Annotated in this window: 205 protein-coding genes, 2 tRNA genes and 1 pseudogene; 94 read left to right on the top strand and 114 right to left on the bottom strand. The window is 62.6% G+C overall.

Translation table 11 applies throughout. The features are described from left to right. Nucleotides 1-209 precede the first annotated feature (209 nt). The gene (locus ACK4R0_RS01040; RefSeq protein ID WP_409668918.1) at nucleotides 210-722 is read left to right on the top strand and encodes an RNA polymerase sigma factor; all 513 of its coding nucleotides are present in this window, start codon (nucleotides 210-212) and stop codon (nucleotides 720-722) included. Continuing rightward, nucleotides 719-1,717 carry a FecR family protein gene (locus tag ACK4R0_RS01035; RefSeq protein WP_409668915.1) on the top strand — a complete coding sequence of 333 codons (999 nt, stop codon included), beginning with the start codon at nucleotides 719-721 and terminating at the stop codon, nucleotides 1,715-1,717. Before ACK4R0_RS01040 ends, ACK4R0_RS01035 begins: the two co-directional genes overlap by 4 nt. On the opposite strand, the gene ACK4R0_RS01030 is transcribed toward ACK4R0_RS01035, so the two are convergent. The 10 genes from ACK4R0_RS01030 to ACK4R0_RS00985 form a co-directional block, all read right to left on the bottom strand. Continuing rightward, nucleotides 1,704-4,046: a TonB-dependent receptor domain-containing protein gene (locus ACK4R0_RS01030; protein WP_409668913.1), complete on the bottom strand. Its 2,343-nt coding sequence runs from the start codon at nucleotides 4,044-4,046 to the stop codon at nucleotides 1,704-1,706. The genes ACK4R0_RS01035 and ACK4R0_RS01030 overlap by 14 nt on opposite strands. A 110-nt stretch (nucleotides 4,047-4,156) precedes the next feature. Beyond that, a complete protein-coding gene (locus ACK4R0_RS01025; RefSeq protein WP_409668911.1) occupies nucleotides 4,157-6,271 on the bottom strand; it encodes a prolyl oligopeptidase family serine peptidase in 2,115 nt (704 codons plus the stop codon). Then, on the bottom strand, nucleotides 6,268-8,265 hold the full coding sequence (locus tag ACK4R0_RS01020) for a S9 family peptidase (RefSeq protein WP_409668908.1): 1,998 nt from the start codon (nucleotides 8,263-8,265) through the stop codon (nucleotides 6,268-6,270). Before ACK4R0_RS01020 ends, ACK4R0_RS01025 begins: the two co-directional genes overlap by 4 nt. Further along, complete coding sequence (locus tag ACK4R0_RS01015; RefSeq protein WP_409668904.1) at nucleotides 8,265-10,385, bottom strand: TonB-dependent receptor; 2,121 nt, start codon at nucleotides 10,383-10,385, stop codon at nucleotides 8,265-8,267. The genes ACK4R0_RS01020 and ACK4R0_RS01015 overlap by 1 nt, the downstream gene beginning before the upstream one ends. Nucleotides 10,386-10,710: 325 nt before the next feature. After that, nucleotides 10,711-12,483 carry a DUF885 domain-containing protein gene (locus ACK4R0_RS01010; RefSeq protein WP_409668901.1) on the bottom strand — a complete coding sequence of 591 codons (1,773 nt, stop codon included), beginning with the start codon at nucleotides 12,481-12,483 and terminating at the stop codon, nucleotides 10,711-10,713. A 103-nt stretch (nucleotides 12,484-12,586) separates the two neighbouring features. Continuing rightward, the gene (locus ACK4R0_RS01005; protein WP_409668898.1) at nucleotides 12,587-13,171 is read right to left on the bottom strand and encodes a peptidylprolyl isomerase; all 585 of its coding nucleotides are present in this window, start codon (nucleotides 13,169-13,171) and stop codon (nucleotides 12,587-12,589) included. Between the two features lie 62 nt (nucleotides 13,172-13,233). After that, complete coding sequence (locus ACK4R0_RS01000) at nucleotides 13,234-15,711, bottom strand: DPP IV N-terminal domain-containing protein (RefSeq protein ID WP_409668895.1); 2,478 nt, start codon at nucleotides 15,709-15,711, stop codon at nucleotides 13,234-13,236. A gap of 108 nt (nucleotides 15,712-15,819) precedes the next feature. Further along, entirely contained in the window at nucleotides 15,820-18,237 is a 2,418-nt protein-coding gene (locus ACK4R0_RS00995; RefSeq protein ID WP_409668893.1) for a TonB-dependent receptor domain-containing protein, read from the bottom strand. A 92-nt stretch (nucleotides 18,238-18,329) separates the two neighbouring features. Further along, nucleotides 18,330-19,274, bottom strand: a complete 945-nt coding sequence (locus ACK4R0_RS00990; RefSeq protein WP_088471657.1) for a FecR family protein — start codon at nucleotides 19,272-19,274, stop codon at nucleotides 18,330-18,332. Next, on the bottom strand, nucleotides 19,271-19,867 hold the full coding sequence (locus tag ACK4R0_RS00985) for an RNA polymerase sigma factor (RefSeq protein WP_409668889.1): 597 nt from the start codon (nucleotides 19,865-19,867) through the stop codon (nucleotides 19,271-19,273). Before ACK4R0_RS00985 ends, ACK4R0_RS00990 begins: the two co-directional genes overlap by 4 nt. 545 nt (nucleotides 19,868-20,412) lie before the next feature. On the opposite strand from ACK4R0_RS00985, the gene ACK4R0_RS00980 reads away from it, so the two are divergent. Next, nucleotides 20,413-21,165: a hypothetical protein gene (locus tag ACK4R0_RS00980; protein WP_409668887.1), complete on the top strand. Its 753-nt coding sequence runs from the start codon at nucleotides 20,413-20,415 to the stop codon at nucleotides 21,163-21,165. 3 nt (nucleotides 21,166-21,168) lie between these two features. After that, nucleotides 21,169-22,071 (top strand): hypothetical protein, encoded by a 903-nt coding sequence (locus ACK4R0_RS00975; RefSeq protein WP_409668884.1) that lies wholly within the window; start codon nucleotides 21,169-21,171, stop codon nucleotides 22,069-22,071. A gap of 178 nt (nucleotides 22,072-22,249) precedes the next feature. Here ACK4R0_RS00975 and ACK4R0_RS00970 read toward each other — a convergent pair whose 3' ends face one another. Both ACK4R0_RS00970 and traA read right to left on the bottom strand, forming a co-directional pair. Continuing rightward, nucleotides 22,250-22,975 carry a DUF6118 family protein gene (locus tag ACK4R0_RS00970; protein WP_409668882.1) on the bottom strand — a complete coding sequence of 242 codons (726 nt, stop codon included), beginning with the start codon at nucleotides 22,973-22,975 and terminating at the stop codon, nucleotides 22,250-22,252. Nucleotides 22,976-22,984: 9 nt separating this feature from the next. Continuing rightward, the gene (gene traA / locus ACK4R0_RS00965; RefSeq protein WP_409668879.1) at nucleotides 22,985-25,885 is read right to left on the bottom strand and encodes a Ti-type conjugative transfer relaxase TraA; all 2,901 of its coding nucleotides are present in this window, start codon (nucleotides 25,883-25,885) and stop codon (nucleotides 22,985-22,987) included. Nucleotides 25,886-26,057: 172 nt separating this feature from the next. Here traA and ACK4R0_RS00960 point away from each other — a divergent pair, with 172 nt between their 5' ends. Together ACK4R0_RS00960 and ACK4R0_RS00955 are read left to right on the top strand one after the other, a co-directional pair. Continuing rightward, on the top strand, nucleotides 26,058-26,381 hold the full coding sequence (locus tag ACK4R0_RS00960) for a conjugal transfer protein TraD (RefSeq protein ID WP_409668876.1): 324 nt from the start codon (nucleotides 26,058-26,060) through the stop codon (nucleotides 26,379-26,381). A gap of 16 nt (nucleotides 26,382-26,397) precedes the next feature. Beyond that, the gene (locus ACK4R0_RS00955) at nucleotides 26,398-26,628 is read left to right on the top strand and encodes a conjugal transfer protein TraD (RefSeq protein WP_409668873.1); all 231 of its coding nucleotides are present in this window, start codon (nucleotides 26,398-26,400) and stop codon (nucleotides 26,626-26,628) included. Here ACK4R0_RS00955 and ACK4R0_RS00950 read toward each other — a convergent pair. The 4 genes from ACK4R0_RS00950 to ACK4R0_RS00935 are packed head-to-tail and all read right to left on the bottom strand — an operon-like array spanning nucleotide 26,603 to nucleotide 28,957. After that, complete coding sequence (locus tag ACK4R0_RS00950; RefSeq protein ID WP_409668870.1) at nucleotides 26,603-26,812, bottom strand: hypothetical protein; 210 nt, start codon at nucleotides 26,810-26,812, stop codon at nucleotides 26,603-26,605. The two genes, ACK4R0_RS00955 and ACK4R0_RS00950, sit on opposite strands and share 26 nt — an antisense overlap. Nucleotides 26,813-26,827: 15 nt before the next feature. Continuing rightward, nucleotides 26,828-27,757 carry a HEPN domain-containing protein gene (locus tag ACK4R0_RS00945; protein ID WP_409668867.1) on the bottom strand — a complete coding sequence of 310 codons (930 nt, stop codon included), beginning with the start codon at nucleotides 27,755-27,757 and terminating at the stop codon, nucleotides 26,828-26,830. A 58-nt stretch (nucleotides 27,758-27,815) separates the two neighbouring features. Beyond that, nucleotides 27,816-28,067 carry a sigma factor-like helix-turn-helix DNA-binding protein gene (locus ACK4R0_RS00940; RefSeq protein WP_409668864.1) on the bottom strand — a complete coding sequence of 84 codons (252 nt, stop codon included), beginning with the start codon at nucleotides 28,065-28,067 and terminating at the stop codon, nucleotides 27,816-27,818. Continuing rightward, a complete protein-coding gene (locus ACK4R0_RS00935; RefSeq protein ID WP_409668861.1) occupies nucleotides 28,064-28,957 on the bottom strand; it encodes an ArdC family protein in 894 nt (297 codons plus the stop codon). The genes ACK4R0_RS00940 and ACK4R0_RS00935 overlap by 4 nt, the downstream gene beginning before the upstream one ends. 521 nt (nucleotides 28,958-29,478) lie before the next feature. On the opposite strand from ACK4R0_RS00935, the gene ACK4R0_RS00930 reads away from it, so the two are divergent. Continuing rightward, nucleotides 29,479-29,715 carry a helix-turn-helix transcriptional regulator gene (locus ACK4R0_RS00930; RefSeq protein ID WP_409668858.1) on the top strand — a complete coding sequence of 79 codons (237 nt, stop codon included), beginning with the start codon at nucleotides 29,479-29,481 and terminating at the stop codon, nucleotides 29,713-29,715. Nucleotides 29,716-29,770: 55 nt separating this feature from the next. Here the strand turns inward: ACK4R0_RS00930 and ACK4R0_RS00925 are convergent, their stop codons facing one another. The 3 genes from ACK4R0_RS00925 to ACK4R0_RS00915 all read right to left on the bottom strand — a co-directional run bounded on the left by ACK4R0_RS00925 (nucleotide 29,771) and on the right by ACK4R0_RS00915 (nucleotide 32,807). Further along, nucleotides 29,771-30,094, bottom strand: coding sequence for a DUF736 domain-containing protein (locus ACK4R0_RS00925; RefSeq protein ID WP_409668856.1), 324 nt, complete (start codon nucleotides 30,092-30,094; stop codon nucleotides 29,771-29,773). Continuing rightward, nucleotides 30,073-30,372 carry a hypothetical protein gene (locus ACK4R0_RS00920; RefSeq protein WP_409668853.1) on the bottom strand — a complete coding sequence of 100 codons (300 nt, stop codon included), beginning with the start codon at nucleotides 30,370-30,372 and terminating at the stop codon, nucleotides 30,073-30,075. The genes ACK4R0_RS00925 and ACK4R0_RS00920 overlap by 22 nt, the downstream gene beginning before the upstream one ends. A gap of 500 nt (nucleotides 30,373-30,872) precedes the next feature. Continuing rightward, nucleotides 30,873-32,807, bottom strand: coding sequence for a ParB/RepB/Spo0J family partition protein (locus ACK4R0_RS00915; RefSeq protein WP_409668850.1), 1,935 nt, complete (start codon nucleotides 32,805-32,807; stop codon nucleotides 30,873-30,875). Between the two features lie 456 nt (nucleotides 32,808-33,263). Here ACK4R0_RS00915 and ACK4R0_RS00910 point away from each other — a divergent pair, with 456 nt between their 5' ends. Continuing rightward, complete coding sequence (locus ACK4R0_RS00910; RefSeq protein WP_409668847.1) at nucleotides 33,264-33,527, top strand: DUF3892 domain-containing protein; 264 nt, start codon at nucleotides 33,264-33,266, stop codon at nucleotides 33,525-33,527. A 33-nt stretch (nucleotides 33,528-33,560) separates the two neighbouring features. On the opposite strand, the gene ACK4R0_RS00905 is transcribed toward ACK4R0_RS00910, so the two are convergent. Beyond that, entirely contained in the window at nucleotides 33,561-34,556 is a 996-nt protein-coding gene (locus tag ACK4R0_RS00905) for a helix-turn-helix transcriptional regulator (RefSeq protein WP_409668844.1), read from the bottom strand. Between the two features lie 100 nt (nucleotides 34,557-34,656). On the opposite strand from ACK4R0_RS00905, the gene ACK4R0_RS00900 reads away from it, so the two are divergent. Then, nucleotides 34,657-38,028 (top strand): TM0106 family RecB-like putative nuclease, encoded by a 3,372-nt coding sequence (locus ACK4R0_RS00900; RefSeq protein ID WP_409668841.1) that lies wholly within the window; start codon nucleotides 34,657-34,659, stop codon nucleotides 38,026-38,028. Nucleotides 38,029-38,052: 24 nt separating this feature from the next. Here the strand turns inward: ACK4R0_RS00900 and ACK4R0_RS00895 are convergent, their stop codons facing one another. The 10 genes from ACK4R0_RS00895 to ACK4R0_RS00850 form a co-directional block, all read right to left on the bottom strand. After that, nucleotides 38,053-38,628: a hypothetical protein gene (locus ACK4R0_RS00895; RefSeq protein ID WP_409668838.1), complete on the bottom strand. Its 576-nt coding sequence runs from the start codon at nucleotides 38,626-38,628 to the stop codon at nucleotides 38,053-38,055. Nucleotides 38,629-38,643: 15 nt separating this feature from the next. Then, nucleotides 38,644-39,393, bottom strand: a complete 750-nt coding sequence (locus tag ACK4R0_RS00890) for a PD-(D/E)XK nuclease family protein (RefSeq protein WP_409668835.1) — start codon at nucleotides 39,391-39,393, stop codon at nucleotides 38,644-38,646. Further along, complete coding sequence (locus tag ACK4R0_RS00885) at nucleotides 39,390-40,199, bottom strand: hypothetical protein (protein ID WP_409668832.1); 810 nt, start codon at nucleotides 40,197-40,199, stop codon at nucleotides 39,390-39,392. The genes ACK4R0_RS00890 and ACK4R0_RS00885 overlap by 4 nt, the downstream gene beginning before the upstream one ends. Nucleotides 40,200-40,343: 144 nt before the next feature. After that, nucleotides 40,344-41,084 carry an RES family NAD+ phosphorylase gene (locus tag ACK4R0_RS00880; RefSeq protein ID WP_409668829.1) on the bottom strand — a complete coding sequence of 247 codons (741 nt, stop codon included), beginning with the start codon at nucleotides 41,082-41,084 and terminating at the stop codon, nucleotides 40,344-40,346. Next, a complete protein-coding gene (locus tag ACK4R0_RS00875) occupies nucleotides 41,056-41,430 on the bottom strand; it encodes an antitoxin Xre/MbcA/ParS toxin-binding domain-containing protein (protein ID WP_409668826.1) in 375 nt (124 codons plus the stop codon). Before ACK4R0_RS00875 ends, ACK4R0_RS00880 begins: the two co-directional genes overlap by 29 nt. Nucleotides 41,431-41,613: 183 nt before the next feature. Beyond that, nucleotides 41,614-42,930: a tyrosine-type recombinase/integrase gene (locus ACK4R0_RS00870; RefSeq protein ID WP_409668823.1), complete on the bottom strand. Its 1,317-nt coding sequence runs from the start codon at nucleotides 42,928-42,930 to the stop codon at nucleotides 41,614-41,616. 179 nt (nucleotides 42,931-43,109) lie between these two features. Beyond that, nucleotides 43,110-43,183, bottom strand: a tRNA-Gly gene (locus ACK4R0_RS00865). Nucleotides 43,184-43,285: 102 nt separating this feature from the next. Continuing rightward, complete coding sequence (nudC, locus tag ACK4R0_RS00860; RefSeq protein ID WP_409668820.1) at nucleotides 43,286-44,176, bottom strand: NAD(+) diphosphatase; 891 nt, start codon at nucleotides 44,174-44,176, stop codon at nucleotides 43,286-43,288. Between the two features lie 22 nt (nucleotides 44,177-44,198). Further along, entirely contained in the window at nucleotides 44,199-45,497 is a 1,299-nt protein-coding gene (locus ACK4R0_RS00855; RefSeq protein ID WP_409668817.1) for a serine hydrolase domain-containing protein, read from the bottom strand. Between the two features lie 44 nt (nucleotides 45,498-45,541). Beyond that, nucleotides 45,542-46,645 (bottom strand): A/G-specific adenine glycosylase, encoded by a 1,104-nt coding sequence (locus tag ACK4R0_RS00850; protein ID WP_409668814.1) that lies wholly within the window; start codon nucleotides 46,643-46,645, stop codon nucleotides 45,542-45,544. Nucleotides 46,646-46,674: 29 nt separating this feature from the next. Between ACK4R0_RS00850 and ACK4R0_RS00845 the strand changes: the two genes are divergently transcribed. From ACK4R0_RS00845 to ACK4R0_RS00815, 7 genes are all read left to right on the top strand, one after another. Beyond that, a complete protein-coding gene (locus tag ACK4R0_RS00845) occupies nucleotides 46,675-47,340 on the top strand; it encodes a DUF721 domain-containing protein (RefSeq protein WP_409668811.1) in 666 nt (221 codons plus the stop codon). Then, nucleotides 47,340-48,092: a thioredoxin domain-containing protein gene (locus ACK4R0_RS00840; protein ID WP_409668808.1), complete on the top strand. Its 753-nt coding sequence runs from the start codon at nucleotides 47,340-47,342 to the stop codon at nucleotides 48,090-48,092. Before ACK4R0_RS00845 ends, ACK4R0_RS00840 begins: the two co-directional genes overlap by 1 nt. Nucleotides 48,093-48,295: 203 nt before the next feature. Next, a complete protein-coding gene (locus ACK4R0_RS00835; RefSeq protein WP_409668805.1) occupies nucleotides 48,296-49,042 on the top strand; it encodes a thioredoxin domain-containing protein in 747 nt (248 codons plus the stop codon). Nucleotides 49,043-49,151: 109 nt separating this feature from the next. After that, entirely contained in the window at nucleotides 49,152-52,595 is a 3,444-nt protein-coding gene (locus ACK4R0_RS00830; RefSeq protein WP_409668802.1) for an AAA family ATPase, read from the top strand. Nucleotides 52,596-52,813: 218 nt separating this feature from the next. After that, on the top strand, nucleotides 52,814-52,912 hold the full coding sequence (locus ACK4R0_RS00825; protein ID WP_409668799.1) for a hypothetical protein: 99 nt from the start codon (nucleotides 52,814-52,816) through the stop codon (nucleotides 52,910-52,912). After that, entirely contained in the window at nucleotides 52,872-53,156 is a 285-nt protein-coding gene (locus ACK4R0_RS00820; RefSeq protein WP_409668796.1) for a BrnA antitoxin family protein, read from the top strand. The genes ACK4R0_RS00825 and ACK4R0_RS00820 overlap by 41 nt, the downstream gene beginning before the upstream one ends. Nucleotides 53,157-53,339: 183 nt before the next feature. Next, on the top strand, nucleotides 53,340-55,475 hold the full coding sequence (locus tag ACK4R0_RS00815; RefSeq protein ID WP_409668793.1) for an AsmA family protein: 2,136 nt from the start codon (nucleotides 53,340-53,342) through the stop codon (nucleotides 55,473-55,475). 69 nt (nucleotides 55,476-55,544) lie between these two features. Here ACK4R0_RS00815 and katG read toward each other — a convergent pair whose 3' ends face one another. Further along, nucleotides 55,545-57,788, bottom strand: a complete 2,244-nt coding sequence (gene katG, locus ACK4R0_RS00810) for a catalase/peroxidase HPI (RefSeq protein ID WP_409668790.1) — start codon at nucleotides 57,786-57,788, stop codon at nucleotides 55,545-55,547. Nucleotides 57,789-58,304: 516 nt separating this feature from the next. Here katG and ACK4R0_RS00805 point away from each other — a divergent pair. Beyond that, complete coding sequence (locus tag ACK4R0_RS00805) at nucleotides 58,305-58,511, top strand: cold-shock protein (protein WP_054135600.1); 207 nt, start codon at nucleotides 58,305-58,307, stop codon at nucleotides 58,509-58,511. 445 nt (nucleotides 58,512-58,956) lie between these two features. On the opposite strand, the gene queA is transcribed toward ACK4R0_RS00805, so the two are convergent. From queA to ACK4R0_RS00780, 5 genes are all read right to left on the bottom strand, one after another. Continuing rightward, a complete protein-coding gene (gene queA / locus ACK4R0_RS00800; RefSeq protein WP_409668787.1) occupies nucleotides 58,957-59,988 on the bottom strand; it encodes a tRNA preQ1(34) S-adenosylmethionine ribosyltransferase-isomerase QueA in 1,032 nt (343 codons plus the stop codon). A 132-nt stretch (nucleotides 59,989-60,120) separates the two neighbouring features. Next, nucleotides 60,121-60,864 (bottom strand): peptidylprolyl isomerase, encoded by a 744-nt coding sequence (locus tag ACK4R0_RS00795; RefSeq protein WP_409670845.1) that lies wholly within the window; start codon nucleotides 60,862-60,864, stop codon nucleotides 60,121-60,123. Between the two features lie 313 nt (nucleotides 60,865-61,177). Further along, nucleotides 61,178-61,678 (bottom strand): pantetheine-phosphate adenylyltransferase, encoded by a 501-nt coding sequence (gene coaD / locus ACK4R0_RS00790; RefSeq protein ID WP_409668784.1) that lies wholly within the window; start codon nucleotides 61,676-61,678, stop codon nucleotides 61,178-61,180. Between the two features lie 33 nt (nucleotides 61,679-61,711). Further along, on the bottom strand, nucleotides 61,712-62,617 hold the full coding sequence (locus ACK4R0_RS00785) for a polyprenyl synthetase family protein (protein WP_409668781.1): 906 nt from the start codon (nucleotides 62,615-62,617) through the stop codon (nucleotides 61,712-61,714). Nucleotides 62,618-62,680: 63 nt separating this feature from the next. Next, nucleotides 62,681-62,929: an exodeoxyribonuclease VII small subunit gene (locus ACK4R0_RS00780; RefSeq protein WP_409668778.1), complete on the bottom strand. Its 249-nt coding sequence runs from the start codon at nucleotides 62,927-62,929 to the stop codon at nucleotides 62,681-62,683. Nucleotides 62,930-63,000: 71 nt separating this feature from the next. Here ACK4R0_RS00780 and ACK4R0_RS00775 point away from each other — a divergent pair, with 71 nt between their 5' ends. The 9 genes from ACK4R0_RS00775 to eda all read left to right on the top strand — a co-directional run bounded on the left by ACK4R0_RS00775 (nucleotide 63,001) and on the right by eda (nucleotide 72,863). Then, nucleotides 63,001-63,282 (top strand): type II toxin-antitoxin system Phd/YefM family antitoxin, encoded by a 282-nt coding sequence (locus tag ACK4R0_RS00775; RefSeq protein ID WP_409668775.1) that lies wholly within the window; start codon nucleotides 63,001-63,003, stop codon nucleotides 63,280-63,282. Beyond that, a complete protein-coding gene (locus tag ACK4R0_RS00770) occupies nucleotides 63,279-63,704 on the top strand; it encodes a type II toxin-antitoxin system VapC family toxin (RefSeq protein ID WP_409668772.1) in 426 nt (141 codons plus the stop codon). The genes ACK4R0_RS00775 and ACK4R0_RS00770 overlap by 4 nt, the downstream gene beginning before the upstream one ends. Before the next feature lie 46 nt (nucleotides 63,705-63,750). Then, a complete protein-coding gene (gene purL / locus ACK4R0_RS00765) occupies nucleotides 63,751-65,976 on the top strand; it encodes a phosphoribosylformylglycinamidine synthase subunit PurL (protein WP_409668769.1) in 2,226 nt (741 codons plus the stop codon). A 142-nt stretch (nucleotides 65,977-66,118) separates the two neighbouring features. Then, nucleotides 66,119-66,961 (top strand): S1/P1 nuclease, encoded by an 843-nt coding sequence (locus ACK4R0_RS00760; protein WP_409668766.1) that lies wholly within the window; start codon nucleotides 66,119-66,121, stop codon nucleotides 66,959-66,961. A gap of 148 nt (nucleotides 66,962-67,109) precedes the next feature. Then, entirely contained in the window at nucleotides 67,110-68,558 is a 1,449-nt protein-coding gene (zwf, locus tag ACK4R0_RS00755; protein ID WP_409668763.1) for a glucose-6-phosphate dehydrogenase, read from the top strand. Continuing rightward, nucleotides 68,551-69,255, top strand: coding sequence for a 6-phosphogluconolactonase (gene pgl / locus ACK4R0_RS00750; RefSeq protein WP_409668760.1), 705 nt, complete (start codon nucleotides 68,551-68,553; stop codon nucleotides 69,253-69,255). Before zwf ends, pgl begins: the two co-directional genes overlap by 8 nt. A 34-nt stretch (nucleotides 69,256-69,289) precedes the next feature. Next, nucleotides 69,290-71,116: a phosphogluconate dehydratase gene (edd, locus tag ACK4R0_RS00745; protein WP_409668757.1), complete on the top strand. Its 1,827-nt coding sequence runs from the start codon at nucleotides 69,290-69,292 to the stop codon at nucleotides 71,114-71,116. Between the two features lie 161 nt (nucleotides 71,117-71,277). Then, nucleotides 71,278-72,246: a glucokinase gene (gene glk, locus ACK4R0_RS00740; RefSeq protein ID WP_409668754.1), complete on the top strand. Its 969-nt coding sequence runs from the start codon at nucleotides 71,278-71,280 to the stop codon at nucleotides 72,244-72,246. Beyond that, on the top strand, nucleotides 72,243-72,863 hold the full coding sequence (gene eda / locus ACK4R0_RS00735; protein WP_409668751.1) for a bifunctional 4-hydroxy-2-oxoglutarate aldolase/2-dehydro-3-deoxy-phosphogluconate aldolase: 621 nt from the start codon (nucleotides 72,243-72,245) through the stop codon (nucleotides 72,861-72,863). The genes glk and eda overlap by 4 nt, the downstream gene beginning before the upstream one ends. Here the strand turns inward: eda and ACK4R0_RS00730 are convergent. Both ACK4R0_RS00730 and ACK4R0_RS00725 read right to left on the bottom strand, forming a co-directional pair. Then, nucleotides 72,860-74,086 carry a pyridoxal-dependent decarboxylase, exosortase A system-associated gene (locus tag ACK4R0_RS00730; protein WP_409668748.1) on the bottom strand — a complete coding sequence of 409 codons (1,227 nt, stop codon included), beginning with the start codon at nucleotides 74,084-74,086 and terminating at the stop codon, nucleotides 72,860-72,862. The genes eda and ACK4R0_RS00730 overlap by 4 nt on opposite strands. Further along, the gene (locus ACK4R0_RS00725; RefSeq protein ID WP_409668746.1) at nucleotides 74,083-75,621 is read right to left on the bottom strand and encodes an acyl-CoA ligase (AMP-forming), exosortase A system-associated; all 1,539 of its coding nucleotides are present in this window, start codon (nucleotides 75,619-75,621) and stop codon (nucleotides 74,083-74,085) included. The genes ACK4R0_RS00730 and ACK4R0_RS00725 overlap by 4 nt, the downstream gene beginning before the upstream one ends. A 195-nt stretch (nucleotides 75,622-75,816) precedes the next feature. Here ACK4R0_RS00725 and ACK4R0_RS00720 point away from each other — a divergent pair, with 195 nt between their 5' ends. From ACK4R0_RS00720 to ACK4R0_RS00700, 5 genes are all read left to right on the top strand, one after another. After that, nucleotides 75,817-76,770: a GNAT family N-acetyltransferase gene (locus ACK4R0_RS00720; protein ID WP_409668744.1), complete on the top strand. Its 954-nt coding sequence runs from the start codon at nucleotides 75,817-75,819 to the stop codon at nucleotides 76,768-76,770. A gap of 63 nt (nucleotides 76,771-76,833) precedes the next feature. Further along, nucleotides 76,834-77,121, top strand: coding sequence for an acyl carrier protein (locus ACK4R0_RS00715; protein ID WP_409670842.1), 288 nt, complete (start codon nucleotides 76,834-76,836; stop codon nucleotides 77,119-77,121). Nucleotides 77,122-77,128: 7 nt separating this feature from the next. Then, nucleotides 77,129-77,824: a hypothetical protein gene (locus ACK4R0_RS00710; protein ID WP_409668742.1), complete on the top strand. Its 696-nt coding sequence runs from the start codon at nucleotides 77,129-77,131 to the stop codon at nucleotides 77,822-77,824. Then, the gene (locus ACK4R0_RS00705; protein ID WP_409668739.1) at nucleotides 77,821-78,633 is read left to right on the top strand and encodes a hydrolase 1, exosortase A system-associated; all 813 of its coding nucleotides are present in this window, start codon (nucleotides 77,821-77,823) and stop codon (nucleotides 78,631-78,633) included. Before ACK4R0_RS00710 ends, ACK4R0_RS00705 begins: the two co-directional genes overlap by 4 nt. A gap of 190 nt (nucleotides 78,634-78,823) precedes the next feature. Continuing rightward, entirely contained in the window at nucleotides 78,824-79,783 is a 960-nt protein-coding gene (locus ACK4R0_RS00700) for a tetratricopeptide repeat protein (RefSeq protein ID WP_409668736.1), read from the top strand. 158 nt (nucleotides 79,784-79,941) lie between these two features. On the opposite strand, the gene trxB is transcribed toward ACK4R0_RS00700, so the two are convergent. After that, nucleotides 79,942-80,907 (bottom strand): thioredoxin-disulfide reductase, encoded by a 966-nt coding sequence (gene trxB / locus ACK4R0_RS00695; protein WP_409668733.1) that lies wholly within the window; start codon nucleotides 80,905-80,907, stop codon nucleotides 79,942-79,944. A 126-nt stretch (nucleotides 80,908-81,033) separates the two neighbouring features. On the opposite strand from trxB, the gene ACK4R0_RS00690 reads away from it, so the two are divergent. The 8 genes from ACK4R0_RS00690 to ACK4R0_RS00655 all read left to right on the top strand — a co-directional run bounded on the left by ACK4R0_RS00690 (nucleotide 81,034) and on the right by ACK4R0_RS00655 (nucleotide 88,120). Further along, a complete protein-coding gene (locus ACK4R0_RS00690) occupies nucleotides 81,034-82,137 on the top strand; it encodes a type III polyketide synthase (protein WP_409668731.1) in 1,104 nt (367 codons plus the stop codon). Beyond that, nucleotides 82,134-82,691: an isoprenylcysteine carboxyl methyltransferase family protein gene (locus ACK4R0_RS00685; protein WP_409668728.1), complete on the top strand. Its 558-nt coding sequence runs from the start codon at nucleotides 82,134-82,136 to the stop codon at nucleotides 82,689-82,691. Before ACK4R0_RS00690 ends, ACK4R0_RS00685 begins: the two co-directional genes overlap by 4 nt. A 55-nt stretch (nucleotides 82,692-82,746) precedes the next feature. After that, the gene (locus ACK4R0_RS00680; protein ID WP_409668726.1) at nucleotides 82,747-84,204 is read left to right on the top strand and encodes a S41 family peptidase; all 1,458 of its coding nucleotides are present in this window, start codon (nucleotides 82,747-82,749) and stop codon (nucleotides 84,202-84,204) included. 323 nt (nucleotides 84,205-84,527) lie between these two features. Continuing rightward, a complete protein-coding gene (gene rpiB, locus ACK4R0_RS00675) occupies nucleotides 84,528-84,974 on the top strand; it encodes a ribose 5-phosphate isomerase B (protein WP_409668723.1) in 447 nt (148 codons plus the stop codon). A gap of 35 nt (nucleotides 84,975-85,009) precedes the next feature. Continuing rightward, complete coding sequence (gene glyA, locus ACK4R0_RS00670) at nucleotides 85,010-86,320, top strand: serine hydroxymethyltransferase (RefSeq protein ID WP_409668720.1); 1,311 nt, start codon at nucleotides 85,010-85,012, stop codon at nucleotides 86,318-86,320. 3 nt (nucleotides 86,321-86,323) lie between these two features. Further along, a complete protein-coding gene (locus tag ACK4R0_RS00665; protein WP_409668717.1) occupies nucleotides 86,324-86,560 on the top strand; it encodes a hypothetical protein in 237 nt (78 codons plus the stop codon). 16 nt (nucleotides 86,561-86,576) lie between these two features. Next, entirely contained in the window at nucleotides 86,577-87,050 is a 474-nt protein-coding gene (nrdR, locus tag ACK4R0_RS00660; RefSeq protein WP_409668715.1) for a transcriptional regulator NrdR, read from the top strand. Further along, entirely contained in the window at nucleotides 87,050-88,120 is a 1,071-nt protein-coding gene (locus ACK4R0_RS00655; protein ID WP_409668712.1) for a TrmH family RNA methyltransferase, read from the top strand. Before nrdR ends, ACK4R0_RS00655 begins: the two co-directional genes overlap by 1 nt. Nucleotides 88,121-88,453: 333 nt before the next feature. Here ACK4R0_RS00655 and ACK4R0_RS00650 read toward each other — a convergent pair whose 3' ends face one another. After that, entirely contained in the window at nucleotides 88,454-88,765 is a 312-nt protein-coding gene (locus tag ACK4R0_RS00650; protein WP_409668709.1) for a chorismate mutase, read from the bottom strand. A gap of 227 nt (nucleotides 88,766-88,992) precedes the next feature. Here ACK4R0_RS00650 and rpsD point away from each other — a divergent pair, with 227 nt between their 5' ends. Continuing rightward, nucleotides 88,993-89,607: a 30S ribosomal protein S4 gene (gene rpsD, locus ACK4R0_RS00645; RefSeq protein ID WP_409668706.1), complete on the top strand. Its 615-nt coding sequence runs from the start codon at nucleotides 88,993-88,995 to the stop codon at nucleotides 89,605-89,607. A 195-nt stretch (nucleotides 89,608-89,802) separates the two neighbouring features. Here the strand turns inward: rpsD and ACK4R0_RS00640 are convergent, their stop codons facing one another. Then, nucleotides 89,803-90,618: a response regulator gene (locus ACK4R0_RS00640; protein ID WP_409668703.1), complete on the bottom strand. Its 816-nt coding sequence runs from the start codon at nucleotides 90,616-90,618 to the stop codon at nucleotides 89,803-89,805. Nucleotides 90,619-90,900: 282 nt separating this feature from the next. Between ACK4R0_RS00640 and ACK4R0_RS00635 the strand changes: the two genes are divergently transcribed. Then, a complete protein-coding gene (locus ACK4R0_RS00635) occupies nucleotides 90,901-91,188 on the top strand; it encodes a NepR family anti-sigma factor (RefSeq protein WP_409668700.1) in 288 nt (95 codons plus the stop codon). Continuing rightward, on the top strand, nucleotides 91,188-92,780 hold the full coding sequence (locus ACK4R0_RS00630; protein WP_409668697.1) for a sensor histidine kinase: 1,593 nt from the start codon (nucleotides 91,188-91,190) through the stop codon (nucleotides 92,778-92,780). Before ACK4R0_RS00635 ends, ACK4R0_RS00630 begins: the two co-directional genes overlap by 1 nt. A 1-nt stretch (nucleotide 92,781) precedes the next feature. Here the strand turns inward: ACK4R0_RS00630 and tgt are convergent, their stop codons facing one another. Beyond that, a complete protein-coding gene (gene tgt / locus ACK4R0_RS00625) occupies nucleotides 92,782-93,924 on the bottom strand; it encodes a tRNA guanosine(34) transglycosylase Tgt (RefSeq protein ID WP_409668695.1) in 1,143 nt (380 codons plus the stop codon). Between the two features lie 105 nt (nucleotides 93,925-94,029). Between tgt and ACK4R0_RS00620 the strand changes: the two genes are divergently transcribed. Continuing rightward, on the top strand, nucleotides 94,030-94,371 hold the full coding sequence (locus ACK4R0_RS00620; protein ID WP_409668692.1) for a DUF2282 domain-containing protein: 342 nt from the start codon (nucleotides 94,030-94,032) through the stop codon (nucleotides 94,369-94,371). 110 nt (nucleotides 94,372-94,481) lie between these two features. Here ACK4R0_RS00620 and tatC read toward each other — a convergent pair whose 3' ends face one another. From tatC to ACK4R0_RS00575, 9 genes are all read right to left on the bottom strand, one after another. After that, entirely contained in the window at nucleotides 94,482-95,300 is an 819-nt protein-coding gene (tatC, locus tag ACK4R0_RS00615) for a twin-arginine translocase subunit TatC (RefSeq protein ID WP_409668689.1), read from the bottom strand. Then, nucleotides 95,297-95,707: a Sec-independent protein translocase protein TatB gene (tatB, locus tag ACK4R0_RS00610; RefSeq protein WP_409668687.1), complete on the bottom strand. Its 411-nt coding sequence runs from the start codon at nucleotides 95,705-95,707 to the stop codon at nucleotides 95,297-95,299. Before tatB ends, tatC begins: the two co-directional genes overlap by 4 nt. Before the next feature lie 68 nt (nucleotides 95,708-95,775). Then, nucleotides 95,776-96,021, bottom strand: a complete 246-nt coding sequence (locus ACK4R0_RS00605) for a twin-arginine translocase TatA/TatE family subunit (RefSeq protein WP_409668684.1) — start codon at nucleotides 96,019-96,021, stop codon at nucleotides 95,776-95,778. A 28-nt stretch (nucleotides 96,022-96,049) separates the two neighbouring features. Beyond that, nucleotides 96,050-96,697: an SMC-Scp complex subunit ScpB gene (gene scpB / locus ACK4R0_RS00600; protein WP_409668681.1), complete on the bottom strand. Its 648-nt coding sequence runs from the start codon at nucleotides 96,695-96,697 to the stop codon at nucleotides 96,050-96,052. After that, nucleotides 96,694-97,452 carry a segregation and condensation protein A gene (locus tag ACK4R0_RS00595; protein WP_409670840.1) on the bottom strand — a complete coding sequence of 253 codons (759 nt, stop codon included), beginning with the start codon at nucleotides 97,450-97,452 and terminating at the stop codon, nucleotides 96,694-96,696. Before ACK4R0_RS00595 ends, scpB begins: the two co-directional genes overlap by 4 nt. A 52-nt stretch (nucleotides 97,453-97,504) precedes the next feature. After that, nucleotides 97,505-98,512, bottom strand: coding sequence for a beta-N-acetylhexosaminidase (nagZ, locus tag ACK4R0_RS00590; RefSeq protein WP_409668678.1), 1,008 nt, complete (start codon nucleotides 98,510-98,512; stop codon nucleotides 97,505-97,507). Nucleotides 98,513-98,543: 31 nt separating this feature from the next. Continuing rightward, nucleotides 98,544-99,170, bottom strand: coding sequence for an SPOR domain-containing protein (locus tag ACK4R0_RS00585; protein WP_409668675.1), 627 nt, complete (start codon nucleotides 99,168-99,170; stop codon nucleotides 98,544-98,546). Between the two features lie 58 nt (nucleotides 99,171-99,228). Then, a complete protein-coding gene (argS, locus tag ACK4R0_RS00580; RefSeq protein ID WP_409668673.1) occupies nucleotides 99,229-100,950 on the bottom strand; it encodes an arginine--tRNA ligase in 1,722 nt (573 codons plus the stop codon). A gap of 212 nt (nucleotides 100,951-101,162) precedes the next feature. Beyond that, complete coding sequence (locus tag ACK4R0_RS00575; RefSeq protein ID WP_409668670.1) at nucleotides 101,163-101,843, bottom strand: hypothetical protein; 681 nt, start codon at nucleotides 101,841-101,843, stop codon at nucleotides 101,163-101,165. A gap of 190 nt (nucleotides 101,844-102,033) precedes the next feature. Here ACK4R0_RS00575 and ispH point away from each other — a divergent pair, with 190 nt between their 5' ends. From ispH to rnhA, 3 genes are all read left to right on the top strand, one after another. Beyond that, complete coding sequence (gene ispH, locus ACK4R0_RS00570; RefSeq protein WP_409668667.1) at nucleotides 102,034-103,029, top strand: 4-hydroxy-3-methylbut-2-enyl diphosphate reductase; 996 nt, start codon at nucleotides 102,034-102,036, stop codon at nucleotides 103,027-103,029. Further along, the gene (thrB, locus tag ACK4R0_RS00565; RefSeq protein ID WP_409668664.1) at nucleotides 103,029-104,000 is read left to right on the top strand and encodes a homoserine kinase; all 972 of its coding nucleotides are present in this window, start codon (nucleotides 103,029-103,031) and stop codon (nucleotides 103,998-104,000) included. Before ispH ends, thrB begins: the two co-directional genes overlap by 1 nt. 63 nt (nucleotides 104,001-104,063) lie before the next feature. Further along, entirely contained in the window at nucleotides 104,064-104,501 is a 438-nt protein-coding gene (rnhA, locus tag ACK4R0_RS00560; protein WP_409668662.1) for a ribonuclease HI, read from the top strand. 137 nt (nucleotides 104,502-104,638) lie between these two features. On the opposite strand, the gene ACK4R0_RS00555 is transcribed toward rnhA, so the two are convergent. The 3 genes from ACK4R0_RS00555 to ACK4R0_RS00545 form a co-directional block, all read right to left on the bottom strand. Then, a complete protein-coding gene (locus ACK4R0_RS00555) occupies nucleotides 104,639-104,815 on the bottom strand; it encodes a YegP family protein (RefSeq protein ID WP_409668659.1) in 177 nt (58 codons plus the stop codon). Between the two features lie 63 nt (nucleotides 104,816-104,878). Next, nucleotides 104,879-105,991: an NAD(P)/FAD-dependent oxidoreductase gene (locus ACK4R0_RS00550; protein WP_409668657.1), complete on the bottom strand. Its 1,113-nt coding sequence runs from the start codon at nucleotides 105,989-105,991 to the stop codon at nucleotides 104,879-104,881. Further along, nucleotides 105,991-106,974 carry an alpha/beta fold hydrolase gene (locus tag ACK4R0_RS00545; RefSeq protein WP_409668654.1) on the bottom strand — a complete coding sequence of 328 codons (984 nt, stop codon included), beginning with the start codon at nucleotides 106,972-106,974 and terminating at the stop codon, nucleotides 105,991-105,993. Before ACK4R0_RS00545 ends, ACK4R0_RS00550 begins: the two co-directional genes overlap by 1 nt. Nucleotides 106,975-106,994: 20 nt before the next feature. Here ACK4R0_RS00545 and ACK4R0_RS00540 point away from each other — a divergent pair, with 20 nt between their 5' ends. The 7 genes from ACK4R0_RS00540 to ACK4R0_RS00510 are packed head-to-tail and all read left to right on the top strand — an operon-like array spanning nucleotide 106,995 to nucleotide 114,227. Further along, nucleotides 106,995-107,468 carry a prepilin peptidase gene (locus ACK4R0_RS00540; protein WP_409668651.1) on the top strand — a complete coding sequence of 158 codons (474 nt, stop codon included), beginning with the start codon at nucleotides 106,995-106,997 and terminating at the stop codon, nucleotides 107,466-107,468. 41 nt (nucleotides 107,469-107,509) lie between these two features. Then, nucleotides 107,510-108,544: a Flp pilus assembly protein CpaB gene (gene cpaB, locus ACK4R0_RS00535; RefSeq protein WP_409668648.1), complete on the top strand. Its 1,035-nt coding sequence runs from the start codon at nucleotides 107,510-107,512 to the stop codon at nucleotides 108,542-108,544. Further along, nucleotides 108,541-110,235 (top strand): type II and III secretion system protein family protein, encoded by a 1,695-nt coding sequence (locus ACK4R0_RS00530; protein WP_409668646.1) that lies wholly within the window; start codon nucleotides 108,541-108,543, stop codon nucleotides 110,233-110,235. Before cpaB ends, ACK4R0_RS00530 begins: the two co-directional genes overlap by 4 nt. Nucleotides 110,236-110,265: 30 nt before the next feature. Then, entirely contained in the window at nucleotides 110,266-110,904 is a 639-nt protein-coding gene (locus ACK4R0_RS00525; protein ID WP_409668644.1) for a CpaD family pilus assembly protein, read from the top strand. Next, nucleotides 110,904-112,181 (top strand): CpaE family protein, encoded by a 1,278-nt coding sequence (locus tag ACK4R0_RS00520; RefSeq protein WP_409668642.1) that lies wholly within the window; start codon nucleotides 110,904-110,906, stop codon nucleotides 112,179-112,181. The genes ACK4R0_RS00525 and ACK4R0_RS00520 overlap by 1 nt, the downstream gene beginning before the upstream one ends. Nucleotides 112,182-112,238: 57 nt before the next feature. Further along, complete coding sequence (locus ACK4R0_RS00515) at nucleotides 112,239-113,210, top strand: type II secretion system F family protein (protein WP_409668641.1); 972 nt, start codon at nucleotides 112,239-112,241, stop codon at nucleotides 113,208-113,210. Nucleotides 113,211-113,255: 45 nt separating this feature from the next. Next, on the top strand, nucleotides 113,256-114,227 hold the full coding sequence (locus ACK4R0_RS00510; RefSeq protein ID WP_409670837.1) for a type II secretion system F family protein: 972 nt from the start codon (nucleotides 113,256-113,258) through the stop codon (nucleotides 114,225-114,227). 135 nt (nucleotides 114,228-114,362) lie between these two features. Here the strand turns inward: ACK4R0_RS00510 and ACK4R0_RS00505 are convergent, their stop codons facing one another. After that, complete coding sequence (locus ACK4R0_RS00505) at nucleotides 114,363-116,852, bottom strand: TonB-dependent receptor (protein WP_409668638.1); 2,490 nt, start codon at nucleotides 116,850-116,852, stop codon at nucleotides 114,363-114,365. Nucleotides 116,853-117,241: 389 nt separating this feature from the next. On the opposite strand from ACK4R0_RS00505, the gene ACK4R0_RS00500 reads away from it, so the two are divergent. Then, nucleotides 117,242-118,291, top strand: coding sequence for a CaiB/BaiF CoA transferase family protein (locus tag ACK4R0_RS00500; RefSeq protein ID WP_409668635.1), 1,050 nt, complete (start codon nucleotides 117,242-117,244; stop codon nucleotides 118,289-118,291). On the opposite strand, the gene ACK4R0_RS00495 is transcribed toward ACK4R0_RS00500, so the two are convergent. After that, a complete protein-coding gene (locus tag ACK4R0_RS00495) occupies nucleotides 118,254-118,820 on the bottom strand; it encodes a hypothetical protein (RefSeq protein ID WP_409668632.1) in 567 nt (188 codons plus the stop codon). The two genes, ACK4R0_RS00500 and ACK4R0_RS00495, sit on opposite strands and share 38 nt — an antisense overlap. Nucleotides 118,821-118,898: 78 nt before the next feature. After that, nucleotides 118,899-119,822, bottom strand: coding sequence for a glutaminase (locus tag ACK4R0_RS00490; protein WP_409668629.1), 924 nt, complete (start codon nucleotides 119,820-119,822; stop codon nucleotides 118,899-118,901). Between the two features lie 97 nt (nucleotides 119,823-119,919). Here ACK4R0_RS00490 and ACK4R0_RS00485 point away from each other — a divergent pair, with 97 nt between their 5' ends. The 3 genes from ACK4R0_RS00485 to ACK4R0_RS00475 all read left to right on the top strand — a co-directional run bounded on the left by ACK4R0_RS00485 (nucleotide 119,920) and on the right by ACK4R0_RS00475 (nucleotide 123,317). Beyond that, nucleotides 119,920-120,891, top strand: a complete 972-nt coding sequence (locus ACK4R0_RS00485; RefSeq protein WP_409668626.1) for a bile acid:sodium symporter family protein — start codon at nucleotides 119,920-119,922, stop codon at nucleotides 120,889-120,891. Nucleotides 120,892-120,938: 47 nt separating this feature from the next. After that, nucleotides 120,939-121,901, top strand: coding sequence for a radical SAM protein (locus tag ACK4R0_RS00480; protein WP_409668623.1), 963 nt, complete (start codon nucleotides 120,939-120,941; stop codon nucleotides 121,899-121,901). Nucleotides 121,902-122,072: 171 nt separating this feature from the next. Further along, nucleotides 122,073-123,317, top strand: coding sequence for an ABC1 kinase family protein (locus ACK4R0_RS00475; RefSeq protein ID WP_409668621.1), 1,245 nt, complete (start codon nucleotides 122,073-122,075; stop codon nucleotides 123,315-123,317). A 13-nt stretch (nucleotides 123,318-123,330) separates the two neighbouring features. Here the strand turns inward: ACK4R0_RS00475 and ACK4R0_RS00470 are convergent, their stop codons facing one another. From ACK4R0_RS00470 to ACK4R0_RS00345, 26 genes are all read right to left on the bottom strand, one after another. Continuing rightward, nucleotides 123,331-125,670 carry an SPOR domain-containing protein gene (locus ACK4R0_RS00470; protein ID WP_409668618.1) on the bottom strand — a complete coding sequence of 780 codons (2,340 nt, stop codon included), beginning with the start codon at nucleotides 125,668-125,670 and terminating at the stop codon, nucleotides 123,331-123,333. 139 nt (nucleotides 125,671-125,809) lie between these two features. Beyond that, complete coding sequence (gene ftsZ / locus ACK4R0_RS00465; RefSeq protein ID WP_409668615.1) at nucleotides 125,810-127,279, bottom strand: cell division protein FtsZ; 1,470 nt, start codon at nucleotides 127,277-127,279, stop codon at nucleotides 125,810-125,812. Nucleotides 127,280-127,282: 3 nt separating this feature from the next. Further along, nucleotides 127,283-127,414 carry a hypothetical protein gene (locus ACK4R0_RS00460; RefSeq protein WP_409668612.1) on the bottom strand — a complete coding sequence of 44 codons (132 nt, stop codon included), beginning with the start codon at nucleotides 127,412-127,414 and terminating at the stop codon, nucleotides 127,283-127,285. 2 nt (nucleotides 127,415-127,416) lie between these two features. After that, nucleotides 127,417-128,733 (bottom strand): cell division protein FtsA, encoded by a 1,317-nt coding sequence (gene ftsA / locus ACK4R0_RS00455; protein WP_409668609.1) that lies wholly within the window; start codon nucleotides 128,731-128,733, stop codon nucleotides 127,417-127,419. Further along, nucleotides 128,730-129,623, bottom strand: a complete 894-nt coding sequence (locus ACK4R0_RS00450; RefSeq protein ID WP_409668607.1) for a cell division protein FtsQ/DivIB — start codon at nucleotides 129,621-129,623, stop codon at nucleotides 128,730-128,732. The genes ftsA and ACK4R0_RS00450 overlap by 4 nt, the downstream gene beginning before the upstream one ends. Continuing rightward, the gene (locus tag ACK4R0_RS00445; RefSeq protein ID WP_409670834.1) at nucleotides 129,607-130,584 is read right to left on the bottom strand and encodes a D-alanine--D-alanine ligase; all 978 of its coding nucleotides are present in this window, start codon (nucleotides 130,582-130,584) and stop codon (nucleotides 129,607-129,609) included. Before ACK4R0_RS00445 ends, ACK4R0_RS00450 begins: the two co-directional genes overlap by 17 nt. 32 nt (nucleotides 130,585-130,616) lie before the next feature. Then, nucleotides 130,617-131,537: a UDP-N-acetylmuramate dehydrogenase gene (gene murB, locus ACK4R0_RS00440; RefSeq protein WP_409668604.1), complete on the bottom strand. Its 921-nt coding sequence runs from the start codon at nucleotides 131,535-131,537 to the stop codon at nucleotides 130,617-130,619. Nucleotides 131,538-131,674: 137 nt separating this feature from the next. Then, a complete protein-coding gene (murC, locus tag ACK4R0_RS00435) occupies nucleotides 131,675-133,087 on the bottom strand; it encodes a UDP-N-acetylmuramate--L-alanine ligase (RefSeq protein ID WP_409668601.1) in 1,413 nt (470 codons plus the stop codon). After that, nucleotides 133,084-134,274, bottom strand: a complete 1,191-nt coding sequence (gene murG / locus ACK4R0_RS00430) for an undecaprenyldiphospho-muramoylpentapeptide beta-N-acetylglucosaminyltransferase (RefSeq protein WP_409668598.1) — start codon at nucleotides 134,272-134,274, stop codon at nucleotides 133,084-133,086. Before murG ends, murC begins: the two co-directional genes overlap by 4 nt. Further along, nucleotides 134,271-135,503, bottom strand: coding sequence for an FtsW/RodA/SpoVE family cell cycle protein (locus ACK4R0_RS00425; protein WP_409668595.1), 1,233 nt, complete (start codon nucleotides 135,501-135,503; stop codon nucleotides 134,271-134,273). The genes murG and ACK4R0_RS00425 overlap by 4 nt, the downstream gene beginning before the upstream one ends. Further along, nucleotides 135,500-136,825, bottom strand: a complete 1,326-nt coding sequence (gene murD, locus ACK4R0_RS00420; protein WP_409668592.1) for a UDP-N-acetylmuramoyl-L-alanine--D-glutamate ligase — start codon at nucleotides 136,823-136,825, stop codon at nucleotides 135,500-135,502. The genes ACK4R0_RS00425 and murD overlap by 4 nt, the downstream gene beginning before the upstream one ends. Then, nucleotides 136,822-137,892, bottom strand: a complete 1,071-nt coding sequence (mraY, locus tag ACK4R0_RS00415; protein WP_409668590.1) for a phospho-N-acetylmuramoyl-pentapeptide-transferase — start codon at nucleotides 137,890-137,892, stop codon at nucleotides 136,822-136,824. The genes murD and mraY overlap by 4 nt, the downstream gene beginning before the upstream one ends. Then, nucleotides 137,892-139,310, bottom strand: a complete 1,419-nt coding sequence (gene murF / locus ACK4R0_RS00410) for a UDP-N-acetylmuramoyl-tripeptide--D-alanyl-D-alanine ligase (RefSeq protein WP_409668587.1) — start codon at nucleotides 139,308-139,310, stop codon at nucleotides 137,892-137,894. The genes mraY and murF overlap by 1 nt, the downstream gene beginning before the upstream one ends. A gap of 43 nt (nucleotides 139,311-139,353) precedes the next feature. Further along, nucleotides 139,354-140,781 (bottom strand): UDP-N-acetylmuramoyl-L-alanyl-D-glutamate--2,6-diaminopimelate ligase, encoded by a 1,428-nt coding sequence (locus ACK4R0_RS00405; protein ID WP_409668584.1) that lies wholly within the window; start codon nucleotides 140,779-140,781, stop codon nucleotides 139,354-139,356. 99 nt (nucleotides 140,782-140,880) lie between these two features. Beyond that, nucleotides 140,881-142,605: a peptidoglycan D,D-transpeptidase FtsI family protein gene (locus tag ACK4R0_RS00400; protein ID WP_409668581.1), complete on the bottom strand. Its 1,725-nt coding sequence runs from the start codon at nucleotides 142,603-142,605 to the stop codon at nucleotides 140,881-140,883. After that, a complete protein-coding gene (locus ACK4R0_RS00395; protein WP_409668579.1) occupies nucleotides 142,602-143,192 on the bottom strand; it encodes a hypothetical protein in 591 nt (196 codons plus the stop codon). Before ACK4R0_RS00395 ends, ACK4R0_RS00400 begins: the two co-directional genes overlap by 4 nt. After that, on the bottom strand, nucleotides 143,189-144,184 hold the full coding sequence (rsmH, locus tag ACK4R0_RS00390) for a 16S rRNA (cytosine(1402)-N(4))-methyltransferase RsmH (RefSeq protein ID WP_409668576.1): 996 nt from the start codon (nucleotides 144,182-144,184) through the stop codon (nucleotides 143,189-143,191). Before rsmH ends, ACK4R0_RS00395 begins: the two co-directional genes overlap by 4 nt. After that, nucleotides 144,184-144,678, bottom strand: coding sequence for a division/cell wall cluster transcriptional repressor MraZ (locus ACK4R0_RS00385; RefSeq protein ID WP_409668573.1), 495 nt, complete (start codon nucleotides 144,676-144,678; stop codon nucleotides 144,184-144,186). The genes rsmH and ACK4R0_RS00385 overlap by 1 nt, the downstream gene beginning before the upstream one ends. A gap of 299 nt (nucleotides 144,679-144,977) precedes the next feature. Then, nucleotides 144,978-145,745, bottom strand: coding sequence for a Gldg family protein (locus ACK4R0_RS00380; RefSeq protein ID WP_409668571.1), 768 nt, complete (start codon nucleotides 145,743-145,745; stop codon nucleotides 144,978-144,980). Between the two features lie 29 nt (nucleotides 145,746-145,774). Then, nucleotides 145,775-146,164: a hypothetical protein gene (locus tag ACK4R0_RS00375; RefSeq protein WP_409668568.1), complete on the bottom strand. Its 390-nt coding sequence runs from the start codon at nucleotides 146,162-146,164 to the stop codon at nucleotides 145,775-145,777. Between the two features lie 15 nt (nucleotides 146,165-146,179). Next, a complete protein-coding gene (locus ACK4R0_RS00370; protein WP_409670832.1) occupies nucleotides 146,180-147,169 on the bottom strand; it encodes a cysteine synthase A in 990 nt (329 codons plus the stop codon). A 116-nt stretch (nucleotides 147,170-147,285) separates the two neighbouring features. Then, complete coding sequence (locus ACK4R0_RS00365) at nucleotides 147,286-149,457, bottom strand: M3 family metallopeptidase (RefSeq protein WP_409668566.1); 2,172 nt, start codon at nucleotides 149,455-149,457, stop codon at nucleotides 147,286-147,288. Nucleotides 149,458-149,619: 162 nt separating this feature from the next. Then, nucleotides 149,620-150,468: a phosphodiesterase gene (locus ACK4R0_RS00360; RefSeq protein WP_409668563.1), complete on the bottom strand. Its 849-nt coding sequence runs from the start codon at nucleotides 150,466-150,468 to the stop codon at nucleotides 149,620-149,622. A gap of 65 nt (nucleotides 150,469-150,533) precedes the next feature. Next, nucleotides 150,534-152,405: a cytochrome c3 family protein gene (locus tag ACK4R0_RS00355; RefSeq protein WP_409668560.1), complete on the bottom strand. Its 1,872-nt coding sequence runs from the start codon at nucleotides 152,403-152,405 to the stop codon at nucleotides 150,534-150,536. 41 nt (nucleotides 152,406-152,446) lie between these two features. After that, nucleotides 152,447-153,358 (bottom strand): hypothetical protein, encoded by a 912-nt coding sequence (locus ACK4R0_RS00350; RefSeq protein WP_409668557.1) that lies wholly within the window; start codon nucleotides 153,356-153,358, stop codon nucleotides 152,447-152,449. Nucleotides 153,359-153,361: 3 nt separating this feature from the next. Continuing rightward, nucleotides 153,362-155,917, bottom strand: coding sequence for a cyclic nucleotide-binding domain-containing protein (locus ACK4R0_RS00345; protein ID WP_409668554.1), 2,556 nt, complete (start codon nucleotides 155,915-155,917; stop codon nucleotides 153,362-153,364). Nucleotides 155,918-156,181: 264 nt separating this feature from the next. Here ACK4R0_RS00345 and ACK4R0_RS00340 point away from each other — a divergent pair, with 264 nt between their 5' ends. Beyond that, nucleotides 156,182-157,168: a tetratricopeptide repeat protein gene (locus ACK4R0_RS00340; protein WP_409668551.1), complete on the top strand. Its 987-nt coding sequence runs from the start codon at nucleotides 156,182-156,184 to the stop codon at nucleotides 157,166-157,168. 173 nt (nucleotides 157,169-157,341) lie between these two features. Further along, nucleotides 157,342-158,094 (top strand): LuxR family transcriptional regulator, encoded by a 753-nt coding sequence (locus ACK4R0_RS00335; protein WP_409668548.1) that lies wholly within the window; start codon nucleotides 157,342-157,344, stop codon nucleotides 158,092-158,094. A gap of 168 nt (nucleotides 158,095-158,262) precedes the next feature. Here ACK4R0_RS00335 and ACK4R0_RS00330 read toward each other — a convergent pair whose 3' ends face one another. The 4 genes from ACK4R0_RS00330 to ACK4R0_RS00315 all read right to left on the bottom strand — a co-directional run bounded on the left by ACK4R0_RS00330 (nucleotide 158,263) and on the right by ACK4R0_RS00315 (nucleotide 161,604). Beyond that, on the bottom strand, nucleotides 158,263-158,859 hold the full coding sequence (locus ACK4R0_RS00330) for a hypothetical protein (protein ID WP_409668546.1): 597 nt from the start codon (nucleotides 158,857-158,859) through the stop codon (nucleotides 158,263-158,265). After that, on the bottom strand, nucleotides 158,856-160,058 hold the full coding sequence (locus tag ACK4R0_RS00325) for a M48 family metalloprotease (protein WP_409668543.1): 1,203 nt from the start codon (nucleotides 160,056-160,058) through the stop codon (nucleotides 158,856-158,858). Before ACK4R0_RS00325 ends, ACK4R0_RS00330 begins: the two co-directional genes overlap by 4 nt. Beyond that, nucleotides 160,055-160,828, bottom strand: a complete 774-nt coding sequence (locus tag ACK4R0_RS00320) for a hypothetical protein (RefSeq protein ID WP_409668541.1) — start codon at nucleotides 160,826-160,828, stop codon at nucleotides 160,055-160,057. Before ACK4R0_RS00320 ends, ACK4R0_RS00325 begins: the two co-directional genes overlap by 4 nt. A gap of 104 nt (nucleotides 160,829-160,932) precedes the next feature. Next, on the bottom strand, nucleotides 160,933-161,604 hold the full coding sequence (locus tag ACK4R0_RS00315) for a YggS family pyridoxal phosphate-dependent enzyme (protein WP_409668539.1): 672 nt from the start codon (nucleotides 161,602-161,604) through the stop codon (nucleotides 160,933-160,935). Between the two features lie 50 nt (nucleotides 161,605-161,654). Between ACK4R0_RS00315 and ACK4R0_RS00310 the strand changes: the two genes are divergently transcribed. Then, nucleotides 161,655-162,299, top strand: coding sequence for a thiamine phosphate synthase (locus tag ACK4R0_RS00310; protein ID WP_409668536.1), 645 nt, complete (start codon nucleotides 161,655-161,657; stop codon nucleotides 162,297-162,299). On the opposite strand, the gene ACK4R0_RS00305 is transcribed toward ACK4R0_RS00310, so the two are convergent. After that, nucleotides 162,229-162,657 carry a hypothetical protein gene (locus ACK4R0_RS00305; protein WP_409668533.1) on the bottom strand — a complete coding sequence of 143 codons (429 nt, stop codon included), beginning with the start codon at nucleotides 162,655-162,657 and terminating at the stop codon, nucleotides 162,229-162,231. The two genes, ACK4R0_RS00310 and ACK4R0_RS00305, sit on opposite strands and share 71 nt — an antisense overlap. A gap of 544 nt (nucleotides 162,658-163,201) precedes the next feature. Next, a complete protein-coding gene (locus ACK4R0_RS00300; RefSeq protein ID WP_409668530.1) occupies nucleotides 163,202-163,936 on the bottom strand; it encodes a hypothetical protein in 735 nt (244 codons plus the stop codon). Nucleotides 163,937-164,263: 327 nt separating this feature from the next. Between ACK4R0_RS00300 and ACK4R0_RS00295 the strand changes: the two genes are divergently transcribed. The 5 genes from ACK4R0_RS00295 to msrB all read left to right on the top strand — a co-directional run bounded on the left by ACK4R0_RS00295 (nucleotide 164,264) and on the right by msrB (nucleotide 169,386). Further along, on the top strand, nucleotides 164,264-164,707 hold the full coding sequence (locus ACK4R0_RS00295) for a DUF3576 domain-containing protein (RefSeq protein ID WP_409668527.1): 444 nt from the start codon (nucleotides 164,264-164,266) through the stop codon (nucleotides 164,705-164,707). A gap of 25 nt (nucleotides 164,708-164,732) precedes the next feature. Further along, complete coding sequence (gene leuS, locus ACK4R0_RS00290) at nucleotides 164,733-167,243, top strand: leucine--tRNA ligase (protein ID WP_409668524.1); 2,511 nt, start codon at nucleotides 164,733-164,735, stop codon at nucleotides 167,241-167,243. 149 nt (nucleotides 167,244-167,392) lie between these two features. Then, nucleotides 167,393-167,890 carry an LPS assembly lipoprotein LptE gene (gene lptE / locus ACK4R0_RS00285; RefSeq protein WP_409670829.1) on the top strand — a complete coding sequence of 166 codons (498 nt, stop codon included), beginning with the start codon at nucleotides 167,393-167,395 and terminating at the stop codon, nucleotides 167,888-167,890. A gap of 13 nt (nucleotides 167,891-167,903) precedes the next feature. After that, nucleotides 167,904-168,941, top strand: coding sequence for a DNA polymerase III subunit delta (gene holA / locus ACK4R0_RS00280; protein ID WP_409668521.1), 1,038 nt, complete (start codon nucleotides 167,904-167,906; stop codon nucleotides 168,939-168,941). 46 nt (nucleotides 168,942-168,987) lie between these two features. Continuing rightward, a complete protein-coding gene (msrB, locus tag ACK4R0_RS00275) occupies nucleotides 168,988-169,386 on the top strand; it encodes a peptide-methionine (R)-S-oxide reductase MsrB (protein ID WP_409668518.1) in 399 nt (132 codons plus the stop codon). 120 nt (nucleotides 169,387-169,506) lie between these two features. On the opposite strand, the gene ACK4R0_RS00270 is transcribed toward msrB, so the two are convergent. Genes ACK4R0_RS00270 through ACK4R0_RS00260 form a run of 3 tightly spaced genes read right to left on the bottom strand, consistent with a single transcriptional unit; the run spans nucleotide 169,507 to nucleotide 172,178 of the window. Beyond that, nucleotides 169,507-170,175: a Smr/MutS family protein gene (locus tag ACK4R0_RS00270; protein WP_409668515.1), complete on the bottom strand. Its 669-nt coding sequence runs from the start codon at nucleotides 170,173-170,175 to the stop codon at nucleotides 169,507-169,509. A 3-nt stretch (nucleotides 170,176-170,178) separates the two neighbouring features. Next, nucleotides 170,179-171,492 carry a murein transglycosylase A gene (locus ACK4R0_RS00265; RefSeq protein ID WP_409668512.1) on the bottom strand — a complete coding sequence of 438 codons (1,314 nt, stop codon included), beginning with the start codon at nucleotides 171,490-171,492 and terminating at the stop codon, nucleotides 170,179-170,181. 23 nt (nucleotides 171,493-171,515) lie between these two features. Further along, the gene (locus ACK4R0_RS00260; protein ID WP_409668509.1) at nucleotides 171,516-172,178 is read right to left on the bottom strand and encodes a Tim44/TimA family putative adaptor protein; all 663 of its coding nucleotides are present in this window, start codon (nucleotides 172,176-172,178) and stop codon (nucleotides 171,516-171,518) included. Between the two features lie 214 nt (nucleotides 172,179-172,392). On the opposite strand from ACK4R0_RS00260, the gene secB reads away from it, so the two are divergent. From secB to ACK4R0_RS00240, 4 genes are all read left to right on the top strand, one after another. Then, complete coding sequence (secB, locus tag ACK4R0_RS00255) at nucleotides 172,393-172,899, top strand: protein-export chaperone SecB (RefSeq protein WP_409668507.1); 507 nt, start codon at nucleotides 172,393-172,395, stop codon at nucleotides 172,897-172,899. 28 nt (nucleotides 172,900-172,927) lie between these two features. Then, complete coding sequence (gene murJ, locus ACK4R0_RS00250) at nucleotides 172,928-174,505, top strand: murein biosynthesis integral membrane protein MurJ (protein ID WP_409668504.1); 1,578 nt, start codon at nucleotides 172,928-172,930, stop codon at nucleotides 174,503-174,505. Nucleotides 174,506-174,549: 44 nt separating this feature from the next. Then, on the top strand, nucleotides 174,550-175,554 hold the full coding sequence (gene trpS, locus ACK4R0_RS00245) for a tryptophan--tRNA ligase (RefSeq protein ID WP_409668501.1): 1,005 nt from the start codon (nucleotides 174,550-174,552) through the stop codon (nucleotides 175,552-175,554). Between the two features lie 169 nt (nucleotides 175,555-175,723). Then, on the top strand, nucleotides 175,724-176,413 hold the full coding sequence (locus ACK4R0_RS00240) for a DUF4136 domain-containing protein (RefSeq protein ID WP_409668498.1): 690 nt from the start codon (nucleotides 175,724-175,726) through the stop codon (nucleotides 176,411-176,413). 158 nt (nucleotides 176,414-176,571) lie between these two features. Here the strand turns inward: ACK4R0_RS00240 and dut are convergent, their stop codons facing one another. The 5 genes from dut to ACK4R0_RS00215 all read right to left on the bottom strand — a co-directional run bounded on the left by dut (nucleotide 176,572) and on the right by ACK4R0_RS00215 (nucleotide 180,808). Beyond that, nucleotides 176,572-177,036: a dUTP diphosphatase gene (dut, locus tag ACK4R0_RS00235; RefSeq protein WP_409668496.1), complete on the bottom strand. Its 465-nt coding sequence runs from the start codon at nucleotides 177,034-177,036 to the stop codon at nucleotides 176,572-176,574. Next, entirely contained in the window at nucleotides 177,023-178,231 is a 1,209-nt protein-coding gene (gene coaBC / locus ACK4R0_RS00230; RefSeq protein WP_409668493.1) for a bifunctional phosphopantothenoylcysteine decarboxylase/phosphopantothenate--cysteine ligase CoaBC, read from the bottom strand. The genes dut and coaBC overlap by 14 nt, the downstream gene beginning before the upstream one ends. Nucleotides 178,232-178,264: 33 nt before the next feature. Continuing rightward, the gene (locus ACK4R0_RS00225) at nucleotides 178,265-178,588 is read right to left on the bottom strand and encodes a hypothetical protein (RefSeq protein ID WP_409668490.1); all 324 of its coding nucleotides are present in this window, start codon (nucleotides 178,586-178,588) and stop codon (nucleotides 178,265-178,267) included. Nucleotides 178,589-178,650: 62 nt separating this feature from the next. Next, nucleotides 178,651-179,826, bottom strand: a complete 1,176-nt coding sequence (locus tag ACK4R0_RS00220; protein WP_409668487.1) for an aromatic amino acid transaminase — start codon at nucleotides 179,824-179,826, stop codon at nucleotides 178,651-178,653. A 184-nt stretch (nucleotides 179,827-180,010) separates the two neighbouring features. Continuing rightward, a complete protein-coding gene (locus tag ACK4R0_RS00215) occupies nucleotides 180,011-180,808 on the bottom strand; it encodes a DUF1134 domain-containing protein (RefSeq protein ID WP_409668485.1) in 798 nt (265 codons plus the stop codon). Between ACK4R0_RS00215 and ACK4R0_RS00210 the strand changes: the two genes are divergently transcribed. From ACK4R0_RS00210 to ACK4R0_RS00175, 8 genes are all read left to right on the top strand, one after another. Further along, a complete protein-coding gene (locus ACK4R0_RS00210) occupies nucleotides 180,756-181,001 on the top strand; it encodes a hypothetical protein (protein ID WP_409670922.1) in 246 nt (81 codons plus the stop codon). The genes ACK4R0_RS00215 and ACK4R0_RS00210 overlap by 53 nt on opposite strands. Before the next feature lie 89 nt (nucleotides 181,002-181,090). Beyond that, nucleotides 181,091-181,183, top strand: a tRNA-Ser gene (locus ACK4R0_RS00205). Between the two features lie 152 nt (nucleotides 181,184-181,335). Continuing rightward, complete coding sequence (locus ACK4R0_RS00200; RefSeq protein ID WP_409668482.1) at nucleotides 181,336-182,574, top strand: tyrosine-type recombinase/integrase; 1,239 nt, start codon at nucleotides 181,336-181,338, stop codon at nucleotides 182,572-182,574. Nucleotides 182,575-182,833: 259 nt separating this feature from the next. Beyond that, nucleotides 182,834-183,367, top strand: a complete 534-nt coding sequence (locus tag ACK4R0_RS00195) for a hypothetical protein (RefSeq protein ID WP_409668479.1) — start codon at nucleotides 182,834-182,836, stop codon at nucleotides 183,365-183,367. After that, nucleotides 183,364-184,152 (top strand): hypothetical protein, encoded by a 789-nt coding sequence (locus tag ACK4R0_RS00190; protein ID WP_409668476.1) that lies wholly within the window; start codon nucleotides 183,364-183,366, stop codon nucleotides 184,150-184,152. The genes ACK4R0_RS00195 and ACK4R0_RS00190 overlap by 4 nt, the downstream gene beginning before the upstream one ends. Continuing rightward, nucleotides 184,145-184,969, top strand: a complete 825-nt coding sequence (locus tag ACK4R0_RS00185) for a hypothetical protein (RefSeq protein WP_409668473.1) — start codon at nucleotides 184,145-184,147, stop codon at nucleotides 184,967-184,969. Before ACK4R0_RS00190 ends, ACK4R0_RS00185 begins: the two co-directional genes overlap by 8 nt. A gap of 435 nt (nucleotides 184,970-185,404) precedes the next feature. Continuing rightward, nucleotides 185,405-186,727, top strand: a complete 1,323-nt coding sequence (locus tag ACK4R0_RS00180) for an AAA family ATPase (protein WP_409668470.1) — start codon at nucleotides 185,405-185,407, stop codon at nucleotides 186,725-186,727. Between the two features lie 2 nt (nucleotides 186,728-186,729). Continuing rightward, nucleotides 186,730-187,542: a retron system putative HNH endonuclease gene (locus tag ACK4R0_RS00175; RefSeq protein ID WP_409668467.1), complete on the top strand. Its 813-nt coding sequence runs from the start codon at nucleotides 186,730-186,732 to the stop codon at nucleotides 187,540-187,542. A 209-nt stretch (nucleotides 187,543-187,751) separates the two neighbouring features. Here the strand turns inward: ACK4R0_RS00175 and ACK4R0_RS00170 are convergent, their stop codons facing one another. The 10 genes from ACK4R0_RS00170 to ACK4R0_RS00125 all read right to left on the bottom strand — a co-directional run bounded on the left by ACK4R0_RS00170 (nucleotide 187,752) and on the right by ACK4R0_RS00125 (nucleotide 203,232). Beyond that, a complete protein-coding gene (locus ACK4R0_RS00170) occupies nucleotides 187,752-191,471 on the bottom strand; it encodes an ATP-binding protein (protein WP_409670826.1) in 3,720 nt (1,239 codons plus the stop codon). A 400-nt stretch (nucleotides 191,472-191,871) separates the two neighbouring features. Beyond that, entirely contained in the window at nucleotides 191,872-193,461 is a 1,590-nt protein-coding gene (locus ACK4R0_RS00165; protein WP_409668464.1) for a DUF927 domain-containing protein, read from the bottom strand. After that, complete coding sequence (locus tag ACK4R0_RS00160) at nucleotides 193,433-193,735, bottom strand: hypothetical protein (protein ID WP_409668461.1); 303 nt, start codon at nucleotides 193,733-193,735, stop codon at nucleotides 193,433-193,435. Before ACK4R0_RS00160 ends, ACK4R0_RS00165 begins: the two co-directional genes overlap by 29 nt. 31 nt (nucleotides 193,736-193,766) lie before the next feature. After that, nucleotides 193,767-194,648 carry a hypothetical protein gene (locus ACK4R0_RS00155; protein WP_409668458.1) on the bottom strand — a complete coding sequence of 294 codons (882 nt, stop codon included), beginning with the start codon at nucleotides 194,646-194,648 and terminating at the stop codon, nucleotides 193,767-193,769. A 355-nt stretch (nucleotides 194,649-195,003) separates the two neighbouring features. Continuing rightward, entirely contained in the window at nucleotides 195,004-195,222 is a 219-nt protein-coding gene (locus tag ACK4R0_RS00150) for a helix-turn-helix domain-containing protein (protein ID WP_409670823.1), read from the bottom strand. Between the two features lie 128 nt (nucleotides 195,223-195,350). Continuing rightward, the gene (locus ACK4R0_RS00145) at nucleotides 195,351-195,989 is read right to left on the bottom strand and encodes a hypothetical protein (RefSeq protein WP_409668455.1); all 639 of its coding nucleotides are present in this window, start codon (nucleotides 195,987-195,989) and stop codon (nucleotides 195,351-195,353) included. A 74-nt stretch (nucleotides 195,990-196,063) separates the two neighbouring features. Continuing rightward, nucleotides 196,064-197,272, bottom strand: a complete 1,209-nt coding sequence (locus ACK4R0_RS00140) for a GIY-YIG nuclease family protein (RefSeq protein WP_409668452.1) — start codon at nucleotides 197,270-197,272, stop codon at nucleotides 196,064-196,066. Then, nucleotides 197,265-199,307 (bottom strand): DEAD/DEAH box helicase, encoded by a 2,043-nt coding sequence (locus ACK4R0_RS00135; RefSeq protein ID WP_409670820.1) that lies wholly within the window; start codon nucleotides 199,305-199,307, stop codon nucleotides 197,265-197,267. Before ACK4R0_RS00135 ends, ACK4R0_RS00140 begins: the two co-directional genes overlap by 8 nt. Then, a complete protein-coding gene (locus ACK4R0_RS00130) occupies nucleotides 199,304-200,479 on the bottom strand; it encodes a hypothetical protein (RefSeq protein ID WP_409668449.1) in 1,176 nt (391 codons plus the stop codon). The genes ACK4R0_RS00135 and ACK4R0_RS00130 overlap by 4 nt, the downstream gene beginning before the upstream one ends. After that, complete coding sequence (locus ACK4R0_RS00125; RefSeq protein ID WP_409670818.1) at nucleotides 200,476-203,232, bottom strand: class I SAM-dependent DNA methyltransferase; 2,757 nt, start codon at nucleotides 203,230-203,232, stop codon at nucleotides 200,476-200,478. The genes ACK4R0_RS00130 and ACK4R0_RS00125 overlap by 4 nt, the downstream gene beginning before the upstream one ends. A gap of 345 nt (nucleotides 203,233-203,577) precedes the next feature. On the opposite strand from ACK4R0_RS00125, the gene ACK4R0_RS00120 reads away from it, so the two are divergent. The 4 genes from ACK4R0_RS00120 to ACK4R0_RS00105 all read left to right on the top strand — a co-directional run bounded on the left by ACK4R0_RS00120 (nucleotide 203,578) and on the right by ACK4R0_RS00105 (nucleotide 210,299). Continuing rightward, on the top strand, nucleotides 203,578-208,590 hold the full coding sequence (locus ACK4R0_RS00120) for an AAA domain-containing protein (protein WP_409668446.1): 5,013 nt from the start codon (nucleotides 203,578-203,580) through the stop codon (nucleotides 208,588-208,590). A 148-nt stretch (nucleotides 208,591-208,738) separates the two neighbouring features. Beyond that, the gene (locus tag ACK4R0_RS00115; RefSeq protein WP_409668443.1) at nucleotides 208,739-209,320 is read left to right on the top strand and encodes a tyrosine-type recombinase/integrase; all 582 of its coding nucleotides are present in this window, start codon (nucleotides 208,739-208,741) and stop codon (nucleotides 209,318-209,320) included. 80 nt (nucleotides 209,321-209,400) lie between these two features. After that, nucleotides 209,401-209,766, top strand: coding sequence for a DUF3768 domain-containing protein (locus ACK4R0_RS00110; RefSeq protein WP_409668440.1), 366 nt, complete (start codon nucleotides 209,401-209,403; stop codon nucleotides 209,764-209,766). Further along, nucleotides 209,766-210,299, top strand: a complete 534-nt coding sequence (locus ACK4R0_RS00105) for a hypothetical protein (protein ID WP_409668437.1) — start codon at nucleotides 209,766-209,768, stop codon at nucleotides 210,297-210,299. Before ACK4R0_RS00110 ends, ACK4R0_RS00105 begins: the two co-directional genes overlap by 1 nt. Here ACK4R0_RS00105 and ACK4R0_RS00100 read toward each other — a convergent pair whose 3' ends face one another. Continuing rightward, nucleotides 210,300-210,512: a helix-turn-helix domain-containing protein gene (locus tag ACK4R0_RS00100; RefSeq protein ID WP_409668435.1), complete on the bottom strand. Its 213-nt coding sequence runs from the start codon at nucleotides 210,510-210,512 to the stop codon at nucleotides 210,300-210,302. Nucleotides 210,513-210,570: 58 nt separating this feature from the next. Between ACK4R0_RS00100 and ACK4R0_RS00095 the strand changes: the two genes are divergently transcribed. The 10 genes from ACK4R0_RS00095 (at nucleotide 210,571) to ACK4R0_RS00050 (ending at nucleotide 219,274) form a co-directional block, all read left to right on the top strand. Beyond that, the gene (locus ACK4R0_RS00095; protein WP_409668432.1) at nucleotides 210,571-210,984 is read left to right on the top strand and encodes a hypothetical protein; all 414 of its coding nucleotides are present in this window, start codon (nucleotides 210,571-210,573) and stop codon (nucleotides 210,982-210,984) included. After that, complete coding sequence (locus tag ACK4R0_RS00090) at nucleotides 210,981-211,832, top strand: hypothetical protein (protein ID WP_409668429.1); 852 nt, start codon at nucleotides 210,981-210,983, stop codon at nucleotides 211,830-211,832. Before ACK4R0_RS00095 ends, ACK4R0_RS00090 begins: the two co-directional genes overlap by 4 nt. A gap of 286 nt (nucleotides 211,833-212,118) precedes the next feature. Beyond that, entirely contained in the window at nucleotides 212,119-213,270 is a 1,152-nt protein-coding gene (locus tag ACK4R0_RS00085) for a tyrosine-type recombinase/integrase (RefSeq protein ID WP_409668426.1), read from the top strand. Between the two features lies 1 nt (nucleotide 213,271). Beyond that, the gene (locus ACK4R0_RS00080; RefSeq protein WP_409668423.1) at nucleotides 213,272-213,520 is read left to right on the top strand and encodes a sigma factor-like helix-turn-helix DNA-binding protein; all 249 of its coding nucleotides are present in this window, start codon (nucleotides 213,272-213,274) and stop codon (nucleotides 213,518-213,520) included. 52 nt (nucleotides 213,521-213,572) lie between these two features. Then, nucleotides 213,573-214,502 carry a nucleotidyltransferase gene (locus ACK4R0_RS00075; RefSeq protein ID WP_409668420.1) on the top strand — a complete coding sequence of 310 codons (930 nt, stop codon included), beginning with the start codon at nucleotides 213,573-213,575 and terminating at the stop codon, nucleotides 214,500-214,502. Nucleotides 214,503-215,094: 592 nt separating this feature from the next. Then, complete coding sequence (locus tag ACK4R0_RS00070; protein WP_409668417.1) at nucleotides 215,095-215,391, top strand: helix-turn-helix transcriptional regulator; 297 nt, start codon at nucleotides 215,095-215,097, stop codon at nucleotides 215,389-215,391. A gap of 140 nt (nucleotides 215,392-215,531) precedes the next feature. Further along, nucleotides 215,532-216,575, top strand: coding sequence for a ParA family protein (locus ACK4R0_RS00065; RefSeq protein WP_409668414.1), 1,044 nt, complete (start codon nucleotides 215,532-215,534; stop codon nucleotides 216,573-216,575). Beyond that, a complete protein-coding gene (locus ACK4R0_RS00060) occupies nucleotides 216,533-217,237 on the top strand; it encodes a hypothetical protein (protein WP_409670919.1) in 705 nt (234 codons plus the stop codon). Before ACK4R0_RS00065 ends, ACK4R0_RS00060 begins: the two co-directional genes overlap by 43 nt. Nucleotides 217,238-217,685: 448 nt before the next feature. Then, nucleotides 217,686-218,174 (top strand): hypothetical protein, encoded by a 489-nt coding sequence (locus ACK4R0_RS00055; protein ID WP_409668411.1) that lies wholly within the window; start codon nucleotides 217,686-217,688, stop codon nucleotides 218,172-218,174. 26 nt (nucleotides 218,175-218,200) lie between these two features. Beyond that, on the top strand, nucleotides 218,201-219,274 hold the full coding sequence (locus tag ACK4R0_RS00050; protein ID WP_409668409.1) for a hypothetical protein: 1,074 nt from the start codon (nucleotides 218,201-218,203) through the stop codon (nucleotides 219,272-219,274). 41 nt (nucleotides 219,275-219,315) lie between these two features. Here the strand turns inward: ACK4R0_RS00050 and ACK4R0_RS00045 are convergent, their stop codons facing one another. From ACK4R0_RS00045 to ACK4R0_RS00035, 3 genes are all read right to left on the bottom strand, one after another. After that, nucleotides 219,316-220,182 (bottom strand): DNA methyltransferase, encoded by an 867-nt coding sequence (locus ACK4R0_RS00045; protein WP_409668406.1) that lies wholly within the window; start codon nucleotides 220,180-220,182, stop codon nucleotides 219,316-219,318. Continuing rightward, nucleotides 220,182-221,795, bottom strand: a complete 1,614-nt coding sequence (locus ACK4R0_RS00040) for an N-6 DNA methylase (protein ID WP_409668403.1) — start codon at nucleotides 221,793-221,795, stop codon at nucleotides 220,182-220,184. Before ACK4R0_RS00040 ends, ACK4R0_RS00045 begins: the two co-directional genes overlap by 1 nt. Nucleotides 221,796-222,112: 317 nt before the next feature. Then, nucleotides 222,113-222,490, bottom strand: coding sequence for a hypothetical protein (locus ACK4R0_RS00035; protein ID WP_409668400.1), 378 nt, complete (start codon nucleotides 222,488-222,490; stop codon nucleotides 222,113-222,115). A gap of 85 nt (nucleotides 222,491-222,575) precedes the next feature. Here ACK4R0_RS00035 and ACK4R0_RS00030 point away from each other — a divergent pair, with 85 nt between their 5' ends. Both ACK4R0_RS00030 and ACK4R0_RS00025 read left to right on the top strand, forming a co-directional pair. After that, a complete protein-coding gene (locus ACK4R0_RS00030) occupies nucleotides 222,576-223,694 on the top strand; it encodes a phospholipase D-like domain-containing protein (protein WP_409668397.1) in 1,119 nt (372 codons plus the stop codon). A gap of 688 nt (nucleotides 223,695-224,382) precedes the next feature. Continuing rightward, nucleotides 224,383-224,973, top strand: coding sequence for an NADPH-dependent FMN reductase (locus tag ACK4R0_RS00025; RefSeq protein ID WP_409668394.1), 591 nt, complete (start codon nucleotides 224,383-224,385; stop codon nucleotides 224,971-224,973). A gap of 167 nt (nucleotides 224,974-225,140) precedes the next feature. Here the strand turns inward: ACK4R0_RS00025 and putP are convergent, their stop codons facing one another. The 3 genes from putP to ACK4R0_RS00010 are packed head-to-tail and all read right to left on the bottom strand — an operon-like array spanning nucleotide 225,141 to nucleotide 228,713. Further along, nucleotides 225,141-226,625: a sodium/proline symporter PutP gene (gene putP, locus ACK4R0_RS00020; RefSeq protein ID WP_409668391.1), complete on the bottom strand. Its 1,485-nt coding sequence runs from the start codon at nucleotides 226,623-226,625 to the stop codon at nucleotides 225,141-225,143. A 55-nt stretch (nucleotides 226,626-226,680) separates the two neighbouring features. Next, entirely contained in the window at nucleotides 226,681-227,961 is a 1,281-nt protein-coding gene (locus ACK4R0_RS00015) for a glutamate-5-semialdehyde dehydrogenase (protein ID WP_409668388.1), read from the bottom strand. 56 nt (nucleotides 227,962-228,017) lie between these two features. Beyond that, nucleotides 228,018-228,713: a pyrroline-5-carboxylate reductase family protein gene (locus tag ACK4R0_RS00010; RefSeq protein ID WP_409668385.1), complete on the bottom strand. Its 696-nt coding sequence runs from the start codon at nucleotides 228,711-228,713 to the stop codon at nucleotides 228,018-228,020. A gap of 348 nt (nucleotides 228,714-229,061) precedes the next feature. On the opposite strand from ACK4R0_RS00010, the pseudogene ACK4R0_RS00005 reads away from it, so the two are divergent. After that, nucleotides 229,062-229,356: pseudogene (locus tag ACK4R0_RS00005) on the top strand (glutamate 5-kinase); the annotation flags it as partial.

Here is a 229,356-nt window from a genome sequence, read left to right as displayed (position 1 = left end):
GAGCGCCACTACAATAGCCTATTTCTACGCGAGGATAACGGTCCTGATCCTGCACGTTCAGGGGCGCACGATCTGGAGTGTCCATCCCGATGCCGCGCCCGCGAATGTTGCCACCGGGACAATAGCGATCCCCGAAATTGCCGGGCAGTTCGAGAGTTGCTGTCCCTCCGGACCCCTGATGCGTTATGCAGGGGAGACGGGAATGCGAATTGACTGATCCGAAACATCACCATGACGAAAGCATCGACTTCGATCGTCGTTGGCGACCGGCGCTCAGAAGCTTTTTCAGCCGGCGGCTTGGCCGTGTCGACGAGGTCGAGGATTTGACCCAGGAAACACTGCTGCGCGCGCTTAATGGCGAGCGCACCGCGGAGGCGGCCGACGGATATATATTTCAGATCGCGCAGAATCTGCTGATTGATCGTGCTCGCCGGGCGAAAGTGCGCAATCTTCACGCGCAGTCACTTCTGGCCGACAAGCTGCGCGATCATGATCCGTTGCATCCGGCACGGATTCTCGAAGGACGCAGCCGGGTCGAAACGCTGTTGGCTATCCTCCAGACGCTACCCGAACGGACGCAGACCATCTTCATCCTTTATCGAATTGAAAACATGTCGCAGGATGCGATCGCGCAAACCTTCGGTATTTCCGTGAGCGCCGTCAAACAGCAGGTTGCGAAGGCGATGGGTATTTTGGGTCGGGCAATGCAGGAAACATCATGACCGCCCCCGAAGATCAGATGGGTCCGGATCGCGACACCGAAGCCGCGCTGTGGTGCCTCGCGCTTGCCGAAGAGGATTTCGATGCGGCGCGCGATGCGGCGCTCGATCAGTGGCTCGCCGACGACGGCAATGCCGCCGCTCTGCGCCGCCAGCTTGCACTATGGGACCATAATGACGCGCTCGCTGCGCTGCCGCAGATGCTCCAACTGCGCTCGCAAGCGCTCGAGGATTTTCGCTCCCGCAACGAACGGCGCTGGGCACCGGCGAAACGTTGGCGTCTGTCCCGCCCCTGGCAAGCCCTGGCCGCATCGCTCCTGCTCATCGCCGGATCGACAGCGATATTCCTTTTGCAGGGAAGCGACGTCGAGTATTTTTCCACGGCGTTGGGAGAGCGCAAGACGATCGGTCTCGAAGACGGCACGACGCTCACGCTCGATGCCGACAGCGCGGTCGAAGAGCGCTTTTCGCAGGACCGGCGCAACCTTGTCGTCGTGCGCGGGCGTGCCAAATTCGATGTCGCCAAAGATAGTCTGCGCCCGTTTGCAGTAACGGCGGGGACCGAAACCGTCGTCGCGACGGGGACGAGTTTCAGCGTCGAGAAGCTTGGAACCACTGTTGACGTCGTTCTCTACGAGGGCAAGGTCACGATTGTGCGGGCAGCTCGAAACGAACATTTCGAAACGCTCCAACCGGGGCAGTCGCTCGCGCTACCAAGCTCGGGTCCGCTTCATGTGGCGGCGATCGAGCCGGCGCGTGCCTCCGCCTGGACGATGGGGCAGCTCGACTTCAGCGGCGAACCGATCGCTGGCGCCGTCGCGCGCGTGAACCGCTATGCCGAGAAACCTGTCGTTCTCGATCCGAGCGTACCAGGGGCGCTGCGCGTCACAGGCGTGTTCGATGCCGGGGACACCAGCGCGTTCGCGGAAGGCGTCGCGGCGGTCAACGGGATGACGGTCCGGGTCGAAAGCGACAGGCTCGTACTCACTGCCGCCTAAGCGCGCCGGCGCCATAGCGAAAGCTCAGCTCGATCCCGATCGTGCGCGGACGCAGTCGCGCAGAGAATGTATCGCGGCCGGCTTCGACCTCGATCACGTTTTGGTAGCTTGCGGCGCCACGATCGTCGGTGAGATTGTCGGCGAACAGCGCGATCGAAAGCTGGTCGATGTCGACGCCGATGCGGGCATCGACGCGGTCGATCGTGTCGCCCGGAAGATAGCCCGGGAACGCCACGAACCGGCGCGGCGTCGCGTGTTGCCAGCCAATGCGCGCGAAGCCGTCGAGACCGCTCGCGAGCGCCGCGCGAAAATCGATCGAGGCGTTGGCCGTAAACTTCGCGACATCGTCGACGACCGCACCATCGACGATGCCGGTGCCGGGCACCGCGCCCGCATAGGTGGCATCGACATAGGATCCGCTCGCCACGAGCGTCAGCCCGGTCAACGGGCGCAGAACGACGCTGAGCTCGGCGCCCGTCGTTGTCGTGCCCTTCGAATTGACCAAGCCGTTGAACCCTGTATCCCCGATCGGGATACGGACGGCCACGTCCTTCCAGTCGCTATAGTAAAGCGCGCCTTCGAGCGTCAGCATGCGGTCGAACAATTCGGCCTTGCCGCCGATCTCATATGACCAGATCGAATCCTGTGCGAGCGCGGCGGGCAGATCGATGCCAAGCGGACGCGCCAGCGCAAGCGATATTGTCGGCTGGAGCTGACCCGCCCGGAATCCCTTGGCAGCACTCGCGTAAAGAATGGAGTCGGATGTGGGATGCCAGGCGACCGACACACGTGGATTCCAGCTCTCATATGTGTCACCGGGTTTCGGCGTAAAAACCCCGGAACTCACGTCAGATCCGCGCAGCCGCTCGTGATAATAGCGCAGGCCGACCGTAAAATCGACCGAGGCGGCCGGCAGGCGATAGGTGCCCTCGCCGAACAGAGCGCGGGCCTTGCTGGTCACTTCGACCTCATTCTCGATGCCGAACAGCGCGAAGACAAGATCGTCGTTCCGAGCCGCATTGCGGGCATAGCCGCCAACCGTCCATTGCAACGGACTGTCACCGGATGACGCCATCCGCAGTTCGTGCGCATCAACGGCGATTCTGATGCGGGAATCGAGCGTTCCGTCGAGAAGGCGGCCCGATTGTCCGAGATTGAATCGATTGCTCGAATAGCTATAGAAGGCTTTGGCGCTGCCAAGATCGTAGCGCGCGGTCGCCCCAACGATGCGATACTGGCTCACATTCTTCAGCATCAGCGTCTGCGGCTGCTCGCCGTCGTCGTTGCCGTTAGCCCCGCCGCCCGGGAAACTGCCCTTGTAACGCCAATAGCTGCCAGTGATCGATAAGTGCTGCGCGGGATCGAGGCGAGCCTTGACCCGCAAGGTTGTGACGCTCTGGTCGTTGACATTGGTCTCGCCCGTCGCGGCGTTGTCGATCCAGCCTGGAAATCGTTCGCTTGTGCCTGCGACGCGCATCCCAAAGGTGCCCGGTACGATCGGCGCATTGAAAGCCGCCTTGATCCCGCGGTTGGTGCCGCCATCCTCGGTGTTCGAGACGAACGCCGAACCTCTGGTTTCCCAATCCTCGAGGTCGGCGCCATTGGTCAGGATGCGGATCGTACCACCCATCGAACCTTCACCGAACAGGGTTCCCTGCGGACCGCGCAGAACCTCGACCCGGTCGAGATCCCAGGCGCGCACATCGGGCGCGATCGGAACGGTCACCCCCGTGAACGGGAGATCATCGAGATAATAGCCATTCTCGTTCGCGCCGAGCGAGGTTGAAATCCCGCGGATCGTGATCTTCTGAAAGCCGTTCCCGGTGTCATAGACGCCAACCCCCGGGGCTTGCTGAAGAACATCCGAGACGCCGTTAGCGCCCCGTCGCTCGATGGCGGCGCCACTTATCGCGGTCAGCGCGATCGGGACGTCGATGGCGCGTTCTTCCCGCTTGCGCGCCGTCACGACAATCTCGGTGTCGTCGACGATCGCGGGCGAAACGCGTGGCGGCAAAGCAGCGGGCGCTGCGACAATGATGAATATGCCGCTCTGGCCCCGTTTTACGACGAGGCCTGTTCCACTTAGCAACTTGCGCAAGGCCTGTTGGATCGTGAAGCGGCCGCGCAGAGCCGGCGCAATCCGGCGCCCCAGAATGCGATCATCGAATGCCAGTTGCACGCCTGCCGTGCGCGCCGCCGTGCGCAAGGCCGCTCCAAGTGGCATGGCACTTTGGTCGAAGCGCGATCCCGCCGCCTCCTGACCCCGGGCCGTCTGCGGTGCGAGGAGCATGATGCCGCCGGGAACAACGATCGTGAAAAGCAGCGCCAAACGAAATTGATGAGCCCGATTCCGCATGGGTGTCATCATACATTGACGCGTGCGAATTCCTATCCGGTTGCGCCGGGGAGAGACCGGGTAAAGCTCTCCCCGGCGGCCGTTCACTTCAACATCGTGAAGAGAAACGTCATCCGGTCCGCCATCAGTTCCGGCCGGCTGAGCGGATCGCTCACCCCATGACCCCCCTCCTGGTCCTCAAGATAGTAAACCGTCGCTCCAACGTCCTTGAGTTTCGCCGCGAGCTTACGCGCATGTCCCGGTCCGACGCGATTGTCGGACGTCGCAACCGAAACGAGGAACGGCGGGTAGGCCTTGCCGGGCACGACATTCTGATAGGGCGAATAGCTGTCGAGAACGGCCCGCATTGCCGGGTCATTTGCGTCGCCATATTCGTTCACCCAGGCAGCGCCCATGCCCATGAACGGCATGCGCACGAGGTCGGTCAGCGGCACGTCGCTGACAATCGCCCCGTAAAGCTCGGGTCGCTGCGTTCCCATAACAGCCGCGAGAAGGCCTCCGTTCGAGCTGCCGAAAACTCCGATATGCTTCGGACCGGTCAGCCCGCTTGCGATCAGTGCTTCGGTGACGGCGGCGAAGTCGTCATAGCTGTTCTGTCGTTTTTCGCGGATCGCCGCCTGGTGCCACTCGGCGCCCCGATCGCCGCCGCCGCGGATCAACGGCAGGGCAAAGGCGCCGCCGCGCGTCAGCCACGGGACCAGTGCTTTTCCTCCAACCGAATAGCCAAGATAGTCGGGCGCCAGACTGATACCGAACGCGCCATAGCCCGTCATCAGCAGCGGTGTTTTTCCGGGCCTAGAAGGATTTTTCGGGCGCAGCAGGTAAAAATCGACAGCTGTCCCGTCTTTCGAGGCCGCCGTCTTCAACTCGGCCACGAAGCGGCTCGCATCGAAGGCCGGTTTTTCGCTGTAGAGCGTGGCGAGACTCTTCTTCCCGTCAACGAGTTCGAGGCGCGTCGGGACCAGGAAACCGGCGCGCTTCATGATCACCACATCGCTCGCCGGATCGATGCCCGCAAAACTCGCCGATGTCGCAACCGGCTCGGGAGGGAAGTCGGAGATGGTCCAGCCGTTCGCGGCGCTGTTGGCGGTCACGATGCGCTGCACGCCGCGGTTGGTCAGAATCATCCTGAGCGTCGAACGGCCAGGTGCCATGCCGCCAAAGGGATCGCTCAGAAAATCGCCGTTACCCGGCGTATAGACGAGAGACAACCGCTTGCCGGCCGGGACCGCCGCATTCGTGTCGTAAGCGAGCACGCTTTCGGCCGGATATGTCCGGCCATCTACGGTGGCGGGCTCGGCGAGCTGGGCGAACAGCTTGCCCCCCCCGACGGCGCCGAGACTCATCTTCACCTTCGTCGGGATGGATGTTTTCTCGATCCGTCCGTCCTGCCGCACCACAATATGTTCGAACGTCGAATAATCGATCGCGCGCGTGATGACCCCGACGCGATCCTTGCCCTCCCCCGTAGCGCTGACCGACATCAGCGCATCGGAGGGCTGCGCACTATAGATGGTCTTCGCCGCATCGAGCGGGGTGCCGCGTGTCCAGATTGCAACTTCGGCCGGCCAGCCCGTGGGAAGCTTGGGCGCCTCGCCGATACTGTGCTCGATCAACAGGCGATCGCGGTCGAGCCACGCGACAAAAGACCGGCTGGCAGGGGTTCGGAAACCGCCAGCCACGAAGGCCCCGGTCGTCAGATCGAATTCGCGTAACTCGACTTCGTCGCCGCCCTGGGGCGACAGCGAGAGAATGCAACGGGTATAGTCCGGCGGCGCGCAATTGGGCGTCCCGCCGAACCGGAGCTCGTAAGCGGACCCTTCGGCTTTGCGCAACGCGTCGACATCGAGCACTTCGCGCCAGCCGGCCGGCACCCCGTCGGCGCCGCGTTTCGCGACCGACAGAACGCCGTGGGGGTGCGCCACCGATCGCTGGAAACGAAGCGCAACGGGACCGAGCAGCCCATATTCCGGCGGCGGATCGCCCGCGGCGAGCAATGTCTTGAGCTCGGCCTCGATCGCGTCATGCCCGGGCATTTTGGCGATGCGGACCTCGCTATCCTGCGTTGCCTTTTTCGCCCAATCGAGCGCGCGGGCGTCTTGCGGTGCCTCGAGCCACTGGTAGCTGTCCTGCGCCGCGGCGGCGAGCGGCGCCATGAGCGCCGCTACCGAACATGCTGCAATCCGGAACGTTTTCATTTCTTCGATCCCTTCAGATATTTGTCGAACCATGCGATTGTCCGTTCGGCCGCGTCGATCTGGTTTTCGCGCTTCAGAAAGCCATGCCCCTCTTCGGCATAATAGCGGGCCTCGACGATCTTCCCCGCGGCCTCGAGCGTCGCGACGATCTGCTCGGCTTCATAGGCCGGCACGCGAATGTCATTCCGTCCCTGGAGCACCAGCATCGGCGCCCTGGTATCGCCGAGATAGGTGAGCGGGCTGACTCGCGCATAGACGTCGCGATCGGTCACCGGATCGCCGATAAGACCGCGCTGATATTCGCGAAGCGCGGGCGAACCGCGTTCCCACATCGTGTTCCAGTTGACGATGCCATAAGCCTCGACCCCCGCCGCCCAGAAATCGGGCATTCGCGCCAGCGCCATCACGGTCATGAAGCCGCCGTACGAGCCTCCGGTGATCCCGATCCTTTTCGGATCGGCGTAGCCCGATGCGACGAGAAATTTCGCCGCCCCTGCCTCGTCCTCGAGATCGCGGCCGCCGAGATCGCGGCGATTGGCCTGTTCGAAGGCCCGGCCATATCCGGTTGAGCCACGAACATTCGGCGCGATGACCAGATAACCACGCGAAGCCAGCGCCGTTGCCGTGGCGTCGAAGCTGTCGGTTGTCTGCCCGGTCGGACCACCATGCGCGACGACGACAACCGGCGCAGACCCGTCGCGCTTCAAGTTCCAGGGCATCCAGAGAACCGCGCTGATGACCGTCCCGTCGGCGCTCCTGTAGCGGACGATTTCGGACCGGGGCAGCGTCGCGGCATCGACGCTGGCGAGCCCGAGGCGCGTGAGCTGGGAAGCCGTGCCGGATGCAATGTCGAACGTCCAGTAATCGAACGGTGCACTAGCCGAGGAATAGGGAAACAGGAGCCGGCTTCCGTCCGGCGAAAAGGCAGGCAAGGCGCCAAAATAGCCGGCGGTCTTGCCCTGCGGCAAGCGCAGCGCGCGGGCGTTCTTGCTCGCAAGGTCGTAGAGATACACTTGGTCGCGACCATCGACATTTTCGGTGGCGATCAACTGGCGGCCGTCCGGCGAAAAGGCGCCGGCTTCCTGCGGCCAGTCGCTGGCATGGACGGCTACGCGCGTGCCGGTTGCGAGGTCGAGCAGCATCGCCTGCCTCAGGCCCGCCCGATTCTCGCTCGTGACCGAAAGACTTTTGCCGTCGGCCGATATCGCTACGGCCGCCTCATATGGCGCCCCCGCCCCGCCCGCAATCTTCGTCGCCGTACCGGTCGCAACATCGATGCGCCATATCGAGCTCTCGGTCTGCCCCGCATTCGACCGGTTCGCATAGAGATGGGTGGCGTGGGGATCGAAGCCGACTACCGACCAGTAGACACCGGCTTCCTTTTCCCGCGTCAGCAGGCGCACCGAATGATCGCCGAGCGCCATCACCGCGACATTGGTGCTCGGTTCGGTGCTGACGCGGCGGTTGAACGCGAGAAGCCGGGAATCCTGGCTGATGTGCAACGGGCCGGTGTCCGATGCGTCGGGTGTCGCAGCCAGATTGATCGCTGCGCCGCCATTGGCGGGAATGGAAAAGATGTCGAATATTTCGCGCCCGCCGATATCGGACGCGTAGAAGATTGTTTTGCCATCGGGTGTGACCGCCGGATAGAAGGCCTTGTCCTCGGACTGTTGAAGCTGGAGCGGGAAGCCTCCGCTTCCCGGGACCCGCCACAGATTGATGCGGCCGGTGAGATCGGTTGCCATCACCACATCGCCGCCTGGCGTCCAGGTGGCGAACCAGCTCGATCGAAGGAAGAACAGGTCCGCGACCGGTATCGGGAGAGCATCCGGGCGCGGAGCCGAGACGATTTTCTTCGGATCGGTCAGCGCGCGTGCCGGCGGGCCGACAAGCACCGGAACGCCGGGTCGCCGCGGGTCGAGTGTCTCTCCCGCCACGCCGGCATGGGCGACAAGCGTGCTCGCCGCCAATGCCGCAGCCAGAAGCGCACGCATCAACGCGCCGGACCGCCGAAACGAGCGGTCAGCTCGACCCCGAACGTGCGCGGACGAAGTCGGCTGGCGGTGATCTCATTGACCCCAGGCGCGATGGCCTGAACGCTGCGATAGCTGGTGGCGCCGCGATCGTTGGTCAGATTGTCGGCGAACAGCGCGATCGAAAGCTGGTCGATATCGACGCCGATGCGCGCGTCGATACGGTCGATCGTGTCGCCGGGAAGGAATCCCGGAAAAGCGACGAACCGGCGCGGCGTCGAATGCTGCCAGCCGATGCGGCCAAAGCCGTCGAGACCGGTCGCGAGCGTCGTGCGATAATCGACCGACGCGTTCGCGGTGAACTTCGCGACGTCGTCGACGACCGCGCCGTCGACGATACCGGTTCCGGGCACCGCGCCCGAATAGGTCGCATCGACATAGGCACCGCTGGCGGTGAGAGTCAGCCCGGTCGCGGGGCGCAGAACGGCGCTGAGTTCAGCCCCCTTCGTGGTCGTGCCCTTCGAATTGATCAGGCCGTTAAACCCCGTATTGCCGAGCGGAATACGGACGGTCACGTCCTTCCAGTCGCTGTAATAAAGCGCACCCTCGAGCGTCAGCAGACGATCGAACAATTCGGCCTTGCCGCCGATTTCGTAGGACCAGATCGAATCCTGCGCGAGCGCAGCAGGAAGCGGGATGCCCAGCGGCCCTGCCAGAGCAAGCGATACACTCGGCTGTAGCTGGCCCGCGCGAAAACCCTTGGCAGCGGTCGCATAGATGGTGGCGTTGGGATTCGGGTGCCAGGCGATCGAGAAGCGCGGGTTCCAGCTCTCGTAGGTGTCGCCGGCGTCGGGCGTCACGACGCCGCTATTGGCTTCGAACCCGCCCAGCTTCTCGTGATAATAACGAAGGCCCGCGGTGACGTCGATCGGTGCGAAGGGCAGCGTATAGGTGCCTTCGCCGAACAGCGCGCGCGCCTTGCTGTCGGTGCGGTCGATATTGTCGATTCCGAACAGCGCGAACACGAATGCGTCGCCGCGGACAGCGTCGCGCGCGTAGCCGCCGAACGTCCATTGCAGCGGACCATCGCCCGATGATGCGATCCGCGCCTCATGTGCATCAACGGTGATGCCGATGTTGGCGTCGAGCGTGCCGCCGAGCAATGGCCCCGACTGCGGCAGGTCGACCTTGTTGTGCGAGTAGCTGTAGAAGGCCTCGGCGCCGCCGAGGTCGTAGCGCGCCGTGGCGCCGTAGAGCCGATATTTGAAACCACCCGCCAGCGCAGCCGATTGCGATTGCTCGCCGTCATCGCTGGCGGTGGACCCGCCGCCGGGGAAGCTGCCCTTATAGAACCAGTAGCTGCCGGTGATCGAGAGCCGCTCGGTGGGGTCGAAGCGCGCCTTGGCGCGGAAGGTGGTGAAGGTCTGGTCGTTCACGTCGGCTTGGCCGGTCACCCCATTATCGACCCAACCCGGAAACCGCTCGCCGGTGCCCGCGACGCGCACCGCGAGGATGCCGGGCACGATCGGCGCGTTGAACGCGCCCTTGATGCCTCGGTTGGTCCCACCGTCCTCGGTCTGCGAGACGAAGGCCGAGCCTTTCGCTTCCCAATTGTCGAGGTCGGCGCCCTTGGTGAGAATGCGCACCGTGCCGCCCATCGAGCCTTCGCCGAACAAGGTCCCCTGCGGCCCGCGCAGGATTTCCACCCGGTCGAGGTCCCACGCCCGCACGTCGGGCGCGATCGGCACCGTCACCCCGGTGAACGGCAGGTCGTCGAGATAATAACCATTCTCGTTCGCGCCCAGCGACGTCGATATGCCGCGGATCGTGATCTTCTGGCTACCCGACCCCTGGTCGTAAATGCCGACGCCCGGCGCTTCCTGGAGAAAGTCCGACAGATTGCTTGCGCCGCGGCGCTCAAGCGCTTCGCCGCTGATTGCGGTCAGCGCGATCGGGATGTCGATTGCGCGCTCTTCGCGCTTGCGCGCGGTGACGACGATTTCCTCGCTCCAGTTGCTGGGCGTCGCCTCTTCCGAAGGTGCGGTCCCCTGGGGCGCCTGCTGCGCCATCGTCGGCTGGACTTGAGTGGCAGCGATCGCCGCGAGCGAGATCCGGAACAGATGCTTGGCGTTGACGGTCATTTGAGGTCCCCCTTGTTTAATGCAGCATTCAAAGGGCAGGACGCACCAGGGCCGCCGAGGGATAGCGGCCGGTTACATTTTTTATGCAGTTCGATGGCCAATGCACGACAACGGCGTGCGAGCCAGGAAGCGGCCGCCCCCCGCTCCCGCATGACCAGGCCCCCACCTGCGCGCTGGGCGAAGGGTCACCAAAGCGCGCGATAGCTACAACGCCGCGGGCGACCTCAAACGAAATTACGAACATCGAGCAATGCAGGCCTCTTACCCCAATGCAGCCCACGAGGAGAGGACCGCAGCAATCCGATTTCGGTTGCCTCACCAATGACTAAAGCGGTGCTGCCTGCTTCCGACTGGCGATCCACGCGTCGATCTGCCGGCCTAGCGTCTCGAGCGGCAACGGCCCTTGAGCCAGAAGAGCGTCGTGAAATGCCCGAAGATCAAATTTTTCACCGAGTTCAGACTGCGCTTTCGCGCGCAGCTCGAGGATATGAATTTCACCCAATTTATATGCCAGCGCTTGCCCCGGCCAGCTAATGTAGCGGTTCACCTCAGCCTCAATATTTGCGTCAGACAGACCTGTGTTCTCTCGCATGAATGCGACCGCGCGCGCTTTATCCCAACCCTTGGCGTGAATGCCCGTATCGACGACCAGCCGGGCAGCCCGCCAGCTCTGGTAAGAGAGCTGGCCCATCTTCTTCGCAGGCGTGTCGTAGAGGCCCATTTCGGACCCGAGGCTTTCCGCGTAGAGGCCCCAGCCTTCGACGAAGGCAGTGAAGAAGGCAAAGTTGCGCCTAAACGGTGGAATCTCGAGTTCCTGCTGCAACGCGATTTGATGATGATGCCCGGGGACCGCTTCGTGCAGGCTAAGCGCCGGGATTTCCCAAAGCGGCCGCTGATCGAGCTTCGAAACATTGACGTAATAGGTACCCGAAATTCCAGATTCCGGTGCTCCAGGGCCGTAAAAGGCGGTGGTGGTTCCTTCTGCAATCTCGCTGGGGATTTCACGAAGCCCATATGAGAGCCGCGGCAGCCGTCCGAAATATTTCGGCATCATTCCGTCGATCTGCTTGGCAACCCGCGCCGTCGCGCTCATCAACTCTTCAGGAGTTTTCGCAAAATATACGGGATTGGTTTTGAGCTCCCGAAAATAGGCGTTCCGCGACGAGAAGCCGGCGTCTTTTGCGACCCCTTCCATATCGGCGTGGATGCGTGCAAGCTCGCGCAGGCCGATGGCATGGATCTGATCGGCGGTTAGGTTTGTGGTCGTTTCCTGACGGATACGAAAAGCATAATATTCCTTGCCGCCCGGCTGCGCGGCGATGCTGTCCGACTTGGCGCAACGGGGCGCGTAGCGCGTCCGGTAAAATTCTGCATGTTTCGTATAAGCGGGATTAACGAATTTCTTGATGATGTGACGGGCGCGGCCTTGAATCTCCGTCCACTGTGCCGCGCTGAACGCCACTGGGCGATCGCCGGCAAAGGGCTCATAGAAGCGCGATTGTCCCGGTTGATCGGTGACGACATCGGTGATCGAGCGCTCGACATTCCCAAGGACCGAGCAAGGCAGGACATAGCCTTTATGCACGCCCTCTTCGGTCACCGCCAAAGCAGCGTCATTGAGCGCCGGGTATTTTTGGAGCCGGCGAAGATAATTTTCGTAATCAGCCGGCTTGGCGAAGGCGACGCTCCGCGCAAGACCGGCGAATGACTGGTGCCAGCCAGAATAGGTGCTGAAGAGCATGAGACGCTGCCCGAAACCGTTCGCCTCGACCGTCTGCGCGAGCGACCGCTCGAGAATATCGTAGCTGACTTGGTCCGCTGTATTCAGTTTTGAGGCTTCAATGGCGCGGAGGCGTGCAAGAAAGGCCTGCGCCTGAATAGCCTCGCGGTCCATGCCAGCCAGCGAAACATCTCCGAGCTCGGTATCATAGTCGTGGACGTCCAGAGCCGTTGCGGACACCGGGTTCATCCGCAACAGCCAAGCATAATGGTCGCTAAGAAGCTGTTGAAAGTCCTCCGGCCCAGAGGCCGCCGCGGCGGGGCTTGCGAACAAGAGGCCTGCTGCAACCAACGCCGATACGAGCTTGTGGCTCATCATATGCTCTTCCTCTGCACGGTCTGACTGCACGGCCGCCGCGTTTCGCATCGGCAAAATGCGGCGTCGTCATCACGATTTGATCCCTGGAGGATCGCTCCCGGCCTTAGCCCTTGCCGCAGCGCGCCCGTGTGACCCGCGCGCTCAGGATCCGTACCGGTTTTTCCAATATCTGACCGTTCATGGCCGGTGCCGGGCTGTCGGCTGTGATCGGCAACGCCTGGATCCGGCGCACGACATCCATCCCGCAGATGACGCGGCCGAACACCGCGAACCCTTGTCCGTCGGTATTGCGCCTGCCTCCATGATCGAGCGCCGGCTGGGGCCCAATCGATATGAAGAACGACGTAGCCGATGTGCTGCCGAGTGCGGCCCTCGGCAAGGAAACCGCGCCATCGACATGACGAAGCCCCGTGCGGGTCGTGTCTTCATGCGTGATCGGGGCTTCGGTGATCGGCTGGCCATCTTCCCGGACGCCGGCCTGGATCACCTCTATGGGATAGTCCGACTTGTCATTATCGGGGCGCACCGTGCGGAAGAAGCTCCCGCCGTCGTAGCGCTCGCCGCGAACCTGGCTGAGGAAGGCGCCGCTCGATGCTGGCGCCTCCTTCTCATAGATTGCGATCGTCACCACGCCGAGATCCGTCTCTAACTGGACTGCTGTTCTCGGCGTTGCGATTTTGCGCGCCATTGCGCCTGGCGACAGAAGCACCGCAGACGCGAGTGTGAGGGTGGCTAGAGCGCGGCGCACCCTCACTTCGAAGTCGCCGCAGGCTCGGGACGCATCTCGTCGCTCTCCTCATCTTCGGGTTTGCCGCCGCGCGCGATCATCTCCTCCTTCATGATCTCGGCGTCGCTCCGCACCTTGAAGTTCGCAGGCGGCTGCATCCCTGCCAGATTTTCCACGAAATAGTCCCACCGCCGGCGAATGGAATAGCCGCTCGGTTGGTGTCCGAGCTTGGGCAGAAGGACGAGGTCGAAATTCTTATTCTCGTCCATCAGTTTTTGTGTGAGCTGAAACAGCACGCCGGGCTGGACGCCGAAGTCGAGTAGGCCGTGCATCAGAAGCAATTTGCCTTTCAGCTGCGACGCGTATGTGACATTCGCCTGCCCTTCGTAGTTCTTGCCCGTGTTCAAGCCCTGATAGCGTTCACCCCAGCTATGCCAGAAGCCGCGCTGATCGTGGTTCCCTGATTCTGCGACGCCCACTTTGTAGAAATCAGGAAAGCGGAACATCGCCGAGGCGGTCATGTAGCCGCCGCCGGAAAAACCGTTGATACCGACGCGGCTAATATCCATGTAGGGGTAACGCGCCGCCAGTTGGCGGATGCCCGCAATATGGTCTTCCACGTTGCTCGCCGTTTCCAAGGCCCCGTATGACGCTGTATGAAAGGCGCGCCCGCGCCCCGTCGTCCCGCGTCCATCGATCACCACGACGACAAAACCCAGCTCGGCCAAACTCTGTGCCCACACCGCAGACATTGCGAACGCGCTCGGCACATTTGCGACCTGCGGCCCGCCGTAGATGTGGTCAATCACAGGATAGCGCTTATTCGGGTCGAAATCGCTCGGCCGCACGATGATCGCCTGGATGGGCGTGACGCCGTCCGCCGCTGTCAACATGACCGGCTCGGGCAAGCGGAAGCCGGCTGGCATGCCGCGCAATTCTGCCTGCTCAACCACCGCGACCTCGGTGCCGTCCGCACGCTTGAGGACAGAACGGCCGGGCTTGTCGACGCGGGTCTGCGTTTCAACCCAATAATTGCCCGAGGGCGAAAAACCACGCGTTCCAGGCGCGCCAGTGAGCAGCGTGCCGTCCGCGATCACACGGTCGTCGTCGCCCGAACTGACGATCCGCGTCGCGCCGCTATTCAGATCGACCCGCGCGACCCTGCGATAATAGGGATTTTTTCCTACCTCGCCGCCGGAGATTGCCACCCACGCCGTGCCTCGTGCTTCATCTACCGCCAGAACGCTGCGGATCGGCGCCGTTCCTTTGGTCAATTGTCGGATCAGGCGGCCCGTCGCGAGATCGTAGAGATAAAGTTGGCCAGCGCCCGAGCGTTCCGAATACCACAATATCTGATTGCGCTTGGGCAGGACGCGCAGCAGTGTCGGGCTGTAGACTTCCTCCGCCAGCTCGACATAATTCTTGGGATCGCTCTCCTGGAAAAGCTCACGCGTAACGCCGGTCTCGGCATCGGCGCTCATGAGATGGACGGTTTTCTCGCCACGCTCGATATCGACGAAGAAGACGCGCTTCGCATCGGCGCTCCACCACGCTCGCTCGCCGCCGATCGGCGTGTCGAGCATCCGCACTGCGGGCAGTCGGGGATAACGCATTTCGGTCTGGCGCTTCGACGCCACGTCAATCGCCACCATCCGGTAGGTCGGAACATGCGCGTCACCCGGGAATGCTTGTCGCTGCTCGACAGCAACCGGGCGAACGCCCTTGTCGGGCACGAAGTCCACCAGCGGCATAACTTTCACTTGTCGATCATCGGTTTGGACCGTCAGGATCTTTTTGGAATCGGGCGACCATTTTAGCTCAGTCGTCGTCGAAAACTGGCGAAATGCGTCGGGGAGCACGGCATAAGCAAACAGCTTTTCTCCATCCTCGGTCAACTGCCGCTCCTTGCCCGTTTTCACGTTACGCGTCCAAATGTTGGAATCGCGAACGAACGCAAGCATCGTCCCGTCGGGCGAGGCTACCGGGACCAATTGCTCCGCCGCGCCGAGCTCCTTGAGCTCGCCGGCGCGCGTGTAGGAGTATGTCTTTCCGAAGGCGGCGAATGTCACGGTCCGGTCGGCCGTCACCACCACGTTACCGAGCCGCAAGTCCGCCGCAGGGAATTTCTTCTTGGTCAGCGCTTCGAGGTCTCGCGACAAACGCTCGTGATCGAATAGCGCGCTTTTGGCACCCGTCTGAGCGTTCACCTCGGTGTAGGTACAGCCGGTCTCGGTTTCACGGCAATACCAGAAGCTGTCCTCAGTTCCGATCCAGGTCGGCGCCACGGCCGCATTGAGCATAAAATGATTGGTGAGCGCATTGTTGAAGAACGACGCTCTCTCATATTTGCCACGGAGCGCCTGCGGATCGGCAGTTTCTGCTAGCGTAGCGGAGGATGCTGCGACCGCGTCGGTTTGCGCCGATGCGGGCACCGATGTCATGAGGCACGCTGCAGAACCGAGCAGCAGAATTCGGCAGAGCCGGATGGGGACATTAAGCATGCGATTTCCTGTCTAATGATTGGTTGTGACCGCGCGGAGAACGCCGCAGTCTAAGGTCGGCGACAGCGCACGCGCGTTGCGTCGCCGTGCCCGCCATTGGCCATTCCTTCAGAAGCCGACGCGCACCTGAGCACCGAACGAGCGCGGGATCGGACGGCCCGGATAGGGCAGTGAGCCGTAAGCCGGGTAGGTGACGCCATATTCGTTCAGGATATTCTTGGCGAAGAGTTGCAACGACACCCCTGACAGTTCGGTCCCGATATTGACGTTCAAATATTCCTGCTTCTCAGACAGTGCTGGAACCGCCTGAAAGCTTCGGAACCAGACCTGGATGCCATCGGCCCGCTGATAATCCACGCGCGCGAAGGACGGTGCATCGCCCACGTCGAAACGATATTCGGCGGATACGGACCCAGAGTAGCGCGGAGCATAATCAGCCCGATCGCCGGCGAAATGTTCCAGCGTCGTCGTCTTATACTTCATGTCATTCCAGCCGCCGGTGAAAGACAGCGTCAGCGCCGGGATCGGACGATAGGTCAGCTGCAGATCGATACCGTTGCCGGCCATTTTGGCACCGTTGACGGTATAGGAATTGACCCCGTTGGGCGCCGTAGCCACCGACTGGATGTCGCTCCAGATGTTGCGGAATACCGCGACTTCACCCGAAAGGCGCCGATCGGTAGTCTGGAATTTAGCGCCTGCCTCATAGGTCCAAACTGAATCCGGATCGTAGGACGGCGGGATGACGACGACTCCGCCGCCGACAGACGTCGCGTTAAATCCGCCGCTACGGAAACCCTTTGATGCTGTGGCATAGAAATTGAGCGCGTCGCTCGCCCGGAATGAGAGATTCACCTTCGGCGTGAAGGCTCGGAACGTATCGGATCCGATATCCACCGACGCGCTGCCGAAGATGCTGCTAGCCGAGTTTTGTGTCCGCTTGTCTTCGAAATAACGTCCGCCCAGATTGAGATCTAGTCCCGCGGCGATTTCATAGGTGACGTCGCCAAAGATGGCCCAGGATTTTGATGTGTCGCGGCCCCCTGCTGAGTAATAGTCTACAGGCGCTGCCGTCACAGGATCGATTACGCCGAGTGTTACACTGCTGGAGCGCGAGTTGCGATAAAATCCGCCGATCACTCCTCGAAGCCCAGACCCGCTATCATATTGCAGCCGCACTTCCTGCGAAAACGCGGCAAAATCAGAATCGCCGGCGAACACGTACGAGTCTACCGTGCCTGCGGGAAGACCCTGCAGGAGTTCGACGAGCGGCGCGAGGACGTCGGTGAGATCGATGACGGAACTGCCCTTGCGCTCCTGCCAGCTCGTCGCACTGACCAGCGATACCGATCCCAAGTCATAGTGCAGAACGCCGCTGAACAGGTTGATATGGTTCTTGATTGGAGTGGGAGCGGCATACTGGATTTCGCGATTGTCGTCGGCGACATTGTTGCCGCCGGTTTCGATATTCTGATGCGAACCCATGAAGGTCGCCGTCAGCCTATCTCCGAGCTTGGCCAGCAGCTTTCCGCGAACGAAATAGGACCGGCCACGATTGACATTGTCTTCGCCCGTACGCGTGTTGTCGATCCAGCCGCCAATACGGGTATAGCCGCCAGCAACACGAAAGCCGAGCTGATCCTGCGCGAGCGGCAGGTTCAGAACGCCCTCGCCGCGCCATGCCATCTGCCCGCCGTCGATCTGGCTGATTTCACCCAATGCCGAGCCGCTGACTGTGGTCAACTCGGGATCGTTCGTGATGTAGCGGATCGTGCCGCCCATCGCGCCTTGGCCGTAGAGCGTGCCCTGCGGCCCCCGCAGCAACTCGACGCGCGCCATATCGACGAGCCGGATGTCCGGACCTTGATCGGGAAATTCCGTGTTGAGCGGAATCTCATCGATATATTGGCCGATCTGGGCGAGGCCGCTGAAAGACGATACGCCGCGGAACTGGATGCGCTGCTGGCCTGGTCCGAATTCGGATATGGAAAGTCCCGGAACGGAATATTGCAGGTCAGTGATCGTCTCTGCGTTTCGGTTCTGGATTTCCTCCTCTCCCTTCACGCTGACGGAGATCGGAATTTCAAATGCAGTCTCGGCACGCTTCTGCGCCGTCACGACGATATCGCCGTCGCCCGAAGTCGCAGGCGCAGCGTTCGGGCTGGACGCGCCTGACCCCACAGTCGTTGCACCCTGATAGAAAGACGCCTGGGTAGCCGTTCGCGCCACCTTGATTGTGTACGTGCTCGCGCCGGTATTCAGCGCAACCAGGCCAGTATCGTCCAGCAGTTGCCGAAGGGCTGCGTCAACGTCCATCGTCCCGCGCACGCCGTTGGTCCGCTTGTCGCGGATGTCATTTCGAGTTGATAATACCTGGACGCCGGCCTGCCGTGCGAAGACCTGAATGCCCGAGCTGGCGGCCTGGGGCGGGATATTGAACGATTTAGACTGCGCAGCTGCCGGTGATGTCAGTGAAATCGATGCGGCGATTGCGCCCACGAGATAACAGCTGTTCTTACTTTGCATGATGCCCCCCTCAGGTCGACGTCGTGATCAACGCCATCTGAGTGCCTGAGCGCCCTAGAAAGACTTTCCTTCACCAAAGCGTCATATTTATTTCATTTCCGGCCGAGCGTGATCTCGCCGTCCCCCGAAGTGCGGACCGGCACACCCAGAATATCGTGCACTGCGGTCGCGAAGCCCTCCGGATCGTCAGTTCGAAATATGCCGTCGACTTCCTCGTTCGCGATCGTCGGATCATGGATCACGATCTTCCGGCGATTATATCTGTTGAACTCGGCAGCAGCGTCAGCAAGCGGCCGCGCGACAAGTTCGATTTGGCCACTTCGCCAAGATAGCGAACTCGCAGCAGAAGCTTCAATGGCGACGGGCCGCTGACGACCCGGCGTGTCCGGCATGAAGAGCTGTGTGCCCGCTCGCGCGCTGACCGGCTCATTCGCATTTGCGTCGGTCCAGGCAGCAACGACCCCTTCGGTGACGATGATGTCCGCGCCATTGCCGCGTCGGCGCACGGAAAAGGCAGTGCCTACGGCTCGGACGCGCACAGGTCCTGCCTCCACCACGAACGGGCGCGCCCGGTCATGCTTGACCTGGAACCAGACCTCGCCCCGATCCAGCCGAACGTTCCGATGGCCCTTGTCGAAGTTTACCGCGATTCGGCTATCTGTATTTATGGCTGCCGTCGAACCGTCTGCAAGCGCAACACGGCGAACTTCGCCCACTTCGGTGGCGTATCCGGACACGGAAGCGTTGTAGAAGACCAAACCAAATATCGACGCTGCCATTGCTGCCGCGCTGCCAGCGAGCATGATCCGGCGCCGAGACCAAGACGGCGTCGTCACAGGAGGCTGGCCCAGCGCAATCGTCTCGGGATCGCACGAGATCCAAGCGGCCTGCGCCATGAGAAGTTCGCCTTGGCCACGCGGGTTTTGGGCTAACCAGTTCGCGAGGTCTGCTTCGTGCGCATCGCCCCAGTCGGATCGGCCCATGCGCGCTACCCAGCGTGACGCCTCATCCTGCAGGAGCGTGTCTTTGGAATTCATCGCGACCGCCCCTCCACATCATTCCCGAATAATTTGAGCCGCTCGGACAGATCGTCCTGCTTCTTCAACCAGTTTTTCCGCACCGCTTGCACGCCTCTATAGATATTGTTCTCGACGACGCTCTCCGTGACACCCAGCAAGCGTGCGATTTCGATTTGCGAATAGCCTTCAATCTTTTGCATTTCCACGATGCGGCGACACCGTTCAGGCAACTCGGCAATTAACGAGCGAACACGCTCGGCATCCATACGCCTCGCTACCTCCATCTCGGGTCCGGTGTCGGGATCAGGTATTGCCTCGATCTCCGCGATACTTTCTAGTGAAACGACGGAGGCTTCTCGCCGCCGCCTGACCAGAAGATTGCGGATAATAGAGAAAAAATAGGCCCCTGGCCTGTCAATATGATCTACTTCGTCAATCGTCGCCAGGCGGCAATATGCTTCCTGCACCAAGTCGTCCGCCTCTTCGGACTGCACGCGCGCACGCCGAAGCCAGGCGCGCGACTGCGCTTCGTGCGGCATCACCCTCAGGGCAACCCATGTGGCGCGCCGTCGGCGGATTTCAAGCAGCGATTCTTGCGGGTCCATACCCATCCTATATCATGACATCACAAGCTAAGAGCCTGCCGAGAAAAGTTTCCTTCACTTATCATTTGCCGGCGACGACGATCACCCGAATGCTCCCAGGAAAACGTGCCCCCTTTGCTCAGCAACAAGCAGTTTCGATGCGGCATGCAATCGTTTCCGGGGAAACCGTCGGATAATAAGCGGCGGTTTGCCGCCACGCCCGCAAGCGGCGTGAGATACAGACCTTGTTCTGAGGGCCTGCTCAAGGCACCGCCGAAGCTGGCCGTTGCACGAACCGCTCCGCGGATTGGTGCTAGCCTCGATGTAAAGCGGCCCCGCGAGCGCCGCGCCTGATTGAACGCCGGCGGCCACAGGCAGACCCTTTCGACTCCTTCAACTGAGGAGTCGAACGATGAACATAGAGTATCAGGAAACCGCCAGATCGGGCGATCAGACTTCACAACGAAACTTGCCCCTACTGCGGCACATCTCTCACCCGAGACACGCGAACCAAAGAGCATGTGGTGGGTAGACGATTCGTGCCGCGAGGGTCACTTCATCAGCATTGGAATTTGATCGTCTGGGCCTGCGAGCCCTGCAATCGTCGCAAGGCCGAGTTAGAGGATGACCTTTCAGCGATCTCGATGCAGCCCGATCCTTGGGGCGCTCACGCGCGCAATGACGTTCGTCTGCGCAATGAGGCCGAGCGCAAGGCCAAAACCAAGAGTCGTCGCAGCGGAAAGCCCGTCAAGGATAGTCAGGAGCAATTCTCGATCTCTCACACCCTCGGTGGCGCGGAACTCAAATTCAGCTTCACATCAGCTCCACAGGCAGATGAGGCCCGCATCATTGAGCTGGTGCGAATGCAGGTTATGGCATTCTTCTACTGGATCACGATCCAGCCAGGAGAGGTCAACGGGCGCTTCTGGCAGGGCAGCTTCTTTCCCCTCCAACCCGTTCGACGGGCTGACTGGGGCAATGAACAGCTCCTATTCTTCATGGCGGAAACAAAACATTGGGACTGGAGAGTCCATGCCGTCACTGCCGATGGCTATTTCAAGCTGGCGATCAAAAAGCACATCGACGAGCTGCTTTGGTCGTTTGCGGTAGAGTGGAATGAGAGTTATCGGATCGTCGGCTTTTTTGGTGACACCGCAGGTCTAATAATGCTGCGGGACCGGCTTCCTGAGCTGGCCATGCAGACGATCCACGCAAAGGGTGACGATTGGGTCCGCCATCGCCGCGAAGTGCCGCTGTGCGATGAGGATGACAAACTATTCTCCCCTCCGGCTGATACGTTCGATCAATCCGCAGGGGGGGAGTAAGCTATGCTCTTTGATGGCAACGAGCTTGAGACAGATCACCGCTATTTCCAAAATCTAGGCAAGACGGATTTTCGGCCCGACATAGCGGCATGGTGCGAGGCCACATTTGAGCGCTCGCAGATGCTGCTTGATGACGATTTCCCAGCGCGATTTCGCCGTGAGACACCTCAGCGCATATCCGAGCTGCTTTTCGCCGCGGCTTTCCTCGATGCAGGCTGGGAGCCGCTAGGACGGGTGCCGGGTTTCGATCTCGCCTTCAAGCTGGGAGAGGGTCGCCTGCTAGTCGAGATTACTACTCCCGAGCCGCATTCGCCGGACACATGGACCGAGACAAAGGGCGACGGCTACACTTCATGGTCAACCGACGCCAAGACAGAGGATGCGGCGTTGCGGAGACTGACAGGCGGCTTTGCCACCAAGGCCGAAACAATCCGCAAGCACTGCGACGCAGGCGAAGTTTCAGGGGCCGATTACATTGTCGTGGCTATCTCGGGCTTTCGGATAACCCAGGAATCTCCTGTAGCGCCAGAAATTGGCGGGCCCGTCCCAGACTTTGCAAAGGCATTCCTACCCATCGGTTCGCGCTATGTGACGGTGCGGCTGGGCGCCGATGCCGATATACCGATAGGCGGCGGTTGGCAATTTAAGGCGACTATCGACCAAGAGGGCAAGAATCCGGTCGATCGAGATTTTTTCTTACGACCCGAATTTCAACATATCCATGCGGTCGCATACACGCCGCTGCATTTCGGTGAGCCGATTACGCCAGTCAAGGAGTGTGCCGCCCTGCACAACCCCATGGCGCGACCGAAGGCTGAGGCCATCGCCCTCGGGCTAGGCTGCGAATTCGGGGTCGACATTGGCGAGGATGAATTTGCCATCGGCCCCCTAAAACCCGCGAGTTAAGTGACTTCTTAATGCAGCATAACGGTCAGAAGACTGCTTTTAGGATCGTGCGCCGTGCTTTCCGACACCGCAATCAGGCGCACAGCACTGTCGTTCGAGCGTCAACTCAACGACCGCTTTCGGGCAGACGACAATCAAGGCCGCAACGGCCGAAATGAGGCGCAAAGAAGCCGATTAACTAGACGCTGAGAGGCTGGACCTTGATCGTGCATGCCACGGCTTTCTTCTTCCGATCCGCCTGCTTTTCGCAATCCGCGACCTTCTTTTCGTTCCCCTTGTAAAGCCTGGAAGCGCGTGCGACCTCGTCCCACCGGCGGGGATCACCTACCCGCATTAACCGAACGCCGGCGCCCCACATGTCACGCTCCAACCGGGTGGCGGCACGTTTCTCCGGCCAATGCCAATGGTCGGGCACGGCCCGATCGATAGCGGACGGGACAGTGCAGCCCGCCATGAACGCCAGGATTGCGGCAACGCCGGCGCTGATTGCGATCCAAAAATTCTGCTGCTCCTGCGTCCGTGCAGAAGCGACGACGAGCCTGATCGATTTCACTGCCTCATCTAGACGCGAACGCGCGTCGCGTAAGGCTTGTTGTTCGGTCTCTCTCGCGCGCGCACCGGCCAACCTCATCTGCTCGCCAATGACCTCTGGCGTGAGTGCCAGCGCAGGACGTTCGGTCAACCGCTTGAATGCCTCGCGCGCCTTTTCCCAGTTCTGGTCGATCTTCGCGAGATCGTCAGTGTAATCCCGCCCCACCACATCGTTCAGACGCAAGCCGAACTGATCGATGGCAGCGGCAAGGGTCGACATGTTGCCCGACATTCTGTCGAAGGCCTGGTCGAGGGCGATATCTTCGGCGGCGACGTCGTCGGAGCCGACATCTTCGGGGTTAGTATTCTGCATCGCGACACCCTAAAGCCCTATGCCGAGGGAACGCGAGGGGCGGAGATATTCCTGGAGCGCCTGAGACACCGAATGTTTCTCAAGCGATTTCAGACCAAGCTCGTGGGTGCGATTGCGCAGCAGCGACTCGAGCTGCGGGTCGCGGTGCAGGCTCTTTGCCATGTCATTGAGCTGCGCTCCGACACGCTTGGCGCCGACATCATTATAGTTCGCCTTATGCTCCCGAAGCTGCTTCGACCCCGCCTGCCACTCGGCAATGAAGCGATCAGCCCGGGCCGGTGCGTCGATGCGCAGTTTGGTTTCGGTGCGCATCGCTTCCATAGCACGCTGCGTGCGGCCGCTCGCCGCCTCGGCGGTTAGCGACGGGTCATTGCGCAGCGCCGTGGCAAAATCCTTTGCGCCATCGCTTCGGAGAGCGTCGATGTCGCGGGCCGCGGCATTGAGGCTTTTCTGCTGGTGGATGATCGGCGACAGTCCCTTGGCGTGCATGCCGTCGATCTCGCGCTGCGCGCGGGCATAGCGCTCGACCGCCTTGTCGAGTGCGCTACGATCGGCCACCGGGGCCAGCGCCCGCGTGCTGACCCGGATGTTGCGGGTGCGCTGGGCGGGAGCCGCCTTGCCGAAGGATGCATCAGAGACCGCAGGTTTGAGCTTCAAGCCCGCGAACATGCTGCGTTTGGGTTCGGCCTTGGGCGCGGCCACTTTGCTGCGATAATCGCTCGCCATATCCTTACCGCGCTCGCGGCTGAGGGTGCGGACGAGCTTGGACTGGTCACGAAAGTCGTCGCGGCCATAATGGAGATCGACGCTATCGCGGTGGCGCGACATCGCGACATAGGCACCGTGCCGATCCATCCCCGGTGTCGCCAGCACCTGCACCCGATCGACTGTCATGCCCTGCGCCTTGTGGATCGTGGCGGCGTAGCCATGATCGATATGGGCATAATCCTTGAAGTCAAAGGCGACGCTACGCCCGTCATCGAGCATGACTGACATTCGCATCCGATCGACATTCTGAACCGTGCCGAGCGAGCCGTTCTTCACCCCCAGATCGCGCTCGTTCCTGAGGAACATGATGCGGTCTCCTTCCGCGAAGCTGCGGTCACCGCGCTCGACCTTGATCTGGATTTCGGCGCCAAGGCCGCCGCCGCCGCGCAACCGCGCTCGGACATCGTCATTGAGCTGGCGAACTTCGTCGTTGGTGTGAGTGAGAATGATCCGGCTCGCGTTCGGAAGCCGCTGCCGATCGCGATCCCACGCATCTACCAGTTCGGTGCGCGCCGCATCGCGGGTGTCGGCGGCGTGGACATGCCCGGCGTCGGCATAGCGGCCGACCGCCTCGCCGGTCCGGCCCGTAGCCAGCTCGCGTGTCGCGTCGCGCTGCCATTCTTCATGCTGGCGGCGGATTGAACTGATCTCGACGGCGCCGTGGCGTTCGGCGGCGGCGCGGAACGCAGCGCCGGCCTCGATCGCCTGCAACTGTTCGGGATCGCCGACTAGCACAACCTTGGCGCCCTGCTTCTCGGCTTCGGTCACAACGCGCTCAAGCTGACGCGTCCCGATCATCCCCGCCTCGTCGATAACGAGGATGTGTTTATTCGACAGAAGTTCGCGGTCATTTGCCCATTGATGTTCGAGGCTCGCCAAGGTCCGCGAGCCGATGCCTGAACCATGTTCCAGACCTTCGGCGGCGATGCCCGACAGCGCAGCGCCCTGCACCTGATAGCCCGCCGCCTCCCAGGCCTCGCGCGCCACGCCGAGCATCGCGCTCTTGCCGGTGCCCGCAAAGCCGATGACGTTGCTGACACCCCTTGCCGATGTAACGTGCTCGAGCGCGCCGCGCTGCTCAATCGATAGATCGAGGCCGCGTGCTGACGCGCTCGCAAGCGCCCGTTCGCGATGACGGTCGGCAACGTCATGATTGCGGCGCGCGTCGAGCGTGGCAGTGGCACGTTCGAGCCGCTGTTCGGTCTCGATCATGGCGCGCGAGGTAAAGCGATCTTCTCCACGCCCGTCTTTCCCGAGCGCGATCAGATCGGGCGACGCTTTCACCGCGCCCATGACGGCATCGAACTGGATGGTGCCGGCGCTGTGTCGATGCACGAACATCGCTAGGTCGCGGTTGGTGAAGGTGGCCTGGCTGTGCGTGATCGTGTCGAGAGCGATCGACGGGTTGGCGAGTAGTTTCTCGCCGTTCCGCCGCGCAATTTCCAGATGCTCCTCGGCACGATCGACTTCTAGCCCCTGCTCGACCATGCGCGACGCGGCGGGACCGATCTTGTGCTGCGGCTCAAGGTCGATGCCCTGCGCTTCGAGACTGCGATGATCGATGCGTGCCTCGATATCGAGAGATGCCAACCGTTCGTTGACATGATCGGCCCAGGCTTCACGCCAGTGGGTCAGCAGCTCGGTACGGTTCCATTCCCGGACCTTTGCGCCAAACTCGGCGCTGCCATTGTCGCCGATGCGGATCTCGCGCATTGTCAGCATGACATGCGCGTGCGGCCGCGCCATCCCGTCGGCGCCAATGTCCCAATGGACATTGAGATCAGCGATCATTCCGCGCTCGACGAACTCGGTTTGCACGAAGTCGCGGGCTAGCTCGATGCCCTGTTCCTGCGTCATCTCGCGCGGTATGGCGAACTCGATTTCGCGGGCAAGCTGCGCGTCTTTGCGGATCTCCGCCGCCTCGGCATCGTTCCAGAGCTGTTCGCGGTCGCGCCATCCATCCGGCGCACCATCGGGAAGCAGCACTTCGCTGTGAACGACACCAGCCTTGTTCGAGAAGTCGTGGCTGCGGCCAAGCCGCTCATCGTGCAGCCGATCGGCCGAACGATAGGCGGCTGCGGCAACGGCGCTGCTGCCGACAGCGCGGGAAATGACTTTTGCGGAGAAATGGTAGATCGCCATGGCGGCAATCCATTTACAGCAAAACGAGCACGTCGGCACGACGTATAAGCGCGCCCTCACACGATTTCATCGCGCTCGGGATCACAAAGTCGCAAGAGATTTCAGCTGCTTGAATGCAGATTAGACTCGGCATAGCTGGTTCGTCCGACCCCATCAAACGGAAGGACAGACGATGCGCAAACCCCGTGATTTTGATGCCGAACTCCAGGCGCTCACCGACAAGGCAAAGGCGCTCAAGACGAAAAAGCAAAGTCAGCTCGGCGAGCTGGTCACCGCGACGGGCGCCGATGCGCTATCTATCGAGCAACTTGCTGGCGCCCTGCTCGATGCCGTGGGATCAGACGCATCGCGGAAGGAGGCGTGGCGCAAGAGCGGCGCGGCGTTCTTTCGCGGCGACGGCGCCCGCGCTCGCAAAGGCGCTGTCCGCCACGCGAGCAGCGCATCGGCGAACGGCGCAGGCCCGCAATCGCCTTCAGGCGAAGCGGGCGCGGTATGACACGCGGGCGTGGCAGGTGAAGCGCCGCGAGCGGACGCGCCAGCTGATCGAGCTGGGTGGGCTGATCGCCAAGGCCGATCTGATCGAGCTGACCGGCGATGATCGCGCGGTCATTCTCGGCCTGCTGGTCGAAGCCGCCGCGACGCTGCGCGGCGAAGGCCGCGAGCAACAACTTCTTCTGTGGCGCCGCCGGGGGCGGCGCGCTTTCGACAGCGGCCTTATTACTGATGCGAGGTCGAAACTTTGATAGAGCTACAAAGACCGCACGGCTGCTTCTCGCGCCGAAATCCGCTTGCGCCGCCGAGACCGCGCGTCACGACATTGGCCTGTGAGCGCATTGACAAATTGAGGCGGTCGGTGACGCAATCGTCACAGATCGCCACGCCTTCGAGGCGCTGGATCAGTGCCTCGATTTGTCCGGCGATGGTCATGCGGCGGGGCATGGGTCAGCGATGAGCCTGCGCAGCTGCTTCCAGCTGGGCGATCCGCTCCGAACAGATTGCGTGCACGGCGCGGCCGAGTTCTTCGACGCGCTCGCCAAGCCAGCGCAATTCCTCTTCGCTGATCCGATAATGTTTTGAATAGCGCGCCTTCACATAGGCTTCTTTGAGCTTCTCGAAGTGCTTGCGATCAGCTTTCAGTTCGCGCGGCCAAGCGTCGACGAGCCGCATGTCGATGCGCTCGGCCTGGGTGCGCAGAAAGCCGAGATTGTGGACGTGCGGGGTATAGAAGGTGCAGACCAGAAGAACACAGTGGTAGAGCCGTTCAGCCGTCTGATGCAAAAGGAACGCGGCGAGGCGCAGGTCGCCATCCTTAACTGCGTATCCCGCATTCCGCTGGAAACCCATCGCTGTGGGCATCCACTCATCAAAATACTCCTGCGCCATATCCAGCGCCTGCTGCGGCGTCTTGGGCTTCGGTTTGTGCAATTCCTTGTCGTCAAATTCGTAAAGCGCGATCCCATCTTTCGCGACGTCCATGAAGAAATAGCGCCCATGCGCGAGGCCGTCGTTCACCTCCTGCATCGTGTGGACGATGAAGTTGACCGGCGTGTGTAGCGTCTTGTCGATCGCAAGCTCGCGGTTGAGCCGGTCCTCGACCTTGAGCCAGTAATCGACCTTGTCAGTTAGGCGCTTGTCACTGACGATGATCAGCAGATCGAAGTCGGACCGATAGCCCTTGGCTGTGTGCGGCTCATCGACCCAGCCGCCGCGCGCGTAGCTGCCGTAAAGGATGATCTTGTCTATCCGGCCCTTCTTCTTCCAGTTCATTGTCGCGAGCGCGACGCTGTCGGCGAATTCTTCGAAGATGATCTGCTTCACGCGCTCAAGTTCGCGCTGCTTGTTGGCCGGGAGATGATCGAGGTCGGTGCGCATTGTCTTCACCCTGTAATTGGAAGCGCCGGATGGCAAGCGCCATCCGGCGCGAACATGGTCACCACAGCCGGAATCGCCACCACCATGGATCCTTTTCGTCCATGGCTTTCATCATGATACGAAGGCTTGCTGCGAAGTGATTTTCGACGTCGGCCACGCTGATGTCGAACCGTTCTGCAATTTGCGAATAGCTCATCTCATCGACCCGGATCGCGAGGAAGACCTTGCGATCCATGCCGTGCATCCGATCGACGACGCGCTCGGCTCGCCATAGGCGCAGCCGTTCCTCGCGCGACTTGCGGGCGCTCATTGTTCTTCTCCCGCGAATGCGAGCAGGAAGTCACTCGCCTTGCTCGCCTGACTGGCAGCGCGAAAGATCGCCCTGTCGTCGCCCTCCAGCACCGACAGCCACGACACGATATAATCGGAATGGCGCACGGTCGGCGCGATGCCGAGCGAAGCGCAGGTGAACGCCGCCGCCATCTCGGCGACAAGCTCCTCCTTGGCGTATGCTTCCGAACCGAACACGCCCTTCTGGTCGCGATCCTGTCGGGTCGCATGGCCGGTCCAATGGCCCAGCTCGTGGAGCGCGGTGCGATACCAGTTGATCGGTTCATGAAATGCCGCCTGCGGCGGCACCTGCACAAAGTCGTGGCTCGGACTGTAGAAGGCCTCGCCGCCGCCGATATTGACGCACGCGCCGGTCGCGGCGATCAGCGCATCGGCCTCAGCAATCGCCAGCACCGGATCAGGGCTGACCATCGGCGCGATGTAATCGTCGGGCAGCCCGTCGCACTGGTCGATATTGAAGACGACAAAGCGTTTCAGGAACGCAACCTGCCGCGCCTCGCGGTCCTCGCCGCGCGCTGCCTCGGCTTCGGCCTTGGGCGTAAAGCGGTCGGCATAGCAGATGACCGTGCCTTTCTCGCCGCGCCGGACGTTGCCGCCCGCCGCCTCGGCTTGCCGGTAGGTCAGCCAACGCTGTGAGGCATAACCCTTCGCGACCACCTCCGCCCACAAGATCAAAACATTGATCCCGCTATATTTGCGGCCCGTGCCTGCATTCTGCGGCATGGTGCAGCCGCACGCCGCGCTGTCCCAAGGCTGCACCCATGGCAGCCGTCCTTCTTCAAGTTCGACGATAATCCGGTTGGTGACCTCCGAATAGAGGCTGGCACGTTCTATCCTTGCGGCACGCATATCCTTTCTCCTTCCAGCCACCGCACCCCGGCCCGGAAGGGGGCGGGGTGGGCGGCAGGAAGGAGCCGGCAGACCCGCATCATCGGGCGGGCTGCATCCGCAGGACCGGAACGAAGAGGAGGACCCGCGGCACGCGGGTTGCGGCCTGACCGGGCGGGGCTAGAGGCGAGTGACGCCCACCCTGCCCCCGAGCCGCCGGGAGAGACCAACGCCGCCGCGCAGCGGCGACCGCATGCGCGCCAGCGGCGCCCCACCAGGAACGAATCGGTTGATGATCGCGCCGTCCGCGGCGCGTCCTTCGCAGCGCGACTGTCTCAGACAGTCTCAATCGCGAGCGGGAGCGAAATTATTTGCCGCAAAATGCAGATTTAGTCTCACACGCTACACTTGGACAGACTTACCCAGATTTGGACACAGTACGACAGACTTAGACAACGTCGATTCGTCGCCAAATTTCAGATCATTGACGAACGAAAAAAGTTTCCCACTCTCATTGACGGGGCATCATTTCGAACCAGTAAATGAAGGAACTGTTTATGGCGTTTCAATCTCCTCTCCGCCTCATGCGCCTCAACGAAGTCCTCGATCTGACGGGCCTCAGCCGCGCAACCCTCTACCGCAAGATCGCCGCCGGGACCTTCCCGACGCAGCATAAGCTCGCCGAACGCTGCTGCGGCTGGCGTGCCGGCGAGGTTGAAATGTGGCTGCGTAACCCGCACTCGTTCACGATCGCCGATCTCAAGCGCGAAGCGGCTTAGGGTCAAGCATGGCAAAGCCCCGCGCCGCCGAAGCGGCGCGGGGTGGAAGCCCGCCTCAATCGGCGGGGTTCCAGATCAACGCGTAACCGTCTTCGCCGTCCTGGCCGGCAGCGCGGCCGAGATTGGCGTAGATGCGCCGCGGCCCGAACTCGGGGGCTGCGAGGGTCAGCGACACATAGGTCTTGCCCGATGCCTCGCCGGTGCGGACCCAGCCCGCGCCGATCTCGACGCCTTCGGAATAGACCCGGTAGTCGGGCTGGACGTCTCCGCTCTTGGAGCGGTTGGTGCGGATCTCGATCGCCGCGCGGATCGTGAGGGTTTTCAGCTGGCCCATAAAGCCTTCTTCGATGGTGCCGTTCACAAAGCCAATAGCTGCCATTGGTCGTCTCCTTCAAACTGCCGCGGGACCATCCCTGCGACATGGGCGGACCAGGGACCGGCGCATGAGGCGATCCGCGAACCCGCGAGGGCCGCAGCAAAGCGGAGGAGTGCGGCGACGCGATTATTTTGGAGCGAAGCGGCCGCGAGGAGCGCGTGGCACACGCGCGGGGAAATAATCGCGCCGCCGCTCTTTCGCGGGTCGCCGCGCCGGTCCAGGTCAACTCGCCCGTCGACGGGGATGGTCTTCGGCTCGATCCGGACGATAATCAGCAGCACTGGATTAGTGACGCCATGGAAGCACGGTGGCCAGGCGAAACACACGCCTCCATGCGCCGGAAACAGGTTGCCACGGACGCTTTAGCGAAGACATTCCGCGATTGTGGTTGTTCCCGCGTCATCGCGCGTGTTGGGTACCCCGCCGGAGGATTGGAGATGCAAAAATCTGGAGCGCCATCGCTCCGTTTTGGCGGATCTGTACAATCCGGCCCCATCGGCTATCGCCATAGGCATCGCAACACGATCTTTCGTCGGACGCTCCCTGATTGCGACCCAGGGGAGCGTTCGGTGGTGGGGGGCGATATTCTGCAACGCAGACCATCGTTTAAGGCGGCGCGATTTATCGCGCCGCCTTTTTACCTTTCGGCCTCCGCGCGCCGTCGCCGCTTGCGGCGGCGGCGCGCCAAAAATGAAAGCGCCGCGCTGGCCCGAAGGGACAGCGCGTCCGTTACCGGTGAGGGAAAAATAGGCGGGCGACCCAAAGCCGCCCGCCCTGTTGTTTATGCCGCCAATGGCGGTTCGTCGGTTTCCGGTCCGCTGCTGTCCTCGGTGAGAGGCACAATGCTCGCGGAGAGATCGAAAGCCACACGCGCCGCCGCCTGCACGCTGCCGACACCCCCGCGCGACGTGTAGGCAGTCGGCGGGAACGCCATCCACTGCGGAACCCACGGCTCGGACTTGGCGCGGCCGTTCTCGCCCGCAAGGCAATCCAAGATGATCGCTTTCAGCGTCTTACCCTTCTCACCGGCGTTTGCTGCTGCGACCTCCGCGCCCGCAACCTCGCCGACGATGGCGAGCAGCACTTCGCGGTCGCGAAGCTGGTCGAAGAACGCCGCGTCGGCTTTCCAGTGCCGGTTCATGTCGGTGCCGATATGAAGCCCGATCATCTCGACCGCCTCGCTGGCCGCTTGCAGCGTCTCGCCCATGACGATCGCGATCACCTCCATCACCACCGGATCGGGCAATTCCAGAAGCCGCGCGAACAGCGGCGCAAAAGGGGATCGGTGAAAACCCTTGCCGGTAACGGTCGGCGCATCCTCGTCGAAGCCAAGCACGGCGAGCACGGCGCGGCGCTTCGCGTCGAAAGCGGCTTCGGCGGAGCAGGTCTCCACGCTCTCGGCGATATCCTCTTTCGGAGCGCGCTGCGCCTCGACATCGACCCGCCACAGGTCTGCGCCCGCTATGACATGCGCGGCCATCGCTCGGAGTGCGACACCGGTGTGTGCTAGCAGGTCGGCGCGCACCGCCGCGTGGCGATGAAGATCGATATAGGCATTGAGCGGACCCGACACCTCGGGACGCCTCTGCTTGTCGATGACCGCCCCACCGTCGCCGCTCCCGCCGTTCGCAAGCCGCTTCGCTTCCTTGATGGTGACAAAGCCTTCGTGGAAGCTGACCTCGCCGCTCTCTCGAACCTCGATATAGACGCGACCGCCCTTGCGCTTTCCCGCATGGGCATAATCCCATGACCGGAACCACTGCCCTCGCTCCATGATGATCACGTCGGACCATCCGGCCTCAAGATAGTCGGCCTTGCGCACCTCGATGGCGCCCATCTGCGCGGTCCAGAATGCATCGCTGTCGGCAAAAAAGCGATCCTCGCCGAACAGGTCGGCAACAATGCCGCCCTTGAACGCCTCGACGTCGAACAGGGCATGCGTCACCGCAATGGCCGTGCCGCCGAACAGCCACGCCTTGAGCTGATGGCCGGTCGGGCAATAGGCGTTCTCGTCGTCGAACAGCGCCAGCCATGCCTTCTGCTGGCTTTTCGATGCAAGGGTCAGGTGGCGGACTGTGTTCACGTCGATCTGACCACCGCGATAGAGGGTACGGATGCGCGGCAACAGATTGCCAAGCGCCAGGATGCGCTTCACCGCCGACGGCTCGAACCCGAACGTGTCGGCAACCTCGTCCACGCTGCGACCGGTTTTGACCAGCGCCACGAACGCTTCCCACTGGCTGACCTCGTCGGGCCGGACCCGCGCAAGGTTTTCGAGCATCGATGCTTCGAGCGCGTCGGCATCATCGCCTTCGTCGAGGATCGCGCACGGGATCGGCTTCACCGCCCCGCCCTCGCGCGCCACCGCGCTGACTGCGGTAAAGCGCCGACGCCCCGCGACGATCTCGAACCGGCCTTCCGAACAATTCGGACGAACGAGCAGCGGAACCAGCACACCGCGCGCACGAACGCTCGGGAGCAGGTCGGACACATCGGGGTCTTTCCCCTTTCCGCGCATGTTGGCAGCGGCAATCGACAGATTACCCAAATCAATGAAGTCGAGTTTCATGGCTATCTTCCTTCCCTTCAACCACACCCGGCCCCGGACGGCGGGGCGGGCGGCGAGAAAAGGCGACGGGACTGCGCCAAAGGACGGCGCGCACTCGCAGGGCCGCAACGAAGTGGAGGAGCCGGGGCGAAGACCCGGCTTGCGCACCGGCCGAGCGGTCCCACAGCCGTGCGCCGACTGCCACGCTGTCCGTGGCCGGCCACATGCAACGCCGCCGCGCGGTCAGCGCGGCGTCATCATCGGACAATAAACGCGCCCTTGTCGCAGCCGCAGGCGCGGCGGCGTGCGCGGGCCGGTGGCGGGTCGGACGCGGCCAGGCCGCGGCCGGAACAGCGCCCCGCGCTGTTTACCCGCCGTAAGGGACGCGCGCCCGCGGCGGCAAGAAGCGAGACAAGAGCGCTGCGCGGCCAACCGTACAAACGCGCGACCTCTAGCGGTGCCTGTCGCCGCCAGTGTGCGCACATTTGAGGCCGCGCTCGATGCGCTCCCGCTCTCGGAAATCGAATGGGCGTCGAAGTGTATGACGCGATCTGTCGTCCCGTTCATCCAAATTGGGTTCAGCGACAAGATGGCGAGTCGCCGCAACACCACAGGAGAAAAGATATGGCTAAGCGGTACGTCCGTGCCACCGGCAAGGATTCGCAGGGGGACATCACGCGCCTTTGCAATTCGGGTGAAGCTTGGTCGCCCCGGAGCAAATCCGATGCGATCAACGATATCGATTATGGCTATCACGAATATTGTGTGAACTGGGCCAACGCCCCTGAAACCAAAATCAAGGTCGTCATTGGTCCGACCGGGAAGTATCTCCGGACTGATCGCGACACGACGTCGCGCAACAATCTGGACGATCTCCCCGACTGCTAAACAGAGATGAGGGCTGGAGCGTCGCTCCGGCCCTCAAGGCATCGAAGCAAAGTCGGATCGTTGATGCGCCCTCACCATCTCGGCGAGCTCGGGCGGTGAGAGCACCTCAACAGCGTCGCCCCACAAATATAGATGCCAACACATTTCGAGCAAGCCAGCGGCGCGAAACCGAACCGTGAGGGATCCATCGCTCCCCCGATCAGAGATCTGTGTAGGATGGAAGAGGAAAGCTTCGGCGCGCGAGGCAGCTTTGGGCAGGAAGCGCCACGCTACATCGTGCATGCCAGATTCCTGTTGATAGGAACCGAAGCAGCGTTCGGCATGTTCGTTGAGATCGAACCCGTCCTTGCGAACAAATGCTTCGGGTAGGACGGTTGCGGATTCGATACCGTCAACACGAAAATGCTGAATGCCGCCACCCATCTTCTCGACATCGACGGCGACGAGATACCTGCGGAAGCCCAGCAACAAGCCGTGAGGCGCTACTATCCGATCGCGAGATGCGGCATCTTTCCAGCCCCGGTAGCGGATCTGGAGCTTCGATGAGCCTTTCAGAGCTGTCGAGATCGCAAGATCGACGCTTTCACAACCCAAAGGGCGTGGACCTGGCCGCGCTGCATGTCCCTGAGCTAACAGCAACGCTTCTTCATCGGCTTCGATACGGCGACTTCGGTCGTCTGGAATGAGGGCCAAAATCTTCGCGTGCAAACAGCGCAGCGCTTCGCACTGGTCAGTCCCCGCGCCCTTGTCCATCATTTCCTCAGCCAGCGCCAAAGCGGCGAGTTCGTCGGCCGTCGGCGTGAGAAGAGGCGCGATTGCCTTGTGCGGTAGCTTCCACCGCGCCTTCCCGCTGTCCTCATCCTTGAGTTTTTCGAGTTCTGGAAAAAGTAGAGCGAGCGCCGAAATAATGCGTTGCGCTGTCCGATAGTCCCGTTCAAGAATTTCTTCGATTTCGGCAAGGCTGACGCCGCGCAGCGACGCAGCGCGTGCCGCTATCGTGAGAACGTCGACCGCATTGCGATAAGACATACATGTCCTCCAACACGACAGCTTCTGTCGTCTGGTGTCTTCATGACGAATCTGATTGGTGGAGTCGAGCGGACCCTGATCCTTATTGGGAGGGAATTTAATGCTGAAGCACCGCGAGCAGACGATCTTCTCTGCCAGTGACCTCGTCAATTTCATGGGTTGCGCGCATGCCACCGTGCTCGATGTTCGCAACCTGACGAACCCAGCCTCCTTTCCCAAAGATGACGAAATGGCTGTTTTGCTCCAGCAAAAGGGAATTGAGCACGAACTCGCCTATCTGGAGCTGCTGCGGTCGGAAGGCCGTTCGGTCGCAGAAGTTTCTGTCGAAGGAACACTTCAGGAGCGAGCTGACGCAACACGTCATGCAATGCAAGCGGGTCACGACGTCATCTATCAGGGCGCGTTTTTATCTGGTCACTGGCACGGCTATTCTGATTTCCTGCTGAAGAAGGATGGGGTCGAATCCCTACTTGGCAGCTTCGCCTATGATGTCGCGGACACCAAGCTGGCTCGCTCGGCGAAGCCCAAGCATATTCTCCAACTCTGCGTCTATGCAGATATGCTGGCCAAGGAACAGGGGGTGATGCCGCCGTCCATGCACGTCGTGCTTGGCACCGGCGAGATCGCGACGATCCAAACCACAGCAGTGTTCCATTATTTCAACTTCGCCCGGCAACGCTTCGAGAGATTCGTGAGCAATCCGCCCCCCATTTCGGCCGCAGACCCTTGCGGGCATTGCACGTTCTGCCGCTGGTCAGAGCGCTGCGACACTGAGTGGGAAGCAGCCGATCATCTATCAATCGTCGCGGGAATGGGGCGCAGTCAGATCGCTGCGCTGCGAACGAGTGGCATCAACGATATTGGGGCTCTGGCACAGTTCCCCCGGGAATCTGCTGTGTCGGGGATGCAGCCGGGCACCGTCTATAAATTGTCTGCCCAAGCCCGCCTGCAGGCTCATCACAGGACGACCGGTGAGCGCCAGGTCGAGCTACTCCAAGCGACGCCAGAGCGAGGTTTTGCTCGGCTACCGCAGCCCGATGAAGGCGACATTTTCTTTGATATGGAAGGGGACCCCCTCTTCGACGGCGGCCTTGAGTATCTTTTCGGTTTCATTTCGATGGAGGAGTCAGAAGATCGCTTCCGTGCTTTCTGGGCGCACGACCGCGAAAGCGAAAAACTGGCCTTTGAACAGACGATCGACTTCATCGTTGCGCGCCTCTCGCGATATCCCGGCGCGCATGTCTATCATTATGCGTCATACGAGCAGACGGCATTGAAGAGGCTTGCGATGTATCATGCAACGCGCGAACGCGAAGTCGACAATCTGCTACGCACCGATCGCCTCGTCGATCTCTACAAAGTCGTGTCAGAAGCCATTCGCACGTCAGAGCCGCGGTACTCGATCAAGAATATGGAAGCCTTTTACCTTCCAGGTGGTCGACAGGGCGAAGTCAAGACCGCTGGCGACAGCATCGTCATTTACGAGAAGTGGCGCCGCGGCGGCAGCGATGAACTTCTTCGCGAGATCGCCGAATACAATGAGGTCGATTGCCGTTCGACGCGAATGTGCCGCGATTGGTTGCTCACCCTCCGTCCGGCCGCGACGTCATGGTTTACCGGACGAACCCTAAAGCCCGCCGACGCCGCCAAGGAAGAGGCCCGCGACGAGGCCGAAGAGCGAACGCGCCTTCTTGCCAGCGCCCTTCTCGCCATCGACGATGCTCCGTGGCGCAAGCTCCTCGTCGACTTGCTCGAGTTCCACAAGCGCGAAGCAAAGCCAAGCTGGTGGGCGATGTTCGCGCGACAGGACATGGATGGCGACGCTCTGCTCGATGACGCCGAGTGCATTGCAAATATTCAGCCGCATCCTACCGCTCGGCCCTGGAACGAGAAGAAGTCGATCGTCTATCCATTCACTTTCCCCGCGCAGGATTTTAAACTCCGCGTTGGTGACAAGCCGCTGCGATCGGGCACGTTGGAGCCTGCGGGGGAGATTTTGGAGATCGATGAAGACGAGCGTTTCATCGCGCTCAAACTCGGACCATCCCGCTCCCGCCTAGATGCTGGCTGCTCGCTCATTCCCGAAGGCCCAGTTGGCGACGCAGTTCTTCGAGCGGCTGTCCACCGCTATGCGCAAGATGTAGCCGCAAACGGGAGAAAATATTCGGCCATTACCGCAATGTTGCGCCGCGATCGTCCGCAGCTCACAGGACGGTCTCCGGGCCAACCAATACTCCCAGATGCAATCGACGCGACCCAAGGCGCAATCGAAGCTCTTCGGGCGCTCGATGACAGCTACCTCCTCATTCAAGGGCCGCCAGGAGCAGGAAAAACCTACACCTCCTCGCAGGCGATCGTGGCTTTGCTCGCGGAAGGAAAGCGTGTTGGGGTCGCTTCGAATTCGCACAAAGCGGTCAACAATCTTCTCAAGGAAGTTGAGGACATGGCCACCGCTCAAGGCCTCCGCTGCCGAGGGATGAAGAAATCTTCGCGCAACGACCAGACTTTCGGCGGAGGCGGGTGGATCGAAGATGTGGTGGGAGGCAGCGGCAGCGGTGTGTCGCCGGGGCACCAGCTCGCTGCCGGTACAGCGTGGCTTTTTGCAAATCAGGAACTCGATGAGGCGTTCGACTATCTCTTTGTCGACGAGGCGGGGCAGGTCAGCCTGGCCAATATTGTCGCAATGGGAACATCGGCGCGCAACATCATCCTCGTCGGGGACCAAATGCAGCTTTCGCAGCCAATCAAGGGAACGCATCCTGAAGGCAGCGGCCGGTCCGCGCTGGATCATCTTTTGCAGGGCCATGCCACGGTGCCCGCCGATCAAGGTGTCTTTCTGCCAATCACCCGGCGCATGCATCCGGACCTCTGCCGGTTCATTTCAGACGCGGTATATGACGGACGACTTGAGGCGGAGCCAACGACGGCGCATCAGCGAATAGAGGTCGACAAAGGCCAAGATCCGCAGGCCCTCGCGGCAGCTGGGTTGCGGTTTGTTGATGTCGATCATTTTGGTTGCACGCAGCGCTCCAAGGCGGAAGCCGATCGTCTTGCGATCACTTACCAAGCTCTCATCGGTGCTCATTGGGTCGACCGCCATCAACGACGCCATCAGATCGGGACGGAAGATATCCTGGTGGTCTCGCCGTACAACATGCAGGTCGAACTTTTGAAGCGAATCCTGCCAGAGGGCGCGCGCGTCGGCACGGTAGACAAGTTCCAAGGCCAAGAGGCACCCGTAGTGCTTGTCTCGATGGTCACTTCCTCCGGCGATGATCTGCCGCGAAACATCGAGTTTTTGTATAGTCGCAACCGCCTCAACGTCGCCATAAGCCGCGCGCGATGTTTAGCGGTTGTCTTCGCCAACCCTCGGCTACTGGAAATTCCGTGCTCTACAATTGCGCAAATGGTGCTGGTCGACGGCCTTTGTTGGGCAAAGCAATTTGCGGACGGACAACGGGAATCGTCATAATTTTTCTGAAGGCGTAGGTGCGTCTCACCTTTGTGCCTTTCCAGCGCTCTTGATGATTTTCGTCGCTTCAACGGCCCAAGGTTCTAGTGCGGTAAGATTCAGATTTTTTTGAATTTTGACAAGCGCCGACGGACTCCAGAACGTTCCATCGTCAGCTTCCCAGTCAGCTAAAAGCTTCGGAAGCTTAGTTTTTCCATTCTGGGTTACATTGAAGCCGATCTGAACGCCCGTTTCATTGTCGACATACACTATTAGTTCGCTCGACAGTTTGTCGCGCTCGTATAATCGAAGGGCGTAGCTATTGGTCCAGATCGTGGTGGGATCCAGAATGCCGTCATCCCCCTGTTCGTAAGGGGCTTTCGCTTTCCAGATTGTTGCGGGAAGCGGCTTCCAGACATCATTCCATATCTCATGCAGTAGTATCGCGTAATCAGTTTGAATTTGACGCGCAGCTCGCAGGGCGCGGAAAAACTCCGGCACCTCGTCCCATTTCACATCATCGGGTATTGATGGTCGTTTCTTGGCCAGCAGAAGGTCCACTGCCGCCCTTGTTTTACTGTCACCGAAATAGGCGAGCATCCCCATGGAAATCTGAACCATCTGTCCCGTGCCTTCTCAATAGGATTTGTTCCAAACGGACCGCCTGAAGCGGCGGTAATCGCCGCAATCTTGCGCTGCATCAATTTCCATATCGAGCCTAGTCAGAAACGCCCACCAGCTCACTGGCATCCAGTTAGGGCTCGACTTGAGCAATTCGGGGTCGATCTGGCTGGTGAGCGGCGCGATTACCAGAAAGGCCGAGCACGGCAAATTCCACGCTCGGCCATCCCGGTCGAGAACGTGACCTTCCGCCTTTTTTAACTGCCCTTGGGTCAGGCGATGACCAAACTTCGCCTCAATCACGGCGCCAAACCGGGATTTACCATCAGTCAGTTCTACAAGTATGTCGATACGGTTCTCTTCTGCCTCCGCGCAGACAGAGAGTGGCTGCCACTCCTCGCCAATTGATTTGCTACGTGGAGAGCAGGCCATGGCCGCCTTTACGAACGACAGGCAGCGCTCACGCTGACGGTGGTGCGGTCCATTGGTGAGGAAATGGACAAAGCCCTTAGTAATCTGGGGCTCGAGAGGATCAATCCATTCATGGGGCGCTTCGCTGAAGCAATGGCTTTCGGTGCTCAGCCCGAACAATGCGGCAAGACTCGCATTGCCGTCGTGCCACGGATGCGCACGGACCTTAGGAAGACCGGAGCGGATCACCTTTATGGCATTGACGCGACTACGCTGTGCTACGTCGAATGAGCGCGTATCGATTGCTGCTGGCTTCAATTGCGATAGGTTGCGCCAGTCTCCCGGTTCGCTCATGGCTGGCTCGCCTCACGCCCGTCCCGGTAGTCGCCGACCACCCAGATGACGCTTTGAATGTCGATCATGTCTCGCGGTTCCAGATCCAGCATCGATTGGCGAATCGCGGCTGCCATATCGAGCAGGTCTTCATAAACGGCGTGATCAAGATCTGCCGCATAGGAGTGAGCAAGGGGATGGCCGACACGGGCAGCGAAATCCTTGGTCACCTCGGGCTTTAGAAAAATATGCTCGGCCGGGTGCCAAAGATAGGGAAGATAAGTCACGACCGTCCATTTGGCATTCTCGTGGGGACGCAGTAGCGTTTCCATCGCGCGCAGCGAAGACTTTCCTTCACCCAACGCGAAGCGGGCAGCGGCGCGGATGAAATCGTCGCCATCTGACCCTCGTAACAGACCTTGCATCCTAGTTTTCTCGATCGGATAAAGAAGGTTAGTTGCCCGATAGGCGCGCAGCACGGCTTCACCATGCCCCGAACCAGTCGCAGCCTCCTCAACCGGCGCCGTCTTCTCCAACTCATTCTTGGCTTTGAGCTTGTAGGCCCTCTCGTCCGCGAGATAAGCTGGAGACTCAAACCCGCCGGCGAACCAGTGCAAGAAGCGCGCGCGGGCACCGGCATATCCATACCAATTCGGCCCTTCGCGCGTTAACTCCACCTGTAGTGCGTTCCAAGCCTCGTCGGCGGAAGCGCCCTCTTTTTGCAGGATTGTCTTTCCACCCTCGATCGCGATAGCGACGAAGCCATTGTTTGTTTGGACAAGCCGCAGTTTCGCCTTCCCCGCAGTGCCTTCGCGGATTGTCTTCACTGCCGCCCCCCTCCATGCGCACCTAACTTGACATTCGTTCTTGGCATGCTGCGATGCGCACGCATTCCCTGTACTAGAGGAGCTTATGCGGTCCTCATCACGGGAGTGTCCAGAGGCATGCGGCCGATCCGCTACTCTACCCTCTCAGAGCCCGAAATCCGCAGAACGAAAGCTGAATCGCTCATTGGACGGAAATGCACCGAATGCAGTCAATTCCCCCTGCTCATACCGAAAATGCCAGGTTTGAGCATTTCGTGGCGTCGGATCGCGGAAGACCGAAGCGTCGAATATCGCGACATTGGCTCGATGCTGTGGGTCGCGGACCGAAGCATAGCGTATCGCCTGCGTATTGATCGCCCGCGCTTCGGCGGCGAACAGCTGGCAGGCTGAATAATCATCCGGTGCCATCCAGAGAGACGCAGCCTCAAGATAAGGCGGCACGCAGAGGTCGAGCATGCGATCCATCACGATGGTCACACTGATTGCCGAATGCTCTACAGTCGTACTCGGCGGCTGGAATCCGGGTGAACGCGAGTAAAAGCGGAGGCGCCAATAAGCCGTTTCGGCGATCGCTGTGGCGACAGACTCCGCCGCATAGAAAATGCCCGGCTTCTCGCCGGCACGGCGAAATCTCGAACTGCTCTTGTGCCCGTAGCGAAACGGGGTAGCGAGCAGATAGTGAAGATGCCGGGCCGACACTGGCAGGCTCGGCTTCACCTCTTCAACAAGCTGCTCGAGCAGTGCCTGATCTTCGGTGCCCGCCGCGAGGCGGTTCGTCGAAATTCGGTGCTGCGCCTCGACGATCCGCCAGAGCTTTCCGCGATAGGTGCGAAAATCCTCGGACCTTGGCGTTCGTTCAAACGCGGGCGCGGTAGTCATCGACATAGTCGGCGACATCGCTCAAGCCGCGAATAGTCCGGATTAGATCGAGCGGTCTGCTGCCAAGATCGACGTTCTCGGATTTCAGCCACGACATCGAAGCGGCATCGTCGCTTCCCATAAGGGCGTCGAGGCTGCGAAACAGCCGAACCAAATACTGGCCGAGTTCGAACGCCTTTTCGGCTCGTTGAAGCTGATAGCTGCCGGAACGAAGCCGCGACGCGGTGGCGGCAGAAATGCCGACGACCGCGCCCAATTGATCGTTGGTCAATTTCCAGCACGTCGCCACGCGCGCGACCGCTTCCGAGAGAACGCGACCCTGATCCGCGTGTGAGGCTAGCTGCGTTGCCACAACATTCTCCTGAATGAATTCCTATATTATCATTCATAGGAACGAATTCTCTCTTTTGCAAGGCTAGCCACGTCGTTCCGCCTTGGGCTCAGCAATCCTGCCTTCGTCGAACGGCTCCACGCCTGTCCCAGTCACCGCACAGTGCCAAGCGCCAAGCGGCCACTATCATCGCAAATTGAGGTCCTACCGTCGCCCACGCGATCGCCGCCATCCAAGATCATGGTTGATCACGACGCTGCTCGACGAGGGCGAAGGTACACCCTCCCCTGCTGACAGCGCGCGTGCCTCGTCGCACTTTTCGCCAACATCCACCCGCCGATCGTCGAGATAGTCGGACCACCACTGCGCCATAGCAACGCGCTCATCCCAGTGTGCCCCACGATGATAGGCCGCGCGCACCCGATTGTTGTCGCCATGCGCTAGCGCACGCTCGATCGCGTCATAGGACCATTTGCCAGATTCGTTTAGCAGCGTGCTCGCCATCGCCCGAAACCCGTGCGCCGTCATCTCGCTGCTGGTGTAACCCATCCGCCGGAGCGCGGCGTTGAGCGTGTTGTCGGACATGGGCCGCTTCCGCGACCATAAAGACGGGAAAATGTAGCTCCACGGCGCGGTTATCGAGCGGATTTGTTCGACCAACGCGACAGATTGCCGCGACAGAGGCACATGATGCGGCTTGCGCATCTTCGTCTTCTCGGCGGGAATGGTCCAGACGCGGGCGTCCAGGTCAAACTCTTCCCACTGGGCGCTGCGCAATTCCCCCGGACGCACGAACACGTGCGGCGCCAGTTTCAACGCCCAATCCGTCATGCCTTGACTCTTATAGCCATCGATAGCGCGGAGGAGCGGGCCGACCTGGCTCGCATCGGTGATCGCGCCATAATGGGTGACGGTGGGATTGATCAGCGCTCCGCGCAGGTCGCGGCTCGGATCCGACTTCAGCCGGGCCGACGCCACGGCATAGCGAAAGACTGCGCCAGCGAGCTGCATCGTCCGCCGCGAACTCTCCAGTTTCCCTTTGGCTTCTATCTTTCGAACCGCCGCCAGCACGTCAATCGGTTCGATCTCGTCGATGGGCATTTTACCGATGGAATTATCCAGCAGGCTTAGAAGATATTCGCACCTCTTCGCCGTCGATGGCGCCCATGCCTTGTCGCCATCGCGCCGTCGCTTGTCACAATATTCACGGCTGATGTCGGTGAAGCTGTTCCCGGCGGCAACATTCCCGCGGAGCCTGTTCCGGCGCTTTTCGTAGGACGGGTCGATGCCTTTCGTGAGCTGATTGCGCGCTTCGTCGCGAAGGTCGCGCGCATCGCGAAGCGACACCCGCGGATATTCGCCAAAGCTCAGCTTCTTTTCGCGGCCGTCGAATCGGTACTTCATTTTCCAGTGTTTGCTGCCAGACGGCATGACCTGAATGTAGAGTCCCTGCGCATCCGCCATTTTGTAAGGTTTTTCCCTCGGCTGAGCATGGCGAACGGTGGTATCGGTCAGCGGCATCTCGGTCCTTCCTTTCGCGCCTCCAAAACAGACAAACGACATGTCGAATCGCCCCTCAAGAGGCCCCCAATTTCGAGAGCTGCCCTGAGATGGGGTGAAACGCGATGAGGCGATAAATGGCAGAATACCGCCATTTTTTCCGTTTTGTAAAGGTTCTGGGACGGCCTGAAACAGCCTTCTGGAGCGGGTAGAGGGAATCGAACCCTCATAGCCAGCTTGGAAGGCTGGAGCTTTACCACTAAGCTATACCCGCGCGCTCAGGTCGCGTGTGCGATGCGAAGGCGCTCATGCCACCTGGCAATGTCAGCGTCAATATCTGGTTTGGCCGCAATACGCCGAGCCGAGCGCGTCACCCTTACGCCTGTTGCGCGTCGAGCCAGTGCTTGAGCAGGTCGTGCGCGATGGCGAACGGAGGTGGCGCGATGAATGGGGCGGCGTCGTCGCCTGCCATCGCGGCGCGCACCTCGGCGGCGCTGAACCAGCCGGCTTCCTCGATCTCGGTGGTGTCGAGCGTCAGTTCGTCGCTCAGCGCCTCGCTGGTGCACGCGATCATCAGCGACGACGGGAACGGCCAGGGCTGGCTGGCGACATAGCGCACGTTGCGCACGCGAATGCCTGCCTCTTCCCAAAGTTCGCGCGCCACCGCTTCCTCGATGCTTTCGCCCGGCTCGACGAACCCGGCCAGCGCCGAAAGACGCCGTGCGGGAAAGCGCGGCTGGCGGCCGAGCAGCACCTTGCCGTTGAATTCCGACAGCATGATCGTCACCGGATCGACGCGGGGAAAGTGCTCCGCAGCGCAACCTGTACAGATGCGCGACCAGCCGCCCTTGCTCATCGCGCTTGCCGCGCCGCACAGCGAGCAGAAGCGGTGCCGCGCATGCCAATCGACCAGCGTGCGCGCGCCGCCGTAAAGCGCGAGCTCATCGGCGGGCAGGCTGGCCAGCAGCTGCCAGACGCGGGGGTTGTAGTGCAGGCTGGAGCCCGGCTCGTTGCGCTTCAACTCGGCGAAATGCGCCTTGCCGTCCATCAGCCCGAGGAAGATCAGCTCGCTGTCGGGCGCGGCATCGGCAAGGCTGCGCCAGACCAGCCGGCCTTCAATGCTGACCTCGGGCTCGAGCCCGTTCAGCGTGAGCACCCGCGCCTTCCAGTTCATGTATCCGGCGAGCTGTTCGGGATCGACGCGGACCTGATCGGCACGGTCGATGCGGCCCCCGGTCAGCGCCGGAGCAATCAGCGACAAGGACATTATGCTCTCCCCGGCGGACCGATCAGCCCATCGCCTGCAGCTGGTCATAGACCATCTTGCCGAAATCGCGCTGGAAGGGATAGGTTTCTGCCGGCATGTACTGGGTGAAGCCCGATGCGCGGATGCCGCGGATGTGGTCGACGAACGCCACCGTTCCGGCAGCGCCACCCCAGCCATAGGTCCCTGCAGGGCCCTTGGCATTGCCGAGACCCACGCGACCGCCCGCACCGAAGCCCTGATCCTCGATCCAGGTGCCCTTGGTGGTGGCGGTATCCGGCAACAAATTGGACATGCCCGTCAGCGCGGTCGCTTCCGTCATGATCCGCGTGCCGTCAAGCTGGCCCTTGCCGACCAGCATGCCAAGGAAGCGATCGTAATCGCGCGCGCTGCTGACCAGCCCTGCTCCCCCGAACGGGAAGGCGGGCGGCGTGGTGAAGATGCTGTCCTGCGCCGGATCGACCGGAATCAATGCGCCTGCAAACGGCACGTAATTGGTGCTGAGGCGGGATACTTCGCTTTGCGGCACCGTCCAGTAGGTGCTGGTCATGCCCAAAGGATCGAACATGTTCTTGCGCAGGTAGGCGCCGAATTCCATGCCGCTGGCGACCTGGATGACATAGCCAAGCAGGTCGAGCCCGATCGAATAGCTCCAGATGCTGCCAGGTTCCGCGATCAGCGGCAGCGAGGCGACGCGGCGGGCGAACTCGTCGATCGGCGGGGTCGGCGCGGGCATCGGGAAGCCGGGGATCGGCGTCTTGCTGACCGCAGCGGGGTTGATGCCCAGCCGGTTGTATTCCTCGAGCAGCGGCCCCTTGGTGACGATGTTGTAGCCCAGCCCTGCGGTGTGCGTCATCAGGTGGCGCGGGGTGATCATCGTCTTGGCGGGCACCGCATCCAGGCTGTTGGCGGGATCGGTCAGCACCTTCATGTTGGCGAACTCGGGGATGAAGTCCGCGATCGGCTGGTCGAGGCCAAGCTTGCCCTGTTCGACCAGCATCATCGCGGCCATTCCCGCAATCGGTTTGGTCATCGAATAGACCCGCCACAGCGAGTTGGCATCGACCGGGGTGGGAATATCGAGCGCCAGATTGCCCGCGCCGATCAGCGCAGGCGGCTGCGCACCGAAGCCCAGCGACACCAGCATCCCGGCCACCTTCTTCGACGCGACATAATCTTCCACCTGCGCGCGGATCAGACCGAAATCGCCGGTGGCCATCGCGCGGGCATAGCCCGGCATCGCTGCGAACAGGGCGAGCAGGCCAGCAGACCCGAGCACATGACGGCGGCTGAGATTGGGCATCTGGTTGAGGATCTTGGACATATTCGACTCCGGTAACGTTGCTGCCGCCCTTGGGGGAAACGGCTTTATCGATGCTGAATGGCGATTCGTGCGGCCTTGGCGAACACCGTGGGCAATCCTGCCTCTGCGATCCGTTCGACAGGCCACCAGCTGGCGCCATTCAGGTTTTCAATGGCAACCTTATCGATTTGAGGGCCGCGATAAAGCGCCAATGACAGCTCGAGCGAAAAATGTGTGAAGACATGGGCGACGGCGGCATTGATATGCGTCCACTGGCCCGGGATCGGGGCAACCGCATCGCCGTTACGGCCTGCCGACCAGCCATCGTCGGGCAGCGCGCGCATTGCGCCCAGCATGCCCTTGTCGGCGCGCTGGACCAGCAGCACCTGGCCCGCCTGCTCGATCCACCAGGCAGTGCCGGTGCGATGCGGCTTTGCCTTTTTGGGCGGTTTGACCGGCAGGGATTCGGCGATGCCACACGCCCTCGCCGCGCAATGCGCCGCGACCGGGCACAGCAGGCACGAAGGATTGCGCGGGGTGCACAGCGTCGCGCCAAGGTCCATCATCGCCTGGGCAAAATCGCCGGGCCGGTCGGAAGGCAGCATCTGTGCGACCTTTGCCCGGATCGCGGCCCTGGCGGCGGGCAGAGGCGTTTCTATCGCAAACAGCCGCGCGGTCACCCGCTCGACATTGGCGTCGACCACCGCCGATGGCCGGTCGAACGCGATCGCTGCGACCGCTGCTGCTGTGTAATCACCGATTCCGGGAAGCGCACGCAACCCCGCCTCGGTGTCGGGAAAGCGCCCGCCATGTTCGATTGCGACCGCGCGGGCGCAGGCGATCAGGTTGCGCGCGCGGGCATAATAGCCAAGCCCTGCCCAGGCGGCGAGCACATCCTCCGCAGGCGCCGCAGCCAGCGCCTCGACCGTCGGCCAACGCGCGGTAAACGCATTGAAATAAGCGGTGACCGCAGCGACCGTGGTCTGCTGGAGCATCACCTCTGACAGCCACACCCGGTAAGGATCGGGCCGCACCCCGGCTGCACGCTGCTGCGGCGAGATGCGCCAAGCCAATGTCCGCGCATGCGCATCGTAATGCGCGAGCAGCGCTGCCGCGATCGGCGAGCCTGCACGTTCATCCACAATTTTCTCGCGACACTCGACGGACATGGCCCGGCTATGCCATGGTCGGCAGCGATATGGAACGCGATAAGCCCCTTGCCCCGACGGCAGCCGTCAAACCGCGCAAATCGTCCGCGCCCGCGCCGCAACGCCCGGTCAGGCGGCGCGGCGGCGAGGCGCGCGGCATCGCCGACCTGATCCCGGCGATCGGCGAGACCAGCTTTCGCCGCTTCGGCTTCGTCCAGAGCTCGCTGGTCAGCCGCTGGGCCGAGATTGCAGGGCCGCGTTATGCCGCGATGGCCAGCCCCGAATCGATCGCCTTTCCGCGCGGCCAAAAGGCGCAAGGCACGCTCAACCTCGTCGTCACCAGCGCAACCGCGATCTTCATGCAGCATTCCGAGCCCGAGATCATAGCACGGGTGAACCGCTTTTTCGGTTATGACGCCGTCGCGCGGGTGAAGTACCGGCATGGCACGCTGGCCCGCCCGCTCCGGCCCGAGCCGAGCCGCGCCGCCCCGCCCTCGCTCAAGCCGATTGCGCTTGCGCCGGCCGACGGCCTCAAGCCGATCGGTGACTCCGAATTGCAGACGGTGCTTGAATCGCTGGCGCGCTCGATGGCCGACAAGGAAGCGCGCGAAGCCGCCGCTCTGCCCACCCCCCGTGCAGCCCCGGTTCAGCTGAAAAGCGACAATCTGAAACCCGTGCGCCTGTTTGCGCAACCACCATCCGACGAGGCCCATTGATGACCGCGCCCCTGCGCCCCCTGATTTTCGCGCGCCCCCTGCAATTTGCGCGTCCCCTGATTGCCGTTGCCGCGCTTGCGCTGACGACTGCCGCTGCCGCGCTGCTGCCATCGGCTGGCAAAGCGCAGACCGCCGCCCCTGCCTGGACCGAAAAGGTCAGCCAGTCGCAGGTCGGCGGCCATATCCTGGGCAATGTCGCTGCGCCGCAGAAGATCATCGAGTATATGAGCTACACCTGCCCGCACTGCGCCGCGTTCGAGCAGGATTCCAACCCTGCGCTGCCGACCAGGTTCATTGCGGACGGCAAGACCAGCCTTGAGGTGCGCAATTTCATCCGCGATCCGGTGGACCTCACCGTCGCTCTGCTGGCCCGCTGCGGCGAGCCAGCCAGCTTCTTTCGCAGGCACAAGGGGCTGCTCGCCAGTCAGAAAGCGTGGATGGCGCGGGGGGCCGCACTTGGCCGCGATGGTCAGGCGGCCTGGTATCAGGGTGACACCAACACGCGGCTCAAGCGCATCGCCAGCGATCTTGGCCTGTATGACGAGTTGCGCCGCCATGCGCCGCTCGCCACCGATGCCCAGATCAACGCGTGCCTGATCGACAAGGCCGAACAGAACAAGGTGCTGGCCATGACCAAGTTCGCCACCGACACCGTCAAGGTGCAGGGCACCCCCAGCTTCACGCTGAACGGCAAGCTGCTCTCCGACGTTTACGACTGGAAAAGTCTGGAGCCGCTGCTGGCCAGCCGCTAAAGCGGGACGAGATCGATCAACAGGCGTCCGGAAAAATCGGCCCCTGCAAGGGGAGGTGGCAGTCCGAAGGACTGACGGAGGGGTGTCCACACTGGCGAGAGGGTGTCACCCCTCCCCCATCCTGCGGATGGTCCCCCTCCCCTTGCAGGGGAGGATTTGAAGGTCGCCTGATAAGAATTCATAACCGCAAGGACCATGCCCCTATGAAGCGTATTGCCAGCCTGATTGCCCTGCCTCTGATGTTGTCGCTCGCCGCGTGCGGTGGGGGCACGGATACCACCGCCGAGGGTGCCGCCTCGGGCGAACCCATCGCCGCGATCCCAGCGCCTGCGGGCCAGAACTGGTCCGAGACCGTCACCAAGACGCCCGAAGGCTATTATATGCTGGGCAACCCCGAAGCGCCGATCAAGCTGGTCGAATACGCCTCGCTCACCTGCAGCCATTGCGCCGATTTCGCCGAGACCGCGTTTGCCAGCATCCGCGACACATATGTCGCCAGCGGACGGGTGAGCTTCGAGCTGCGCAACTTCGTGCGCGAACCGCTCGACCTCACCGCCTCGATGCTGACCCGCTGCGGCCCGCAGGAAAGCTATTTCGCGCTGACCGAGCAGGTGCTCGCCAACCAGGCCGATATCTTCACCAAGGCGCAGGCGATGGGCGAGCAGCGCTTCAAACAGGTGCTCGCGCTGCCCGACAACCAGCGTTATGTCGCGCTGGCGGAAGCCACCGGCCTGACCGACTTCTTCGCCCAGCGCGGCGTTTCGCGCGATCAGTCCAACCAGTGCCTGACCGATATCGAAGCCGCGCGCGCGCTTGCCGACGCCACCGGCAAGGCTACGCGTGAGGACAATATCCAGGGTACGCCGACCTTTTTCCTGAACGGCCGCCAGGTCGATTTCACCGGCTGGCCTGCGCTGGAAACCGAAATCCAGGCATTGGGAGCACGTTAAGCTGGACCAAGGGGGGCTGATCGAAACAGGTGACGACCGGGCGGCAACGCCCGGCGCGCCGGTCAGTGCCCCGCCCCCGGTCACTGCGCCCCCCCTGATCAGCGCCCCGATGCGCTTCAAGCGGCTGAAGCTCAGCGGCTTCAAGAGCTTCGTCGAGCCTGCCGAGCTGCGGATCGAGCCGGGGCTGACCGGCATCGTCGGGCCCAATGGCTGCGGCAAATCCAACCTGCTCGAGGCTATCCGCTGGGTGATGGGCGAAAGCTCCGCCAAATCCATGCGCGGCGGCGGGATGGAAGACGTGATCTTCGCCGGCACCGCCTCCCGCCCCTCGCGCAACTTTGCCGAAGTCTCGCTGCTCACCGAAGTGACCCAGCCGGTGCTCGCTGCGGTCTCGGTCGAGGATGGCGAGCTCGAAGTCGTCCGCCGGATCGAGCGCGGCGCGGGCAGCGCCTATCGTGCCAACGGACGCGATGTCCGCGCCAAGGATATCGCTTTGCTGTTCGCCGATGCTGCCACCGGTGCGCACAGCCCGGCTCTGGTCAGCCAGGGACGGATCGCCGCCGTCATCTCGGCAAGACCCTCCGAACGCCGCCAGATGCTCGAGGAAGCTGCCGGGATCGCCGGGCTGCATGTCCGCCGCAAGGATGCCGAGCAGAAACTGCGCGCGACCGAAGCCAATCTCGAGCGGCTGCTGCAGGTGCTGGGCGATATGGAGGCACGCGCGGCCACGCTGACCAAGCAGGCTCGCGCCGCCGAACGCTACCGCGCGCTGAGCCGCGAGATCGCCATCGCCGAGGCGCGTGCGCTGTTCGCGCGCTGGAGCACAGCGGCTGAGGCCGCAAAGCAGGCGCGCGCGCAAGCGGCGGCGGCGGAAGCCCGCGTCATCGCTGCCCAACAGGCACAGGACGAGGCGCAGGCAGGCCAGCGCGCCGCGATCGAAGCACTCGCGCTTGCCCGCAGCACGTTGCAGGCCGCGCGCGACACCGCGCAGTCGCTGGCCCACCGGCTGGCGACACTGACCGCCGAGCGCGACGCTGCCGCGCAACGCCTTGCCGATCTCGACCGCCAGCAGGCGCGCATCGCCGAGGACAGCGCCCGCGAGGACCGGCTGACGCACGATGCCACCGCCGCGCTCGAACGGCTCGAGGCGGAAAACGCCCGGGTTCATTCCGATGTCACTGCCGAGGATGCGCGCGGGCCAGCGCTGGTCAACGCGCAGGACAGCGCCGACCGCGCGGTGCGCGAGGCCGAGGTTGCGCTGGCCGAAGCGCGCGCCGACCTTGCCCGCACCGATGCCGACATCAAGGTCGCCGATGCTGCACTGGCCACCGCGATGGCACGCGAACGCCGGGCAACCGAAGAGCTCGATCGCACCCGCGCGCAGCTTGCCGGGCTTGGCGATCCGCTGGCGCTGGCGCAGGCGCGCGATGAGGCGCACACCGATTGCGCCCGGGCAGCCTCCGCGCGCGAGGATGCCGCCCGTGCGCTTGCCGAGGCGCAATCAGGCCGCGATGCGTTGGTGGCCGCGCGCGATACTGCCCAGTCCGATCTTGCCACCCTGCGCGCCGAACTCAACGCACTCACCCGCGAGATCGAGGCACTGACGCGCGATCTTGCCAAGCGATCGGGCGGCGTGACCCGTGCGCTGGATCATGTGCAGGCCGACAAGGGCTATGAAAAGGCGCTGGCGGCGGCGCTCGGCGACGATCTGAGCGCGGTGATCGGCGCGCCTTTAGGCGATGGCCGCTTCTGGACAGGCCGCGAGGATTTGCCCGATCGCCAGCAACTTCCCGAAGGCTGTGTGTGGCTGGGCGATCACGTCCGCGCGCCCGATGCACTTGCCGCCCGCCTGTCGTTGATCATGGTTGCCGATAATGATGCAGGTCAGCTGCTCCTTCCCGGCATGCGGCTGGTCACCCGCGACGGGCGGATGCGGCGCTGGGACGGCTTCGTTTCGTCGGGTGACGGAGCGAGCGCGGCCGAGCGGCTCGAGCGACGCACCCGGTTGAGCGAGCTGGAGACCGCCCGCCCCGCGCTCGAAACGCGCCTCGAGAGTGCCGAAGCTGCGGTCACGCAAAGCCAGAAGCAATTGGCGGACCTTCAGGCGAAAATCGCCAGCGGGACCGCCGCACTCAATGCTGCCGAAGTGGCCGAGCGCCAGGCGTTGCGTGATCGCGACCAGGCCGAACACGCGCTGACCCGCGATGCCGAGCGGCGCGACGATCTGGCCGAAAGGATCGAACGGCTGTCGCAGGATGCGGCAAGCGCGCAGGCGGAGCTATCGGCGGCGCAGCAGGCCCGTGCATCGCTCCCCGATGGCGCAGCGCAGCGCGAGCAGGTTACCCTGCTTGCCGAGCGCACCCAGGCCGCGCAAGGCGCGCTGCGCTCGGCCCATGCCGCTCTTGCGGCGCAGGCGCAGGCGCTCTCCGCGCTGCGCGAACGGCGCGCGACGGTGCGTGCAGAGATCAAGGGCTGGCAGGGCCGATCGAGTGAAGCGGCGCAGCGGCTGCGCGACATGCAGCTGCGCGCCGCTGAACTGGCGGGTGAGCGCGACGCAATCGCGGGCAAGCCCGAAGCGCTGAGCGCACAGATCGCAGCGCTCGAGCAGTCCGCGCACGAGGCGCGCACGGCGCAATCTGTCGCCGAGGGCGACGCCGCGCAAGCCGAACAAGCGCTGGTCGTGGCCGAGCGGACCGCCGCTTCCACCGCAGAAACGCTGGCGCTCGCCCGCGAGGAACGCGCCGGTGCCACCGCACGCGCCGAACACCAGGACCAGCGCCGCATCGAGCTTGCCCAGGGCTGCGGCGAGCGTTTCCAGTGCCCGCCGCCGGTGCTGCCCGAGCGCTTCGGTTTCGATCCCGAGACCATAGCGGCTGCCGAAACGGAAGCCGCCGAGCACGAACGGCTTAACCAGGCGCGCGAGCGGCTGGGCGCGGTGAACCTGATCGCCGCCGACGAACTCGCGACGCTGGAAGCCGAGATGGCGACGATCCGGGCCGAGCATGACGAACTGGTCGAGGCGATCGGTCGGTTGCGCGGATCGATCGGCGCGCTCAACCGCGAGGGACGGCAGCGGCTGCTCGCGGCATTCGCAGCGGTCGACGGCCATTTCCGCGAGCTGTTCGCGCGGCTGTTCAACGGCGGCAAGGCGCATCTCGAGCTGATCGACAGCGACGATCCGCTCGAGGCGGGGCTCGAGATCATGGCGCAACCGCCCGGCAAGCGGCTCTCCTCGCTCACGCTGCTTTCGGGCGGCGAGCAGGCGTTGACCGCGGTCGCGCTGATCTTCGGCCTGTTCCTCACCAACCCCGCCCCGATCTGCGTGCTCGACGAGGTCGATGCGCCGCTCGACGACGCCAATATCGACCGCTTCTGCGACCTGCTCGATCACATGGCGCGGGTCACCGACACCCGCTACCTGATCGTCACCCACAACGCGGTGACGATGAGCCGCATGCACCGCCTGTTCGGCGTGACGATGATCGAACAGGGGGTCAGCCGATTGGTCTCGGTCGATCTGGGCGGCGCGGTGGATCTGCTCGCAGCAGAGTAGCTTGACGCAAGGTTTTTATGTGGTTACATAAAAGGTCTGTTGGTGATGAACATTGAGTTCGACGAAACCAAGCGACAAATCACACTCGAAGACCGGGGTCTCGATTTCGCTCGGTTTGGAGAACTCGACGAGGGCCCTACATTTAGCCGCAAGATACGCGGTATGAATAACCCGAACCGAGATATCAGACTTACGGTTTATTGGATGGGCGGCTGGTGATGACAGCGTGGACTCCCGTCAAGGGTGGTGTCCGTGTCATTTCGATGAGAAAGTGCAATGAACGAGAGCAAGCCAAATTCAACCGTCGATTGGGATGATGACGATCTGCCTGAGTGGACAGACGACCAGTTTGCCCGCGCGGAGTTTCGCATCGGCGGGAAGCTCATCCGTCCCGCAGATGGCACCCTTACCAAGCCTGGTCGGCCCAGGTCCGATGATCCCAAGAAGCAGGTGACCCTGCGGCTTGACAGCGCGGTGCTCGAAGGTTTCCGCGCCACCGGCCCAGGCTGGCAGAGCCGGATCAATGCCGAGCTGCGCAAGGCGCTGAAACTCGACAGCTGACCTTTCCCGCATCTCGCCTGATCGCGCCGAGATGGCGTCGCGGCGTATCGTGGTCGGGCAGGTGCAACGATAGCGTGGGTTGCGAGTATCTGGGGAAAGCCATTTTTCCGGCGTCCACAGCTGCGCCCGTTTCCGGCAAGGAAAACAGGGCTGGGCCTTGGGCCAATCGTGCTAGGCGCAATCATGAACCCGACACCGCACGACGCCCCCGACGCAACTCCCAGGCCGGAGCCGGCTGCACCGCCAAAGCCTGATCTGGCCGAACGCCGCAAACGCCGCCTGCGGATTGCGCGCAACATCGTCATCGGCGTGCTGGCGACATTGTTCGCCATCTGGCTGATCCTGTTCATCACCAAGGGCCGTTTCCTCAAGAGCCCGGTCGAAGCCATCGCCTCGTCGATGACCGAACGCGAGGTCGTCGTGAAAGGCGACTTCCAGCTTTATTTCGCGCCTTTCCGGATCAAGTTTCTCGCCGAAGGCCTGACAGTCTCCAATCCCGAATGGGCGACACGCCCCTATCTGTTCACTGCGCGCAAGGTCGATACCCGGATTGCGCCGCTGTCTGCGCTGTTCGGCAACTGGCGGCTGTACTGGCTCGACCTTACCGATGGCGCGGTCGATCTGGAATGGAACGCCGGGCGCACCGCCAACACCTGGACCTTCGACAGCGATGAAAAGGCCAAGCCGCTCGATCTGCCGACCATCGACCGAGCATCGTTGCGCAACACCCAGGTACGCTATCGCGATCCCGTGCTCCAGCTGCTGACCGATCTCGATTTCGCATCGGTGGTGTCGAACGACGCCAAGATCGGCCAAGCGGTGAACTTCACCGGCGATGGCACGCTGCGCAAGACTCCGTTCACGCTCAAAGGCGCGCTACTCAGCCCTGACGCGACAGTACAGCGCGGGCAGAACAAGCTCGTGCTCGAAGCGCGCGCCGCCAACAACATCATCGACATATCCGGCACGCTGCCCAGCCTTGCCGATATCGAGGGCGTGCCGCTCGCCACCAAGGCGCGGGGGCGCAATGCTGCCGAGCTGATGAACATCATCGGCGTGGTCATCCCGCAGACGCGCAAGTACCAGCTCAATGCGCAATTGGTGAAGGCTGGCCGCTACTATCGCTTTACCGACTTGAAGGGCACATTCGGCGCGAGCGACATTGCTGGCAAGTTCACCGTCGATATGGGCCGCGAACGGGTCCACATCGACGCCGACCTGGCGACCCAGACGCTCGACATCATCGATGTCTCGCCCTTTATCGGCTATAACCCCGACGTCGTTGCCGCGCGCGGGGTCCAGGCGGCGGCCGCTGCCAGCGGCGCTGCTCCTGCCCGGCTGCTGCCCAACGCGACCCTGCGCGCCGAGGGGCTGCGCGCCTTCGATGCCGATGTGCGCTACACTGCGGCAAAGCTGCGATCGGACGCCATCCCGCTGAGCGACCTGTCGGTCACCGTCGATCTCGACGACGGGATGCTCAAGCTGTCACCCTTCGCGCTCACCATGGCGCGCGGCAAGCTGACCTCGGATATCGCGATCGACTGGCGGCGCCAGCCGGCGCGCACCCAGTATGACATCCGCCTCTCCCCCACGCCGCTGGGGCAACTGCTCAGCGGCTTCGGCGTGGCGGAGGCAGGAACCACCGGTACGGTCAAGGGCCGCGCCCAGCTGACGGGTGATGGCGACACGCTGCACGATTCGCTCGCCACCTCGACGGGCCGGATGGCGTTCGTCATCCCCAAGGGCACCTTCTGGACGCGCAACGTGCAGCTGGCCGAGCTCGATTTCGGAACGTTCGTGCAGAAGATGTTCGAAGACAAACTGAAGGACCCGGTGCAGATCAATTGCGGGCTGGTCGCGTTCACCGTCCGTAATGGTGCCGCTGCGGCAGACCCGATCCTGATCGATACCACCAAGAACGTCATCACCGGGCGCGGCGGTTTCAGCTTCGATACCGAGCAGATGGACCTGGCCTTTCTCGCCGACGGCAAGAAGTTCAGCCTTATCTCGGGCCAGTCACCGGTTCAGATCGGCGGCACCTTCTCGCAGGCAAAACTCAATGTGATCAGTCCCGAGCTGCTGACCCGGGCCGGAGCTGGCCTGGGGCTGGCCGTCCTCGCCGCGCCGCCTGCAGCGCTGCTGGCCTTCGTTGATGTGGGCGATGCCAAGTCGGCCGATTGCGGACCGGTGCTTCAGGGCGCGAGAGCCGCAGGCCAACGCACCACCAAGGGCAAGCCGCGCGACGACGTGGGCACGGGCAAAGCCGCGACGACCGAAGAAGAGCGGCCCAAGCGCAAGAAGTTCCTCGGCATCTTCTGATGGCCCCGACACGCAAATGGCGGCGCAAGGGGATGCCCTGCGCCGCCATCTGCTGTTGAAGCGTCAGACTTAGTTGAGGCCGAGGTTCATCACTTTGGTCCAGGCCGCCACGAAGTCTTGGGCGAACTTCTTGTCGCCGTCGCTGGCGGCATAGACTTCCGCCACGGCGCGCAGTTCGGAGTTTGATCCGAACACCAGATCGACCGGGGTCGCGGTCCACTTGAGCGAGCCAGACTTCACGTCGCGGCCTTCATACAGACCTGCGTTGCTCGGCGACTTCGACCACTTGCTGTTCATGTCGAGCAGGTTGACGAAGAACGCGTTGTTGAGCCGGCCCGGCGTGCTGGTGAACACGCCGTGCTTTGCCCCGCCGGTGTTGGCATCGAGCGCGCGCAGGCCACCGACGAGGACGGTCATTTCCGGCACGGTGAGGCTGAGCATGTTGGCGCGGTCGATCAGCATGTCCACCGGCGCCATCGGGCTTGCCGCATCATAATAGTTGCGGAAGCCATCGGCGGTGGGCTCAAGCGCTGCGAACGAACTGACATCGGTCTGCTCCTGCGCAGCATCGCCCCGGCCCGGCGTGAACGGAACGGTGAGGCTGTGGCCTGCCGATGCTGCGGCCTGTTCGATCGCGGCATTGCCACCCAGCACGATCAGATCGGCGAGCGAGACCTGCTTGCCACCTCGCTGCGCGCCGTTGAACGATGCCTGCACCGCTTCCAGCCTGCTCACCACCTTGGTGATTTCCGCAGGATTGTTGACTGCCCAGTCCTTTTGCGGGGCCAGCCGCACGCGGCCGCCATTCGTGCCGCCGCGCATGTCGGTGTCGCGATAGCTCGCGGCAGCCGCCCACGCGGTGCGGATCAGCTCGGGTCCGGTCAGGCCGCTGGCGAGCACCTGCGACTTGAGCGCGGCAACATCCCTCGCGTCGACCAGCGGGTGGGTCACGGCGGGCACCGGATCCTGCCAGATCAGATCGACCTTGGGCGCATCGGCTCCCAGATAACGGGTGCGCGGACCCATGTCGCGGTGGGTCAGCTTGAACCACGCGCGGGCAAAGGCATCGGCGAACGCATCGGGATCCTTGTGGAACCGCTCGGACACCGCGCCATAGCCCGGGTCCATCTTCATCGACAGATCGGTGGTGAACATGATCGGCGCGTGGCGCTTGGTCTTGTCATGCGCATCGGGAACCAGGTTGGCGGCGTTCTTGTCGCTAGGGATCCACTGGATGGCGCCGGCAGGGCTGCGGGTCTGCACCCAGTCGAACGCGTACAGATTGTCGAAATACTGGCTGGTCCAGGCGATCGGATTGACCGACCATGCGCCCTCGAGGCCGCTGGTGATCGTATCCACGCCCTTGCCGGTGCCGCACTTGTTGACCCAGCCGATGCCCTGCTGCTCGATATCGGCACCTGCCGGATCGGCACCCATGCACTCTTCGGGCTTGTGCGCGCCATGCGCCTTGCCGAAGGTGTGGCCGCCGGCGATCAGCGCCACGGTTTCCTCGTCGTTCATCGCCATGCGGCCGAACGTCTCGCGAATGTCACGCGCCGCTGCGAGCGGATCGGGATTGCCGTTGGGGCCTTCGGGGTTGACGTAGATCAGCCCCATCTGCACCGCGGCAAGCGGCTTTTCGAGCTGGCGGTCGCCATGATAGCGGTCGGCAGCGAGAAACTTCTTTTCGCGGCCCCAATAGACCTTGTCGGCTTCCCAGTCGTCCTTGCGGCCGCCGGCAAAACCGAAGGTCTTGAAGCCCATCGATTCGAGCGCGACGTTGCCGGTCAGCACCATGAGGTCGGCCCAGCTGATCTTGCGGCCGTACTTCTGCTTGATCGGCCACAGCAGCCGGCGCGCACGATCGAGATTGACGTTGTCGGGCCAGCTGTTGAGCGGCTCGAACCGCTGCTGGCCGCCGCCTGCACCGCCGCGACCATCGGCGGTGCGATAGGTGCCGGCGCTGTGCCATGCCATGCGGATGAAGAACGGACCGTAATGGCCATAATCTGCCGGCCACCAATCCTGCGAGGTGGTCATCAGCGCTTCGATGTCCTTCTTCACCGCAGCGATGTCGAGCGTCTGGAACTCGCGCGCATAGTCGAAGTCCTTGCCATAAGGGTTCGATTCGACCGCGTGCTGGCGCAATGGCGACAGGTCGACCCGCTCGGGCCACCAATCCTGGTTGGTCATCGCCGCCGACCGTGCGGGGGCATCGGTCACGGTGGGGGCGCTTTCCTCCTGAGCCAGCGCCGCAGGCGCGGACAGGCTGAAGGCGAACAATGCTAGGACGGAAACAGATGTGCGACTCATGATGGCGTGCTCCTGCAAAACCGGCGATTTCGCCGTTCACAAGAGGTTAAGCCGATTAACACATATCAAGAAAACCGATTTTCCTGATTTATGTTAGTGGCAAAATAGATCAGCGACTGGCGCGCCCAAGGCTAGGGCAGCAGCAGCGAGGAATCTCCATAACGATAAAAGCGGCATCCGTTTGCGATCGCACCCACATTGGCGGCGTTCCTTGCCTCGATCCCATCAGCGTCGAGACCAGTATGCAGGAAAAACGATATCGCCGATCGATAACCAAGGTCGCCGTACCGCCCCGATTTGGCCATTTCCAAGCTGACGAGTTACAGCTCGGTCGAACTGAATGTGAGAATTGGCTTCCATATTCTGACCAAGGTGCTAGCGTTGTGGGGCTCACGTCGCATGCGACGGATAATCGGCAGCATTATGCCACCTCTTATCCCTTTCTAGCACTACTTGAAGCCGGGATGCTCCGCTGTTGGGGCATGCCCGTCATAACTGGGATAAAGGCTTATCCATATGATTACCGGAACCGTGAAATTCTTTAACGCCGACAAGGGCTATGGCTTCATCGCGCCAAATGGTGGCGGCGATGACGCGTTCGTGCACATTTCAGCCGTCGAACGCGCCGGAATGCGGACCCTCGACAAGGATCAGACCGTTTCCTACGAATTGGAAACCGACCAGCGCGGCAAGACCTCTGCAGTAAATCTTCAGGCTGCCTGATGGGTACGAGGCAGTGTGGCCAATCCGGTTGCACTGCCTCTTTCCATTTAACGAGCTAAGTTTACTGGAGGAAAAAAATGTCTGATCCGCAAAGTCGCCCGTACCTTATCAATAAGGATGCCGATGGGAATGTCCGGCTCACAGTGCGCTCCACCCGGTACAACTCGCAAGGTTACCCCCTGGTGACTGCGATGTTGCAGGACGAGTTGTTCAAAACTGCAACCGCAGCACGTGCGTTCGCACAGGAACATTTCGGTGCTCGCCCCGGGGAATACGCCGCAAAGTAACTGCTGGCTACTCTGCCTCGCCCGGAGACGAATCTGACGGCCTTGCAGACGTTAGCTCCTGGACCGCAGCCTTTCGAACGCGCGCCTGGCACCCCTGAGACCGCTGAGCGTGCAGGGGCGCATGCTGAGGGCACCCATCAGCACCCTATCCAAATGCCTTAGGGAAGCAGCAGCGACGAATCCCCGTAGGAATAGAAACGGTATTCGTTTTCAATGGCATAAGCGTAAGCCGCTTTCATGACATCCAGACCCATCAGCGCAGAGACCAGCATGAACAGCGTCGAGCGCGGCAGATGGAAATTGGTCATCAACCCGTCGACGCCCCTGAAGCGATAGCCGGGCGTGATGAAGATCGCGGTGTCGCCCTCGAACGGCGCGATCCGGCCATCCTCCTGCGCCGCGCTCTCGATCAGCCGCAGCACAGTGGTCCCCACCGCGATCACCCGGTTGCCGCGCGCGCGCACCGCGTTGAGCCTTGCTGCGGTATCGGCGTCGATCCGCCCCCATTCGGCATGCATCTGGTGATCGGCGGTGTCGTCGGCCTTGACCGGAAGGAACGTCCCTGCACCGACATGCAAGGTCAGCGTGGCGTGCTCGATCCCATTGGCGGCAAGCCTGGCCATAAGCTCATCGGTAAAATGCAGCGAGGCCGTCGGGGCGGCTACCGCGCCGTCCTTCTGCGCAAAGCGTGTCTGATAGTCGTCCCGGTCGGCCGCATCGATCGCACGCTTGGCAGCGATGTAAGGCGGCAGCGGCATCGTGCCTGCGCGTTCGAGCAGCACCTCGACCGGCTCTGATCCCTGGAACGCCAGCGTGATCGACCCGTCGGTGCCGCGCGCCTCGACCGTGGCGAAGACATCCGCGCCGAAATCGATGACGTCGCCCAGCCGCAGCCGCCGCGAGTTGCGGACGAAAGCCTGCCAGCGGCGCAGGTCTATCCGTTTGTGCAGCGTCGCGCCGATCCGCGCCTGGCCGCCCAGCTTCACCCCTTCGAGTTGCGCCGGGATGACGCGGGTGTCGTTGAACACCAGGCAATCGCCGGGATTGAGCAGCCCGGGCAGATCGCGCACGTGCGCATCCGCCATCGCGCTGCCGCGCACGCACAGCATCTTTGCTGCATCACGCGGACGGACGGGCCGCAGCGCTATTCGCTCGGGGGGGAGCTCGAAATCGAAGTCATCAACGCGCATGGTGCCGTATGCCTTAGCCTTACCCGTCACCCCCGCGTACGCGGGGGTCCCGCTTTAACGACTATGGTTGCGATACAAGCGGGATTCCCGCTTTCGCGGGAATGACGATGGAATGCAATGAAGCCCTGCCGCTCAATTGCCGATCGGCGCGTTCAGATCGTCAACCGAGATCGCGCGCTCGGCAGGCTGGGCGATCGCTGCATAGTTGGGCTCGGGCTTGTTCTGGGTCTTGAGCGAGGCCTGCAGGATGCGCGCAGGCGCAGCAGGCGGTTCGCCGCGCGGAATGGAATCGACATATTCCATCCCGGCGAACACCCGGCCCAGATTGGTGTAGCTGTTGTCCAGCGAGAAGCGCGGATAGAAGACGATGAAGAACTGGCTGTTTGCGCTGTTGGGATCCTGCGCGCGCGCCATCGAGAGAGTCCCGCGCAGATGCGGGAACTTGTTGAACTCGGCTGCGACATCGGGAAGGTCAGACCCGCCAGTGCCGGTACCCGTCGGGTCGCCGGTCTGCGCCATGAACCCTTCGATCACGCGGTGGAAGATGATGCCATCGTAAAACCCCTGCCGCGTGAGCGTCTTGATTCGCTCGACATGGTTGGGGGCGATTTCCGGATAAAGCTGGATAGAGACACGGCCACCGGTCGACAGATCGAGATACAGGATGTTGTCGGGATCGGCCTTGTCGGGGGTGGGCACTTCGGGAACGGCAGCAACGACCGATGTAGCCTGTGCAGTCTCGCCCTTGAGCGAAGCTTCCTCAGCCGCCTCGCGCGCTTCCTTGGCGGCTTTTCTGCCGGAACGCTCGGCGCTCTTGGCCTGCTTGGCAGCAGCCTTTTCGGCCGCGCGTGCGTCCTTTTCGCGCTGCTTTTCCAGCCGGGCAGCTTCCTTTTCCTGCTGCTCGCGGGCCTTTTCCTCGGCCTTTGCGGCATCGCGGGCGGCGCGCTCGGCGTCTCTGGCGGTCTGCTCGGTGGGTGCAGTGTCCTGCGCCTGAACCGCGAGCGGCGTCAGCAGCATCGGCACGAACAGCAGGGCAGCAAGCGAATTCAACATCTTCGGCATAAAAGCGGGCATTCCTGTTCCATTCAGGCGGGATGGCCGGCTAGGCCTGTCCCGTTTCGGGCTTGGCTATAGCCAAAGCATCTGAGCCTGTCATGAATGAACTGAGCGGTGATCGGGTGCTGTGCGCTCAGTCACCCTTGAGCCCGATTTCGCGCACCCGCTTTTCGACGTCGATACGCACCGCATCGGTAACGAAGCGGTTGATCTGCCCACCATAGCTGGCGATTTCCTTGACCAGCCGCGAGGCAATCGGCTGCAGCGAGACGTCCGCCATCAGGAAGACCGTCTCGATGCGGTGGTTGAGCTGCTGGTTCATCCCCGCCATCTGGTATTCATACTCGAAATCGGCGACCGCGCGCAGCCCGCGCACGATCATGCTCGCGCCTTCGCGCTCGGCAAAATCCATCAGCAGCGAGTTGAACGAGACGACGTGGATGGCATCGCCCATGTCGGCGGTTTCGCGGCGGACCATCGCCATGCGCTCTTCCACGCTGAACATCGGGTTTTTCGACGGGTTGGTGGTCACGCCGACCACGAGCTTGTCGACCAGTTTGGCCCCGCGCCGCAGGATATCCATGTGTCCAAGGGTGATGGGATCGAACGTCCCCGGATAGACGCCTACACGCATGATGGTGATCCCCTTGTTTCGCCGCGCTTGCGGTCAGTTGTCGCGTTCGACGATGTAGCGGGCCAGCGCGCGCAACAGATCGGCTTCGCGGCCATGGCTGGCGAGATGGCCGATCGCCTGATCGACCAGAAAGAACGCCTGCTCGCGCGCGCGCTCAAGCCCGAGCAGCGACAGGAAGGTCTCCTTGCCCGCCGCCGCATCCTTGTGCAGCGCCTTGCCTGCCAGCGCCTCGTCGCCGACCTCGTCCATGATGTCGTCGGCAATCTGGAATGCCAGGCCGATGTCGCGGGCATATGCGCGCAAGGCCGTGCGCCCTTCGACGGGCACGTTGGCGAGGATAGCGCCCATCTCGACCGAAGCTGCGATCAGCGCGCCGGTCTTGAGCCGTTGCAGCTTGGTGACGGTCGGCAGGTCGAACTTGGTCTTTTCGGCCTCTAGGTCCATCATCTGGCCGCCCGCCATGCCGTTAGGGCCGCTTGCCTCGGCCAGCGTCACGATCAGATCGGCACGGATGAAAGGATCGGGGTGCGACTGGGAGCCTGCCAGAATCTCGAACGCCAGCGCATGCAGCGAATCGCCCGCCAGCACCGCTACCGCATCGTTGAACGCCTTGTGCACCGTCGGCTTGCCGCGCCGCATGTCATCGTTATCCATGCATGGCAGGTCATCATGGATCAACGAATAGACATGGATCGCCTCGACCGCGCAGGCGACCCGCACCGCCAGCGACCGATCGACGTTGAACATCGCCGCAGTCGCGGTCAGCAGCAATGGACGCACCCGCTTGCCGCCACCGATCGCGGCATGACGCATCGCGTGATACAGGACCGCGCGCGGATCGTCGGGCACCGTCAGCAGCGCATCGAAACACGCATCGACGTCATCGGAAATCTGGCGGAAGGCATCGGCAAGCGCAATATCGCCAATCGCGGTCGTCATCGTCGTCAATCCCCCGCCCCGGTCGTGTTCACGGCCTGGCCCCGTATCATCAGTTGCACATTATCAGCCAGCATCGAACGGAACGGTCCCAGCCGCCTGTCCGTCTGCCCCGACGCGGATCTTTTCGATCCGCGCCTGCGCCACGTCGAGCCTTTTCTGGCAATGGCTGCGCAGCTGGTCGCCGCGTTCGTAAAGGCTGATCGATGCATCAAGCGGGACGTCCCCCGATTCGAGCTGGCGGACGATCACCTCCAGCTCCTTGAGGGCATCCTCGAACGACAAATCGGCGGAAATGGCTGCAGTTTCACTCATCCGCACAGCTTTGACCGCTGGCCCGCGCGCGGTCAAGGCGGTTGCTGCTTGTCGGCCGCTCTGGTAATTTGATGGCCCTGCAAGCCAAGGAGTTTCCGATGGACGGCTTCAACCTCACCGATGCCGAAAAGAGCCTGAGCGAACTGATCGACCGCGCCGAAGCCGGCGAGACGATCGATATCCTGCGCGACGGCAGACTGGTTGCCAAGCTGGTTCCGGTAAAGCCCGCGGTGGATAAGCTCAATCGCCGTGTGGATATCGAGGCGCTTCGGCGACATCTGGATAGCCAGTCAGGGCCGGTGGTCGAATCCGGCGCCATCGTCAGGACGCTTCGAGACGAGGCGCGCTATTGAGCTTTTATCTCGATACGTCCTTCGTCGTGTCTGCCTTGTCCAAGGAGACACGCAGTCTTGATGCACTGGAATGGCTAAACCGTCATCAAACGGCTGAACTCTGCACAAGCGGCTGGATCATCACTGAATTTGCCAGTGCAATTGCACTCAAAATTCGAACTGGCCAGTTTGACCAAGCCGATCTCGATGTTCTGCGCGCGCAATGGGACAGTTACAGGTCCACGAACCTGAGGTGCGTCATTATCGAGGATGCCGATTACGATGTCGCTTCAAGCTTGATTTACCTGTCGAGCGCTGGGCTGAGATCTGGCGACGCGCTTCATCTCGCGATCTGCCAGCGGATCGGAGCAACGATTATCACATTCGATAGCGGCCTTAAACGCGCCGCCGATCAATTCGCCATCCCTGCCACAATCCCCTGATTTGCCCCCTTCCCCGATCGCGCTCAGCCGCGTAAAGCGCGGGGCCATGAGCGACACCCAGACAGCACCCGTGGCACCCATCACCCCGCAGATCGTTGCCGAGCACGGCCTCAAGCCCGACGAATACGAGCGCATCCTCGCCGCTTTGGGGCGCGAGCCCAATCTGGTCGAGCTCGGCATCTTCTCGGTGATGTGGTCCGAGCATTGCAGCTACAAAAGCTCGCGCGTGCATCTGAAGACCCTGCCCACCACCGGGCCCCAGGTGATTTGCGGCCCCGGCGAGAATGCAGGCGTGGTCGATATCGGCCCCGGCGCAGACGGCAAGCCGCTGGCTGCCATCTTCAAGATGGAGAGCCATAACCACCCCAGCTATATCGAGCCCTATCAGGGCGCGGCGACCGGCGTGGGCGGCATTTTGCGCGATGTCTTTACGATGGGCGCGCGTCCCGTCGCTTTGATGAACGCGCTGCGCTTCGGGCGGCCCGACCACCCCAAGATGAAGCATCTGGTGCAGGGCGTGGTCGCCGGCATCGGCGGATACGGCAACTGCGTCGGCGTGCCTACCGTGGGCGGCGAAACCAATTTCGATCCGGCCTATGATGGCAACATTCTGGTCAACGCGATGGCCGTCGGCATCGCCGAGCAGGACAAGATTTTCTATTCCGCCGCCTCGGGCGCGGGCAATTCGATTGTCTATGTCGGCTCGAAGACCGGCCGCGACGGCATTCACGGCGCGACCATGGCTTCGGCGGAGTTCGGCGAGGACAGCGAGGAAAAACGCCCCACCGTTCAGGTCGGCGATCCGTTCACCGAAAAGCTGCTGATCGAGGCATGCCTCGAGCTGATGAACTCGGACGCGATCGTCGCTATCCAGGACATGGGCGCAGCGGGCCTCACCTCGTCGAGCGTCGAGATGGCGAGCAAGGGCGGCGTCGGCATCGAGCTCGATCTCGACAACGTTCCCCAGCGCGAAACCAACATGACCGCCTACGAGATGATGCTGTCGGAGAGCCAGGAGCGCATGCTGATGGTGCTCAAGCCGGGCCGCGAGGATTTTGCCGAAAGCATCTTCCGCAAATGGGAGCTCGATTTCGCGGTGATCGGCCATGTCACCGAAACCGGCCATATGGTGCTCAAGCACAAGGGCGAGACGGTGTGCGACATCCCGCTGGGTCCGCTTGCCGACGACGCACCCGCCTATAACCGGCCTTATGTCACGACCCCGCCGCCTGCGCCGCTGAACGCCGTGCCGGACAGCAGCGATCTGGCAGCAGACCTGACCGCGCTGATGGCCTCGCCCGCGCTCGCCAGCCGCAGCTGGATCTGGCAGCAATACGACCATATGGTGATGGCCGACACGGTGCAGATCCCCGGCGGCGATGCCGGTGTCGTGCGCATTCATGGCACCAACCGCGGCCTTGCGATCACCACCGATTGCACCCCGCGCTATTGCTTTGCCGACCCGTTCGAGGGCGGCAAGCAGGCGATCGCCGAATGCTATCGCAACCTGATCAGCGTCGGCGCGCGGCCCTTGGCGACCACCGACTGCATGAACTTCGGCAACCCCGAGCGGCCCGAGATCATGGGCCAGTTCGTCGGCTGCATCGAGGGCATGGGCAAGGCCTGCAAGGCGCTCGACATGCCGATCGTCAGCGGCAATGTCAGCCTGTACAACGAAACCACCGGCCCCGACGGCATCGCCCGCGCCATCCTGCCGACGCCCGCGATCGGCGCGATCGGCCTGATCGAAGATCTGGCGACGATGACGACGCTGGCGTTCAAGGCGGCAGGCGAAGCGATCATCCTGATCGGAGGCACCGATACGCCCGAACTCGGCCAGTCGCTATGGCTCGACGTGCTGCACGGCCGCCGCGAAGGCGCGCCGCCGCAGGTCGACCTGACGGCAGAGCTGGCCGCAGGTGGTGTGATCGCCGGGCTGATTACCGGTGGCACAGTGAGCGCGGTGCACGATTGCGCCGACGGCGGACTGGCGATCGCGGTTGCCGAAATGGCGCTGGCTTCCGGTATCGGCGCTGCGCTCGAAGCCGAAGGCAGCGCAGGCTTCTGGTTCGGCGAAGGCCAGGGCCGCTATGTCGTGACGACTGCGAATTCGGACGCGGTGTCGGCTGCGGCGAAGGCGGCGGGTGTCGGCGCTGTGGCGATCGGTCAGACCGGCGGCGATGCTATTGCGTTTGGTACCAGCAGCGCGGTCAACATCGATGATCTGCGCGAGAAGAACCTCGCATTTTTCAGGGATTGGATGGAAGGCTGAGGCCGCGCATACGTCCCTCGACTTCGCTCGGGAACGCGGGGAAGTTGTCACTGGACGCCTAACGTAACTGGCACCCCCTCCCGCCTGTCCCGAGCGAAGTCGAGGGACGTGCGCACCCACCCCGCCCAACAGAGTACCACCCATGCTCACCCGCCTGCTGCTAGTCATCCTGCTCGCCCTACCCGCACCCGCGCTGGCCTGGGGCGAATATGGCCACCAGACCATCGCCAAGATCGCCGATGCGAACATCTCGCCCAAGGCAAAGGCCCGGATGAACGCGCTGTTCCGCGCCGAAAAGCTGCTCGCCACCCCGGATTGCCCGCTCGGTGACATCGCTGACGCCAGCGTATGGGCGGACTGCATCCGCCGCGACGATCTGCGTTGGGGCTATACTGGGCCGTGGCACTACATCAACATGGACATCTGCAAGCCGTTCGACATCAAGGGCAATTGCCCCAACGGCAACTGCGTCGGCGCGCAGGTGACCCGCAACGAAAAGCTGCTCGCCGACAAAAGCCTGCCCGCGCATGTTCGGCTCGAGGCGCTCGCCTGGCTGGTGCACGCGATGGGCGACATGCATCAGCCGATGCATGGCGGCGATCGCGGTGATCTGGGCGGTAACCGGGTTAGCGCGGCCTATGGCATCGTCGAGGGCCGGATGAACCTGCACCGGTTGTGGGACACGCCGGTCGCCGAGCGCGCGATCACGCAAGGTGCGCCGATGGTTCGGCGCTACACGCCCTCCGAGCGCAGCCCCTATCTCACCGGGACGGTCGAAGACTGGGCGCTCGAAAGCTGGAGCATCGCGCGCGACATCGCCTATCCCACCGCCCAGCACGGACCGGCCTGCGGCCCAGCCTTGCAGTCCGGAGAGCGCGCGCGGCATGACGATGCGGATATCGAAGCGTTGATCCCGGTGGTGCGCCAACAGGTGCTGCGCGCCGGTCTGCGGCTGGCCGATGCGCTCGAGCGGGCGCTGGGCTGAGCGGCTGCTTGTGCAGCCTTGATGCGGAGGCCACTGCGCTGAGCAAAGGCAGCGAGATACTTGCGCGACAGCGGTGGACAGGCAGGCGAGCCGACCGTAACACGGGCCCTGCAAGGCAACCGCCGACACTTACGGACAGGGGAATTTGATGGCAAATGGGCAATCCCGGACCTTGCTGCTCTTCGGCGCGACGGGTGATCTGTCCAAGCGGATGCTGTTGCCCTCGCTCTTCGTGCTCCACGCCGACGGGCTGATTGCCGAAGATCTCAGGATCATGGGCACCGCGCGCAGCGAGATGGATGACGCGGCATTCCGGGAGATGGTGGGCGAAGCGCTGGCCGAATTCCTGCCCGAACCACGCAAGGACGATGCACTGATCGCCAGCTTCCTGGAGCGGATCAGCTACCAGCCGCTCGATGCCTCGACGATCGAAGGCTTTGCCACGCTGGCCGAGCGGCTGGGGGACATTTCGGGCGGCATGTCGATCTTCCTGTCGACCGCGCCAGTCCTGTTCAAGCCGACGATCCAGGGGCTGAAATCGGCTGGGCTGGCCGGCGAGATGGTCCGCATCGGTCTCGAAAAGCCGCTGGGCAACGATCTGGCATCGTCGCAGGCGATCAACGATGCGGTGGCGCAAGCTTTCCCCGAAAGCCGCACCTTCCGCATCGATCATTATCTGGGCAAGGAAACCGTGCAGAACCTGATGGCGCTGCGCTTTGCCAATATGATGTTCGAGCCCTTGTGGAACGCCAACGGCATCGAGCATGTCCAGATCACGATTTCCGAAACCGTGGGGCTTGAGGGCCGCCATGGCTTTTATGACAGCACCGGCGCGCTGCGCGACATGGTGCAGAACCACATGCTGCAACTGCTCGCGCTGATCGCGATGGAGCCACCGGCCGAATTCGACGCGACCTCGATCCGCGACGAGAAGGTCAAGGTGCTGCGCTCGCTGCGCCCGGTCGCGCCCAACGAGACGGTGCGCGGGCAATATGGCGAAGGTGCTGTCGGTGGCAAATCGGTCCATTCCTATGCCGACGATCTGGGCAAGCCATCGGACAGCGAAACCTTCGTCGCGATCAAGGCGCATGTCGACAATTGGCGCTGGCAGGGCGTGCCGTTCTATCTGCGGACTGGCAAAAGGCTGTCCGAACGGCGCAGCGAGATCGTCATCCAGTTCAAGCCGGTGCCGCACAACATCTTCGCCCAGCGCGGCGGCAAGCTTTCCGCCAACCGGCTGGTGATCCGGCTGCAGCCCGAAGAATATGTCCGTCTGCTGGTGATGGCCAAGGAGCCCGGCCTCGACCGCGGCGGCCTGACCTTGCGCGAGGTGCCATTGGACCTGTCGCTGACCATGGCGTTTTCCAAGACGCAACGCCGCATCGCCTATGAGCGTCTGTTGCTCGACCTGATCGATGGCGAGCCGACGCTGTTCGTGCGCCGCGACGAGGTGGAAGCACAATGGCGCTGGGTCGATGCGATCCGCAAGACCTGGGCCGACAACGCAATAGAACCCAAATCATATGGTTCGGGAAGCTGGGGGCCGAGTGCGGCCATCGCGCTGACCGAACGCGACGGAGTAAGCTGGAATGACTGAGATTGAATGGTGGGAATATGACGACGCGGCCGAAATGGCAGGCGCGCTGGCGGGCGACATCGGCTTCATCATCGAAAGCGCCATCGATGCGCGCGGCAGTGCGGTGATCGCACTGGCGGGTGGCAGCACACCGCTGGCCGCCTATGCCAAGCTTGCCGAGGCGAAGATCAACTGGAAGAAGGTCACCATCATCCCCACCGATGACCGCATCGTGCCGATGGGCGATGCGCTGTCCAACGTGACGATGCTCGCCAAGACCTTCCTCCCCAAGGGCGCGCGCGTGATCCCGATCATCAGCGAGGCGGCCAGCGACTACAAGGCATGCGGCAACGCCGCCAATGCCAGGCTCGAAGACTTCCATTGGCCGCTCGATCTGTGCCTGCTGGGCATGGGCAGCGATGGTCACACCGCATCGATCTTCCCCGGACCCGACCTCGAAGATGCGCTCACCGCGCCTGCCGATCGCCGCGCGCTGGGCGTAATGCCCGATCCGATGCCGCAGGACGCACCGGTTGCACGGGTCACCCTGTCGCTGCCCGCGATCGCCTCTGCCCGTGCGTTGATCATCGCCATCACCGGCAACGACAAGAAGACGGTGCTGGAAACCGCGATCGACCAGGCAGACACATCGGCATACCCGATCGGCAAGGTGCTCAGCGCCGTCGAACTGCCGGTCGATATCCACTGGGCGCCCTGACCCCCGTCACAAAGCAATTGGAAGCGATAGCCCCATGACGACCCTGCACCCCGAACTCGAACGCATCAGCCAGCGGATCATCGATCGGTCGCGGCCCAAACGTCAGGCCTATCTCGATTTCATCGCGCGCGAACGCGACAAGGGCGTGCACCGGCCGACCTTGTCGTGCGGCAACCTGGCGCACGGCTTTGCGGCGGCAGGAGAGGACAAGCCCGCGATCCGATCGGGCAGCACGATGAACATCGGCATCGTCACGGCGTATAACGACATGCTTTCGGCGCATCAGCCCTATGGCCGCTACCCCGAGCAGATCAAGATCTTCGCCCGCGAGGTCGGCGCGACGGCGCAGGTCGCAGGCGGGGTACCCGCGATGTGCGATGGCGTGACCCAGGGCCAACTGGGCATGGAGCTCTCGCTGTTCAGCCGCGACAACATTGCCATGGGCAGCGCGATCGCGATGAGCCACGGCATGTTCGAAGGCGCATTGCTGCTGGGCATCTGCGACAAGATCGTCCCCGGGCTGTTCATCGCAGCGGCGCGGTTCGGGCATATCCCGACGATCCTGGTGCCCGCAGGGCCGATGCCCTCGGGCCTTGCCAACAAGGAGAAACAGCGCGTCCGCCAACTCTATGCCGAAGGCAAGGTTGGCCGCGAGGAATTGCTTGAGGCCGAGGCGGCGAGCTATCACGGCGCGGGCACCTGCACCTTCTACGGCACCGCAAATTCCAACCAGATGATGATGGAGATGATGGGGCTGCACATCCCGTCCGCAGCCTTCATCAATCCCGGCACCAAATTGCGCCAGGAGTTGACCCGCGCCGCGACCCACCGGGTGGCCCAGATCGGCTGGAACGGCGACGATTATCGCCCGTTCGGCCATTGCGTCGACGAAAAGGCGATCGTCAACGCGTGCATCGGGCTGCTCGCCACCGGCGGATCGACCAACCACGCGATCCACCTGCCCGCGATGGCACGCGCGGCGGGCATCCATATCGACTGGCAGGACCTTAGCGAGCTTTCCGCGATCATCCCCTTGCTCTCGCGGGTCTACCCCAACGGATCGGGCGATGTGAACCATTTCCATGCGGCGGGCGGCATCGGCTTCATCATCCGCGAGCTCGCCGCCAACGGCCTGCTGCACACCGACATCATGACCGTCTCGGGCCAGTCGCTGCTCGATTATGCAGTGGAACCGGTCCTCGACGGCGATGGCGCGCTGGCATTTGCGCCCGCGCCCGAGGTTTCGCGCGACGACAGCATGCTACGCCCGGTCGCAACCGCCTTCCAGGCCGATGGCGGGATGCGGCTGGTCGAGGGCAATCTGGGACGCGGCATCGTCAAGACCAGCGCGGTCGACCCCGCCCGCTGGACCATCGAGGCGCCCGCACGCGTGTTCGACGACCAGGATTCGGTGATCGCGGCGTTCAAGGCGGGCGAACTCGACCATGATGTCATCGTCGTCGTCCGCTTCCAGGGACCGCGTGCCAACGGAATGCCCGAGTTGCACAAGCTCACACCGTCGCTCGGCGTGCTGCAGGATCGCGGGTTCAAGGTGGCTTTGGTCACCGATGGCCGGATGTCGGGAGCATCGGGCAAGGTGCCTGCGGCGATCCATCTGTGGCCCGAAGCCTGCGATGGTGGCCCGCTGGCGCGAATCCAGGACGGCGATATCGTCCGGCTCGATGCGGTTGCAGGAACGATCAGCGTCGAGATGGACGGCGCCGACTGGGATGCCCGCCCTACCGCCACCCAGCCTGTGCAACCGATGGGCACGGGCCGCGAGCTGTTTGCGATCATGCGCGCGACCAGCGACAATGCCGAGGCGGGCGCGTCTGCGATGCTGGCGATGGCGGGGTTGTGATGGTGATATCGCGAGCGGTTGCGCGTCACGTCCCTCGACTTCGCTCGGGAACTCGGAGAGGGTTGCTGGTCGTTCGTTCCTCCCCCTCCCGCCTGTCCCGAGCGAAGTCGAGGGACGTTGCACCCGAGCCCTGTCGGATTACTCCTAAAAGGTAGCCTCCAATGCAGATCGTCACCGCCGACATCGGCGGCACCCATGCACGCTTTGCGCTCGCCACCATCGAGGGTCGCCGCGTCACCGATCTGGGCGAACCGGTGACGCTCAAGTCCGCCGAATACGCCAGCCTGCAGACCGCCTGGGAGGCATTCGGGGCACAGATCGGGCAACCACTGCCGCGCGCTGCGGCGATCGCTCTGGCGACGCCCATCCGCGGCGAGGTGCTCAAGATGACCAACAACCCGTGGGTCATCCGTCCGGCACTGATCTGCGAGAAGCTGAACGTCGATCGCTACACTTTGGTCAATGATTTCGGCGCGGTCGCGCATGCGGTCCATCATTGCGGCACCGCCAATTTCTCGCACTTGTGCGGGCCTGAGGGTGGTTTGCCGGACACCGGCGTGATCACCGTCCTGGGCCCCGGCACCGGGCTGGGCGTCGCCTATGTCGTGCGCAGCGGCGATGCCTATCGCGCGGTCGAAACCGAGGGCGGGCATATCGACTTTGCGCCGCTCGATACCACCGAGGATGCCATCCTCACCCGCCTGCGTCGCCAGCACCGCCGCGTGTCGGTGGAACGCGTGTGCTCGGGCCCCGGCCTCGCCGCGATCTACGAGACGCTGGCGAGCATCGAGGGCCGCGCGGTGAGGAGCATGGACGACAAGACATTGTGGCAGCTGGCACTGTCGGGCGAGGACAGTCTGGCAGCGGCCGCGTTCGACCGCTTTTGCCTGAGCCTTGGTGCTGCTGCAGGCGATTTTGCGCTGGCGCAGGGTGCGCGCGCGGTGGTAATCGCCGGCGGGCTTGGTCAACGCATCGCCGACCGCCTGCCGCAATCGGGTTTCGAGGAGCGTTTTCTCGCCAAAGGTCGCTTTCAGCGGTTGATGGAGACGATCCCGGTCAAGCTGATCGATCATCCCCAGCCCGGCCTTTTCGGAGCCGCCGCTGCCTTTGCCCAGGAGAACCCCGCATGACCGCAGACCGCACCATCGAGACCATCATGCGGACTGCGCCGGTCATCCCGGTGATCGTGATCAACGATGTCGCCGATGCCGTGCCGATGGCCCAGGCTTTGGTAGCAGGCGGGCTCAAGGTGCTCGAAGTCACGCTGCGCACCCCCGCCGCGCTCGAGGCGATCGCGCTGATGAAGCAGGTCGAGGGCGCGATCGTCGGCGCTGGCACCGTGATCGATCCCAAAACGCTCGATGCCGCACTGAAAGCCGGGTCGGAGTTCATCGTCTCGCCGGGCCTGACCGAGAACCTCGGCAAGGCGGCGATCGCAAGCGGTATCCCGTTCCTGCCCGGCACCGCCAATGCGGGCGACATCATGCTGGGGCTCGACATGGGGCTGACCCACTTCAAGTTCTTCCCGGCGATGGCGGCAGGCGGCATTCCGGCACTGAAGGCGCTGAGCGCACCGTTCGGCCAGTGCAAGTTCTGCCCTACCGGCGGCGTGACGCTGGAGAGCGCTGGCAACTGGCTCGCGCTCGACCCTGTGCTGTGCGTCGGCGGCAGCTGGATGATCCCGGCGGGACCGCTCGATGCGGCGGCCATCCAGCGCAACGCCTCGGCCGCCAAGTCGCTCGCCTAGATCAGGATCTCCGGGGCCTTGCCATGGCCCAGGAAATCCGCCGGGCTGGCCGTCGCGCCATAGGCCCCGGCACAGAACACCGCGACCAGATCGCCCACCTGCGCCGCCGGCAGCAGCGCCTTGTCCGCCAGCCGGTCGAGCGGGGTGCACAGGCAGCCGACGACATTAGCCTCTTCTGACGCGTCCGCATCGAAGCGGCTGGCAATCGCGACCGGATAATTCCGGCGGACGACCGTGCCGAAGTTGCCGCTGGCCGCGAGCTGATGGTGCAGCCCGCCATCGGTGATCAGATACAGCTCATTATGGCTGGTCTTCCTGTCGACGATCCGGGTCAGATACACGCCTGCTTCGCCCACCAGCCAGCGGCCCAGCTCCATCGCGAAATGGGTGTCAGCCAGCACCGGCGGCAGGCTGGCGAAGCGTTCGCCCAGCGCCGCGCCGACGCTGGCGATATCGACCGGCACATCGCCGGGGAAATACGGAATCCCCATCCCACCGCCAAGGTTGAGATGTTCGGGCGCCTGCCCCACCGCATCGGCGAGCGAAGCTGCCAGATCGAGCGTCTTGCCCTGCGTCTCGATGATCGCGTCGGCACCCAGCGCCTGCGATCCGGCGAAAATATGGAAACCCCGCCAGTGCGCGCCAGCGGCGATGATATGCCGCACCAGATCGGGGACCCGTTCGGCGTCGATCCCGAATTGCTTGGCGCCGCCGCCCATCCGCATGCCCGACCCGCGCAGGTCGAAATCGGGGTTCACCCGCACCGCCAGCCGCGGCTGCACGCCGATCCGTTCGCCGATCGCCAGCGCACGATCCGCCTCGCCCTCGGATTCCAGGTTGAGCGTGACGCCTGCCACAATCGCGGCCTCCAGGTCGCGATCGCGTTTGCCGGGTCCGGCAAAGCTGATCTTGCCTGCGTCCATGCCCGCTGCCGTCGCGAGCGTGAGTTCGCCCGCCGACGCGATATCGATGCCATCGACCAGCGACGCCATCAGCGCCAGCACCGGCGCGAACGGGTTGGCCTTCATCGCGTAATGGATCGAAAGCCGCGCGGGCATCGCTGCGCGCAACGAGGCCACGCGATTACGCAGCATTTCCGACGAATAGACGAAGCACGGCGTATCGCCCGCGCGGTCGACCAGCTCGCTGGCGGTTATGCCCTGCACCGCAAGTTCGCCATGCACGCTCGAATAACCGGGAGGGATCGGACCCAAAGGCTTCATGCAAACCGCTCCTCGATCTCGGCGACGAGCAGCGCCCGGTCGATCTTGCCATTGGGGTTCTTGGGGAAGCTGTCGCGCAATTCCACCGTCTTGGGCAGCATGAATGCGGGCAGTTCCTTCTTGAGCGCGATCAGCAGATCATCGACCAGCTGATCCGGGCGTGGAACCGCTGCCGGGCGCGCCAGCAGCAGGATCGCCTGGCCCAGCTGCGGATCGGGAATGCCCAGCGCTACGGCTTCGGCGACAAGACCGGTCGATGTCGCCGCGTCCTCGATTTCTGCCGGACTGATGCGGTTGCCCGAGGACTTGATCATCGCATCGCGCCGCCCGACGAAATAGAGCAACCCTTGCGCATCGCGTCGCACCCGGTCGCCCGACCACACGGCCGTGCCGCCATAGGTCGAGAATGCAGGCGCGCGCTTGAACCGCTCGCGGGTGCGTGCCTCGTCCTGCCAGTACCCTTGCGCGACCAGCGGCCCCGCGTGCACCAGCTCGCCCTCCTCCCCCACGGCAGCGTCCTGGCCTGCATCGCCCACTACAAGGATCTCGGCAAACGGGATCGCCTTGCCGATCGAGGTCGGGTTGTCGTCGATCAGATCGGGGTCGAGATAGGTCGAGCGGAACGCCTCGGTCAGGCCATACATCGCGACGATGTCGCTCGACGGGAAGATGTCGCGCAGCCGCTTGACCAGCGCCGGGCTCAACGCACCGCCGCTGTTGGTCAGGCGGCGCATGCTGGCCACCGCTTCTTCGGGCCAGGGCTGCTCGATCAGCTGCGTCCACAACGGCGGCACCGCTGCCAGCGTGGTGATGCCATGCCTGGCGCAGGACTTGATCACGTCGCGCGCCATCAGATAATCGAGCGGCACCGCAGCACCGCCCGCAGCCCAGGTCGAAAGCAGCTGGTTCTGCCCGTAATCGAAGCTCAACGGCAGCACGCACAAGGTGCGGTCGGAGAATTTGAGCTTGAGGTAATGCGCCACGCTCAGCGCCCCCAGCCACATATTGGCGTGGCTGAGCATCACCCCCTTGGGCTTGCCGGTCGATCCCGAGGTATAGAGGATCGCGGCGAGATCCGACGGATCGCGGTGCGAGGGGTGTGCGCTCATCTCCCCCGCTTTCCAGCGCTCCATCGCCTCCTCGTCTTCAATCACCAGGCAGTCTTCGGGCACGTCGCCCGCCGTCAGCGAGTTCATCCGCGTGCGGTTGGTGATCAGCATCCGCGCGCCGCTGTCGGCCAGGATGTGCGCGACCTGCGCGCGCTTGAGCACCGGGTTGATCGGCACATGGACCACGCCCGCCCTTGCCGCTGCCAGCGGCATCAGGCAGGTGGTCTCGTTCTTGGGCAGCCAGGTCGCGATCCGGTCGCCATGCGCCAGCCGGAACGCGGTCAACCAATGCGCAAGCAATCCGATACGCAAATTTAGGATGTCGTAGCTAAGTGTCTCTTCGCGCAGCACAAGAGCATCGGCCCGGCCGACGCCGCGCAGCACGAGGTGGTCAAGCGGTAGCGGGGTTGGATCGAGAAAATTCACGAACGGCCTGGTTGTAAAGGATTTTGATCTATCATGGGGTTCATGACTTTGAATGATGAATATCATGATAACCCGAACCCCTGCCTAGCGCACCGGGTTTCTGACGGTTGTGACGGCAATCGCACTGGCCAGTGCGGGGGTCATGGCGTTGACCAGTGCTCTGACCATCGCGCTGGCCATCGCGTTGACCATCGCGTGGGACTGTTCGACCGCGCCTTGTGGTTCGATGGCCTGCACCGCCATTGCCTAGCATCGCAGGCGCCGCATATCGCCTATGCTGCCGAGGATGGCGAGGCGGTGAAGCTGTATCTGATCGGCAACGGCCGCGCCGGCATGCTGGCGATGGCCAACTGGTACAGCTTCATCTGGCGCCCGGTGTTCGGCGGCGATCCCGATGCGAACGCCAAGCGCATGCTGATCGACCGCGTCGCGCGCCAGCTGCCCAAGGAAACACACCGCATCATCGTCGCGCCCGTCCCCGACGAGGACGGCTCCGCCAGCCTGATCGCCGAGGCCTTTGCCCACGCAGGGTGGCTGGTGACCCGAACGCCCTGCGACGAGAATCACGTGCTGAATCTCGGCGGGCGCAGCTTCGACGAATACTGGGCCAGCCGCCCCGGCCAGCTGCGCTCCACCGTCAAGCGCAAGGGCAACAAGGGCGTGGTCGATCTGCGCATCGAGCCGACGTTCAACGCGGGCAGCTGGATCGATTACGAGACTATCTATGCGCGCAGCTGGAAGCCCGAAGAGGGCAACCCCGGCTTCCTGCGCTGGCTCGCCGCGCGCGAGGCCGAGGCCGGACGGTTGCGGATGGGGATCGCCAGTATCGACGGGCAAGCGGTCGCGGCGCAGTTCTGGACGGTCGAGAACGGCACCGCCTATATCCACAAGCTCGCGCATGACGAGCGCCACATCCAGGCCTCGCCCGGCACGCTGCTGACCCACGCCCTGTTCGCCCATGTCATCGATACCGATCATGTCGATCTGGTCGATTTCGGCACCGGCAGCGACGCCTACAAGCGCGACTGGATGGAAGACGTCCGCCCCCGCTATCGCCTTGAAATGCTGTGGCCCAAGGCGCCGCTCGCCTGGCCCTATATGGCACGCCGCCGCATGGCGGGACTTGCCGCGCGATTTGCGAAGGACTAAGGCCGCACACCAGCGGCAGGGGGAGCCGCAGGTTGCACGACCAGCGAGGGACATGTGAGCGACATCCAGACCAACGGCCAGACCAACGGTCAAAACGACGCCGTCGAACGCGTGGTCCGCAACGTTTTGCGCGACATATTGGGCCTGTCGGAAGAGCAGGTTTCGGGTTTCGACCGCGATACCGAGCTGTTCGGCGCGCTGCCCGAGCTCGATTCGATGGCGGTCGCGGGCCTGCTCACCGAGATGGAGGACCGGCTCGACATCCTGATCGAGGATGACGAGGTCGACGGCGAACTGTTCGAGAATTTCGGCAACCTCGTCGATTTCGCGCGGGCGAAGATCGCCCAATGATCCTAAAATGAACGCGAGCTATCGGTTCGACGGCAACGACGAACTGTGCCTGCGCTTCGGGCCTGAGAGCGGCTCCAGGCTGCTGATCCTTCCGCCGCTGTTCGACGAGGCCAACCGCGTGCGCCATCTGATGGTGGAGTGCGCGCAGGGGTTTGCTGAGCTTGGCATCGCCAGCTTGTTGCCCGATCTGCCCGGCTGCAACGAGAGTCTCACCCCACTGGACAATGCCAGCATCAGCCTGTGGCAGGCGGCGCTGGTCACCTGCGCCGAGCAACTTGGCCCGGTCAGTCATGTTGTGTCGCTGCGCGGTGGAGCCTTGCTCGACGACGCCTTGGGCGACCTTCCCCGTTGGCGGCTGGCCCCGGTCAAGGGCGGCCAACTGCTCCGCACCATGCTGCGCACCCGCATCGCCAGCGATCGCGAGGCGGGGGTCGCCAGCAGCAGCGAGGCGCTGCTGGACACCGCGCGCAGCCAGGGCATCGAACTGGCGGGCAACAGTCTGTCGCCCTGCATGATCCGCGAACTCGACGCCGCCTCGCCTTCCGAGGGCGGCGCGATCCGGCTGGTGCGCTTTGCCGATGATCCGCTCGCCGCCGACGGCCGCATCGCCGGCGCGCCATTGTGGCTGCGTGCCGAACCCGCGCATGATCCGGCGATGGCATCAGCGATGGCAGCGGACATCGCCGCATGGATGCGCGGATGAGACAGCATTTCTCTTTCCCTTGCGCGGGCGATACGTGTGCTGCGACGCTGGATGGTGCGGATGGCACCACCGGTCTGCTGATCGTCAGCGGCGGCAACGAAATCCGCTCGGGCGCGCATGCCGGCATGGCCGCGCTGGCAGCGGCGGTGGCGGCAGCTGGGCACCCGGTGGTGCGCTACGACCGGCGCGGCGTCGGTGACAGCAGCGGCGAAAACGCCGGCTTTGAATCCAGCGCCGACGACATAACCGCCGCCGTTCAGGCGATGCGGGCGCGGCTGCCATCGCTCACCCGGCTGGTGGCGTTCGGCAATTGCGACGCGGCGAGCGCACTTGCGCTTTACGGCCCCGCGGCAGGGATCGACGCGCTGATCCTCGCCAATATGTGGACCCTGGAGACCGAGGCCGACGAGGGTGACGCGGCCACCACGATGACCGCAGGCGCGATCCGCAGCCGCTATCTCGCCAAACTCAAAGACCCGCGCGAACTGTGGCGGCTGGCGAGCGGCGGGGTCGACCTCGGCAAGCTGATGCGCGGCCTCAGGCAGGCAACCGCGAAGACCGAGGCCACCGGACTGGCGGCGCGTCTGGGCCAGGCGCTCGCGGACATGCCGCTGCCGACGAGGTTGCTGGTCGCCGAGCACGACCGCACCGCGATGTGGTTCCTCGAACACTGGGACAGCGAGACTTTCACTGCCGCGCGGGCCAATACCCACATCACGATGGCCCGCCTCGACAGCGGCTCGCACAGCTTCGCGAGCGCTGGCGACAAAACGTGGCTGAGGGAGCGGATCTTGGAGGCGCTCGATTAGCAACCGTTCTCCGGCGAAAGCCGGAGCCCAGGGGTCAGGTTGCACTATAGCTGCCCTGGATTCCGGCGTTCGCCGGAAAACGGCTGGACAAGTAAGGCCAAACGCTGCCTGCCGGGCCTATATCCCAAACATTGAAGGCGACTTCTCTTGATCTATGGTGGCGCAAAGGGTGGCCAACAGGGGGTTCCAAATGCTGATTCGCAGTGTTGCGTTTGCAAGTTTTGTTGGCAGCTTTGGAGTGGCACTCGCAACACCAGCGGCACTCGCTTTTTCCGGGGATACGATAACTGCGGTCGCAAATGAGCCTGCCGCTGTAGGTGACGATGTCGGCGCTGCTGCGCGCCGCTGGTTGAAGGGTGAGGCCGGCGGAAGGGCAGACCTTGAAACACTGGCTGCAGATGGCCGCTCTGACGCACAGGAAATGTTGGGGGAGCTGCTCGGACCGTTCGGGCCCGCAGAGCTTCGCGATGACGTTGCAGCTTGCGGATGGTTCGCCAAAGCATCGACATCGCGATCTGACGCTCTGCATAACTTGGCTGTCTGCGCCGAAAACGGTGTGATCGGTTCACCCGATTTCGCCCGTGCCGCTGCACTCTATCTGCAGGCTGCTCAACAAGGATACCCCAAGTCGATGTGCGCCGCGCGTAACCTCTATCTTGACGGTCGGGGAGTGCCGAAAGACGAAGCTATGGGGGTGGCGCTCTGCAGACAAGGCGCGGAACTGGGAAATCCGGACGCACAAACCGACTTGGGAAATCTCTATCTGAAAGGTTCCGGCGTTGCGCGCGACATCGTGCAGGCCCGCCATTGGTACGAGCGTGCTGCCGAACAGGGCCAAGCCAATGCTCAATTCGTGCTCGGCCAGATTTACTGGAAAGGCGATGGCATTGCGCAAAGCCAGGTGAGAGCGACCGAACTGTGGAAAGCGGCGTACCGGGGTGGCCGTGTCGATGCCGCGCCACTCTTGGCAAAATCGCTGTTTGCCAGCTGGATGGCTTCCCACGCAAAAGGCGATGTGGCCGGTCTGGACGAAGCCATTCAATATCAGGAAGCCGCAGTTCGCCTGGCGTCCGGTGGCGAAAAGTCTGAGGAGCAGGAGCTTCTGCAGCTCATGCAAGAGGCTCGTGCTGTGGCGAAGAAAGAAGACTAAGGCGTGCATGGCAGTTGCAACCGGCGACGTTCCGCCGATTTATCGCCATCCACCCACTATCGTCACCCCCGCGAAGGCGGGGGTCCCGCTTCTACTCGACGGTCGCGCAAAAGCGGGATTCCCGCGTTCGCGGGAATGACGGCCGTGGGTGGCTCGGATCATTCAGCCGCAATCGCCTCGAAGTCCGCTTCGGCCAGGAACCGCTCGACATCCAGCGCCGCCATGCAGCCGGTGCCGGCCGCAGTCACCGCCTGACGGTAGACCTTGTCCATCACGTCGCCGCAGGCGAACACGCCGGGGACGGATGTGAACGGCGTGCCCGGGGTCACCTCGATATAGCCGTCACGGTCGAGCGGCAGGTGGCCCTTGAACAGCTCGGTCGCAGGCGCGTGGCCGATGGCGACGAAGCCGCCGTCGACCGCGAGGTGCGAGGCCTCGCCGGTCACCGTGTCCTTGAGGTCGATGCCGACGAGGCCATGCGGCTGGCCGCCGCCGACAAAGCGTTCGACGCCCTTGTTCCACAGCACGCTGATCTTGGGGTTGGCGAACAGCCGCTCCTGCAGGATCTTCTCCGCGCGCAGTGAATCGCGGCGGTGGATCAGGGTCACGTTGTCCGAATGGTTGGTGAGGTAGAGCGCCTCTTCGACCGCGGTGTTGCCGCCGCCGATCACCGCGACGGTCTTGCCGCGATAGAAGAAGCCGTCGCAGGTCGCGCACGCCGAGACGCCCTTGCCGCCCAGTTCCTGCTCGCCCGGAACGCCCAGCCATTTGGCCTGCGCGCCGGTGGCGATGACCAGGGTTTCGGCCTCGTACACCGTGCCGCCATCGCCGGTCAGCCGGAACGGGCGGCGCGACAGATCGACCGAGACGATGGTGTCGTAGATCATCGTGGTGCCGACATGCTCGGCCTGCGCCTGCATCTCCTGCATCAGCCAGGGGCCCTGGACGACATCGCGGAAGCCGGGATAATTCTCGACATCGGTGGTTATCGTCAGCTGACCGCCGGGCTGCAGCCCCTGCACGACGATGGGCTTGAGGCCTGCGCGCGCGCCATAGATCGCGGCGGAGAGCCCGGCGGGGCCCGAGCCCAGGATCAGCATGCGGGTCTGGACGGTGTTGGTCATGGCACGGACTTTCTGATGAAATGCGAACTGGGCATGTGGCCTGCTGGCGCACCCGCTGCAAGGGGCGCGGGTCCGGCGGCGGCACAACATTAAGTTGGCGCGAGCCTAAAGCAATTTGCAGCGGCGATGCCAAGCATGATTCCAGCGCGGCGGATCAATTCGCTTGCCAAGCCCGCAGGCCGTAGCCACCTGTGCCCGATGCTCCCCCGCATCCAGTCCATTGCCACCGCAGTGCCGCCCTTCGCCATCACCCAGCATGAGGTGCGCGATTTCGTCGCCAGCGCGCTTCCCAAGGGCCTGCCGCCGCGCATTGCGGCGATCTATGACAGCACCGGCGTGAACAGCCGCGCGATCGTCCAGCCGCCCGAGAATTATCTGGGCCCGGCCGATTTTCCTGAGCGCAACGCGTTGTATCTTGCCGCCGGGCAGCAGTTGCTCGAGGATGTAGCGACTACAGCACTCGCCAAAGCCGGCCTCGCCCCAGATCAGATCGACGCCATTGTCTGCGTGTCCTCCACCGGCATCGCCACGCCTTCGCTTCCCAGCCAGATGCTTGCACCCATGGGGTTCCTCGCCGATGTCACCTGCCTGCCGTTGTTCGGCTATGGCTGCGCGGGCGGGGTGCTCGGGCTGCAGGTGGCGGGCGATCTGGTGCGTGCCGACCCTGCGCGGCGGGTGTTGCTGCTGACGCTGGAACTGTGCTCGCTCGCGTTCCGCTTCGGCGACCTGACCAAAAAGGCGATCATCGCCTCCACCCTGTTTGCCGACGGGGCGAGCGCGATCGTGCTGTCCGGCGATGGCGACGGCCCCGCACTCGGCCGCTTTGCGCAGCACACCTGGCCGGGCAGCCGCGCGATGATGGGCTGGGATGTCGACGCCCTGGGGCTGGGGCTGATCCTCTCGCGCGACCTGCCCGCTTTTGTGGCGAGCGAGTTCGCGCCGGTTGTCGACGGCTTTCTTCAGAGCGCGGGCCTCACCAAGGCGGCGCTCACCGAACCGGCATGCCATCCCGGCGGGCGCAAGGTGATCGATGCGCTCGAGGCCTATTTTGACGACCTGCCCGATGGCCTCGAAGCGACCCGCGCGGTCCTCGCCGATCATGGCAACATGTCCTCGCCCACGGTGCATTTCGTGCTCGAGCGCATCCTGGCGAAAGGCGGGAGCGGGCCATTGCTCCTGACAGCTCTGGGCCCCGGCTTTACCGGCGCGATGGGCGTGCTGCACCGATGATGGGCATCGCGCAGCTTGCGCCATTTGTCTGGCACCCCGGCTGGCCTGCGGCGTGGGTGGTGCTGGCGGTGCTCACCGCGCAGCGCCTGCTCGAATTGGTCTATGCCCAGCGTAACACCAAGGCGCTGCTGGCGCGCGGCGCGAGAGAGCATGGGCGGTCGCATTACCCGGTGATGGTCGGCATCCATGCGAGCTTTCTGGCCGCCTTGTGGCTGAGCACCTCGCCGCAAGCGCCGATGCTGTGGCCGCTGCTGATCGTCTTTGCGCTGTTGCAGATGGCGCGGCTGTGGGTGCTGGCGACGCTGGGACCGTACTGGACCACCCGGATCATCAGCTCGCCCGATTTCCCGCGGATCAGCGGCGGGCCGTACCGCTTTGTCCGGCACCCCAATTACTGGGTGGTGACGCTGGAAATCCTGACCATTCCGCTGATCTTCGGGCATGTGATGATCGCTGCCGCCTGGACGCTGCTCAATTTCGGCATCCTGTTCATCCGCATCCGCGCCGAGAATATCGCGCTGGCCAAGCGGGATGGCCAAAAACCTGTCGCCTGAAACCGGGGATGCGCATAGGATCGCGGCAACTCCGGACCGCCTGGGCAGAAAATTCATGCGTCATTTCATCGGCCTGCTGGCCAGTTCCTCGCTGCTGCTGACCGCGTGCGGAGGCGGCGGGGGCGGTTCGTCCTCGCCCAGCCCGGCACCGACCGCAACCGCCCCTGCGCCGACCCCCGCACCCACCGGCACCTGCTCGCTGGCCAACCGCCAGGCCTTTGCGCGCGACGTGCTCGACGAATGGTATCTGTTCCCCGAGCTGCTGGCGACCAGCGCCAATCCGGCCAGCTTCACCACGGTGCAGGGCTATATCGATGCGCTCACCGCCACGGCGCGGGCGCAGGGCAAGGACCGCTTCTTCACCTTCATCACCTCGATCGCCGAGGAAAACGCCTTCAACACCAGCGGATCGACCGCAGGAATCGGGGTTCGTCTCGCGATCGACGGGCCGGGACGCAGGGTGCTGATCAGCGAGGCGTTCGAGGGCGCACCGGGCCTGGCTGCCGGGATCGACCGCGGCGACGAAATTCTCGCGATCGGCACGAGCGCCGGCAATCTGCGCAGCGTGAGCGACATCATCGCGGCGGAGGGCTCTGCCGGGATCAGCAACGCGCTCGGCCCCAGTAGCGCAGGCACCACCCGGCTGCTGCACGTCTCGCGCAATGGAGTATCGCGCGAGGTCAGCGTGACCAAGGCCGATTTCGACCTGCCCGCAGTTTCCAGCCGATACGGTGCGCGGATCATCCAGGATGGTGGCCGCCAGATCGGCTATCTCAACCTGCGCACCTTCATCTCGGCGGCGGATACGCCCTTGCGCGATGCCTTCCGCAGCTTCCGCGCGGCGGGGATCACCGAGTTCATCATCGATTTTCGCTACAATGGCGGCGGGCTGGTTTCCACCGCCGAGCTGCTGGGCGACCTGCTCGGCGGCAACCGGCGCACCAGCGAGCTGTATGCGTCGGTGCGCTACCGCCCGTCGAAATCCGCGCGCGACGAAAACACGTTCTTCAATCCCCGCGCCGAGTCGGTCAGCCCGGTCAGGATCGCATTCATCGGCACCGGCGAGACGGCATCGGCCAGCGAATTCGTGATCAACGGCCTTGCGCCCTATTACGACCGCAACCTGGCGCTGATTGGAACCAACACCTTCGGCAAGCCGGTGGGGCAGATCGCGATCGATCGCAGCGCGTGCGACGACCGCGTCCGTGTCGTCGCCTTCCGCACGGTGAACGCGCGCGGGCAAGGCGATTATTTCAACGGCCTCGCCAGCACGCTAGACGTCACCTGCCAGGCGGCGGACGATCTGACCCGCCCGCTGGGCGATCCGCAGGAAGCCTCGATCCGCGGCGCGCTCGATTTCCTCGCCGGGCGCAGCTGCACCGCGGTGGCACAGAGCGGTTCCTCGGGCGCGCTCACCGGACAATCGCAAGGCGGCATGATCACCGCCGACCGCGAGCTGCTGGTGCCCGACGCACCGACGCCCGCGCAGCGCGAGGTGCCTGGGCTGTTTTGACTTTTAAGCCCTCCCCCTTGATGGGGGAGGGTTGGGTGGGGGTGATCTCTCCGGACTGTGCAGTGGTGCTGACCTGCGCCCTCAGCGTCCAGCCGCGCCATCACCCTCACCGCTGCGACTAGGGCAGCAAGCTGCCAAGTCTCGCTGCCTCTCCCATCAAGGGAGAGGCGGGTATATTCGCGCCGATGCTCTGCCCGCCACCCCCGTCATAAAACTGCCACCCGACCACAATCACTGGTGGCATCGTGCCGCACGCTCGCCTAGATAGCGCGCGACGCGGGAATCGACCCGCTTGTGCCAACATCGATGGATCGCACCGCCCGATGACCACTTCTTCGTACACGATCGCCCTTGCCTCCGATCATGCCGCCATCGGCCTGAAGGCAGAACTCGCCGCATGGCTCACCGAGCAGGGCCACACCGTCACCGATCTGGGGCCTGACACGACCGACAGCGTCGATTATCCCGATTACGGCTTCAAGCTCGCCGATCACGTCGCTGCGGGCGATGCGCAATTCGGTGTTGCCTTGTGCGGATCGGGAATCGGCGTCTCGATCGCGGTCAACCGCAATCCGGGCTGCCGCTGTGCCTTGGTGTCCGATCATTTGTCCGCCAGCCTGTCGCGCCAGCACAACAACGCCAATGTCATCGCGATGGGCGCGCGGCTGATCGGGATCGACACCGCCAAGGATTGCCTCGCGACGTTCCTTGCCACCCCGTTCGAGGGTGGCCGCCACGAACGCCGCGTCGCCAAGCTGACCCCGGCCTGATACACCCTCAATTCAAGTCCCTGATGGAGCCTGTCATGTCCACCAACACCGCGACCAACGAAATCCGATCTTCCGGCTTTTTCAGCGAAGGCCTTGCCGTCACCGATCCCGCCGTGGCCGCCGCCATCGCCAAGGAAGTGCGCCGCGAAAAGAAACAGATCGAGCTGATCGCATCGGAAAACATCGTCTCCAAGGCGGTGCTCGAGGCGCAAGGGTCGGTGTTCACCAACAAGTACGCCGAGGGCTATCCCGGCAAGCGCTATTACCAGGGCTGCGAGCCTTCGGACGATGTCGAAAAGCTCGCCATCGATCGCGCCTGCAAGCTGTTCGATTGCGCCTATGCCAACGTCCAGCCGCATTCGGGTGCGCAGGCCAACGGCGCGGTGCTGCTCGCGCTGATCAAGCCGGGCGATACGATCCTGGGCATGTCGCTCGACGCCGGCGGTCACCTGACGCACGGCGCACGGCCCGCGATGTCGGGCAAGTGGTTCAACGCCGTCCAGTATGGCGTCACCCCCGACACGCACCTGATCGATTATGACGAGGTCCGCCGCCTCGCGCTCGAGCACAAGCCCAAGCTGATCTTCGCGGGCGGCTCGGCCTATCCGCGCCACATCGATTTCGCGAAGTTCCGCGAAATCGCCGATGAAGTGGGCGCGTACTTCCAGGTCGACATGGCGCACTTTGCAGGGCTCGTTGCAGCCGGCGTGCACCCCTCGCCCTTCCCGCACGCGCATGTCGCCACCACCACCACGCACAAGACCTTGCGCGGTCCGCGCGGCGGCATGATCCTGACCAATGACGAGGCGCTGGCCAAGAAGTTCAACTCTGCCGTGTTCCCGGGGCTTCAGGGCGGCCCGCTGATGCATGTCATCGCTGCCAAGGCGGTCGCGTTCGGCGAAGCGCTGACGCCTGAGTTCAAGAGCTATTCGCGCGCGGTGATCGACAACGCCAAGGCGCTGGCGAGCCGGCTCAAGGAGCGCGGTGCAGACCTCGTCGCTGGCGGCACCGACACGCACGTTGCCTTGGTCGATCTGCGTCCGCTGGGCGTCACCGGCAAGGATGCCGACGAGGCGCTCGAGCGTGCCGGCATCACCTGCAACAAGAACGGCATCCCGTTCGATCCGCTGCCGCCGACCAAGACCAGCGGCATCCGCGTCGGATCGCCTGCGGGCACCACGCGCGGCTTTGGCGTCGCGGAGTTCCGGGAAATCGGTGACATGATCGCCGACGTACTGGACGGCCTGCGTCAAAAGGGCGAACATGGCGATCCGGAAGTCGAGGCTGCGGTGCGCGTGCGTGTCGAAGCCCTTTGCGACCGGTTCCCCATCTACCCGGAGCTATGAACCATGCAAAATCCTGACGATCCAAATAACGGGCCCAAGAATACCGGCGACCTGATCGGCGACGCGCGCGAGGAAATCGTGGGCATGGCCAAGCAGGGCATGGCGCACCCTTCGACCAAGCCGGTGCTCACCGCAGGCGCGATCGGCGCGGTGGCCGGGGCACTGCTGCCCGTGGTCAGCTGGCCGATCGGTCTGGCCGCCGGCGCAGGCTATATGCTCTACAAGCGCCTGCGTCCCTGAGCGTATCGACTAGACGATGAGATGCCCGTTTTGCGCGCACGAAAACAGCCAGGTCAAGGATAGCCGCCCCACCGAAGACGGGGCGGCTATCCGTCGTCGCCGCCAGTGCGAAAGCTGCGGCGCACGCTTCACCACGTTCGAGCGAATCCAGCTGCGCGACATCATGGTGGTCAAGAGCGAGAACCGGCGCGAACCGTTCAACCGCGCCAAGATCGAAAAATCGGTGACCGTCGCCTGCCGCAAGCGCGGGATCGACCAGGAGCGGATCGACCAGCTGGTCTCGGGCATCCAGCGGCAGATCGAAACCTCGGGCGAGAACGAGGTGCGTTCGCGCGACATCGGCGAGATGGTGATGGACGGGCTGCGCCTGCTCGACAGCGTGGCTTATATCCGCTTCGCCAGCGTGTACCGTGACTTCAGCGAAGCCAAGGACTTCGAGGAATTCGCCAGTACCGTCAAAGACGTTGGCGGGGGCGGGAACGCCGCCTGATGCCCTATTTCACCTATATGCTACGCTGCGGCGATGGATCGTATTTCGTCGGCCATGGCGAGAATCTGGACGCCGAGGTTGCCGCGCATCAGGCAGGCGCCGTCCCCGGCTATACCAAATCGCGCCAGCCGGTCGATCTGGTGTGGAGCGAGGATTTCGCCACCGCCGACAATGCGCTGGCGGTCGACCGGCAGATCAAGGGCTGGAGCCGCGCCAAGAAGGAGGCGCTGGTCCGGCAGGACTATGGCGCGCTTTCCGAACGCGCGCGCAAGATGCTGCTGGGCAAGAGCAAGGCGGCGCGCAACCTGAAGACCGCCCCTGCTTCCTCCGCCAGCGATCTGGCCAAGCCCATCATCATCCTGGTTCGCCCGCAACTGGGCGAGAACATCGGCAAGGCGGCGCGCGCGATGCTCAACTTCGGGCTGACCGAAATGCGGCTGGTGGCCCCGCGCGATGGCTGGCCCAACCCCAGCGCAGGCCCGGCGGCCTCGGGCGCCGATATCGTGCTGGAGCAGGCGCAGGTGTATGAGACGGTCGCCGACGCGGTGGCCGACTGCAACCATGTCTATGCCACCACGGTGCGCAAGCGCGGCGTCACCAAGCCGGTCGTGACGCCTGCGCTCGCCGCCAGCCAGATCGTCACCGCACCGGGGCGCAGCGCGATCCTGTTCGGGCCTGAGCGGTCGGGGCTCGAGACCGAGGACGTCGCGATCGCGCAGGCAATCCTCACCGTGCCGATCAACCCGCAGTTCGGATCGCTCAACCTCGCCCAGGCGGTGATCCTGGTGGCGTATGAATGGTCGAAGACCGGCGGCGGCGATGCGGTGTCCTCGCCCACCGAGGTCGAGCTCGATCCGCCCGCGCCGATGGAAGAGCTGGACGGCATGTTCGAGCAGTTGTGCTCCATGCTGGAAGCCAAGAACTATTTCTTCCCCGAAGGCCGCGCCTCGATGACTCGGCGCACCCTGCGCAACCTGCTGACCAAGCCGCAATGGAACAGCAACGAGGTCCGCACCTTCCGCGGAGTGCTCAGCACGCTGGCCAAGGAAAAGCGCAAGCCCGTGGAGTGACACTCAAAAGCCCTCCCCCTCGATGGGGGAGGGTTGGGTGGGGGTGATCTCTCCAGATTGCGCGAACGTTCCCTGACGCGCCACGAGTACCCAGCCGCACCATCACCCTCACCGCTACGACTAAGGCAGCGAGCTGCCAAGTCTCGCTGCCTCTCCCATCGAGGGAGAGGCGAAGAGTGACGAACTAGGCTCTATCCTTCAGCCGGTCCCCTGCGAAGGCAGGGGCCCATCTCCTGCTCTTTCCTCAGATACACCGGTTGGAATGATCCGCACCGTCCGGTGATGGGCCCCTGCCTTCGCAGGGGACCGGCATTTATCGGAAACAACCAACCCCTACCGCCGCAGCAGCTCCCAGTGCTCGCCCTCGTACGCGATCGACGCTTCGACCAGCCGCTCCCAGAAGTCGGCGACCAGCCCGACGGGCACGCCGGCCTCGAAAGCGGCGGCCTTGGCCTGGGCGATGACCTGCGCCTTGCGCGCTTCATCCCGGACCATGCCGCGTTCGGGCTTGATCCGGGCAGCGGCGCGCATATAGCCGAAGCGCGTGGCGAGCAGCGCGACGAGTTCGCGGTCCAGCGCATCGACGCCCGCGCGGACGTCGGTCATGGTCATGCAGTCTTCGGGCGATTTGATGGTGTCTGACATGCATCCCGCATAATCGCCCGGATCGGGCATGTCGAGGCGGTGAGCGGCGGGTTGACTCTTTGCCCCCATGTCGCCATAGGCCGCGCTTCGCAATTGGCCCTGCACCCCCGGTGAAGCAGCGGCCGCACGGTGCATGTTCGGCACCATGGAGCGAACCCGGGACTGAAATCCAGCCACTGTTCGGCTGGACCCGCCTGATCAACAGGCAGCAAATTGGAGAAACACGCGTGTCCAAACGCAATAGTTCAAAGTACAAGCTCGATCGCCGCATGGGCGAGAACATTTGGGGCCGCCCCAAGTCTCCCGTCAACAAGCGCGAATATGGTCCCGGCCAGCACGGCCAGCGTCGCAAGAGCAAGGTTTCGGACTTCGGTCTGCAGCTGCGCGCCAAGCAGAAGCTCAAGGGCTATTACGGCGAAATCACCGAAAAGCAGTTCAAGAAGAACTACACCGAAGCCAGCCGCATGAAGGGCGATACCAGCCAGAACCTCATCGGTCTGCTGGAACAGCGCCTCGACATGGTCGTGTATCGCGCCAAGTTCGCGCCGACCATCTTCTCGGCACGCCAGATCGTCAGCCACGGCCACATCCGCGTCAACGGCGTGAAGTGCAACATCGCATCGCGCAAGGTCAAGCCGGGCGACGTCGTGTCGCTGGGCAGCAAGGCGCAGGAAATGGCGCTGGTCATCGAAGCGCAGAGCCTGGCCGAGCGCGACATCCCCGATTACGTCGCGCCCGACGGCACCGACAAGATCACCTTCACCCGCATTCCGACGCTGGATGAAGTGCCTTATCCGGTGAAGATGGAACCCAATCTGGTCGTCGAATTCTATTCGCGCTGATCGGTTTCACAACCCAACGCATCACGAAAAAGGCGGGCCTTGCAGCCCGCCTTTTTTTGTTGCCGAGGCGCGTTAACAGAATGTGGCACTCGTCCGTAGCGATTATTAAAGCCACCCAGGCCGGAGCAATAAAAAAGCGGACCAACGACCCGCTTTTTTACTGGTTCACGATCTTGTCGGTGGCTCTGGCGGTGATTATCCGACCGTTTCAGCGTCAAAGAAGAACAGCGCTTGGCTGATCGCTGCGCGGACCGTGTTGCGGTGGAACGGCTTGGTGATCAGGAAGGCAGGTTCGGGGCGCTCACCGGTCAGCAGGCGTTCGGGGAATGCGGTGATGAAGATGACCGGAACCTCGATTTCGCGCAGGATGTCGGCAACCGCATCGATGCCCGAGCTGTCGTCGGCCAGCTGGATGTCGGCGAGCACCAGCCCGGGTTTGTGCAGCCGCGCCTGCTCCACCGCTTCGTCGCGGGTGACGGCGATGCCGGTCACGTCATGGCCCAGATCGCGCACGATCGTCTCGATATCCATCGCGATGATAGGTTCGTCCTCGATGATCAGCACCTTGGCCTTGATCTGGCTGTCGATCTCGCTGAGCGCCTCGCTGACCAGACCCGATACCGTACGGTCATCGAGGCCCATCAGATAGGCGGTGTCGGCATTGGAGAACCCTTCCATCGCGGTCAGCAGCAAGGCCTGTCGCGACAGCGGCGGAATGCGGCCCAGCCGCTGTTCGGCAAGCACGCGGCGGGCATCGTCGTCAGCGTCGGGATAGGCATCGAAGCTATCGGATTCGTGACGGTTGTCGTGGGTCGAGCTCCAGATGACCTGGAACACCCGGTAGAGCCCCAGACGCGCATCCACGTCGGTCGGGAACTGGTCGGGTGCGGCGATGATTGCCTGCAAGGTTGCCTTCACATAGGCATCGCCATGATGCTGATCGCCGGCAAGCGCCCGGCTGTAACGCCGCAACAGTGGAAGATGGGGTGCGAGCGTCTGGCCCAGGGACATGTATAGAAACTCCTTCAACGGATCTGCCTCACGTTTATGGCCTTTCATGACCGGTGTCAAAATCATGTCCACAGGAACGCTACGGGCGTCGTGGCGTTAACTGGGTGATACCGGTTTTCGAAAGACAATAAACAGAGCCTCGGACAAGGAACAATCTGCTCCGCAGTTTGTTTCCTCCTTTGAGACGTTTATGCGCCTTCCTGCAAAATTTTGCGGGGTTGGCAGCCATAAGGCGACTTGCTAAGCCCCATTTCGGGACGGAAATTCAACTGGCGGGATGGGATGCTTGTGCATCGTGATACTGACGAAAAGTCTGACGGTGATCAGCCCGCCGAGCAGGGCCGGTCGCATCTCGTAGCCCGGAACGGAAGTTCCGACGCGGCGGGTGAGGCCGCTGGAGACGCAGCTGCTGCGTCCGAGCAGGACGCTTCTCGCGCCGATGGCGGAGACGATAGCCGAGAGGATGGCAAGACCCACCTTATCGGTGATGCGCTCAAGACCGTGTATCAGCGCACGCTTGAAGAAGACATTCCGGACGATTTTCTGGATTTGCTCAAGCAGCTCAAATAATGCCCAGCATCAATCGGGCGACCTTCCCCCTTTTTACACCGCTGGCGCGTTTGTCGATCGGCACCCGACTGTTTCTGATCCTGGCCGTCGCCTTGCTGCCTCTGGCGCTGGGTTCGGTGATTGCCAATCGCAGCCTTGCCGAAACGGCAAGCGAGGAACGCAACCGCCTTTTGCAGAAGAATGTCGACGATGCGGCATTGCGGCTCAATGCGGCGGTGCAGAACGATCTGGCGCTGCTGGGCTCTGCGGCGTCGCAGATAGCAGTGGGCGAAGACCCGGCGCGAATCTGCCTCAACCTGCGCGAGCAGCTCGGCGCGCAACAGACGCGCTTTTCCGCCCTGCTGTTTGCTGCCACCGGCGAGGCCCCGGCCTGTCAGATCGGCGCGGTTCCCAATGCGCTGCGCGAAGCCGGTACCGATCCGGCAACCCGCACCGCGAATATCGTCCCGCAGGCCAATGGCGCCATCTTTGCGGTGCGTGGCCGAGTATCAGTGGCGCACGCGGTGGCCTTCTATCCCGCCAGCAGCCTGTTCATGCTGGCAGATCCGGTCGATGATGTACCGCTGTCGCAGTTCGAGTTGCGCGGACCCTCGGCGACCCTGGCGCTGACCGGCATCCCGGACAACTGGCAACGCAGGCTGAATGCGGTGATGACCGCCCAAAGCGACATCGCCGGTCTCAACCTCGATCTGCGCTTCGTGCGTCCCAAGCAGACGCCGCCTGAATTTCTCGCCCAGATCATCCCATTCATCACCCTGCTCGCAGCGGCGGTGATCGGCTGGCTGGTGGTCAATTTCATGCTCATCGCCCCGTTGACCCAGCTCCAGCGCAAGATCCGCCAGTACGATGCCGGCGAGCGGCTGGCTCCGATGGTGCGCACCGCCTTCAACGCCAGCGAAATTCAGGAGCTGGACCAAGGCTTCGTCGCGCTGGCCCATAAGGTTTCCGTCGACCGCGACGCACTCGACGAAGGCCTCAAGCAGCAGATTCTGCTCACGCGCGAGGTCCATCACCGGGTCAAGAACAACCTGCAGATCATCGCGAGCCTGATAAACCTGCACGCGCGCACCGCCGATTCCGATCAGGCCAAGCTCGCTTATGGCAAGATCCAGCGGCGGGTCGATGCGCTCGCGGTGGTGCATCGCAACCATTTCGCCGGGACCGAGCACAACGAAGGCATCAATCTGCGCGCGCTGGTCGGCGAATTGGCGGGAAGCTTCGAACATGCAGGCAACAATTCGGGCGACAGCCCCGACATCATGGTCGACATCGACAATCTTCACGTCAGCCAGGACGTCGGCGTCCCGATCGCCTTCCTGCTCACCGAAATCCTGGAGCTGATCCACCTGACGCGTCCCGAAGCACCTGTGCGCATCTCGGCTGCACGGTTGCCGGACGATCCGGCCAGGATGACGCTGCGCATCGCATCGCCTGCACTTGGCCCCAACCCGCAGCTGGAGGAGATGCTGGCCGATGGCATCGACCGGGTGATGACCGGGCTGGCGCGTCAGTTGCGCGCGCCGCTGGTCCGCGACACCGCGTTCGAGAGCATTGCCATCGTGGTGTCGGTGTTCGTGCCGACCAAGCGCTAGCTCAGGTGCCGCGCGCGTAATAGCGGGCACGGAAATCCTGACCGAATGCCGCCAGCCGCTGTTCGCCGATCGCGCTGCGCAGCGCCGCCATCAGGTCCTGATAAAAGCGCAGATTGTGCTCGGTCATCAGCATCGCGCCGAGCATCTCGCCCGATTTGACCAGATGGTGCAGATACGCCCGGCTGAAGCGCGAGCAGGCGGTACAACCGCAGGCCGCATCGAGCGGCGCGAGGTCTTCGGCGTGCTTGGCGTTGCGGATGTTGACCGGCCCGTCCCAGGTGAACGCCTGCCCGTTGCGGCCCGATCGCGTCGGCAGCACGCAGTCGAACATATCGACGCCGCGCTCGACCGCACCGACGATGTCGTCGGGCTTGCCCACCCCCATCAGATAGCGCGGGCGGTCGTCGGGCAGCTGGCCTGGCGCATAATCGAGCACCTCGAACATCGCCTGCTGCCCCTCGCCCACCGCGAGCCCGCCGATCGCATAGCCATCAAAGCCGATATCGCGCAGAGCATCGGCCGACTGGCGGCGCAAACCTTCATCGAGCGAACCCTGCTGGATGCCGAACAGCGCGGCGCGGCCCGCATGCTCGGCGCCGCTGTCGAACCCGTCGCGCGAGCGGCGCGCCCAGCGCATCGAGCGTTCCATTGCGGCCGCCTGGACCTCGCGAGTCGTGGTCGTGGGGACCAGTTCGTCGAACGCCATGACGATGTCCGACCCCAGCAACCGCTGAATCTCCATCGACCGTTCGGGGCTGAGCATGTGCCGCGAACCATCGAGATGGCTGCGAAACGCGACGCCCTCCTCCGTGGTCTTGGTCAGCGCCGTAAGGCTCATCACCTGATAGCCGCCGCTGTCGGTCAGGATCGGGTGCGGCCAGTCCATGAAGCTGTGCAGTCCGCCCAGCCGGGCAACGCGCTCAGCCCCCGGCCGCAGCATGAGGTGATAGGTGTTGCCCAGCAGGATATCGGCGCCCAGCGCACGCACGGTCTCAGGCTTCATCCCCTTGACCGTCGCGGCTGTGCCCACCGGCATGAAGGCTGGCGTGCGGATGGTACCACGCTGCATGGCGATTTCGCCGGTCCGCGCCTTTCCGTCGCGGGCGTGGATCGAAAAGGCGAATCTGGGGGCAGCTTGGGTCATGGGGGCGCGCTCTAGCGACTTTGCGCTGAGGGGGCAAAGGTTTGACGATTCGTGCAGGCTATGTCAGCGATAGACGCGTCATCCGGCCAGCAGGAACATCGCCTTATGTCCCAACATCCTTCCCTTTGCGCAGTCGCCTCGGCGCTGATCGCCGCCGCATCGCTGACCGCGTGTTCGTCGGACACGCCGGCTGCGCCTGAAGAGACGAGCGCCGAGGCCATCGGCAAGGCCGCGACCGAGCTTGCGGCGCAGGAGAAATGCTACGGCATCGCGCTTGCCAAGCAGAACGATTGCGCCGCCGGCCCCGGCACGAATTGCGCCGGCACGTCGTCGGTCGATTATCAGGGCAATGCGTGGAAGTTCACCGAGGCCGGAGAGTGCGAGAGAATGGGCGGCTCACTGACCGAGGTCGCCGACAACGACCCGCCGGTCCCGGTGAAGGGGTAAAATTTTCCATGGCTTCCGTCGTCACCCCCGCGCACGCGGGGGTCCCGCTTTCTTTCACTCTTCGCCCAATAGCGGGATTCCCGCGTTCGCGGGAATGACGAGGGTAGTGATTATTCCGCAGGCTCGGATTGCGCTTCGGGCAAGGGCTCTTCGGCTTCCACCGGCGCGGCCTTGGCGGCCTTGCGGTCGGTGAACCAGATCGCCAGGATGCTGATCTCGTACAACAGCACCAACGGGATCGCGAGCATCAGCTGCGAGACCACATCGGGCGGGGTCAGGATCGCGGCGGCGACAAAGGCTGCGACGATCATGTAACGCCGCACGCTGATCAGTTGCGCACGCGAGACGATGCCCGCGCGGTTGAGCAGCATCAGCAGCACCGGGAGCAGAAAGCTGATCCCGAACGCCAGGATGAACTGCATCACCAGCGACAGATACGCATCGGTGCTGGGCAGCGCCTCGACCTCGAGTCCACCCGATTCCCCCTGGAACTGCAGGAAGAAATGAAAGGCCGTCGGCATCACGATGTAATATGCGAGCGCAGCGCCTGCGGTGAATAGCACCGGCGTCGCCAGCACGAACGGCAGCAACGCGCGCTTTTCCTGACGGTAGAGACCCGGCGCGACGAATGCCCACAATTGGTTGGCAATGATCGGGAACGACACGCAAAACGCCGCGAAAATCGCGACCTTCACCTGCACGAAGAACGCTTCGTACAATTTGGTGTAGACGAGCCGTCCGTTGCCATCGCCAAACGCTTCCTTGAGCGGCACGACAAGGAACGCGAAAATGTGTTCGGAAAAATAAAAGCAGACGGCGAATGCGAGCAACAGCGCGACGACGCAACGCACCAGACGCTGGCGAAGCTCGATCAGATGATCGAGCAATGGCGCGCGCGAGGCGTCGATCTCGTCTTCGGCGGCGCTCATCGTTCGCCTTCCGTCACCGGCGCTGCAGGCGCAGCAGCTTCGGCATTCGAACCTTCAGCCGCGTCGGCCGTGGCTGCTGGAGGTGCCAGCGGCTGCATCGTCGGAGCATAATCGGTGGCTGCTGCGGTGGCGGCGGAAGCCGTGGCGGCAACAGGTGCAGCAAGCGCAGGCGAGGCGTGCTCACGCATGATCCGCTCGTTGTCCGCCTTCCACTTCTTTTCCATTTCCTCGAGCTCGACCTCGCGCACCATCGAATCCAGCCCGGTGCGGAAATGGCGGGCAATGCCCTTGGCCTTGCCGATGACCTGACCGACCTTGTACAGCGCGCGCGGCAAGTCCTTGGGGCCGATCACGACGATCGCCACGATGATGACCATCAACAATTCGGTCGATCCAATGTCTAACATGACATGGTCACGCCTTCACAAATGTGCGGGCAGCGGTGCCAGGCACAGCCGGGGCAAGTCGCCCGCGATCAGCCAGGCTTGCGCTCTTCGTTGGCCTTGGTTGCTGTGCCATCGATGGTGCGCGACGGCGGAGCCTCGATCTGCGCGACCGGGCGCTTGGGCTGCACCGGCTCGTCATCCTCGGCCATGCCCTTCTTGAAGCTCTTGATGCCCTTGGCGACATCACCCATGATCGACGAAATCCGTCCGCCGCCGAACAGCAGGACGATGATGATCAGCACTATAACCCAGTGCATCAGGGAGAACGATCCCATGGCAAATCTCCTGAAAGTCGCTTGCTATCTAGGCCCGATCGCCTTTGTTTTCCAGCAATGAATCCGATTCATCGGATGAACCGTCAGCCCCATCGTCCGGATCGCCGTCCTTGTCATCGGTCGCCAGTGCCCCTTCGAGCGCCAGATCGACCGGATCGAGCAGGCCCGCCGCGCGCAGATCCTCCAGTCCCGGCAGGTCGCGCCGGCTGGTCAGGCCGAAATGGGTGAGGAAGCCCGGCGTGGTCGCATAGATCAATGGCCTGCCCGGGGCTTCGCGGCGTCCGGCAGGCGCGATCCAGCCCTCCTCCATCAGCACGTCGATGGTACCCTTGCTGACCTGTACGCCGCGGATGGCCTCGATCTCGGCGCGGCTGACCGGCTCGTGATAGGCGATGATCGCCAATGTCTCGGTCGCCGCGCGCGACAGCTTGCGGGTCTGTTCGGTCTCGCGGCGCAGCAGCCAGGCCAGATCGGACGCGGTCTGGAAATGCCAGCGCCCGCCGCGCTCGACCAGCTCGACGCCGCGGCCCGCATAATCGGCCTGCAGCGTCTCGAGCGCTCCGGCAATGTCGGCGTCCGCACCGATCTGTGCTGCAAGATCATCCAGCGTTTGGGGGTCATGCGCCGCAAACAGTGCCGCCTCGACCGCGCGCACGACCGGATCGATCTCGCTCACGGTGTCCGGCGCACCTTCAGCGGCGCGAACGCTTCTTCCTGCGCGAGTTCCACCCGGCCCTGCCGCGCCAGCTCGAGCAGCGCCAGAAAGGTCGAGGCGGTTGCCGAGCGGGTGAGATCGGCAGGGGCGCCTTCGGGAAGAAAGGCACGCAGATCGGTCCAGTCGAGCGCGGTTCCCAGCATGTAAGACAGCCGCGCCAGCGCGTCTTCCAGCGTCATCACCCGGCGCGACTTGACCATGTGCACCACCGGCTCGCTGCGCTGCTTCACCCGGCCATAAGCGGTGAGCAGGTCGAACAGCGAGCAATCATGCCGCGTTCTGGTGAGCAGCCGCAGCCCCTCGCCCTGCCCATGGACGAAGACATCGCGGCCCAGCCGGTCACGCCCGAGCAGCCTTGCCGCCGCTTCGCGCATCGCCGCCAGCCGCTGCAGCCGGAGCTGCAACCGCAGCGCGAGTTCCTCGGGCGAAGGCTCGACCTCGGGGTCGCCGGGCAGCAGCAGCGCGGACTTGAGGTATGCGAGCCAGGCGGCCATCACCAGATAGTCCGCCGCCAGCTCAAGCTTCAGGCTGGTCGCGCTTTCGATGAAGCCGAGATACTGGTTGGTGAGATCGAGGATCGAGATTTGCCGCAGATCGACCTTCTGCCGCCGCGCCAGATCGAGCAGCAGATCGAGCGGACCTTCCCAGCCATCGACATCGATCAGCAGCGCCTCTGCTGCGGCGGTGGCGGCAGGCACCGGCTCGCTGAAAAACAGGTAATCGCCATCCGGTGGGGCGATCGTGATGTCCTGCGCGCTCACGCGTCCGTCAGGCCAGCGCCAGCAACGCGTCGCGCTTGGCGATCAGCTCCGCCTGACGCGACCAGTCCCTTGCCGGATTGATCGCGGCACGGGCGCGGTCGAGCCGGGCGCGCGAGGCATCCGAAATATCGGGCAGCACGCCTGCGATGCCGACCATCTCGTCCATCCGGCCCCAGCAATTGAGCGCGATGTCGCAGCCCGCAGCGACAGCACGCGCGGCGCGATCGGGCACCTCGCCGGCCAGCGCCTTCATGTCGAGATCGTCGCTGAGCAGCAGCCCGTCGAAACCGATCCGCTGGCGGATGATCTGATCGATGATCGTCGGTGACAGCGTGGCGCAGCGTTCGGTGTCCCACGCCTCGAACAATATGTGCCCGGTCATGCCGATCGCGGCCGTGTTCAACGCATGAAACGGGGCGATGTCCTGCTCGAGCTCTTCGTCGCTGGCGGTGACGCGGGGCAGTTCCATATGGCTGTCGACCATTGCCCGGCCATGGCCGGGCATGTGCTTGATCGTGCCCAGCACGCCGCCGCGCTTGAGCCCGTCGAGCACCGCCCGGCCCAGGGCTGCGACCCGCAGCGGCTCCTGCCCCAGCGCGCGGTCGCCGATCGCGGGCGTACCGCCGGGAATCGCGACATCGAGCAGGGGCAGGCAATCGACGGTGATGCCGACCTCGGCCAGATCGAGCGCCAGCGCCTCGGCGTTGATCCGCGCGGCCTCGATCGCGCTTGCGGGCGCGACATCGTACAACCGGTCGAACGCGGCGCCGGGGGGGAAGGACAGCCATTGCGGTGGCTTCATGCGGCTCACCCGTCCGCCCTCCTGATCGATCAGGATCGGCAGCCGGTCATCGCCATGCAACGCCCGCAGATCGTCGGTCAGCGCGCGCAGCTGGTCGCGGCTTTCGATGTTGCGTCCGAACAGGATATAGCCTGCAGGAACGCTGTCCTTGAAGAAGGCGCGCTCGTCGGGCGTGATCGACAGACCGGCCAGGCCGAAAATTACGGGTTTCATGCGCGCAGTGTCGCCAATACCGGCGGTGAAATCAACGCACCACCAGGCAGTTTTGCCCAGCTTTCTTGAGCTGGTCGCACACCGATGCCGCGCTGGCAGGACTGTCGAGCACCGCGCTCAGGCGGAACACGGTGCCGCCATCGACGGTCGCCTCGACGATCCGGCGGTTGAGCCCGCCCAGCACCGCATGCCGCTGACTCAGCGTCGACCATCCGGCAAGCGCGCTGGATTCGTCGGTGTACGCACCCAACTGCACCAACGCGCTGCCGGGGGGCGGCGGCGCGCCAGCGGCATCGGCCAGCTGGCCCTGCGGCTGCTGGCCCTGGCTGACGGCAAAGCTGGTATCGCCCGTGCCCTCGACCTTCTGCTCCTGCTTGTCCTTGGGGCGCACCTTGTAATCGCCCTGCGGCGCGGCAATCAGGCTGCCATCGCCGTCGGGCGCACCGCCGTTGCCGCCGATCCAGTAAATCGCCGCCAGCACGATCGACAACCCGACCAGCCCGAGCAGGACGAACCCCATGATCTTGCCGGCCGAGCCATCGCTCGACGGCGCGTCATCAGCCGATTCCAGCCAGGGCAGCCGATCGTCATCGGCATCCAGCCCCAAAGGCTGATCCCTCGGATCACCGTCCATGCCATCATCCAGCCGATTGTTCATTCTTGTCGCCCCATCAGACATGCCATTGCGGCCTTGCCGGTCCCAGCGCGGCGAGAGGCTACATCTGGGTAGCCGCCTCCACCGCCATCAGCGCCAGACCATTGGCGATCACTTGCCCGATATTTTGAGCCATGAAAAGCCTCGCGCCGCTGGTCTGGGCATCATGGGTCATAACGATACGCTTGTCGGGCCGATCGTTGCCGAGGTTGAAGAACGCATGGAAAGCGGCGGCCAGATCGCCCAGGTAGAACGCGATCCGGTGCGGCTCGCGGCTCGATGCCGCCGATTCGACGATCCGCGGAAACTGCGCCGCCAAGGCGATCAGCGCGTGCTCCTCGGTGCCCAGCAGATCGAGATGCTCTGCCGACGGGGCCAGCCCCTCGCCTTCCGCCTTGCGCATGATCGAATGGATCCGCGCGTGCGCATATTGCACATAGAACACCGGGTTATCCCGCGATGCCTCGACAACCTTGGCGAAATCGAAGTCCATCTGCGCATCGGCCTTGCGGGTCAGCATCGTGAACCGCACGGCATCCTTGCCGACTTCCTCGACCATATCGGCGATCGTGACGAAGCTGCCCGACCGTTTCGACATCTTGACCGGCTCGCCATCGCGCAGCAGCTTCACCATCTGCACCAGCTTGACGTCGAACGTGCCGGTGCCGTTGGTCAGCGCAGCGACCGCCGCCTTGATCCGCTTGACCGTCCCGGCGTGGTCGGCCCCCCAGATATCGATCAGCGCATCGGCGGTCTGCAGCTTCTGGAAATGATAAGCGAGGTCGATGCCGAAATAGGTCCAACTGCCGTCCGACTTGCGGATCGGCCGATCCTGATCATCCCCGAACCGGGTCGAACGGAACAACGGGAGCATCACCGGCTCCCAATCCTCGATCGCCTTGCCCTTGGGCGCTTCGAGCACGCCATCATAGACCAGGTCACGCGCGCGCAGTTCGGCTTCGGCGGCCTCGGGCTTGCCCGCTGCCAGCACGGCGGCTTCGGACGAAAACAGGTCGTGATGAATGCCCAGCAGCGCCAGATCGGCGCGGATCATGTCCATCATGTCGGCCACGGCGCGGGTGCGGAACAATTGCAGCCAGTCGGCTTCAGGCGCGCCCAGATAGCGCTCGCCGAACTCTGCCGCCAGGCGCTGGCCGACCGGGATCAGATAGTCGCCGGGATACAGCCCCTCGGGGATCTCGACTGCCTCGCCCAGCGCTTCGCGATAGCGCAGGTGCACCGACCGGGCCAACGTATCGACCTGGCTGCCGGCATCGTTGACGTAATATTCGCGGATCACCTTATGGCCCGAATATTCCAGCAAAGTCGCGAGCGCATCGCCCACCACCGCGCCGCGGCAATGGCCCATGTGCATCGGCCCAGTGGGGTTGGCGGAGACGTATTCGATGTTCACCGTCGTGCCCTTGCCCAGCTCCGAACGGCCGTAATCGGAACCCATCTCGGCGATCGAGCGCAGCTCTTCGATCCAGGCGGACGATGCGAGGCGCAGGTTGAGAAACCCAGGCCCGGCGATGTCGACCGCGGTGATTTCCTCGACCTTGCGCAGCTCTGCAGTAATCGCCTCGGCCAGCGCGCGCGGATTGGTGCCCGCAGGCTTGGCGAGCACCATCGCGGCGTTGGTCGCAAGGTCGCCATGCGACGGGTCACGCGGCGGCTCGACCGTCAGCGCGCCGCGACCAAGCCCGACAGGCAGCGTGCCGCTCGCCTCAAGCGCGTCGAGCGCGGTGTGCAGGTGCTGGGTGAAACGGGGGTAGAGTGTCATGGGTGGGCCTTGTCATTCAAAGCCCTCTCCCCTTCAGGGGAGAGGAAAACGAGACTTGGCCTGCTTGCAGGCCTAGTCGCAGTCGGAGAGGGGCTCGCGTCTCGACGCTATGGCATCGATCAGGCGGGGTTCCCCTCTCCAACATGGTCAAGTCAGCAAGCTGCCAAGACCATGTATCCTCTCCCCTGAAGGGGAGAGGACTTACGCATACCTCATCGCGTCGCGTTGTACTGCAGCTGGTCCGCAGTCAGCTGGAAACCGATCAGCAGCTCGAAGCTGGTCTGGAGCAGTGCGGTGCGCACTTCGGGGACCGACAGCGGGTCGATCGCGGCATCGGGATCGCCCGATTTGCGCCTGCGGGTGATCCGATCGCGAATGTCCTGGGGCAGCGTCGCTGCCTCCTTGCTGATATAACCCGCGCCCGATGCCTTGGCTTCGGCGCGATACGACCCATCGGCGAAGTTCAGTGTCACCGATCCCACCCGCTTGGCGACCACGGTGTTGCCACCGCGCATGACGGTGGAGAAATAGGGCAAGGTCACAGTGCGCTGGCCGCGGTTGTCACTGCGCCGGCCGAGCACGTCGAACGCTGCGGTCGCATAGATTTCCGCGCCGGTCTCATCGCAGGCCGGGCGGACGTTGGTGATCGTCGCCACCACGTCGATCGCGCTGGCATCGCGGCTGTTGGCGGGGTTGAAGATGGTGACATCGCCGGTATGCGCAGCGACGGCGGTGTTGGGGCAGGCGGTCAGGGTGGATGTGACCCCGACGCCGGAATCGACCACCAATTGGTTCTTCTCCGCACACGCCGACAGGCCGAGCAGCGCAAGCCCCGACCCCAGAACGGCCAATACAGATGCCTTGGGGGGCGATTTCATGGGCAGAATGGGCATGTTCAAGCAAAAATCCTTCAAGGCCACAGTGCATCGCTCCTTATCTGCCGTTGGGTTTCAGCGCAACGACCAGATTTTGGCGCCGAACTCCTGGGCCAGGGTGCGGCAAGCCCTTTGCGGCAGGGACATGCTTCACACCGTGCCCCGCTTCGCCTAAGACGGATGCAGAATTACGAAAGCCAATCTGAACATGACAGAAACCGCCACCCCCCAACCCGCAGCCGACGTTCCCGCGGTCAAGCCGCCGCTGCTGATCAAGATCGCCTCGCCACGCGGCTTTTGCGCCGGCGTCGATCGCGCGATCGAGATCGTCGAGCTGTCGCTGCACAAATACGGCGCGCCGGTCTATGTCCGGCACGAGATCGTCCACAACAAGTTCGTGGTCGACAGCCTCAAGTCCAAGGGCGCGGTCTTCGTCGAGGAGCTCGACGAGGTACCCGATGGCGTTCCGGTGGTGTTTTCCGCGCACGGCGTGCCCAAATCGGTACCGCACAAGGCCGCCGAGCGCGGTCTCAATTATCTCGACGCCACCTGCCCGCTGGTTTCCAAGGTCCACCGCCAGGCCGAGCGCCAGGTCGAGGCCGGGCGCCATATCATCTTCGTCGGCCACAGGGGCCACCCCGAGGTGATCGGCACCTTCGGCCAGGTCGAACCTGGCCACATGACCCTGGTCGAAACCGTCGAAGACGTCGCACGGCTCGAATTCGCTGACGAAACCAAGCTGTCGTTTCTCACCCAGACGACGCTGTCGGTCGATGATACCGCAGAGATCGTCGCCGCATTGCACCAGCGCTTCCCCGGGATCGTCGGGCCCAAGGGCGAGGACATCTGCTACGCCACCTCCAACCGCCAGGCGGCGGTCAAGGTGATGACCGACGATTGCGATCTGGTGCTGGTCATCGGCGCCCCCAACAGCTCGAACTCGCTGCGTCTGGTCGAGGTCGCCGAGCGCGAAGGCACCCGTGCCATCCTGATCCAGCGCGCGCAGGAAATCGAACTGCGCTGGTTCGACGGCGTGCAGACCCTGGGCCTCACCGCGGGTGCATCGGCACCCGAAATCCTGGTGCGCGAGGTCGTCGACCTGCTCGGGCGGCATTTCGAGGTGAGCGAAGAGCGCATCAAGACCGTCGACGAACGCATCACCTTCAAGCTGCCGCGCGCGCTTTCCGAGGCCGATGCCGCCTGATGGCCGTCTATACCCATGTCAGCGCCGAGATGATGGCGCGGTTTCTCGACGCTTATGACACCGGCGAACTGATCAGCTTCAAGGGCATCGCCGAAGGGGTCGAGAACAGCAACTTCCTGGTCGAAACCCGCGGCGGCAGCGATGGCCACCGCTTCATCCTGACGCTGTACGAAAAGCGGGTCGACCCTGCCGACCTGCCATTTTTCATGGCGCTGCTCGATCATCTCGCGGATCGGGGATGCCGCGTGCCGCGTGCGATCGCCGACAGGCAAGGCGTACAGATCAAGGACCTGGCCGGGCGCCGTGCGTGCCTGATCGAGTTTCTCGAAGGCATATCGCTGAGCACCCCCAGTCCGGCGCAGGCACTGGCTGCAGGTACGGCGCTGGCGCAGCTGCACAAGGCGGTCGCGGATTTTGCCGGATCGCGCCCCAACAGCATGGGGTTGTCCGCCTGGTACGATCTGGCCGAACGCTGTGCCGGGCAATGGCAGCAGATCGATCCCGCGCTCGAGCGCATTGTGACGAATGAGCTCGATTTCCTGCAGGCGCATTGGCCCGGTGACCTGCCGCAATCGGTGATCCACGCCGATCTGTTCCCCGACAACGTGCTGATGCTCGGCGACGAGGTCAGCGGCCTGATCGACTTCTATTTTTCGTGCACCGATGCCCGCGCCTATGATCTGGCGATCACCCACAGCGCATGGTGCTTCGACGGCGACGGTCGCAATTTCGACGCGGGCCTGTCGGCCGCCCTGCTCAAGGGATATCGCGACCGGCTGCAGCTGACAGCGGCGGAACAAGCGGCGCTTCCCATATTGGCACGCGGCGCAGCGTTGCGTTTTACGTTGAGCCGCGCGTATGACTGGATCAACACGCCGTCCGACGCCCTGGTTACCCGCAAGGATCCGATGGCGTTTGCCCGGCGGCTGATGTTCTATGCGGACCGGGCGAACGCCGACCTGTTTGCCTGATCGGGAACACGGCGACATTGATGCTGAACAGGCCGGAACAGGCAAGACGATGGTTGAACGGTTATGAAAACGGTCGAAATCTTCACGGATGGCGCCTGCAAGGGCAACCCCGGTCCCGGTGGCTGGGGGGCCATCATCCGCTATGGCAAGCACGAGAAAGAGCTTTCGGGCGGCGAGAAGGACACGACCAACAACCGGATGGAAATGATGGCGGCGATCCGCGCGCTCGACACGCTGATCGAGCCGTGCAACGTGATCCTGTATACCGACAGCACCTATGTGAAGGACGGCATCACCAAATGGGTCGACGGCTGGCAGCGCAACGGATGGAAGACCGCTTCGAAAAAGCCGGTGCGCAACGCCGATCTGTGGCACGAGCTGATCGGTGCGGTCGCCCGCCACCAGATCGACTGGCGCTGGGTCAAGGGCCACTCCGGGCACCCCGAAAACGACCGCGCAGACGAACTTGCGTGCGCCGCGGCGCTGGCGGTGGGCCGGTGAAAACGCGTTGGCCGGGAAGCAATTCGAACAAGGATCGTCGTCACCCCCGCGCACGCAGGGGTCCCGCTTCTGCGCGGCCGTTGCTCTAAGCGGGATTCCCGCTTTCGCGGGAATGACGAAGAAGGGACCAGGTTCGATCAGCTGTTGTCTTCGACCGGCGCGTCGGGGCCGTTTTTCTTGATCGATTCGATGGCGTTTTTCGCCGAGGCCTTGCTGGCATAGCCCTCGGTCGAGAACATCACCTCGGCATTGTACTTGAACCGGACCCTGAACTCGCCGGCCTTGTCCTTGTAGATTTCGAAACTGTGCGCCATCGACTCGCCTCCTGCAAACCGGAGCCGAGACTATATCGAAAATTAACCTCGAGCCAGAGGTCCTCAGATCAGCCGGGCAGGATCGTACAACTGCGCATCGACGCCGCGCAGCATCGCATCCGGCGTTATCCCCAGCAGGATCGCCGCTGCCAGCTTCGCGGCTGCGGGCGCGGTCTGGATACCGAAGCCGCCTTGCCCTGCAAACCAGAAGAAATCGGGGCTATCCGCGGCAAATCCGATCAGCGGCAACCGATCGGGGGCAAAGCTGCGCTGGCCGGCCCAGCGATGCTCGACCGCCTCGATTTTCCAGTCGACCACCTGAGAAAACCGGTCGATGGCGATCGCCATGTCCAGCTCGTCGGGCGCGGTGTCTGAGGGGTCTTCGGGCGTTTCGTCGTGCGGGCTCAGCCACAGCCGCCCGCCCTCGGGCTTGAAGTAATAGTCGCCGCGCACGCCCAGGGTCAGCGGCAGATCGGGCGATGCAGCAGGCGCGGTGCGAAGCTGGATCACGGTGCGGCGGAACGGCTGCACGCCCAGCGCGCGGGCACCCGATCGCACCGCGACGGCATCGGCCCAGGCGCCTGCAGCATTGACCAGCCTTGCGGCGGTGACCTGCTGGGTGCCGAGCATCAGCGTCCATCCCTCCGCCCCGTGGCTGGCCTGCAGCAGCGGCGAACGCAGCGCAATCGCGGCGCCTGCCCGGCGCGCGACCGCCAGATAGGCCTGGTGCAGCCCGCCGACATCGATGTCCCTGCAATCGGGTTCGTATGTCCCTGCGACGATATCGGGCGACAGCCCGGGCAGCATCGCTTCCAGGCCCGCACGTTCCCAGCGCTCCATGCGCACGCCCGAACCTTCGAAATCCGCCTCGAACGCATCGAGCAGGTGCAGCTCGTCCGCGCGTGCCAGCGTCAGCGATCCGCGCGGGGCCAGGAAGCTGCGGTCGCCAAAGCCCGGTGGCGGCGATTGCAGCCACGGTCCCGATGCCGTGGTCAAGGGCTGCACCTGCGGACCACCATAGCTTTCCGCCCAGAATGCCGCGGAACGCCCGGTGGAATGATAGCCGGGACGGTCCTCTGCCTCGGCGATCAGCACCCGGCAATGCGGCGCGATTTCCGCAGCGAGGCTTGCGCCGGCGATCCCGGCGCCGATGATGACAACGTCGTAATCGGGCATCAGAGGGCGGCTCCGACCCTTTCGGTCGCCACGGCAGCGACCTTGCGCGCCAGGAAATCATCGATCGTCTGGAGGACCTTGTCGCGGATGGGATCGATCTCGCGCAGCACCTCGTGCCGCGCTTCGCGTCCGAAGGCGAGCAGTTCGGCCCCGGGAATGCGCGCCGCTGCAGCGAGCGTCGCCTTGTTGTCGACCAGCTGGTCCGCGCTGGTGCCGATCAGCAGCATCGGGATAGAAATCGCCTCCCATTGCCCCGGCGCATTCAACCGGATGTTCGATTCATACGCGCGCTCGACCCAGCGCCAGCTCGCCGGACCCATCACCAGTTCGGGCCGCTCGCCCCACCACCACAGCTCATCGGCATACCGGTCGTTGTCGTGCGTCAGCAGCGTCTGGCGGATCGCCAGCGGCGAGGCAGGCTTTTCGCTGACCTTCCAGGCCGGGCGCTCGGGCGCGCCCAGGCTGCCCATGACACGGGTGACCAGATGGCCGAAGGACATCGGCAGCCCCAGCCCCTTGAGTCCCAGCATCGGCGCGCTGAGCACGGCGGCATCGGGGTCGATGCGCTTTTCCTGGATTGCGCGCGCAACCAGATGCCCGCCCATCGAGTGGCCGACCACGACGTGCGGTCCGGGCCGCGATGCCGCCCATGCATCCCAGAAGCCCGCGATATCGTCGATCCAGTGGGCGAAATCCTCGATATGCCCGACATATTGGTGCTGCGACATCCGGCCGCTGCCGCCCTGTCCGCGCCAGTCGGCGGAGGTGACGTTCCACCCTTGCGCCTGCCAGTGCGCCAGGGTCTCAAGGTATTTCTCGTAGATGTCGCCGCGTCCGGGCATGAACAGGATCGATCCGCGCGACGCCCCGTGCGCCATCATGTCGATCCGCCGCAGCCGCCAGCCATCGGCAGCCAGCCAGCTGCTTTCGACCGCATCTGCCGGGATTGCGCGGCGATCAATGGTTACTTTTTGGTAAGTCATCGTCGCTATACGCCTGCCCCATGGAAAACAGCATTTTGGTCTACGGTCTGCTGGCCACGTTGGCAATCGCGCTGTTGCATGCAGCGTACACCGATATTGTCCGGCGCGAGATCGAGGACTGGCTGAACGTCGCGATCGCACTCACCGCGCCGGTGTTCTGGTGGGCGTGCGGGCTGTCGCTGTGGCCCGACGTGGCCGTGCAGCTGGCGCTGGGCGCGGGCGTGTTCCTGTTTTTTGCCATGATGTTCGCGCTGGGCGCGATGGGCGGCGGCGATGTCAAGCTGCTCGGCGCGCTCGCCTTGTGGTTCCCCTGGCAGGTGATGGCGCAGGTCGCGATTGTGATGTCGCTGGTCGGCGCGGTGCTGACCGTCATCGTTGTCGCCGAGCACAAGATGCGCCGGAAACTCGGCCAACCCGAGGTGCCATACGGCGTTGCGATCGCGATTGCGGCGCTCTGGCCCGTTGGCGAACGGTTTTTTAACCATTTTGCCTGAAAACAACGGCATTCTGAAGGACTTTGGGGGCCATCAACGTCATGGATAAACGGAAAGTCATCCTGCTGGTAGGAGCGCTGATGATCGCGCTCTGCACGGCATTCCTGGCCCGGAGCCTTTTCACCGGCTCGGCAGCACCGGAAGTCGCGGCAGCAGTTCAAGCGGAGCCCAACGGCCCGCGTGTGCTGGTCGCGAATCGCTCGCTGCCCGTCGGCACCATCATCACGCCAGACAGCGTCGCCTTCCAGCCATGGCCTGCCAAGCTGGTGGACAATGCCTATTTCCTGGAAGACGGCGCCAAGGTTGAAACGCTGCTGGGCACCGTGGTGCGCAACGCGATCACCGCCGGTCAGCCGGTCACGCAGGGATCGCTGGTCAAGCCAGGCGATCGCGGCTTTCTGGCTGCGGCACTTGGCCCTGGCATGCGCGCCGTCACGGTGCCTGTTTCGGCCCGCACCGGTGTTGCCGGCTTCGTGTTTCCCGGTGACCGGGTCGATCTCGTCCTGACCCAGTCGGTCGAGGGCGCCGAAGGTCCTTCGCTCAAGGCATCCGAAACGATCATTCGCAACCTGCGCGTCCTGGCCACCGACCAGCGCGTCGATGCAGAGAACGCCGAGGGCAAGACCGAGGTCATCGCCTTCAGCACCGTGACCGTCGAAGCCACGCCCAAGCTCGCCGAGAAGATTGCGGTGGCGCAGACCATCGGTACGCTCAGCCTGTCGCTGCGCTCGATCGCCGACAACGAGGCCGAACTCGAACGCTCGATGGCCGCAGGCGACATCCAGTTGCCCGAAGGCACCGATCGCAAGACCGAAAACAAGATTCTCAAGGCCCTGGCCACCCGCCCTGTCGATACTGACGTGACCTATGTCACCGGCGGCGACGTATCGCGGTTCCAGCGTCGCAGCGTTCCGCCGCAGACCGCCAGCGGCAGCCGCCAACCCGATTATTCCGGCCAGCCCATGCCCGCCGGTTCGCCCACAATGAGCGTCGATGCGCCCGCCGTGCCCCGTGGCCCGGTCGTCAGGGTCTCGCGTGGAAATGAAGTGACCGTTGTTCCGGTCGGAGGGAAATGACCATGCGTTTTTCCAATATCCTCAAGGGCGCACTGCTGAGCGGCGTGGTCGCGGTGGCAGGATCGCTCGGCGGTGTCGCGCCGTGGTTCGAAACCCCCGCCAACGCCCAGTCCGCCACCCAGCGCCCGGTCGAAACGCTGGTGCTCTCGATCGGACGCGGTCAGCTGATCCAGCTTCCCGGAACGATGTCCGACCTGTTCGTCGCCGACACCAGCGTCGCGGATGTCCAGGTGAAGTCTGCCAAGCAGCTCTATGTCTTCGGCAAGGCCGGTGGCGAAACCACGCTGTACGCGAGCAACGCTGCCGGCCAGGTGGTCTATTCCGCCACGGTGCGGGTGGGGTCCAATCTCGACTCGGTCGATCAGATGCTGACCCTGGCGATGCCCGATGCGAAGGTGCGCGTCAGCACGCTCAACGGCGTGGTCCTGCTCACCGGCACCGTGGGTGCGCCGGTGGACAGCGCCGAGGCCGAGCGGCTTGTGCAGGCGTTCGTCGGCGATAATGTCAAGGTCATCAGCCGCCTGCAGACGGCAACCCCGATGCAGGTCAACCTGCAGGTGCGCATCGCCGAAGTCAGCCGCTCGCTGGTCAAGGAAATCGGCGCCAACCTGCTGACCCGCGATCTGACCGGCGGCTTCCAGTTCGGCGTATCGCGCGCCAGCCGCAACTTTGCATCGATCGGCAACACGCTGGATGTCACGACGCTGCCGAGGATCGATGCCTCCAGCCAGTTCGGCTTGCCTGCGGGCACGCTGTCGCTGCCGTTCAACCCCGCCACCGGCCAGTTCGTCACCGGCGGCACCACCACCGGCTTTTCGAACGTCATTGACGGCAAGACCGCCATCCAGGCAGCTGGGCGACTGTTCGGCGTCGATATTGCCAGCGCCTTCGATCTGGCCGAGCAGGTCGGTCTCGTGACCACGCTGTCGCAGCCCAACCTGACCGCGCTTTCGGGTGAAACCGCCGACTTCCTGGCGGGCGGCGAATTCCCGATCCCGATCAACCAGGGCCTCGGCACCACGACCATCGAATACAAGAACTTCGGCGTCAGCCTGGCCTATACGCCGACGGTGCTCGCCAACGGACGAATTTCGATGCGCGTGCGCCCCGAAGTGTCCGAGCTGTCCTCGGCAGGATCGGTGACGCTCAACGGCTTCCAGGTCCCTGCGCTCACCATCCGCCGCGCGGAAACCACGGTGGAGCTGGGATCGGGCGAGAGCTTCATGATCGCCGGGCTGCTGAGCAACAATTCGCAGAACCTGGTCGACAAGGCACCGGGTCTTGGCGACGTGCCGGTGCTGGGCAACCTGTTCAAGTCGACCAACTTCCGCAAGGGCGAGACCGAACTGGTGATCGTGGTCACCCCGTATCTGGTCAAGCCGGTCAACGCCAACGACATCAAGCTGCCCACCGATGCCTTCCAGACACCCGATGAGGCGCAGCGGCTGATCAACCACCAGCAGTCCGACGGCATCAGCGGCGGCGATCGGCCCAAGCCGAGCGTTGCCCCACCCGAGGGCGGTGGTGGCGGCGGCGCGCCTGAGTTCGGTGCGCTGGGCAGCCAGCCGCGTGCCCTGCCCTCGTCCCCCGCCAAGCCCCAGCGCGATGCCAAATCGGCCAAGGGTGCAAACCGGACCAGCGGCAAGAGCGGCGATCTAGCCGCTGCCACCCCCGGCTTTTCGTTCGACTAAGGCCAGCGACCGCTCTCGAGGAGAATTTCAATGCGCGCTTATCATGCAGCCATCGCAGCAGCCGCCATCCTAACATTGTCCGGCTGCGGCAACATGGCCAGCAACCGGTCGCTCGAAAGCGTCCACCAGCCGATCGTTTCGCAGAACAACTATACGCTTGATCTCAACGCGCAGGGCGGAGCGCTGCCCGCGCAGGAACAGCGGCGGCTTGCCGAGTGGTTCCAGGCGATGGATCTGGGCTATGGCGACCGGGTTGCGATCGATGATCCGGCCGGACGCAATGTCGTCGTCAAATCTTCGGTGGAAGCGGCTGCATCGCGCCACGGCCTGCTGGTCAACGACGTCGCCCCGGTCACCACCGGCATGATCGCCCCCGGTACGGTTCGGGTTGTCGTGACCCGCGCGGTCGCCAGCGTCCCGGGATGCCCCGACTGGCAGACCAAGCTTGAGATGAACTATCGCAACGCCACCAGCAGCAACTACGGCTGCGCGGTCAATTCCAACACGGCAGCGATGGTCGCCAACAAGAACGATCTGGTGCGCGGCGAGCCGGGCAGCGGTGTCGTGGCCACCCAGCGGTCGGACGCTGCCATCAAGCAATATCGCGAGGCCCCGCCCACCGGCGCCCAGGGCCTCAAAGAAGGCACGACTCAGCAGGGAGGATCGTAATGAACGCCCCTTGGAAGCCCGGCATGGCCGCCAGCCGTGACCAGTTTGCCGCCTATATCTGCGACGAGCCGACGCTGGACATCGTTCGCGCCATGGCGATCAACATGGGTTGGCCGCCGGAAAAGTGCAACAAGGGCGGGCTGCGCAACGCAGTGCAGTCGCTGTCGATCACCGCCAGCCCCAACATCCTGCTCGTGGATCTTTCCGAATCGGGTGATCCGCTCAACGATATCAACGCGCTGGCCGAAGTGTGCGAGCCGGGTACCGTGGTCATCGCGATGGGCCAGGTCAACGATGTGCGCCTGTACCGCGATCTCATCTCCAGCGGCCTGCATGACTATCTGCTCAAGCCGGTGAGCCCCGATCACGTCCGCGATACCATCCTGCAGGCGCAGGCGATGTTGAATGCGCCCAAGCCCGGCGAAGCCGCCGCCGAGCGCACGCATGTCGGCATCATGGTGATCGGCGCGCGCGGCGGGGTCGGTGCATCGACCGTTGCCACCTCGCTCGCATGGCAGCTCAGCAAGAATGCCGGCCAGGCAACCGCATTGCTCGATCTCGACCTGCATTTCGGGACCGGCGCGCTGACCATGGACCTTGAACCGGGCCGCGGCCTGACCGACGCGATCGACAATCCCAGCCGGATCGACGGATTGTTCATCGAACGCGCGATGATCAAGGCCAACGACAAGCTCTCGATCCTCTCGGCCGAAGCCCCGATCAGCTCTCCGTTGATCACCGACGGCACAGCCTTCTTCCAGCTGCAGGAAGAGTTCCGCTACGCATTCGAGAACACGGTGGTCGATCTGCCGCGCCAGATGCTGATCGATTATCCGCACCTTGTCGCGGAAACCAACATCGCGGTGCTGGTCACCGAACTGACGCTGGCATCGGCGCGCGACGCGATCCGTTTGCTGGCATGGCTCAAGAGCAATGCGCCGACGGCGCGCGTTCTGGTGGTCGCCAACAAGGTGCAACCTGCGGCGCTGGAAATCAGCCGGGCCGATTTCGAGACCACGATCGAGCGCAAGATCGATTTCCTGATCCCTTCCGACCCCAAGACTGCGGCGCAGGCCGCCAAATTGGGCCAGCCCTTCTGCGAGGCCGGAAAATCGACCAAGGCAGGCGCGGTCATGAAGGCGCTGACCGACCGATGCCTGGGCTTGGCCGAGGAAGAGAGCGCTACCGAAAAGGACGCCGGGGGAGCGAAGAAGTCGCTGCTCGGAAAGTTCAGCGATTTCAAGTCTCTGCTGCCGAGCAAGCCCGGCAGGAAATAATCGGCGCCGCTGCCTCGTGTTGCGAAGCAGCGGCCCCACAATGCGGACGGAACGCGCATGGATATGGTGCAGACATTGCTGTTGGCCGGTGGCCTGTTGACCGTGCTCGCACTGGTGACGATGGCGTTCGCCGGGCCATCGTCGCGCAAGGAATTGCAGCGTCGCATTCTCACCGTGCGCGAGCGCCACAGCGAAAACACCAGCGCCAAGGTCGAGGCGCAAATGCGCAAGGCCATCGCCAACCGCAAACCGCGTTTCAACCAGACGAGCGAGAACCTCACCAAGGTTCAGATGCTGGGCAGAAGGCTGGCGATGACCGGCAAGCAGTGGACCGTCCGGCAGTTTGTCCAGGTCGTGCTGGGGCTGGGGCTTTTCGTCGCGATGGCGGTCTACTTCCGCTCGGGCCAACTGATGATGAGCCTGTTCATCGGATCGGCGCTGGGCTTTGGCCTGCCGCACATGGTCGTCGGCCACTTCATCAAGCGCCGCCTCAACAAATTCACCCAGCATTTTCCCGATGCGATCGATCTGCTGGTGCGCGGCCTGCGTTCGGGCCTGCCGGTTACCGAGACACTGCAGGTCGTCGCCAAGGAGATCCCGGGGCCCGTCGGCGAGGAATTCAAGCTCGTGACCGAGCGCATCAAGATTGGCCGGTCGATGGAAGATGCGTTGCAGGAAAGCGCCAACAGGCTGCAGACGCCGGAGTTCAACTTCTTCTGCATCACCTTGGCGATCCAGCGTGAAACTGGCGGCAACCTTGCCGAGACGCTGTCCAACCTGGGGGCGGTGTTGCGCTCGCGCGCGCAGATGAAGCTCAAGATTCGCGCGCTGTCGTCCGAATCCAAGGCATCGGCCTATATCGTGGGCTCGCTGCCGTTCCTGGTGTTCATCATGATCTGGTGGGTGAATCCGGAGTATCTCGTCGGCTTCTTCACCGAGGACCGGCTGATGATCGCAGGGCTGGGCGGACTGGTGTGGATGGGCATCGGCGTGTTCATCATGGCCAAGATGGTCAGTTTCGAAATTTGATCGGGGGAAGAGAAAGCCGTGCCTGACGCAGCCAATCCTACCCTGATGGGGATCGACGTGATCTTCGTCGCAACGCTGCTGGCAGCGGTGGCGACGATGGCGGTCATTGTCGCCATCTACGCCGCAACGACCGTGCGCGACCCCATGACCAAAAGGGTCAAGGCGCTCAACGAACGTCGCGAGCAGCTCAAGGCCGGGATCACCGCGTCCACGGCCAAGAAGCGCACCAGCATCGTCCACAAGAGCGACACCACCGACAAGATGCGCAGCACGCTGCAATCGCTGCGCGTGCTGCAGGACGAACAGCTCAAGGCGGCGCAGCAGAAGCTGGCCCAGGCGGGCATCCGGTCAAAGGACGTGGCCGTCGCGATCATCTTCGGGCGGATGGTGCTGCCCATCGTGCTGGGTGGCGGTGCCGCGTTGCTGATCTATGCGTTCGGCGTGTTGGTGCCCGACTGGACTCCGTTCAAGAAGTTCGGCCTGTTCGCGACCATCCTGCTGCTCAGCTACAAGGCGCCCGATCTCTTCGTCCAGAACATGATCACCAAGCGCACCGATGCCATCCGCAAGGGTCTGCCCGATGCGCTCGACCTGCTGGTGATCTGCGCCGAAGCGGGCTTGACCGTCGATGCCGCGTTCAATCGCGTCGCCAAGGAACTGGGCCGCGCGTACCCTGAGCTGGGCGATGAATTCGCGCTGACCGCGATCGAGCTCGCCTTCCTCACCGAGCGGCGCCAGGCGTTCGAGAACCTGTCCTATCGCGTTGCGCTCGATTCGGTGCGCGGGGTGGTGACCACCATGATCCAGACCGAAAAATACGGCACGCCGCTGGCATCGGCGCTGCGCGTGCTCTCGGCCGAATTCCGCAACGAGCGCATGATGCGCGCCGAGGAAAAGGCTGCCCGCCTGCCCGCGATCATGACCGTACCGCTGATCCTGTTCATCCTGCCGACGCTGTTCGTCGTCATTCTGGGCCCGGCTGCCTGTTCGATCGCGGATGCTTTCGGCAACCAGTGACCGCGCTGTCGTCGCCACCAAAAAAAAGGGGCGATCCCGCTTAGCGGAATCGCCCCAGGTCACTGATGTACACCGGCAGAAGGTTGCACCCTTGCGGGTTTGCCTTCAGCCAGTGTCCCCCATCAATTCCTCAAATCAATACTTCGCACGCAGCGTGATGCCGTACATCCGCGGCTCTTCGACAAAGCCGATCCGCGACCGGGTGCCCGCCGTGCCCCGCAGCGGGGTGTTGGCGGTGATCCCGCGGGTGATCTCGTCGTTGAGGTTGGTACCCCACAGCTCGAACGTGAAACGGTCATCGGGTGTGGTGAACCCAAGCCGCGCGTTCATCTTGAAATAGCTTTGCTGGATGTCGAGCGGAATGGGCAGCCCGTTGGTGTCCAGCGGCGAGGTGCTGGTGCGACGGTCATCCGAATAGTTGATGTTGAAGTTGGCCAGCATCTTCCATCCGGAATCGGTGATCTGGTTGTCATAGGTGATGCCTGCGACACCGGTCAGCTTGGGCGCATTGGTCAGCTCCGCCCCGCACAGGCTGCGGACCGTCGCCAGCGTCGCAGCGTTGCCGACAACGCCCACCGCGCAATTGTCAGGGTAGCGCGCGTTGGCATAGGTCACGGCCAGATTGACCGAGATACCCGAATCGAACTGGCCGAACATCTCAAGCTCCGCACCGGTCGATTTGGCCGAGGCGACGTTGAAGGTCTGGAACTGGACCCCGGTGAACTCGAGCACCTGGAAATCGGTCATGTCCATGTGGAACAGCGCCAGATTGGCACGGATGCGGCCATTGGCGAACTCGGTCTTGATGCCTGCCTCATAGGCATCGACTTTTTCCGAATTGAAGCGCGGATCGTTGCCGTTGGCCGCTGCCGCCGGGTCGAGGTTGAAGCCGCCCGACTTGAAGCCGCGGCTGAAGCCCGCATAAGCCAGGAAGCCGTTGTTGCTGTTGTAGGCAAGCTGCGCGGTATAGGTCAGCTCATCATCCTTGAAGACCTCGTTGAACTCGCGCGGCAACGGCAGGCCCGGGATCGAGCTGGCAAGCACCGTGCCGCCGGTGCCGGGGACGGTAAGGCCAACCGAGGTCGCAAACGGGAAGCATGTCAGGCCAAGGGCGCCGGCCTGCAACGCGGCGGGAATGGCGCCAGTGATCACGCCATTGGTGATCGCCTGGCAGGCGGGCGAATTCGCCGCAAGCTGATCGAAGCTGCCGCGCTTCTTTTCATCGACATAGCGTGCACCCAGCGTGAGACTGAAGTTGTCGGTGATGTTGATCACGTTGTGGGTGAAGATCGAGAAGCTTTCGGCGTTCTGCTGGAAGCGATTGACCGCAAAGTTGCCCGCCGCGTTGACCGGTACCCCGCCATTGCCCAGCGCGGTGAGCGCGAACAGCGGATTGACCCCGGCGACATTGCCGAAATTGCCCGCGCTGACCGCCCGCTGATAATCGGTGCCCAGCGTCATCGACTGGACCTCGTCGATCTTCTCGTCCGAGTAATAGACACCCACCAGGAAATCGAGCGCGTCGTTGAAGGCGCTGCCCTGGAAGCGCAGCTCGTGCGTCATGGTTTCGATCGGGCCGCCGGTGCGCGGGAAGCCCGGTGCCGAGGTCGATCCGCGCCCGGTGCTGAAGATGTTGAGGCTGGTAAAATCCGATTCCTGCGCCGATTCCGCCTCGAAATGGCGGAACGAGCCGATATAGGTCATCTGTGCAGGACCGAGATCCCATTTCAGCTCACCTGAAAAACCATATTGCTCGGTGTTGTTGAGGAACTGCTGGCTGTTGGTCTGGCGGTTTTCCAGAGCCGACTGGCCAAAGGCCGCGACGCCATCATTGGCAAGGCCATGGAAGGCGAAGAACGGCTGCAGCTCGGTTTCGCGAACGATCACGGCATCGCAGCAGTTCTCGTTGGCCTTGGCATAGTCGCCGATCAGGCGGATGCTGATATCGGGCGAAGGCTCCCACAGCAGCTGGCCACGGATGACGTAGCGATCGCGGTTGCCGCTTTCGGCCCCCGGAACGCCGACGCTCTTGAGATAGCCGTCGCGCTTGCGATAGGCGCCCGACAGCCGCAGGCCGAGTTGATCGCTGATCAGCGGAACGCTGACCCCGGCCTGCACGTTGAAGAAATCGAAATTCCCGTAGGTGAAGTTGCCGAATGCCTCGACCTTGGTGAGATTGGGGCGATTGGTGGTGAGGTTGAGCGCGCCTGCCGAAGTGTTGCGACCGAACAGCGTGCCCTGCGGGCCGCGCAGAATTTCAAGCCGTTCCAGATCCAGCAGATCGCCCAGAGCGATGCCGGGTCGCGACTGGTAAACCCCATCGATAAACACGCCGACCGAGCTTTCAAGCCCGGTATTGTTGCCGGTCGTGCCGACACCGCGAATGCGGATCGAGGTGCCCTGGCTTTCGGTCTGCGACGACTGGACGTTGAAGCTTGGCGAGATCGATGTCAGCGCCTTGATGTCCTGGACGTTCTGCCGGTCAAGTTGCTCGGGGCTGACCGCGGTCACCGCGATCGGAATGTCCTGAACATCGGCCGCGCGCAACGTCGCGGTAACGATGATGACTTCACGTTCAGGTGCCTCCCTGTCCTGGGCGTCCTGTGCCTGAGCCATCGATGTCATTGAGACAGTGCAAAGCAAGCCCATAACGGGCTTCCACAAAGTGCGCATCCTCTTCTCCCACAAGCAAAGTGTCTATCTTGCTTTTTGTCCCCCACCGCTCTTCAGGCGATGCAAGGAACAGTCAGAAAATTGTCACAGGCCGTGCAGAATTGCAATTTTTTAATGCGTGGATGTTATTTTTGCATGTTTGCGTGACCGGCAGGAATCCGCGCTTTCTTTCGATATTGCAGTGCAGCATCGACCTGACGTTACGGTAAGGTGAAGTTGCGGGCGCCAGCGGTCATATCGCTGCGGCGGTGCAGCAGCGCCGCGCTTGATTTCCTCCTTGCAATACCGACACCGTGGTTTAGCGTGGTACGCTTTAATCGATTAATTAAACGGGTGTGGACATGGCCGGAGCGCTGTCGGGAGTTACCATTATCGAGCTGGCGGGCATCGGTCCTGGACCGTTTGCAGCGATGATGCTGGCCGATCACGGCGCCCGAGTCGTTCGCGTCGAGCGTGCAACCGGCCGCTCGACGGTGGGCGATGCCGGCAACCGCGACATCCTCAACCGCAACCGCGAGATCATCGCGGTCGATCTCAAGAGCCCCGAAGGCATTGCCCGGGTGCGTGACCTCGTGCGCAGTGCCGATGGCTTGATAGAGGGCTTCCGTCCCGGCGTGATGGAGCGGCTGGGTATTGGCCCTGACGTGCTGCTCGCCGACAATCCGGCTTTGGTTTACGGGCGGATGACCGGCTGGGGCCAGACCGGGCCCTATGCGCCGCTCGCCGGGCACGACATCAACTATATCGCACTGTCAGGCGCGCTGCACAGCTATGGCCGTGCGGGTGAAAAGCCGACACCACCGGTCAACGCGGTGGGCGATTTTGGCGGCGGCGGCATGATGATGGCATTCGGCATGCTGGCGGGAATCCTGTCTGCACGCAGCACCGGCAAGGGCCAGGTGATCGATTGCGCGATGACCGATGGCGCCGCGGTGCTGTCGGCGATGACCTACACCTTCCTCGCCAACGGCCAATGGCGCGACGAACGCGGGGTCAACCTGCTCGATACCGGCGCGCATTTCTATGACACCTATGCTTGCGCCGATGGCAAGTACATCTCGATCGGATCGATCGAGCCGCAATTCTATGCATTGCTGCGCGAGAAGGCGGGCCTGACGGATCCGGCGTTCGACGCGCAGATGGACCCGCGCCAATGGGGTCCGCTCAAGGACAAGCTTACCGCGCTTTTCCTGACCAAGACCCGCGACGAATGGTGCGCCATCATGGAACACACCGACATCTGCTTCGCCCCGGTGCTGAGCCTGACCGAAGCCCCCGAGCACCCGCACAACAAGCAGCGCGGCACGTTCGTCGAGGTGGACGGGATCGTGCAGCCGGCGCCAGCGCCGAGGTTCAGCGAGACCCCTGCGCCACCGGTGCGGATGGGGTGACGGAAGGCGTTGACGTCAGGTTTTTCTGGAACTGACCGAGCCGGGCAACAAGCATCTTTGACTGGAGCTTCAAATCCTGCAACGCTTCTGCAACCGCTTCTTCGGTCAAAAGCTCATCCTTCAGAATCGCATGCCCCTTGCTTACGGTCATCATCCTGATCCTAGCAATCCAGCTGCCTTTGCTATGCGTATAGAGCATCGTTTGGCCGTGGCAGAGCAGGTTTCGGAGTTCGATCCGGTCCTGAACCGCCTTCAGCGGTACCAGGATTGCCTTACCCTTCTTGGCACGCGGGCCTTCGGGGCCGAGCAAACCAAACAACTGCTCAAATCTCGCATGCAGCGTAGGCTTGATCTTTATGGCAGAGCCATCAAGTGCGGCCACAGACATCAAACTCAGGGTTTCAGTCACTGCAAACTCGGATGTGGCAACATGTTCCAAGATTTGGCTACGATAGTGGTGCCATGTTGTCAGAGCATCGCAAGGCTGACGTACCAATAGATCCGGCAAGATTGGCGTGACCGCGTTCATGCCCCAACATTGCCATAGAATTATTTCTAAATGGTGGAAGACCAGTAATCGCCAAATCGATGTCTGTGGTTTTGATTTTTACCCGAACACACTCCACCCCGTCGCTTCGACCAGCTCCTCGAGCGCAATCGCGCCGACCATCGATGTGCCCGACGCGTTGAGGCCCGGCGACCAGACCGCGATCGCGCCGTGGCCCGGGGCGATGCACAGGATGCCGCCGCCGACGCCGCTCTTGCCTGGCAGGCCGATGCGATAGGCGAAATCGCCGCTGTTGTCGTAATGCCCGCAGCTCATCATCACCGCGTTGATCCGGCGGCAGTATTCGCGCGAAACCAGCTGCTCGCGGTTGATCGGGTCGCAGCCGTCGAACGCCAGGAACAGCGCCGCGCGCGCCAGCTGGCGACAGCTCATCCGCACCGCGCACTGGCGAAAATAGGCGTGGAGCGCGTCTTCCACCGGATTGGCCATGTTGCCGAACGCCGCCATGAAATGGGCGAGTGCACGGTTGCGTGATCCCGTTGCCGATTCAGACTGCGCCACCTCTTCGTCGATGCCGATGGTGTCATCTCCCGACAGGCGATGAAACCGCGCGAGCAACTCCTCGATCATCGCATCGCGGTTGCTGGCGGCAACCAGCATATCGGTCACCGCGATCGCGCCCGCGTTGATCAGCGGGTTGCGCGGCACGCCCTTTTCGTTTTCCAGCTGGACGATGGAATTGAACGCACTGCCCGAGGGTTCGCGCCCGACCCTGCTCCATACATCCTCGCCATATCGCCGCAACGCCATGGAGAGCGTGAACACCTTCGAGATCGACTGGATCGAGAACGCCTCGTGGCTGTCGCCCAGCGTGATCATCTCGCCGTTGCCCAGCACGATCGCCATGCCGAACTTGCGCGGATCGACCCGGGCGAGCGCGGGGATGTAATCGGCCACCGTGCCCGATCCGATATGCGGCTCCACCGCCGCCTCGATCCGCGCCTTGATCGCCTGCCAGTCCATCGATCTGCCCCTGTTGCACCTTCGCGCCTGTGTTGCACCGGCAACGCTGCCAAGCAAGCCGTTGCGCCGAGTGAGGAAAAATAGCAGGGGGACACAGATGTCCATTCTTTCCCGTCTGATCCCCGACCGTTTCGTGCTGGTTTTGCTGCTGACCGTGGCGGCAGCGGCGTTGCTTCCGGTGCGCGGCCCGGCGGCGGTCTACGCCGGCTATGGGGTTTCGATCGCGATCTTCCTGCTGTTCTTTCTCCACGGACTGCGCCTGCCGCGCGCCGAGGTGGTGGTGGCGATGCGCAACTGGCGGCTGCAGGGGGTGATGTTCGCCTTCGTCTTCGCGTTGATGCCGCTGTTCGCCATCGGCGCGGCAAGGCTCACGGGCGAAACGCTGCCGCAAGGACTGGTCATCGGGGTGCTGTTCCTGGGCATGCTGCCTTCCACGGTGCAATCGGCGATCAGCTATTCCTCGCTCGCGGGCGGCAATATCGCAGCATCGGTGATGGCATCGGCGTTGCTCAACCTGGCGGGCATCTTCATGACCCCGCTGCTGGTCGCGGTGATCATCGGTGCCAGCGGCGGCGCCGCGATCAGCGGCGACACGGTGCTGCGGATCGTGGCGATCCTGCTGCTGCCGTTCGCGCTCGGCCAGCTGGCGCAGGGCTGGCTGGGCAAATGGGCCGGGCGGCACAAGTCGCTGCTCACTTTGCTGGATCGGACCGCGATCGCGCTGGCGGTCTATGTCGCGTTCAGTTCCGCGGTCGCTGACGGCCAGATGCAGGCGCTGGGCTGGGGCGTGCTCGGCGTGCTCGCTGCGATCATCGCCGGCATGCTCGCGGCGGCGATGCTGGCGGCCTGGGCGCTGGGTGGGGTGCTGTCGCTGCCCCGCGCCGACCGGATCAGCCTGCTGTTTGCCGGATCGCACAAGAGCATCGCCACCGGCGCGCCGCTGGCGGCGATCCTGTTTGCCGGGCCGCAGGCGGGGCTCGTGATCCTGCCGGCCCTGCTCTATCACCAGTTGCAGCTGATCGTGTCGGCGCCTTTGGCATCGCGGCTGGCAAAAGCCCGCGGCGACTGACGCGTTTTTGCGTTGCCCTGACCACGCGCGCGGCGATAGGTAGGATCATGGATTCCACCAGCCCCTTCGCGGTCCCCGACGCGCCCCCGCTCGATCCTGCCAAATTCCGCGATCCGCTGATCACCGCCAAGGGCGAGCCGCGCGCCAGCGTTGCGCTGACCGCACTGGAAACCTTGTGGTTCAACACCGGGACCTTGTGCAACCTGGCCTGCAAGAGCTGCTACATCGAAAGCTCGCCGCGCAACGATGCGCTGGTGTATGTGACCCTCGCCGAGGTCACCGCGTATCTCGACGAGATCGCCTATGGCCAGCTGCCCACATGCGAGATCGCGTTTACCGGCGGCGAGCCGTTCATGAACCCGGATATCATCGCGATCCTCGAGCTGTGCCTGTCGCGCGGGTTTGCGACGCTGGTGCTGTCCAACGCGATGCGCCCGATGCGACGCCACGAGGCCGCGCTGCTGGCGCTTAACGCGCGGTTTGCCGATCAGCTCACGATCCGGGTGAGCCTCGACCACTATACGCAAACGGTGCACGAGGCCGAGCGTGGCGGCAACAGTTGGGACAAGGCGATCAGCGGCCTTGCATGGCTCGCCGAGAACGGCTTTTCGATTGCGGTCGCCGGACGGCATCTGGCGCACGAAAGCGATGCACAGGCGCGGGCTGGCTTTGCGGCACTGTTCGCGCAGCACCGCCTGCCGGTCGATGTCGGCAATCCGCAACGCTTCGTGATGTTTCCCGAAATGGATGCCGGGGCCGACATCGCCGAGATCAGCACCGGGTGCTGGGACATTCTGGGCAAAAGCCCTGATGCGATGATGTGCGCGACCAGCCGGATGGTGGTAAAGCACAAGGGCGCCAACCGCCCTACGGTGGCAGCCTGCACCCTGCTGCCCTATGACCCGGGGTTCGACATGGGGGCGACGCTGGGCGAGGCATCGCGCAGCGTCTCGCTCAACCATCCGCATTGCGCGCGATTCTGCGTTCTGGGCGGGGCGAGTTGCAGCTAGCGTCTCGCGAACCTACATAAAAGCAGCACAGGTCTCTATTCCGAGCCTGTCCGCACGCACAGGTCGATACCCCGCATGCTCCCCCCAAAGACGCGTACGCAATCCCCGTCCAGCTCATCCGGCCAGGCGGTCCCCAGCGGGCGCATTGCCCGGTTTGCGGGGTTCGGAAGTATGGCCGGTGGCATAGCGGGCACGATGCTGGTCGATGGCGCCAAGCAATGGGCGCAGGGCAAGCGCCCCAGCGTCGGCGACCTGCTGCTGACACCCGCCAATGCCCGCAAGATCGCCGACAAGCTCGCCACGATGCGCGGCGCGGCGATGAAGCTGGGCCAGCTGATGTCGATGGACACCGGCGATTTCCTCCCCCCTGAGCTTGCCGACATCATGGGACGGTTGCGCGCCGATGCGCAGCATATGCCGCAGGGGCAATTGCGCAACGTGCTCAACCAGAACTGGGGCCGTGGGTGGGAGAAGCGCTTCAAGAGCTTCGATTTCAAACCGATCGCCGCCGCGTCGATCGGCCAGGTCCACCGCGCGCGAACGCTCGATGGCCGCGATCTGGCGATCAAGGTGCAGTATCCTGGCGTGCGACAGAGCATCGACAGCGATGTGGACAACGTCGCCTCGCTGATCAAGCTGACCGGCTTGCTGCCGGCGGGGATCGACATCGACCCGATGCTGGCCGATGCCAAGGCGCAGTTGCACGAAGAGGCGGATTACGCACACGAATCCGCGCATCTGGCGCGGTTCGGCGAGCTGCTCGCCGATCATCCGGACTTCATCGTCCCGGGCCTGCACACCGACCTGACCACACCCGACATCCTGGCGATGGACTATATCGAGAGCATCGCGGTGGAAGACACCGCGACGATGCCTGCAGAAACCCGCGACCGGATCGTCCGGCTGGTGGTCGAATTGCTGATGCGCGAGCTGTTCGACTTCCGGCTGATGCAGACCGACCCCAATTTCGCCAACTACCGCTTCGATCCGGCCACCGGACGGCTGGTGCTGCTCGATTTCGGCGCGACGCGGGTGGTGAGCGAGGCGGTGTCCGACAGCTATCGCACTCTGTTGCGCGGTGGCCTCAGCCGCGACCTCGCCCAGATGCGCGAGGCGGGGCTGGCGCTGGGGATGCTGCATCCCGATGCGCCGGAAAACCACAAGGTCGCGGTGCTGGGGATGTTCGACACGGCCTTTGAACCGCTCCGGCTCGACGGCCCGTTCGACTTCACCTCCAACGAGATGACGATGGAGCTGCGTGACGAGGGCATGGCCTTCGCCAAGGAACGGACCTTCTGGCAGATCCCCCCTGTCGACACGCTGTTCATCCAGCGCAAGATCGGCGGCGTGTTCCTGCTGGGCAGCCGTTTGAAGGCCAACCTCAACGTCCACCGGCTGATCCGAGACGCGCTCTAGCGCGCTGCGGGGTTCAGCCGCCGATCTTGGTGACTTCCTGCCCTTCGGGGCTGGTGAAGGCAAAGCCCGACAGCTTGTTCTTCGCAAGCGTGTTGACGAAGGCCTGCGCCTCGTTGGGGCCGGAGAACGGCCCTGCCAGCAGCCGGTTGGTGGCGTTGAGCGGCGTCCACCAGGCCTGCTTGCCCTTGAACACGTCAGGCGCTTCGCCGGTCAACCGCTTCCATTCCTTGGCCAGATCGGCACGGTTGGCGCCGCCCGCCACCTGCACCCAGTAACGCTTGGGGTGCTTGGGCGGAGCAGGCTTTTCCGCAGCCTTTTTGGCCGCAGCCTTCTTCTCTTCGGCCTTTTGCGCCTCAAGCTTCTTTGCCTCTGCCACCTTGGGATCGACCTTGGGCGGCGCGGGCTTGAGCTTGGTGATATCGACCGCGTTCTCGTCGGGCGCCAGCTCCTGCGGTGGCACCGTGATGCTGGCGATCACCGCCGAAAGGCTGACGCGTTCAGGCGCAGGCGCAGCCGGCGCTGGACCCGCCGATGAAGGGGCACGCGCTGCGGCGAGCTGAACCGGTTCCCTCGCGGGCGGGGGCGCGGCCGGGGGTGCGGGCGGGGGCGAAGGCTGCGCGCCGACCCGGGCCAGATCGAACCCGGTTGCCGGCGCTGCTGCCGTGGTATCGGGCGCTGCGTTGGTAACCGGCGGCACCGAGTTGAAGCCGGGGCGCGGCAGTTCGGTCATGCCGGACAACTGCACCGCCCTGCCGGTCGCTGCGGGCTCTGCCCCCCGCGTCGGCGAGGCATCGCGCGGCGCCGAAGCCACTTGCGCCGCCCCCGGGTCGGACTGCCCGGTATTCGATTGCGATGGTGAGGGCAGAAGGGGCTGGGGTAACGGCTGAACGGTTGCCGAAGTCTGCCCGCCGCTCGTCCGGCTGGCGGTGACGACGCGCGCGGGCGAAGGTGCAGGTGAAGGTGCAGGTGTCGCCGTCGAACCGGCTGATCCCGGCACGGATTGGACCGTCGCCCGCGCTGTCTGGGTCTGTCCCGGTAAAGGCTGGACCGTCGCTCCCGCAGACTGCGTCTGTCCGGGCAAGGCCTGGACCGTAGCCCGCGCCGTCTGGGTCTGGCCAGGCAAGGGCTGGACCATCGCCCCCGTCGACTGGGTCTGTCCTGGCAATGGTTGCACCGTGGCGCGTGCCGATTGCACCTGCTGGCCCGGAAGCGGCTGGACCGTTGCCGGAGCAACGCCGCGCCCGGGAATCAACAGATCGGAAGGCGGCACGGGACCCGGCGCACGGGCTTCGACCGCCACCGGCTGTGCTGCAGCCTGTGTCTGTGCCAGCGCGATCGCATCGCGTTCCTTCTTCGACAGTCTGCCGGGACGGCGCCGGTTGGACTTGTCGACCTGGGCGACCCTGCGGGTCTTCGGGTCCACTGTCGGGCCCAACGGCTCACCGGCAGGGATCAGCCCCGAATCGGCGCGGGCCGGGCGGGAGCGCGGCGTTCCGGCCGAAGCATATTGGCGGTTGCGCGGGTCATCCTTGCCGATCGCCGCAGACTGCGGGAACTGGCCGAAATGGGCCGCCGCCGCCTGCTGCGCCGGGGTCAGACGACCCATGAAGCGAAAGAACGGCTCGATCGAGGCAGCCATGCGCTTGGGCATGGTCGCATCGGCAATCGCGATCGCGCCCTGGGGGTCGCCGGTCACCGCCAGCACGAACGCCCGGGTGCGCCATGCGGCGGCATCGCGCTTGCGCAGCAGCGGGTCGAGCTGCGCTTCGGCAGCGGCGCGGTCACCCGAAATACCCAGCGACAGCGCATAGCGCCGGATCGTCTCGTCATCGCTGCCGCGCCGCAGAGCGATTTCATAATCGGCCTGCGCGGCGTCGGAGTTGCCGACCAGGTCATACGCCAGCCCGCGGTCCGAGGCGAAAACTGATTCGGGCACGCCCAGCTTCTTGGCTTCCTCGAACAGCCGCAACGCCTCATAGGGGTTTTCGTTGAGCAATATGCCCGATGCCAGCCCGGCCTTGACCCGTCCGTTGCCCGGAGACATCTCGTTGGCGCGCGCGAAAAAGCCGATGGCGGCCTGCGGGTCCCCCAGCAGCAATGCAGCGTTTCCGCCATCGATCAGCGCATCGATATCCGCCGGGTTGAGCGCAAGCCGCTGCAGAGCGTTCTGCAGTTCGCGCGTGCCCTTGGGCTGGGCGACGTTGAGCGAAGAATAGCCGGGCTGTGCGGTGTCGGGGGAATCTGGCCCCTCCTCCTGCGCAACAGCGGGCAGTGGCGCCAGAGCAGCCAGGACCACCAGAACCGCTGTGGCGGGACCGAGGCGACGCAATCGGGAAATACGGGTCAATGCCATGTTGATCCCGTCAGTCGGCGCTTGCTCGGGCGAATGCAAGCACGACCGCCCGCTTCGCACGGCAAAGCGTTGCACGTATTCGACAGCTTGCGGGAACCCTTGGCCTGCTGCCCACCGGGCGGCAGCAGGCCAGATGGCATTACTGATTGTTCTGGCGACCCAGGAAGCGCGGAATATTGAGCGGCGGCGCATCGTTGCCATCGTCACCATCATCGTCATCGCTGCGCGCTCCGCCACGTGACAGGCTGGACATCCGCTCGAACAATGTGCCGCCGCCGGTGGCCACGCGCGGTGCCTTGGCAGCAGGCGCGACGGGCTCTGCCGCGGGTGCCGCAGGCGGGACATAGGCAGCAGGCGCAGGTGTCGGCGCAGGTGCAGGTGCCTGCTCTGCGCTGGCGCTGTCGAGCAGCAGCTCGTCGGCGCCGGATGTGGCATTGCCGTCGTCAAGCGGCTGGGCGGCGACGCCCAGGTCTAGCGTATCGGCCGGGTCTGCAGCAGCCGTGACCGGCTTGGGTGCAGGGGCAAAGGACGGCGCGGGTGCGGGTGCGGGGGTTGGAGTTGGTGCTGCAACAGGCGGCGTGAAGCTGCGCGTGCCACCCTGGGCGAGCGAGAACGGGCGGGTGTCCTCGGTGTTGTGCAGCGCCTCGCCATCGATCCCGGTAGCGACCACCGAGACGCGGATCTTGCCTTCGAGATCGGGATTGAACGCGCTTCCCCAGATGATGTTCGCGTCAGGATCGACCAGTTCCTTGATGTGATTGGCCGCTTCGTCGACCTCCATAAGGCGCATGTCGTCGCCGCCGGTGATCGAAACGATGACGCCCTTGGCGCCCTTCATCGACACGCCGTCGAGCAGCGGGTTGGCGATCGCGCGCTCGGCAGCCTCGAGCGCACGGCCATCGCCCTCGGCCTCGCCGGTGCCCATCATCGCCTTGCCCATCTCGCGCATTACCGAACGGATGTCGGCAAAGTCGAGGTTGATCAGGCCGGGGTTGACGATCAGGTCGGTGATCGAGCGCACGCCCTGCTGGAGCACTTCGTCGGCAAGCTGGAAGGCTTCCTTGAAGGTGGTGTTGGGGTTGGCGACCAGGAACAGGTTCTGGTTGGGAATGACGATCAGCGTGTCGACGTTCTTCTGCAGCTCGGCGATGCCGGCTTCGGCAGCGCGCATCCGGCGCGTGCCTTCGAAGGTGAACGGCTTGGTGACGACGCCGACGGTCAGGATGCCGCGATCGCGCGCAGCCTTGGCGATGACCGGAGCAGCGCCCGTGCCGGTGCCGCCGCCCATGCCGGCTGCGATGAAGCACATATGCGTGCCTTCGAGGATGGCCTCGATATCTCCGACGGTTTCTTCTGCCGCCGCGCGACCGACTTCGGGACGCGATCCTGCGCCCAGACCCTGGGTGACATCAGGGCCCAGCTGGATGCGCTGTTCGGCGGTCGACGAGTTGAGCGCCTGCGCATCGGTGTTGGCGACGATGAAATCGACGCCTTCGACGTGCGCCGCGATCATGTTCGCGATCGCGTTGCCGCCTGCGCCGCCGATCCCGATCACCGCGATCCGCGGACGCAGTTCATCGACGGTGGGCGGTCCAATGGTGATGCTCATGCCTTAATTCTCCCGCGCTTCATCAATTTGAAGCAAATGCCAATATTCACCTTGCACAGATTGATTCGCGAATTCACGTAAAAAATCGGGTTTTTCCACCGCTTCGTGCGTATCGCTGTGCCATTCGTCGCGCATGATCAGAAATTGCCGACCAACGCGCGCCAAAGACGCTGCAATACTGCCGCGCCCGAATGGCGATGCACCTGCTGATAGCTCGATGCAATGCTGCGGATATCGACCGGCTCGTCCGCTGCGAACAGCGCGAGGCCTGCCAAAGTCGAGAACGCTGGCCCCGCATGTGCATCGGGCAGACCCGCTAGGCCCGCAGGCCGCCCGATCCGCACCGTGCGGCCCAGGGCCACCTGCATATGATCGGCAAGGCCGCGCAGCTCGGCGCATCCGCCGGTCAGCACGATGCGCTGGCCCTGCGCCCCGGTAAAGCCCAGCTCCTTCAATCCCTTGGTGATTTCGCCGATCAGGTAATCGAGCGGCTGGCGGATGACCGAAACCAGCTGCGCGCGGCTGATCGAATGCTTGTCGTCCGCAGCGCGGCCGCCTGCGCCGACCAGCTTGCTGTCCTCTTCGGGCAGCCTGAGGTCGATCATGTCGTGGTTGTCGCGCGGCGAGGAGGTCGCAGCGCCGTGGAAGCACTTGATGCGTTCGGCCTCCGTCCGGCGCAGGCCGAAGGCAGACGCAATCGCATCGGTGATGTCCGCGCCGCCGAAGGGAATAGTGAACAGCCCGACCAGCATGCCGCCGGCATAGAGCGAGATGTTGGTGACTGCCGCGCCCATTTCGATCAGCGCGACGCCAAGCTCGCGCTCTTCCTCGCCCAGGCACGCGGTGCCCGCCGCGATGGGAGCTGCGACGATGCCGCTGACGCCCAGATAGGCGGCAGCGACGGTCTGATCGATGTTGCGCACCGGCGCGCCATCGGCAAACACGACGTGGATATCGACGCCCAAGCGCTCGGCGTGCAGGCCGATGGGCTTCTTGACCCCGGTCGCGCCGTCGAGCGTGTAGAGCGCGGGTTGTGCGTGCAGCACCATCCGCCCGCCCGGCTGGATCGTCTCGCGACCCGCTGCGAGCAGGTGATCGACGTCGTCCTCGTCAATGCGGCCGCCGCCCAGGTCGATCTCGACCCGGGCGATCGTGCTGGTCAGGCCTCCCGAGGTGCAGCTGACATGGACGTGATCGATGTTGAGCCCCGCGATCCGCTCGGCCTGCTCCACCGCCTCGCGCACCGCAAGCTCGGTCGCCTGCATGTCGGTAATGTAGCCGCGCTTGACCCCGTCACTCGCCCTCTGCCCGGTGCCCAGCACCAGCAGTTCGCCGCTGTCAGTGCGCCCGATGATCATCGCGCAGACCTTGGACGAGCCGATGTCGAGCGCGCCAAAGGTCTTTTCGATGCGGGGGACGGCCGCGCCGCCCTTGCGGGGCTTGCCGCCGCTCATTGCGCGGCCGATGCGATCGCATCGCCTTCGGGCTTTGTCGGATTGCGGGGTTTGCGCAGGTAAGCCCGTTCAGGATCGCGCAGGTCGAAATAGGTCACGCCCTTGCCGAGCAGCCGGTTGACCCCGTCCATCCGCGCGAAGTTGATCAGCGCGGCTTCGGACAGATCCTCGCCCTCGGGCAGCGCCAGCACTTCGCCAGTGTGGAAGGTCAGGTTCCAGCGGCGGTTGCCGACCCACTCGGCCTCGCGCACCTGCGGGGTCAGCGCGGGCGCGACGTCGAGCAGTTCGGTCAGGTCGCCGATCCTGGAGTTCGCCTGCTTGCCGACGATACGCAGCATCTTGGGGTCGATCTGGCCGGGGCTGGGCTCGAGCGCGACGCCTTCGGCATCGACCAGCATCACCTTGCCGCGATCCACCCACACCGCCAGCGGCTCGCGCTCGACGATATCGACGATCAGCGTATCGGGCAGCTGGCGCGAGATGCGGGCATCGGCGATCCAGCTGAACGCGGTCAGCTCGCGCCGCAGCTCTTCCAGATCGACCTGCGGCATCGAGCGGTCCTTCTGGGCGAGGACGATCTCGTAGACCTTGAGCTCGTTCATCTTGTCGACGTTGCGCACCTCGACCTTCTTGACCTCGAACCCGGCGCGGCCCGCCGCCAGCGCCAGTTCCTGCTGCACCATGCCCGGCAGCCCCATGAATTGCGCGGTGATGACGCCGGCCAGGGCGAGCACCCCGAGCACACCGATGGTTGCCGCCTTCTGCAGCTGTGCCTCGGTGAACGGCAGCCGCGCCAGCGCGGCGTTGGCGCGCGATCGCTGCGCCGCGCGCGGCTTCGCGCGGGCCGTGCCCCGCCTGGCCGATGTGCCGCGTTTAATCCGTGTCGTCATGCCGGGTGCCCCCCAATGCCTGTTCAACGATGATTTCGACCAGATCGGCATAGCTGATGCCGATAGCAGCCGCCTGTTCGGGTACCAGGCTGAGCGGTGTCATTCCCGGCTGGGTATTGACCTCGAGCAGGTACAGCCCGTCGGCCCCCTTCTCGTCATCCCAGCGGAAGTCCGAGCGCGATGCGCCCTTGCAGCCCAGGATGTTGTGCGCCTTGAGCGCGATATCCATGCACATCGCGGCGATGTCTTCGGGGATTTCGGCCGGGCAGATGTGCAGCGTCAGCCCGTCGGTGTACTTCGCGTCGTAATCGTAGAAGCCCGACTTGGTCTGCAGCTCGGTGACGCCCAGCGCGCGGTCGCCCAGCACGGCGGTCGTCAGCTCGCGGCCCTTGATGAAGGGTTCAGCGAGCAACTCGTCGAACTTCTGCCATGGCCCTGCAGCATCGGGGCTGATCGGATCGCCATAATTGCTGTCCGCCCTGACGATGGCGACGCCGACCGACGAGCCTTCGTTGACGGGCTTGAGCACATAGGGGCGCGGCATCGGATCGCCCGCATAAAGGCTTTCCGAGCGCACGATATGCCCGCCGGGCATCGGGATGCCGTGCGGCAGCAGCGCCTGCTTGGTCAGCACCTTGTCGATCGCGATCACCGAGGTGGCCATGCCCGAGTGCGTGTACGGGATCTGCATCAGGTCGAGCATCCCCTGCACGCTGCCATCCTCGCCCGGGGTGCCGTGCAGCGCGTTGAACACGATATCGGGGCGGATGCCGGCGAGCACCGCGGCGACATTGCGGTCCATATCGACACGGGTCACTTGGTGCCCGCGCGATTCCAGCGCCTTGGCGACACCCTCGCCGCTCATCAGCGAAACCTCGCGCTCGGCTGACCAGCCGCCCATGAGGACGGCGATGTGCAATCGCGCCCTCTCCCCTTCAGGGGAGAGGGAAGAGCCGCGCAGCGGCGAAGGGAGAGGGGGCTGTATTGAGGTGGTCATGAAATGACTCCCCCTCTCCCCGGCCCTCTCCCCTGAAGGGGAGAGGGAGATTCCTTGCCTATCCGCTGAATTTCCCATTCGAGCTCGACGCCCGACTGCGCCTTGACCCGCGCGCGGACTTCCTCGCCGAGCGCCTCGATGTCGGCGCTGGTGGCGGTTCCGGTGTTGATCAGGAAATTGGTGTGCTTCTCGCTGACCTGCGCGCCGCCGATCATCAGGCCGCGGCAGCCCGCCTGATCGACAAGCTGCCAGGCCTTGTGCCCTTCCGGGTTCTTGAAGGTCGATCCGCCGGTCTTGCTGCGCAGCGGCTGGCTGGCTTCCCGCGAGGCGGCGATGCGGTCCATCTCGGCCTGGATCGCGGCGGGCTCGGCGGGCGATCCGGTAAAGGTCGCACCGATCACGATCGCGCCATCGGGAAGCTCGGAATGGCGATAGGTGTAATGCAAGTCGGCCAGCGCCAGCGTGCGCCGCGAGCCATCGCGCAGCACCACGTCGCAGTCGATCAGCACATCCTTGACCTCGCGGCCATAGGCGCCGCCGTTCATGCGGACAAAACCGCCGACGGTACCGGGGATCGAGCGCAGGAATTCCAGCCCGCCGATGCCAGCATCGCGCGCGGTCGAGGAGACGAGAATGCCCGACGCCCCTGCCCCGCAACGCAGCGTCATGTCGCCGGTGCGCTCGACCTGCGCGAACGCCTTGCCCAGACGGACGACGACACCGGCCACTCCGCCATCGCGCACGATCAGGTTCGATCCCAGGCCGAGCGCCATCACGGGCACGGAGGGTTCGAGTTCGGTTAGGAACTGCACGAGATCGTCGGCATCCTTGGGCTCGAACAGCCAGTCAGCCGCGCCTCCGGTCTTGAACCACAGCAATGGGGCGAGAGGGGCGTTTGGCGTGAGCCTGCCACGCACTTCAAGCGCACTCCCCTCCCGTGTTCCCGAGCGAAGTCGAGGGACCTTACGCAACCCACCGGGATTACGTCCCTCGACTTCGCTCGGGACAGACGGATGGGGGGTGTCTGAAACCGAGGAAGAAGGCGCGGAAACGCTCACGCAGGCACCCTCCGCGCGCCGATCGCATCGGCAAGGCCAGCTGCCCATTTGGTGATATCGCCCGCGCCCAGGCAGACGACCATGTCGCCGCTTTGCGCCTCTGCGGCGAGCAGATCGGCCAGCTCTTCGGGCCCGCTGATCGTCCGCGCCTGGCGATGGCCGCGCGCCTTCAATCCGCTGGCGAGCGCTTCGGCATCGACGCCCTCGATGGGGTCCTCGCCTGCGGCATAGACCGGCGCGACATAGACCACGTCGGCATCGTTGAACGCCTGCTGGAACTCGTCCATCAGATCGCCGAGCCGCGAGTACCGGTGCGGCTGGACCACCGCGATGATGCGGTTCTGCACGCCCTCGCGCGCGGCAGCCAGCACCGCGCGGATCTCGACCGGGTGATGGCCGTAATCGTCGATGATCGTCACGCCGTCCACCACGCCCACATTGGTGAAGCGCCTTTTGACCCCGCCGAACTTGGCAAAACCGGTGATGATGTCCTCGTCTGCCATGCCCATCTGCAGCCCGACCGCGATCGCGGCGATCGCGTTCTGGACGTTGTGACGGCCCGGCATCGGCATTTCGATCCCCGATATCTGCCGGGTCGAACCATCGCGCTCGCGCACGGTGACGTCGAAGCGGTTGCCGCCGGGGATCGAGACGACATTGTCGCCGCGGATATCGGCCTGCGCGCTGAAACCGTAGGTGACGATCCGGCGGTCCTTGACCCGCGGCAGGATCGCCTGAACCTCGGGATGATCGAGGCACAGGATCGCCGCGCCATAGAACGGCACGTTCTGGACGAACTCGACGAACGCATCCTTGACCGCGTCGAAGTTGCCGTAATGGTCGAGATGTTCGGGATCGATGTTGGTGACGACCGCGATCGTGCCGTCGAGCCTCAGGAAGCTGCCGTCGCTTTCGTCGGCCTCGACCACCATCCATTCGCTGGCACCCAGGCGCGCGTTCGAGCCATAGCTGTTGATGATGCCCCCGTTGATCACGGTGGGGTCGATGCCGCCCGCGTCGAGCATCGCGGCGATCATCGAGGTCGTCGTGGTCTTGCCGTGCGTGCCCGCCACCGCGACGGTGGACTTGAGCCGCATCAGCTCGGCGAGCATCTCGGCGCGGCGCACCACGGGGACGCGGGTCTCGAGCGCAAGATCGACCTCGGGGTTGCCGCGCTTGATCGCGGTCGAGGTGACGACCACTGCGGCATCGCCCAGATTCTCCGCCTTGTGGCCGATCATCACCTTGATGCCGCGCTTGCGCAGGCCATCGATGACATAGCCCTCGGCGATGTCCGAGCCTTGCACCTTGTAGCCCAGATTGTGCATCACCTCGGCGATGCCGGACATGCCGATGCCGCCGATACCGATGAAATGGATGGTCCCGATGTCGACTCCGACGCCCTTCATGCTTCTGCTCTTTCCGTATCGCGCGCGAGTGCCTCGCCGCCGATCGCGTGTCCCTTGGTGACAGGCGCCACCCGGATCACATCGACCAATGGCGCACCGCCAAAACTTTCGACCAGATCGGCCAGATCGCGCACAGCGTGCGGATAGCCGCATTTGTGCGCGGCGAGCGCAGCATTCTCGAGCGCGTGCGGGTCGAGCGCCATCTTCTGGATCTGCTTGGCCAGCTCCTTCGGCGTGAACGCCTCCTGCCGGATCGACCGCGCGCCGCCCGCCTTGACCATCTCGCGTGCATTCGCGGTCTGGTGGTCGTCGGTGGCGATCGGCAGCGGCACCAGGATGGCAGGACGTCCTGCGGCGGTCAGCTCGGCAATGGTCGATGCGCCTGCCCGGCCGATGAACAGGTGCGACCAGCCCAATTTGCCGGGGATGTCATCGATGTATGTCGCAAGCTCTGCCGGGATGCCGTGCTCGGCATATTTGGCGCGGACGATCTCGATATCCTCTTCGCGGCACTGCTGGACGACCTGCAGCCGGCGGCGCAGATTGACCGGCAGCATCGCCAAGCCATCGGGCACGACGTCGGACAGCACCCGCGCACCCTGGCTGCCGCCGGTGACGAGGACGCGGAACACGCCATCTTCGAGCAGCGGCGGATAATTCTGTCCGCGCAGATCGAGCACCGATTCACGCACCGGATTGCCGACGAGGTGGACCCGGTCGGAGTATTTGGGGTTCAGCCGGTCGACCTGCTTGTAGGCGGTGGCGATCGCGTTGACCCGGCCTGCCATGAACCGGTTGACCCGGCCCAGCACGGCATTCTGTTCGTGGATCACCGTGGGGATGCCCGCAGTCTGCGCCGCCAGTAGCGTGGGCAAGGCGGGATAGCCGCCAAAGCCGACGACGGCGGTCGGCTGGAAGGTCTCGAACAGGTTGAGCGCCATCGCGCGTCCGGCCCAGATGCCCTTGATGCCGCGCAGCCAGCCGAGCGGCCCGCCCGCGATCCGCCCCGGCGGAAGGATATGGACCTGATCGCCCTCGAAGATGCCAGGGATCTTGGCACCGCGCTCGTCGGTCACGAGCGCAATATGATGCCCGCGCTGCTGAAGTTCGCGCGCGAGCGCGAAGGCGGGGATCAGGTGCCCGCCGGTGCCGCCTGCGGCCAGCACATAATGGCGTGAAACGGTCATTTGCGGCTCCAGTCCTGACCGAGCAATGTGCGGTCCTCGAACGGGTTACGCCGGGTGAGCGACAACAGCAATCCCGCGCCGATGCTCAGCGCGATCATCGACGATCCGCCATAGCTGATGAACGGCAGCGTCATGCCCTTCGACGGGAACAGCTGCAGGTTGACCGCGATGTTGATGAACGCCTGCCCACCCAGTTGCGCGGTCAGCCCGGTGACCGCGAGAATGGTGAACAGGTCGCGCTCTTCGAGCAGCCGCATGCACACCCGCGCGATGATCGCGAAGTACACCAAAGCGATCGCCGCGCAGGCGAGCAGGCCGAATTCCTCGCCGATCACCGAGAAGATATAGTCGGTGTGCGCTTCGGGCAGGTTGAACTTGTGGGTGCCCAGGCCCGGCCCGGTGCCGATCAGCCCGCCGCCTGTCAGCGTCTTGTGCGCGAACATCACCTGGTCATATTCGCCCGCGCCGAACAGCCAGCCGTTGATCCGCTGGGTGGCGACCGGATAGAAGAAATACGCCGCTGTCATCCCCAGCGCGCCCGCGCCGATGCCCGCCGCGACGATCTGCATCGACAGCCCCGCGAGCAGCATCAGCGTGAACCAGATGCCGATGAACATGATCGTCTGGCCAAGATCGGGCTGGCGCATCAGCAGGAAGGCGATGAACCCGGTGAGCAGCATTGACAGCCGCAACACCGGCAGCGTCGGATCCTTGATCCTGAGCGAAATGATCCACGCCAGTGTGACCGCGAAGGCGGGCTTGAGAAACTCGGACGGCTGGATGCCGATGCCATAGCCGATCCAGCGTTTCGCCCCGTTGACCGTGTTGCCGAAGATCGGCACCAGCATCAGCAGCACCATGCACACACAGGCGATGATGATCGCCAGCCGCCGTGCCTCGCGCTTGGGTAACATCGATACCACGAACATGAAGCCGAGCCCGACGATCACCCAGCCCAATTGGCGGTAGAAGAAGTACAGCGGACTGAGCACTTCGGTCGCGGTGGACAGGCGCCGCGCGGTGGCGGGCGACGCCGCCTGCACCGCGATCAGCCCGATCGCGATCAGCATCAGCATCAGCGACAGCAGCACACGGTCGAGTTCCCAGAACCAGATCGCCAGCTGCGATCGGTCGCTGCGCCCCAGCCTGCGGCTGAGATTGCGCGGCAGCTTGTAGGCGCGCGGCCCCGTGGGCGCTGCGACGGGAGCGGTGGCGGCAAGGTCGCTCATTGCGCGGCTTCCTCCTGCTGGTTGTCATCGTTGGCGATCAGCGCGTTGACGATCTTGCGGAAGCAATCGCCGCGCGCCTCGAAGTCGCGAAACTGGTCGAACGAGGCGCAGGCGGGCGACAGCAGCACGACATCGCCGGCCACCGCATTGTCCATCGCGCTCTGGACGGCGTTCGCCATCATTTCGGCGCGGGTGACCGGCATGACCTTTTCCAGCTGGTCGGCAAACACCGGGCCAGCCTCGCCGATGGTATAGGCATGCACGACATGATCGAAATGCTCGGCGCATTCGTCGAGATTGTCGCCCTTGGGCAACCCGCCGACGATCCAGTGGATGCGTGGAAATGCACCCAGCGCAGGCGCGGTCGAGGCGGGGTTGGTCGCCTTGCTGTCGTTGACGTACAGCACGCCGCGATGTTCGGCGGTGCGTTCCATGCGGTGCGGCAGACTGGCGTAGGTGGCGAGCGAGCGCCGCGTCTGCGCCTCGTCCAGCCCGAGCGCGTGTGCGACGCCCAGTGCCACCGCGATGTTCTGTGCGTTGTGCGGCCCCTGCAGCGTCGGCCATGCGGCCTGATCGGCGGCCGGTATGTCGGCGGCGTGTACCTCGACCGGCGCGGACACCGTGGCCGCGATCGCGCGGGTCTGGTCGTCGTCGATGGCGATCACCGCAACATGCGCATCGCTCTGCATGCCGAACAGCCGCGCCTTGGCGGCGCAATATCCGGCAAAACCATCATAACGGTCGAGATGGTCGGGGGTGATGTTGAGCAGCACCGCGACATCGCAATCGAGGCTGAAGGTCAGATCGATCTGATAGCTCGACAGTTCGAGCACATAGACGCCACCTTCGGGCAACGGCGGCTGCGACAGGATCGGCAGGCCGATGTTGCCGCCCATGATCGCAGGGACGCCCGCTTCGTCCAGGATGTGGTGGATCAAAGCGGTGGTGGTCGATTTGCCGTTGGTGCCGGTGATGCCGACCACGCGGTGCGGTGGAAGGCTGGGACGGGCGAGCGCGAACAGCTCGATATCGCCGATGATCGGAACGTTCGCGGCGCGCGCGCGGTCGGCCACCGGATGCCGGTTGAGCGGAACACCGGGCGAGACGATCAGGCCATCGAAGCCAGCCAGATCGATCTCCATCGGGTCGCCGATCACCACGTCTGGATGGTTGGCGACCGCGGTTTCGCGGGCTTCGGCGCGGTTGTCCCATGCGGTGCACTGCGCGCCCGACGCCATCAGCGCGTCGAGCGTCGCCAGACCCGAGCGCGCCAGCCCGAGGATGCAATAGCGTTTCGCGGCAAAGGCGGGAGAGACGATCAACGGATCTTCAACGTTGCAAGGCCAGCCAGCGCAAGCACCAGCGAGATGATCCAGAAGCGGATGACGACCGTCGATTCAGGCCAGCCAAGCTGCTCGAAATGGTGGTGGATCGGTGCCATGCGGAACACGCGCTTGCCGGTGCGCTTGAAGAAGAACACCTGGATGATCACCGACATCGCCTCGACCACGAACAGCCCGCCGACGATCCCCAGCACGATTTCGTGATGCGCCGCCACGGCGATGGCACCCAACGCTCCGCCCAGTGCCAGCGATCCGGTGTCGCCCATGAACACCGCAGCGGGCGGTGCATTGAACCACAGAAACGCAAGGCACGCCCCCATGATGCAGCCGCAATAGATCGCCAGCTCGCCTGCGCCCGGGACATGCGGGATGCCCAGATACGCAGCGAACCTGGCGTTGCCGACCAGATAGACGATCAGCAGGAAGGTGAGGCTGGCGATGATCACCGGGAAGGTCGCAAGTCCGTCGAGCCCGTCGGTGAGGTTCACCGCATTGCCGAACGCCACGATGGTGAACGCGGCAAAGGGAATGTAGAACAGCCCGAGGTCGAACGGCGGGTAATTGAGGAACGGCACATACAGCAAGGTGCCGGTTTCGCGCAGGATCACCCAGCTGGCGATGCCGGCGATGATGAATTCGCCGAGCAGCCGCACCCGGCCCGGAACGCCCTTGTGGCTGGCCTTGCGCACCTTGTCATAGTCGTCGAGGAAGCCAATCAGGCCGAAGCCCAAAGTCACCGCGAGGCACGCCCATACGAAGCTGCTCGTCAGATCCATCCACAACAGCACCGAGATGGTCAGCGCGATCAGGATCATCAGTCCGCCCATCGTCGGCGTCCCGCGCTTGGCGAGGTGGGTCTGCGGGCCATCGGTGCGGATCGGCTGACCCTTGCCCTGGCGGGTGCGCAGCATCAGGATGAAACGCGGGCCGATGATCATGCCGATCACCAAAGCCGTGAGGATCGCCGCGCCCGAGCGGAAGCTCAGATAACGGATGAGGTTCAGCGGCCCCTCAAAATCCAGATATTGCGCCAGAAGATACAGCATCAGACCCCCTTCTGCGCCAAAGCGCCGCCTGCTGGCGTTTGTGCCAGCGCGCGCACCAGCGCAGATAATCCCACAGAATTGGACCCCTTGACGAGCACAGCATCGCCATCGGTCAGAATTGCCTGCAGCGCCGACAGCGCCGCATCGGCGGCGGGCACATGCGCGATTGTGCCCTGCCACTCAAGCGAATTGGCGAGCGCGTCGGCCAAGGGTGCCATTTCATCGCCGACCAGAACGAGCGAGGCGATGCCGGCCGCGATCACCGGAGCTGCCAGCGCCGCGTGATAATGATCCGAGGTCTCGCCCATTTCCTTCATCGCGCCGAGCACGGCGATGCGGCGCGGCGCGTCTTCCTTGCTCAACTGCGCGAGCGTAGCGGCCATCGACGCTGGGTTGGCGTTGTAAGCCTCGTCGATCAGCAGCGCAGCGCCGCCATCCGGAGTGGCCACCGTCAGCCGCTCGCCGCGCCCTGCGAGGCCCGGCAGACTGGCGAGCGCGAGGCCCGCAATCGCAAGATCGCCACCTGCGGCCTCGATCGCAGCCATCACCGCGAGCGCATTCATCACCCAATGGTCGCCCGGAGCGGCGATGCGGAAGCACAGCCGCGCTTCACCGATCTGCGCGGTGACCAGCGATCCGCCCTCGATCGCAGCGATGCTGTCGATCAGCCGCGCTTCGCTGTCTTCCTGCGTGCCGAAACGGATGATACTATCGGTGCAAGCCCTGGCTGCGGCGCGAAGGCGCGCATAATGCCGGTTGTCGTGTGGCAGGATGGCGGTGCCGCCGGGCTCGAGCCCCTGGAAAATTTCGGCCTTGGCGTCGGCGATGCCATCCTCGCCCTGGGCGAAGTTGCCGATGTGCGCAGGCGCTATCGTGGTGACGATGGCGATGTGCGGGCGCACGATCCGGGTCAGCTCGGCCAGTTCGCCGCTGTGGTTCATCCCCATCTCGAACACGCCGAACCGCGTATCGCGCGGCATCCGCGCGAGGCTCAGCGGCACGCCGACGTGGTTGTTGTAGCTCTTGACCGAGCGATGCGCGCTGCCCGGCGCCATCCGGTCGAGCGCGTGAAACAGCGCCTCCTTGGTGCCGGTCTTGCCCGCCGAGCCGGTGACGCCGATGATCTTCGCAGCGCTGCGGTCGCGCGCGGCGCGGCCCAGAGCGGTGAGCGCGACGGCGCTGTCGGCGACCAGCACGTGCGGGTGGTCGATCGGCTGCTCGGTGATCACGCCTGTAGCGCCCGCAGCGATGGCCTTGTCGATGAAGCGATGCCCATCGGTCTCCTCGCCGCGCATCGCGATGAACAGGTCGCCGGGCTGGATTTCGCGCGAGTCGAACGCCACGCCGGTGACGGCGAAGTCGGCAGATGCCGTGCCGCCGGTGGCGTGCGCGATTTCGGATGAGGTCCAGAGAGTCATGACCCTCCCCTGAAGGGGAGGGGCTTTTGAAGTGCCACCCCCCTCACGCCGCGCACTCCCGCGCGACCTGGACATCGTCGAACGGCAGCACGCGGTCTCCGACGATCTGGCCCTGCTCGTGGCCCTTGCCCGCGAGCAGCACGATATCGTTGGCGCCTGCCATCGCCACCGCCGCAGCAATCGCCTCGCGGCGTCCGCCGATCTCGGTGGCATCGCCCGCCGCCGCCATGATCGCGGCGCGGATGCTGGCGGGGTCTTCGGAGCGCGGATTGTCGTCGGTGACGATCACGATGTCGGACAGGTCACTCGCGACTTTGCCCATCTGCGGACGCTTGCCGGTATCGCGGTCGCCACCGGCACCGAACAGCGTGATCAGCCGGCCTGAAACATGCGGCCGCAGCGCCTCGATCGCCGCCTGCAGGCCATCGGGGGTGTGCGCGTAATCGACATAGACCGGCGCGCCGGCGCGGGTGATCACCGCACGCTCGAGCCGCCCGCGCACCGGCTGCAGCCGGGCCATATGATCGAAAACCTGTTTGGGATCGCCGTCCGCCGCGATGACGATGCCGGCCGAAACCAGTGCATTGGCGGCCTGATACGCGCCGATCAGCGGCAGGTTGACCCTGAGCTCCCTGCCCTCATGCGCCAGCACGAGCTGCTGGCCCAACTGGGTCGGGGTGCGGCTAATCAGGCGGATTGCTTCGCCCGCTACTCCGACCGTGACCGGGGTCAGGCCGCGCGCCTCGACCCGCGCGAGTACCTTGTCCGACCAGGCATCGTCGGTCCAGACGACGAAGTGGCCGCCATCGACGACGACCTCGTCGACCAGCCGCATCTTGGCCTCGAAATAATCGTCCATCGTGCCGTGATAGTCGAGGTGATCGCGGCTGAGATTGGTGAACGCACCCACCTGCACCGCCAGCCCCTCGGTGCGGAACTGCGACAGGCCGTGGCTCGATGCCTCGAAGATCGCGTGGGTCACACCTTCGCGCGCGAGGCCCGACATGTTGCCAAGGAAGGTGACGATATCGGGTGTCGTCAGCCCGGTGGAGGACTGGTCGACTGAGGTGGTGACGCCCAAGGTGCCGATCGAGGCGGCATTGTGGCCCGCCATCCGCCACAATTGGCGGGTCATCTCGGCGGTCGAGGTCTTGCCGTTGGTGCCGGTGACGGCGGCGACATGCGCCGGAAATGGCGTGAAGAAACGTGCGGCGATCTGCGCAAAGGCGCGGCGTGGCTCGGCATCGGCGATGTGGACCGCTCCGCTCACGCTCGCACCGGGCGCAGCAACGATGGCCACGGCGCCTGCCGCAACGGCATCGGCGATGAAATCCTCGCCGTTGAAGCGCGCGCCGGCAAACGCACCGAACACGGTGCCCGGGGCAACCTTGCGGTGATCGATGGCAAATCCGGTCACCGTGAGCGCGGCATCACTGCCCGTCATTCCAGGAACCAGTTCACCCAATTTCATTGCTGTACCCTTTGACCGACCCTGAAAATTCCCGCCTCCTCTATGTCTGGCCCGCCCAGATGCAACCCCCCGCATCATGTGGACCTATGTATATTCGCCCTATACCGGGTCCTCCGACTTGGTGTTGGCGGACGCCTTGACCGGGGCCTTCCACAGCAACGGCATCAGTTCGGACACATCGACATCGCGGCGGTCGTCGGGGATGATGCCGAGCATCGGGCCGATGCGCGGCACCAGCCGCGCCACCACTGGCGCTGCGGTCCATCCGGCGGTGCGCTGGAACGACGATGCCTGGTTGCCTGCAGGCTCGTCGATCATGATCAGCACCACGAAACGCGGTGCATCCATCGGGAACACGGCGGCGAAGGTCGCGACCACCGAGCTGCGGCGATATCCGCCCGCACCCGGCTTTTCCGCCGATCCGGTCTTGCCGCCGACACGGAAGCCGGGCGCCTCGGCCTTGCGGCCGGTACCATCGCGCACGATCATGCGCAGCAGCTGGTTCATCCGCGCGCTGGTCGATGCCTTGAACACCCGCTCGCCGCGCGGCACGTCCCTGGGGGCGAGCTTCGTCAGCGTGGCAGGGCGATATACGCCGCCATTGGCCATCGCGGCATAGGCGCTCGCCAGATGCAGCGGGCTGACCGCGATGCCGTGGCCATAGCCGACGGTCATGTTGGTCAGCCGCCCCCAGTTCGCGGGCCAGAGCGGCTTGACGGTTTCACGCAGGTTGATCTCGGCGGGCCGATCGAAGTGCAGCTTGCGCATCACCGCCTGCAGCCGCTCGGGGCCGAGTTCATCGGCGATCTGCGCGGTGACGATGTTCGAGCTGTGCACCAGCGTCTCGGGCACGTTGAGCCAGCGGCCCGACGAGTGCGAATCGCGGATCTGAAAGCCCCCGACGCGCAATGGGCGGCTGGCATCATAGCGGCGCGACAGGTCGGTGACCGTGCCTGCATCGATCGCGGCGGCGACGGTCAGCGGCTTGAAGGTCGAACCCAGTTCGAAGAAGCGATAGGTGACCTGATTGGCCTCAAATGCCGCGCTGCGCGAGTCGAACTGGTTGGGGTTGAAGCTGGGCAAAGATGTCATCGCCATGACCTCGCCGGTCTCGACGTCGAGCACGACACCGGCGGCGGCCTTGGCATCATAGGATTTCATCGCGCGGCCAAGCTCGTCCTCGAGCGCAGCCTGCACCCGGATGTCGACCGACAGCGCCGAGGGCGTCAGACGCAATTTGGGGTCGAGCAGGTCCTTGTCCATCGCGCGTTCCATGCCGGAGACGCCATGGCCATCGGGGTGGACATAGCCCAGCACATGCGCGGCCAGCTGCAACTGCGGATAGAAGCGCTCCTTCTCGCGCGGGAACTCGATGCCGACCTCACCCAATGCGTGCACCCGATTGACCTCTTCGGGCACCGCGCGGTGGCGCAGATAGGTCGGCTTGGTCCGGCTGAGCAGCTTCAAGAAGCGCTCCTCGCTGGTATCGGGGAAGATCTGCGCCAGCTTGCCGGCGAGCACCCTGCGATCGCCGATCAGCCGCTCTGGCACCACGCGGATGGCATAGCCGTCGATCGTGCGGGCCAGCGGCACACCGTTGCGATCGACGATGTCACCACGACCCGGATCGACCAGTCCGGACCGGGTCGCAGCCTGCGCCTGCTCGCCGAACACGCCGATGAAGGTCAGCCGCACCAGGATCGCACCGACCCCGATGCCGAACAATGCCAACACCGCGACCAGCCGCAGCTGCGCGGTCAGCGTCATGTGCTGGCGCTTGCTGGCGAGACGAACCCTGTGGCTGCCGGATGCGAGCGCGGTCATTGGCCCCCCGTTTTCTTCATTTCAGCGTCCGCCTGTTTGTTGATCCGATCGAGCAGCCGGTCGTCGAGCAGCCGGCGTCCTTCGGTCTTGGTCTCGGGCGCGTCTTTGGGCGCAGCCGCAGCCGTCGCGGCGCGCGCCGGACTGATGATCGCGACACTGGCCGAAACCGAGAGCGGCTCGGGCGTCTTGACCGTGGTCGCTGCAAGCTCGGAAGGCTTGATCGCGGCGGGCTCGGCCTGCGGCTTGATCGTCATCGCGGCGACCCGCACCGGCTTGTCGAGTTCGCGCGCTGTGTCGCCCAGATTGGCGAGCTCGCGTTCGCCATCGAGATATTGCGCGGCGCTGGGGGCTTCATAGCCGTATTCCAGATCGTTCCACATCGCCAGCTGGGTCAGGCTGGCGCGGGTGGCGAACTCGGTTTCGAGATAGCGGATCTCGGCGCGGGTGCGCTGGATCTCGCGCTCGGTGCGTGTCAAATCGCTGCGCAACGTCGCCACGCTGAGCGACAGCGGATACAGCGCGATCGCGACGATGAAGATCAGCGCGATCCAGCCGATGGTCTTGAGGCGCTTGACTGCGAGGATCATGCCGCACGCCTTTCCGCATCGTCGCCGGCGCCCCATGCCGGGGCATCGCTGCGAACCGCGACCCGCAAGGTGGCCGAACGCGCGCGGGGGTTACGCGCACATTCGGCCTCGCCCGCCCGGGTCGGCCTGGCGGGTTTCTCGAAACTGGGGGTCCGGCGCTGGCCGGACAGATCAGGCAGATGGCGCGAGCCGCCGCCTTCGCTGCCGCTGCGGATCCGCAGGAAGCGCTTGACGATGCGGTCCTCGAGGCTGTGGAAGCAGACCACTGCGAGCCGCCCGCCCGGCGCGAGCATCGCCTCGGCCGCGACCAGCCCGTCGCGCAGTTCGTCGAGCTCGCCGTTGACGTGGATGCGGATCGCCTGGAACGTGCGCGTCGCGGGATCCTTGGGCGCGCCGGGGCGATAGCCCAGCGCCTTGCGGACGACGGCGGCGAGTTCGAGCGTGCGCTCGAGCGGGCGCGCGGCGACGATCGCGCGGGCAATGCGGCGCGACTGGCGCTCTTCGCCGTAGAGATAGAGGATATCGGCGATGTCGGCTTCGTCGGCGGTGTTGACGAAATCCGCCGCGCTCAGCCCGTCCTGCCCCATGCGCATGTCGAGCGGGCCGTCCGACTGGAACGAGAAGCCCCGCGCTGCCTGATCGAGCTGCATCGAGGATACGCCGATGTCGAAGACGATGCCATCGACCTGGGGCACCCCGGCGTCGCGCAGCACCTGGGCCAGTTGCGAGAAGCGCGCCGCGTGGAAGACGAAGCGGCCATCGCTCTCGGCAACGAGCGCAGTGCCGGCAGGGGCCGCATCGGGATCGCGATCCAGCCCGTGAACGGTCGCGCCAGCGGCCAGCATCGCGCGGCTGTATCCGCCCGCGCCGAAGGTCGCATCGACGTGCACTTCACCTTCGGCGATCGCGAGGCCGTCGAGCACTTCGGCGAGCAGCACAGGGACGTGCGGGGCCTGATCGGTGTCGGCCGGACGGGGTTCACGGCGTGCCATCAGCCCTTGCCCCCCAGTTCGTCCATCATGAAGCGCGCGACATATTGCTGCGAGGCAAGCCGCGGATCATCGAGCGACAGCAGGTGCTCGACCCCCCAGACGCTGAAATCGGTGCCGTTGCCGCTGAAAAAGACATGCTTGTCGATCCGCGCCATCGCGACCAGCAGTTTGGGCAGGATCAGGCGGCCACTGCCATCGAAGGTGATGCGAAAAGTGGTGTTGAAGCGCGCGCCGCCGAACACTTCGGTGCGGAACTCCTCGCCATGCTCGTTCGCCATCGCTTCGCGGTGCTGCATCTGGGCGAGCAGCGAATCGAGCCGCTCGGTGCCGCAGCCCTGCAGGCACTGGCCGTCGGTGTTGAAGCTGAGCACGGCAATGCTCTCGCCATTGCTGCCCTGAATGAGGGGGTTACGGAAGTTAGCCGGAATGGCCATCCGGCCCTTGGGGTCGATGGTCGTCAGTGCAGAACCGAGAAAGGCACTGATTTCCGTCACTTGTGATTGAACCCCTTTGGCGCGCCGCTGCGTTTCCCTGATCGGTCCGGGGCCTTACACATTCACCTGCCATCCCCTGGACACCCCGTCCGGCGAGCCGGAACTGGGCAATGCGTCCGCACCCCACCGCGCACGCGCGCTGCAGGCCGGTCAGGCATGACAAATGGCTTGAACCCCGATTAAGGATATCCATAACAGGGGAGAATTGGGGATGAAAGGGTTTTTTTGGGGCTAGAGCCTCATCTGGCCCCGCTATACTTGGAAATCGCGACCAGTCGAAGTTAAAGTTGGTCCCGTCATCATGACGTATCCTTCGCCGCCAGATCGCTGATCAGTGTTGCGACAAACCTGCTGTTGGCGTCTGCCGACTCGGCAGAATCGTTGATCATGGCCGGGTCGATGAGATCGGCATCGGCGACGAGCACCGCCCTGCCCTTGCCGGGCCGGCAACGCGCGACATGGCCATCCATTTCGACCGCGCATCCGCCATCCCCAGTTTTCCCCGGCAAAACGGCAAATCTGCCCGGATGGACCAGCACGGCCCCCGATGGACGCAATCGGACCATTTCAAGATCGGGATCGACCAACTCGAGTCCCCAATGCTTGAGCAAGGGCGACATCAGCGACGACCGCAGCGGCCCCAGCGGATCGCCCAACCCCTTGCCGCTGTGCCATTCCAGCACCGGATCGGCAAACAGCAGCAGTTTTCCGCCGCCGCGAACATAATCATCGATCGCAACCAATGTTTCGGGTGGCAAGGCAGGGGGCTGCACCAGAATCACCAGATCGGCGCCCGCCAGCGCGGCAGCATCGAGCGAGTCGGCGACGATCAGATCGTGCACGGCGTTCAGTTGCTCATGCAGCGGATGCGGATCGGTCTTGCCCGCGATCATCGCGTGCATGTCCACGCCATCGCCGTGCACCAGCGGCAGGCTGCTCATCAGCACGACCCGCAGCCTGGGACCGGCGGGGATCATGGGCGCAGCATTGTGTGCGCCCGGCGCGACGGCGGCGTCGGACTTGGGAACGGACTCCGGAGCGGCAGAGCAGCCGGCCGTCAGCAGCATCGCTGCCGTTGTGGCCAGCGCGCCGCGGATCACTGTTGCGGCACGGGGCCGGTTCCGGATCGCGGATCGGGCTGAAGTTCGCCAACGACCGGCGTCTGCCCGCCCGCGCTGTGCTGTGCACCTTCGCTCGGCAAGTCGGGAACGACGCCCAGATCGACCAGGGGTTCGCTCGCCGCCGGCGCCTGCACGACGGGGGGTGCGGCGGCATCGCTCGTGTCGGGCGCGGTCGCCGCGATGTTGGTGGCAGCCTCTCCGCTCGCCCGCTGGAGCAGCATGTCGGCCAGCGCGACCATCACCAGAACGGCAAATATGCCGGCGATGCCGATCTGCAGGCGATGCATGATGGGATTGCCCGTAGCGCCCGAGCCGCCGTTGCGGGCAGCGTTCGCGGCGGAATTGCGGGCATTGTTAGCGACCATACGAGACCATATAGGTCAATCCGCCAGCCAGGGGAAGACCGGCAACCCTTTCGCCCGCAGCCATTCGGCATTGTACAGCGTCGACAGATAGCGAAAGCCGGTGTCGCACAGGATGGTGACCACCCGCGACCCGGGCCCAAGCGTGCGCCCCAATTCCACCGCGCCCGCGACATTGATCCCCGAGGACAGGCCAAGGCACAGCCCCTCTTCCTTGAGCAGCCGCTGCACCCAATACAACCCGACCTCGTCCGAAATACGGAACTGCGTGTCGATCGGCGCATCTTCGAGATTGCCGGTGATGCGGCCCTGGCCGATGCCTTCTGCGACCGAAGAGCCTTCGGCCTTGAGTTCGCCATTGGCGTAATAATTGAACAGCGCCGCGCCGTGCGGATCGGTAAGCGCGATGGTGACATTTTCGTCATGCGCTTTCAGCCCCATGCCGACGCCCGCGATCGTGCCGCCGGTACCCGCAGCGCAGGTGAAGCCATCGATGCGGCCTTCCATCTGCGCCCAGATTTCCTCGGCCGTGCCCTCGATATGCGCGCGGCGGTTGGCTATGTTGTCGAACTGCTGTGCCCACACCGCGCCCGGCGTCTCTTCAGCCAGACGGCGCGAGGTGTGGACGAAATGGCCGGGGTTGGAATACGGCGCGGCAGGCACCAGCACCAGTTCGGCGCCCAATGCGCGCAAGGTGTCCATCTTTTCCTTGGACTGTGTCTCGGGCATCACGATGATCGTCTTATAGCCCTTGGCGTTGGCGACCAATGCGATGCCGATCCCGGTGTTGCCCGCCGTGCCTTCGACGATCGTGCCGCCAGGCAGCAACGTACCGCGCTCCTCAGCATCGCGCACGATATAGAGCGCGGCGCGGTCCTTCACCGAGGCGCCGGGGTTGGCATATTCGCACTTGCCAAAGATGTCGCAGCCGGCCGCTTCGCTCGGTCCGGCAAGGCGGACGAGCGGGGTATTGCCGATCAGGTCGAGCGTGCTGGGTGTCGTTGTCATCATGGCGATAGATAGGCTGGCACCTGCAATGCGGCAAGCCAGTTGCTGTTGGCCGCGCCCTAGCAAAGATTTGACGGAGGCAAGCTCCGCCAAATCCTTGCCGGATGCTCAGCCGGTCAGTCGCGGTCCGCCGCAGCCGGTGCCGCTGCGCCGGTCGGGAAGCCGCGCCGCTTGAGCAGCGCATTCACGTCGGGATCGCGGCCACGGAAGGCGCGGTACGCCTCGACCCGCTCGGTCTCATTGCCGGTCGACAGCAGTTCCTTGCGGAAGCGGTCGGCGATCTCGCGGTTCCACACATCGCCCGATTCCTCGAACGCCGCCCAGGTATCGGCGTCCATCGTCTCGGACCACAGATAGCTGTAATAGCCCGCCGAATAGCTGTCCGACGAGAACAGATGCCCGAACTGCGGCAAACGGTGACGCATCACCAGCTCGCTCGGCATCCCGATCTCACTGAGCGTGGCTTTTTCAAACGCGCGCGGATCGGCGACCGGGTCGGTGCGGTTGTGCAGCTTCATGTCGACGATCGCCGACGACAGATACTCGACCGTCGAGAAGCCCTGGTTGAAGGTCTCGCTGGCGTTGATCTTCTCGACCAGTTCTGCAGGGATCGGCTCGCCGGTCTGGTAGTGGGTCGCGTAGTTCTGAAGGATGTACGGCGTCAGCAGCCAGTTCTCGTTGACCTGGCTGGGATACTCGACAAAGTCGCGCGGCGTTCCGCGCAGGCCGGGATATTCGATGTCGGTCAGCAGCGAATGCAGCGCATGGCCGAACTCGTGGAACAAGGTCGACGCGTCGTCAAGGCTGATCAGCGCAGGCTCGCCGGCGGCGGGCTTGACGAAATTGTTGTTGTTCGATGCGAGCACGTTGCGATCCCCGCCCAGCCGCTGCTGCGCGCGGTACGAGGTCGCCCAGGCGCCCGAGCGCTTGCCGGTGCGGGCATAGGCATCCATGTAGAACAATCCGACATTCTCGCCGGTCAGCTTGTTGGTGACCACATAGGTGGTGACATCGGGATGGAAGACCGGAACCTCGCCGGTGTTTTCCTTGAACTCGAGATCATATAATTTGCCCGCGGCATCGAACATGCCCTGGATCATCTTGGTCAGCTGGAAGTACGGCTTGATCTCGTTCTGATCGAGATCGTACTTCGCCTTGCGGACCTTCTCCGAATAGAAACGATAGTCCCAGGGCTCGATCTTCAGTCCCGCGCCTTCGGCATCGGCCACTGCCTGCATGTCGGCGACCTCCTGGTTTACACGCGCGACCGCAGCGGGCCAGACCTTCATCATCAGGTCCATCGCGGCTGCAGGATCCTTGGCCATGGTGTCGTCCATGCGCAGATGCGCATGCGTCTTGAAGCCGAGCAACTCGGCGCGCTGCTGGCGCAGCTTCAATATCTGCGCGATCGTGGCGTTGGTATCGTTGGCGTCGTTGTTGTCACCGCGCATGACGTACGAGCGGTACACCTTCTCGCGCAACGCGCGGTTGGTGGCGTTCTCGAGCACCGGCTGCATCACCGAGCGGGTGTTGACCAGCACCCAGCCATCGACCTTGCGTTCGTCCGCCGCAGACTTGAGCGAGGCGACGAAGCTGTCGGGAAGCCCCGCCAGTTCGGCCTTGTCGGTAATGACGATATACTTTTCCTCATCGGCCTGCAGCTTTTCGTTGAAGGTCGAATACAGCCCGGCGAGCTGGCCGTTGATCGCGATCAGCTGTGCCTTGGCGGCATCGTCGAGCAACGCACCGCCGCGGACCAGACCATCATAATCGCGCTCGACCAGACGGGTCTGCTGGGCATTGAGCCCCGAGGACGCGCGGTTGTCGTAAACCGCCTTGATCCGCGCAAGGATGCGCGGATCAAGCGTCAGCTCGTTGTAGAACTTGCTGATCTTCGGCGCCCATTCGGCCTGCATCGCGCGGACCTGCTTGTCGGCAAGGTTGCTGGTGTAGACGCCCCACATCGCGAAAACGCGGTTCATCTGGTCGCCCGACATTTCGAGCGCGAGGTTGGTGTTCTGAAAGGTCGGCGCTTCGGCGTTGGTCGCCACGGCCTCATATTCGGCCTTGAGCGCGTCCATCGCCGCCTGGATCGCCACCGGGAACGCTTGGGTGCTGACCTTGTCCCAGGGGGGCACGCCCTCATACGGGCCGGTCCAGGCCTGATAGATCAGCTTTGCCTGCGCGTCGGCATCAAGCTGCGAGGCGACAGGCTGTTGCGCCGCTGCGGGCATCGCCACGCCGAGTGCCAGTGCCGATGCCGCGATCAGCAGATAACCATGTGTCATATATCGTCCTTTTGAGCCGCCCATTGCGTTACCAGCCGAATGTGGACGCGGCGGCGGTGGGTCGCAAGGGGGGAACAGCGATTGCGCCCCGGCCCTTGCCGATGGCACAGGCCGGTAGCAGCGACGGCATGAACGAGACCGAAACGCGGGAGCCGGAACCGCTTAAGCCGGTCGCTCCGCCATAAGACTGCGCACCAGCGGCTGCATCTTTTCATCATAGCGGGCGAGCATCACATGCTCGTCGGCGGTTTCATAGTGGGTGATCAGCTCGCGCCCATTCCACCAGTGCAGCGCGAACGCGGGCGGATCGGCGATGATCATGTTGCGGCCATCGGGCGTGTCGGGGTCGATCGGCGCCAGCTCGAGCGCCACCTGCGGCGCGCTCGACGGGCAGATCGCGACCGGAAATCCGCTCCAGCTGCTGACGATCGCGCGGTGGACATGCCCGCACACCATGCCGATGATATTGGCATGCCCCGCGAAACAGTCGCGCAGCCGCTCGACCCAGGGCTCTTCGGGGTGGGTGTTCATCCACTCTATGCCGACCTCGATCGGCGGGTGATGCTGGACGATCAGCGTCGGGCGATCGGTCTGCTCGGCCAGCCGCGCGCGCAGCCAGCGCGCCCGGACATCGCAGAACGCGCCACCATGGCGTCCGTCCTCCAGCGTATCGAGCACCAGCAGCCGGATCGGCCCGGCGTCAACCTCGTACTGGATAAACCCGTCGACCACCGGCACACCGGGAAATTGCGCGATGAAGGTATCGCGCTGGTCATGGTTGCCCACGCACATGTGCACCGGAAACGGGCAGACCGAGAGCGCATTCTTGAGCCTGCGATAGCTTTCCTCATCCCCGCGATCGATCAGATCGCCGGTGGCCAGCAGCATGTCGGGTTGCGGATCCATGGCGCACAGCATGCCGATGACCTGGTTGAGCCGCTTGCGGTTGAACTCGGCAGGGTTGTCGGGATCGAAGCCCAGATGGATATCGGTGATCTGGGCAATCAGCATGCGGCGGGGACGTCCTTGGTGATGGGTCAGATCGGCATCGTTTGCTCGCGTCGCAATCGGGTTCGCTAGCGTCGCAACCGGGCTGCGGCGCCCGCCGGATGGGCCAGTGCCGCCGTGATCTCGGGCCGCTTTTTCTTCTTGTCTTGCTCGCGAAGCAGCCATGGAGCCCCCTTGTCGGCGTGGTAATCGTGGCACATTGCGCAGGTCGATTCGACCGGTTTCTTCACCTTGATCAGCGATTCGCCGGTTTCACCCACATGGCAGGTGCGGCAATCCTTGATCCCCGGCAGCAGCAAATCGCTGGCCTGGCTGGATTTTTCGGCAAGGTGGCAGCTGGTGCACTCTTCCTTGTCGTGCGCATCATGGGTGAACCAGCCCTTGAGCAGATAGCGGCTGGTCTGCGCGACCGGGGCAATCTTGTAGTCCAGTCCGCCCGAAGACGAGGGCGGGACGACGACGTGGCAGTCATAGCAGGCGCCGCCGCGGCTGAAGACCTGGCGGATCGCCTGATCGGCCCTGCCGCCACGGAAATTGACCGCGCGGGCATAGTCCGCCGCCGTTCGCCTGGAGTTGACGACGCCGGGCCGCTGGCGCGCCAGGCTGCCCAGGTTGATCGGCCGGGTCGGCGTGGTCGAGCGGTAGAAAGCGCGCAGATCGGCCTTCACCTGCTCGGGCTGGCCATGGCGCAGCGTGCGGAAGGTGTCGCCGATCTTGTCGAAGGCCAGGCTGTGGCACATCGCACAGCTCTTCTCCATGTCCACCGCGACGAAGCCGACATTGTTCTTGTCCGCCTCATGGCAATCGGAGCATTCGAGCGCATCGCCGAAATCGTACTTGGCTGACAGCCGCCGCCCCATCTGCGCGACGCCGCCGGTCTTGTTGAGGTGCAGGTCGTGCGGGAACTTGAGGCCGTTGTTTTCCTTCGGCTTCTTGTCGAGCGAGATGCGCTGGCGCGGTGCCTTGGCATCGTCGCCGACGAGCGGACGCACCAGCACCGCAGGCTGGAACTGCGGATGCGCATTGCCGAAGTCGGCCGCGTTATCGAGCTTGGTGTTGGTCAAGCGCGTGTCCATCCCGTCATGGCATTCAGCACAGAATCGCTGCTGTGTGGGCTGCATAGCACCTGCACCCTCATGCTCGGTGTGACATTCGACACAGCGTCCCGCAGGTTTGTTGAAACTGGCGGCAACGAATCGGGTGAAGGCGGCAAATCCGGTCGGGTCGCCGCGCGCGGTAAGCTGCCGCGCCATCGGCGCATGGGGGCCTGCATCCTTTTCGTGGCAGGTCATGCAGGCATTGTCGCGGACCGCGACGAACGCATCGACATGGCACGACTGGCAATCGTCCTTGAGCGTCTTGTGAGCCAGGCTGAGCTTGCCCGACGACCACAGGCTATCGGCGTGGAAGCCATCGGGGCGCGAGGCTTTTTCCTTGTACGCCAGATCCTTGTAGCTCGACCAGGTATAGATCGGCCAGGCCAGGCACGCGATCAGGATCAGCAGTGCAAAGCCCCAGGCGCTCATCCTTTTGCCGGGCAGCAGTCCCTTGAGCGAATAGATCGCCCCCTCGTCCTTGTCCTCGGCGCTGTCCGATACCGCCTCGACCCGGCGGATGGTCAGCGTGACCGCATCGCCCTCGGTGCCCAGCACGATGATGTGCGAACCAAAGCGCAGCTCGCCGCCGCGCACCAGATCGATTTTTGCCGATTCCACGCTGCGGCCATCGACATCGAACGGCTGCTGCGATTGTGCGGTGATGATCAGGTCGCTGCCGCGCCGCTCGACGCGGGCGTGCACCGGGTTCACCGCCAGATCGGGCAGGTGGACGCCATTGGCGGCGTTGCGACCGATGAAGATCTCCTCGCCCGCAACCTCGGTCTGGCGGACAATCTCGCTGCCGTCTGCCTTCAAGGCGACCTGGCGGACGATAAACATCATTCAACTGCCCCCAAAACCGAAACTTTGCCCCCGGTGGCGCCTCACCAGTAGAAAAACACGCTGAAGATGTGCGCTGACAGCGCAGCGAGCAGCGCGAACGTCATCGGCACATGCACGAACAGCCACACCTGCAGCATCGCCTTGATCTGCAAATGCTTGCGCAGCCGCGCCAGCGTCGATTCCTTGCGCTGCAAGAGCCCGTCGACCTTGTCGAGCGGATCGTCGCCCATGCGCGGCTGATACGCGCGGAGCCGGCGCAGTTCGGCGATCGCCGCGCGGGTCTCGCAGCCGCGATAGCTGTTGCCGATGCGCTGGAAGAAATTGCCATCGAACGGGTCCTGCTCGAGCGACGCTTGAACCAAGGCCGCCTGTGCGGGCTCGAGCGGCTGCGCGGCATCGTGCAACTGGCGGTCGAGCGAGCGCAATTGCTCGATCATCATCCGCTCGGTCACCGCGCCATCGCTGTCGGCGCGGTTGTTCGACAGGTTGTCGGGCAAGGTCGCGTAGAAATAGATGCCGACGATGCCCGAAATGATCACGATCATCATCAGCGCCCAGGCGAGCGTGTGCACGTTCCAGCCGAGCTGGAAGCCGGTGTGCAGCGTTCCGATGACGATGAGGCTGAGACCCAGATAGACATGCGCGCTGGTCCACGCCTTGAGCGACCAGCCCCCCGGCGTGATCGCGCGTTTGCGCAGACCCAGACAGGTGAGCCAGAGGATCAACAGCGCGCCGATCGTGCCCAGCGTATAGCCGTACCAAGACCCGCCATTGTGGCGCGGCTGCACGTCGACCAGGAAATAGCTGACCAGGCAGGTGATCGACAGCACCGTTGCGATCTTCATCCAGCGGAAGTTGCGATGCCGCAAAAAGCCGTCGTGCATCGAATTGCGCTGGCGGCCGGTGGTCTTCTTGCGGACGGCGGGAGCCGCAGGTTGCACTTGGGTCGCCATGACTTACGCGTCCTCCTGCTCGAGCCGGGCGACGGTCAGGAACTCGTCGGGCGCGACGCGGATCGCAGCGCCGGTCGGGCAGGCGCGCACGCAGCTCGGGCCCCCTTCGATCCCGGCGCACATGTCACACTTGATCGCCTTTTTGGGCTTTTCGACGCCCGGATCGCTGTTGGCATAGGCCCATTTCTTGCTCGGCTCGCCGGGTCCGGGGCCAAAGCCGAAGAACAGCCACGACAGCAGGCTGGGTTTCTTGGGCGGCACCTTGTCCATGCGGATCACGCCATAAGGGCAATTGCGCTGGCAGTTGCCGCAGCCGATGCAGGTGTCGTTGATATAGACCTCGCCATCGGGGCCCCGGTTGATCGCGTTGGGCGGGCAATCGGCCATGCAGTGCGGGTGTTCGCAGTGACGGCAGCTGGTTGGCACGTGCAGGTGCGCATAGGAGCGCCCCGCCTCGCGGTCGAGCCGCGACAGGCCATCATGGCTGTCGGCGCAGGCCTTTTCGCAATTGTCGCAGCCCACGCACAGGCTCTCGTCGATCAGCAGCACGTCGGTCGCCTCGCCGATGCCGTTCTCGACGAGGAAGTTGGCGACCCCCGAATACATGTCGACCACGCCCGAGAAGCTGTCCTTCTTGGCCTCGATGAACGCGTTGATGTCCTGGCGGCTGGCCATGTCGCGCTTGGCGCGCTTGAGCAGTTCAGGATGCGCCTCGAGCACCTTCTTGAAGGCATCGCCATCGATCTGGATGACCTCGGACTTGATCGCCGCCTTGACCGTCGCAGTGCGCCTGCCGCCCGCGATCAGCGCCATTTCGCCGACGTAACTGCCTGCGGGAAGATACGACAGGAACACCGGCTTGCCGCCGATCTCCTTCTCGACGATCATCGATCCGACGCGGATCACGTAGATCTCGTTACCCTCGTCGCCTTCCTTGAGGATCGCCTCGCCCGGCTTGACCTGGCGGATCTTGCTGGTCTGCACCACCTCAGCGATGTCGTCGGGCTTGAGGCCCGATCCGAACATCTGCAGCAGCAGCCGCTCGGTCGAGATGCGCTCGATCGCCTTCTTGGCGGTAGGCACCTGGCTTTGCAGCTTCAATGCGGCATTGCGCGAGATCTCGACGCAGATCGTGTCCTCGGCCGCCACCACGGTCGCGCCGCGGCGCCGTCCCGAGATCAGGCCGACCTCGCCGAAGATCGATCCCTGGCCGATCGGCACGATCTTCGATGTATCACTGGGGTCGATCTGCACCGCGACCGAGCCTTGCGCGATCGCGAACAGCGACGATCCAGGCGCGGCGCGTTCGAAGATCACATCGCCCTTGCGGTAGAACCTGGCATCGGAATCGAGCATGAACTCGCGCATCTGCAGCGGGTTCATGCCGTTGAGGATGGTCACGTTCTCGCGCAGCACATCGAGCCATTCGGCCACCGACCTGCGACCCGGAAGATCGCGGAACTTGGCTTCGAGGATCGGCTCGTCGGCCGGTTTCAGCTCGGTGTTGCCGTTGATGAACTCGATGACGTCATAGCCCTGGTTCATGCAGTGCTTGATCAGCGGATAGCCCGCCAGCGCGCCGATGACGAAGATGCCCGGCGCGGTCGATTCGAACACCGGCGACAATTGCGGGAACGCCAGGCGGTCGGCGCTGGTAAAGGCGATGCCGCATTCCTCTATGAACGCGCGCGGCGGGGCCGAGCCGATGCGCGCGATGATGCGGTCGCAGCGGACACGTTCCTCGCCATCGCGGGTGCTGAAGGTGATCCAGCCAGGCTCGACACTGGCGGTGTCGGTCTCGAAGCGGATGTTGAGCTTGCCGGCGTTGCGATCGCCCAGCAGCGCCAGCGCGTTGGCCTCCTTGGCGGTCGGGAAGCTCTCCTTGGGGCTGGGTGCCTCGGGGCCGCGGCTGACGATGGTGACGACATTGCCCTGCGCCGAATCCTCGGCAAGGCCGCGCGCATTCTCGATCCCCGCATCGCCCGCACCGATGACTACGATATGCTCATCGACATATTCGGTGGGGTCATCGAGCTGATACTGCACGTGGGGCAGATCGCCGCCGGGGCAGCGCATGCGGTTGGGGTTGCCCTGCGTTCCGATCGCGAACACCACGTTTTCCGCCATGATTGTCTCGCCGTTGGTGAGCACGATCTCGTACGGCGGGGCGTAGCGCTGGATTTCCTTCTTGGTGATCGAGCCATCGCGCGCGCGCTGCTCGATGACATGCACGCTGCCCTCGATCGCCGGACCCGTGCCACGGATCGCCTTGGCCTCGGCGTTGAACTTGACGTTTACGCCCAGCTCCTTGGTGCGCGCGTTCCACTTTTCCAGGATCGCCTCGCGCTTGCCCGCCTCGAACTCCTGGTCGGAGCGCAACACGAGCTGCGAGGGCGTCGCCATCACGTGCTTGCCCTTCTGGTATTTGTAGATGGTGTCGGAAAGGTGATCGGTCTTTTCGAGCAGGATGTGGCTCATGCCCAGGCTCGCGGCGCGTCCGGCAGCGCTCTTGCCCGCCGGGCCTGACCCGATGATCGCAACGCGGAAAATCTCGCTCACAGGTTCGCATCCCCCATATGCACACGCTTGCACGTCTGCGCTTGCATGGCTGTGGCCGACCCTCGCGCATTCCATGGCCGATCTCTCCCCGATCGATGCCATTGATGCGCAAATGCCCTGCCGCCGCAAGAATTTGCCCAATTTTGATTGCGAACCCTATAACGATATTTCTAGCAAAGAATGTGATCTTTACCACTTAGAAATTGGAAATCGTGGTCGATCGGCTAGCATTGCGTGCAGCCACCCGGGACGAGAGAGAGCCAGATGACCGATACGACAACCGACAGCCCGGCATCGCAGGGCGGCTTTGGCGCGGGGCGGATCGCGCTGGTGGTCGCCGCGCTGATCGCGGCAGGGGCCGTGGGATACAAGGTCTACACCGATCAGACACCGTCGACCGAAATTGCGGCTGTCGCGCCGCTGAACGCCGATGGCGCACCCGCCTCGGTCGATCAGGTCATCGCCGCGCTCGAGGCCAAGCTGCAGGACAAGCCAGACGATGCCGAGGGCTGGCGGATGCTGGGCTGGTCGTATTTCGAGACCGGACGGTTCGCCGAATCGGCCACCGCGATGCGCCGCGCGATCCAGCTGGCGCCGGGCAATTCGGAGTACCACTCTATGCTGGGCGAGGCGCTGGTGATGGCCAGCAACGATGCGGCGATCAGCCAGGATGCCCGCGCCGCGTTCAAGCGCGCCACCGAGCTTGACCCCAAGGATGCGCGTGCACGCTATTTCCTCGCCGCCGCCAAGGACATCGACGGCCAGCATGCCGCAGCGATCGAAGACTGGTTCGGGCTGCTCGCCGAGACTCCTGCTGACGCACCCTATGCCAAGGATATCCGCGACGTGATCCGCAATGTCGGCAAGGAGCGCGGGATCGAGGTCGAAAAACGCCTCGCCTCGGCCAAATTCGCGCCGGCGACAGGCGGCTTCAAGACCGATGGCGCTGCAGCGGCGACGGCCGGTATCCCTGGCCCCAGCCCGGACCAGATGGCGGCTGCCGCCGCGCTGCCGCAAGGCCAGCAGGACATGATGGTCGCGCAGATGGTCGATGGTCTTGCCGACCGGCTCAAGCGCGAACCGGGCGATACCGATGGCTGGATCATGCTGCTGCGCAGCCGGATGCAGTTGGGCGAGACCGCCAAGGCGCAGGCGGCGCTGCGCGATGCCACCGCCGCGCTGAGGAACCAGGCCGCCGATCTGCGCCGCGTGCGCGAGGCGGCGACGGCGCTTGGGGTGCCTGGAGCGTAAACGCGACCGGCACGGATGGCTCCGTTTCGGACCAATGTAACCGTATAGGGATTGCCTCAGTGCCCGGGAGCAAATAGTTTGCTCTCAATGGTTTGCATGCCATTTACCAAACTATCGTCAGGGCCTGTCGCCGCTGCCGAAATCTTCCTTCCACAAAAGGCTTGCCGGAACATATGCCGGACCTGAATTCTGTTGAGCACGCCTGGCGCGCAATCGAATCGGCCGCGACGCTGGAGGATGTTCTGCAGCTGACGATCGCAGCTGCCGGGGATTTCGGTTTCGCCCACGCCGCCATCGCCCGCCATGTCCATGTGCAATCGGGCGTGCTGCGTCCCGAGGTGCTGAGCAATTATCCCCAGGCCTGGCAGGATCTGTTCGCGCGCCGCGATTACAGCCTGACCAGCCCGATCCTGGCCGCATGCCAGCGCCATGGCGGAGCCATCCGCTGGACCGAGCTCGAAACGATCATTCCGTTGACCCGGATTCAGCGCCAATATCTTGAGGAAATGCGCAAGCTGGGCCTCGCCACCGGCTGCACCGTCGCCAGCCACATGCCCGACAGGCCGACGGTGTCGGCGCATTTCGTCGTCCACGACAACAGCCCGCTGACGTCGAACATGTTCATGGTGGCGATCCTGCTGGGCACCGCGGTGGGGCAGAAGGCACGCGCGCTGTGGCAGGCGCAGCTGCCCGACGCCCCGGCCGGCCCGGCCGAAAAACTGTCGCCGCGCCAGGTCGATTGCATCAAGCTCGTCGCGCGCGGCATGACCAGCTGGGAAATCGCCAGCGAGCTGGGGATATCGGACCAGACGGTCAGCGAATACCTCACCGACGCCCGCCGCCGCCTCGCCGTCGCCAACCGCGCGCAACTCGTGCTCAAGGCGCTCAAGCAGGGCTATTTCATGCTGGACGACGTGACCGATTGAGGGGGGCTGGCAAGGACCGGAGAGAGAGGCTGGGCGATGCCGAAGTGGTTGTTCCCGTTCGGGAAACAGGACACGGCACGCGGGAACTTTACGTTCGTGATCCGGCCGGGAATTTGATCGGTTTTGCCGAAGTCGAGAAAGCCGCTGCGCAGTAGGCCCGCCGGCCCCTCACGGCAGCCGGGCGCTGTCGGCGAGTTTGCGGAAACCCTCGATGCCTGCTGCGAAATAATGCAGCCGGGGGGCTTCGAAGCTGATCATGTAGAGCTTTCCCGCGACGATCGCCGCGCGCGCCTCGCCCTGGCGGGGCAGTTCGTCCTGATCGACGAATTCGTACGTGAAATGCACCGCGTCGCGGCCCAGAAATTGCCCCGGCTCGATCCCCGTCACCGTGAACGATCCGCTGTGCTTGTAGGTCCTCCAGGTGGTTTCGAGCAGTTCGGGGACTTCGACCAAGAGGGTGCTGGCGGAAAATTTGGGCAAAGGCTCGCGCTTCTTGCTGCGTTCCTTGACCAGCGGGCTGCCAGCGGCGATCCCGGCGAAGAAGGTGACGTCGTTGAGTTGCTCGCCGTCGATCGTCCAGTTCTCGGTGTTCTTGCCCATCCGCATATCGAGCCGGTTCCAGTCGCGCGACGGGACGACGGTGAGCGGTGTATCGGCGACGGTCACCGGCGCGCCACGCTCGCGCAGTTTGTGCGCATGGGCAGGAGGGATCACAAGCAGCAGCCCCGCCAGAACGACAGACATCCAGAGTGAGACGCGTATCATGGCTGTAGCCCTTCGGGAATCATCATCCGCATCATCCGGGCATCAGACGCGTCCGGCTTGAGTTCGAGATAGCGCCGCAAAGCCGTCTGCCCCGCGCCAGGCTGGCCGGTTTTGAGCAAGGACAGCCCCAGCCCGCGATGCGCTTCGGCCAGCGCCGGATCGAGCGCGACGGCTTGCGCATAGAATTGCGCGGCATTGACCAGGTCGCGTGGACTTCCCCGCATCCGGTAAAGCTCGCCGCGCGCATGCCACAGTTGCGCGGTCCAGCCGCCTTGCGCCAGCGCATCGATCAGATATTCGCTCGCGCCGAAATCGTTGAGCTTGATCTGGTCGTCGAGCAACATGCCCAGCCACGGCGCGATCGCAGCACGGTAACGCACCGCGCCGTCATCGCGCGAAGCCGCGTCAGCACGCGCGAGCTCTGCCAGATAGCCAGCGCGCTCGGCATCGGGCGGATGGGAGGCGGCAAACGCGATGGCATCGAACTTGGGCTTTTTCAGGCCCCGGCTGCGCGCCGAAGCCTCGGCCTCGGCCATCAGGCTTTCCCACATCTGCGATGCCGCCTGCGGGCGCAGCGCGCTGGTGTTGAGATAAGCGATGGCAAGCCGGTCCGCCTCGCGCTCATGATCGCGCCCATAGCGGTAGAGGTTGCCGTAGATCGAGAACTCCAGATTGCGGTACGTCCGCACGACATCATAGGACGGCGCCAGGCTGCCCAGGACCGCCGCCCAGGCCAGCACATCGGAGCCCGATCGCCGCGCCTTGAACTGCCCGAGGATATGGCGGTTTTCGAAATGACCGAACTCATGGCCCAGCACCATGCCCAGCTCAGCCTCGTTGCGGACGCGCAGCAGCAGGCCGGTGAACACGCGCATGGTGCCGTTGGCGGTCATGCTGGCGTTGAAGAACGGCGCGCGCACGATGTAGATGCGAACCGAATTGCAGCGATCCTGCCCGACAGTTTCGCACAGCACCTTGCGCACATAACCGTTCAACGCCTCGTCGCGGAGGACGAGGTCGGATTGCGCAAGCACGCTTTCTTCCTCATCCATTTCGCGCCACCAGCCGATCTCGTCGACGCCCTGCGGCTGATAGGAGCCGCTATAGGGAGGAGGAAGCACCGGCTGCGCGGAGGCCTCAGTCGCCCCTGCCAGCCCCACCAGCGCGGCGAACGCCGTCCAGCATATCCGCGCGATCATTTGCCTGCTCCGGCGCTGGGCGAGGCTTCACTCCTGGCGATCGTGCTGCCCGGAAAGTCCTCGAGCAACTGGCGCACGCGTTTGTCCGCGCCATCGGGTTCGCGGACATCGCCGCCCATCTGGGCATCGGCATTGAGCCACAACAGGTCCCCGGTCTTGAGATCGACCAGCCCGGCATAGCCGACATGCTCGCCCGAGGTGACGCCGACGCCTGCGAGCATCCCCACCACCTGCAGCATCTTGCGGCCGGTCGACCCGTAGACATCGCGATTGTAGATAAACAGCGCATAGTCCGCGCCCTCTGCCCCCGGCAGGCTGGCGACGCCCTTGCCCAGCGACCAGTCGAACACGTCGGCCTTGTTGTCGCGCTTCTTGGTGGGCAGCCGGTTGCCGACGAAGAACTGGTACTGGATCACCGCCTGCGACACCGCCGCAAACAGCGCCATATGCTCGTTCAGGATGCGGGCATCCTCACCATAGGCTGGCGGCGCGACGATGACCTCGTTGCCCAGGCTGCGCTGCAGTCCGTCCAGCGCGACGCCGATATTGGCGCGCGCCTGCTCGGTCCAGTCGGAATTGGGCTCGAACATGCCCCCGGTCGACTGTTCACCGACCCGCATAGTGGGGCGGATCAGCAGGATCTTCTTGCCGCTCTGCGCGGGCAGGCTGAAACCCTGCCGTGTCGCGGAGCGTTCCTGCGCATTGGCAGGAAGGGCAGCCACCGCCAATGCAAGCAACGCACCGATAAGCTGAAATAGAAATGTCCGCATAGCGCCCCCGCAACCAAGACTACGCTAGACCTGTTCTGCAGGTCTGTGCCAGGGTTAATGCGCGATTGGCTCCAAACTGGAGCAGATTGCCGGGCCGATACTTGTCAGCGCGCGCCGAACAGCGCGGACCCGATGCGCACATGGGTCGCGCCGATCCGCACGGCGGTCTCGTAATCTCCCGACATGCCGATGCTCAGCTGGTCCAGCCCATTGTCGCGCGCCAGCTTGGCGAGCAATGCGAAATAGGGCGATGGCTCGACATCGGCCGGCGGCACCGCCATCAGGCCGATCACCGGCAGATCGAGCGCGCGCACCTGTTCGAGGAACTGCGGCAGATCGGTGATCGCGCAGCCGCCCTTCTGCTCTTCCTCGCCGATATTGACCTGGATGAAGCACGGCACGCGCCTGGCCGCCTTGTCCATCGCGGCGGCGAGCGCCTTGGCCAGCGAGATGCGGTCGAGCGAGTGGATATAGTCGAACAACGCGACCGCCTCATTGGCCTTGTTCGATTGCAGCTGGCCGACCATGTGGAGCTCAAGGTCCGGGTAGCGCGCGCGCAGATCGGGGAACTTGGCCTCTGCCTCCTGCACCCGGTTTTCACCGAACACCCGCTGCCCCTGTTCGATCAGGTCCTCGATCGCGTCTGTCGGCTTGGTCTTGGAGATCGCGATCAGCGTGGTCGATCCCGCCGGGCGCTTGGCGATCTTCTCGGACTGGGCGATGTTCGCGCGGATCGTGGCGAGCGGCGTTGCGGTGGTGTGGCTGGGCATATTCATGGGGCGCGGCTATAAGCCCGGTCATGCGCCGCCGCCAGCCCGGAAACACATTGCCCACGCTCTGGCTGATCAGCGACGCACGCAACGATGCGGTGCTGGAGCGCGCGATCGCGCGGATGCCTTTGGGGTCAGGGCTGGTGTTCCGGCATTATCACCTCGATCCACGGGCACGACGGGCAAGGTTCGACCGGCTGGCCAAGCTGATGCGGATCCGCGGCGGGGTGATCGTGCTGGCGGGCGATACCGCGCAGGCACGCCGGTGGCGCGCGGACGGTTGCTACGGCGCGCCCGTCGGCGGCGCGGGTTACGGGCTGATCCGGCTGCTCACGGTGCACGATGCCAAGGAATTGCTTCGGGCCAATCTGCGCAGCGCTGTTCTCCGGCGAACGCCGGAGCCCAGGAGCCAGATTGCGCGGCATTCGCCCCTGGATTCCGGCTTTGGCCGGAAAACGGATACTGGATCAACATTGGCGCTGATCTCGCCCGTTTTCCCGACCCGTAGCCATCCCGGCGACAAGACGCTCGGGGCGGCGCGATTCGCGGCGCTGGCGCGATTGTCACGCCTGCCCGTCATCCCGCTGGGCGGAATGACGCGGAGGCGTGCACGGCAGATCGCTGCCACGATCAACGGCTGGGCGGCGATTGACGGTCTGTCAGCTTCGCAAGCAGTTTCTGGTTGTAAGCGGCAGGCTTGAGCCGGCGACAGTCCTTGAGGAACTCGGTATGTCCAGCGCGCGCAAACGCCTCTGCTTCTTCTCCTGACTTGGAATGTTCGAGCAGGAAGCCGCGGATTCGGGAGATAAGACTGTCGGACGGCAGCCTCTTTTCCGTGATAGCAAACGGGGTAAATTCCTTGGGATACACGTTGTGCTTCCATAGGAAATCCCCCACCCCGATGTCGTGTTGAAGGATATCCAGATTCATCGCATCGCCCGCGACGATCAAGCCTGTGTCGTAATCGATCCGATATTCGTCACGCATCTTGCGGATGAACACCCAGCAAAACGGCGTCAAAGTTGCAAACGGACCTGCAATGATGTGCTCTCCGTCCAACTCGAAGTGAGTCAGACCGATGTCAATTCCGGCAATCGCCTGACAAATTGATTTGCGATCCGATCTGGCTGACAGAGGCTTTCTCCTTTTGGCGGGTTCAATACAGGCCGCGTGCGTATCACCCTTGGCGCATGGCAGCTATGGGGTCGTTTCCTGAACGGCAGGTTTCTCTGCATGGCTCCAAACCCGGCACCGCTCTGCCCAACCTGGACTTGTCATCCGATCCGCGCTTTCGGTCACCCTGGGACGCAACCGCTTTGCGGCGCAAGCCGGAGCTGTTCGTCTGTCAGCAGCGGCCGATCCAGCCAACCCCTGCCCTTCGCGGCGGGTAGACTGCGACTCCTAGAATCCGGCTTTCGCCAGAGAACGGGCGCGCGGTGGGCTATCGTTGGTGCGGCGGCTTTGACAGGCTCAGCCTGAGCGGGGATGTAGGGTTTGGCCAAAGGCATCCGGCCGTGCCGAACGCTGGCAGCAGGAGATGGGCCCCTGCCTTCGCAGGGGACCAGCTATCTGTGATGTCTGCGATGTCAGCGAACCAACGGGATCAGAAGCGGAATTCGGTTCCGACATAGACAGCCTGGCTGTCATACTGCTCGTTGGTCAGGCCGGTCAGGCGGTCGCGTTCGCTGCGCAGGCGGATGCCGGCGGTGACGTCGAGGTTGCGGGTGACCTTATAGGCGCCGCCGACGTCGAGCGAGTAGCTGCCCTGATCATTGAACGGACGAACCGCGCGGGTGGTGGGCGCCTGGATGTCATCCAGTTCGATCCGCGGGCTGAACCGGCTCTTGCGTGCAGCGCTGTCGCCGCGACCCAGCAGCGCGATATCAGGCAGCGCCTCGTCCTGCTGGCGGATGCTCGAAGGCAGTGCGAACTTGGTGAAGCCCTTGGCAACGCCGAGGCTGAACGCGGTCGGGGTGATCTGGACCAGACCGGCGCCCTGGCCGCTGTCGCTGGCCAGATCGGGACGGATGTTGATGGCCTTGGCCGAGTCGGGACGGACGCGGACCGCGATGGTCAACGCGCGGGTGCCGTTGCTGGCAGAGGCGGCAGGCGTGAAACGGAACATCTTGTCGCCGCGCAGAGCCGAAAACTTCAACTTGTCGGCAAGCCGGGGGTCGACCGATGCGGGCGTAAACGAGCCGATGCCGCCGCGGGCGTCGATCGACACCGGGCGCGAATCGAAACCGGAGGAGAATGCGAGGGCAATCGACGGCACCAATGCCGCAGCCCCGAGCATAAGCCCCGATATCACCAGCTTTTTACCAACTCCGACCTTCATGATCTGTTTCCGACCCCGCTTCGTCCCTGACTTACGTGTTACCACAAAATCCGGTTCCTGCATGCCCAATGCCGGGCACCCCAAAATTTAATCTGAAACCGTTGCACACAATCCACATTATAGAGGATCGGCGCGCCGGCCGGTAGCGCTGGGGGACGATTGAGCCTCCCGCCCCTGTCGCCATCCGCAGCCTGCCACGCGGGAGATTACCGCGCCCAAACTTGCTGCTGGATGAACGCGCGCGGCCGTGCGCAAGTGCTTGCCCATGGCCGCAAAGCAACTATAGAAGGCCGCTGTTTCATGCGTCAGTTGTGTAAGGATTCCGCCATGCCTGTTCTTCCTTTCGCCCGCGCTGCGCTGTGCGCTGTCGGCACCCTGGCGCTGCTGTCTGCATGCGGCGGACGCCAGGAGAGGCCCAAGGCGGACATCGCCGCCAGCCAGGTGACCACCATCGGCGTCAACAGCTATCTGTGGCGTGCGTCGCTCGACGCGCTGTCGTTCATGCCGCTGCTTCAGGCGGACAGCGCCGGCGGCGTCATCGTGACCGACTGGTACGCCAACCCGCAGACCCCCGGCGAGCGGATGAAGGTCACCGTCTCGATCCTCGACCAGGATCTGCGCGCCGATGCGCTGCGCGTCGCTGCCAGCCGCCAGGTCAACCAGACCGGTCAGTGGGTCGATGCCCCTGTCCGCGCCGCGACCGTGCAGAAGCTCGAAGAAATCATCCTCACCAAGGCCCGCGATCTGCGCCAGTCCGCCATTCGCGAATAACCTGCGAATACCAGAGACGAGTATCATGAACGAGACAACGCGGTTCAATCCGCTGGCTGCCGATTCCCGCTGGCAATCGGTGTGGGAAGAGCGCCAGTCCTTCAAGGCGGACAGCAACAGCGCCAAGAAAAAGGCCTACGTGCTCGAGATGTTTCCCTATCCGTCGGGGCGCATCCATATCGGACATGTGCGCAACTACACCATGGGCGATGTCATCGCGCGCTATCGCCGGATGCAGGGCTTTGAAGTGCTCCACCCGATGGGCTGGGACGCCTTTGGCATGCCGGCGGAAAACGCCGCGATGGAAAAGGGCGTGCATCCGGGCGGCTGGACCCGCGACAACATCGCCTCGATGCGCAAGCAGCTCAAGCGCCTCGGCTTCGCGCTCGACTGGAGCCGCGAGATCGCTACGTGCGAGCCCGAATATTACGGCCACGAACAGGCGCTGTTCCTCGATCTCTATGCCGCAGGCCTGGTCTATCGCAAGGAAAGCGCGGTCAACTGGGATCCCGTAGACCAGACCGTGCTCGCCAACGAGCAGGTCATCGACGGCAAGGGCTGGCGCTCGGGCGCGCAGGTCGAACGGCGCAAATTGAGCCAGTGGTTCCTCAAGATCACCGACTTTGCCGACGAGCTGCTCGAGGGCCTGGATACATTGGGCGACTGGCCCGAAAAGGTCCGGTCGATGCAAGCCAACTGGATCGGCAAGAGCCAGGGGCTGACGTTCAGTTTCAACGTTGCGGGCTCCGAGCCGATCCCCGTCTATTCCACCCGGCCCGACACCATCTTCGGCGCGAGCTTCGTCGCGATCGCTGCCGATCACCCGATCGCGCAGAAGATCGCCGCCGACAACGCCGAAGCCGCCGCCTTCATCGAGCGTTGCAAGGCCGGCGGCACCACCGCGGCCGAGCTGGAAACCGCCGAGAAATTGGGTTTCGACACCGGGCTACGCGCGATCCATCCGTTCGACCCGAGCTGGGAACTGCCCGTGTTCATCGCCAATTTCGTGCTGATGGACTATGGCACCGGCGCGGTGATGGGCGTGCCTGCGCACGACCAGCGCGACCTCGATTTCGCGCGCAAATACATGCTGCCGGTGCCACGCGTGGTCGCGGCCGAAGGTGACGAGAATGTCGCCATCCAGACCGAGGCATATACCGGCCCCGGGCGCATCATCAATTCAGGCTTTCTCGACGGCATGGGTGTCGATGAGGCCAAGGCGGCGGTTATCGCCCGCGCCGAGGCCGAAGGCTGGGGCGAAGGCACCACAGTGTGGCGGCTGCGCGATTGGGGCGTCTCGCGCCAGCGTTACTGGGGCACGCCGATCCCGTTCATCCATTGCGATGACTGCGGTGTCGTTGCGGTGCCCAAGGACCAGCTGCCGGTGGTGCTGCCCGAGGATGTCAGCTTCGAGATCCCCGGCAATCCGCTCGAGCGGCACCCGACGTGGAAGCATGTCGCATGCCCCAATTGCGGCAAGGATGCGCTGCGCGAGACCGACACGCTCGACACCTTCGTGGATTCGAGCTGGTATTTCCTACGCTTTGCCAGCCAGCCCGACGACAAGCCGTTCGACCGCGACGAGATCGCCAAATGGCTGCCGGTCGGCCAGTATATCGGCGGGGTCGAGCATGCGATTTTGCACCTGCTCTACGCCCGCTTCTGGACCCGTGCGCTCGCGCGCATCGGCAAGATCGACGTCACCGAACCGTTCGCCAGCCTGTTCACGCAAGGCATGGTGACGCACCAGACCTGGCAGGACGCGAGCGGCAAATGGCTGGGCCCCGATCAGGTCGAAAGGCGCGGCGAGGCCTGGATCATCACCGACACCGGCGAGGCGGCGATTGCCGGCCGGGTCGAGAAGATGTCCAAGTCGAAGAAGAACGTGGTCGATCCCGACGCCATCGTCGACCAATATGGCGCGGACGCGGTGCGCTGGTTCATGCTGTCCGACAGCCCGCCCGAGCGCGACCTGCCGTGGAGCGAGGCGGGCATCGAAGGCTGCTGGCGTTTCGTCCAGCGGTTGTGGCGGGTGTTCAATTCGATCGAGGCCTCCGAGGGCGAAGACAAGGCTCTGGAACGCAAGCTGCACCAGACAATCGACCTGATCGGCAAGGACATCGAGGCGCTGGCGTTCAACAAGGCGGTCGCGCGGCTGTACGAGCTGACCAATGCGATCGAGAAGGCCGAGAAATCTGCCAGTCGCAACATCGCCATCCGTGCGCTCGCGCGCCTGGTCGCGCCGATGGTGCCGCATCTCGCTGAAGAGGCGTGGGAACTGATCGAGGGCCACGGCCTGGTCGCCAATGCCAGCTGGCCCGAAGTCGACCCCATGCTGCTGGTCGAGGACGAGGTCACCATCGCGGTACAGATCAAGGGCAAGCTGCGTGATACGCTGACAGTGCCCAAGGGCCTGCCCAACGAAGAGCTCGAACGGCTTGCGCTGGCATCGGACAAGGTGCAGCGTAGCCTCGACGGCGCAGAGATCCGCAAGGTGATCGTGGTGCCCGACCGGCTGGTCAATCTGGTGGTGTGATGGTGATGTGGAATGCCCCTTTAAATCCTCCCCTGCAAGGGGAGGTGGCAGCCCGCAGGGCTGACGGAGGGGTGTCCCCTTCGGCGATGGGGTTGTCACCCCTCCACCACTTCGTGGTCCCCCTCCCCTTGCAGGGGAGGATTTGAATGATGCGCGCCCTTCTCCCCCTCGCGCTGCTCGCCAGCCTCTCCGCTTGCGGGATGCAGCCGCTGTATTCCTCCGGGACGCAGGGCGCGGTCGCGACCACGTTGGGCGATGTCACCGTCGCGCCGATCCCGGGCCGCGCGGGCTGGCTGGTCAAGAACGCGCTCGACGACCGGCTCGATGCGCTGGGCGGCGGCAACAGCCGGTTCCAGCTGCAGGTGGCGCTTGACGACCGGATCACCGGCTTCGGCCTGCTCGCCAACGATCAGGTGACCCGCGAACGCCGCACGTTGCGCGCACGCTATCAACTGGTCGAAACCGCGACCGGCGAGGTGGTGCTCGATGCCACCGCCGCCTCTGACGCGGGCATCGACATCGTCAGCAGCGAATATGCGACCATCGCGGCCGAAAATCGCGCGCTGGAAAACCTGTCGCTCGAGATCGCCAATCAGATCGTCACCCGGCTCTCGCTGTTCGCGCGCGAGGTATCGCAGGCCCAATGAGGGTCGCGGCGCAATGAAGGCGGACGCCGCAGCGATCCGTGCGCTGGCGCGCAAGCCGCGACCCGAAATCCGCCTGTATTTGATCTTCGGCACCGATGATGGCGGCAACGCCGCGCTCGCGTCCACCATCGCCGAAAGCCTTGGCAAAGGCATCGAGCGCACCGATCTCGACGGATCGCAGCTGTCGCGTGACCCCTCGCTGCTCGCCGCAGAGGCCGCGTCGATGTCGCTGTTCGGCGACACCCGCTATATCCGCGTGACCACCACCGGCGAAGAGAGCCTGGCCGCGGTCGAGGCGCTGATCGCCGCAGACAAGACGATCAACCCGGTGATCATGCTGGCAAGCGGGATCAGCGAGAAATCGCGGATCGCCAAGGCCGTGCTCGCCGCGCCCAATACGCTCGCGGTGCAGACCAAGTTGCCCGGCGCTGACGACATGGCCCGGATCGTCGCCGAACTCGGGCGCGAAGCAGGGCTGACGATCGAGCCCGACCTGGCGCACGTCATCGCCGGCTTCACCGCGGCCGATCGCAGGCTTGCGGCGCAGGAGATCGAGAAGCTCTCGCTCTATCTTGATTCGTCGCCCGCCGAGCCCAAGCCCGTGACCCGCGAGGCGATCGCCGCACTGCGCGCCGATGCCGAGGACGATGCAATGCAGCCGATCATCACGGCGGCGCTGTCGGGTGATCTGCGCCGGTTGCCCGAAGAGCTGAAACGGATGCGCGAGCAGGCGGTGTCCGAGGTCGGCCTGGTCATCGTGATGCAGCGCCAGGTGATGCAGCTGGCGGCGGCTGCGCAGCGCATGGGCAATGCGCGCGATATCGGCGGATGGGTGACGCAGGAGATGCGAAGCCGTCGGCTCTGGGGCGGCGGCAGTCCGCAGGACTGGACCCGGCAATTGCGCGCCTGGGGTCGCCCGCAGCACATGGCACGGCTGATCGAACGGTTGCTCAACCTGCAGCAGGCGATGATGCGTGCCACCCCCGGTCCTGCATTGCTGCTCGAGCAGGAACTCCTCGAAATCGCGCGGGTTGCCGCTCGCGCGTCTTGACTGTCGCCACTATCGGCCCATGTTGATCTCTCCCCAGGAGAGACCCATGGCAGACACCAAGATCAGCGACACCGATTGGCGCGCAAAGCTCAGCCCCGAACAATATCACGTGCTGCGCGAAGGCGGCACCGAGCGCGCCTTCACCGGCAAATACAACGACCACAAGGGCGAGGGCATGTACCGCTGTGCCGGATGCGGGGCGCCGTTGTTCGAATCGGATGCCAAGTACAACAGCGGATCGGGCTGGCCCAGCTTTACCGCCCCGGTCGAGGGCGAAGCGGTCGCCGAGATCGTCGACACTAGCCATGGCATGACCCGCACCGAGGTGCGCTGCGCGCGCTGCGACGGCCATCTGGGCCATGTCTTCCCCGATGGCCCGGGACCTGAAGGTTTGCGCTACTGCATGAACAGCGCATCGCTCGAGTTCGATCCCAAGGAGGATTGAGGCAGATACCCTTGCGCAACGTCCCTCGACTTCGCTCGGGACAAACGGGGGTGGTTAGTTCTTTACAACCTTGCCGCGATCCCGAGCGAAGTCGAGGGACGTCGCGCAAAGGCTAGCGGCTCAACCCCGCCGCCGCCGCAACACGATGTACAACGCCCCATCCCCGCCATGCCGGGGGTGAGCGTTGCGCACCGCAGCGATGTCGGCCGCATGGCGCGACGATTGCAGCCAGTCCGACACCGCCCCGCGGATCGCGCCGCGACCGCTGTTGGGCGTGCGCGCCTTGCCGGTGATCAGCAGCATCAGCCGCATATCCGCCGCCTTGGCCTGCCCCAGCGCCATATCGAGCCGCGCATAGGCGCTGACAAGCGTGTGCCCGTGCAGATCGATCGTAACGTCGGGCTGCACCCCGCCCTTGGCCAACCGCCGGTCCCAATGCCCATCGAGATTACCCGCGACCGAGGGCCGCGCGGCCTCGGTGAAGGTCCAGGATGGGGTGGGTTTGGCAGGATCTGAACGAAGAAAATCCTCCCCCTTGATGGGGGAGGAGCGAGACTTGGCCGCGTGCGGCCTAGTCGCAGCGGTGGGGGTGAGCGCGCCTCCAGCACCGGACCTGGCGGCGCGATCACCCCCACCAGCCCGATCAACAGGGTGGCCTCCCCCATCAAGGGGGAGGGCTTTTTTGGTTGAGAGCGGAGAGGATTGCACCTTGTCCTTGAACGGCTCGACGGTCGCGATCACCCGCTTCCACAGGGCCGCTTCCGCATCAGAAAGCGGCCGCCGGCTCATCGCTCAGCGCGCCTGCTGCGCCAGCCGGTCGTAGCTGCCGCGCGGCAACAGGATCAGCGCGAGCCCGCGCGCGGACATGCCGCCGGCGATGACCTTGGCCTGCTCGCCCGCACCCCAGAAAGTATCGAAACGGTTGGCCCCCTTGATCGCGCCGCCGGTATCCTGCGCCACCCACAGCCCGTTGGGCTCGGCGCGGTCCATCGAGAGGAACACGGGCGCACCCAAAGGCACGAATTTGGGATCCGCAGCGACGCTGCTGCCTGCCTCGACCTGATAGCCCAATGCGCCCAATGGGCCGGGGCCGGTCAGCTCGCGGAAGAAGACGAAGCTCTTGTTCTCGCGCATGATCGCGCGGCCTTCCTCGGGATTGGCGCGCAGATAGGCGACGATGCCCTGCATGCTCGCCTGGCCCGACGCGAGCAGGCCGCGGTCGCGCATCAGTGCGCCGATGCCGGTATAATCGCGCCCGTTCTGGCTGGCATAGCCGATCCGCACCACCGATCCATCGGGCGCGCGCAACCGGCCCGAACCCTGCACCTGCAGGAAGAAGAAGTCGATCGCGTCTGCGGCCCAGGCGATCACCGGCGCGCGGCCACCCAGCGATCCCTGCTCGATCTGGGTGCGGTCGTCATAGGGCACGAGATCGGTGCCCTTGAGCTTGCCGCGCACGCGCTTGCCCGCCCATTCGGGAGAGAATTGCGACAGGTCGACATCGATCAGGTCAGCCGGGCGGCCATAGACGGGAACGTCGAAGCCCGGTGCGCGGGTGCGTGATCCCGCGATCTCGGGCTCGAAATAGCCGGTGGCAAAGCCTGCGCCCTCGCCCACCTGCACCGCTTCGAGCTGCTCGGCAAAGAAGCGCGCAGCATCGTTGTCGGGCCATCCGGCAGCGGCGGCACAGGGTGCGCGCCAGTCTTCAGGACGGGTCAGGCCGCTGGCGTCGGTGCGCTTGGTGACCGCAGGGCAGGTCAGCCGGAAGGCGACCAGCGCCGAGCGGGCGTCGTCGGGCGCGATCGGCAGGCTGGAGATGCTCGGCCCCCGGCGCAGCATCTGTCCGGCGGCCGTGGTGATATCGGTGCTGGCGGTGATCGCAGCGCCCGCCATCGCCGGCAGCGGCGTCGCGCGCGGAATGGCGTAACCGGATGCCGGGCCCGTCGGCGCAGCCGGTGGGATCTGCCGTGCCGCACCTGCTACCGGTTGTGCAGTTTCATAAGGCAGCCGCGCAGGCGGCGGTGCGGAACTGGTTTCACCTGAAGGAACGACACCTGCACAGGCGGTCAGCGCCAACGGCAGCAGTCCGACTGCCAGACGGCGCATGACGATCCCCCGGTCGGACCACATCAGGCCTGATCGGTTTCGACCAGAATCCAGTTGGGATCGTTGCTGCGCAGATCGCGGGCGAAGGTCCACAGGTCGTGGGTTTCTACCGCATCGGTCAGCGAGCCGGCGACCAGCTCGCCATCGGGTCCGCGAACCACCGCGGCGATATCCGCATCGAAACGCACCGTGATGCGCGCGGTCGGCGCGTCGTATTCGGCATCGATGATTCGCGCCTCGTCGATCCGGACCAGCCGGTTTTCCAGCGTTTCGCCGCGCGCAGTGCGCTGGTCGATCGAGCTGGAGAAGCTTTCGAACACTTCGTCGTCGCACAGATTGCGCAGGTCTTCGCGGTTGCCCGCCCAGAAGGCTTCGAGGATCATGCCATAAGCCGCCTTGGCGCCATCGCGGAAACGGGCGACATCGAAAATCCGGTCGGCAGCGAGCATCTGGCGGATGCCGGGTTCGGCTGCGATGTCGAACACGGTCGAGGTGCCGGGGGTCAACGCAACCGGCTTGTCGTCGAGCTGCGGGCGCTCGATCGAGGTCGGGCGTTTGGCGACCGGCGTATCCATGCCGCGGGTCAGCGGTTCCTGTTCGTGCCCGGTGCGTTTGCCCAGGACCGAGTAGAGCCGAAGCCCCAGAAACGCTGCAACCATGGCCAAGATGATGATTTCTACCGTCACAATTCTTCCCGTATGCCCGCCCGCTAAAACAACTGTGCTGCAAAAAGGTCAGCGCGAATGCTCAACATAGGGCATGTCGGCCAATATGCAAATTGCTTTGGCCGACAAAAACTTGCATCGCACTGTCGTTTGGCGCCCTTGCACCGCGTGGTAAGCACGATTAGAGCGCCGCGCATGACGCGCTGGCTGCGCAAATCATTGAAAGGGATTATCCATGGCCGAAGACGGCACCGTGAGCTCATCAAATCCAATGCTGAATGGCGCGTCCGGGCCGCAGGCGGGCCTGATCTCGCAATATGTCAAGGACCTGTCGGTCGAGAACCCCAATGCGCCCGACAGCTTCCAGTGGCCGGGCCAGCTGGCGTTCGACGTCCAGTTCCGCGCCGAATCGCGCCAGCTCAACGAAGAAGTGCATGAGATGATCTGCACCTACACCATCGCCGCCAAGGCCGAGCAGGGCACCGCCTATCTGGTGGAACTGGCCTATGGCGCGTTGGTCGGCATCCGCAGCATGGACGAAGAGCAGGTCCGCCGCTTCCTGTTCGCCGACACGCCGCGCATGGTGTTCCCCACCATCCGCCTGATCCTGGGCAACGTCATCCGCGACGCGGGCTTCCCGCCGCTGGTGCTCGAGCCGATCGATTTTGCCGCGCTTTACGAACAGCAGAGCCAGGATCCCAATTTCGGCGCCCCGATGCCGCCGGCAGAAGGCAGCGCCTGAGCCTGAAACGCGATAGGGCGCTATCGGCATGAACCTGCTCCGCGCCGTGTCCACCATCGGCGGGCTGACGTTGGTCAGCCGGGTGCTGGGCATGGTGCGCGACATGCTGATGGCGCGCTATGTCGGCGCCGGCATGGCCGCCGATGCCTTCCTGATCGCGTGGCGGCTGCCCAATTTGTTTCGCGCGCTGTTTGCCGAAGGCGCGTTCGCCGCAGTCTTCGTGCCGATGTTCAACCGCAGGCTGGCAGAGGCCGACAAGGACGCGCCCGGCACCGGAATGGACGCCGCGCGCGTGTTTGCGGGCCAGGTGCTGTCGGTGCTGGTGCCGTTCCTGATCGTGTTCACGGCGATCATGATGCTGGCCGCCGGCCCGGTCGTCTATGCGATGACCGGCGGCTTTCCCGATGGGGGACCTGAGAAATTCGCGCTCGCCCGGCACCTGACGATCATCACCTTCCCCTATCTCGGGCTGATTTCGCTGGTCTCGCTGCTCGGCGGCATCCTCAATTCGATCAACCGTTTCTGGGTCAACGCCGCAGCGCCGATTTTGCTCAACATCTGCATGATCGCAGCCTTGCTGCTGTTTCGCGGCCAGAATGAGGCCGATACCGCCATCACCCAGGCAATCGCGGTGACGGTCGCGGGCGTGCTGCAACTGGCGTGGCTGATCCTTGCCTGCCGCGCCAACGGCATCGTCCTAAAGCTTTCGCGCCCGCGGCTCTCGCCCGACGTCAAGGCAATGCTGGTGCTGATCGCGCCTGCCGCGATCGGCCAGGGCGCGATCCAGTTCAACCTGCTGATCTCGACCTCGCTCGCCGCGCGCTACCTCAGCGAAGGCGCGGTTTCGTGGATCTATTACGCCGACCGGTTGAACCAGCTGCCTTTGGGGCTGATCGGGATCGGTGTCGGCACCGCGATCCTGCCGATGCTCTCTCGCCAGATCGGCAGCGGCGACCCCAAGGCTGCCAACAACACCCAGAACCGCGCGCTCGAACTCGCGCTGTTTCTGGCGCTGCCCGCCGCGGTGGCGCTGGTGGTCGCCGCCGTGCCGATCATCCACGGCGTGTTCCAGTACGGCGCGTTCACCGCCGCCGACACGGTCGCGACCGCACGCGTGCTCGCCGCGTTCTCGTGCGGGGTGCCGGCTTACGTGCTGATCAAGGTGCTGACCCCGGGCTTCTACGCGCGCGCCGATACCAAGACCCCGGTGCGGCTGGCACTGGTCGCGATGCTGGTGAACCTGATCGGCAACCTCATCCTGATCTGGCCTTTGGGGCATGTCGGCGTCGGCGTGGCGACCGCGATCTCTGCCTGGGTCAATGTCGGCTTGCTGTTCGGGGTGCTGTACAAGCGCGGCCATATCCAGCCTGATGCGCGGTTGATCGCCAAATTGTGGCGGATTCTGGTGGCAGCAGTAGTGATGGGCGTGGCGTTGTGGCTGGGCTCGCGGCTCGCCGACAGCTTCATGGACGGCAGGCTGATCGAACGGATCGCGACACTTGCGGTCTTGTGCGGCGGCGGGGCGGCGTTGTATGGGCTCGCAGCGCTGGCGCTGGGCACCTACCGGCTCGGCGACATCAAGGCGATGCTGCGCCGCAAGGCGTGAGGCAGCGCCACCACCTCCCGCATTCAGCGAAAGAGAACAACATCATGCGCGTCCTTTCCGGCATCCAGCCGACCGGCAATCTGCATCTGGGCAACTATCTGGGCGCGATCCGCAACTGGGTGAAGATGCAGGACGAGATGGACGCGACAAGCGCCTGCTTCTTCTTCCTTGCCGACCTGCACTCGATCACCGTGACCGAAGAGCGCGAAACCCGCATCCGCAACGTACGCGAGATGGCGGCGGCGCTGATCGCCTGCGGCATCGACGCAGACCGCAGCGTGCTGTTCAACCAGGCGCGCGTGCCCGCGCATGCCGAAATGGCCTGGTTGCTCAACGGCACTGCCCGCATCGGCTGGCTCAACCGGATGACCCAGTTCAAGGACAAGGCGGGCAAAAACCGCGAAGGCGCGAGCATCGGGCTGTTCGTCTATCCGGTACTGCAGGCTGCAGACATCCTGCTCTATCAGGCGACGCACGTTCCGGTGGGCGAGGACCAGAAGCAGCATCTGGAGCTGACCCGCGATATCGCCACCAAGTTCAACACCGATTTCGGGGTCGAGCTGTTCACTTTGCCCGATCCGTACATCCCCAAGGAATCGGCGCGGATCATGTCCTTGCGTGATGGCACCGCCAAGATGTCCAAGTCCGACCCCTCGGAAATGAGCCGGATCAGCCTGACCGACGACGACGATGCGATCGCGCAGAAGATCCGCAAGGCCAAGACCGACCCCGAGCCGCTGCCCGAGCTGGCATCGGCGCTCGAAGGCCGCCCCGAGGCGCTCAACCTCGTCGGCATCTATGCGACGCTGACCGAAACGACCCCCGATGCGGTGTGCGCACAGTTCGCAGGCCAGGGCTTCGGCGCGTTCAAGCCTGCGCTCGCCGAGGTGCTGATCGAGACGCTGCGCCCGATCCGCGAGCGCTTCGTCGCGCTCAAGGACGACGACACCGCGCTCGATGCAATTCTGGTCAAGGGCGCGGAAAAGGCCCGCGCCGTGGCGCAGCCGACGCTTGATGCTGCCTATGACGCGCTGGGGCTGATGCGCTGATCGGGTTTCCCGTATTGATCGCCTGGCGGCATCTCTGAATGGCACGACGGCGGAAAAATCTGAGTCCGATTGTCGCAATTGCGTTCAAACGGGGTTCATTCGCGATCGACTAGTCCTATATCCATATTCGGGCCGCGCAGGGTTGCAGGTCCGTGATGGAGAGACACTGATGACTGTTCGCAGCCGCTTTTCACGCCGTGCTGCCTTGATTGCGGTGCCCGCGCTGGCGCTCGCGCTTTCGGCATGTGCCACGCCTTTCAAGGCGGACGTCGCCCGTTTCCAGGCGTTGCCCGCTCCGCAAGGACAAAGCTTCGTGGTCACCGCTTCCGATCCGCGCCTTCAGGGCGGGCTCGAGTTCGGCCAATATGCCGGGCTCGTCACGCAGCGGATGGCGCAGCTCGGTTATGTTCCCGCCAACGATCCCGCGCGCGCCGACATGGTGGTGAGCTTTGCCTACACCGTGGACAACGGTCGCGAAAAGATCGTGTCGGATAATTTCGGCGGTGGATTTGGCGGCGGGTTCGGTCCGTGGGGCCGCGGCGGCTTCTATGGTCGCCGTCCATTCGGCTGGGGGTTCAACGATCCGTTCATCTTCGGCAATGGCTGGAACAACGACGTTCGCAGCTACACGGTCTATACCAGCGAGATCGATCTGAAGATCGACCGTACCGCCGACAACAGCCGCCTGTTTGAAGGCCGCGCGGAAGCGCAGTCGCGCAGCAAGAACCTGCAATATCTGGTTCCCAATCTGGTCGAGGCGATCTTCACCGATTTCCCGGGCCGTTCGGGTGAAGCCGTCCAGATCTCCATCGCTCCGGAAGGCGAAAAGACGGTTAGGCCGGTTCGCCAGCGGCGGTAAATAACACTGAGGCCCTTTCCCCTCCCGCTTGCGGGAGGGGCAGGTCCGGCTTGCCGGACCGGGGTGGGCCTGAACAGGAGCGGTCGTAACGCTCGCCTGCGGCTTCGCGCCCACCCCGGCCTGCAGCCACCCCTCCCGCAAACGGTAGGGGAGAGATATCACACCCCCGTCGAGCCGAAGCCCCCTGCCCCGCGCGCGGTGGCATCGAGATCGTCGACCTCTTCGAATGCCGCGCGCTGCACCGGCGCTGCCACCAGTTGCGCGATCCGGTCGCCGCGGCGGATCGGGAAGGGCGCATCGCCATGGTTGATCAGGATCACCTTAAGCTCACCGCGATAATCGCTGTCGATCGTGCCCGGCGTATTGGGCACGGTGATGCCATGCTTGAGCGCAAGGCCAGAGCGCGGGCGTACCTGCACCTCATAGCCATCGGGAATCGCGATGGCAAAACCGGTGGCGACCGCGTGCCGCTGCCCCGGCATCAGGTCGAGCTCTTCGGCTGACACCACGTCCATCCCCGCCGCGCCGTCGGTCGCATAGGCCGGCGGCGGCAGGCCAGCACCATTGTCGAGCCGCTTGAGCCGGATCGTGATTGGCGGCAGCGGGTGATCAGCGGACGGCATCGGCGATTTTCTCCATGAGTTTGCGCGCGACCTGATCCTTGGGCAGGTTGGCCCAGCTTTCGACGCCGTCGCCGGTGACGATGTGCACCGCGTTGTCGCTGCCACCCATAACGTCACCCGAGACGTCATTGGCGACGATCCAATCGCAGCCCTTGCGCGCCAGCTTGGCCTGGGCGTGCGCGACGACATTTTCGGTCTCGGCGGCAAAGCCGATCAACAGTGCAGGTCGCCGGTCATCGCGCGCCAGCCCGGCGAGAATATCCGGATTCTCCGCCAGCTGTAGCGTCGGCAACGAGCCGCCGGTCTTCTTGATCTTCTGATCCGCCATGTCCGCCGTCCGCCAGTCCGCCACCGCTGCGACCATTATCGCAACATCGGCAGGCAGCGCAGCCTCTACCGCTGCCGCCATCTCGCGCGCGGTCTCGACGTCGATCCGGGTCACGCCCGGCGGCGTTGGCAGGCTCACCGGCCCCGCGATCAAATGGACATCGGCGCCCATTTGCGCTGCCGCTGAGGCGATCGCGAAACCCTGCTTACCGCTCGACCGGTTGGCGATGTAACGCACCGGATCGATCGGCTCGTGCGTCGGGCCTGCAGTGATCAGCACGCGCTTGCCGCGAAGAACCTGCGGCCACCCCTCCCGCCAGCGGGAGGGGAGATTGAGAGCGCGCTCGATCTCACCCATGATCGCCACTGGCTCGGGCAGCCGGCCCGGACCATACTCGCCACACGCCATCGCGCCATCGTCGGGATCGATCACCGTCACCCCGTCGCCGCGAAGCTGGGCGACATTGCGCTGCGTTGCGGCGTGCTGCCACATCCGCACGTTCATCGCGGGCACGGCGAGCACCGGGGTATCGGTCGCGAGCAGCACCGTGGTCGCCAGGCTGTCGGAAATGCCCGCCGCCATCTTGGCGAGCAGGTCGGCGGTCGCCGGGCAGACCACGATCAGGTCGGCCTCGCGGCTGAGCTGGATGTGCCCCATCTCGGTCTCGTTCTTGAGGTCCCACAACGTCGTGAACACCTCGTTCTCGCTCAAGGCGGCCAGCGTCATCGGGGTGATGAACTGCGCGCCACCATCGGTCAGCACGCAGCGCACGGTCATGCCTGCCTTGCGGATCAGCCGGATCAGCTCGCACGCCTTATAGGCCGCGATGCCGCCGCCGACGATCAGCAGGATATGGGGTGTTTTCATGGCCAGCAGCGGTAAATGCTGCGCGCGGATCGGTCAACGATACTGCCAGCTGTCGAGCAGCCGCCCGGACCCATGCGCCAAGCTTTTGCCATGGTCGCTGGCTGGCCGGGTCTCGCCACAGCGGTACAGCGGCCCGGCCACGACCCGCCGCCGGGCCAGCGCCGTGATCACGATGGCATAGACCAGACCGCACAACGCCATGCCGATCGCCTGGCCGGACAATCGGTCCAGAGCCACCGTGGCGTGTGGGAGAAACCCGACGACATCGATCAGCCCGATGACATGCCCGGCAGCCACCGCCACCAGCACTGCGATCACATGGTCGCGTATCTTCAGAAGGCTTGCATGATGGATCATGCGACCTGCCTACACCACGCAAATCCGGCGCAGTGTGCGGAAGATCGCAGCAATCCAGATAATCAGGCGGTGACCGCGCGCAGCCCCTCGATGAAGTGCGGAATGTTGGCGTCGGTGAACCCGGCGATGTTGATCCGGCCCGATCCCGCCATGTACACGCCCCAATCGGCGCGCAGCGCGGCGATCTGTTCCGGGCCCAGCTGCAACACCGAGAACAGGCCGTTCTGCTGGCCGACCGCGGCAAGATTGACCGATCCGATCGCCTGATGTGCCGCCAGCGCATCGCGCACGCCGCGCATCCGCGCCCGCATCGATTCAAGCTCGTTCAGCCAGATCTTGGTCAGGCCTTCGTCTTCCAGCACGATCCGCACCGATGCCGCGCCATGATCGGGCGGCATCGACCAGTTGGCGCGCGCCAGCGCGGCCAGGTTGGACTGGATCGCAGCCTGCTGCGCGGGGCTTTCGCTCATCACATACAGCGCGCCGACACGCTCGCGATACAGGCCGAAGTTCTTGTCGCAGCTATACGCGATCAACGCTTCGGGCACCTTCGAGAGCACCGCGCGCAGGCCATAGCCATCGGCTTCGAAGCCATGGCCCAGGCCATGATAGGCCAGGTCGATCAGCGGGGCCAGCCGCTTGGCTGCCACGGTCTCGGCGATCTCGTCCCACTGGGTTTCGCTGTAGTCCGCGCCGGTGGGGTTGTGGCAGCAGCCGTGCAGCAGCACCGCATCGCCCGCTTCGGCTTTGTCGAGCGCCGTCTCGAGCGCATTGAAATCGAGCCGCTGGGTCGCGACGTCGAGATGCCGGAAGGTCTCGCAGGCCAGGCCCACCGCGTTCAGGATCTGCACATGGTTGGGCCAGCTTGGCGTCCCCATCCAGATGCGCTTGACCCCTGCCTTGAGCAGCAGGTCCGCCGCCAGCCGCACCGCACCGGTGCCGCCGGGGGTCTGCAGACCGTCGATGCGCCCGGCAGGATCGAAATCGCCCAGCATCCACGGCATGATCGCGCGGACAAAGCCCATGTCGCCTTCGGGGCCCAGATAGCTCTTGCTGTTCTGGTCCGCGAGCAGGCGCGCCTCTGCCGCCTTGATCGCCGCGAAAACCGGCGTTGCGCCATCGGCAGTGCGATAGACGCCGACGCCAAGGTCGATCTTCTCGGCCCTTTCGTCTGCGGCATAAAGCTTGATGAGCGCGAGCAGCGCGTCGGCCGGTTGCGCGTTCAGGTGTTCAAGCACGGATCGATCCCCCAAATATCTGCAAGAATGTTGCCGGAACCACGGGCACCGGCGTCAGGAAAATGCGCGTGTCTCCATGCCGACAGGGGCGCTGCGGGGCAAGGCAAAAAGGCCGGCTGCCACGTTATGATGGCAGCCGGCCCTTCTTTGCCCTTGTTGGCAGTGCGACCCTGCGGGCTAAACCTTAGAACGGCACGAAATTGCGCTTGCGGGTGAACTTCATGTAACCGGCGTTGATCCCCAGCCTGAGGCCCAGACCCATGCGCACCGGGATCAATACGACATCGCCGCGGCGCAGATAGCTGGTGTGGAACCCGCCGACGAGATATGCCGCGCCCTCGCCCGCGCCGAAGCGCTTGTAGAGATCCTCGCTGTCATACAGGTTGTAGACCAGCACGAAGGTGTTGCCGGCATTGGCTCCGGCATCGAAGCCGACCGACGGGCCCGTCCAGTAGACCGGCCGCTCGCCCTCCACCTTGTGGTGCAGCGTGCCCGATCCGTAGCGCAAGCCCACGACGAACGCGCCTGACGCTTCGCGACCGACGATATAGCCGTTGGGTTCGCCCTGTTTGCGCAGGATATCCTCGATCAGCCCGGCCAGCCCTTCGGCGCCCTTGCCGAACACGCCTTCGGCCGCGCCGATCAGGTCGTCCTGCTGATAGCCGTTGGCAGGTTCGCCGCGCGCGTTCGCGAAGCCCGGCTGCTGTGCCGGCGCGGGCGGAGGCGGCAGCGTCGTCGCGGTCACCGGCGCATTGTCGAAGCCCGAATCGGGGGTGCCGTAATCATAGCCCTGATCGAGCGGCGCATCGCTTGCGGGCGGGCGCTGGCTGGTCGTGCTGCGCGGGGCAAGGTCGGCATCGATCGCGTCATTCGGGTCGATCGACGTCATCTGCGCATATGCCGGCGCTGCGACGGACCCGCCCAGCGACATGGCCACCATCCCGGCCGCAGCCAGAATGTGCTTAAAAAGCCCCGATCGCATAACTTCCCTCCCGCAGATGCACTTAACCACAGCACTTCCGCATTTGTGGGACGTGCACAATGAACCGGCGATGACCCGAGTCGATGGCACGGTGACTCGAGTCGGGCTCGGCCAGAAACGCCGCATTCGGCAGATTTCGGCCCGAACCGCCGAAGCTATCGGTGATTTTCATGCGATCAACTTATCCGGTTGATCCCCGCACATGCCCCCGCTATAGCGCGCTCTGGCCAACCAACCGGCCCCCTGGCAGGGGGCTTGCTCGCAATACCAAGCGTGCCATGCGGAGACGTGGGTGAGTGGCTGAAACCAACGGTTTGCTAAACCGTCGTGGGGGGATTACTCCCACCGAGGGTTCGAATCCCTCCGTCTCCGCCAGAGCCTGATCTTCAGCGCCTCACAACACACCACCATGAACGCAAATTTCCCCGGATTTACGGGTGTTTCGGCCAATTCCTAGTTCATAGTGGTTCGCGTTAGATCGCGGTGTTGCGCGGCCTATTTTATGACCAGTTTTATGACTTGAGGGCATGGCCGATTGGTGCGATGATCGGGCGAAGGATGCCGCCATGCACTTGCGCAACAAGCTCAACGTCAAAAGAATCGCAGCCCTCACGACCCCCAACGTCTACTCGGACGGTGGAGGGCTTTATCTGCGTGTGCGCAAGAGCGGCACCAAGTCCTGGCTTTACATCGGCATGCTCAACGGCAAGCGCCGAGAGATCGGCTTGGGATCGGTGCTGAACGTATCCCTCGCCGACGCGCGGAAGGAGGCCACGGAGCTGAGAACCGCTCAGCTTGCCGGCATTGATCCGGCTGAAGCGCGCAAGCAGGTCCATGCCGTAGCTCAGCGAATTCCGACCTTCGGCGAGATGGCCACTGATTTGATCGACGGCATTGAGGGCGGGTTCAGCAACGAGAAGCATCGCAAGCAGTGGCGCTCGACCATTACGACCTATGCAGCGCCGATCATCGACAAGCCGATCGACCAGGTGACAGCTACTGACATAGTGGCGCTGCTGCAGCCGATCTGGCTCGACAAGGCGGAAACCGCATCGCGCGTGCGTCAGCGGATCGAGCGGATTTTAGACGGCGCGGCGGTCAAGGGCCACCGCACTGGCGACAACCCAGCCCGGCTCAAAGGCAACCTGGAATTCCTGCTCCCGCGCAAGACCAAGGGCGAAGTTGGCCATCATGAGGCTATGCCCTTCGCACAGGTTGCCGATTTCATGGTCAAACTTCGTAAACGACCAGCGGTGACAGCCAGTGCGCTTGAGTTTGCGATCTTAACCGCAGCCCGCACGGGTGAAGTGATCGGCATGCGCTGGGATGAAGTCGATCTGGAGCAGGCAACATGGACGGTGCCAGCTGAACGCATGAAGGCGAAGCGCGCACACACTGTCCCACTGTCAGATGCGGCGCTCGCTATTCTGAGAGCTCTGAGGCCAGCAGAACCCGAACCGCGCGATCTTGTGTTCGAAGCACCCAAGGGAGGAATGCTCTCGAACATGGCAATGTTGGCGCTGCTCAAGCGGATGGAAGTCAAGGTAACCGTCCACGGCTTCCGTTCGACGTTCCGCGATTGGGCAGGCGACCTGACGAATTATGCCCAGCAGGACATTGAGATGGCGCTGGCGCACACCATTCAGTCAAAGACTGAAAGGGCATATCGTCGCGGGGATGCACTTCAAAAGCGCCGCGAGATGATGCAGGCTTGGGCCGAGTTTTGCAAAAATGCAAAGGTCGAACTCCTACCACGATCCAAGTGAGTGTTCGTTTCGCGCTCTCGGATCGGTCGTTCGAGCCGGTGTTTGCCGCTCGCCAAAGCCCGCCGTCGGTCAATCTCCTCAGCCGTGCAAGCTGGCGGCCCGGCTTTGGGACTTTGTTGTCATTCCGGCGCGGTGCCGCAAGCGGAAGGATCTTGAACAATTTGTGCCGCCAACATAGCAAGTAGATGCGTCGATGACAGGTGGCGTGTCCGCTAGCATGATTTATACCGGCGGATCATCTTGCTAAGGACCTGAAGCGATGGCGACACTCGACTCGCGCGTGCTCGAATTGATCGAGACGTTGGTGGCGACACGGCTGGATTGGCTGGCCTTCGAGCTGATCGAGGGCATCCGGCTTGGCCGAACAGCTGAGGAATCGGAGGAGGCGCTCGCAGCCGCCCGGAAGTCGATCCGCAGCGATGCCCAACCCAAGGCTCGCGGCGAGCCGCAGGTGTTGCTTACGAAGCCCGAGCCGATACCGGCGGGCGAGCAGGTGGAATGGGCGGCCGCCTACGTCGCGGAGCGGCTCGAGAGCGCGCTGAAGCAGTTGCAGGTATCGGTTGACGCACTCGACCTCATTGTCGAGTCTACTAACGAGCCGGAGCGTCCCCAAGACTTGGCGCAAGCTGCATCCGCCAAAACCGAGCAGGGTACGGTATTGGTCCTTCTTGATGTCGAAGGCGACCGGAAGAGCAGTCGCAAGGATGTCGCTGATGCCCGCGATGATTTCCCCGCCTTGCGGGCGGCGTTGGCGGAGTGGACCGCGCCGGCGGGCGGTCAGGAGCCGATATGATCCCTGCCGTCCAAACCGCGCTCGACACGATTGTAGGCCGGGTCACCACCCTCGAACACGCCTCCGGCGCCGGGCGAATCTTCGAGCTGTTCGTGATGACCAGCATCGCGCGCGGCTTGCTCGACGCCGGCTTCAGCGTGTGGCTCCAGCGATCGGATGGGACGATCATCCGTTCCGGCGATGCCGACCGGCGTTTCATCCAGCGCGGCGGCGCGCCGACCGGCGTTCCTGCGAGTTCGGCGGGTCCTGGCAATGCCAGCGTGATCGGCTTTGGCTGGGGCCGGCACAGGAAATGGGAGATGTGGAACGGCATCCAGTTTGCTGGCCGCAGCGCGGCGACGCATGAGATAGACATCTCGATCGTGCCCGACAGTGTCGGGACCGAAATTCGCAAGGCGGGCGGAATTCCAGTGGGGCGCCCGCGCGTGGCGATCGAATGCAAGGATGTCGGCACAGCTGGCAGCCTCGACGAGATGCGCGCCTTCATCGCTCGGCTTTACGATGTCACGCTGCTCCACGCACATCATCGCCACATGCACTTTCCCGACGCGCGAGCGCTGCATCCCGGCAGTCCGAACGAGCCGAAACACCGGGCCATTGTGACCTATTGGCAGGAAAACCGGCGTACCAAAAACATTATCGCACGCCGCACCGGGTTCACCGGGGGGACCGCGCCGCTCGGCGACTATCATCGGATCGAGCCGCACCGCGACATCACCGTCGGGAGCAGCACGGTTGATGATCTGGTGTGGTCGGTGGTCAATTGGGCTCGCCGCAATGCCTAAGCCGGACAAGTTTACGCTCAAGCAGTCCGAAGACGCGATCCGGCTTTACACCGCCTATCGGCACGAACTTGACCATAGCGCGATCGGCGGGCGCTTCATGCCTTACCACTGGTGGAAGTTACCCGACCCGCTCGGCGGCATCTGGATGGCCTATTCCAGCATGTTGTCCGACTATGCCTCGGAGCTGGCGAACATCATCAACGACTTGACCCATGATGTCCATCGGCTGCGCGCATGGGCGCGTGTCACAGCCGCACTCTCCGACCAAGAGAAGCTGGCTGTCTCGCATGAGTTCATTGATACGCTGGGGACGGTGGCACTCGGGCGTCCCTATGCGATCAAGTCGCGCTTCGCCTACGCGGCTGGCCATCTTTGCCACCAGGCCAATATGGCGAAGGATATTCAAGGTTGGCGAGATGAATTCCCGACCGAACGCGCGCTCTATCTGAATCATATCGACCCTATCTGCAGGCGGTGGCGACGTTTTCGGTCGTTCAAGCGACGTGTCGAGCCCATCGCTGGCACGGCGTTCAAGGAGGCCACCGAGGACTTCCGCAACGCGTATAATCATCGGTTCTCGGCGCGCTTTCTAATCGGGATGAGCGAGTTGGTCACACGCATCGTTCGCGCGGACGGGCGCATCTGCTACGGCATCGGTGGCAGCGAACCGCTCAATCTCGATCAAGTCGCAGACTTGCTCGCCGTTGAGCGTGACCTTTGTTATAGTGCCTTTGAGGCGTTCCAGTCGCTTGTCGAGGAGCATACCGGGACGATCACGTCGTTTGAGTCTGAGCGCGACAGGCAAGGTCCGCAATAAGCAACTCGCAGCTCAATAAACCCGTCGGTCCCGCTCGCGCCCGGCCTCAACCGACAGCTGAGACGACTAGAACGGCTTGCCTATCGTCCAATCTAACCGGCCTGATCGTCAGCTTCCGTCGATACCGGACGCTCGCGGAAGATGGAATGAGCGACTAGCTTTGGATCGACTGCCACCAACTGCAAATGCCAGATAGTGGGACATGCGTGCCTTTACCAAGCGGTGCATTGAACGTCAGATCACGCCGACAGCTGACGTTTACGGTTCGACCAGAACACGTCGTCTAACGAGCGAGGCTGGCCGATCCTGTTCATTTAAAGGCTAGGCCGCGATGGCACGGCGAAGGGGTTGGCTTGCGGTTAACCGTCGCAATTGGCCCGCAAAGCGCCGGACAAACGATCTTCCGTTGACTGAGCAATCTGCTAATCAGCGCTCATGGACACCATCAACGACATGCTGAGGCTGAAAGGCGTTCGGATAAAGAATTTCCGAGCCATACGTGACGCCAATATCCCTCTTGACCCTCAGCTGACTGTTCTGATCGGCGACAATGCCACTGGCAAGACCGCCATACTGGAGGCAATTGTTACCGCATTGCGGCCGCTCTTGCGTGAAATCTATAGCACAGTGCGGCGCGAGCCTGAGATCGTCGTATCGGATTTCTCAGTCGAAACGCGTGGCGATCTACTCGGTGAACCCTATCGTGCCCAGTTTCTCTCGATCGAGCTCGATGCGCGGGTAGGCGAGATCGGTGCCGAATATCGCTTGGACGAACAATATGTTGACCGCCCCAAGGTTAGGGTGGACCGCAACCGTGCGCCCATCCGGTATTTGACCGACCTGCTAGAAGGCGACTCGACAGCCCCAATCCTCGCTTTCTATCGCGATGACCGAGGGCATCTTGCGAATGAGCGCTCAAGGCTGCACCACCGTCCCAGCGCTGACCGCCGCTCCGCCTATCAGGCTGCCTTCGGCGGGCGACTCATCTTCGAGGATGCCATCAGTTGGTTTGAAGACGCTGAGAATGCGGAATTGCGTGAGCAGCGTGAGCGCGGCCCAGCTTATCGCGATACGCGGCTTGATGCAGTTCGTCGCGCAGTAGAGGCATTGATTCCTGAAGTCTCAAACCTAAGGATGCTTGGTCGCCCACCACAATTGACGATGACGATGCGCAACGAGGGACAGGCAGCTGTGCTTGTTACCGCCGATCAGCTGAGTAGCGGGTTCCGCGTTATGCTCGCACTCGTCATGGACCTTGCGCGACGCATGGCCGATCTTAACCCGCATCTGCACGACCCACTCGCGAGCCCAGGTATCGTGCTGATCGACGAGGTCGATCTGCATCTTCATCCGCGCTGGCAACAGCTTGTCGTCAAGGGCTTGCTGGCAGCATTCCCCAATGTGCAGTTTGTAATGACCACGCACAGTCCGCAGGTGCTTACCACCTTGCGAGAGCACAACATCCTGCGGCTTCAATGGTTGGACGATAAACTCACGCTCGTACCGGTGCCATCGACAGAAGGTGCCGAAAGCGGTCGCATGCTTACATCCGCTATGGGCGTTTCGGAGCGCCCGCCGGCAGATGTCTCGCAGTTTGTCGCAGATCTCGAACGATATCTCGCGTGGTTAAAGAAAGACGAAGCAGACACCCCAGCCGCCAAGAAAGTCTTCGAGCGAATGCAGGCAACGTCTCCCGATGATCCGATCTTAGCTACGCTCAATCTTGAGAAGCGCCGCCGGGCAGCCCGAAAAAGCTGACGATGAAGTTCTGCGCAACTCTCCCCGCAGACCCGCCAGGTCTGGCAGATTTTCGCGCCGCCAATCCGCAAGAGTCGAACTGGGCGATTTTCCGCAATAACCACCGTGCCGCTTATCAGGAGTTGGCTGACACACTGGAGCTTAGTCAAAGAGGTCTGTGTGCTTTTTGCGAAACCCTTTTGATCACCAACATTCCTACACCCGCGCGTCAGATCGAGCATTGGCGTCCCAAGAGCAATGGCGGTAATCCAATTCACGGCGTGACCTTCGATATCGCCAATTTGCACGCATGCTGCCTGGGAGGTTCGAAACCGCATCTAGCTCCGCCTTATGGACCGCTCGGGCTGGGGACAGCCGATCATTTGAGTTGTGGGCAAAAAAAAGGCGAGGAGGATCCCGATGCGATCGCGATTGCCGAAAGGCCCTATCGGCCAACTGAACTTCCCCTTTCCCCTCATGCGTTCAAAGTGGACATCGACGGCACATTGCAGGTCAATACTGACTCAGTGGCAGCAGGACTTTCAGTTGTACGCCTTCAGGCCACGATCAATTTTCTCGGCCTGAACTGCGAGCGATTGAAGGTCGCTCGCGAGCAGGTCCGCTCGTATCTAGACAGGCAGCTGGCAGATTATGAAGCTGAAGAAACAGATCCCGATCCGGTGAATGCCATGCGCAATGCGCTGACTCGCCTTGCAACGGATCTGCGCGTGAGCCCGGGCGCGCGCCTGCCTGCCTTTGTCTCCGTCTTGCGAGATTTCTTTGGTCCAGCGCATGAGGAGGCGTTTCTGACTGATCTGTGCTGGGCCGTGGAGTGAAGATCAACTAGGGAAGGTTTATCAACTTCTGCCGGACTAACGGCGAAAAATCGGGACATTGTTCCCGAAGCCCATCCTTCGTCGCGGCTACCCGATTTTCGCCCGGTTGGGTCAGTCAGCCCAAGAATGAGTAAGACCGACGGTTAACTGCCAAGCAGTTCTCAACTGAACAGCCAGAAGGGCCAGTCATTTCTTCGGCTCGTGGCAATCTATGTGGCGTAGACAACGCCTAGTACAAGGCGAGCATTGATCATCACAGGAAGGTCTGGTGCCCCTTCAATTCGCTCGGTGGCGAGGACGACTGAGGCTCCGAGCCCACCGATCGTTTCGAACTGCCGGAGGTACGGCAAACTCCTCGACAGCGGCGCGCCGATTCGCTTCAGGATGCTGTCACCGTCTTCCAGAGTGACAGCGACCATCTCGCCTTCCATGGAATACAGCTGATCCGGTGTCAGAACGGCTCCACCGAGGATGATCTGCCCCGGCATAACCCGGGGGACAGCGCTTTCCTCACGGACACGATATGCGACCTCGACTCGCCCAAGGGCAGGATGTCCTTCGAGCAGAACTGCCTCTTCCCGCCCAGCCGGCGGAGGAACCTGGACGAACAGAGCTCCAACGACACGATGTAAGTCAAGTTCATGATTTTCGAAGGCCAGCGTTGGCCGACCGCCACGAGGGTCGGTTGCTTCAGCGGCCAATGAGTATCCCTCGCCGTTGCGCGGACGCAGCAGCCTGCGAGCGAAAGCTTGCGTCCCCCGGCGGCCAATAACCAGCTCATGATCGGCCGGTGAAGAAGGCGTTACCTCAACAATCGCGATGGATCCGGCTGGGATTGTGAAGCCCATGGTGTCCCTGCGAACGTAAAACAGCGACTTGTCATTAAACCACTCGCTGGAGAGCATCTCCAAGCTACCGTCTTGGCTGCCACCGCTCGGCATGTTCCGGCTAAACGCAGCAATGTCCTGAACGATCGGGACGTTGAACGCTGGTGCGGTAACGACAGTCAGAGGTACGACATTGTCCGGGATAGCCTCCTGAAGGGGCTCCCGCCAACGATAGCGCCGGAATTCCTCGTGGACGCGTTCAACTGCCGAACGCAACCGCTTCAAGTCCGCATCAACGTTCTGCACGTCGATGTAGCTCAAAGCGTTGGCATGGCGGTGATGCGCTTGGTTGAGCACTCGTCGCGGCTCAGCGCCATCGGCCAATGCAGGATCATCGCAGAAGCGCGCGAGTACCGGGCTTCTGAAGAGTTCGTTGCTTCGAGCGGTGACCAATGAACGGAGCCGGTCCACTATTGGCATCAACGTCGACGCGTCTGTGGGCGCCGAAAACGCGGGATAAGCTGGGTCGTCAAACAAGTCCCCGAGGCGCGCCTCCAAGAAGATGCGAGCCTGATTCGCATAATCCTGCGCATGAGCTGCCGAATCGTGGTTGGAGACGAACTCGTTCCGCTTCCGATCCAAGTCCTCGATAGCCAGAGAAGTTTCGAGGGTGTTACGAGATGCATGCACTGGATGGACGGCACGGTGCTCAACACGATTGCTGCCCCGTGCCTCAGCGACGAGGATACGCCCAAAGCTGCGGTCATAGGTGGTCGCCAGAACCTGGGCTCCACCAGCCGCCAGTTGGTCCAGGGCACGCGCTAGACGAGCGCGATTATCATAGTCGAGGAGATCTTGGGGATCATCCAAAATCATCAGCGAGAGGCCGCCATTCGTCCGGAGGACATGTTCTCGAAACGCGAGATAGAAGCCCATGAGTGACGCTCTCAGAGCCGAAGCGTTCGATACATGTTGGGCAGGTGCATGAACGCCATCGCGTCCCACCTGGATTGCAATTACTCCTTGGGGTGTCATGCCGGTTCGATGCGGTTTGGGCGATAGGGTTGTCGCGTTCTGGTAAATCGCGTTTCGCCAAAATTCCGCTCGATCATGCAAGCGGGCCTGCAGGCCTTCGACCTGCGCCGTGGCAAGAACGCCCACGGGAATAATTTCATCCAAAGCCGCTGCGGCCGTCCCGCAATCTTCGATTGCTTTCAGCTTGCGCTTATGGGAGGCCTGAGCAGTGTTCATTCGCTTCGATAATTCGATGGCCGCATTGATGGGCGCAACGCCCTTCACGATTGCATCGAGACGTAACAGCAGCGCTCGGAGGCCAGTCGCCTGACCGTCGCCGCCATCGGCTTTGCCGCGGACTTCCTCAAGCGCCGCAACAAGTTCTGCGCGGTGGGCCGTCATCCAGTCGACAAATGCCAAAGCTCGGACAAGACGGTTCAACGTCTTGCTCAACTTAGCCGCGTGGGCGCCAACTCGGCTCGGCAGAACTCGCTGCGCCGGCTCTGTGAACGAAGGTAGGTCGGCCATCGCACTGTCCGTTAGCGCTTCAACGTTGGAACGCAGCGAACGAAGGACGCCTGCAAAGCCGTCCGTGCTGAAGAGATCGTCCAGCAACGCGGTTCGCAAGATTGCACCGGGAGATTCGGGCAGCTCCTTCTGCAAATCGCGCCGAAGCGTATCGGGCAGATCGCGGGCCAGTTTTCCGGTCCAGGCCTCGGCCCATTGCACGACCGTCTTGGAGAGGATTTCGCTGTCCTCAGCAACCTGACGAAGATGATCGGCAACAAGCCCACCAGTCTCGGCGTCGACGACGCCCGAGAGGGAATGATGGCAGACCGCACAATGATCATCATGGGGCTTCCCATGCTCGCGCATCCAGTCAGACACGCGTGCGTAGAGCTGGGTCCGGCGCTCCAGCACCGGGTTCGCTGAGAGCTCTTCAAGGGTAGCCGCCTCCTCGAACAAACGATCGATGAGGGCATCCACCTCTTGGCGAGCGTCGGTCTCCAGCTTGAGAGCCACTAGCCTTTCCATTGATGGGAGCTGCGACAACCGGCGCACTTGCTCTAGCGCAGGTCCGATGCATTGCTCCAAGCTCTGCCGCTGCGATTCCTCTGAGGCGTCAAAAGTATCGCCAAGAACGTCCCGGGCATGGGCGAGACCGCTGGCTTTCAGATCCTCGAAATGCTGTCCTAGCGCGATGAACGCAGCCGGCTCATCCGTGATCGCCGGGAGAGCGGCGGCAGGCGCCATTTCCGAGAATTCGACAATCCGCTGTTCAAGATCGCTGCGATGCTGCCGATAGTCCGATTCGATCCGTTCGAGCTCGGTGTTGCGCTCCTTGGTAATCTCGCCCGCGATCTTTGTTCTCGCACGCCCAGCGTGCTTTGCCAGGGCGACAAGTTCTGAAAGGCCTGTCAGCTTGGCTACCGCGAGCCCCAACTCCGAGGGGTTTCCCACCTGAAGATAGGGCAGCAGCCCTGGCATGATGGTCCCGAGATTGAACGCGATCGGATCGAGGCCAAGATCCGCCGCACTGGGCCCGACCTCTTCCAGCTTACCGTTTGTCTTTCGTGACTGCGTTCGACGGATCGGCGGAAGTCGGGTCCCGTCTTCAAGTTCGAAGGTCAGCTCAACCCAAGTATCCGCTGGTACGGTTTTAGCTGATGCCGCAGGCGTCCAGTGCTGGGCGCTTGGCAGGGGAGTTACCGCGCTGATCTTGTGCTGCGACGCCTCCTCATAAGGCCCACGATCGATCTCGCAGTCGAATTCGGCTTCGCCGCTTTCGGGCAAGCGCTGAGGCCTGAGCAGCTTGCCGGTGAGGCACCAGATCACCGAATTCATCAAGCTTGTCTTACCCGACCCGTTCCATCCTTCAAACACCGTGATGGGGCTGTTCGGTTCGAAAACGAAATCCGTGCTCGGTTCGTCTGCGGACCCGTAGGCATGAAGCCCCGCGAACCTATGTGCGACGACCTTTGCCAGCCTAAGAACTCGGCGCTCCCGATCTGCGGAGGCGGAAGGAGGCGGCACTTGGGTTGGGGTAGCGTTGATGCTGGCTATGATCGCTTCGCAATCAGGCGTCATAACATTGCCGGCCCACTTGGAGCGGGCGCCGCGATACCAGGACAACACGCCTCGGGCAGCATTGCTATCTAGCACGAGCCGGTGGCCCTCATCCGTAGCGATCGGACGTCCGGAAATTAGCTCAGCAAGAAGCAGGTCAGTAGTGAGCAAGTGAAGTGCGACTACTGGCGTTACACCCGACGAATCAGTATTCGAATCAGTCAATAGCGCGACCCCCAATTCTGGAGCTATTATACCCCCCGATTAAGCTGCCGTCATCTGCGAATTCAATCGGACGTCGCCATAAGCCGTTGTTGCCAGCGATTGCCATCCCCTTCTAGCGCTTCAGATCACCGTTATGTGGCGGCAGATGCAAGCCCAAGGGATGGTGCCGAGCGTACAACGCTCGACACCATTTCCGTCAGGCCACCGGCACGCGCAAGGCTATGACGCGTTTGATCGGACCACCTTCCCACAATGTTCGCTTCACGGTCCGATGGGTGCCATCCCCCGCAACCATCATCGCCTGGAACGACGCGGTTTTCATCAGCGCTGCCCAATCCGGGAACAGCTTGGAGCCGCATTTCGGCATGATCCATAGCTCCTCTTGATCGCCGTCCAGTCGGACCCATGCGCCAGCCTCTAAGATCGTCGCTGCTTTCTTGGTGGACGGCTTCCCTTTAGGCAGGTGTACGACGCGGGGATCAGTGAGCATTGCCCGTACTCGGTCGAGAGGTGGTCGCCCATCCGGTTGCGATTTCATGAAAAGCCTGAACGCGGCCAGAGTCGCAGACCCAAGCCTCAGGTTCTTGGGCAGGACATCAAAACCTTGGGCCAGCACGGCGGCAGCATACGCAAGTCCGAATGCCTCCGACACCCTGGCTTGAGGACCCGAGTTGGCGTCGATCTTGGCCTTCTTCTGGAAAAGCGCCACTAACTGCTCAATCCTCCGTCGCACCGCCGCCTCGTCGGTATGCCTCGCCGCGACCAGCCTCTCGATAAACGCAGGGAACGCGTGGCCATAGTTTTCCGCGACTCCTTGCTTGAAGTGGTCGGCAAATGCGCTCGCGCTGGGATATTGGGGGGGTACCTTACTAAATACGCCGACCTTGTCGTAAAGCGTCAGATCCAGTGTCATCAAGCGGTCAGTAGCTGCACGAGCGCCTGCTGACTTGCCGATGATTTTGGATATCGGTTCATTGGCAGACGTTAGATACACCAAACGCTTGCCGCTTACCTGCGGCACACCTCGTCGCCCGGTGCTAGCCCCCCCGGACATCTTGAACACAGCCGCTTTCAGTGCCTCAGCGCGTTCTTTCGGTAACGTGCCCCCAGCGAAGACATTGGCCTCATCCAGCACGACAGGGTGGTCATTGTGCGACGCCATCACGTCTTCCAATGAATGCAACGTCTGGTCCATGGACAGCCAATAATGTCCGCCATCGTCAAGGACGCCTCCGACCACTGAGGCTGCAATCAACTGGGCAGTACTTTTACCAGATGCGCGTTCGCCACAGAGCTCAAACCCGAAATTGCCAACCCGGTTGGTGAGGCGCAGCAGGGGTGGCAAAAACATAGCCATGACGCAGAATATGACCAGGTTCTGGCCCTCAAGGCCTTCGATCACCTGCTTCCAAGTTTCCATGGTGCCTTTTTGGCCGATGCGGCGTGTCTCGGTCTGGAAACCCACGATGTAGTCCTGTGATCCTTCCGGGCCGAAAACCCGCCCGTCAGCCATCACATAGGCTTCGCCATTCCACCCGGGTCCATCCGCAATGTTCCTGGCCGGAAAGTCGTCCAGCTTCGCAACACGCTCAACCAGATCGGCGGCCGCCTTGGAACCAACCAGCGGCAGCCCCTTTGCGACAAGGTCAGTCAGGGCCATCACGCCTCGATCAACAAAATTTGAATATCGCGTGATGGCGCTCTGGTCGCCTAGGGTGACCTGAACCCAGCGCTGCCGGTCTGCAGCGATCATCCCGTCAACGTGCAAAAACATGATCGCCTCCATGGATGGTGCCGGTTGAAGGTACGAAGTTCTCGCGCCCAAAGGCGGCAATCCCGAGAATCTGTGGGCAAAATGGGGAGCGGTTGTATCCCCGATCTCCCCACCAAAATGGCAAAATCTGGTTATCCAAAATCCGTCTCCCGGCCTGCCAGGAAGGTATATATTTTTCCGAAGTCGATTGTTGACCAATTGTGCCAACCAACTTTCTATCAAACAGGGCAATCCCAACGCCCTTGATCATACTTACAGCCATCTTTTCATTCCTTTCAAAAATCATTCGTGCTCAATATTCATTCAAACTCAGTCACTTAGTTTGCGCATACAAATCCATCACGGCCGCAGCGCAGGCCGATCAACAAAGTCATATCTTCAAGCCGAAACTGGTCGATCCAAGCCAAGGCAAGGCTGTGGTAAGGCTCCGGTATCCGCCGTCGCTGTTCGATCATCTGCCGCTCCCCGGTTGTCGGGTTGTGGAAGAATTTGTGGTTCCAGAACGACTGCAGGCTGTAGGTCACAGTCTTGGGCAGGTCGGTTTGCACACGGATGATCGTGATCGATCCCGTGTCACCGTGCCCCTGCGATCGGAGGTACTTTCGGGGCCATTTCGTCCGCAGAGCTTCGATCCGATCGATCATATCCCCATGCGCCTGACCATGCAGATGTAGGCGGTAGGTGTTGTCGCTGGAGTCAAAGCAGGCGTGCAGGCTCGCAAACAGCCAGCCCTTCATCGGACCGGGCATGCATCGCGACAGATCGTTTCGAAGCTGCTTGATCAGCTTATGGGGATCGACGTCGACCAGCTTGTCAGCCGATATGACCCAGTTGGCCCGCCACATCGTCACGAAGGCCGGTGCAACCGCCTCTTCGACCAGTTTCCACAGCCAGCCATGCACTCGCAGACGCATCCGCCGCATGTATCTGCGGCTGGCCATGGACTTCGGGCAAGGCGTGCCATTCTTGCTGCTCAGCAGCCGATCAGACAGTCGCCGAGCCCTCCGGTTGAGCTTGCCCTTGAACTGGTCCGAAAAGCGCTTCTGAGCCCTCTTTATCAGCTTACCCCGCCGCTGATCCTCTTCGATCGATTCCGCGAGGGTCTCGAACCGGACTATGGCTTTCAGATCACCCTTGATCTTGTTCAGTCGATATTGGCGGGGAGGCCGGGGAAGCTTGGAAATGCCGATGCCTACCATTACCCGGCCTCCCCACAAAAAGAGGGGGTCGCCGCATCGTTGCCGCAGCGAAAAAGATAGTTTGGCCGCAAAGCGCCAACCCTGCTCTGCGGGCATAGTAAAGGTGCGGAATTGGCCCCTGAAACGACGTTTTTCCTCCGATCAGGGAGGTTTTCGCTGCAGCGGGCTTTTATTTGCCGGTCGGCGGCACGGGGGGTGGGGGGTGCATCTGCCCCAACTATGGAGGTAGTGGATGTATTCATTTTCGAATCCTTTGGGCATAGCGCCGCCCTCGCGGGGAATCGTGGTTCGACTCCCGCGGTGGCGCGCGCTCGAGTTGAAGGAAGGAGTTGCCGATCAGGTCGGCGGGTTTGATTTACCGGTTATCGTTAGCGGCCACCGGATGCTCGGCAGCGCATCGATCGGCGATTAATGCCTCGATACTACCGACAAGGATGAGGCGTTTTCGGCCGATGGTGAACGACTTTAGAGTGCCAGACCGAATTAGAGCGAAGGTGCTCGTTTTGCTAATCGACAGATATCGCGCTGTATCCGCAACAGAGAGTGCAGCACGGGAGATGTGCAAGGGGGACATATAGATACTCCAATCGTCCATCAGCGGGATGCTGTAGGAGCGATTGGAGACCTGTCAGACTGTCGGTTGTTAGTCTGTACGGCGATGTCCAGTGGTGTCCAAAGGTGTCCAGCACACGAGAGCGATCGCTAAAGGTTCTCCCGCCATCGCTCAACGATGTGCCGACAAAGCGGGTAAACGGTCGATCGTCCGGGTGGCTCTCTGCCCTTTTCCAGAATTCTTGCCTCAAGAGTTTCATATAATTTATTTGCTGAGATTTCAGGCCTCGTCCCGACCTCATGGGTATAGGTTAAAAGTTCGGACACCCAATCCCACCAAATAACATCAATAGGCTTACTATTAGTTCTTTTTGCCTTCTTTGGCATCTTCAGCAAGCTGTGTATCTCAGATGAATTAAATTTCACTTCAAACATTATTTTCCTGAGACGCGGCTTTGTTTGAATTGTTACGTAAAACTTGTTTTGCATCCAATTCCAGTGCTTCGGATCTTTCGTCCAACGTTTCGAGCGATGGAACACCGAAACGGGGACATCGGTATCGACCATAACATCTGATTTGGAAGGTGATCGGCCCCAGGCTTTGCCAAGTTTAACGTCGTCGGACGTCCACATCTCATCCGCTCGAATTTTAATCCGCCCCTCACGAAGCTGATCAGCGAGGACTGCCTTTGCTGTCACCGTATCGTAACCGGCACCCTCCATCATTTGCAATGCATCAGCAGCTGGAATCCAATCCGCCGCAAGATTTCCAGTTTCACCCGTCGACATCGCCCCTCCTCTTTATAGACATATGATAGTTGCCGAATAATGGGCCGAGTCCACCTATCTCGATAAACGCCAGATCAAACGTCGGTCATATCTTCGCGCATCACAAGCTGGGCCACTTTAGGATCATATTCGTATTTCGTGATAGTTCCGTCCTTGATCCGCTCCACCGCGTCATCAACAACGAAACGGGGGACTAGGAACCACTCACGTGGGACAACTGGATTGCCGAACCGGTCCTTGATCTCGATGTCGAGCCGCGCGGGGTCGAATATCCGGTGGATCAGGTTTTCTAACTTGGTCCGGTTGATGTTGAACAAGGTGTAGGTGGCGACGATTTCGACGTCAGCCATCAGGAAGGTTGGGTCCAGCCTGGCATTGGCGATGCGACGGGCAACGTCCCCGCCCGTAACACCAATCTTGTGCAGAACGCCCCGATTGGCCGCGACGAGCGGATGGTCCGACTTGCTGCGAAGCACATAGATGGTGCCGCTGGCCTGATCATCGTCGTCGTTCTCGCCAGCAAACAACGGACCAGCCGACAGCTCAGTGATCCGCCGCGCTGCGTCATCGCGGTACAGCGCTTTTTGAAATGATCGGGCAAGAACGTTGCTCTGCGTCTTGTTGTCATAGATGACCCGCAGCCGGCGATCGGTGCGCTTGTATTCGGTCACGAATGCCTGGTCCTCATCAGCGACCAAGGCGACCTGGCCCCCGACGATGAACAAAGCGCCAGGCTTGATGTCAGCCAGGCTGTTCTCGGTGTTCTCAATTCGTCGGGTTTCCCTGGCGCCTTCTTTCAATTCACGCTTCACCCGCTCGAACGTCGGCTTGAACTCGTCAAAGTCCGGACACGGCTCCCGGTTTGCGATCTCTTCGGCCGCGCGCTTTTCTGCGCTGGGTCGGACATGCCGCAACCGCGTGATGTTATCGTCGCCCGCGATGCCCTCAAGCTCCGCCAGCAGCTCGTTCTCATCCATTGCCTCTACCAGCTCAGGGGCAGACATACCCTCGCCGGCTAACAGCCCCTGGTGGTCGAGCGGTGCCAGGAGCTCGCGGCAATCATCCTGCGCGCGCAGCCGGTCCAACCGAACGGCGTACAGGCGCTCGAAGATGTCGCGGTCCTCGCCATGCTGCGGTGCGCGGCCATGCTGCTCCACAAACCGCTGGATATCCTCAAACCCGGCGATGATGCGTTCTTCACGCGGAGAGCGCGTGACCTTCTTGGCGGGCTGAGCAAACTCCTCAAGCTCATTGCGCAGGTCGTCGAGGTCGAGGTCACTCATAGCGGCCCTCGTCCTTGAAGCGGACAAACGCCGCGGCGCCTTCGGCCATCCGCCTTTCCCAGGCGTCCGTCGAGCTGATCGAGGGCAACCGTCCCCGATCCTTCTTGAACCGCACTGCCCGGACCGCCAGCTCCTTCGCCTCCTCCAGGGTCAAACTTGTGCGCTTGGCAGCAATTGCAGCCGCGACCTGCTTCAGGCTGTCCTCGCTCATGGTCTTGGCCAGGATGGCGTAGGCTTCGCCGAAGGGATTGATCCGGTCGATCAGATCGATGTCCAGTTCGCGCACGTCCATGGCAAACTTGCGGACGCCATCGATCAGCGCAGTGTTGGCGCTTGGCTCGCGATCATCGCCCACAGCGATACGGGCCGCCTGCTGGGTCAGATTCAATGCTGCGATGGCATGCTGCCGCACCGCCTCTTGATCTTCGTCGTCCAGTTCGGGGAACTTATCCTTGATGATCTTGCCCAGGCGAACCTGCGTCAATTCCTCGGGCACCAACTCTTCATCGAACAGGCCACGCTCGATCGAGCGCTTGTCCTGCACAAATGAAGCGATCACCTCGTTCAGATCTTCACGGCAGATGCGGACTGCTTCGGGGCTTTTGGGTTCGGTAAGCCCTTTGATCTCGATCTGGAAAACGCCGCGTTCTTCGTGGAAACCGACATTGCACTTGCCAGGATCATAGCCGCCCGGCCCATAGTCGAAGTCGTCCGTGGCGACGTTGGTTGGCCTCTTCGGCTTGAACTCGAAGCGCGGGGCCAGAACCTGCTCCATGAGCAAGCTCGCCGCGATAGCCTTCAGCGTGTCGTTCACCGCCTCGGTGACCGCTGACTCGGCAGCATCCGGCTCTGCGATCAGGTTGGTGAACCGCGCGCGGGTCTTGCCAGGTGCGTCTCGTGTGGCGCGACCGATGATCTGCACGATTTCAGTCAGGCTGGCGCGATAACCAACCGTCAGCGCGTGCTCGCACCAGATCCAGTCGAACCCTTCCTTCGCCATGCCCAGGGCGATGATGATGTCGACATGGTCGCGATTGTTCTTTTGCGAGGGGTCCTTCAGCGCTGCAGATACGCGGTCGCGCTTGACCGGGTCATCGTCCACCAGGTCAGCGATCCGCAAAGTTTGGCCATCAGAAGTTTGGACGACCTGAAAGCCAGTGACGGGGTCGGTGCCCTGCCAATCGCCCAGCTCCTCGATGATGTGCTCCACCTCCCTGATCTTGTCCTTCGTGCTCTCGCGCGAGTTGACGTTGGGGATGTGGATGATGGTCTTCTCAGCGGGGTTCAGCACCGCGAGGATGTCGTCGGCATAGGCGCCGGAATAAAAGAAATAACCTATGTCGAGCTGCTTCAGATGCTCATAGCCGTTGAGCTGCTGATAGTAGGTGTAGGTGTAGCTGTCGAACCGCGCCTCATCGTGCGGAGCGAGCACGGCCTCGGCATCGCCGCGAAAATACGATCCGGTCATTGCGACGATATGGATGCGATCGCGGGCGATGAACTCGGCGAGATGCGCGCCCAGCTTGTTGTCAGTACTGGCGGAAACGTGGTGGAACTCGTCCACCGCGATCAAACGGTCATCGAAGGCTTCAATCCCGAACCGGTCGACGGCGAAGCGGAACGTGGCATGGGTGCAGACCAGCGCCCTGTCGTCGCTTTCAAGGAACGCGCCCACAGAATTGACCTTGCCGCCATCCTCGCCAGGCGCATTACAGAGGTTCCAGCGTGGGGCGACGGTCCAGTCGGCCCAGAAGCCGTACTTCGTCAGCGGTTCATCGTTGAAGCTGGAGCCAATACTCTTTTCAGGCACGACCACGATGGCCTGCTTCAGCCCTTGGTTCGCCAGCTTGTCGAGCGCGATGAACATTAGCGCGCGGCTCTTGCCCGATGCGGGCGGCGACTTGATCAGCAGGTATTGCTCGCCGCGCTTCTCATACGCCCCTTCCTGCATCTCGCGCATGCCAAGCGCATTGGATTTGGTCGACGCACCACTCCGAGCATAGGTGACTGAAACCGACGGAACGGATCGTGTCATGCTTTCCAGTTCCTTGCCGCCTGCAGCGCAGCCTGCCAAGCCTTCTCGATTTTTTTCGGGCCAGCCACAAAAAACTCGCGGCCAAGCGATGCGCCATTATCCAGCAGATACTCTTTCATGCCTCTTTCGCCCTCCAGGGCCGGCTTGGACGATTCGAAAGGCGGCTGACCTTCTGCGAAGGTCGAGCGATAGACTTCCCATTCGAACTGGTTGCCAGGCAATGCTGCGTTGAAGGCTTGCATGCGCGTGTCAGGGCTCACGGAGAAGCCGATTTTGACGATGTCGCGGCCATCCAGGTCATCTTCGACGAAATGCTTCACCTTCCCCCGCAGCCTCAGGATGTAGAGATGTTTAGGACCCTCTGCCTCTGGCACCATATAGGGCTGCTGAGAGACCGGCCCTGGTTTGCTTGGAGTGAATACCGCTAATCCGGTTTTAGGCGGACTGACATCGACTGGCATGCCCCCGTAAACCGGGATTTCAAACATGGGCAAGGCTAGCAGCTGGCGAGCCTCCGCTGCACTGAGTTGCTTGCCCCTGCGCCCGATCGTTCGAGCGTTGGCAATCGAATAGGTATCGGGAGCAAATTCATCTACCGTAGGGCGATACTCAAGGGGGATTTCCCAGGCCCGAACACATCGAACACCCAAGTTCCATTTGTCGGGGCTGGCTTTCTCCTTGTCAGCCCAATGTCCAGGCGCAATAAAATCTTTCGCAGCGCCGACAAAATGTGAAACTTGTTGAACGCCCAGAACTAACCCGGCCTCGTCGGTGCCAAGGTCCTTCGTGCCATATATGACCACGAGCGCGCCAGGTTTACTCTCCCGGAGAAACTTATCGCGATCTTCAGGTTTCGTGAATGCCAGCAGGCCCCAGTTCTCGGGATCATAACCATAATAGCTGGTCAACCAGACATCTGGCGGCTCGCTCTCGATCGCAGCGACTGGATTGAGCATTGCGTTACCCGCCAGCCCATTTTCATGCGCGCGTTCGAAGGCGGCAATACTGCCATAGGTCTGCACAACCTTGGTGGGTGCTATCTGGCTGATGACACGCCCGTCGAGAGTCCAGCCATGCGCCTGGAACATCTTGTCCAGAGAGCCGTAATGATCCTTGGCAATCCGGTTAACGGCCTGCTTATCCCAGCCTGGCCCACGCGTAGGTTCAATCATGCAGCTTTTCCCTTGCTGGTGGTCATCTTGGTGTAGAGCTCGAACAGCTTTTCGAGCCGCTCGGTATCGTTCTTGAAGCGGCGGCCGATGTAGATGCGCTCCAGCACCTCATCGTTGCGCTCATGCGCTTCGCGCAGGTTGGCGGGCATGGCTTGTGGATCATAGAGGTCGGCGATGGTGTCTGGGAAATGCGCCTCGCGCGCCAGTAATATGTCCTCCGCACAGCGGGTGAGATCAGACTTGTTTTTGTCGGTAAGCGTAGGGACTGGGAAGGTGTTCCATCCAAGGGTGTTGGAGTAGCGGTATCGTGTTTCCAATTTACCGCACACGGTGGCGATCCAAACGAGGTGTATACGCGAGGCGATGAGCGCCATGTTCCACAGCGGCGCGTCAAGCATGGCGTATGCAGCGTTCGAGACAATTGCTCCCTTAGCTAACAATCCGCATGGCAAATACGGTCGAGTCTCACTGGAGTGGATGGGAATAATGGTTACCGTTTCTGTTCCATATTGGCGGATTTCTCCGAAACGAAATGGCATTTTGGAAAGCGTCTTTGTTGACGCACGCGCAGACAAACCCCTTTGAGCGGCAATTTTTGTGAATCTTGAATTCAACCAATCGAAATTTTTGGCTCGTGGATACTCGTTAACATCTACCCAAATACAACGCTTTTCAGTCCCCTGAATAAATTCGTGCGATCCGAAAAATGGTCTTATAAAATTTTCGGGTATTCTATGTTCATGGAGCGCCACTTCGGCCTCCGCCTTTTCAAGTAGAAGGTGCCCTCCGTCATTCGGCATATTGCCAAAGTTCATCATCGAAATGCCACTAATAGGCCTTGGAGCGGCCTCGACAAATATGTCTAAACTCGGAACAAGATAGCCATTTATATTATTTACTTCATTCGATACTAATGAACCATCGTCAACATCAGAGTAAATTGTTCGCCTACAGTTAGCAGCGTTAGCCAGCCCTACGATTACGACCGTAACGCCCGCATTTTGGCTAGCCAAGTTTGCCCATCGAAAGGAGGTGTGGGCAAAACTAATCCGGTGCCCAGTCTCAAGAACAAGTGGCCAAAGGGTAGCTACCTGTCGGCCTTGACACACTGAATTTGTCGCAACGAAAGCGGCTGCGGAGTTCGTTGAAGTACCAAAGTCAGCAGCTTTCATGAACCATCCGGAAACATAATCGAGCGATTTCCAATTTTTCGTGCGACTGTCGAACAACGCGCTGAGATCCGATTTTTGTTCGTCTGTCTGCCCTTGGCTACCTTTGTAGGGCGGGTTTCCGCAAATATACGTCTCCCCGCCCTCATTCTGGAAGTCGATCCGCGCCTGATCGAGGGGAGTGCCAAACAGGTCATCCGCTTGCAACTTCACACCTGTTCCGGTCGGCGGGCAAATGCTCAGCCAATCCAGCCGCAGTGCATTGCCGCACGTAATCCAGTTCTCCGCATTGAGCGGCAGAAACTCGGCGAGCGCCAGTTGTTGCCCGCGATAGATCTGATCGCACTGGAACTCCGCGATGATCAGCGCCAGCCGCGCGATTTCGGCAGGGAAGTCGCGCAGCTCAATCCCGCGAAAATTAGTCAGCGGAATGTCTGTGGCGCGCTCGGCCTCGCCACGTCGCCGGTTGATCTCAGCCTCGATCTCGCGCATCTGCTTATAGGCGATGACCAGGAAATTGCCGCTGCCACAGGCCGGATCAAATACCCGGATTTTAGCCATGCGACTGCGCAGGTTCGCCAGCTTGCGTGGATTGTCGCCTGCTTCTGCCAGCTTCTCCCGCAGATCGTCAAGGAACAGCGGATTGAGCACCTTCAGGATATTGGGCACGCTGGTGTAATGCATCCCCAGCGAGCCGCGCTCCTCATCATCCGCAACCGCCTGGATCATCGAGCCGAAGATATCTGGGTTGATCTTCGTCCAATCGAGGCTGCCGATATGCAGCAGGTAGCTCCTCGCGATCCGGCTGAAGCGCGGCACATCGAGACTGCCTCCGAACAGCCCGCCATTCACATAAGGAAAGGGCCGCGCCCAGTTGCGGATGCCGGCGGCCTCATGCTCCTCCTTGCGCGTGTTCATGGCGCGGAACAGCTCGCCGATGACCTCATGCGTGTTGCCGCTATCGCGGTCACTCATCTTCTCGATAGTGCCGGTGAAAGGATAACTTGGGTGGAAGATGCCGGTGTCCTCGGCATAGAAGCAGAAGATCAGTCGGGCCATGAAATGGTTCATGTCCACCCTGCGCTCGGCGGTGCCCCAGTCGGGGTTGTCCTTCAGCAGCTCGACATAGAGCCGGTTGAAACGACTGGTAGCCCGGATGTCGAACGAACTTTCCCGGACCTGTTTGACCGTGGTGATGCCCGCCAGTGGCAGAAAGAACCCGAAATGATCGGGGAAGCTGGCATAATCGCAAGCGACGGTTTCGCCAGTTTCAAGGTCTTCGGCCTCGAACGTGTCGCCATCGGTAGCGAGGGCGAACTTGGCTTTGGCCTTAGCCGTTTGCGGGCTGGCCTTGAGCGCGGCCAGCGTCTGCGTGACCGCTCCGGGCGCGGCGACAGCCAGGTGAATGTTGTTGGTCTGCAGGACCCCGCCAACATTCGACTTGTTCGATGCGCCGCTGCGCAGGCGTTTGATGGTGGTGGCCTTGTTGCCAAAGGCTTCGAGGAAAGCGAACGGGAACTCCTGAGCGTCGAACGGCTGCTCCGCCAGGGCAGAGACGGCTTCTTCAATCTCAACGGCGTTCATGCCAGCGCCTGCTTCACCGCGATTGGGATCGATGCTGAGCAATAGGATCTTGGGGTCGTGTTGGTGCGGATCATGGCGCTGAGTTATCACGGCAAACAGTTTGACGCTACAATCGGCAACCCTCAAATCGAGGGCAATCTCTGCCTCCAGATTTCAGAAAGTGGCGTGTAAAAAATACCCACGTCTGCCATGAGAGTATTGGTCAGCACATTGGCAAGTGCCATGCGGTCATCGTCAGGGCGACAGGAACTTGATGCGTAGAGTAACGAACAAAATCGAGATGTTCAGCGCAGGAAGGCCCAGGACGTCGACCACCTCGGCCAGTGCCGTTGGGCGAACTGCGCTGTGAGTAAGAAACGCCCCCATTTTTACGATTCGATTGCCCAGCTTGAACAGCTGGTGGAGCAGCAACGCACCAATCGGCAGAGCTTAGAGATCATCGCCGCCGAGCTGCAACATCGCGATACGGATCGCGCCCATCGGCTGCGCGCCAAGATCAAGGCCGTTCTCGACGGATTGGAATTGGAGCTGTTCCCGCCGCCGAACTCCACCCCGCCCTCAGCAGATAAGCAGCAAACCGAGCTTGGTTTTTCCGATTCGCAAAAGCCACGCCGTATTCGCATGAAAGCAATCAGGGCCAAGCTGGAAACCGAACCAGAGCCAGCAATTCAGGCGCAAACCCCTGCCACAGCTAAAGCCGCTGAAGCGCCGCCCTCCGCTGACATGACAGAACCACCAATCGAGATTGATCGGAGTCCCTTGCCTAGATCCGCGCCTCCAACTGTTGATGCGACAGACCCAATTGTCCTGGCCCGCATGCTTGACCTGATCGACTATGTGATCGCGGTTGAAAAGGACAAGCTCAAGCTCGTCACCGACGTGGCGGATCATCGCGCACTTCACCGCACGCATGACGAATTGGCGGCATTGCCGGGCATCGCCTTTAACCGGGTGTCAGGCGAAGATGTCGCGTTTCTGACCATTGATCGCCTCAACCGCAAATCGCCGCCGGAAACCACAGACCAGCTTCTTAAGGCTTGGCTGGTGCTGTCCGATGAACCCACGCGCGAGCCGCGCCTGCGCGAGCGGCTGACAGTCAGCGAATGCAAGGCTGCCAACATTGTACGCGACGTTGGAGCTAGCGGCCTCGACCTAGCTGAATACGCTGAAGCCCAAAAAGTGCGGGACGGTCTCGCTGCCTATATTGCCGGACCATGGGCCGACTGGGTCAAGGCCGAGGTGCCGCGCCGCAAGACGATCACATTCTACGGCGCGCTGTTCGGCTTGCGGCAAGCCTTGTCTGCCCCTGATGGCATGCCCCAGGAACTCGTTTGCGGCCTAGGTTATGCTGCGCTTGTGCGCGGTGGCAAGCGGCTCCTCTATCCTCTTTTGACTATCCCGCTGGACATAGAACTTGATCCGATCAGCCATGTGATTGCCCTCGTCCCAAGAGCCGAGGCCCGGCCTGGAGTGGAGGCCGACCCACTCGACGCACTAGGCCTTGCTCAAGTGGATGTTTGGCGCAAACTCGCTGTTCGCCATCTAGAAGATCTCGAGGACGACGCCCTTTCTCCATATGTTCGCGCCACGTTCGAGCCGGTCCTGCAGAATGCCGCCGCCCTGCTCGACCCCGGCGCGCATTATGCCCGTGGTGAAGATGGTAGCCCCCTGCCCTTGCCCCTTCCCGGGCCGGAACTGCAGATCACCGATGGCTTTGCATTCCTTCAGCGGGAGCGGCGAGCAACCCAACTGATGGCTGACCTGCTGGCGTTTCGCGATCTGCTTGAAAACAGCAACGGCAACATCGCAATACCGCCCGCTATTGCGGCGCTGTTTACCGATCCGTCGCGCGATCTACCGGATGAAAATTTTCCGACTTTCAGGGGCATCAATAGCATCCCTGGCGCAACGTCGTCTGATGGAACTGGCGAAGAGCTCTTCTTCCCCAAGCCGTTCAACGCAGAACAGGTCCAAATTGCGCAGCGTCTGGCAGTGCGCGACGGTGTTGTTGTGCAGGGTCCACCGGGAACCGGAAAAACCCACACGATTGCCAATATCATCAGCCACTATCTCGCGACAGGCCGGCGCGTGCTGGTGACTTCGCAGAAGTCGCCTGCTCTGCGAGTGCTCCAGGACCAGCTTCCGCCTGAAATCCGTCCTTTGGCGGTAAGTCTCCTCGACAGCGACCGTGAAGGCCTGCGCCAGTTTCGTGGATCGGTTGATCTCATTTCTGAGCGGCTTCAGCACCTCCGAAAATCAGAACTCGACGCTGAGATTGCTAGCCTTGAAGCCAAGATCGACAGCCTGCATCGCCAGCTCGCCGCAAACGATCGTGAAACCGAACAGATAGGCCGAGCCGCGTTATCAAAACTGGAGCTGGACGGACAAACTATCGAACCGCTTATCGCGGCTCGTGAAGTGCTGGCGGCAGGGGACGATGCGACCTGGCTGCCAGACGTTATAGGCGCGGCATCAAAGTTTGACCCTCGCTTTAACGATGAAGACATCGCCGCCATGCGCGCGGCAAGGCAAGCCGTTGGGGATGACCTATGCTATCTCGGCAAGACAAGGCCACCGGCTCACTTGCTGGCCGATGCCGATATCATTCTGGCGGCACATGAGAGCCTCCAAAAGGCGGCTATCATCGAGCAGACGATCGCGGATGGTACCGTGTGGCCGCTGCTGGATGATCGGCCTGAAACGATATCAATCGCGAAGACAATCGAGCAGCAACTTACGCAGTGGAATCAACGCCGCGTGGACGTAATCAGTTCTGCCGGTGAGGTCGACATAGCGATATCGGAATTGCTGGGCCATGCCGATAACCCAGTTCAGGAAGCCTTGTTGCAACTTCGTGATGAGGCAATGGCGCTCGAAGAGGATCACCGTTTCTTTCTCACTAGGCCAGTCGGTCTGCCAGACTCGTGTCTCGATGACCCGCGTTTTCGCGCAAGCGTCGCCGATCTGGCTGAGGGAGGCGCAGGCCTTGGTGCGATTGCAGGCCTGTTCGCACGTACCACCAAGAAACATATTGCGGGTGTAAAAATCAAGGGCAAAGCCCCTTCGGGCCCGGGCGACTGGAGCGTAATCGCTCGATACGTTGATGCGACCGACAGGGCACAGGGGTTCGTACAGAGCTGGAATCATGCTTGCGCAGGAACGGGCTTACCAAAGATCGTCGAAGACGGCCCAGCAGCGGGCCGGCAAGCCCTGACCCTTCTCGACCGCCTAGAAGTGCTGTCGTCACTCGATAGCGAAGCCGAGTACCTGACACAGGCCGTGCGCAGCCTGCTGCCGCGTTGGGGCGGACGGATCAGCCGTCAGACGGATCCCAATGACATTCTCCAATGTCTCAACGTTCACCTTGAGCTGGCCAGTCTCCAAACTGCGCGGTCCGTGCGCAAGACACTGCTTCAAGCGGTTAGTCGCGGCGACACTCCTATCCATGACGATGTCCGGACACTGGCTGACCGAATTGGCGAAGAAGGTTTGACCGGGGCCGATCTGGCTACTGAAGTCGCGCGTTGCTCCGCCCGCATCGCCCATTTGCATGGTCTCCAGCAACATTGGGAAGCGATCCGATCCGTAACCGACCAGATCATCAAAAACGGCGCTCCTCTGTGGGCCGCGCAACTGTCATCCATTCCGTCGGGCGCGATCGATCCCCTTTGCCCGGGCGATTGGCGGCGGCGCTGGAGACTGCGGCGGCTTGACCGGTGGCTGGACGACGCCAATCAATCGGCCCGCTTGCGACAACTGCACGAAGAACGCGAGCAAGCGGAAGCCGATCTGTCCAAGACCTACATCCGTACGATCGAACAGCGGACCTGGCGGGCGCTCAAGGAAAAGGCTTCACCAAGTGTGATGCAGGCCTTGGCCGCCTACGCGGTTGCCGTTGGCAAGATTGGGCGCGGCACTGGCAAGAGTGCAAATCGTCACCGAAAAACCGCGCGTAACGCCGCCGACGCCGTTAAAAGTGCTTTGCCGTGCTGGATCATGCCGCACAGCCGTGTGTCAGAATCCCTGCCCGCAGAACTTGGCATCTTCGATCTGGTCATTGTTGATGAGGCCTCGCAATCGACCTTATCAGCGCTCCCCGCGCTTTTCAGAGCAAAGCAGATCCTCGTTGTCGGCGATGACAAGCAGGTCAGCCCTGATAATGTCGGTTTAAACATGGAGCAGTCCAACGCGCTCGCAGTTCGTTTTCTCTCGGCGCAAGTCCCGATGTTCGTTGAACCGATGCGGCAGGAAAGCTCGCTGTATGACCTTGCGAGTGTGATTTTCGGGGCCGATCGGTTCATGCTGCGAGAACATTTCCGCTGCGCGGCACCCATCATCGAATTTTCCAAACGGCAGTTCTATCGTAACGAACTACGCCCATTGCGTCTCTCGAAGGCATCGGAACGGCTTGATCCGGTGCTGTCAGACGTCCTTGTCATGGATGGATATCGCAAGGGGCGCGGCAAAACCAACCCGCCGGAAGCCGACTATATCATTGAGGAGTTGCAACGCATCGCTGGCGATTCGTCGTTCGACGGGCGGACCATTGGTGTCACGACCTTGCTGGGAACCGAGCAGGCGGCATTGATCTACAGCCGGATCGAAAATGAACTCGGCATTCCCTGCATTGAGAAATATCGGATCAGGGTGGGTGACCCTGCAACCTTCCAGGGCGACGAACGCGATATTATGTTCCTATCCATGGTCGCGACGCCAGGCCATGCCAGCGCTCTGAGCGGTCTACCTTATGAACAACGTTTCAACGTCGCAGCGTCCCGTGCCCGCGAGAGGATGATCCTCGTCCGTTCGATCGAACTCGATCAGCTTAGCCCGAACGATAAATTGCGCCGGGCATTGCTCGAGCATTTCCGCTCCCCATTCCCCAATGACACCGAAGACGCCGCCGATGCCCGCCTACGCTGCGAATCCGATTTTGAGCGCGAGGTCTTCGATGCATTGCATGATCGGGGATACGCTCTCGATACGCAGGTGCGTGTCGGGCAGCACCGCATCGATATCGTGGTTGAAGGTGATGAGGATCGCAGGCTCGCTATCGAATGCGACGGCGATCGTTTCCATGGGCCAGAGCATTGGCCAGCGGACATGCAGCGCCAACGTACACTTGAACGCGCCGGGTGGCGTTTTTGGCGCTGCTTTGCGTCTCGGTTTGTGCGCGAGCGGGAGGTCGTTCTCGATGAGCTCCGCCAGCTCTTAGATGCGTTAGATATCAAACCGAAAGCAGCGGGCCAGCGGTCGACAACTTATACCGAACACAAGCAGTGGCGCTCTGGCGGCTTGCTGCAGGAGGCCTCTGGGGAGGATGATGCTGTGATCAGCAACGGCATTGCCAGAGAATAGTTCACGATATCGCGCAAGGCCCAACAATCTCCCAAGTCATTGATTGTTAGTGATTATTTGACAAACTCCGCTGGTTGTGCTATTTAATGGAACGGTCGCAATTTTTGCGAGTTGCATACCGCTTTCCCAACATCGAGAGGTCAACCCTATGTCCAGAGCCCCTGCGCGGGTGCTGGAGGCGGCCGACGTGTGCCGGTTGCTGGCGCATGTTGGCACGCTCAGACACCCTGCGCGCAATACACTCATCGTCACACTGAGCTTCAAGGCCGGCCTGCGCGCTGGCGAGATCGCTGGGCTTACCTGGCCAATGGTCTTGACCACGACGGGTCATATCAGCGACCAGCTGCGTATCGCCAACGGCATCGCCAAATACAGCAGCGGCAGGATCATCCCGATGCACGGCGATCTGCGCAAGGCGATGCGCTCCTGGCATCGGGAGTGCGGTCGACCAACTATCGGCCCTGTCATCATGTCGGAGCGCGGTGGGGCCATGACCGCCCGGAGCATCGTCAACTGGTTCCACGAGGCCTATGCCGCGCTCGATCTGACCGGATGTTCGTCGCACTCAGGCCGCCGCACGTTCATCACGCGCTCTGCCCGTGCCATATCCAAGGTCGGCGGATCACTGCGCGATGTGCAGGAGCTTGCTGGCCACCGGGCGCTTTCCACTACCGAACGCTACATCGAGGGCGATCGCGTCGCCCAACGCAGGCTCATCAACCTGATCTGATCGGCCAGACCTGATCGTCCTACCCGCAGCTCGCAGCTGCAAACCCTCCCACCACCGTCAAACCACAAGGAGACTTGGCCATGACCCGCCAGAGTGAAGACGCGCGCCTATCGCCCGCGCACGATCGCATGCACAAAATCCGCACGCTCAACGACAGTTTGCGCAAGGGCAAAGGCTCAGGCCGCATCCTGCTAACCCAGGGCATCATCAGCCTGGGCGATCAAGCGGTCGCTACTATCCTGACCGCCGTCCACGACTTCGACGCCTTCTCGCCCGACAATGATCCCTATGGCGAGCACGATTTCGGATCGTTCGAACACGCTGGCGAGCGCATGTTCTGGAAGATCGACTATTACGACAGCGATTGCCTGTCGGGCTCGCCAGATCCTTCCGACCCTGCCGTTACGACGCGGGTGCTGACCGTCATGCTGGCGCGAGAATACTGATGCACCAGCACCGCTGCGCAACGGCGACCTCGATCGCCACGGAGCTGCCACCCTATTGCCAAGGCGATCTGGATGGCCTGTGCGGACCCTATGCGCTGATCAACGCGCTCCGCATCACCCTTGAACCCTATCGGATCATCAGCGACGACGAAGCACGCGACCTGCTGCGCCAGATGGTCGACCACGCCATCCCGCCCAAGCAGATGGCAGAAAGCCTGCGCGACGGCATCACTTGGCCCAGGCTGCGCAAGATGGCGATGCTGCTGGCCGAACTCGCCACCGACAAGGTCACCGGCGTCCAGCTGATCGAAGTCAGCGCATCCAATGAGGCCGAGCGATGGGAGACGCTGTCCCTGTTGGTGGAAGCTGGCTCACCGGTTCTGTTCCATGACAACACGATCGACCACTACACCGTTGCCATCGGCCTGACTGCTAGCAGGGTCAGGCTCTATGAAGGCGATGGGCAGCAATGGCTGGCGCGCGTCGGCCTAAGGCTGCGTCACGCGATGGCGTTTATCGTCGAGCCCGCTTGATCAAATGCCTGCGCGATCGGTCAGAGCAGCAACGGTGAGGCCCAGCGCCGTTGCCACTCGCTTTACATTGAGGATCGTCACGTTGCGTTCGCCACGCTCGATCTTGCCCATGTGAGAGCGATCAATACCCGCAGCATCGGCCAATGCCTCCTGAGAAATCTCACGCTCGCTGCGAACAAGCCTGATGGCGTCGCCAAGAGCGATCAAACTCACATCCCCTGATTTTCCAGACACCCGCGCCATACCGGTTCTGAACAGCGATCAGGGCTAAATGACCACGGTATTTACGACCCATAATTTCACCACTACACCCATCATCACCATGAGAAGGAGATCATCTATGTTTGTCACTCTACGCCAGCCCGGCACTGGCAAGCTCGTCAGCGTCAAAGTCGGATTCAGCTGGTTCTTCCTGCTGCTGACGCCATTCTATGGCCTGCCGCAGTTCATTAAAGGGATATGGGGCCACGGTTGCCTGGTGCTGTTCCTATACCTCGTGCTGGTGGGCTTAGCCGCTGCTGGCGCAGCCCCGCTTGGAGGATTGATATTGATCGGCCTTGCGATCTTCTATGGCGTGCAAGGCAACAAGTTCGTCGCGCGACGCTTGCTGATCAAAGGCTGGACGATGGAAGGCGACGAACACGCCATGGCTTATGCCAAAGCCCAATGGGGGCTGGGCGCATGATCGGTCTGCGACATTGGTCAATCACGGCCGCACTTGCCCTCAGCATAATGATCGCAGGCTGCAATGCTGATCCGCTTTCGCCAGAAACATCATCGCGGCTTGAACGCGTCTACAGTGATCTGCCCCCAGAACGCGCAGTCGCAGTGATACAGAACCTGCGATCTGTTGGACTATACACAGGCGGCCTGGACACCAGTTGGAATCCCGCCATCGCGGAAGCCATCAACAAGGCGCATTTTGAGATCGACTACATCGACGGCAATTTCGACCTCGCAACGGACGGAGGGGCTGCGTCGTTTGTGACCAAGCTGGCAACCATAGAAGGTCGCGCGATGTTGGCAGATGCCCTTAGCTACGATCTTGCTGCTTTCACTCAGGTCACTGCACCCTCGACGACCGCACAGTTCAAGGATGACATCTGTTTTGTCGAAGCGGGGGAGTATGATCGGCATGGCGAGCGCATCCGACTGACTGTTTATCAGCAACGCGGCAGGATAGCTGGAATCAATATGGTGTGGGATGGATGGCCTGGCCCAGGGTTCCCGAGATATCTGCCGATCACTTTTGGCGAAGAGACGGTGCCATTGATGACAGAGTACAGTCAGAGCCTGCCGATCACCGAAGCCCGCTTGTTTAATGTCAACGGGTGGTGGGTCACCGATGGCATTAAGCGCAGCACAAACATTCGCATCGAGAACGAAGATCTGGGAGTTATCGACCTGCCAACGGGCGACCTTTATCAAACAGGCATGGCCTTGACCGACTGCGTCCAGAAGCACCTGCCAGAGCGACAGGCACCACCGGAAGGCGACAAACCGCCAAACTATGACACCTTCTTTCCCGAATGATCCGATGACATAAAGTGCGCCACAGGATGCCACCGTTCGTCCTCGGTCACGGCCGATTTTATGGCTGTTTTTATGACTGAGGACGTATTATCCGGGATAGTCGTTGGAAAACTAGGATTTCGAAGCGGACTCCGTCTCCGCCACCTACTAATCCCACACGATCCCTGATCAGCTCCGAAAGTCTAGCTTCCCTGCGGGGTTCGCTGGTGATTCGGATCCCTGTGTGTCCCACGTCGTCCAGACCGACATTTTTGCAAATGTGGGAACAAATTTTATGATCAGCTCCATGGAAACGACTTCGAACACCGGCACGAAGACCAAGGCTCAGTCCAGCCGCCGTGTCAGTTTTGGCGACGGCCTTTTTCGCTATGAGAGGCCGGGAGGGACCAGCAGTTGGGTCTGCCGGGTGCAGCACAAAGGCAACCGAAGAGATTTCGGCCTAGGCAGCTGCAAAACGGTGGACCTTGCCGAAGCGCGCGAGCGGGCGCTAGTGGTGCGCCGTCAGGTCGAGCAGGGCTACGACCCGCAGTTCGAGCGGCGCAAGATCGAGGCAGTGCCCAACTTCCGGGACGCCGCGCAGAAGGTCTTCGACATTCATTCGAAGACTTGGCGCAACGGCAAGCACCATGGGCAGTGGATGCGCACCATGGAGATGTATGCGTTTTCGCAGCTGGGAAAGATGAGGGTTGATCGGATCACCGGCCCGATGATCCGCGACGTGCTCTTGGAAATCTGGCTGACGAAGCCAGAGACAGCGCGCCGGGTCCGGCAGCGGATCGGGGCGGTTCTGGATTGGGCCTATGCTTCAGGCTATCGGGATGCAGAAGCTCCGATGCGCGCCATCAGCAAGGGCTTGCCCCGTCAGCCACGCCGCGACGGCCACTTCCCGGCCATGCCATACGAGAAGGTACCCAAGTTCATCCAGAAGCTGCGCGCTCGGGAATCCTTCAGTCGTCTGGCCCTCGAATTTGCCATTTTCACCGCCGCCAGATCGGGCGAGGTGCGCGGCATGACCTGGGATGAGGTTGATCTCGAAACCGGCCTCTGGACGCTCCCCAAGGCGCGTATGAAGGCATTTCGCGAGCATGTCGTGCCGCTCAGCCCGAGACCGCTGCGGATCATCCGTCGTTGCGCCCAGCTGCGCCTTCGGGAATCGCCGTATGTCTTTCCCGGCTTCAAGAACAATCGGCCCCTGTCTGACATGACGCTGTCAAAGCTCATGAAGGAGATGAGCCAGCCCTATACCCCGCACGGTTTCCGCTCATCGTTCCGCGACTGGGTGAGCGAAGAGACCAACCACCCCAGCGATGTGGCAGAAGCAGCCCTCGCCCATATGGTCGCCAACAAGACCGAAGCAGCCTACCGACGCGGCAATCTGCTGGAGAAGCGCCGGGTCATGATGGCCGAATGGGCCGCCTATTGCGACAAGGAGAGTTAAGGTGCCTCGCCTGTCGCGCGCAGAGCGCAGGCGCTTGCGCAAGTTCGAGAAGGCGGTCGAGCGGATGGAGCCGCTCGACCGGGAAATCTTCCTTGGCATTCGCGTTGATGAACTCAGCTACCGCCAGCTTGCCGCCAAGCATGGCATGACCCTGCAACAGGTCGAGCAGCATTTTGCCAATGCGCTTTTCGTGCTGATGCAGATGCCGACCGAGAAACCGCCAGACTGGTGGCAGTTCTGGCGCTGGTGATGCTGCTTCGACCTTGCCAATCGTAACCCATGCCTACAGGGTGCCCCTGCCCATGCGAACCGATCTAGACCACCTTCCGGCCAACAAGCAGCGCGAGCTTGAGCGCGTGAAGCAGATCATCTTCGAAGAGTTCGAGGACGCGCTGGCGCTTGCCACGCACCAGTGGAAGAAAAAGGGCCGGATCGAGAAACTGATCCTTTACGGCAGCTACGCGCGTGGCGGCTGGGTCGATGAGCCGCACACGGCCAAGGGTTATCGATCCGACTTCGATCTGCTGATCATCGTCAACGACAAGCGTCTGACCGAGCGCGTCGATTACTGGCTGAAGCCGGAAGACCGGCTGATCCGCGAGCTAGCGATCGACCGCACGTTGCACACGCCGGTCAACTTCATCGTTCACACGCTTCAGGAGGTGAACGACGGGCTTGCGCATGGCCGCTACTTTTTCATGGACGTGGCTAAGGACGGCATCGCGCTGCACGAAGCGGATGACCGAGCGCTGCATACGCCCAAGCCGAAGACCCCCGAGCAGGCGCTGGCCATGGCGCGGGAATATTTTGAGGAGTGGTTGCCTACCGCGATGGGCTTAAAGCGCAACGCTGGGTATGCCGTTCGTGATGGTGATTTGCGGCTAGCTGCTTTCCTGCTGCACCAGACGACAGAGCGGCTATACCATTGCGTTCTGCTGGTATGCACCTTCTACACCCCTCACGTCCACAACCTTGGTTTCCTGCGCACACAAGCCGAGCGGATCGATATGCGTCTGGTCGATGCCTGGCCTCGTGACAGTCGGGTTGATCGTGCCCGCTTCGAGAAGCTGAAAGAGGCCTATGTGAAGGCTCGCTACTCGAAGCACTATCGGATTACCGAAGAGGAGCTGCTGTGGCTTGGCGGGTGCGTGGAGGAGCTTGGAGGGGCTGTTCACGTCATCTGTTCGGAACGGATCGCCGACCTTGAAGCGAAAGCTGTCGCAGCGGGTTGAGTGCGTAGATTCGGGAGCCGAACGTGGGCGACGCCCTATGGCTGCATTTATGCTGCCATCAACCCCCAAATATCACCCATGCATGACCGTTCGAACCGTCCGTTGGCCAGCCCCACCGGCACCCATTTACTGCCACCTCACCGGCATCAAATCCGGTGGGGTAACAGGGGCCGCGATGCTTCGCATCGGACCCGTAATTTGGATACACACCTCACGCACATGTGAATAACGGTTTTCTGCCACTTTTCGAGAGTGCTATCCGGCAGCGCGCGCTGCCTCGCTTTTCCAAAGTGGCGGTTTTCTGCCACTTTTCGAGGCTGCGCATAGTACTCTCATCGAACATGAAAATGGCAGACAAAAGCGGGGAACGGGAGTGTCAAATTTGAGGCTTCAAGGGCCCTTGTCACCCCCCTCTGGCGAGCAGGAAGGGACTCCCGAATGGCCACGGCACGGTCGCGGAGGCCGAGCAGCGCTGCTCAAACTCTGGATCACTCAGCCTGCGAAGGTACGATGAGATGCTGCTCTGATATGCACATCCGGCCAGGATGGAGTAGAATTGTCGTGTGGCATTTAGCGCGCCGAGCATGGATAATTGGCATTCTCAGATGGTCTCCATTTTCAGGCCATCCTGTCTCCCGGTTTTCAAACAATTGGTACCGTAATGCCTGGAATACCCCTTCCGCCCTCATCGCCGTTGTCGATTGAGCCGATCAGTATGCGGGTGCCCGATGCCTGTCGGTTCACCGGCATCAGCCGTAGCACGCTGTACCTGCTCATCGCGCGTGGTGAGGTCGAGGTCGTCAAAATGGGATCTTCCACGCTTGTATTGACCGAAAGCTTGCGCGGGCTGATTGAGCGGCATCGCGCGGGCAATTTAGGCAACCTTTGATCTGTAGCCGACCAAAGCCAAAGCCCAATAATTTAGAACCTCTGCACAACCCCTGATAACGGAACGCTCGTTTTGCTTATGGAACTTACCGACATACCGAATTTGGGTTAACCAGATTTCGAGGCGGTATACCAAGCCTGATGGATCTGATCGCCTTGGATGCACAATTTCATCATGAACGGCAGTGCCTACGATCATTTTTCCGGGGTATCTCTCGATCAAGAAATGGCCAGCAATCTCTGGGTGCAATGTGGTTGTTTTTGTACTCTTTCTATTGTTGTTGGCACGGAACGCCAGACGCGGTATCTCTAAGGAAACCAAAATTGGGGGATAATGAAATGGCGAAACCGGGTCCAATCACTGTTTGCGTTATCAATCTCAAAGGCGGTGTAGGAAAATCGACGATCACCGCGCTCTTGAGTCGCTATGCATTCAATTCAAGAGGTAAAGATGTATTGGCAATCGATTTGGACCCGCAAGCCAATCTTAGCCAAGGGCTAATGCATCAAAGCTATTCGACATTCATAGCCCAGCAAGGTGGAACAATTGTTGAAGTTTTTAACGACTTCTTGCCTCCAAAGCCTGGGAGCGGAGGAACGCAACCGCTGACTGCGGATGCAGTTACCGAACTCATTCTTGAAAGCGGTGATCGTCGCTTGGATCTTATTCCTTCGCGTTTTGACTTTTCTGATGCCTTGACCAATGCTGTTAGACCCGACCCCCGTATCCTCGCTAAATTTCTTTCCAAGAATTTTAAGTCCAAGGATCTTATCCTAATCGACTGCGCCCCGACGGAATCGGTGTTCACAACGGCAGCTTATCACGCCAGTGACTACGTGCTCATTCCGGTGAGACCGGAATTTTTTGCGACGATCGGGTTTCCACTGCTCGCTGAATCGCTGGCCAATTTTCAGCGCCGGAATAAAGCACATGCTATCGAGGTGGCTGGTGTCGTGATAAACAACGCCTTCTACCATGGCGGGAATGACGGTGGTCCAGAGAAGGCGCGCGCGATGGCGTCAATCAAGCAGGAATGTGCGACCCATGGCTGGCACATTTTTTCCAAGCAGATGTACCACTCTCGTGGCTATCCAAAGCTGATGCGGGGTGACTATCGATATTCGGGCGATGCAAACCTATTTTGGACATTCGCTCAAGAATTTTTCGATCATATAGGGCTTTAAAAGTGGTTGCTAAGCTAAATCGAGATCAGATACTCCGTGGCATACTGCAGACACTCGTCGATGGTTGGGGACAGAGCGCTGTCAAGGATGCTCTCGAATCTATCGATGACAGCGCTACGGAAAATCGCAAAATCGCAGCAAAGCTTGGGGCGGCATCAAAAGCCAGCGCGGTAGCGCAAATAGAAGAACTGCAGCTACCCGCTGAGCGGCGCTCGCTCCTCCAAACCCTTGCCCTTCGATACGATGAAGGCTCGGCCTTTCCAAAGCTCAGTGATGCGCGAGCATTTCTGATTTCCCACCAGCGAGACGTGAAAGAAATCAAAACGCGCTCTCAGGCATTCAAGCGAATGCTGCCAATTCTGCAGCAAATGTCGGAAAAGGGGCTGGAGAAGGTAATATCGCGCTCCCATCATTCGGGACCAGCTGAGTTGGATCCCATTTCAAAAGCCATAAGGGGTGCTGGCGAGGACATGAGAGGTTCGAGATCCAAGCCCATACTGCTTACGACAGAAAACGAGCTGCCAACTGCCGACGATCTATCGCCTGAAAATGAACCGGTGCCCCCCGTATCCGGGCGCGGACACGGAGACACCGAGAAACCGATCTCCGAGGAAACAGGCAGAGCTAGGCTTTCTTTGCGGCAGGAAAAGCCGTCTGCTTAATTAGCATACGGCAGTGAAAGGACGGGGCGATTAAATCCCGCCCGGTTGCTCAGTTGGTAAGCTGTGTCCTGAAGAAAACGAATAGGGAGTTGAACTAGAAATGGCGCTGGATGCACGGAGAAGGCCGCGGGGTATCACGACCAAGAGAGAGCTCGTGGATCTCGCAAAAGCGGCTGTTCCGTCCGTGTCAATAAGTACCCCTGACCTGGTGCACATCACCTCGGTCGGGTGGGGGCGACGAATCATCGACTCTGGATCACTCCAACCCAAACAGTGCAACGTTTTCGGAAAAGACCTAGTATATTTTTTTGTTGCACGCCCGGCATATCGTTTCGGGAATGGAGATCAGAAAAACGATCAGTTAAATTTTTTTCCATTCGCAATTGTGCTATCGCCTGAGGCCCTTCCTACGCCATACCATGTTTATCCTTTCGATACTGGCGCATTTATGGCCGGTTTCTTTGACCCTGTTGTGGACCCTTCAATTTACATTGAAGATTATGAACTTGATCCTGACCTGAGCGCGGCATGCAGACATCTTGAGTGGGCGTTCGAGGACGTCACCAACTATTTTGATGCCCGGATTAAGCCTTCCCTTGTTGGGTCAATCCCGCATTGGCGTGCAGTTGGCCAAAGCTGGACCCGCATCGCTGGACTGGCGGGAGTTGGATCCGGAAAGCCAGACAGGCGAGCTTCTGCAGTTGAGATAGCCTACTTACAATCGATCGACCTTCGTCAAGGGCATGGACGGCTATTAGTTTTTCCCGAACAGTTGCTTGAAGATCCAAATGGCCGCAACACAGACTTCTTAAACATGCTCCGTATTTTGGATATTGAGTTTGAAACTTATGATTGGCGTGCAAATGAAACGCCTGATTCATACTCTGCTACCATTTCGGCTGTAATCCGGAGAAAGTTGAAGGGAGTGGCCACATGAGCACCGCGTTAGACGGGGCCAAGGCAATGTATCTCATCGCCTATGAGCGCCTGACAGAACACGGGTTCGCCCTACCTCTATTTGGCACCTCGGTATCAGCTAATGCACTAAGCGTGGCGGTGCCGTCAGAGGGCGGTGACCCCACCGCGACCCTAGCAGCATTTGAAGTTCACGACCCGCAGTCAGCCATCAGCCTCGATAAGACACACCATCGGCTGGTGGCAGTCGGCGACGATTGGGTCGATGTATTCTTGTGGAATGGGGTCGCTCATGTTGGCACCAAGCCTGAACTTTGGACTGCGATGGCTTTCGCTCGCGATGACATTTCTAAGCACGCCCCGCTCACGTTGCTGGCCCTATCTGAGGGCGCAGATTTTAGCGAAACAGTTCGATGTGCAAAGGTTGCTCACGGATGGCTAAAAGACAGCTGGGGTACGATACATGCCGACAGCTGGCGTCTGAATGGATTTCTTCGGAGACAGGCTTGGCGAGATTTGTACCGCCGCCTGAGGCAACGCGCAGACATCTTTGACGCACGTCTGGCACTGGAACGTCTCCCGCTCACCCAACAAGGTGCCGTGCTGCAACTTGGCTTGCCACGATCCTTCAGCACAACGGCAGCGGAACTTCCAAATTTAGCTTCGGCTGCGACGAGCTTTGGCTGGCGACTGGAGATCACCATAATTCCAGACGAAGCACTGGGGAAACCAACGCTAGTTTCAAGCAATGACCCCGAACTGTTGATGCGTCTGCGCCATGGCCGAGGTCGGACGCAGACGCAGATACCCTTACGAGTTGTCGACCGATTCTTTGGTAACATTCGTACCCTGAAGGATCTCAGGACAGGCAGCAACCGAACAATGACGCTCTCCATGGCGGGTGACAGACGCAACACCATGAAATTACAGTTACCTGAAATCGCCAATATGGTAGACCCAGTAGCCCGGTTCATTCGTACTGGGGAAGGTATCCAGTTCGAAGTTTATGACTCGTCTTCTCCAAACGGACGCATCATATCTAATCAACTAAAAATAGGCCTTAAAGACAGTTCAACGCAACAAACGCGCGGAGGCGCCACATGGTGGCGCCTCATTGCGTAGCTGCTATGCAATCAAGGTTACTAAAAGGTATCTGGTTTTAATCATTCAGCCGCCTGAAGTTTCGGAAACGACATAATGTCTTCGTAAAGACGGACTTTTGCGCCTTTGGATTTGGTAAGTCCTGGCTTTGCAAATATTATCACGTATTCATGAACGTTCTTAAAGAGGAAATTTGGTGGATAAGGGTAGCTACCGAAAATTGGTCGCTGCCCATTAGCAGAACCCCAGCGCCCGCCAGTGCCATCTTTTGACCAAATGACTTCATTGATCATAACTAGCCCGATGTCACGAAGCATCAACCCGATGTCTGTACTTAGTGGAAATGTAAGCAACCCGTGATCAGTCATCTGATTAACATTGGCTGTTACCACACACATTTTCCGACCTGGCTTTAGCACGCGAAAACATTCTTCGAATACACGACGCAGCTCAGCCAAAAACTCCACATAACTACCAGTTGTGCCTATATCGGATGACTCACCACCGTAATCAGCTTTATCCCAATAAGGCGGGCTCGTTACAATTAAATCTACTGAATCGGCGTTGATGCCCGAAAGATCGCGGGAATCACCAACCCTTGCGTCAAGCAGATTTTTATCGACCGATGGCTCAGCATCAATCCGCGCACACATTTCTTCGACGAACTTTGGGTTTTGATCGATGCATATGGCACGTCTCCCCTCACGAAGAGCAGCCACTGCGGTAGACCCAACACCACCAAAAGGATCAAGTACCGTTTCGCTCCAAAAGCTGAACAGCTTTATCAGCCTTTTTGGTATCTCAACAGGAAATGTCGCTGGATGTAGATCGTGCGAGACATTGGCAATGCTCCACACCGTCTTGGTATATTCACGCCACTCCTCCTTAGTCAGCTGACTAAGAGATTTAACTTCGGCAGACGGCTTCATCACTGTTCTCCTGAGGGAATCTTTTTAGGGATGCGACGGACGGCTCCATCGATCGAAACGACACGAGCCTCAAACTGCTCAAGCATTGCAGCTCGTGCAGGATCGACGCCAATAAGGGCGAGTAGCGTTTGGTCTATTTGAGTGCGCACAAGGCCGATTTCGGTAGGACGAAATGCAAAAGTCAGTCTCTCGCGATTAGTACTAAGCAAGATATCACGTTGCAGTCCGGCCCATGCCTCACGTCCAAGCTGCCCTAGAGTGGCGAGCGCTGCCGCATCCAGCCGGATATTAAGAAGGGGTAGCTCCGCCAAAAACCAAGCCGGGACATGGAACCCGTCGCACTGTACGTGCCAAAGCCAAAATGCAAGGCGGGAGCTCAGAATTGCCGTTACCGCATCGGCGGCGTCAATGCTGTCACAGGCCATCCGATGAATGCCAGATGCACTAAGCGTGCCTTGCCAGCTTAAATTGTCTGGATAGCTCCGAAAAACATTGAGAAAGTTGTACGCTGTTCCCGCAACAAAAACGTCACCGTTCAACGCAGTTCCGACAATATCTTGTGCTGTAGCTTTAACCGGCTCGGGTCGCATACCGGATCGCATGCTAAATTGTTCTAGCGCGGCATAAAGCTCCACCTCTTCCTGCGAACCAAGCTTGGGGACAAATTGACCGATGTTGGCCTGCCCCATCGAGGTCGTGCGCGCCTCTGAAAAAATCGATAGGCGTTGCCGACTGGTCCATTTGAGCAGCCCACTTGTGCGTATCTCAGCGGGCGTCGGACCAGGTCGGCGTATCGCAATAGTGGCACGGGTTTTAGCTTCCTCGCCGAAAAGTGCATGAGGTTGGCGATCAAAAAATAGCAAGGTCCAAGTTCCTCCGGCCTGGGCCAATGACATTCGACAGCGCCGATGATCTGTCGATCGGTTAGAACCAAGTGCCAACGGCACAACCAGTGATGTCGCATCGTTTGGGCCATTCGCTACCCGCCAAGCCATTTCAATGAATGGGAGATACAGAGCGCGAGTCGGGTAGCCATCCGCTAACGTCGAAACTTGGCCAGCGCTCACATAAGGTGGGTTGCATATCAATCTGAGCGGCGCAGAACCTAGATGCAAAACTTCGCGCAGGTTCGCGCCAGCGCGCCCAAAGCTCGGTTGCGTAGCATCAAGAGCGACAAAATGGCCACGAATTATCTGCCACAGATCCCGAGGCGGCGACCCCAAATCGGCAATTATCGACAGAATAGTAAAAGCGGCGAAATCGCATGCCTGTGGTGATATGTCGGCCCCATAAAGCCGCGTCAGCGCAAAATCCCGCCGCGAATGTGCATCTGGGAACGCGCGACGTTGGAGGGCGCCCGCAAGAAATACGCCGCTACCGCACGCAGGATCGCACCAATACTCGTTATCGTAATGAGGGGAGTCTGGCGGGCTGGCGATCGCATCGACCATAAACCCTACAACATCAGCTGGCGTATAGAATGAGCCGGTTTTCTTGCGCGCACTGCGTGCTGCGCGCAATCCGTTATTTCGGATTACGTCGAGCCGTGTGGTGCGACCGTAAGTATCAAGCAAATAGGGGAGCAGCTGGATCAGATCTGAGCGTGCAGACACATCCACTAATGCTGCATTTACATCATCCCAATGACCATCTGAGCTAGACTTAAACCATGTAAGCGCTCGGGCAACATTCGCCGGCCTTCCTGTTACGGAAGCCTCGATTAGGGCCAAAGCCACTGCCGCCCACGCTGAACGCGCTACCCAGTCTTGCTCCTCTACGAGGTCCCTAGCGCATGCGCTCATTAACCAAGGAAATGGAAGGGGCAACGCTTCAATAGCCGCAGCAACCGCGACAGAAACTTGCTCGCGCAGAGGGGCTACCATGCCCTCAAGAGAGCGCCCCGCCCGAGGCGACACCGCTACCCTCACGGTCACGCATCCTTCCCATTGGCAGGAAGAGCCTCAATTACTGTTTCGAGCCAGCGCTCTTCAAGCTCCCGCTCAACTAAATCCGCTGCACACTCGGAGGCCGAACGACCTAGCTGCTCGATAAGCCCTTTAAATGCCTGCGCCTTGCCTGAATCGATATAGGCTGAAACCTTCGCGGTACGCGGCTGCCCATCACGCACGCGGACACCCGACGATGCTAGCCGCTTAACCTTGATTTCCCGAATAACTAACAACGTAAGCAACGATGAACTACTGGTCAGACCCAAATGCCGCCTATAGGCTTCAAACTGACAGTGCACGTCTGGGCAGACATAACCATGGATGGGATGCTTTTCAGCTGCCTGCGGATTGAAGACCATAAACTCACCTCAACATGAGGTGACACTAGCCGACTCATCATGAGGTGACAAGCGTTATGTCCACGATTTGTTTTCAGAGAAACGCATGCTGATTCCTCAATTTTATGACGGCAGTCCGTTCGTGGATATGCTCCGTAAAGAACTGGCCCAAGCTACCCACGTTGACATTGCCAGTGCTTGGGCACGGGCCTCCGGGGTAGGATTGATCTTGCAAGCGTTGATGGCGCTGCTGGAACGCGGCGGAAGCCTTCAGGCTGTCATTGGTGTTGATCGTGAAAACACGTCAATCGAAGGACTGGAAATGCTGCTGAGGCTACAGGGCCAGGCAGATATTTGGGTCCGCCACAACGAAGCATCGAGCATTTATCACCCCAAATTTTATGCGTTTAAAACCACGACCCATGCTCGAGCATACATCGGATCCAACAATTTAACGGGCGCGGGACTCTCAACGAACGAAGAACTTTCGGCACTGCTAGTCGAACCCAAGGGCGGGCAGTTGGAAGCCTCAATCAGTAGCTATATGGCGGCGCTAGTCGATACAAAGGACAACCTTGCACATAAGCTCGATGCCGCATTTTTGAAACAGCTAGTCGATGGTGGATATGTACTACCCGAATCAAGGTTGAGGGGAAAATCTGCACGTACGCGAGCGACCGCCGCCAAACCCGATGCCTTGTTTGGATTTAAGGCTCCTAAACGCCGTCACGTGCCGCCCGGCCTACTCGTCAGCGCCATTGAACCAGGACCAGCCGAGCCATCTGCTGACTGGAAACGGATTTTCGTAAAGCTCCGCCTAGCGCGTGGAACCCAAGGGCAACTGCCAGTGCCTGTTGCGCATGAGCTACGCCGCCAGCTTGGCCAAACAGATTTAGACGGCCCTATCCCCATAATCCTAAACAATGTTGAGCGAGTTATCAGCCCCACTTTCGCTAAGCGAAATCCAAATTTCGCTAACACTTACAAAATTGAAATGAAACCTAGCGATGATGATCCCGTCATAAAGATCGAGTTGGTTGGTGATCGCGTGCTCGTACAGCAGTTTGATACCAAATCTCCCGCAGGCCAAGCGCACTTGCGATACATTCTAGACGGACTTCACACAGACCCGGTGCAGACCTTTAGCCGTGGCATACCAAAAGGCGCCAGCAGCGAGGACATTGAAGAGGCGGCCAAAGGGGTTACCCTGTACCGATACGACTGATTTCTATTCCCTCGTGCAGAAGGGCACCAGTCCAACAAAATGAGCTACCTGGGATATATTCGCCTCGATGCAGCATCGCTAAAATTGAGGACCTAGATCGCAGTTGCAAACGCGAGTTCAGGAATTGGCCCTATGACCGAAACCAAGCTGCACCGATAAGATAATCATCGACAACAATAGCGTAGTTTGTCATATTCACGGTACGGTTCTAGATGAGCGTTTTGATCCACAGGGAACGCCATGTGGGAACAGGTGGCGGGAACAATTATTTAAATTTTATATCAAATACATACACTTAACTTCGTAATACCTCCGTCTCCGCCAGAGCCTGATCTTCAGCGCCGCACCACACACCGCATGAACGGAAATTTCCCGGGATTTACGGGCGCTTCGGTCAATTCCTGGCTCGAGCTTAATCGCGGTGATGCGCGGTTCATTTTATGACTGGAGGACATGGCCGATCGGTGCAATCATCGGGCCAAGGACGCCACCATGCACTTGCGCAACAAGCTCAACGTCAAGAGAATCGCTGGCCGACGCGCGCAAGAAGGCGAAGGACCTGAGAACCGCTCAGCCCGGTGGCATCCAAAGCGGGTTGGGCAACGAGAAGCATCGCAATCAGTGGCGCTCGACCATCATGGCCATGCTGCGACCACCGCCTTGCCTTGCCACTTGGAGGAGACTGAAATTGGCCGACCGTATCCTGGTTTTCTATGGTTCCTACCGCAGCGATCGGCAGGGCATTCGTCTCGCTGATTATCTGGTCCGTGCTTTGCAGAAGCGCGGCGCCGCTGCCGAGCTGATCGACGCGAAGGCGGTTGGGCTGCCGATCCTTGATCGCATGTACAAGGAATATTCAAAGGGCGAGGCTCCTGCCAATCTCGAGCAGCTCGCGGAGAAGATCCGCGCGGCGGATGGGTTCGTGTTCGTCACCGGCGAATACAATTGGGGCGTGCAGCCGGGCCTCAAGAACCTTACCGATCATTTCCTCGAGGAATGGTATTGGCGGCCAGCGGCAATCGCCAGCTACTCGGCGGGACGCCTTGCCGGGGCGCGCGCTGCGACCGCGTGGCACGGTACGCTTTCGGAAATGGGCATGGTCGTGATATCAAGCACGCTGGCCGTCGGCGGGATCGGGCATGCGCTCGATGCTGACGCCCATCCAATCGGAGACGGCGGAGCGGCTCTCGAACGCGCCTTCCCCCGCTTCGCGGATGACCTCGCCTGGTGGGTTGAGGCGGCACGCAGCCAGCGAGAGAAGGTGCCTCCGCCTTACTGAACGCTCATGCCCGAACGCACGTCCGATTATCACGGCGTCGGCGGGCTACGGCGAAGTCGACGATCAGGCAGTGGCAGACCGGGTCGACAAGCGGCGCAACAAAGTTCGCTTTCCACTATGACAACCTGGGCGCCTTTCGTCCTGGCGAAGCAATACGCTTCACCGGGTCATTGCGCGTCGAGCATGGCGCTGAAGTTCTTCTTCAGGGTGTCCGGTGCCGCCTTTCCGAAGCCACTGACGGTAACAGCGGCGATCGTGCTGATGATGAACCCGGGGATAATCTCGTATACGACGTCGGTCGGAGCCTGCCCGTTGATCGTGAAGGGGGCATACAGCCAGATCAACACCGTTGATGCGCCGCTGATGATGCCTGCAAGTGCACCCTGACGAGACATGCGCCGCCAATGCAGGCTGAGCAGGATAACCGGCCCAAACGCCGCACCGAAGCCTGCCCATGCATTCCCGACAAGCGACAGGATGCTGCTCGACCGGTCCAGCGCAAGAAACACAGCGACGATCGCCACCAGCAGGGTCGCTGCCCTGCCGACCATGACGAGCTCGGTCTGGCTTGCTGATGTGCGGTAGAACGTTTTGTAGAAATCTTCGGTCAGAGAACTTGACGACACCAGAAGCTGCGAGGAGATCGTGCTCATGATGGCAGCGAGAATGGCGGCGAGCAGAAAGCCCGCAATATAGGGGTGAAACAGCGTCTGCGACAGGACGATGAAGATCGTCTCGGGGTCCGCCAGCGCGATGTTGTTTTGTGCTACATAAGCAAGGCCGCCAATTCCGCACAACACTGCGCCGACGACGGTAACAATCATCCACGACATGCCGATGCGGCGCGTGGCAGGCATATCCTTGACCGAACGCACCGCCATGAACCGCACGATGATATGGGGCTGGCCGAAATAGCCCAACCCCCAGGCGAGGCTCGAGATGATGCCCAGGGTACTGATGCCGGCAAACCAGTCAAAATAGTCCGGATTGATCGCTGTGGCCGCTGCCTGCGTGTCGCCCCAGCCGCCCACCGCTGCGATAGCGACGATCGGAACCAGCACCAGTGCGATGAACATGATGCAGCCCTGGACGAAATCGGTGAGGCTCACCGCCAGAAAGCCGCCAAACAGCGTGTAGAGCACGACAACCGACGCTGTCAGGATGAGCCCGAAGCGATAATCATAGCCGAACGACGCCTCAAACAATTTGCCGCCTGCAACCAGGCCAGCCGAGGTGTACAAGGTAAAAAACACGACGATGACCAGCGACGCGATCACCCTGAGGTTGCGGCTGCGATCCTCGAAGCGCTTTTCAAGATAGTCCGGGATAGTGACGGCATCATCGGCGATTTCGGTATAGGCGCGCAGCCGCGGCGCGACGAGGCGGTAATTTGCCCACGCGCCGAACGTTAACCCCACCGCGATCCACACCGCGCTATAGCCCGCCAGGTAGACAGCGCCTGGAAGCCCCATCAGCATCCAGCCGCTCATGTCCGAAGCACCCGCAGAGAGCGCTGCGACTGCAGGCGGCAGGTTGCGCCCGCCCAGCATGAATTCGGACACGTTGCTGGTGGATTTGCGCCAGGCATAAAGACCGATACCAAGCATCAGCACAAAATAGCCGCCCAGCGACACGGCGGTTTCCGAATTCATGATTGAGCTCCGTTCGGCAGCTGGCGGTTATCGAGGTATGTGGTTCAGATGCGCGTCAGGCGCGAATCTGGCCGTTACCATGGACGAGATACTTGAAGCTGGTAAGCTGTTCGAGACCGACGGGTCCGCGTGCGTGCATTTTTCCGGTCGCGATGCCGATCTCCGCGCCCATGCCGAATTCGCCGCCGTCCGAAAACTGGGTCGAGGCATTGTGCATCACCACCGCACTGTCGATCGCCACCATGAACCTGCGGGCGGCATCGTCATTGCGGGTGAGAATTGCATCGGTATGTCCCGAGGAATGTTCGGCGATAAACTCGATGGCGGCATCGAGCCCGTCAACGATTTTCACTGACGCGATGGCATCGAGATATTCGGTGCCCCAGTCTGAATCATTGGCGGCGGACAACCGTGCATCGATGGCGATCGCCTCGGCATCGCCGCGCAGGTCGCAATCGGGCAGAGCATCGATCAATGCGGGCAGCACCTTGGCTGCGATCTGTCGGTCGACGACGATGCTCTCGGTTGCGCCGCATACGCCCGTGCGGCGCAGCTTGGCATTGCGGATGATGGCAACGGCCTGCGCCACATCCGCATCGGCATGGACATAGCTGTGGCAATTGCCATCCAGATGCAGCAGCGTCGGCACGCGGGCTTCGCGCCGGACCAGTTCGACCAGCCCACGCCCGCCCCTCGGAATGACGAGATCGACGTGATCGACCGCGTGCAGCAGTTCGGTGACCGCGGATCGGTCGGTGGTGCCGACGGTCTGCACGCAATCGGGAGACAGGCCAGCCTCGACCAGCCCCGCCCGCATGCAGCCGACGATCGCGGCGGTCGAGCGGATGCTTTCCGATCCGCCGCGCAGGATGATCGCATTGCCCGACTTGATGCACAGGGCGCTGGCATCCGCGCCGACATTGGGCCGCGATTCATAGATCATCGCGATCACGCCAATCGGCACTGCAACCCTCCGAATATCGAGGCCGTTGGGGCGATCGAACCGTGCCAGCTCACGTCCCACCGGGTCGGGCAGTTCGGCAATGGCGTCGAGCGCATCGGCCAGCGCCAAGACCCGGCCTTCGTCCAGCCGCAGCCGGTCGATGAACGATGCAGGCTTGCCGTCACCCAGGCCCGCGATATCCGCTTCATTCGCCGCGATCAGATCGGCGCTCGCGGTGCGCAGCGCCCGGGCAGCGGCGCGCAATGCGGTGTTCTTGGTCGCGGTGTCCGCGGCGGCGAGCTGGCGCGCGGCGGCCTTTGCGGATGCGCACAGCGCGGCGACATGGGAGCCGACATCGGTGGCAGGTTTCTGGATAGGTTGCATCACTGTCATGGGTCGTCTTTCCGGCCGAACTGGCCTTTATTTTGTGGGGTGGCCCTGTGCCGCCGTCAGCGGAGATCGACCGCGCGGTCATAGGCGGCAGCCAACGTCGCCTGAAACCGCTCGCCGAGCGCACCGTCGCCGTTGAGGGCGTCAAGGCCTGCTGCAGTCGTGCCGTTCTTGCTCGTCACACTGGTGCGCAATTCCTCGAGACTTGATTCCGATGCCTGCGCCATGGCGATCGTCCCCGCCATGGTACCGAGCACCATCTCCCGGGCATCCTTGGGACTGAAGCCCAAGGCCGTGGCTGCATCGACATAATTACGGGCGATCTCGAACACGTAACCGGGACCTGATCCTGCGACAGCGGTCAGCCGGTCAAGCATGTCTTCATCGGCCACCCACATCGTGCTGCCCGCTGCTGCCATCAGGCGTTCGATCAGTGCCCGTTGCGCATCCGTCGCACGGTCATCGGCGCAGAGCCCGCTGACGCCTGCTCCGATCGCCGAAGGGAGGTTGGGCATGACGCGCACGACTGGCGCGCCGCCGGACAGCGCGCGCAGCCGCTCGATCGAGCAGCCCGCCGCGATCGATGCGACGAACCCGTTCGGGGTCAAGCGCCCGGCATAATCGGGCAGAACCTCGGACACCACCTGCGGCTTCACGGCGACAATCACCAGGTCGAAGGCGCACTCACCCACCGGCGGTGGCTCACGCAGAAAAGCAACTCTGTCCGAGCCGCCCGAAGGGTCGAGATCGGCCATGGGATCGATGACAAAAAATCGTGTGCCGGGAAAGTCCCGTTCAGCCACGGCGCGCCACTGAGTGAGCAACGCACCCCCCATTTTACCGTGTCCAACCAATGCAATACGCAAGCTCTTCACCTCCTGTTTCATTCATCTGCCACCGACAGCACCGCGCTGACTGTGAAAACCGGGAGCCGGGCGCTGCCGTTGAGGGAAACAGACGGCGATGACCTGTATCCTCCGCTCGGAGCAACTCCGGGTTGCCATATGTTAATGTTGTGGATATACGGCCCTATGTCAAAGTTGGTTTCCGATGTCAAACCGCTGACTGACACACAGCAAAGGGTCCATCTACCGAAAGTCCCTATGCATCATTCCGTTAATAAAAAAGTTGAGTATATCGTGAGTAAAACTCCACGTATTGTCATAAAAGTTGGATCGAGTCTTTTAACCGATCAGAACAAGCTTGTACCAAGATGGGCATTCCTTCAACGACTGATGGAAGATATTGGAGTTTTGACGGCAAGGGGGTACGAAGTTATCCTGTGTTCGTCCGGTGCGGTTTCGCTGGGCATGAAGATGATCGGGCTCACCCCCGCGACCGCAGGCCTGCGCGACAAACAGGCGGCGGCGGCCTGCGGAATGCCGCTGCTGCTCAACG

This window comes from Blastomonas sp. (genome assembly GCF_046294995.1).
Lineage (GTDB): Bacteria > Pseudomonadota > Alphaproteobacteria > Sphingomonadales > Sphingomonadaceae > Blastomonas.
Note: the sequence above shows the minus strand (reverse complement) of the source record. Positions and strands in the feature narration are given on the sequence as shown.

Bases quoted from the DNA above. Each gene is read 5' to 3' on its own strand.
- ACK4R0_RS01035 (WP_409668915.1), top strand. From the start codon at position 719: ATGACCGCCCCCGAAGATCAGATGGGTCCGGATCGCGACACCGAAGCC.
- ACK4R0_RS01025 (WP_409668911.1), bottom strand. From the start codon at position 6,271: ATGAAAACGTTCCGGATTGCAGCATGTTCGGTAGCGGCGCTCATGGCG.
- ACK4R0_RS01020 (WP_409668908.1), bottom strand. From the start codon at position 8,265: ATGCGTGCGCTTCTGGCTGCGGCATTGGCGGCGAGCACGCTTGTCGCC.
- ACK4R0_RS01015 (WP_409668904.1), bottom strand. From the start codon at position 10,385: ATGACCGTCAACGCCAAGCATCTGTTCCGGATCTCGCTCGCGGCGATC.
- ACK4R0_RS01010 (WP_409668901.1), bottom strand. From the start codon at position 12,483: ATGATGAGCCACAAGCTCGTATCGGCGTTGGTTGCAGCAGGCCTCTTG.
- ACK4R0_RS01005 (WP_409668898.1), bottom strand. From the start codon at position 13,171: ATGGCGCGCAAAATCGCAACGCCGAGAACAGCAGTCCAGTTAGAGACG.
- ACK4R0_RS01000 (WP_409668895.1), bottom strand. From the start codon at position 15,711: ATGCTTAATGTCCCCATCCGGCTCTGCCGAATTCTGCTGCTCGGTTCT.
- ACK4R0_RS00995 (WP_409668893.1), bottom strand. From the start codon at position 18,237: ATGCAAAGTAAGAACAGCTGTTATCTCGTGGGCGCAATCGCCGCATCG.
- ACK4R0_RS00990 (WP_088471657.1), bottom strand. From the start codon at position 19,274: ATGAATTCCAAAGACACGCTCCTGCAGGATGAGGCGTCACGCTGGGTA.
- ACK4R0_RS00985 (WP_409668889.1), bottom strand. From the start codon at position 19,867: ATGGGTATGGACCCGCAAGAATCGCTGCTTGAAATCCGCCGACGGCGC.
- ACK4R0_RS00975 (WP_409668884.1), top strand. From the start codon at position 21,169: ATGCTCTTTGATGGCAACGAGCTTGAGACAGATCACCGCTATTTCCAA.
- ACK4R0_RS00970 (WP_409668882.1), bottom strand. From the start codon at position 22,975: ATGCAGAATACTAACCCCGAAGATGTCGGCTCCGACGACGTCGCCGCC.
- traA (WP_409668879.1), bottom strand. From the start codon at position 25,885: ATGGCGATCTACCATTTCTCCGCAAAAGTCATTTCCCGCGCTGTCGGC.
- ACK4R0_RS00960 (WP_409668876.1), top strand. From the start codon at position 26,058: ATGCGCAAACCCCGTGATTTTGATGCCGAACTCCAGGCGCTCACCGAC.
- ACK4R0_RS00950 (WP_409668870.1), bottom strand. From the start codon at position 26,812: ATGACCATCGCCGGACAAATCGAGGCACTGATCCAGCGCCTCGAAGGC.
- ACK4R0_RS00945 (WP_409668867.1), bottom strand. From the start codon at position 27,757: ATGCGCACCGACCTCGATCATCTCCCGGCCAACAAGCAGCGCGAACTT.
- ACK4R0_RS00940 (WP_409668864.1), bottom strand. From the start codon at position 28,067: ATGAGCGCCCGCAAGTCGCGCGAGGAACGGCTGCGCCTATGGCGAGCC.
- ACK4R0_RS00935 (WP_409668861.1), bottom strand. From the start codon at position 28,957: ATGCGTGCCGCAAGGATAGAACGTGCCAGCCTCTATTCGGAGGTCACC.
- ACK4R0_RS00930 (WP_409668858.1), top strand. From the start codon at position 29,479: ATGAAGGAACTGTTTATGGCGTTTCAATCTCCTCTCCGCCTCATGCGC.
- ACK4R0_RS00925 (WP_409668856.1), bottom strand. From the start codon at position 30,094: ATGGCAGCTATTGGCTTTGTGAACGGCACCATCGAAGAAGGCTTTATG.
- ACK4R0_RS00910 (WP_409668847.1), top strand. From the start codon at position 33,264: ATGGCTAAGCGGTACGTCCGTGCCACCGGCAAGGATTCGCAGGGGGAC.
- ACK4R0_RS00905 (WP_409668844.1), bottom strand. From the start codon at position 34,556: ATGTCTTATCGCAATGCGGTCGACGTTCTCACGATAGCGGCACGCGCT.
- ACK4R0_RS00900 (WP_409668841.1), top strand. From the start codon at position 34,657: ATGCTGAAGCACCGCGAGCAGACGATCTTCTCTGCCAGTGACCTCGTC.
- ACK4R0_RS00895 (WP_409668838.1), bottom strand. From the start codon at position 38,628: ATGGTTCAGATTTCCATGGGGATGCTCGCCTATTTCGGTGACAGTAAA.
- ACK4R0_RS00890 (WP_409668835.1), bottom strand. From the start codon at position 39,393: ATGAGCGAACCGGGAGACTGGCGCAACCTATCGCAATTGAAGCCAGCA.
- ACK4R0_RS00880 (WP_409668829.1), bottom strand. From the start codon at position 41,084: ATGTCGATGACTACCGCGCCCGCGTTTGAACGAACGCCAAGGTCCGAG.
- ACK4R0_RS00870 (WP_409668823.1), bottom strand. From the start codon at position 42,930: ATGCCGCTGACCGATACCACCGTTCGCCATGCTCAGCCGAGGGAAAAA.
- nudC (WP_409668820.1), bottom strand. From the start codon at position 44,176: ATGTCCTTGTCGCTGATTGCTCCGGCGCTGACCGGGGGCCGCATCGAC.
- ACK4R0_RS00855 (WP_409668817.1), bottom strand. From the start codon at position 45,497: ATGTCCAAGATCCTCAACCAGATGCCCAATCTCAGCCGCCGTCATGTG.
- ACK4R0_RS00850 (WP_409668814.1), bottom strand. From the start codon at position 46,645: ATGTCCGTCGAGTGTCGCGAGAAAATTGTGGATGAACGTGCAGGCTCG.
- ACK4R0_RS00845 (WP_409668811.1), top strand. From the start codon at position 46,675: ATGGAACGCGATAAGCCCCTTGCCCCGACGGCAGCCGTCAAACCGCGC.
- ACK4R0_RS00840 (WP_409668808.1), top strand. From the start codon at position 47,340: ATGACCGCGCCCCTGCGCCCCCTGATTTTCGCGCGCCCCCTGCAATTT.
- ACK4R0_RS00835 (WP_409668805.1), top strand. From the start codon at position 48,296: ATGAAGCGTATTGCCAGCCTGATTGCCCTGCCTCTGATGTTGTCGCTC.
- ACK4R0_RS00830 (WP_409668802.1), top strand. From the start codon at position 49,152: ATGCGCTTCAAGCGGCTGAAGCTCAGCGGCTTCAAGAGCTTCGTCGAG.
- ACK4R0_RS00825 (WP_409668799.1), top strand. From the start codon at position 52,814: ATGACAGCGTGGACTCCCGTCAAGGGTGGTGTCCGTGTCATTTCGATG.
- ACK4R0_RS00820 (WP_409668796.1), top strand. From the start codon at position 52,872: ATGAACGAGAGCAAGCCAAATTCAACCGTCGATTGGGATGATGACGAT.
- ACK4R0_RS00815 (WP_409668793.1), top strand. From the start codon at position 53,340: ATGAACCCGACACCGCACGACGCCCCCGACGCAACTCCCAGGCCGGAG.
- katG (WP_409668790.1), bottom strand. From the start codon at position 57,788: ATGAGTCGCACATCTGTTTCCGTCCTAGCATTGTTCGCCTTCAGCCTG.
- ACK4R0_RS00805 (WP_054135600.1), top strand. From the start codon at position 58,305: ATGATTACCGGAACCGTGAAATTCTTTAACGCCGACAAGGGCTATGGC.
- queA (WP_409668787.1), bottom strand. From the start codon at position 59,988: ATGCGCGTTGATGACTTCGATTTCGAGCTCCCCCCCGAGCGAATAGCG.
- coaD (WP_409668784.1), bottom strand. From the start codon at position 61,678: ATGCGTGTAGGCGTCTATCCGGGGACGTTCGATCCCATCACCCTTGGA.
- ACK4R0_RS00785 (WP_409668781.1), bottom strand. From the start codon at position 62,617: ATGACGACCGCGATTGGCGATATTGCGCTTGCCGATGCCTTCCGCCAG.
- ACK4R0_RS00780 (WP_409668778.1), bottom strand. From the start codon at position 62,929: ATGAGTGAAACTGCAGCCATTTCCGCCGATTTGTCGTTCGAGGATGCC.
- ACK4R0_RS00775 (WP_409668775.1), top strand. From the start codon at position 63,001: ATGGCCCTGCAAGCCAAGGAGTTTCCGATGGACGGCTTCAACCTCACC.
- purL (WP_409668769.1), top strand. From the start codon at position 63,751: ATGAGCGACACCCAGACAGCACCCGTGGCACCCATCACCCCGCAGATC.
- ACK4R0_RS00760 (WP_409668766.1), top strand. From the start codon at position 66,119: ATGCTCACCCGCCTGCTGCTAGTCATCCTGCTCGCCCTACCCGCACCC.
- zwf (WP_409668763.1), top strand. From the start codon at position 67,110: ATGGCAAATGGGCAATCCCGGACCTTGCTGCTCTTCGGCGCGACGGGT.
- pgl (WP_409668760.1), top strand. From the start codon at position 68,551: ATGACTGAGATTGAATGGTGGGAATATGACGACGCGGCCGAAATGGCA.
- edd (WP_409668757.1), top strand. From the start codon at position 69,290: ATGACGACCCTGCACCCCGAACTCGAACGCATCAGCCAGCGGATCATC.
- glk (WP_409668754.1), top strand. From the start codon at position 71,278: ATGCAGATCGTCACCGCCGACATCGGCGGCACCCATGCACGCTTTGCG.
- eda (WP_409668751.1), top strand. From the start codon at position 72,243: ATGACCGCAGACCGCACCATCGAGACCATCATGCGGACTGCGCCGGTC.
- ACK4R0_RS00730 (WP_409668748.1), bottom strand. From the start codon at position 74,086: ATGAAGCCTTTGGGTCCGATCCCTCCCGGTTATTCGAGCGTGCATGGC.
- ACK4R0_RS00710 (WP_409668742.1), top strand. From the start codon at position 77,129: ATGAACGCGAGCTATCGGTTCGACGGCAACGACGAACTGTGCCTGCGC.
- ACK4R0_RS00705 (WP_409668739.1), top strand. From the start codon at position 77,821: ATGAGACAGCATTTCTCTTTCCCTTGCGCGGGCGATACGTGTGCTGCG.
- ACK4R0_RS00700 (WP_409668736.1), top strand. From the start codon at position 78,824: ATGCTGATTCGCAGTGTTGCGTTTGCAAGTTTTGTTGGCAGCTTTGGA.
- trxB (WP_409668733.1), bottom strand. From the start codon at position 80,907: ATGACCAACACCGTCCAGACCCGCATGCTGATCCTGGGCTCGGGCCCC.
- ACK4R0_RS00690 (WP_409668731.1), top strand. From the start codon at position 81,034: ATGCCAAGCATGATTCCAGCGCGGCGGATCAATTCGCTTGCCAAGCCC.
- ACK4R0_RS00685 (WP_409668728.1), top strand. From the start codon at position 82,134: ATGATGGGCATCGCGCAGCTTGCGCCATTTGTCTGGCACCCCGGCTGG.
- ACK4R0_RS00680 (WP_409668726.1), top strand. From the start codon at position 82,747: ATGCGTCATTTCATCGGCCTGCTGGCCAGTTCCTCGCTGCTGCTGACC.
- rpiB (WP_409668723.1), top strand. From the start codon at position 84,528: ATGACCACTTCTTCGTACACGATCGCCCTTGCCTCCGATCATGCCGCC.
- glyA (WP_409668720.1), top strand. From the start codon at position 85,010: ATGTCCACCAACACCGCGACCAACGAAATCCGATCTTCCGGCTTTTTC.
- ACK4R0_RS00665 (WP_409668717.1), top strand. From the start codon at position 86,324: ATGCAAAATCCTGACGATCCAAATAACGGGCCCAAGAATACCGGCGAC.
- nrdR (WP_409668715.1), top strand. From the start codon at position 86,577: ATGAGATGCCCGTTTTGCGCGCACGAAAACAGCCAGGTCAAGGATAGC.
- ACK4R0_RS00655 (WP_409668712.1), top strand. From the start codon at position 87,050: ATGCCCTATTTCACCTATATGCTACGCTGCGGCGATGGATCGTATTTC.
- ACK4R0_RS00650 (WP_409668709.1), bottom strand. From the start codon at position 88,765: ATGTCAGACACCATCAAATCGCCCGAAGACTGCATGACCATGACCGAC.
- ACK4R0_RS00640 (WP_409668703.1), bottom strand. From the start codon at position 90,618: ATGTCCCTGGGCCAGACGCTCGCACCCCATCTTCCACTGTTGCGGCGT.
- ACK4R0_RS00635 (WP_409668700.1), top strand. From the start codon at position 90,901: ATGCTTGTGCATCGTGATACTGACGAAAAGTCTGACGGTGATCAGCCC.
- ACK4R0_RS00630 (WP_409668697.1), top strand. From the start codon at position 91,188: ATGCCCAGCATCAATCGGGCGACCTTCCCCCTTTTTACACCGCTGGCG.
- tgt (WP_409668695.1), bottom strand. From the start codon at position 93,924: ATGACCCAAGCTGCCCCCAGATTCGCCTTTTCGATCCACGCCCGCGAC.
- ACK4R0_RS00620 (WP_409668692.1), top strand. From the start codon at position 94,030: ATGTCCCAACATCCTTCCCTTTGCGCAGTCGCCTCGGCGCTGATCGCC.
- tatC (WP_409668689.1), bottom strand. From the start codon at position 95,300: ATGAGCGCCGCCGAAGACGAGATCGACGCCTCGCGCGCGCCATTGCTC.
- tatB (WP_409668687.1), bottom strand. From the start codon at position 95,707: ATGTTAGACATTGGATCGACCGAATTGTTGATGGTCATCATCGTGGCG.
- ACK4R0_RS00605 (WP_409668684.1), bottom strand. From the start codon at position 96,021: ATGGGATCGTTCTCCCTGATGCACTGGGTTATAGTGCTGATCATCATC.
- nagZ (WP_409668678.1), bottom strand. From the start codon at position 98,512: ATGAAACCCGTAATTTTCGGCCTGGCCGGTCTGTCGATCACGCCCGAC.
- ACK4R0_RS00585 (WP_409668675.1), bottom strand. From the start codon at position 99,170: ATGAACAATCGGCTGGATGATGGCATGGACGGTGATCCGAGGGATCAG.
- argS (WP_409668673.1), bottom strand. From the start codon at position 100,950: ATGACACTCTACCCCCGTTTCACCCAGCACCTGCACACCGCGCTCGAC.
- ACK4R0_RS00575 (WP_409668670.1), bottom strand. From the start codon at position 101,843: ATGCCCATTCTGCCCATGAAATCGCCCCCCAAGGCATCTGTATTGGCC.
- ispH (WP_409668667.1), top strand. From the start codon at position 102,034: ATGACAGAAACCGCCACCCCCCAACCCGCAGCCGACGTTCCCGCGGTC.
- thrB (WP_409668664.1), top strand. From the start codon at position 103,029: ATGGCCGTCTATACCCATGTCAGCGCCGAGATGATGGCGCGGTTTCTC.
- rnhA (WP_409668662.1), top strand. From the start codon at position 104,064: ATGAAAACGGTCGAAATCTTCACGGATGGCGCCTGCAAGGGCAACCCC.
- ACK4R0_RS00555 (WP_409668659.1), bottom strand. From the start codon at position 104,815: ATGGCGCACAGTTTCGAAATCTACAAGGACAAGGCCGGCGAGTTCAGG.
- ACK4R0_RS00550 (WP_409668657.1), bottom strand. From the start codon at position 105,991: ATGCCCGATTACGACGTTGTCATCATCGGCGCCGGGATCGCCGGCGCA.
- ACK4R0_RS00545 (WP_409668654.1), bottom strand. From the start codon at position 106,974: ATGACTTACCAAAAAGTAACCATTGATCGCCGCGCAATCCCGGCAGAT.
- ACK4R0_RS00540 (WP_409668651.1), top strand. From the start codon at position 106,995: ATGGAAAACAGCATTTTGGTCTACGGTCTGCTGGCCACGTTGGCAATC.
- cpaB (WP_409668648.1), top strand. From the start codon at position 107,510: ATGGATAAACGGAAAGTCATCCTGCTGGTAGGAGCGCTGATGATCGCG.
- ACK4R0_RS00530 (WP_409668646.1), top strand. From the start codon at position 108,541: ATGACCATGCGTTTTTCCAATATCCTCAAGGGCGCACTGCTGAGCGGC.
- ACK4R0_RS00525 (WP_409668644.1), top strand. From the start codon at position 110,266: ATGCGCGCTTATCATGCAGCCATCGCAGCAGCCGCCATCCTAACATTG.
- ACK4R0_RS00520 (WP_409668642.1), top strand. From the start codon at position 110,904: ATGAACGCCCCTTGGAAGCCCGGCATGGCCGCCAGCCGTGACCAGTTT.
- ACK4R0_RS00515 (WP_409668641.1), top strand. From the start codon at position 112,239: ATGGATATGGTGCAGACATTGCTGTTGGCCGGTGGCCTGTTGACCGTG.
- ACK4R0_RS00510 (WP_409670837.1), top strand. From the start codon at position 113,256: ATGGGGATCGACGTGATCTTCGTCGCAACGCTGCTGGCAGCGGTGGCG.
- ACK4R0_RS00505 (WP_409668638.1), bottom strand. From the start codon at position 116,852: ATGACATCGATGGCTCAGGCACAGGACGCCCAGGACAGGGAGGCACCT.
- ACK4R0_RS00500 (WP_409668635.1), top strand. From the start codon at position 117,242: ATGGCCGGAGCGCTGTCGGGAGTTACCATTATCGAGCTGGCGGGCATC.
- ACK4R0_RS00495 (WP_409668632.1), bottom strand. From the start codon at position 118,820: ATGAACGCGGTCACGCCAATCTTGCCGGATCTATTGGTACGTCAGCCT.
- ACK4R0_RS00490 (WP_409668629.1), bottom strand. From the start codon at position 119,822: ATGGACTGGCAGGCGATCAAGGCGCGGATCGAGGCGGCGGTGGAGCCG.
- ACK4R0_RS00485 (WP_409668626.1), top strand. From the start codon at position 119,920: ATGTCCATTCTTTCCCGTCTGATCCCCGACCGTTTCGTGCTGGTTTTG.
- ACK4R0_RS00480 (WP_409668623.1), top strand. From the start codon at position 120,939: ATGGATTCCACCAGCCCCTTCGCGGTCCCCGACGCGCCCCCGCTCGAT.
- ACK4R0_RS00475 (WP_409668621.1), top strand. From the start codon at position 122,073: ATGGCCGGTGGCATAGCGGGCACGATGCTGGTCGATGGCGCCAAGCAA.
- ACK4R0_RS00470 (WP_409668618.1), bottom strand. From the start codon at position 125,670: ATGGCATTGACCCGTATTTCCCGATTGCGTCGCCTCGGTCCCGCCACA.
- ftsZ (WP_409668615.1), bottom strand. From the start codon at position 127,279: ATGAGCATCACCATTGGACCGCCCACCGTCGATGAACTGCGTCCGCGG.
- ACK4R0_RS00460 (WP_409668612.1), bottom strand. From the start codon at position 127,414: ATGCGCGACGAATGGCACAGCGATACGCACGAAGCGGTGGAAAAACCC.
- ftsA (WP_409668609.1), bottom strand. From the start codon at position 128,733: ATGAGCGGCGGCAAGCCCCGCAAGGGCGGCGCGGCCGTCCCCCGCATC.
- ACK4R0_RS00450 (WP_409668607.1), bottom strand. From the start codon at position 129,623: ATGACGACACGGATTAAACGCGGCACATCGGCCAGGCGGGGCACGGCC.
- murC (WP_409668601.1), bottom strand. From the start codon at position 133,087: ATGAAGGGCGTCGGAGTCGACATCGGGACCATCCATTTCATCGGTATC.
- murG (WP_409668598.1), bottom strand. From the start codon at position 134,274: ATGACCGTTTCACGCCATTATGTGCTGGCCGCAGGCGGCACCGGCGGG.
- ACK4R0_RS00425 (WP_409668595.1), bottom strand. From the start codon at position 135,503: ATGAGCGACCTTGCCGCCACCGCTCCCGTCGCAGCGCCCACGGGGCCG.
- mraY (WP_409668590.1), bottom strand. From the start codon at position 137,892: ATGCTGTATCTTCTGGCGCAATATCTGGATTTTGAGGGGCCGCTGAAC.
- murF (WP_409668587.1), bottom strand. From the start codon at position 139,310: ATGACTCTCTGGACCTCATCCGAAATCGCGCACGCCACCGGCGGCACG.
- ACK4R0_RS00405 (WP_409668584.1), bottom strand. From the start codon at position 140,781: ATGAAATTGGGTGAACTGGTTCCTGGAATGACGGGCAGTGATGCCGCG.
- ACK4R0_RS00400 (WP_409668581.1), bottom strand. From the start codon at position 142,605: ATGACCGCGCTCGCATCCGGCAGCCACAGGGTTCGTCTCGCCAGCAAG.
- ACK4R0_RS00395 (WP_409668579.1), bottom strand. From the start codon at position 143,192: ATGATCCTCGCAGTCAAGCGCCTCAAGACCATCGGCTGGATCGCGCTG.
- rsmH (WP_409668576.1), bottom strand. From the start codon at position 144,184: ATGGCACGCCGTGAACCCCGTCCGGCCGACACCGATCAGGCCCCGCAC.
- ACK4R0_RS00380 (WP_409668571.1), bottom strand. From the start codon at position 145,745: ATGCTGCTGACGGCCGGCTGCTCTGCCGCTCCGGAGTCCGTTCCCAAG.
- ACK4R0_RS00375 (WP_409668568.1), bottom strand. From the start codon at position 146,164: ATGGTCGCTAACAATGCCCGCAATTCCGCCGCGAACGCTGCCCGCAAC.
- ACK4R0_RS00370 (WP_409670832.1), bottom strand. From the start codon at position 147,169: ATGACAACGACACCCAGCACGCTCGACCTGATCGGCAATACCCCGCTC.
- ACK4R0_RS00365 (WP_409668566.1), bottom strand. From the start codon at position 149,457: ATGACACATGGTTATCTGCTGATCGCGGCATCGGCACTGGCACTCGGC.
- ACK4R0_RS00360 (WP_409668563.1), bottom strand. From the start codon at position 150,468: ATGCTGATTGCCCAGATCACCGATATCCATCTGGGCTTCGATCCCGAC.
- ACK4R0_RS00355 (WP_409668560.1), bottom strand. From the start codon at position 152,405: ATGATGTTTATCGTCCGCCAGGTCGCCTTGAAGGCAGACGGCAGCGAG.
- ACK4R0_RS00350 (WP_409668557.1), bottom strand. From the start codon at position 153,358: ATGGCGACCCAAGTGCAACCTGCGGCTCCCGCCGTCCGCAAGAAGACC.
- ACK4R0_RS00340 (WP_409668551.1), top strand. From the start codon at position 156,182: ATGACCGATACGACAACCGACAGCCCGGCATCGCAGGGCGGCTTTGGC.
- ACK4R0_RS00335 (WP_409668548.1), top strand. From the start codon at position 157,342: ATGCCGGACCTGAATTCTGTTGAGCACGCCTGGCGCGCAATCGAATCG.
- ACK4R0_RS00330 (WP_409668546.1), bottom strand. From the start codon at position 158,859: ATGATACGCGTCTCACTCTGGATGTCTGTCGTTCTGGCGGGGCTGCTG.
- ACK4R0_RS00325 (WP_409668543.1), bottom strand. From the start codon at position 160,058: ATGATCGCGCGGATATGCTGGACGGCGTTCGCCGCGCTGGTGGGGCTG.
- ACK4R0_RS00320 (WP_409668541.1), bottom strand. From the start codon at position 160,828: ATGCGGACATTTCTATTTCAGCTTATCGGTGCGTTGCTTGCATTGGCG.
- ACK4R0_RS00315 (WP_409668539.1), bottom strand. From the start codon at position 161,604: ATGAATATGCCCAGCCACACCACCGCAACGCCGCTCGCCACGATCCGC.
- ACK4R0_RS00300 (WP_409668530.1), bottom strand. From the start codon at position 163,936: ATGAAGGTCGGAGTTGGTAAAAAGCTGGTGATATCGGGGCTTATGCTC.
- ACK4R0_RS00295 (WP_409668527.1), top strand. From the start codon at position 164,264: ATGCCTGTTCTTCCTTTCGCCCGCGCTGCGCTGTGCGCTGTCGGCACC.
- leuS (WP_409668524.1), top strand. From the start codon at position 164,733: ATGAACGAGACAACGCGGTTCAATCCGCTGGCTGCCGATTCCCGCTGG.
- lptE (WP_409670829.1), top strand. From the start codon at position 167,393: ATGCGCGCCCTTCTCCCCCTCGCGCTGCTCGCCAGCCTCTCCGCTTGC.
- holA (WP_409668521.1), top strand. From the start codon at position 167,904: ATGAAGGCGGACGCCGCAGCGATCCGTGCGCTGGCGCGCAAGCCGCGA.
- msrB (WP_409668518.1), top strand. From the start codon at position 168,988: ATGGCAGACACCAAGATCAGCGACACCGATTGGCGCGCAAAGCTCAGC.
- ACK4R0_RS00270 (WP_409668515.1), bottom strand. From the start codon at position 170,175: ATGAGCCGGCGGCCGCTTTCTGATGCGGAAGCGGCCCTGTGGAAGCGG.
- ACK4R0_RS00265 (WP_409668512.1), bottom strand. From the start codon at position 171,492: ATGCGCCGTCTGGCAGTCGGACTGCTGCCGTTGGCGCTGACCGCCTGT.
- secB (WP_409668507.1), top strand. From the start codon at position 172,393: ATGGCCGAAGACGGCACCGTGAGCTCATCAAATCCAATGCTGAATGGC.
- murJ (WP_409668504.1), top strand. From the start codon at position 172,928: ATGAACCTGCTCCGCGCCGTGTCCACCATCGGCGGGCTGACGTTGGTC.
- trpS (WP_409668501.1), top strand. From the start codon at position 174,550: ATGCGCGTCCTTTCCGGCATCCAGCCGACCGGCAATCTGCATCTGGGC.
- ACK4R0_RS00240 (WP_409668498.1), top strand. From the start codon at position 175,724: ATGACTGTTCGCAGCCGCTTTTCACGCCGTGCTGCCTTGATTGCGGTG.
- dut (WP_409668496.1), bottom strand. From the start codon at position 177,036: ATGCCGTCCGCTGATCACCCGCTGCCGCCAATCACGATCCGGCTCAAG.
- coaBC (WP_409668493.1), bottom strand. From the start codon at position 178,231: ATGAAAACACCCCATATCCTGCTGATCGTCGGCGGCGGCATCGCGGCC.
- ACK4R0_RS00225 (WP_409668490.1), bottom strand. From the start codon at position 178,588: ATGATCCATCATGCAAGCCTTCTGAAGATACGCGACCATGTGATCGCA.
- ACK4R0_RS00210 (WP_409670922.1), top strand. From the start codon at position 180,756: ATGGCCACCATCCCGGCCGCAGCCAGAATGTGCTTAAAAAGCCCCGAT.
- ACK4R0_RS00215 (WP_409668485.1), bottom strand. From the start codon at position 180,808: ATGCGATCGGGGCTTTTTAAGCACATTCTGGCTGCGGCCGGGATGGTG.
- ACK4R0_RS00200 (WP_409668482.1), top strand. From the start codon at position 181,336: ATGGCCGATTGGTGCGATGATCGGGCGAAGGATGCCGCCATGCACTTG.
- ACK4R0_RS00195 (WP_409668479.1), top strand. From the start codon at position 182,834: ATGGCGACACTCGACTCGCGCGTGCTCGAATTGATCGAGACGTTGGTG.
- ACK4R0_RS00190 (WP_409668476.1), top strand. From the start codon at position 183,364: ATGATCCCTGCCGTCCAAACCGCGCTCGACACGATTGTAGGCCGGGTC.
- ACK4R0_RS00185 (WP_409668473.1), top strand. From the start codon at position 184,145: ATGCCTAAGCCGGACAAGTTTACGCTCAAGCAGTCCGAAGACGCGATC.
- ACK4R0_RS00180 (WP_409668470.1), top strand. From the start codon at position 185,405: ATGGACACCATCAACGACATGCTGAGGCTGAAAGGCGTTCGGATAAAG.
- ACK4R0_RS00175 (WP_409668467.1), top strand. From the start codon at position 186,730: ATGAAGTTCTGCGCAACTCTCCCCGCAGACCCGCCAGGTCTGGCAGAT.
- ACK4R0_RS00170 (WP_409670826.1), bottom strand. From the start codon at position 191,471: ATGACGCCTGATTGCGAAGCGATCATAGCCAGCATCAACGCTACCCCA.
- ACK4R0_RS00165 (WP_409668464.1), bottom strand. From the start codon at position 193,461: ATGGAGGCGATCATGTTTTTGCACGTTGACGGGATGATCGCTGCAGAC.
- ACK4R0_RS00160 (WP_409668461.1), bottom strand. From the start codon at position 193,735: ATGATTTTTGAAAGGAATGAAAAGATGGCTGTAAGTATGATCAAGGGC.
- ACK4R0_RS00155 (WP_409668458.1), bottom strand. From the start codon at position 194,648: ATGGTAGGCATCGGCATTTCCAAGCTTCCCCGGCCTCCCCGCCAATAT.
- ACK4R0_RS00150 (WP_409670823.1), bottom strand. From the start codon at position 195,222: ATGTCCCCCTTGCACATCTCCCGTGCTGCACTCTCTGTTGCGGATACA.
- ACK4R0_RS00145 (WP_409668455.1), bottom strand. From the start codon at position 195,989: ATGTCGACGGGTGAAACTGGAAATCTTGCGGCGGATTGGATTCCAGCT.
- ACK4R0_RS00140 (WP_409668452.1), bottom strand. From the start codon at position 197,272: ATGAGTGACCTCGACCTCGACGACCTGCGCAATGAGCTTGAGGAGTTT.
- ACK4R0_RS00135 (WP_409670820.1), bottom strand. From the start codon at position 199,307: ATGACACGATCCGTTCCGTCGGTTTCAGTCACCTATGCTCGGAGTGGT.
- ACK4R0_RS00130 (WP_409668449.1), bottom strand. From the start codon at position 200,479: ATGATTGAACCTACGCGTGGGCCAGGCTGGGATAAGCAGGCCGTTAAC.
- ACK4R0_RS00125 (WP_409670818.1), bottom strand. From the start codon at position 203,232: ATGAACGCCGTTGAGATTGAAGAAGCCGTCTCTGCCCTGGCGGAGCAG.
- ACK4R0_RS00115 (WP_409668443.1), top strand. From the start codon at position 208,739: ATGTCCAGAGCCCCTGCGCGGGTGCTGGAGGCGGCCGACGTGTGCCGG.
- ACK4R0_RS00110 (WP_409668440.1), top strand. From the start codon at position 209,401: ATGACCCGCCAGAGTGAAGACGCGCGCCTATCGCCCGCGCACGATCGC.
- ACK4R0_RS00105 (WP_409668437.1), top strand. From the start codon at position 209,766: ATGCACCAGCACCGCTGCGCAACGGCGACCTCGATCGCCACGGAGCTG.
- ACK4R0_RS00095 (WP_409668432.1), top strand. From the start codon at position 210,571: ATGACCACGGTATTTACGACCCATAATTTCACCACTACACCCATCATC.
- ACK4R0_RS00090 (WP_409668429.1), top strand. From the start codon at position 210,981: ATGATCGGTCTGCGACATTGGTCAATCACGGCCGCACTTGCCCTCAGC.
- ACK4R0_RS00085 (WP_409668426.1), top strand. From the start codon at position 212,119: ATGGAAACGACTTCGAACACCGGCACGAAGACCAAGGCTCAGTCCAGC.
- ACK4R0_RS00075 (WP_409668420.1), top strand. From the start codon at position 213,573: ATGCGAACCGATCTAGACCACCTTCCGGCCAACAAGCAGCGCGAGCTT.
- ACK4R0_RS00065 (WP_409668414.1), top strand. From the start codon at position 215,532: ATGGATCTGATCGCCTTGGATGCACAATTTCATCATGAACGGCAGTGC.
- ACK4R0_RS00055 (WP_409668411.1), top strand. From the start codon at position 217,686: ATGGCCGGTTTCTTTGACCCTGTTGTGGACCCTTCAATTTACATTGAA.
- ACK4R0_RS00050 (WP_409668409.1), top strand. From the start codon at position 218,201: ATGTATCTCATCGCCTATGAGCGCCTGACAGAACACGGGTTCGCCCTA.
- ACK4R0_RS00045 (WP_409668406.1), bottom strand. From the start codon at position 220,182: ATGAAGCCGTCTGCCGAAGTTAAATCTCTTAGTCAGCTGACTAAGGAG.
- ACK4R0_RS00035 (WP_409668400.1), bottom strand. From the start codon at position 222,490: ATGGTCTTCAATCCGCAGGCAGCTGAAAAGCATCCCATCCATGGTTAT.
- ACK4R0_RS00030 (WP_409668397.1), top strand. From the start codon at position 222,576: ATGCTGATTCCTCAATTTTATGACGGCAGTCCGTTCGTGGATATGCTC.
- putP (WP_409668391.1), bottom strand. From the start codon at position 226,625: ATGAATTCGGAAACCGCCGTGTCGCTGGGCGGCTATTTTGTGCTGATG.
- ACK4R0_RS00015 (WP_409668388.1), bottom strand. From the start codon at position 227,961: ATGACAGTGATGCAACCTATCCAGAAACCTGCCACCGATGTCGGCTCC.
- ACK4R0_RS00010 (WP_409668385.1), bottom strand. From the start codon at position 228,713: ATGGCCGATCTCGACCCTTCGGGCGGCTCGGACAGAGTTGCTTTTCTG.